The sequence below is a fragment of the Paenibacillus swuensis genome (assembly GCF_001644605.1).
Taxonomy (GTDB): Bacteria; Bacillota; Bacilli; order Paenibacillales; family DY6; genus Paenibacillus_N; species Paenibacillus_N swuensis.
Genome location: NZ_CP011388.1, coordinates 870,858 through 1,101,543 on the forward strand (window position 1 = coordinate 870,858; position 230,686 = coordinate 1,101,543).

At 50.2% G+C, this 230,686-nt stretch carries 195 protein-coding genes and 3 pseudogenes (1 of these 198 running past the window's edge); 70 read left to right on the forward strand and 128 right to left on the reverse strand.

Annotated features, from left to right (window positions below; all coding sequences use genetic code 11):
- Together SY83_RS03720 and SY83_RS03725 are read right to left on the reverse strand one after the other, a co-directional pair.
- Nucleotides 1–714: the 5' portion of an RCC1 domain-containing protein gene (locus tag SY83_RS03720; protein ID WP_068604359.1), read on the reverse strand. Its footprint begins 201 nt before the window's first position; the window shows 714 of its 915 coding nt (coding positions 1–714); the start codon lies at nt 712–714; its stop codon lies beyond the left edge, outside the window.
- 8 nt (nt 715–722) lie between these two features.
- Nucleotides 723–1,280 (reverse strand): bifunctional transcriptional activator/DNA repair enzyme AdaA, encoded by a 558-nt coding sequence (locus SY83_RS03725; protein WP_197480029.1) that lies wholly within the window; start codon nt 1,278–1,280, stop codon nt 723–725.
- A gap of 190 nt (nt 1,281–1,470) precedes the next feature.
- Here SY83_RS03725 and SY83_RS03730 point away from each other — a divergent pair, with 190 nt between their 5' ends.
- A complete protein-coding gene (locus SY83_RS03730) occupies nt 1,471–2,235 on the forward strand; it encodes an SDR family oxidoreductase (protein WP_068610861.1) in 765 nt (254 codons plus the stop codon).
- Nucleotides 2,236–2,297: 62 nt separating this feature from the next.
- Here the strand turns inward: SY83_RS03730 and SY83_RS03735 are convergent, their stop codons facing one another.
- Nucleotides 2,298–2,489, reverse strand: a complete 192-nt coding sequence (locus SY83_RS03735; RefSeq protein ID WP_068604363.1) for a hypothetical protein — start codon at nt 2,487–2,489, stop codon at nt 2,298–2,300.
- Nucleotides 2,479–3,114, reverse strand: coding sequence for a hypothetical protein (locus SY83_RS03740; protein WP_068604364.1), 636 nt, complete (start codon nt 3,112–3,114; stop codon nt 2,479–2,481). The genes SY83_RS03735 and SY83_RS03740 overlap by 11 nt, the downstream gene beginning before the upstream one ends.
- Nucleotides 3,115–3,279: 165 nt before the next feature.
- Between SY83_RS03740 and SY83_RS03745 the strand changes: the two genes are divergently transcribed.
- Nucleotides 3,280–3,792, forward strand: a complete 513-nt coding sequence (locus tag SY83_RS03745) for a DUF3231 family protein (RefSeq protein WP_068604367.1) — start codon at nt 3,280–3,282, stop codon at nt 3,790–3,792.
- 115 nt (nt 3,793–3,907) lie between these two features.
- Here the strand turns inward: SY83_RS03745 and SY83_RS22575 are convergent, their stop codons facing one another.
- The 4 genes from SY83_RS22575 to SY83_RS03765 form a co-directional block, all read right to left on the reverse strand.
- Nucleotides 3,908–4,261 (reverse strand): cysteine-rich CWC family protein, encoded by a 354-nt coding sequence (locus SY83_RS22575; RefSeq protein WP_231891368.1) that lies wholly within the window; start codon nt 4,259–4,261, stop codon nt 3,908–3,910.
- Complete coding sequence (locus tag SY83_RS03755) at nt 4,252–5,064, reverse strand: GNAT family N-acetyltransferase (protein ID WP_068604369.1); 813 nt, start codon at nt 5,062–5,064, stop codon at nt 4,252–4,254. The genes SY83_RS22575 and SY83_RS03755 overlap by 10 nt, the downstream gene beginning before the upstream one ends.
- Before the next feature lie 128 nt (nt 5,065–5,192).
- On the reverse strand, nt 5,193–5,492 hold the full coding sequence (locus tag SY83_RS03760; protein ID WP_068604371.1) for a hypothetical protein: 300 nt from the start codon (nt 5,490–5,492) through the stop codon (nt 5,193–5,195).
- A gap of 163 nt (nt 5,493–5,655) precedes the next feature.
- Complete coding sequence (locus SY83_RS03765; protein ID WP_068604373.1) at nt 5,656–6,498, reverse strand: copper amine oxidase N-terminal domain-containing protein; 843 nt, start codon at nt 6,496–6,498, stop codon at nt 5,656–5,658.
- Nucleotides 6,499–6,735: 237 nt separating this feature from the next.
- Here SY83_RS03765 and SY83_RS03770 point away from each other — a divergent pair, with 237 nt between their 5' ends.
- Together SY83_RS03770 and SY83_RS03775 are read left to right on the forward strand one after the other, a co-directional pair.
- Nucleotides 6,736–9,777, forward strand: coding sequence for a fibronectin type III domain-containing protein (locus tag SY83_RS03770; protein WP_068604375.1), 3,042 nt, complete (start codon nt 6,736–6,738; stop codon nt 9,775–9,777).
- Nucleotides 9,778–9,810: 33 nt separating this feature from the next.
- Nucleotides 9,811–12,000, forward strand: coding sequence for a hypothetical protein (locus SY83_RS03775; RefSeq protein ID WP_197479958.1), 2,190 nt, complete (start codon nt 9,811–9,813; stop codon nt 11,998–12,000).
- Nucleotides 12,001–12,085: 85 nt separating this feature from the next.
- On the opposite strand, the gene SY83_RS03780 is transcribed toward SY83_RS03775, so the two are convergent.
- Nucleotides 12,086–12,847 carry a C40 family peptidase gene (locus tag SY83_RS03780; RefSeq protein WP_068604381.1) on the reverse strand — a complete coding sequence of 254 codons (762 nt, stop codon included), beginning with the start codon at nt 12,845–12,847 and terminating at the stop codon, nt 12,086–12,088.
- Between the two features lie 655 nt (nt 12,848–13,502).
- Nucleotides 13,503–14,459 (reverse strand): DMT family transporter, encoded by a 957-nt coding sequence (locus SY83_RS03790; RefSeq protein WP_068604392.1) that lies wholly within the window; start codon nt 14,457–14,459, stop codon nt 13,503–13,505.
- Nucleotides 14,460–14,606: 147 nt separating this feature from the next.
- Between SY83_RS03790 and SY83_RS03795 the strand changes: the two genes are divergently transcribed.
- The 3 genes from SY83_RS03795 (at nt 14,607) to SY83_RS03805 (ending at nt 17,984) form a co-directional block, all read left to right on the forward strand.
- Entirely contained in the window at nt 14,607–15,947 is a 1,341-nt protein-coding gene (locus SY83_RS03795; RefSeq protein ID WP_068604394.1) for an aminotransferase-like domain-containing protein, read from the forward strand.
- Nucleotides 15,948–16,069: 122 nt separating this feature from the next.
- Nucleotides 16,070–16,531, forward strand: a complete 462-nt coding sequence (locus SY83_RS03800; protein WP_068604397.1) for a DUF2269 family protein — start codon at nt 16,070–16,072, stop codon at nt 16,529–16,531.
- Nucleotides 16,532–16,637: 106 nt separating this feature from the next.
- Nucleotides 16,638–17,984 carry a M48 family metallopeptidase gene (locus SY83_RS03805; RefSeq protein WP_068610865.1) on the forward strand — a complete coding sequence of 449 codons (1,347 nt, stop codon included), beginning with the start codon at nt 16,638–16,640 and terminating at the stop codon, nt 17,982–17,984.
- Nucleotides 17,985–18,187: 203 nt separating this feature from the next.
- On the opposite strand, the gene SY83_RS03810 is transcribed toward SY83_RS03805, so the two are convergent.
- The 5 genes from SY83_RS03810 to glgB all read right to left on the reverse strand — a co-directional run bounded on the left by SY83_RS03810 (nt 18,188) and on the right by glgB (nt 25,570).
- Nucleotides 18,188–18,916, reverse strand: a complete 729-nt coding sequence (locus SY83_RS03810; RefSeq protein ID WP_197479959.1) for an AKAP7-like phosphoesterase domain-containing protein — start codon at nt 18,914–18,916, stop codon at nt 18,188–18,190.
- A 263-nt stretch (nt 18,917–19,179) separates the two neighbouring features.
- Nucleotides 19,180–20,625: a glycogen synthase GlgA gene (gene glgA, locus SY83_RS03815; RefSeq protein WP_068604399.1), complete on the reverse strand. Its 1,446-nt coding sequence runs from the start codon at nt 20,623–20,625 to the stop codon at nt 19,180–19,182.
- 699 nt (nt 20,626–21,324) lie between these two features.
- Nucleotides 21,325–22,434, reverse strand: coding sequence for a glucose-1-phosphate adenylyltransferase subunit GlgD (gene glgD / locus SY83_RS03820; protein ID WP_068604401.1), 1,110 nt, complete (start codon nt 22,432–22,434; stop codon nt 21,325–21,327).
- Between the two features lie 16 nt (nt 22,435–22,450).
- Nucleotides 22,451–23,602 (reverse strand): glucose-1-phosphate adenylyltransferase, encoded by a 1,152-nt coding sequence (locus tag SY83_RS03825; RefSeq protein WP_068604404.1) that lies wholly within the window; start codon nt 23,600–23,602, stop codon nt 22,451–22,453.
- Nucleotides 23,603–23,635: 33 nt separating this feature from the next.
- Nucleotides 23,636–25,570, reverse strand: a complete 1,935-nt coding sequence (gene glgB / locus SY83_RS03830; RefSeq protein WP_068604406.1) for a 1,4-alpha-glucan branching protein GlgB — start codon at nt 25,568–25,570, stop codon at nt 23,636–23,638.
- Between the two features lie 326 nt (nt 25,571–25,896).
- On the opposite strand from glgB, the gene SY83_RS03835 reads away from it, so the two are divergent.
- A complete protein-coding gene (locus tag SY83_RS03835; RefSeq protein ID WP_068604408.1) occupies nt 25,897–26,634 on the forward strand; it encodes a hypothetical protein in 738 nt (245 codons plus the stop codon).
- A 542-nt stretch (nt 26,635–27,176) separates the two neighbouring features.
- Here SY83_RS03835 and SY83_RS03840 read toward each other — a convergent pair.
- From SY83_RS03840 to SY83_RS03870, 7 genes are all read right to left on the reverse strand, one after another.
- Nucleotides 27,177–27,671 carry an SRPBCC family protein gene (locus SY83_RS03840; RefSeq protein WP_068604412.1) on the reverse strand — a complete coding sequence of 165 codons (495 nt, stop codon included), beginning with the start codon at nt 27,669–27,671 and terminating at the stop codon, nt 27,177–27,179.
- A 424-nt stretch (nt 27,672–28,095) separates the two neighbouring features.
- On the reverse strand, nt 28,096–29,679 hold the full coding sequence (locus tag SY83_RS03845; protein WP_197479960.1) for a helix-turn-helix domain-containing protein: 1,584 nt from the start codon (nt 29,677–29,679) through the stop codon (nt 28,096–28,098).
- Entirely contained in the window at nt 29,669–31,465 is a 1,797-nt protein-coding gene (locus tag SY83_RS03850) for a sensor histidine kinase (RefSeq protein WP_068604416.1), read from the reverse strand. Before SY83_RS03850 ends, SY83_RS03845 begins: the two co-directional genes overlap by 11 nt.
- 169 nt (nt 31,466–31,634) lie before the next feature.
- On the reverse strand, nt 31,635–34,487 hold the full coding sequence (locus SY83_RS03855; RefSeq protein WP_068604417.1) for a polysaccharide lyase 8 family protein: 2,853 nt from the start codon (nt 34,485–34,487) through the stop codon (nt 31,635–31,637).
- Nucleotides 34,488–34,559: 72 nt separating this feature from the next.
- Nucleotides 34,560–35,912, reverse strand: a complete 1,353-nt coding sequence (locus SY83_RS03860; RefSeq protein WP_068604419.1) for an ABC transporter substrate-binding protein — start codon at nt 35,910–35,912, stop codon at nt 34,560–34,562.
- A gap of 123 nt (nt 35,913–36,035) precedes the next feature.
- Nucleotides 36,036–36,866, reverse strand: a complete 831-nt coding sequence (locus SY83_RS03865) for a carbohydrate ABC transporter permease (RefSeq protein WP_068604421.1) — start codon at nt 36,864–36,866, stop codon at nt 36,036–36,038.
- A gap of 28 nt (nt 36,867–36,894) precedes the next feature.
- Nucleotides 36,895–37,851, reverse strand: coding sequence for a carbohydrate ABC transporter permease (locus SY83_RS03870; protein WP_082882303.1), 957 nt, complete (start codon nt 37,849–37,851; stop codon nt 36,895–36,897).
- A 145-nt stretch (nt 37,852–37,996) separates the two neighbouring features.
- Between SY83_RS03870 and SY83_RS03875 the strand changes: the two genes are divergently transcribed.
- Nucleotides 37,997–38,746, forward strand: a complete 750-nt coding sequence (locus SY83_RS03875; protein ID WP_068604425.1) for an SAM-dependent methyltransferase — start codon at nt 37,997–37,999, stop codon at nt 38,744–38,746.
- A gap of 205 nt (nt 38,747–38,951) precedes the next feature.
- Here the strand turns inward: SY83_RS03875 and SY83_RS03880 are convergent, their stop codons facing one another.
- The 3 genes from SY83_RS03880 to SY83_RS03890 all read right to left on the reverse strand — a co-directional run bounded on the left by SY83_RS03880 (nt 38,952) and on the right by SY83_RS03890 (nt 40,949).
- The gene (locus SY83_RS03880; RefSeq protein WP_068604427.1) at nt 38,952–39,449 is read right to left on the reverse strand and encodes a pentapeptide repeat-containing protein; all 498 of its coding nucleotides are present in this window, start codon (nt 39,447–39,449) and stop codon (nt 38,952–38,954) included.
- Between the two features lie 102 nt (nt 39,450–39,551).
- The gene (locus SY83_RS03885; protein WP_068604429.1) at nt 39,552–40,469 is read right to left on the reverse strand and encodes a DUF3885 domain-containing protein; all 918 of its coding nucleotides are present in this window, start codon (nt 40,467–40,469) and stop codon (nt 39,552–39,554) included.
- 21 nt (nt 40,470–40,490) lie between these two features.
- Nucleotides 40,491–40,949, reverse strand: coding sequence for a hypothetical protein (locus SY83_RS03890; RefSeq protein WP_068604431.1), 459 nt, complete (start codon nt 40,947–40,949; stop codon nt 40,491–40,493).
- A gap of 221 nt (nt 40,950–41,170) precedes the next feature.
- Between SY83_RS03890 and SY83_RS03895 the strand changes: the two are divergent.
- Nucleotides 41,171–42,179, forward strand: a pseudogene (locus SY83_RS03895) (IS110 family transposase).
- Nucleotides 42,180–42,644: 465 nt separating this feature from the next.
- Here the strand turns inward: SY83_RS03895 and SY83_RS03900 are convergent.
- The gene (locus SY83_RS03900; protein ID WP_068604433.1) at nt 42,645–43,316 is read right to left on the reverse strand and encodes an O-methyltransferase; all 672 of its coding nucleotides are present in this window, start codon (nt 43,314–43,316) and stop codon (nt 42,645–42,647) included.
- Between the two features lie 128 nt (nt 43,317–43,444).
- On the opposite strand from SY83_RS03900, the gene SY83_RS03905 reads away from it, so the two are divergent.
- Nucleotides 43,445–44,341 carry a LysR family transcriptional regulator gene (locus tag SY83_RS03905; protein ID WP_068604435.1) on the forward strand — a complete coding sequence of 299 codons (897 nt, stop codon included), beginning with the start codon at nt 43,445–43,447 and terminating at the stop codon, nt 44,339–44,341.
- Nucleotides 44,342–44,489: 148 nt separating this feature from the next.
- Here SY83_RS03905 and SY83_RS23455 read toward each other — a convergent pair.
- The 10 genes and pseudogenes from SY83_RS23455 to SY83_RS03960 form a co-directional block, all read right to left on the reverse strand.
- A pseudogene (locus tag SY83_RS23455) lies at nt 44,490–44,963 on the reverse strand (DUF2691 family protein).
- Nucleotides 44,964–45,094: 131 nt separating this feature from the next.
- Nucleotides 45,095–45,604, reverse strand: coding sequence for a DUF1572 family protein (locus SY83_RS03915; protein WP_068604437.1), 510 nt, complete (start codon nt 45,602–45,604; stop codon nt 45,095–45,097).
- A 219-nt stretch (nt 45,605–45,823) separates the two neighbouring features.
- Nucleotides 45,824–46,177, reverse strand: coding sequence for a VOC family protein (locus SY83_RS03920; RefSeq protein ID WP_068604439.1), 354 nt, complete (start codon nt 46,175–46,177; stop codon nt 45,824–45,826).
- 183 nt (nt 46,178–46,360) lie between these two features.
- Entirely contained in the window at nt 46,361–47,527 is a 1,167-nt protein-coding gene (locus SY83_RS03925) for a phosphotransferase (RefSeq protein WP_068604441.1), read from the reverse strand.
- A 49-nt stretch (nt 47,528–47,576) separates the two neighbouring features.
- Nucleotides 47,577–48,176 carry a YfjL-like protein gene (locus SY83_RS03930; RefSeq protein WP_456238449.1) on the reverse strand — a complete coding sequence of 200 codons (600 nt, stop codon included), beginning with the start codon at nt 48,174–48,176 and terminating at the stop codon, nt 47,577–47,579.
- 494 nt (nt 48,177–48,670) lie between these two features.
- Complete coding sequence (locus SY83_RS03940) at nt 48,671–48,889, reverse strand: hypothetical protein (RefSeq protein ID WP_068604447.1); 219 nt, start codon at nt 48,887–48,889, stop codon at nt 48,671–48,673.
- A gap of 56 nt (nt 48,890–48,945) precedes the next feature.
- The gene (locus tag SY83_RS03945) at nt 48,946–49,257 is read right to left on the reverse strand and encodes a GNAT family N-acetyltransferase (RefSeq protein ID WP_197479962.1); all 312 of its coding nucleotides are present in this window, start codon (nt 49,255–49,257) and stop codon (nt 48,946–48,948) included.
- A 78-nt stretch (nt 49,258–49,335) separates the two neighbouring features.
- Nucleotides 49,336–50,001 (reverse strand): hypothetical protein, encoded by a 666-nt coding sequence (locus tag SY83_RS03950; RefSeq protein WP_157279780.1) that lies wholly within the window; start codon nt 49,999–50,001, stop codon nt 49,336–49,338.
- Nucleotides 50,002–50,103: 102 nt separating this feature from the next.
- Nucleotides 50,104–51,759 (reverse strand): class I adenylate-forming enzyme family protein, encoded by a 1,656-nt coding sequence (locus SY83_RS03955; RefSeq protein ID WP_082882307.1) that lies wholly within the window; start codon nt 51,757–51,759, stop codon nt 50,104–50,106.
- A gap of 60 nt (nt 51,760–51,819) precedes the next feature.
- Nucleotides 51,820–52,416 (reverse strand): DJ-1/PfpI family protein, encoded by a 597-nt coding sequence (locus SY83_RS03960; RefSeq protein WP_068604453.1) that lies wholly within the window; start codon nt 52,414–52,416, stop codon nt 51,820–51,822.
- A 105-nt stretch (nt 52,417–52,521) separates the two neighbouring features.
- Between SY83_RS03960 and pdxR the strand changes: the two genes are divergently transcribed.
- Nucleotides 52,522–53,946, forward strand: a complete 1,425-nt coding sequence (gene pdxR / locus SY83_RS03965; RefSeq protein WP_082882308.1) for a MocR-like pyridoxine biosynthesis transcription factor PdxR — start codon at nt 52,522–52,524, stop codon at nt 53,944–53,946.
- Nucleotides 53,947–54,034: 88 nt separating this feature from the next.
- Here pdxR and SY83_RS03970 read toward each other — a convergent pair whose 3' ends face one another.
- From SY83_RS03970 to SY83_RS03980, 3 genes are all read right to left on the reverse strand, one after another.
- Complete coding sequence (locus SY83_RS03970) at nt 54,035–54,286, reverse strand: DUF3986 family protein (RefSeq protein WP_068604455.1); 252 nt, start codon at nt 54,284–54,286, stop codon at nt 54,035–54,037.
- Nucleotides 54,287–54,458: 172 nt separating this feature from the next.
- Nucleotides 54,459–54,695 carry a hypothetical protein gene (locus tag SY83_RS03975; protein WP_068604458.1) on the reverse strand — a complete coding sequence of 79 codons (237 nt, stop codon included), beginning with the start codon at nt 54,693–54,695 and terminating at the stop codon, nt 54,459–54,461.
- 188 nt (nt 54,696–54,883) lie between these two features.
- The gene (locus tag SY83_RS03980; protein ID WP_068604461.1) at nt 54,884–55,783 is read right to left on the reverse strand and encodes a cation diffusion facilitator family transporter; all 900 of its coding nucleotides are present in this window, start codon (nt 55,781–55,783) and stop codon (nt 54,884–54,886) included.
- A 222-nt stretch (nt 55,784–56,005) separates the two neighbouring features.
- Between SY83_RS03980 and SY83_RS03985 the strand changes: the two genes are divergently transcribed.
- The gene (locus SY83_RS03985) at nt 56,006–56,215 is read left to right on the forward strand and encodes a hypothetical protein (protein WP_068604463.1); all 210 of its coding nucleotides are present in this window, start codon (nt 56,006–56,008) and stop codon (nt 56,213–56,215) included.
- A gap of 57 nt (nt 56,216–56,272) precedes the next feature.
- Here SY83_RS03985 and SY83_RS03990 read toward each other — a convergent pair whose 3' ends face one another.
- Nucleotides 56,273–57,163, reverse strand: a complete 891-nt coding sequence (locus tag SY83_RS03990; protein WP_068604465.1) for a DUF1835 domain-containing protein — start codon at nt 57,161–57,163, stop codon at nt 56,273–56,275.
- A 94-nt stretch (nt 57,164–57,257) separates the two neighbouring features.
- On the opposite strand from SY83_RS03990, the gene SY83_RS03995 reads away from it, so the two are divergent.
- Nucleotides 57,258–57,626, forward strand: coding sequence for a MerR family transcriptional regulator (locus tag SY83_RS03995; protein ID WP_068610871.1), 369 nt, complete (start codon nt 57,258–57,260; stop codon nt 57,624–57,626).
- Between the two features lie 2 nt (nt 57,627–57,628).
- Nucleotides 57,629–57,946 (forward strand): thioredoxin family protein, encoded by a 318-nt coding sequence (locus tag SY83_RS04000; RefSeq protein WP_068604467.1) that lies wholly within the window; start codon nt 57,629–57,631, stop codon nt 57,944–57,946.
- Here the strand turns inward: SY83_RS04000 and SY83_RS04005 are convergent.
- The 7 genes from SY83_RS04005 to SY83_RS04030 form a co-directional block, all read right to left on the reverse strand.
- The gene (locus SY83_RS04005; RefSeq protein ID WP_068604469.1) at nt 57,916–58,908 is read right to left on the reverse strand and encodes a Gfo/Idh/MocA family protein; all 993 of its coding nucleotides are present in this window, start codon (nt 58,906–58,908) and stop codon (nt 57,916–57,918) included. The genes SY83_RS04000 and SY83_RS04005 overlap by 31 nt on opposite strands.
- Nucleotides 58,905–59,741: a VanW family protein gene (locus SY83_RS04010; RefSeq protein ID WP_068604471.1), complete on the reverse strand. Its 837-nt coding sequence runs from the start codon at nt 59,739–59,741 to the stop codon at nt 58,905–58,907. The genes SY83_RS04005 and SY83_RS04010 overlap by 4 nt, the downstream gene beginning before the upstream one ends.
- Nucleotides 59,742–59,760: 19 nt before the next feature.
- Entirely contained in the window at nt 59,761–59,913 is a 153-nt protein-coding gene (locus tag SY83_RS23000) for a hypothetical protein (RefSeq protein ID WP_157279781.1), read from the reverse strand.
- Nucleotides 59,914–60,104: 191 nt separating this feature from the next.
- A complete protein-coding gene (locus tag SY83_RS04015) occupies nt 60,105–61,139 on the reverse strand; it encodes a FecCD family ABC transporter permease (RefSeq protein WP_068604473.1) in 1,035 nt (344 codons plus the stop codon).
- Nucleotides 61,136–62,179 (reverse strand): FecCD family ABC transporter permease, encoded by a 1,044-nt coding sequence (locus SY83_RS04020; protein WP_068604475.1) that lies wholly within the window; start codon nt 62,177–62,179, stop codon nt 61,136–61,138. The genes SY83_RS04015 and SY83_RS04020 overlap by 4 nt, the downstream gene beginning before the upstream one ends.
- 232 nt (nt 62,180–62,411) lie before the next feature.
- Entirely contained in the window at nt 62,412–63,932 is a 1,521-nt protein-coding gene (locus tag SY83_RS04025) for a solute symporter family protein (protein ID WP_068604477.1), read from the reverse strand.
- The gene (locus tag SY83_RS04030) at nt 63,929–64,240 is read right to left on the reverse strand and encodes a DUF485 domain-containing protein (RefSeq protein ID WP_068604479.1); all 312 of its coding nucleotides are present in this window, start codon (nt 64,238–64,240) and stop codon (nt 63,929–63,931) included. Before SY83_RS04030 ends, SY83_RS04025 begins: the two co-directional genes overlap by 4 nt.
- 195 nt (nt 64,241–64,435) lie before the next feature.
- Between SY83_RS04030 and SY83_RS04035 the strand changes: the two genes are divergently transcribed.
- Genes SY83_RS04035 through SY83_RS04045 form a run of 3 tightly spaced genes read left to right on the forward strand, consistent with a single transcriptional unit; the run spans nt 64,436 to nt 67,322 of the window.
- Nucleotides 64,436–64,891: a hypothetical protein gene (locus SY83_RS04035; protein ID WP_068604481.1), complete on the forward strand. Its 456-nt coding sequence runs from the start codon at nt 64,436–64,438 to the stop codon at nt 64,889–64,891.
- Entirely contained in the window at nt 64,881–65,570 is a 690-nt protein-coding gene (locus SY83_RS04040) for an AIM24 family protein (RefSeq protein WP_068604482.1), read from the forward strand. The genes SY83_RS04035 and SY83_RS04040 overlap by 11 nt, the downstream gene beginning before the upstream one ends.
- A 48-nt stretch (nt 65,571–65,618) precedes the next feature.
- Entirely contained in the window at nt 65,619–67,322 is a 1,704-nt protein-coding gene (locus SY83_RS04045) for a hypothetical protein (protein WP_068604484.1), read from the forward strand.
- Here SY83_RS04045 and SY83_RS04050 read toward each other — a convergent pair.
- Nucleotides 67,277–68,125 (reverse strand): helix-turn-helix domain-containing protein, encoded by an 849-nt coding sequence (locus SY83_RS04050; RefSeq protein ID WP_068604486.1) that lies wholly within the window; start codon nt 68,123–68,125, stop codon nt 67,277–67,279. The genes SY83_RS04045 and SY83_RS04050 overlap by 46 nt on opposite strands.
- 125 nt (nt 68,126–68,250) lie before the next feature.
- Between SY83_RS04050 and SY83_RS04055 the strand changes: the two genes are divergently transcribed.
- Entirely contained in the window at nt 68,251–69,105 is an 855-nt protein-coding gene (locus SY83_RS04055) for a phytanoyl-CoA dioxygenase family protein (RefSeq protein ID WP_068604488.1), read from the forward strand.
- A 535-nt stretch (nt 69,106–69,640) separates the two neighbouring features.
- Here the strand turns inward: SY83_RS04055 and SY83_RS04060 are convergent.
- The 5 genes from SY83_RS04060 to SY83_RS04080 form a co-directional block, all read right to left on the reverse strand.
- Nucleotides 69,641–71,755 carry an ATP-dependent DNA helicase gene (locus SY83_RS04060; protein ID WP_407944612.1) on the reverse strand — a complete coding sequence of 705 codons (2,115 nt, stop codon included), beginning with the start codon at nt 71,753–71,755 and terminating at the stop codon, nt 69,641–69,643.
- A 68-nt stretch (nt 71,756–71,823) separates the two neighbouring features.
- Complete coding sequence (locus SY83_RS04065; protein ID WP_068604491.1) at nt 71,824–72,330, reverse strand: hypothetical protein; 507 nt, start codon at nt 72,328–72,330, stop codon at nt 71,824–71,826.
- A gap of 198 nt (nt 72,331–72,528) precedes the next feature.
- Nucleotides 72,529–72,795, reverse strand: a complete 267-nt coding sequence (locus SY83_RS04070; protein ID WP_068604494.1) for a hypothetical protein — start codon at nt 72,793–72,795, stop codon at nt 72,529–72,531.
- Nucleotides 72,796–72,996: 201 nt separating this feature from the next.
- Complete coding sequence (locus tag SY83_RS04075; RefSeq protein WP_068604497.1) at nt 72,997–74,622, reverse strand: ABC-F family ATP-binding cassette domain-containing protein; 1,626 nt, start codon at nt 74,620–74,622, stop codon at nt 72,997–72,999.
- 128 nt (nt 74,623–74,750) lie between these two features.
- A complete protein-coding gene (locus SY83_RS04080; protein ID WP_068604499.1) occupies nt 74,751–75,293 on the reverse strand; it encodes a PadR family transcriptional regulator in 543 nt (180 codons plus the stop codon).
- A gap of 116 nt (nt 75,294–75,409) precedes the next feature.
- Between SY83_RS04080 and SY83_RS04085 the strand changes: the two genes are divergently transcribed.
- A complete protein-coding gene (locus SY83_RS04085; RefSeq protein ID WP_068604501.1) occupies nt 75,410–76,876 on the forward strand; it encodes an MDR family MFS transporter in 1,467 nt (488 codons plus the stop codon).
- A 165-nt stretch (nt 76,877–77,041) separates the two neighbouring features.
- Nucleotides 77,042–78,352 (forward strand): NCS2 family permease, encoded by a 1,311-nt coding sequence (locus SY83_RS04090; protein WP_269453471.1) that lies wholly within the window; start codon nt 77,042–77,044, stop codon nt 78,350–78,352.
- A gap of 301 nt (nt 78,353–78,653) precedes the next feature.
- Here the strand turns inward: SY83_RS04090 and SY83_RS04095 are convergent, their stop codons facing one another.
- Nucleotides 78,654–79,565 carry a transposase gene (locus tag SY83_RS04095; RefSeq protein WP_068604505.1) on the reverse strand — a complete coding sequence of 304 codons (912 nt, stop codon included), beginning with the start codon at nt 79,563–79,565 and terminating at the stop codon, nt 78,654–78,656.
- 481 nt (nt 79,566–80,046) lie between these two features.
- Here SY83_RS04095 and SY83_RS04105 point away from each other — a divergent pair, with 481 nt between their 5' ends.
- Nucleotides 80,047–83,385: a discoidin domain-containing protein gene (locus tag SY83_RS04105; RefSeq protein ID WP_068604509.1), complete on the forward strand. Its 3,339-nt coding sequence runs from the start codon at nt 80,047–80,049 to the stop codon at nt 83,383–83,385.
- A gap of 125 nt (nt 83,386–83,510) precedes the next feature.
- Here the strand turns inward: SY83_RS04105 and SY83_RS04110 are convergent, their stop codons facing one another.
- The 3 genes from SY83_RS04110 to SY83_RS23615 form a co-directional block, all read right to left on the reverse strand.
- Nucleotides 83,511–84,359, reverse strand: a complete 849-nt coding sequence (locus SY83_RS04110) for a YheC/YheD family protein (protein WP_231891369.1) — start codon at nt 84,357–84,359, stop codon at nt 83,511–83,513.
- Nucleotides 84,360–84,547: 188 nt separating this feature from the next.
- The gene (locus tag SY83_RS04115; RefSeq protein WP_197479964.1) at nt 84,548–86,191 is read right to left on the reverse strand and encodes a copper amine oxidase N-terminal domain-containing protein; all 1,644 of its coding nucleotides are present in this window, start codon (nt 86,189–86,191) and stop codon (nt 84,548–84,550) included.
- Nucleotides 86,192–86,297: 106 nt separating this feature from the next.
- A complete protein-coding gene (locus tag SY83_RS23615; protein ID WP_068604511.1) occupies nt 86,298–87,809 on the reverse strand; it encodes a methyl-accepting chemotaxis protein in 1,512 nt (503 codons plus the stop codon).
- A gap of 227 nt (nt 87,810–88,036) precedes the next feature.
- Here SY83_RS23615 and SY83_RS04125 point away from each other — a divergent pair, with 227 nt between their 5' ends.
- On the forward strand, nt 88,037–89,263 hold the full coding sequence (locus tag SY83_RS04125; protein ID WP_068604513.1) for a virulence factor: 1,227 nt from the start codon (nt 88,037–88,039) through the stop codon (nt 89,261–89,263).
- A 411-nt stretch (nt 89,264–89,674) separates the two neighbouring features.
- A complete protein-coding gene (locus tag SY83_RS04130; RefSeq protein WP_068610878.1) occupies nt 89,675–89,995 on the forward strand; it encodes an HNH endonuclease family protein in 321 nt (106 codons plus the stop codon).
- 107 nt (nt 89,996–90,102) lie between these two features.
- Here SY83_RS04130 and SY83_RS04135 read toward each other — a convergent pair whose 3' ends face one another.
- Both SY83_RS04135 and SY83_RS04140 read right to left on the reverse strand, forming a co-directional pair.
- Nucleotides 90,103–90,768, reverse strand: coding sequence for a phosphatase PAP2 family protein (locus tag SY83_RS04135; RefSeq protein ID WP_068604514.1), 666 nt, complete (start codon nt 90,766–90,768; stop codon nt 90,103–90,105).
- 168 nt (nt 90,769–90,936) lie between these two features.
- Nucleotides 90,937–92,307 (reverse strand): MFS transporter, encoded by a 1,371-nt coding sequence (locus tag SY83_RS04140; protein ID WP_068604516.1) that lies wholly within the window; start codon nt 92,305–92,307, stop codon nt 90,937–90,939.
- Between the two features lie 111 nt (nt 92,308–92,418).
- Here SY83_RS04140 and SY83_RS04145 point away from each other — a divergent pair, with 111 nt between their 5' ends.
- The gene (locus SY83_RS04145; RefSeq protein WP_068604518.1) at nt 92,419–93,159 is read left to right on the forward strand and encodes an MOSC domain-containing protein; all 741 of its coding nucleotides are present in this window, start codon (nt 92,419–92,421) and stop codon (nt 93,157–93,159) included.
- Between the two features lie 173 nt (nt 93,160–93,332).
- Here SY83_RS04145 and SY83_RS04150 read toward each other — a convergent pair whose 3' ends face one another.
- From SY83_RS04150 to SY83_RS04160, 3 genes are all read right to left on the reverse strand, one after another.
- Nucleotides 93,333–94,568 (reverse strand): MDR family MFS transporter, encoded by a 1,236-nt coding sequence (locus SY83_RS04150; RefSeq protein ID WP_068604520.1) that lies wholly within the window; start codon nt 94,566–94,568, stop codon nt 93,333–93,335.
- Nucleotides 94,569–94,678: 110 nt separating this feature from the next.
- Nucleotides 94,679–95,452, reverse strand: a complete 774-nt coding sequence (locus SY83_RS04155) for an SDR family NAD(P)-dependent oxidoreductase (protein ID WP_068604522.1) — start codon at nt 95,450–95,452, stop codon at nt 94,679–94,681.
- A gap of 73 nt (nt 95,453–95,525) precedes the next feature.
- On the reverse strand, nt 95,526–96,281 hold the full coding sequence (locus SY83_RS04160; RefSeq protein WP_068604523.1) for a sulfite exporter TauE/SafE family protein: 756 nt from the start codon (nt 96,279–96,281) through the stop codon (nt 95,526–95,528).
- A 48-nt stretch (nt 96,282–96,329) separates the two neighbouring features.
- On the opposite strand from SY83_RS04160, the gene SY83_RS23005 reads away from it, so the two are divergent.
- Nucleotides 96,330–96,512, forward strand: a complete 183-nt coding sequence (locus SY83_RS23005) for a hypothetical protein (RefSeq protein WP_157279782.1) — start codon at nt 96,330–96,332, stop codon at nt 96,510–96,512.
- A 195-nt stretch (nt 96,513–96,707) separates the two neighbouring features.
- Here SY83_RS23005 and SY83_RS04165 read toward each other — a convergent pair whose 3' ends face one another.
- Nucleotides 96,708–97,919: a MoeB/ThiF family adenylyltransferase gene (locus SY83_RS04165; protein ID WP_231891370.1), complete on the reverse strand. Its 1,212-nt coding sequence runs from the start codon at nt 97,917–97,919 to the stop codon at nt 96,708–96,710.
- 219 nt (nt 97,920–98,138) lie between these two features.
- Here SY83_RS04165 and SY83_RS04170 point away from each other — a divergent pair, with 219 nt between their 5' ends.
- A complete protein-coding gene (locus SY83_RS04170) occupies nt 98,139–99,833 on the forward strand; it encodes a M3 family oligoendopeptidase (protein WP_068604525.1) in 1,695 nt (564 codons plus the stop codon).
- A gap of 353 nt (nt 99,834–100,186) precedes the next feature.
- On the opposite strand, the gene SY83_RS04175 is transcribed toward SY83_RS04170, so the two are convergent.
- Nucleotides 100,187–101,095, reverse strand: coding sequence for a transposase (locus SY83_RS04175; protein ID WP_197479965.1), 909 nt, complete (start codon nt 101,093–101,095; stop codon nt 100,187–100,189).
- Nucleotides 101,096–101,499: 404 nt separating this feature from the next.
- Here SY83_RS04175 and SY83_RS04180 point away from each other — a divergent pair, with 404 nt between their 5' ends.
- The 3 genes from SY83_RS04180 to SY83_RS04190 all read left to right on the forward strand — a co-directional run bounded on the left by SY83_RS04180 (nt 101,500) and on the right by SY83_RS04190 (nt 105,572).
- Entirely contained in the window at nt 101,500–101,865 is a 366-nt protein-coding gene (locus SY83_RS04180; protein ID WP_197479966.1) for a hypothetical protein, read from the forward strand.
- A 138-nt stretch (nt 101,866–102,003) separates the two neighbouring features.
- On the forward strand, nt 102,004–104,790 hold the full coding sequence (locus SY83_RS04185) for a PAS domain-containing hybrid sensor histidine kinase/response regulator (RefSeq protein ID WP_231891371.1): 2,787 nt from the start codon (nt 102,004–102,006) through the stop codon (nt 104,788–104,790).
- 74 nt (nt 104,791–104,864) lie between these two features.
- Complete coding sequence (locus SY83_RS04190; RefSeq protein WP_068604531.1) at nt 104,865–105,572, forward strand: class I SAM-dependent methyltransferase; 708 nt, start codon at nt 104,865–104,867, stop codon at nt 105,570–105,572.
- 93 nt (nt 105,573–105,665) lie between these two features.
- On the opposite strand, the gene SY83_RS04195 is transcribed toward SY83_RS04190, so the two are convergent.
- The 3 genes from SY83_RS04195 to SY83_RS04205 form a co-directional block, all read right to left on the reverse strand.
- On the reverse strand, nt 105,666–106,013 hold the full coding sequence (locus tag SY83_RS04195; RefSeq protein WP_068604533.1) for a DUF4260 domain-containing protein: 348 nt from the start codon (nt 106,011–106,013) through the stop codon (nt 105,666–105,668).
- A 182-nt stretch (nt 106,014–106,195) separates the two neighbouring features.
- Nucleotides 106,196–106,786 carry a DUF3895 domain-containing protein gene (locus tag SY83_RS04200; RefSeq protein WP_068604535.1) on the reverse strand — a complete coding sequence of 197 codons (591 nt, stop codon included), beginning with the start codon at nt 106,784–106,786 and terminating at the stop codon, nt 106,196–106,198.
- Nucleotides 106,787–106,800: 14 nt separating this feature from the next.
- The gene (locus tag SY83_RS04205) at nt 106,801–107,073 is read right to left on the reverse strand and encodes a DUF1294 domain-containing protein (protein WP_068604538.1); all 273 of its coding nucleotides are present in this window, start codon (nt 107,071–107,073) and stop codon (nt 106,801–106,803) included.
- A gap of 148 nt (nt 107,074–107,221) precedes the next feature.
- On the opposite strand from SY83_RS04205, the gene SY83_RS04210 reads away from it, so the two are divergent.
- Complete coding sequence (locus tag SY83_RS04210) at nt 107,222–108,391, forward strand: M20 family metallopeptidase (RefSeq protein ID WP_068604540.1); 1,170 nt, start codon at nt 107,222–107,224, stop codon at nt 108,389–108,391.
- 78 nt (nt 108,392–108,469) lie between these two features.
- On the opposite strand, the gene SY83_RS23620 is transcribed toward SY83_RS04210, so the two are convergent.
- From SY83_RS23620 to aspA, 5 genes are all read right to left on the reverse strand, one after another.
- Nucleotides 108,470–108,604, reverse strand: a complete 135-nt coding sequence (locus SY83_RS23620; RefSeq protein WP_269453472.1) for a hypothetical protein — start codon at nt 108,602–108,604, stop codon at nt 108,470–108,472.
- Between the two features lie 27 nt (nt 108,605–108,631).
- Nucleotides 108,632–109,675, reverse strand: a complete 1,044-nt coding sequence (locus SY83_RS04215) for a DUF1835 domain-containing protein (RefSeq protein ID WP_231891427.1) — start codon at nt 109,673–109,675, stop codon at nt 108,632–108,634.
- 445 nt (nt 109,676–110,120) lie between these two features.
- On the reverse strand, nt 110,121–110,855 hold the full coding sequence (locus tag SY83_RS04220) for an alpha/beta fold hydrolase (RefSeq protein ID WP_068604543.1): 735 nt from the start codon (nt 110,853–110,855) through the stop codon (nt 110,121–110,123).
- Nucleotides 110,856–111,626: 771 nt separating this feature from the next.
- On the reverse strand, nt 111,627–112,928 hold the full coding sequence (locus tag SY83_RS04225) for a uracil/xanthine transporter (RefSeq protein ID WP_068604545.1): 1,302 nt from the start codon (nt 112,926–112,928) through the stop codon (nt 111,627–111,629).
- 33 nt (nt 112,929–112,961) lie between these two features.
- A complete protein-coding gene (gene aspA / locus SY83_RS04230; RefSeq protein ID WP_068604547.1) occupies nt 112,962–114,380 on the reverse strand; it encodes an aspartate ammonia-lyase in 1,419 nt (472 codons plus the stop codon).
- Between the two features lie 237 nt (nt 114,381–114,617).
- On the opposite strand from aspA, the gene SY83_RS04235 reads away from it, so the two are divergent.
- From SY83_RS04235 to SY83_RS04250, 3 genes are all read left to right on the forward strand, one after another.
- Nucleotides 114,618–115,775 (forward strand): M42 family metallopeptidase, encoded by a 1,158-nt coding sequence (locus SY83_RS04235; RefSeq protein WP_068604549.1) that lies wholly within the window; start codon nt 114,618–114,620, stop codon nt 115,773–115,775.
- A gap of 499 nt (nt 115,776–116,274) precedes the next feature.
- A complete protein-coding gene (queF, locus tag SY83_RS04245; RefSeq protein WP_068604553.1) occupies nt 116,275–116,805 on the forward strand; it encodes a preQ(1) synthase in 531 nt (176 codons plus the stop codon).
- A 157-nt stretch (nt 116,806–116,962) separates the two neighbouring features.
- Entirely contained in the window at nt 116,963–118,936 is a 1,974-nt protein-coding gene (locus SY83_RS04250; protein ID WP_068604555.1) for a peptidase associated/transthyretin-like domain-containing protein, read from the forward strand.
- Nucleotides 118,937–119,036: 100 nt separating this feature from the next.
- Here the strand turns inward: SY83_RS04250 and SY83_RS23240 are convergent, their stop codons facing one another.
- From SY83_RS23240 to SY83_RS04270, 6 genes are all read right to left on the reverse strand, one after another.
- A complete protein-coding gene (locus SY83_RS23240) occupies nt 119,037–119,204 on the reverse strand; it encodes a hypothetical protein (RefSeq protein ID WP_197479967.1) in 168 nt (55 codons plus the stop codon).
- Between the two features lie 35 nt (nt 119,205–119,239).
- Complete coding sequence (locus SY83_RS04255; RefSeq protein ID WP_231891372.1) at nt 119,240–119,698, reverse strand: Dps family protein; 459 nt, start codon at nt 119,696–119,698, stop codon at nt 119,240–119,242.
- A gap of 143 nt (nt 119,699–119,841) precedes the next feature.
- Nucleotides 119,842–120,012 (reverse strand): GapA-binding peptide SR1P, encoded by a 171-nt coding sequence (locus SY83_RS22590; RefSeq protein ID WP_082882312.1) that lies wholly within the window; start codon nt 120,010–120,012, stop codon nt 119,842–119,844.
- Nucleotides 120,013–120,131: 119 nt separating this feature from the next.
- The gene (locus SY83_RS04260; protein WP_068604559.1) at nt 120,132–121,076 is read right to left on the reverse strand and encodes an aldo/keto reductase; all 945 of its coding nucleotides are present in this window, start codon (nt 121,074–121,076) and stop codon (nt 120,132–120,134) included.
- A 17-nt stretch (nt 121,077–121,093) separates the two neighbouring features.
- Nucleotides 121,094–122,089, reverse strand: a complete 996-nt coding sequence (locus SY83_RS04265; RefSeq protein WP_197479968.1) for a Gfo/Idh/MocA family protein — start codon at nt 122,087–122,089, stop codon at nt 121,094–121,096.
- A gap of 231 nt (nt 122,090–122,320) precedes the next feature.
- The gene (locus SY83_RS04270) at nt 122,321–123,319 is read right to left on the reverse strand and encodes an aldose 1-epimerase (RefSeq protein WP_068604561.1); all 999 of its coding nucleotides are present in this window, start codon (nt 123,317–123,319) and stop codon (nt 122,321–122,323) included.
- A 241-nt stretch (nt 123,320–123,560) separates the two neighbouring features.
- Between SY83_RS04270 and SY83_RS04275 the strand changes: the two genes are divergently transcribed.
- A complete protein-coding gene (locus SY83_RS04275) occupies nt 123,561–124,832 on the forward strand; it encodes an N-acetylmuramoyl-L-alanine amidase (RefSeq protein ID WP_082882313.1) in 1,272 nt (423 codons plus the stop codon).
- A 129-nt stretch (nt 124,833–124,961) separates the two neighbouring features.
- Here the strand turns inward: SY83_RS04275 and SY83_RS04280 are convergent, their stop codons facing one another.
- The 6 genes from SY83_RS04280 to SY83_RS04305 all read right to left on the reverse strand — a co-directional run bounded on the left by SY83_RS04280 (nt 124,962) and on the right by SY83_RS04305 (nt 130,291).
- Nucleotides 124,962–125,261: a hypothetical protein gene (locus tag SY83_RS04280; RefSeq protein ID WP_157279783.1), complete on the reverse strand. Its 300-nt coding sequence runs from the start codon at nt 125,259–125,261 to the stop codon at nt 124,962–124,964.
- Nucleotides 125,262–125,373: 112 nt separating this feature from the next.
- Nucleotides 125,374–125,709, reverse strand: coding sequence for a hypothetical protein (locus SY83_RS04285; protein WP_068604567.1), 336 nt, complete (start codon nt 125,707–125,709; stop codon nt 125,374–125,376).
- Between the two features lie 716 nt (nt 125,710–126,425).
- Nucleotides 126,426–127,499: an ABC transporter substrate-binding protein gene (locus SY83_RS04290; RefSeq protein WP_068604568.1), complete on the reverse strand. Its 1,074-nt coding sequence runs from the start codon at nt 127,497–127,499 to the stop codon at nt 126,426–126,428.
- The gene (locus tag SY83_RS04295) at nt 127,496–128,296 is read right to left on the reverse strand and encodes an ABC transporter permease (RefSeq protein ID WP_068610887.1); all 801 of its coding nucleotides are present in this window, start codon (nt 128,294–128,296) and stop codon (nt 127,496–127,498) included. Before SY83_RS04295 ends, SY83_RS04290 begins: the two co-directional genes overlap by 4 nt.
- A gap of 5 nt (nt 128,297–128,301) precedes the next feature.
- Nucleotides 128,302–129,111: an ABC transporter permease gene (locus SY83_RS04300; protein ID WP_068604570.1), complete on the reverse strand. Its 810-nt coding sequence runs from the start codon at nt 129,109–129,111 to the stop codon at nt 128,302–128,304.
- Nucleotides 129,101–130,291, reverse strand: coding sequence for an ABC transporter ATP-binding protein (locus SY83_RS04305; RefSeq protein ID WP_068604572.1), 1,191 nt, complete (start codon nt 130,289–130,291; stop codon nt 129,101–129,103). The genes SY83_RS04300 and SY83_RS04305 overlap by 11 nt, the downstream gene beginning before the upstream one ends.
- Before the next feature lie 260 nt (nt 130,292–130,551).
- On the opposite strand from SY83_RS04305, the gene SY83_RS04310 reads away from it, so the two are divergent.
- A complete protein-coding gene (locus tag SY83_RS04310; protein WP_068604574.1) occupies nt 130,552–131,214 on the forward strand; it encodes an oxidoreductase in 663 nt (220 codons plus the stop codon).
- 843 nt (nt 131,215–132,057) lie between these two features.
- On the opposite strand, the gene SY83_RS04315 is transcribed toward SY83_RS04310, so the two are convergent.
- The 5 genes from SY83_RS04315 to SY83_RS04335 all read right to left on the reverse strand — a co-directional run bounded on the left by SY83_RS04315 (nt 132,058) and on the right by SY83_RS04335 (nt 137,762).
- Entirely contained in the window at nt 132,058–132,954 is an 897-nt protein-coding gene (locus SY83_RS04315) for an ABC transporter permease (protein WP_068604576.1), read from the reverse strand.
- Between the two features lie 11 nt (nt 132,955–132,965).
- Entirely contained in the window at nt 132,966–133,970 is a 1,005-nt protein-coding gene (locus SY83_RS04320) for an ABC transporter permease (protein WP_068604577.1), read from the reverse strand.
- 92 nt (nt 133,971–134,062) lie between these two features.
- Complete coding sequence (locus SY83_RS04325; RefSeq protein WP_068604579.1) at nt 134,063–135,751, reverse strand: ABC transporter substrate-binding protein; 1,689 nt, start codon at nt 135,749–135,751, stop codon at nt 134,063–134,065.
- Nucleotides 135,752–135,777: 26 nt separating this feature from the next.
- A complete protein-coding gene (locus SY83_RS04330; protein ID WP_068604581.1) occupies nt 135,778–136,746 on the reverse strand; it encodes an ABC transporter ATP-binding protein in 969 nt (322 codons plus the stop codon).
- Entirely contained in the window at nt 136,743–137,762 is a 1,020-nt protein-coding gene (locus tag SY83_RS04335; RefSeq protein ID WP_068604583.1) for an ABC transporter ATP-binding protein, read from the reverse strand. The genes SY83_RS04330 and SY83_RS04335 overlap by 4 nt, the downstream gene beginning before the upstream one ends.
- A gap of 743 nt (nt 137,763–138,505) precedes the next feature.
- Between SY83_RS04335 and SY83_RS04340 the strand changes: the two genes are divergently transcribed.
- Complete coding sequence (locus SY83_RS04340; RefSeq protein ID WP_197479969.1) at nt 138,506–139,417, forward strand: transposase; 912 nt, start codon at nt 138,506–138,508, stop codon at nt 139,415–139,417.
- Between the two features lie 416 nt (nt 139,418–139,833).
- Here SY83_RS04340 and SY83_RS04345 read toward each other — a convergent pair whose 3' ends face one another.
- Nucleotides 139,834–143,610, reverse strand: a complete 3,777-nt coding sequence (locus SY83_RS04345) for a fibronectin type III domain-containing protein (RefSeq protein ID WP_068604586.1) — start codon at nt 143,608–143,610, stop codon at nt 139,834–139,836.
- 218 nt (nt 143,611–143,828) lie between these two features.
- Here SY83_RS04345 and SY83_RS04350 point away from each other — a divergent pair, with 218 nt between their 5' ends.
- Entirely contained in the window at nt 143,829–145,919 is a 2,091-nt protein-coding gene (locus SY83_RS04350) for an alpha-galactosidase (RefSeq protein ID WP_068604589.1), read from the forward strand.
- Nucleotides 145,920–146,059: 140 nt separating this feature from the next.
- Nucleotides 146,060–147,790, forward strand: coding sequence for a type 2 periplasmic-binding domain-containing protein (locus SY83_RS04355; RefSeq protein ID WP_068604591.1), 1,731 nt, complete (start codon nt 146,060–146,062; stop codon nt 147,788–147,790).
- A gap of 47 nt (nt 147,791–147,837) precedes the next feature.
- Here the strand turns inward: SY83_RS04355 and SY83_RS04360 are convergent, their stop codons facing one another.
- Both SY83_RS04360 and SY83_RS04365 read right to left on the reverse strand, forming a co-directional pair.
- Nucleotides 147,838–149,454: a response regulator gene (locus SY83_RS04360; RefSeq protein ID WP_068604593.1), complete on the reverse strand. Its 1,617-nt coding sequence runs from the start codon at nt 149,452–149,454 to the stop codon at nt 147,838–147,840.
- 9 nt (nt 149,455–149,463) lie between these two features.
- Entirely contained in the window at nt 149,464–151,203 is a 1,740-nt protein-coding gene (locus tag SY83_RS04365) for a sensor histidine kinase (RefSeq protein WP_197479970.1), read from the reverse strand.
- Between the two features lie 152 nt (nt 151,204–151,355).
- On the opposite strand from SY83_RS04365, the gene SY83_RS04370 reads away from it, so the two are divergent.
- The 3 genes from SY83_RS04370 to SY83_RS04380 all read left to right on the forward strand — a co-directional run bounded on the left by SY83_RS04370 (nt 151,356) and on the right by SY83_RS04380 (nt 154,477).
- Complete coding sequence (locus SY83_RS04370) at nt 151,356–152,303, forward strand: ABC transporter permease (protein WP_068604597.1); 948 nt, start codon at nt 151,356–151,358, stop codon at nt 152,301–152,303.
- A gap of 17 nt (nt 152,304–152,320) precedes the next feature.
- Nucleotides 152,321–153,199, forward strand: a complete 879-nt coding sequence (locus SY83_RS04375; protein WP_407944613.1) for a carbohydrate ABC transporter permease — start codon at nt 152,321–152,323, stop codon at nt 153,197–153,199.
- A 162-nt stretch (nt 153,200–153,361) separates the two neighbouring features.
- Complete coding sequence (locus SY83_RS04380; RefSeq protein ID WP_068604601.1) at nt 153,362–154,477, forward strand: serine hydrolase domain-containing protein; 1,116 nt, start codon at nt 153,362–153,364, stop codon at nt 154,475–154,477.
- A gap of 92 nt (nt 154,478–154,569) precedes the next feature.
- Here SY83_RS04380 and SY83_RS04385 read toward each other — a convergent pair whose 3' ends face one another.
- The 3 genes from SY83_RS04385 to SY83_RS04395 form a co-directional block, all read right to left on the reverse strand.
- Nucleotides 154,570–155,025, reverse strand: coding sequence for a type II toxin-antitoxin system VapC family toxin (locus SY83_RS04385; RefSeq protein WP_068604602.1), 456 nt, complete (start codon nt 155,023–155,025; stop codon nt 154,570–154,572).
- Nucleotides 155,019–155,258 (reverse strand): AbrB/MazE/SpoVT family DNA-binding domain-containing protein, encoded by a 240-nt coding sequence (locus SY83_RS04390; protein WP_197479971.1) that lies wholly within the window; start codon nt 155,256–155,258, stop codon nt 155,019–155,021. Before SY83_RS04390 ends, SY83_RS04385 begins: the two co-directional genes overlap by 7 nt.
- 99 nt (nt 155,259–155,357) lie before the next feature.
- Nucleotides 155,358–156,095, reverse strand: a complete 738-nt coding sequence (locus SY83_RS04395; RefSeq protein ID WP_068604606.1) for a spermidine synthase — start codon at nt 156,093–156,095, stop codon at nt 155,358–155,360.
- A 153-nt stretch (nt 156,096–156,248) separates the two neighbouring features.
- On the opposite strand from SY83_RS04395, the gene SY83_RS04400 reads away from it, so the two are divergent.
- Complete coding sequence (locus tag SY83_RS04400) at nt 156,249–158,288, forward strand: alpha-galactosidase (protein ID WP_068604609.1); 2,040 nt, start codon at nt 156,249–156,251, stop codon at nt 158,286–158,288.
- Between the two features lie 55 nt (nt 158,289–158,343).
- Here SY83_RS04400 and SY83_RS04405 read toward each other — a convergent pair whose 3' ends face one another.
- The 4 genes from SY83_RS04405 to SY83_RS04420 form a co-directional block, all read right to left on the reverse strand.
- Entirely contained in the window at nt 158,344–160,821 is a 2,478-nt protein-coding gene (locus SY83_RS04405; RefSeq protein WP_068604611.1) for a carbohydrate-binding protein, read from the reverse strand.
- A gap of 72 nt (nt 160,822–160,893) precedes the next feature.
- Nucleotides 160,894–162,540: a type 2 periplasmic-binding domain-containing protein gene (locus tag SY83_RS04410; protein ID WP_231891374.1), complete on the reverse strand. Its 1,647-nt coding sequence runs from the start codon at nt 162,538–162,540 to the stop codon at nt 160,894–160,896.
- 114 nt (nt 162,541–162,654) lie between these two features.
- Nucleotides 162,655–163,545 carry a carbohydrate ABC transporter permease gene (locus tag SY83_RS04415; RefSeq protein WP_068604613.1) on the reverse strand — a complete coding sequence of 297 codons (891 nt, stop codon included), beginning with the start codon at nt 163,543–163,545 and terminating at the stop codon, nt 162,655–162,657.
- Nucleotides 163,546–163,573: 28 nt separating this feature from the next.
- Nucleotides 163,574–164,551, reverse strand: a complete 978-nt coding sequence (locus tag SY83_RS04420; RefSeq protein ID WP_068604615.1) for an ABC transporter permease — start codon at nt 164,549–164,551, stop codon at nt 163,574–163,576.
- 217 nt (nt 164,552–164,768) lie between these two features.
- Between SY83_RS04420 and SY83_RS04425 the strand changes: the two genes are divergently transcribed.
- From SY83_RS04425 to SY83_RS04435, 3 genes are all read left to right on the forward strand, one after another.
- The gene (locus SY83_RS04425; protein WP_068604616.1) at nt 164,769–166,313 is read left to right on the forward strand and encodes a response regulator; all 1,545 of its coding nucleotides are present in this window, start codon (nt 164,769–164,771) and stop codon (nt 166,311–166,313) included.
- 29 nt (nt 166,314–166,342) lie between these two features.
- Nucleotides 166,343–168,130, forward strand: a complete 1,788-nt coding sequence (locus SY83_RS04430) for a sensor histidine kinase (protein WP_068604618.1) — start codon at nt 166,343–166,345, stop codon at nt 168,128–168,130.
- 63 nt (nt 168,131–168,193) lie between these two features.
- A complete protein-coding gene (locus SY83_RS04435; protein ID WP_068604619.1) occupies nt 168,194–169,021 on the forward strand; it encodes an MBL fold metallo-hydrolase in 828 nt (275 codons plus the stop codon).
- A gap of 88 nt (nt 169,022–169,109) precedes the next feature.
- On the opposite strand, the gene SY83_RS04440 is transcribed toward SY83_RS04435, so the two are convergent.
- The 6 genes from SY83_RS04440 to SY83_RS23720 form a co-directional block, all read right to left on the reverse strand.
- Nucleotides 169,110–170,735 (reverse strand): sensor domain-containing diguanylate cyclase, encoded by a 1,626-nt coding sequence (locus tag SY83_RS04440; RefSeq protein ID WP_068604621.1) that lies wholly within the window; start codon nt 170,733–170,735, stop codon nt 169,110–169,112.
- Nucleotides 170,736–170,777: 42 nt separating this feature from the next.
- On the reverse strand, nt 170,778–172,043 hold the full coding sequence (ilvA, locus tag SY83_RS04445) for a threonine ammonia-lyase IlvA (protein WP_068604623.1): 1,266 nt from the start codon (nt 172,041–172,043) through the stop codon (nt 170,778–170,780).
- 125 nt (nt 172,044–172,168) lie between these two features.
- A complete protein-coding gene (locus SY83_RS04450; protein ID WP_068604625.1) occupies nt 172,169–174,604 on the reverse strand; it encodes an S-layer homology domain-containing protein in 2,436 nt (811 codons plus the stop codon).
- Nucleotides 174,605–174,722: 118 nt separating this feature from the next.
- Nucleotides 174,723–175,883: an O-antigen ligase family protein gene (locus SY83_RS04455; protein WP_197479972.1), complete on the reverse strand. Its 1,161-nt coding sequence runs from the start codon at nt 175,881–175,883 to the stop codon at nt 174,723–174,725.
- Between the two features lie 31 nt (nt 175,884–175,914).
- Nucleotides 175,915–176,304, reverse strand: a complete 390-nt coding sequence (locus tag SY83_RS04460) for a LysE family transporter (RefSeq protein WP_331709984.1) — start codon at nt 176,302–176,304, stop codon at nt 175,915–175,917.
- On the reverse strand, nt 176,286–176,450 hold the full coding sequence (locus SY83_RS23720) for a hypothetical protein (protein WP_331710011.1): 165 nt from the start codon (nt 176,448–176,450) through the stop codon (nt 176,286–176,288). Before SY83_RS23720 ends, SY83_RS04460 begins: the two co-directional genes overlap by 19 nt.
- A 60-nt stretch (nt 176,451–176,510) precedes the next feature.
- On the opposite strand from SY83_RS23720, the gene SY83_RS04465 reads away from it, so the two are divergent.
- From SY83_RS04465 to SY83_RS04475, 3 genes are all read left to right on the forward strand, one after another.
- Complete coding sequence (locus tag SY83_RS04465; RefSeq protein WP_082882318.1) at nt 176,511–177,107, forward strand: helix-turn-helix domain-containing protein; 597 nt, start codon at nt 176,511–176,513, stop codon at nt 177,105–177,107.
- 116 nt (nt 177,108–177,223) lie between these two features.
- Nucleotides 177,224–178,855, forward strand: coding sequence for a hypothetical protein (locus SY83_RS04470; RefSeq protein ID WP_068604631.1), 1,632 nt, complete (start codon nt 177,224–177,226; stop codon nt 178,853–178,855).
- A gap of 288 nt (nt 178,856–179,143) precedes the next feature.
- Nucleotides 179,144–180,082, forward strand: a complete 939-nt coding sequence (locus SY83_RS04475; RefSeq protein WP_068604633.1) for a hypothetical protein — start codon at nt 179,144–179,146, stop codon at nt 180,080–180,082.
- 387 nt (nt 180,083–180,469) lie between these two features.
- On the opposite strand, the pseudogene SY83_RS04480 reads toward SY83_RS04475, so the two are convergent.
- Nucleotides 180,470–181,054, reverse strand: a pseudogene (locus SY83_RS04480) (DODA-type extradiol aromatic ring-opening family dioxygenase); the annotation flags it as partial.
- Nucleotides 181,055–181,142: 88 nt separating this feature from the next.
- Between SY83_RS04480 and SY83_RS04485 the strand changes: the two are divergent.
- Nucleotides 181,143–181,952, forward strand: coding sequence for a helix-turn-helix transcriptional regulator (locus tag SY83_RS04485; protein WP_068604638.1), 810 nt, complete (start codon nt 181,143–181,145; stop codon nt 181,950–181,952).
- A 43-nt stretch (nt 181,953–181,995) separates the two neighbouring features.
- On the opposite strand, the gene SY83_RS04490 is transcribed toward SY83_RS04485, so the two are convergent.
- Genes SY83_RS04490 through SY83_RS04510 form a run of 5 tightly spaced genes read right to left on the reverse strand, consistent with a single transcriptional unit; the run spans nt 181,996 to nt 187,763 of the window.
- A complete protein-coding gene (locus SY83_RS04490; protein ID WP_231891375.1) occupies nt 181,996–183,882 on the reverse strand; it encodes a DUF2264 domain-containing protein in 1,887 nt (628 codons plus the stop codon).
- A 13-nt stretch (nt 183,883–183,895) separates the two neighbouring features.
- Nucleotides 183,896–185,092 carry a glycoside hydrolase family 88 protein gene (locus SY83_RS04495; protein WP_068604640.1) on the reverse strand — a complete coding sequence of 399 codons (1,197 nt, stop codon included), beginning with the start codon at nt 185,090–185,092 and terminating at the stop codon, nt 183,896–183,898.
- The gene (locus SY83_RS04500) at nt 185,089–186,312 is read right to left on the reverse strand and encodes a polysaccharide pyruvyl transferase family protein (RefSeq protein WP_068604641.1); all 1,224 of its coding nucleotides are present in this window, start codon (nt 186,310–186,312) and stop codon (nt 185,089–185,091) included. The genes SY83_RS04495 and SY83_RS04500 overlap by 4 nt, the downstream gene beginning before the upstream one ends.
- Nucleotides 186,309–186,680, reverse strand: coding sequence for a Rieske (2Fe-2S) protein (locus SY83_RS04505; protein WP_068604643.1), 372 nt, complete (start codon nt 186,678–186,680; stop codon nt 186,309–186,311). Before SY83_RS04505 ends, SY83_RS04500 begins: the two co-directional genes overlap by 4 nt.
- Before the next feature lie 21 nt (nt 186,681–186,701).
- Nucleotides 186,702–187,763, reverse strand: coding sequence for an amidohydrolase family protein (locus SY83_RS04510; protein ID WP_068604645.1), 1,062 nt, complete (start codon nt 187,761–187,763; stop codon nt 186,702–186,704).
- Nucleotides 187,764–187,963: 200 nt separating this feature from the next.
- Between SY83_RS04510 and SY83_RS04515 the strand changes: the two genes are divergently transcribed.
- Nucleotides 187,964–188,803: an AraC family transcriptional regulator gene (locus SY83_RS04515; RefSeq protein WP_068604647.1), complete on the forward strand. Its 840-nt coding sequence runs from the start codon at nt 187,964–187,966 to the stop codon at nt 188,801–188,803.
- Between the two features lie 320 nt (nt 188,804–189,123).
- Nucleotides 189,124–190,374, forward strand: coding sequence for an MFS transporter (locus SY83_RS04520; RefSeq protein ID WP_068604649.1), 1,251 nt, complete (start codon nt 189,124–189,126; stop codon nt 190,372–190,374).
- An 87-nt stretch (nt 190,375–190,461) separates the two neighbouring features.
- On the opposite strand, the gene SY83_RS04525 is transcribed toward SY83_RS04520, so the two are convergent.
- On the reverse strand, nt 190,462–191,562 hold the full coding sequence (locus tag SY83_RS04525; RefSeq protein ID WP_157279785.1) for a CdaR family transcriptional regulator: 1,101 nt from the start codon (nt 191,560–191,562) through the stop codon (nt 190,462–190,464).
- A gap of 160 nt (nt 191,563–191,722) precedes the next feature.
- Here SY83_RS04525 and SY83_RS04530 point away from each other — a divergent pair, with 160 nt between their 5' ends.
- Nucleotides 191,723–192,880: a glycerate kinase gene (locus tag SY83_RS04530; RefSeq protein ID WP_068604651.1), complete on the forward strand. Its 1,158-nt coding sequence runs from the start codon at nt 191,723–191,725 to the stop codon at nt 192,878–192,880.
- Between the two features lie 15 nt (nt 192,881–192,895).
- The gene (locus tag SY83_RS04535) at nt 192,896–193,855 is read left to right on the forward strand and encodes a D-2-hydroxyacid dehydrogenase (RefSeq protein ID WP_068604653.1); all 960 of its coding nucleotides are present in this window, start codon (nt 192,896–192,898) and stop codon (nt 193,853–193,855) included.
- An 82-nt stretch (nt 193,856–193,937) separates the two neighbouring features.
- Here SY83_RS04535 and SY83_RS04540 read toward each other — a convergent pair whose 3' ends face one another.
- The 4 genes from SY83_RS04540 to SY83_RS04555 form a co-directional block, all read right to left on the reverse strand.
- Nucleotides 193,938–194,771: a helix-turn-helix domain-containing protein gene (locus SY83_RS04540; RefSeq protein ID WP_068604655.1), complete on the reverse strand. Its 834-nt coding sequence runs from the start codon at nt 194,769–194,771 to the stop codon at nt 193,938–193,940.
- A 78-nt stretch (nt 194,772–194,849) separates the two neighbouring features.
- Nucleotides 194,850–196,736: an FAD-dependent oxidoreductase gene (locus tag SY83_RS04545; protein WP_231891376.1), complete on the reverse strand. Its 1,887-nt coding sequence runs from the start codon at nt 196,734–196,736 to the stop codon at nt 194,850–194,852.
- Between the two features lie 11 nt (nt 196,737–196,747).
- Nucleotides 196,748–197,554: a hypothetical protein gene (locus SY83_RS04550; RefSeq protein WP_068604659.1), complete on the reverse strand. Its 807-nt coding sequence runs from the start codon at nt 197,552–197,554 to the stop codon at nt 196,748–196,750.
- Nucleotides 197,555–197,778: 224 nt separating this feature from the next.
- Nucleotides 197,779–198,162 carry a winged helix-turn-helix transcriptional regulator gene (locus SY83_RS04555; RefSeq protein ID WP_068604661.1) on the reverse strand — a complete coding sequence of 128 codons (384 nt, stop codon included), beginning with the start codon at nt 198,160–198,162 and terminating at the stop codon, nt 197,779–197,781.
- A 148-nt stretch (nt 198,163–198,310) separates the two neighbouring features.
- Between SY83_RS04555 and SY83_RS04560 the strand changes: the two genes are divergently transcribed.
- Nucleotides 198,311–199,393, forward strand: a complete 1,083-nt coding sequence (locus SY83_RS04560) for a saccharopine dehydrogenase family protein (RefSeq protein WP_068604663.1) — start codon at nt 198,311–198,313, stop codon at nt 199,391–199,393.
- A 546-nt stretch (nt 199,394–199,939) separates the two neighbouring features.
- On the opposite strand, the gene SY83_RS04565 is transcribed toward SY83_RS04560, so the two are convergent.
- From SY83_RS04565 to SY83_RS23750, 3 genes are all read right to left on the reverse strand, one after another.
- Nucleotides 199,940–201,049 (reverse strand): DUF1648 domain-containing protein, encoded by a 1,110-nt coding sequence (locus SY83_RS04565; RefSeq protein WP_068604666.1) that lies wholly within the window; start codon nt 201,047–201,049, stop codon nt 199,940–199,942.
- Nucleotides 201,050–201,069: 20 nt separating this feature from the next.
- The gene (locus SY83_RS04570) at nt 201,070–201,450 is read right to left on the reverse strand and encodes a GntR family transcriptional regulator (protein WP_068604668.1); all 381 of its coding nucleotides are present in this window, start codon (nt 201,448–201,450) and stop codon (nt 201,070–201,072) included.
- Between the two features lie 174 nt (nt 201,451–201,624).
- Nucleotides 201,625–201,825 carry a type II toxin-antitoxin system RelE family toxin gene (locus tag SY83_RS23750; protein WP_082882724.1) on the reverse strand — a complete coding sequence of 67 codons (201 nt, stop codon included), beginning with the start codon at nt 201,823–201,825 and terminating at the stop codon, nt 201,625–201,627.
- A gap of 99 nt (nt 201,826–201,924) precedes the next feature.
- Between SY83_RS23750 and SY83_RS04575 the strand changes: the two genes are divergently transcribed.
- Together SY83_RS04575 and SY83_RS04580 are read left to right on the forward strand one after the other, a co-directional pair.
- Nucleotides 201,925–203,220 carry a phytoene desaturase family protein gene (locus SY83_RS04575; RefSeq protein WP_068604670.1) on the forward strand — a complete coding sequence of 432 codons (1,296 nt, stop codon included), beginning with the start codon at nt 201,925–201,927 and terminating at the stop codon, nt 203,218–203,220.
- Nucleotides 203,221–203,235: 15 nt separating this feature from the next.
- Nucleotides 203,236–204,105, forward strand: a complete 870-nt coding sequence (locus tag SY83_RS04580; RefSeq protein ID WP_068604672.1) for an RNA polymerase sigma-70 factor — start codon at nt 203,236–203,238, stop codon at nt 204,103–204,105.
- Between the two features lie 42 nt (nt 204,106–204,147).
- On the opposite strand, the gene SY83_RS04585 is transcribed toward SY83_RS04580, so the two are convergent.
- The gene (locus SY83_RS04585) at nt 204,148–206,862 is read right to left on the reverse strand and encodes an MGH1-like glycoside hydrolase domain-containing protein (RefSeq protein ID WP_068604673.1); all 2,715 of its coding nucleotides are present in this window, start codon (nt 206,860–206,862) and stop codon (nt 204,148–204,150) included.
- 132 nt (nt 206,863–206,994) lie between these two features.
- Here SY83_RS04585 and SY83_RS04590 point away from each other — a divergent pair, with 132 nt between their 5' ends.
- Nucleotides 206,995–207,891: a helix-turn-helix transcriptional regulator gene (locus tag SY83_RS04590; RefSeq protein ID WP_068604675.1), complete on the forward strand. Its 897-nt coding sequence runs from the start codon at nt 206,995–206,997 to the stop codon at nt 207,889–207,891.
- Nucleotides 207,888–208,811, forward strand: coding sequence for an AEC family transporter (locus tag SY83_RS04595; RefSeq protein ID WP_068604677.1), 924 nt, complete (start codon nt 207,888–207,890; stop codon nt 208,809–208,811). Before SY83_RS04590 ends, SY83_RS04595 begins: the two co-directional genes overlap by 4 nt.
- A 72-nt stretch (nt 208,812–208,883) precedes the next feature.
- On the opposite strand, the gene SY83_RS04600 is transcribed toward SY83_RS04595, so the two are convergent.
- Entirely contained in the window at nt 208,884–209,540 is a 657-nt protein-coding gene (locus SY83_RS04600) for an accessory gene regulator B family protein (RefSeq protein WP_068604679.1), read from the reverse strand.
- Complete coding sequence (locus SY83_RS04605; protein WP_068604681.1) at nt 209,537–210,205, reverse strand: hypothetical protein; 669 nt, start codon at nt 210,203–210,205, stop codon at nt 209,537–209,539. The genes SY83_RS04600 and SY83_RS04605 overlap by 4 nt, the downstream gene beginning before the upstream one ends.
- 286 nt (nt 210,206–210,491) lie before the next feature.
- On the opposite strand from SY83_RS04605, the gene SY83_RS04610 reads away from it, so the two are divergent.
- The 3 genes from SY83_RS04610 to comJ all read left to right on the forward strand — a co-directional run bounded on the left by SY83_RS04610 (nt 210,492) and on the right by comJ (nt 214,701).
- Nucleotides 210,492–213,503, forward strand: coding sequence for an efflux RND transporter permease subunit (locus SY83_RS04610; RefSeq protein WP_068604683.1), 3,012 nt, complete (start codon nt 210,492–210,494; stop codon nt 213,501–213,503).
- Nucleotides 213,504–213,696: 193 nt separating this feature from the next.
- A complete protein-coding gene (locus SY83_RS04615; protein WP_068610893.1) occupies nt 213,697–214,128 on the forward strand; it encodes a NucA/NucB deoxyribonuclease domain-containing protein in 432 nt (143 codons plus the stop codon).
- 72 nt (nt 214,129–214,200) lie between these two features.
- The gene (comJ, locus tag SY83_RS04620; RefSeq protein ID WP_068604685.1) at nt 214,201–214,701 is read left to right on the forward strand and encodes a competence protein ComJ; all 501 of its coding nucleotides are present in this window, start codon (nt 214,201–214,203) and stop codon (nt 214,699–214,701) included.
- A gap of 492 nt (nt 214,702–215,193) precedes the next feature.
- Here comJ and SY83_RS04625 read toward each other — a convergent pair whose 3' ends face one another.
- Nucleotides 215,194–217,440, reverse strand: a complete 2,247-nt coding sequence (locus SY83_RS04625) for an FAD-dependent oxidoreductase (protein WP_068604687.1) — start codon at nt 217,438–217,440, stop codon at nt 215,194–215,196.
- A 116-nt stretch (nt 217,441–217,556) separates the two neighbouring features.
- Between SY83_RS04625 and SY83_RS04630 the strand changes: the two genes are divergently transcribed.
- Nucleotides 217,557–218,381: a helix-turn-helix domain-containing protein gene (locus SY83_RS04630; protein ID WP_197479973.1), complete on the forward strand. Its 825-nt coding sequence runs from the start codon at nt 217,557–217,559 to the stop codon at nt 218,379–218,381.
- On the opposite strand, the gene SY83_RS04635 is transcribed toward SY83_RS04630, so the two are convergent.
- Nucleotides 218,372–219,259 (reverse strand): helix-turn-helix transcriptional regulator, encoded by an 888-nt coding sequence (locus tag SY83_RS04635; RefSeq protein ID WP_068604691.1) that lies wholly within the window; start codon nt 219,257–219,259, stop codon nt 218,372–218,374. The genes SY83_RS04630 and SY83_RS04635 overlap by 10 nt on opposite strands.
- Before the next feature lie 131 nt (nt 219,260–219,390).
- On the opposite strand from SY83_RS04635, the gene SY83_RS04640 reads away from it, so the two are divergent.
- The 4 genes from SY83_RS04640 to SY83_RS04655 all read left to right on the forward strand — a co-directional run bounded on the left by SY83_RS04640 (nt 219,391) and on the right by SY83_RS04655 (nt 224,306).
- The gene (locus SY83_RS04640) at nt 219,391–220,782 is read left to right on the forward strand and encodes an MATE family efflux transporter (protein WP_068604693.1); all 1,392 of its coding nucleotides are present in this window, start codon (nt 219,391–219,393) and stop codon (nt 220,780–220,782) included.
- 86 nt (nt 220,783–220,868) lie between these two features.
- A complete protein-coding gene (locus SY83_RS04645; protein ID WP_082882321.1) occupies nt 220,869–221,507 on the forward strand; it encodes a hypothetical protein in 639 nt (212 codons plus the stop codon).
- A gap of 437 nt (nt 221,508–221,944) precedes the next feature.
- Nucleotides 221,945–222,835: a hypothetical protein gene (locus tag SY83_RS04650; protein WP_068604695.1), complete on the forward strand. Its 891-nt coding sequence runs from the start codon at nt 221,945–221,947 to the stop codon at nt 222,833–222,835.
- A 148-nt stretch (nt 222,836–222,983) separates the two neighbouring features.
- On the forward strand, nt 222,984–224,306 hold the full coding sequence (locus tag SY83_RS04655; RefSeq protein ID WP_068604696.1) for a hypothetical protein: 1,323 nt from the start codon (nt 222,984–222,986) through the stop codon (nt 224,304–224,306).
- Between the two features lie 10 nt (nt 224,307–224,316).
- On the opposite strand, the gene SY83_RS04660 is transcribed toward SY83_RS04655, so the two are convergent.
- Complete coding sequence (locus tag SY83_RS04660; protein WP_068604697.1) at nt 224,317–224,949, reverse strand: sterol desaturase family protein; 633 nt, start codon at nt 224,947–224,949, stop codon at nt 224,317–224,319.
- A 225-nt stretch (nt 224,950–225,174) separates the two neighbouring features.
- Between SY83_RS04660 and SY83_RS04665 the strand changes: the two genes are divergently transcribed.
- The 3 genes from SY83_RS04665 to SY83_RS22600 all read left to right on the forward strand — a co-directional run bounded on the left by SY83_RS04665 (nt 225,175) and on the right by SY83_RS22600 (nt 227,234).
- Complete coding sequence (locus SY83_RS04665; RefSeq protein WP_068604700.1) at nt 225,175–226,116, forward strand: manganese-dependent inorganic pyrophosphatase; 942 nt, start codon at nt 225,175–225,177, stop codon at nt 226,114–226,116.
- Between the two features lie 209 nt (nt 226,117–226,325).
- Entirely contained in the window at nt 226,326–227,027 is a 702-nt protein-coding gene (locus SY83_RS23245) for a hypothetical protein (protein WP_197479974.1), read from the forward strand.
- A gap of 9 nt (nt 227,028–227,036) precedes the next feature.
- Nucleotides 227,037–227,234 (forward strand): hypothetical protein, encoded by a 198-nt coding sequence (locus SY83_RS22600; protein WP_082882322.1) that lies wholly within the window; start codon nt 227,037–227,039, stop codon nt 227,232–227,234.
- A 326-nt stretch (nt 227,235–227,560) separates the two neighbouring features.
- On the opposite strand, the gene SY83_RS04680 is transcribed toward SY83_RS22600, so the two are convergent.
- The 3 genes from SY83_RS04680 to SY83_RS04690 form a co-directional block, all read right to left on the reverse strand.
- Nucleotides 227,561–228,265: a hypothetical protein gene (locus SY83_RS04680; RefSeq protein ID WP_231891378.1), complete on the reverse strand. Its 705-nt coding sequence runs from the start codon at nt 228,263–228,265 to the stop codon at nt 227,561–227,563.
- Nucleotides 228,266–228,366: 101 nt separating this feature from the next.
- Nucleotides 228,367–229,869 (reverse strand): sensor histidine kinase, encoded by a 1,503-nt coding sequence (locus SY83_RS04685; protein ID WP_082882324.1) that lies wholly within the window; start codon nt 229,867–229,869, stop codon nt 228,367–228,369.
- Entirely contained in the window at nt 229,866–230,552 is a 687-nt protein-coding gene (locus tag SY83_RS04690) for a response regulator transcription factor (protein ID WP_068604705.1), read from the reverse strand. The genes SY83_RS04685 and SY83_RS04690 overlap by 4 nt, the downstream gene beginning before the upstream one ends.
- Nucleotides 230,553–230,686: the final 134 nt, after the last annotated feature.

Genomic DNA, 230,686 nt, shown 5'->3' on the forward strand with positions numbered 1-230,686 from the left:
AGCCTCCACCGTACCGTCCGCTTTTAGACCAATGGTATGATTACTTCCCACCGCTATCGCCACTATTTCATGCCAGCCGCTTACATCGCACTGGTTATGTTTGTTGAAACCCACAACCTTCACCGTGCCATCCGATTGAAGACCTATCGTATGTAGATAACCTGCCCCGACCGCCACAATATTGCTCCAACCGCTTACTTTGCACTGACCATATCGATTATTACCCACAGCCCTCACCGTTACGTCCCCTTGAAGACCGACTGTATGCCAGTCCCCAACCGCGATTGCCACCATATCCCGCCAGCCGCTTACGTCGCATTCAAGTTCATGATTTCGGCCCGCAGCAACCACCGTGCCATCCGATTTCAGCCCAACGATACGGCGCCAACCTGCCGCAACGGCTACAATATCGCACCAGTCGTTCACATTACATTGGCCATGCTTATTCCAACCCACTGCCACCACCGTACTGTCAGACTTAAGACCGACGGTATGCGCATTGCCCGTGTTCGTGGCCATATGAACATTACCAGCCGCTACCGCGACAATATTGAGCCAACCGCTTACATCGCATTGGCCAAATCCGTTATCACCCGCAGCAACCACCGTACCGTCCAATTTCAGCCCAACGGTATGACGAGGGCCTGCCGCTAGGGTCTCTTTAGGCCTCCGATTCACCTTTAACACCGCTTCGTGCGGGGAATTGTTCTGCATGGTTTGGTTTACCTCCTTTTGCGGAAATCTGCGGGGGTGAATCCTGTTTTCTTTTTGAACACGGTAATGAAATAAGACGAATTCGTCATCCCTACCGCAGATCCGACTTCAGCGACGGTATATTCCGTAGATAAGAGCAACTTTTTAGCCTGCTTTATTCTCAATTGTTGAATATATTCACCCGGTGTAAGTCCCTTTACGCGCTTGAATACCCGGATCATATGATAGGGACTAGCATGGAAGACATCCGCCAGTGATTCAAGATTCAGCGGCTCCATGTAATGCTTGTTGATGTAAGCTTCGATGTGAGCTGCCCATTCCTCAAGCGGGCCCAGCACACCCTGGGGTTTACATCGTTTACAGGGACGGAACTGGGCGGATTCCGCATGTACGGCATTTTGAAACAAAAGGACGTTTTCCCGGTTCGGCACTCTCGATTTACAGGAAGGTTTGCAAAAAATGCCCGTCGTCCTCACCGCATAAATAAAAGTATGATCGTACACCCGATTATTACGTACAATGGCTTGCCACTGTTCTTCTGTTAATTCCGCTTGACCATTTACCATCATCCGCCTCACCTCCTCCATAGCATACCCTCTCTCTCTACCTAAATGAACCCAAACCAGCTATAAAAGCAAGATATCTACAGATGACTTGTTCAGGGCAACAGCGGGAAAGAGAGAGCAACATTTCAAATGTGCATCCATGATAAAACGGAGTTGTAAGCAAATGACAATATGAGGAGCTGTGTTCATGATGAGGAACTTGGAAGGTAAAGTAGCGCTGGTTACGGGAGCAAGCGGCGGAATCGGGCGGGCTATTGCTCAACGCTTCGCACAAGAAGGCGCGTTAGTAGCCGTCCATTACGGTAAAAACCGCGAGGCCGCGCTAAAGACGGTACGTATTATTGAAGAAGGAGGCGGAGCGGCTTTTCCCGTCGGAGCGGACTTGGGTCGTGTACAGGGCGTGAAACAATTATATGATTCACTCGATGCTGAACTGCTGTCGCGAACCGGAAAGACTGAAGTGGACCTTCTTGTGAACAATGCGGGCATAGCTCTATTCGGCACGGTGGACAATACGGAGGAATCGGACTTTGATGCTATTTTCGCTGTTAATGTCAAAGGCCCGTTCTACAGCATTCAGCATGCTTTGCCCCGGATGCGCGAACAAGGCCGGATCATTAACATTTCGTCCGCGGTGACAAGAATCGCCATCCCTGACGTGACCGCTTACAGTATGACCAAAGGAGCTATAAACACCCTAACATTGGCCTTGGCTAAACAATTGGCTCCCCGCGGCATAACCGTGAACGCTATTCTGCCTGGTTTCGTTGCCACCGATATGAATGCCGCCATGCTTCAAGATCCGGATTCCCGAAAGATCGGCGCTGACTTCTCTGCCTTCGGCAGGTGGGGAGAGCCGCAAGATATAGCGGACATCGCCGGTTATCTTGCCTCCCCCGACAGTCGATGGATTACTGGGCAGCTCATCGATGCCAGCGGCGGCTCTCACCTGTAACCTTAAAAAGTCCGGTTCCCGCTTGGGGCCGGACTTCTTTTCATTGTGAAACAGACCGCCGGCTAATCGATATTCGCCAGATACCACTGTCCTGATGTGTCCTTCAGTGCTGTAAAGGTAAGCATCCCTTGAGTCTTGACCCCTTCCCTGCTCACTTCGTGTTCCACGTTAATGTTAATCCGTCCAGTTTCGGGATCGAAAGGTTCCATACCGCGAATCCCGCTAAAACGGTGCTGCTCATCTTCATTGATCATATAATCGAGAAAATCCCAGCTTCCATGCCGCTTCCAGAACTGGTTTCTGTGAAGTCTGCGCCTTGCCGCTGTCTGTAACGAACCTGATGGAATTCATCATCCCCAGAAAGACAGGAAGCATCGTTTCTTGGTCTTGCTCTGGGTAGCGTAATCGGATGAGCAAGCTTCTGCCCTCGTGCGTAAATTCAAAATAATCATAGGAGATACCATTGTTGCTTTCCGTACCTTTGTACTCTTTATATTTGGCCAGAGATTCCTTCTGCACATTAGGCTTATAGGGGACCTGCCCTTGCTCGAAGAGTGAGAACAGATTGCGCTGATTCTCCGATCCCCATTCTGTTCCGTCCTTCAATTTATACTCCTCTATTCCTTCGGGCATGTAGAAGCCGTATGGCAATAACAGAGCTTTTCGGAACGTGGCGGTTCCTTCCGGGCCTTTCAGGTACTCGGTTCCGTCATAGGTTTGGATGCCTTGTTGAAATACAGTTATGGATTTTGTCGTATCAGAATTTTGGACAACAGGGGTAACGGGCTTTTCAGGCTTCTTCTCTTGCGTGCAAGCTGATATGACCAGAGTCATAGTCATTGAAACTACAACGGAGTAGACTAATTTTTTAGTATTCATTCGCTCACCTCTAGCTTTAAGACGCAGGAAATGTGGATTATGTTTCCAAAAAAATAGCACCGCTGGGTTGCACTGAGGGTTAACGTTTACTCCAACTTGCATAGGCGGTTTAACGAATGGACAACCTACGATGGATTGCACATTAACAAAGGGGGTAACTTACTCGTGGGAATTCTAGGCGGTAATCCGAAAGATGAGCCAATGCACTTCGGTGAAGTATCCAGTGTATGGACGGCTTCCACAACAGCTAAAGGCGCGATTTCTTTTTATCAGGCGTATTTAAACCATGCCGGGGATAAGGATCTAAAGAAATTAATTGAGAACTACATTGATCAAGCTAAACAAGAAGTTAAAGAACTGGATGAGGTACTGAATGCGAATGGGATCGCACCTGCTCCAATCATGGGTGAACGACCACCAGCTAACCTTGAAGATATACCTGTAGGTGCCCGGTTAGCCGATCAGGAAATCGCCGCAGCGATATCCGCGGACACAGCCGCAAGTGTTGTTGCGAGCACGCAAGCCATGGTAATGTGTATTCGTGAAGATATAGCAGCAATGTTTGCAAAGCAGGCTGCCGCCAAAACCGCACTTGGTGCTAAAACGCTCAGATTACTTAAGGATAAAGGTTGGCTGGTACCGCCTCCGTTACTTATCAAGAGACCCGAAGAGGCTTAGTTTAATTGCAAAAAATGCAGCAAGTTGGCCCTAAATCAGGATTCACAAAGGAGTAAGAAGGGGCGATTAGCCCCCGACAACTCTTTTCACCAATCATTAGATAAGAGAATGTGATTTAAGTTTCCATAACGAATGATTTAAGGCACTTTTCGCAAATACATACTTTGCCATTCTGATCCGGCGGCACCTGTTCCATCAATTCCTCAGGAAACTTCTCGCGCATGCACCAGCAGCTTTCGGCCCCTGACTCAACCTCGCACTTATTATCTTGGGAGCACAGAGGACAAATTCTTGCTTCCGGCAACACGGACGCCACCTTCGCCACGACACGGTAGGATCCCCTCAGCGGTTCATACCCCAATTTGCGGTTAATAGCCAACATCGGCTTGTTCAGAGAATCATTGTCGGTACGGATGTAGGCAGCACTGTGCTCCTTTGCAGTCTCAATGGCCTTCACCTTCAATGCCATGGCAATGCCCCGGTTCCGGTAATCCGATCCACGCATGTATATTCGTTGTAGATGCCTTTCGTTTGCATGTTTAAAGCCAGATTGGCCATCCCGACATAACGATCTCCGTCCGCCGCGATCAACACCCGTTCCGGTGCGAATCCGTCACACTTCAAGTACCACTTACACCACTCTGCGAAATCCGGCGCGCTCCCCATAAATCCGGGAATATCCTTCATCGTCTCCGCACTTAACTGATATAACTTGCGCTCGCTCTCTTCGCCGAGTTCATCCGCCAGCGTCAACCACCGAATGCCAGGAATTTCATCTACAGCCGAAATAGGAGTAACGGGTTCGCTAACATCCAGATTCAACACCGATTGAAACATATGTCTCTCCACGGCAAAACCCCGCTTCTCCGCAAACCGCAGCGCGTCCGCATCGTCATCCCACACCTCGGCAAGCAGCGAATCGGCCCCAACCGAATTAGCCCACTTCACCACATGCGTAAGTAGAAGTTGCCCCACACCCTTCTGCCGGACAGCACGATCCACCACCACAGTATTGTTCAGATAACCCGGCTCCGTCCACGGGGCTCGCCAAGACCGCGCAAACCCTACCAACATTCCGTTCTCATCCACAGCCACCTGGCGCTCCCGGTCGTAGCCGACTAAGAGCCCTTCGTCATTAAGCCAAGTGTGGCCCACTTCATAAAGCTTCTGATCTTCCTCCAGCAATCTCTCTGCGGTGGTGGGCTCAGACCAGATCTGGTTCAGCAGCCCCGCGATTTCTTCATAATCCCCAGGCAGTTGCAATGCGCGCAATCGGAATTTGATAAACCTTCACCTCATTATCTTAGTTTTTAATATCTCAATAACTCAATTGTGTCGTATATACAGCGTTCAGCGTTAAGGATATTTTGGACTAAAAAAAACAGCCCCGAAGGACCGCTCTAAAACTCCCCGATATCATGCTGTCCCACAATTAAAGTAATCGGCTCCAAATACGCGCGCGTGATGACCGGATTCTCCATGATGTCAATTTCGATGTCCGAGATCTTGAAGCGTCTTTTCTCATTCCCCCGGCGGTCTTCCACCACTTCAAACTGCTTCAATCCCAGTGTCGGGACGATAACCGAGCAACCGATGGAGAAGTTCGGCGTATCCAGGCTGCCGTGTACGTAAAGTGTTTCTGTAATCGGTTCGTTGTTCATATCGACAATCTTGACTTGCTGACAGATGCTGTAATTCAATTGCGATCCACCCTTTGCGACATAGTATACTTAATGGTTATATCGGCTGATTCGGTTGAGTTGTAAAGGGAAGATTAAATAGTGAAACGCTACTTAGCAACCTTCGCAACATAAAAAGGCCGGGATTTCTCCCGACCTTCGCGCTTTACCGCCTAAATGATTTTTACTTTTTGTCCAAAATAATTACGCTTTGCGCTTCATGATCCCAAGTTACATTGGAGTTCAGCCCTTCGCTAACGAAACGAATCGGTACAACGATACGGGATTTCACCGCTTGCGCAGGCACATCCAGCATGACTTTCTTGCCGTTGATATACGCTACTTTGCCGTTTACGGTCAGTTTCAACTTAACCGTGCCTTTGAACACCAGAATCGTGTTGTCTTTGCTGTTCCAGATCACTTTCGCGTCCAATGCTTCCGCAATGGCACGGAAAGGAACAAGCACTTTACCGTTCTTAGCCATCGGCGTTGTGTCGAACTTAGGCTCCAGCCCGTTCACATAAGCGCGAATCGCGGCTTTGCCAAGCTTCTTGTTCAGCTGAGCCAGCTTCTTGTAAGCTTTCATATCGCCCGGGTTTGCTTGCAAAGCTTCTTTCTGCAAATCAATCGCGATTTCCAGTTTACCGCTTGTTTCGTATTTTGCTGCTGCTTCAGCCAACACTTTGTCTGCATCGATATCGTACTTCGTTTTTAGAAGTTCGGCGATGATGGCGCCGGCAGGTTTATTTTGCACATTGACGTAGGCTTTAAGCAGGCCCTTGTATCCCTTGCCGTACGTGTTGTATGTAACGGAGGTCACTGTATCATACACGTTTCCGTCTACAGTTACTTTCACTACTTTGTCGGGTTTCACTTTTACATGATCGTTATCATTCGTTTTTACAACGACCTTTAATTCTTCTTTCTTTACATCCTTCTTTTCCACCGGTGCTCCCAGTGCGGATGTAGCGAACACGCTCATCGCCAAAACAGCTGCACTTAAGGTAATCCATGTCTTTTTCATCATCATAATTCCTCCCAGTAATTGGTCAACAACTTGTCCTCATAGTGTTCGGAGGCTCCAGTTATTTCATGGGGGCATGGATTAAATTAAATTGCGCTGCCGCCAAAAATAGACCTTAAGTCACAATAAACGCAATCCATAATCTTCCTTTGTACTTATATCTAGTCAACTAGAATCATGTTATCTTTATTTTGATACAAAATGTATCAATTATATTATACAGGAGGTTGGGGTTTACTTATGTCCGTAATCTATGGATTAGCGCAAGAGACTAGAAATTGGAAGTACATAATTAGTAAAATTATTCTGTTCGTCTTGATGTTTTCACTCCTGCCGATCTCTCCTGCCTTGGCCGATGGGAAGCGTATCACAATTAAGCCTGATGCCAAGTTTGATTGGGATTTGGACCAGATTATCTTCAGTGTTGAGATTAACTCCAGTGAGCCCATTGTCTCTGTTAACGCCCATACAAGTCATAACAAACAAACGATAACATTAGCCTATAACAAAGGAACTGCACGTTGGGAAGGCGTTTCTTCAATTGCGAAGACCATTCCTGGCGATTATAAGTTAACCGTTAAAGCAAAGGACTGGACCGGAGCGAGCGAAACGCACACCAAAGCATATACGGTCAAACCCGCGAAAACCATGCTGATCCAATCCCCGGTTGCTCATCAACTTGTAACTTCCAATGTTTATGTTGATGCGGATGCCAGATCGTCTTCTGACCTAGCCTTAAACTTAAGAGATTACTACGGCTCAACCTTAACAATGGCTTACAGTCAACAGGGAAGAATACAACGCGATGTTCCGTTAAATATGGATCCGGGCAGATATAATTTGACTATCGGTCCCAAGGATGGCCCATACACAGATCAAAGGATATTTCCCGTTTATTATGAACCCAGCAAACGGCTCAATACGATACATAGCGTACCCGGACAGATACTAGACTATGACGGACAAAGAATTCTTTACTTGGCTAATCATAAAGAGCTCTGGATTAAGTATGTTAAGGGCGGGAAATTGGAGCGAATTGTAAAGCACCAGAAAATACATAGTGCATTCTTAACTCCCGCTGGCTGTATTTATCGCATTGGGCTGTATGAGGAGTTCATGTACTATGAATGGGCGAACGGAGAATCCGCCCCCCTCTCTTATTCTCCGGAAGTGAAAGGCAACTATTTAATGTACAACGATGAAGGTACCCTATACCTGCGTGACCTGGTAAAAGGTAGTGTTACAGAAGTAGATTCGAATGTTAGGCAAGCTTTTCTGGGGCCGCAAGGCGAACTTATTTATCATCTGGATCACAATAAAGGGTATCAATTAGTTGTCTACAAGGATGGTATTAAGACCTATCTGTTTAAAGGATACGACATCAAAAGTTTCATCATTGAAGGCAACCACGCTTTAATTAACAGCGACACTGAGCTCATCCATATGGATCTTTCCAAACAACCATGGGAGAAGAATGTATTAATGGACGATTATCATAAGGCTCAAGAACCCCACACAGACTACGAGCTCAAGAACGGATGGATTTCTTACATTCAGAAATTGCCTATAGATGCATCATATTGGAATACAACAGATAAGTTATATGTTCAGCATGCCTCCGGGGAAAGAAGAGAGGTATCGCTCAACGACCATAACAAATCCATCATAGGACTAAGCCCTTGGGGCGAAGTGATGTATGAGGAGGGTAAGTACACCTATACTTCCTCTTTCCAAAGCTCATCACCAGCCGTACAATCCACGCTTAAAGGAACCGTTAGATATATCAACTCTAAACCATATATGATGATCGGCAACGCAATAACCGAGGTACTGCCAGCTCCCGCAAGTCAGATGAAAGGAATCAATTTCTCTGACAATGTGCTCAAATTGGATTATACGGGTACCGTCAAGGAAGGTCCGGGGATACAAAGCATTCGGTTAATTTCTACGCTAGCGGACGAAACCATAGCCCTGAATCCGACTCTGGCGAACAATATGTTAACGATTGAGTTCTCGAAGCCGCCGATGTTTTGGGGGCAGTATAAAATTCACATCCCGCATGATGCTGTAGTCGACCCTCAGGACAGACCTGTAATGATTTATGATGTGACCCATTATTTCGATAATCAATCGATGCAGATCTCCTATAAGAACAAGATTTCAGTTCGTGATCTCACTTATAAACATCCTGCGCTTGATCATGCCTCCGTCACAGTTCGCCGTATCACAACATCCGGCGAAGTAACGGAAGCACAAGCTTATACTTCTGTGAATGGCACGGCATCTTTTTGGTTCTTGAATGGCGGTACATTCCAAATCACCGCTCAAGCTGACGGATACTTGACGCAGTCCAAGGAAATAGAAATGTCTGATCCAAAAATAGCTCAAGAAATTATATTCGATATGATACAAGGCCAGGATCCATTACCGGATCGCGAACAACCTCAATGGGATTCGGGCGCAGCGTTAACATCAAGCGACATCAAGCCGAATGCCGTCACGCTGGCATGGCCTGAAGCGAAGGATAACGATAAAATAAGTGTTTATCGCCTGACTTATGACGGCGGGGAGCCTTTTACGGTAACCGGTAATGTATATACATTTCATGGTTTAAAACCGGACACCAAATATCGGTTTAGTGTTGAAGCCGGCGATCCTGGCGGAAACTGGAGCCAACCTCTTGAAACTGAAGCTGTCACGGAAGTACTGCTTCAACCTTTAACCTTGTCAAGCAACAAATCCGCAATCATGATTGGCGAAAAAGCGACTCTCAGCATAGACTCCATGCCCGTACGCGACATGCAGGCTTATGACCTCCTGATAGGTTGGGATCCTAGAACGCTGCTTATGGATTGGGAGCATATTGCCCCAGGGCCCTCAACCCCGCCGTATCGAATTCAGAAACGAAAGCTCGGTGACGGTTTGATACGTTTAATCGGTGCAAAATCAGGAACCTCAACGATTACGGATGTGACGCAGATCCACAAACTGGCTATGGTAGGTTTCATGGGTAAGATGAGCGGCAGCACACAAGTAATCCTTAAAGCGGGAAGCAAGTTTGCGGATCGCCGAGGTCATATCACTACGCTAAAAACAGATCAAATCATAACCCTTCATATTATTCAATTGGATCTGAACGGGGATGGCTTGGTCGGCTTGGAGGATCTTGCCATTCTCTCAGCTGCTGTAGGCGTTCCTGAAGCGTACGAAGTTCGGATGGACTTGAATATGGACGGTGCCGTGACAGATGAGGATGTAGACATCCTGCTATCTAAGTTATAAGAAAGGGGTTATACCATGCAGGTAAAGAAGAACATGAACAGATGGTTCGTGCTAATGATCGCGCTTTTCGTGATACCTCTTTTGTTAGGTGCCGAAGCGCCTGCCAATACTGCTCAGATTAAATTGGAAGTAAAAAATGACTATGAAACGAATGAAATCGTAATTCGCGCCAAAGTTACTTCATCGCTTTCTATACTGACCGTTAAAGCCAGCTTTAACGATACAGAAAAGGACTTAGTATATCGGCCTTCAATTCAACAATGGGAGCTATGGAGCTCCCTGGCCGTTCTGAAACCCGGGATCCAGCCTATTGTTATTAAGGCAACAGACGCCTCCGGGAATACACATACCTATACAGGGAGTTATACAGTGCCTACGCATACGGTACAACTCAAATCCCCTGTAGCGCATCAGTTCTTCAATAAATCCGTTACTGCGGATGTTTATACCCAGCCTGAAGTCGGTCTCTTCCTTGAGGATCATTATGGTGTGAATCAACCAGGAGAACCTTATAGAATCTTGCCGATAGCCACCGGGGGAAGCTATATTCGGGAAGAGATTCCACTGCGATCTGAACGAGTGGATACTTCTTTATATGATAAAGAAGTGTTCAGACCCTGGAACCAAAGTCCGGTAAATTTAATTTTCCAGGCCATGCATCAATACAAATCCGGTCCGCTCGGCCGCAGGGATGTACCGGTTTATGTGGATACTTCCCATCGACTACAAATCCTGCATAGTGTACCGGGAAAGATATTGGATTATGATCAATCCAGAGTATTATACATTACAAATAAAAAACAGCTGTATCTTAAATATCTTACAACCGGTGAAACCAAACACGTTGCAGAGATGCGCTACATAACCACGGCAACGTTAACACCGAAAGGGTGCATCTATAAAGTTGCTGATTCTGGTGTCCGGGCACCGGCATATGAATGGACGGAGGCCGGCACTACCCAGAAATTAAGTTACATCCCTGAAATCAAAGGCGGTTACGCTTTGTACAAACAAGATGGTTTGTATAAGCTAAGGAATCTTACTACTTCCAAGGTCGAATGGACTATACGAGGGGATGCCGTTGTTCAATTTTTTTATTATGGAAAGGTCGTGTATTGGCTTGATAACTACTTCTATTCCTTTCAAAACGGCCAGACCACACGACTATTCGAGCAAGCGGGCGTCTTTAACTTCATCGCCACCTCCACCAACAAAATAGTGTATACCGTGAAGAATGCACAGACATTGGAGTATGAATTATATCATTCCGATTATTATTACCGGAAGAAAAAGCTTGGCGCCATGGGGAACTACGAAGTTCCTAAACCTCATACCGATTATGAGTATAATGAAAATTGGATCGCTTATAAACTACCTTCTCCAGGATTTTCTTATTCCTTGCCAAGAAACCTTCACGTCATAAACTCCGAAGGTCAATCGAAGCAAATTACTTTTCATAAGGAAGAAGTCGATACAGTCATTGAAGGAGTTAATTATTACGGAGATATTATATTTAGCGATAAAACCGGATCGAGCTATATTGCAAGCTATACCCGGCCCACACCTGTTCTGATCAGCAAGTCAGCGTCCATCATTAAATTCATGAATGATAAAATTTATTCGGCTATTGGAAACTCAATTATGGAAGTGAACCAAATACCTGACAGCACCTTGCTAAGTCATGAGTACAAAAATCATGTATTTACCTTAACTTACTCCGGCCCCGTCAAACAAGGGTCAGGAAGCCAAGGCATTCAGGTTCGGATGGAACGTACCGGAGAGCAACTCAAGTTCAAAGCAGTCTGGGGAGGAAATGCTTTGCGCATTGAACTTCTCGAACCTATGTTAGGTGACGCCGAGATTGTAGTTCCGCATCATGCTACAAGTGACATGAAAGGGATACCGGCATCCAGTTACGATACCTACTGGAACTATGATCCATACGGCTATTCAGGCACGGTTCTTGGCTTAAGTTTGTATGATCCTCTATATGCATTCAGCGCTCTGAGCAATGTCAGCGTCAGCCTTTATCAAATCACTCCATTCGGTGAGAAGTTCATAGACCGTAAATTAACAACATCCCTAGGCGGTGTCCATTTCTTCGTGCAAGAGAAAGGGTATTATAAGTACCGAATTGAGAAAGAGGGTTACGTTGATATGGAAGAAGAAGTGTATATCGGCGTTGGTGAGCTATATAAGGCATTCAACCTTACAAGGGAATAACAGGATGTCTAAAGGTGTATAAATAAACCCAAGTGGATCAATGATGAATTGAATCCACTTGGGTTTATTGCTTTATTCATATGATTTAAATTGCGCTTCCGCCAAAAATCATCCGATACTCCCAATGCTTCCCCTGAATGGAATCCACACGAACACCGCCGGCTTCTTTGGAATACGTATGCATGACTTGTCCGTTACCAAGATAAATACCCACATGCGTGATCCGCTGCGCGGATTTATTAATTCCTGCGTAGCTTGATGCTTTAGAACCTTTATAGGACATGAAGAAGACCAGATCTCCCCGCTTCAGTTGTCCCCACTGCCTCTTGTAACTTCCCCGTGCCTTGACATAGTCGCCCTGACCGCGAGAATCCGCCGGGAGCTTCAGGTTAAGACCGTCTTTGAACGCCTGACGAACGAAATCCGAGCAATCAAACGTTCTTGTAGTGTCGCGACTGGATCCGAATTCGTAAGGAGTGCCTAAGTATCGCTTTCCTGCGGAGATAACGGCCTCTACGCTGCGTGTCCCCCTCGCTCCCGTGCTTGTGTTCCCGACGGAGGCTTGTCCGCCTGTATAGTTCGTATATTGATCATTCGCTGAGATGTAGCCGACTTGTCCGGTTTGCACTTGAATCCGCAGCCAGTAATCATTCACTTTCTCCAGAATCACAATTTCTTCGCCGCTTTTCAGATAACGCATCACATGACTTGACGTGTCAGGCTCTGTACGGAAGCTGACGGAAGCTTCGACTTTCGCGGTTGTTGGTGCGGCTTGTACAGCCGTTAAAGGGATGGTTGAAAACGCTAAACTCGTTAGTAATGTCCAAACGGCCATCTTTTTTCTCATGAGTAGAACCTCCGGTGGTTTAGTTTGGTTTGCTCAAAGCAAGTACGAAAAGTTTCCTCTATACCCAAAACAAGGGCAAGTGAAACATCTATTTAATTATAAAAAGGTTTATTAAGGACGTGCATGAGACTATTTCCTCAATTACCATAACTTACATAGGTTCGTTGTACTAAAAAATTCGCGCCAAACCCGGGATTTACCATCATATGGCACTACTGAATAGGACTGAAAATGCCGATTGTTACCGAATATCAACCTTAAGACTCATTACAAGCAAATCCAATGAAACATGCACAAAAACAGGCCTTCTCATCTGCTGAGAAGACCTTAATGCTACTTTTAACAGGAGCGTAGACCGCTCCCTTTCGTCTTTTGTGTGAACGTAATGATTTTCACTGTAATCATTCCTATTTACCTTATTTTTGGCCATTTCATTCACCTCAAGATAAATAGAGAAACGAATTTCTCTCATGTGCACTCCAGACTGCAGATGAGAGAAATTCGTTACTTTATATGATTACATTGAATCAGAACGCTCTCATATAGAGTAACTCAACATCACATGAGCGTAATCCGTTACCATAACCTGCGAAATTCTTTTCCACGTCCACTCGCTCCCTCCCTCTTAAGCAATACGCCTTCTCGTCCCCTCTTCCTACCCCTTAACATGCTTCTGCTCTGCCTTCACCTTCGGCTGAACCAGGTTCACCTTCCCCAGGTATTGCGTGCCGATTACGCCGGTTACGATCATCATGGAGCCGAGCAGATGATACCAAGTCACTTCTTCGCCCAAGAATATGGCCCCTGCAGCAATTGAGACGATAGTGGAGAGATTGGCGAATACGCTCATTTGGGACGCCTCAATTTTGGACAAAACATAAGTAAAGGTCAACGCCGATCCCAACGACGCCAACAAGCCCAGAAACACGATCGCCCAGACGAACGATGGAATGGTTAACGGCGTGAAGAATGTCTCGAGCGTCCCCTGCCCTGCATGCTTCGCCACCGAGATCACCAGAAACACTGCAAAACCGACGCCAAGCATGAAATAACTCATTTCCAGGGGGCTGAATGTCTTGGACAAGGAACGCGCCATAACGGTATACCCCGCTGAAGCCACGCAAGTCATGAACAACAATATGATCCCCGTCCTATTCGATAAATCCAGCTGGCTCCCCTTCATCATGAAGATAAACACAACACCGAACACTGACAGGAATATCGAGGTTTTTTGCAAAAGGCTGGTGGCTTCCTTCAGAAATAATGATGCGACAATCATCGTCACGATGGGCGTGAACGCATAGATGATGCCTCCCTCCGCAGAGGATGTGTACTGTAAGCCATAGGCCTGTAATGTGAAAAAGCCAAGCGGGTACATGGAGGAAAGCATCAACGCTTTGCCCAGCGGTTTACCGCGGTAGTTCAACTTGACGAATCCCAGTGCAACGGGAACCGATAAGCCTGCGAAAGACGCCGCGAACCGGAAGGTTAAGGTGTCGAGCGGGTGTGCGTGTTCGAGAGCTATTTTGGAAAATAGGAAAGAAAATCCGAGAATAATCGAGTTAAGCACAACTAGCAAATACGCGAATTTAAGTCCATGTGGATCCTTCATTTGTTCACGCTCCTGACCGTTTTATGGTAACGTATTGGGTAATAACGCCGTCTGTCTGTTGGTTTAAGCATAAATGGGAAGCGGCTTAGCTACAATGATTTTCCAAATGAACTGTACCGGTACAATGAACGAAGGAGCGCTGTCCTTATGCATAAGTATCTAGTGATCGCTAATGAAATTGAGAGCCGGATTAGGAATGGTCACATCCGTTCGGGTCAAAAGCTGCCGTCCATCCGCGAGCTTTCCGCAAGCTATGCCTGCAACAAGAGTACGGTGATCCGAGCCTACGCCGAGTTGGAACAGCGGCATCTCATTTACAGCATGGCACAAAGCGGATTTTATGTCGTTCAAAAGGGATCCGATGCCCCTCTCTCCGCGGAACCTTCCCTATACGATTTCTCCTCAGCCGCTCCGGACCCTGCCCTATTTCCATATCTGGATTTTAAACATTGCATTAATAAAGCGATGGAAACTTATAAGCATGACCTGTTCGTGTACGGCACTCCGCAGGGGCTTCCTTCTCTGATTCGAGTATTAGTCAGGCATTTGGCCAACTATCAGGTGTTCACCCATGCGGAACAGATCCAGATCACATCCGGTGTACAGCAAGCCTTATCCGTGTTGGCGTTAATGCCCTTTCCTAACGGGAAGCGCGGCGTTTTAGTAGAACAGCCCAGTTACTTTAAATTGATTCAGATGTTGGAGCTTTACAAGATTCCTGTTATGGGTATTCAGAGGACCGCGTCAGGTATTGATCTCGATGAGCTGGAGCATTTATTTCGTAAGGAGGACATCAAATTCTTCTACACGATGCCTCGGTTCCACAATCCTCTAGGCGGCTCCTACACAGAACAAACCAAAAAAGCGTTAGCTGATTTAGCCCAACGCTATAATGTATACATCGTAGAGGATGACTATATGGCGGACTTGGAGCATGACCCGAAATCGGACCCGATCTTTGCTTATGCTTCATCCCATGTCATTTATCTAAAGAGTTATTCCAAAATCCTGTTCCCCGGCCTAAGGGTGGGCGCGGCCGTCATTCCTCCGGATCTCATTCCCGCGTTCAGAAACTATAAGCGATTGTCCGACATTGACACCTCCACGTTATCACAAGCGGCATTGGAAGTTTACATTCAGAGCGGCATGTTCGAAAGGCGAAAGCAAGCCATTAAAACTTCCTATTCACTAAGAATGTTGCTGCTGAACCAAACGTTGCTTGACTTGTCTGACGACACATACAGCTTCAATTCCTCTCTGACTTCAGGGGTGTACAATCATATTAAGCTCTCGGATGACCTCAACATTCAAACCTTGCTGCGCAGATTGCATAAAAAACATGTCCTGTTGCAGGACCTCTCTCCATACTATTTGCCTGGTGTAGCACAGCCGCCCATCATCAGTCTCAGCGTCACCCAAATGGCGGAGGAGCGTATTGAAGCTGGGGTAAGTCTGATTGTGGAGGAAATCAAAAAGATGATGAGATGAAAATTAGTAATCAGTTGAATGGATTCCTATTTTCAAATCTATTTTTATTCCGTCTATTTACAAACCGCTAGTCGGTTTATATAATAAAAATAAGAAATATTTGGATAAAGGATGTGTTCGTCATGACCTTGTGGTTAACGGTTCATCTCGTCGGTGTCTTGCTGTTTGTAGGGAATATCATTACGGCGGCTTTTTGGAAAATACGCGCGGACTTGTCCGGAAATGCTGCGATCATCCATCATACGGTGAAACATGTGATGCTGGCAGATTATGTCTTCACTTTACCCGGACTTGTGCTTATCGTGACTTCGGGTGTGATTATGGCCGTCAGGGCAAATTTTCCTATGTCAGGATTAAGTTGGTTGACCGTGTCCCTCGTATTGTTTGCTGTATCAGGCTTGATTTGGCTAGCTCTGCTCCTTCCGCTTCAACGCGCCCTCATTCATCACAGCGCTCAAAGTATAGAGGAAGGGCACATTACATCCGCATATCGCAAGGCGTCGCGCAACTGGGCAATCTTCGGCATAACCTCTACGGTGCTGCCCCTTGTTATTCTTTATCTCATGGTGACTAAAGGGTTCTAGCATCATTCCCACTTATTGCTAGATGTATTTTTAGATAACCGCGTGATATAGTGATGGTTGTTTTTAAATAGGAGTAGGAGTGAAGGCATTGGATTCAAGCAAGTCTATGAAAAGTTTAATACATAAGAAGGAAAGGCTGTATTTCACATTAGCCATCATTACAAGTATCTTTGCTTACATTTTACTTGGGTTGACCGTAGTCGGCATTTTGATTTTTGCCGCGTTGATGGCTGCGATGTTATTTTTCCATGCGCTGATGATGGCCCAAATCCGTACGAACGCGGTGAAGCTAAGTCCCGCACAGTTCCCGGAAATGAATGAGATTGTGAACGAACTCTGTGTCCGCATGGAGATGCCCAAGGTGCCGGATGTGTATGTGATGGAATCCAGCGGTGTCCTTAATGCGTTCGCAACCCGTTTCTTCGGGCGGAACATGGTGGTGCTGTATTCCGAAGTGTTCGAACTGAGTAAGAAAGACGGGCAAGAAGAGCTTACTTTCGTCATTGCTCACGAACTTGCTCATCTTAAACGCCGACATATTACGAAGCAGATGCTGATTTTCCCCGTGCTCTGTGTGCCGTTCGCGAGTGAAGCTTACTCCCGCGCTTGTGAATATACATGTGACCGGATGGCGGCGCATTACACAGACAACGCTGAGGCAGCGATAAACGGATTAACCGTTCTTGCGGTCGGCAAGTCGCTGTACAAAGACGTGAACCGTCAGGAATACTTGCAACACAGCAGTGAAGAGCGCGGATTCTTCGCTTGGCTCGCAGAGAAGTTGTCTACACATCCCACCCTGCCGAAGCGGATCTATGAAATTCAGAAGGTGCGCGGCGATGCCGTAACAGGTTTGTTCCGCGCTTCCAAGAAAGCGGCCTTCGTAGGTGTAATCGGCCTCGTGTTGATCACCGCTTTGACTTATGGCGCCTATCGGTATACGGATCAGGTTGCTGATGTAATGGCTAATGCCATCATCGGTATAGCGGGGGAGACGGATATCACGATCGCAGCAGCGAACGGGGATGCGGAGCAATTGCAGTCCTTGATTGACGCGGGTTCTGATGTGAATTATCAAGACGGCGACGGTTGGACTGCTCTGATGTATTCGGTGAACGGCAACAGACCTGATCTGATGAAGATGTTATTGGAAGCCGGCGCGGACCCCAATATAGCGGAGAATACATATGAGGATACCGCGTTAACGATGTCATTGAACCATGACACTACTGATGCTGTGGAATTATTGGTTCAGCACGACGCTGTGGTTAATCTGCAAGACAGTTACGGCATTACTCCGTTGATGATTGCGGCTTTGAGCGGTCGAGCGGATATGGTACAAGTATTAATGGGTTTGGGCGCGGACCCCGGCCTACAAGACAACGATGGCCGGACGGCTCACATGTTTGCAAGCGATGAAGGTCATGAAGAGGTTGCGAAGTTGTTGAAATAAATAAGCGGGCGATTCTCCATAAGGGGAATCGCCCGTTATTGTTAACAACGCTAAGTACCTATCCTCAAGTTGCCTCCGTTATATTATCTGCACGAACAGTGAAGTCATAGCCATCCTTTGTACCCGTATACCATTCTCATTATCCGTATACTCCACTTCCCAAGCACCAATCTGATAATTTTGCACCTTAATATGTTCTTAGTTCAATAAACCACTCCGTAATTTTTGAGGGAAAATCGATGCAATACTTCTACATTTTCTTCACTCATGTACCAATCATTTACCACTAACTCTAAGTCGTTTAGTTCACTTGTTCCAAAGTCAAAATCTCTATTCTTCTTTAGAAATCGAAGGAATTCATCAGAATTCCTCAAGATTGGATTTTGAAAACGGAGACATGTCATATGAGCCGTGTGTGTCATATATCGTTCGTCCAAGGTGCTCTTAACACCAGATTTCTTAAAATTATCTCTAATTTTATGTCGTAATTCTTCCAAAGTTGATCCTTGAGGAAATCCTTGAATCATTACACAATCAGGCGATGCGGTTATTCCGCGATAACTGATATTGAACGAAGGAATAGATAAAATAGACTGGGAAAGAACCTCCACATAAGAAGTAATGTCAATTTCACTTAGCTTAAACTCGGCATTATTTGTAATGATCGCTAGCACTGTCGTGTGCAGTTCGTTAGGTTTATAGTAGTACTGGTTAGACTCAATCTGGTTAGCTTCTTCCAAAAAATTCACTACCGCATCCTGCACGTTACGCGACGGACGGCAAATCAACGTTAAGCCTCTTCGTAGATCAACAGTCTTACTCAAAAGATTGGAATCGATCCTCACTGAGTTCGTCTCAAATGATTGAAGGGCTTGACTCCACAACTTTTCATAAGTGAGTTGAATTTCAGAAATACTAATTTGATTTCCCACCTTTGCTTATCACTATATTGTATCCAGCTTCTTTCAAGATGAAATACCAGTAAAGTTACTTGAACGCCTTATCGCATAAAAAGGAACGATGCAACATTGCCAGGACGAATTGAGTGATCGATCGTAGATCGTATATACCGCTGCCCGTTAAGTTAATGAAGCATCGTCAGTCTAATTAAATATATACTAACATTCTATGAGGATTCTTTAAAACTCACAAAAAGAAAAAACCGAAAGGATTGTACCCCTCGGTTCCTATGTTGTTACCTCACACCAGCCCGACCCGCGGCCGTCTGCCTGTACAACTGCATATACTGCTTCGCCGACGCCTTCCACGAGAAGTCCGTCTTGCCGATGTTGGCGATCAGCTTGTTCCACGTCTCCTTCTCGCCGTAAGCCCGCACCCCGCGCTGGATCGCATACAGCATCTCGTGCGCGTTGTAGTCGTGGAACGTGAACCCGGTTCCCGTTCCGTCGACAGGGTTATACGCCTGCACCGTATCCTTCAGGCCGCCCGTCTCGCGGACGATCGGCACCGTGCGGTAGCGCATGGCGATGAGCTGACCGATGCCGCACGGCTCGAAGAGCGACGGCATCAGGAACAAATCCGACGACGCGTATACTTTGCGCGCCATCTCCTCGCTGAAGTAAATGTGCGCCGACAGCTTCTCCGGATGCCGGTGCGCCGCTTCCCGGAACAGCGCTTCGTAGTAACTCTGCCCCGTCCCCAGCACCACGAGCTGCACATCCTCCGCCAGAATGTCTTCGAGCACGCGGTGGATGAGATCGAGCCCTTTTTGCTCCACCAATCGGGTCACGATGGAGATCATCGGGATATTCCCGTTGACCGGCAGACCCATCTGCGCCTGCAGCATCGTCTTGTTCAGCTTCTTCTTGTTCATCGCCCCGCGGTAATGAATCTCCAAATGCGGATCCGTCATCGGGTCATACACATCGTAGTCGATTCCGTTCAAGATGCCGTGCAGATCTCCGCTGCGCTTGCGCAACAACCCATCCAGTCCCTCGCCAAAATAATGCGTCTGAATCTCCTCCGCATACGTCGGCGAAACCGTGGTAATCGAGTTGGAATACGCGATGCCGCCCTTCATAAACGAGATCGCGTCGTTGAATTCCAGCGCTTCCGTCTGGTAATGCTCCGGTCCCAGATTCAGGATGTCGGACAACACCTCACGCCCAAACACCCCTTGATACTTCAGGTTATGTATGGTGAACATCGTGCGCATATTGTGATAAAATTCATACTGTTTATAATTAGCCTCCAGAAATACCGGAACCAGCCCCGTATGCCAGTCATGACAATGGATGACGTCCGGCTGGAAGTTCAGCTTCGGCAACGCCTCCAGCACCCCGCGGCAGAAGAACGCAAACCGCTCCGCATCATCCCCGTAGCCGTACAGCCCCTGCCGATTGAAGTAGAATTGGTTGTCGACAAAATAATACGTAACCCCGTCATACTCGAGCTCTTCGATCCCGCAATATTGCTGGCGCCAGTTCACATAGACCGAATCGGTGTGCACCGTGTACATCTGGTCCTTGAACGACTCGGGAATATCTCCATACTTGGGCAAAATCACCCGAACGTCCGCGCCCTGCGCCTTCAGCGCTTTCGGCAATGAGCCCGCCACGTCGGCCAAGCCGCCGGTCTTGATGAACGGGACCGCTTCGGATGTGACAAAAAGGATTTGCATAGGTTCCTCCTAAATGATTTCTCTGCGGAATGTCTAAGTTCAAAACAGGTTGAAATCAACTCACTCTCCATAAAGGGCAGTTTCCCCCTCCCCCGCTCTTATCCCCACTTTATTTCAGATTTTATTAAACCTAGCGGTAATAAAGTGGTGCTAAAGGCGGCCGTAAACTATCCGGTGGAAACTGCTCCTTCTCCTTCGTGAGTCGCTTTCAACCTTTAGAACTTCAACATCCCTCGCTAAACGTTTACTCGTCACGCAGTGGAAACTGCTAGCGACATCGCACTCGCGCGCTAACGGCCAAAAACACCGTTAGCGCTCAACTCTCCGCATGCTAACGGCCAAAAACACCGTTAGCACTCAACTCTCCGCATGCTAACGGCCAAAAACACCGTTAGCGCTCAACTCTCGCGCCCTAACGGTCAAAAACACCGTTAGCGCTCAACTCTCGCGCCCTAACGGCCAAAAACACCGTTAGCGCTCAACTCTCGCGCGCTAACGGCCAAAAACACCGTTAGCGCTCAACTCTCGCGCGCTAACGGCCAAAAACACCGTTAGCGCTCAACTCTCCGCATGCTAACGGCCAAAAACACCGTTAGCGCTCAACTCTCGCGCTCTAACGGCCAAAAACACCGTTAGCGCTCAACTCTCGCACGCTAACGGCCAAAAACACCGTTACCACGCCACTCCCCCGCTCGCCAGCTAGATGACCTTCTTCTTCGCGGCGATGAACGGTGCCCGGGCGTCGCCCTGAAGGACGTTGCCGTTCTGGATGAACACGTCCTTATCGAGAATCGCTTTCTCGATGTGGGCGCCGATGTCGATGACGCAGTTTTGCAGAACGATGCTATTTTTGACATAAGCGCCTTTACGGACCTTTACCCCGCGGAACAGGATGGAATTCTCCACATGTCCCTCGATGATACAGCCGTTGGCGATCATGGAATTGGTCACATTCGCGTTGTCCAGATACTTCGCGGGCGGCTCGTCTTTCACCTTGGTGTAGATCAGGCCGTTCTCGAAGAACAGGTTCTTCGAAATCCGCGGGTCGAGCAGCTTCATGCTGTTGGCGTAGTAGCTTTGGATCGTGTTGATGATGCCCAGATGGCCCTTGAATGGATGGCCGTGCACCTTCAGCTTTCCAAGATTCTTCATAATCCCGTCACGTACAAAATAATCATATCCCTGCGCCAAACAAGTATCAATCATATCCAACAGCAGCGATGTGCTCATGAGATACATTTCCATCGACACCTTGTTGCTGCGGGAGCGGCCGGTATGCTCCTCCATCACGGTCACCCGTCCGTTCTCATCGGTCTCGATCCGGCGGAACTTGGAGTTTTCCTCGTCGCTGATTTCCTTGTAGACCATCGTAATGTCCGCGCCGGAGCTCACATGTGACTCCAACACTTCGCAATAGTCGATGTTGCACACAATGTGACTGCGGGAAATCAGCACATAAGGCTTGTTGCTTCTATAGAAATAATCGCGGTGACTGTAGAAATTGTACAGGTCGCCCTTCATCAATTCGCGCATCTCGTCAATGGACGGAGGCAGAACGAACAACCCGCCGCGCTTGCGGTCGAGATCCCATTCCTGACCTGAACCGAGATGGTCCATCAGCGAACGGTACTTTTTGTGCACGAACACAGCCACGTCTTCCAGACCCGAATTCACCATATTACTCAATGCAAAATCAATCAAACGATACCGTCCCCCAAAAGGCACAGAGGCAATCGTGCGGTTATACGTCAGTTCTTCAAGATCATCCGGTTCATTAACGAGATTAATTACGCCCATAATTTGCTTCATCTGTACCCGCTCCCCCTTATACCTGGCTCAATGGCTGTTCGATTCTCTCATTGTTGCCGATCAACGTTATTTCCTTGCCGTCTTCCCCGATCACACAACCATCCTCAACGACGGTATGCTCCCCTATAATGGCTCTTGTAATCTTGACGTTTCGGCCAATCTTCGCGTTCGGCATGATAACGGAATCTTTAATTTCCGTATTCTCTCCAACTTGAACGCCGTAGAAAAGCACGGAATGATCAATAGAACCGTACACGGTGCAGCCTTCGTTCACCAAGGAACGCTTCACGGAAGCGCCTGCCGCGATGTATTGAGGAGGCTGATAAGGATTAACGGAATAAATTCGCAGATCCTTGTCGTTCAGATTAAGCTTTGGTTCATTATCTAACAAGTCCATATTGGCCGCCCAAAGGCTTTCAATCGTACCTACATCTTTCCAGTAGCCTTCGAACGCGTAGGCGGACAATTTCCGATTGTCTCCCAGCATCGCGGGGATGACGTCTTTCCCGAAATCCTTGGTGGATTCCGGATTCGCCTCATCTTGCTCCAGATATTGACGCAGCACATCCCAACGGAAAATGTACACGCCCATGGAAGCCAGATTACTCTTCGGTTCCTTCGGTTTCTCGGAGAAATCCGTTACCCGGCCGTCCTCGTCCGCGCTCATGATTCCGAAGCGGCTCGCTTCGTCCCAAGGCACTTCAATGACCGCAATCGTAGCGTCCGCTTGTTGCTCCTTATGGAAATCGAGCATGAGATTGTAATTCATTTTGTAAATATGATCACCTGAAATCACAAGGACGTACTCCGGATTATATTGTTCAATAAAGCCCATATTCTGATAGATGGCATTCGCCGTACCGCTGTACCAATCCGCTCCGGTTTGCTGCGCGTAAGGAGGCAGCACGAAGACGCCCCCGTTCTTCCGGTCGAGATCCCACGGGCTTCCGATGCCGATGTAGGAGTTAAGCACAAGCGGTTGATACTGGGTAAGCACGCCTACGGTATCAATTCTGGAATTGGTGCAGTTACTCAGGGTAAAATCGATAATGCGGTATTTGCCCCCGAAATGCACAGCCGGCTTCGCCAATTCTTTCGTCAGGACGCCCAATCTGCGCCCTTCACCGCCTGCAAGCAGCATAGCGACCATTTCTTTACCTCTTGGCATGGATATGTCCCCCTTTATGGAATGATGTTACGTTTATAGGCTGGGGTTCTTTCTCGGTGCAGCTTTCCGTGTTGAACTGTATTCAAACATGACCGCTGCGAGCGGAGGAACCTTCATCGTTATACTGTAAGGCTGGTTGTGCCACGGAACACGTTCCGCTTTAACAGGCTCGCTGTTCACTTGACCAGAGCCGCCGTATGGGACGGCATCACTGTTAAGCACTTCTGTGTACGTACCCGCGCGCGGAACGCCCACCCGGTATTCCATATAAGTAGCCGGCGTGAAGTTCGTAACGCAGATCAGGAAGTCTGTTTTTTTAACCCCTTGCCGGATAAATGAAACGATGCTCTGGGCTTCGTCGTCGGCATCAATCCACTGAAAACCTTCATGGGAATGATCGAGCTGCCAAAGCGGCGCCTGAGCTTGGTAGAAATGGTTCAAGTCCTTCACATACCGGTGCATAGCCGCGTGCATGTCATAGTCTAGCAGGAACCAGTCAATCTCCCATAAATCCTTCCATTCCGCAAAATGTCCCAGCTCCCCGCCCATGAACAGCAATTTCTTGCCCGGATGCGCCATCTGGTAGCCGTAAAGGGTGCGGAGTCCGGCGAACTTTTGCCAGTAGTCTCCCGGCATCTTGTCCAGTAAGGATTTCTTGCCATGAACCACCTCGTCATGCGAGAACGGCAATACGTAATTCTCCGAGTAGGTGTACATGAAGGAAAACGTAAGCAGATTATGGCGATGCTTGCGCGCGTGCGTTTCGGTCTCCATGTATTCCAGCACATCATTCATCCAGCCCATGTTCCACTTGTAGTTGAAGCCTAGTCCGCCTTGATCCGTAGGTCCGGTCACAAGCGGCCAATCCGTGGAATCCTCGGCCATCATCAATGCTTGCGGATACTCGGAGAATACCGTTTCGTTCAGCTTGCGCAGGAAGTCTACCGCTTCGAGATTTTCTTGCCCGCCATCCCGGTTGAGCGGAGGATCCTCTTCGTTGTTCCCAAATCCGAGATACAGCATGCTCGCCACCGCATCGACTCTTAAACCGTCCACATGGTACACGTCCATCCAAAATAAAGCGTTCGAAATCAGGAAGCTCATCACTTCAGGCTTTCCAAAGTCAAAGCTTAGTGTGCCCCACTGCTTCTTCTCCGCGATTCGCGGGTCTTGAGGCTCGAATTGGGGTGTGCCGTCAAACAGGCGAAGTCCGTGATCATCCTTGCAGAAATGCCCGGGTACCCAGTCAACGATGACGCCTACGCCTTGTTGATGGGCGCGGTCTACGAACATTTTGAACTGATCCGGGGTGCCGTATCGGCTTGTTACCGCGAAGTACCCTGTAATCTGATAGCCCCATGAACGGTCAAAAGGATGCTCCGACACCGGCAGCAACTCAATGTGTGTATACCCCAGCTCCACCGCGTAGTCGACCAATTCAGTCGCCAGTTCCTCGTACGTGTAAAACAACTCTTTCCCTTTAATCTTCCACGTGCCCAGGTGAACTTCATAGATGTTCAGCGGATTGTTGTAAACGACGGCGCCTTTCTTCTTCTTATTCTTGTTCCAGGCGATGTCTCCCCATTCATATCCGTCTAAAGGATATACGATGGAAGCGGTGTTTGGTCTCAGCTCCGCGTAAAAGGCGTATGGATCCGCTTTCAGCTTAATTTCGCCGTTGTGGGCATGCACCTCGTACTTGTACAGATCTCCCTGCGTGACGCCCGGAACGAACAGCGTCCATAAGCCGGATTCCTCGATGCGATGCATGGGGTGCTGCTCCGTCTGCCAACCGTTGAACGAACCGGCGAGCCTTACTTCACGGGCATTCGGTGCCCAGACGGTAAAACGCGTTCCTGCCAACCCGTCCTCGGTTAGGGGGTGCGCGCCGAGCATGCGATAACTGTGGAACAAGTTCCCTTGATGGAACAAGTAAATATCGTGCGAGCTTGGGAACGTGCCGCTCATGGATGACCATCCTTTCTTGAATCTAAAACACTGATGTTATTAACTACTACACGAAAACCGCAAAATCCTTTGAAAATGGAAAGAAACATGGAACTATTTTTGAAATTATCAGAAATATGAAAGAATTTGGGCGAAAACGACCATTTTCGACAAAAAGCTTGGGGTGGAGGAATTATTTTTCATAAAAGTGGAAAGGGTTTCTCATACTAAATCTAAATCACAATCAGGTGGCTTCAGCCGTCAAAAAAGGAGTTTGATGCTTTATCATTTCCTCTGGATTCAAATGGCTATCCGCCGGAGCGGTATGTTGCCTGTCCGTTCTCATCATGATTCCCTTCAGCGCAGCAGCTTCCGGAAATCAAACCATATTACATTACCCAGTTTCGGCTCCGGTGAAACAGGTGTTGCAAACGGTAAATCTGGATGTGACCGGGGACGGCAAGCCGGATACGGTGGAGTTGACCGGGGTGAAATCCAACGAGCTGGATTCCGCTTATAACGAGAAGTTGATGGTTTCTGTCAAGGACGGGGGAAGCGGTAAAGTTACCGTTTTGAACATTGGAGAAGGGTATACACCGGTGTTGCGTACATGCGATTTTACAGGGGATGGCGTGCCTGAAGTGTATGTTTCGGTACCGAACGGGGGGACAGCGGGGCTGTCGGACTTCTTCATCTACTCGCTGGCCAAAGGGAAGGCGAAGAAATTGCCTGTTCCCGCTCCGCTAAAGGCGACCGGCGATTATGAGAAGGATTATACGGTGAGGTTCGAGGTGCCGGAGCAGAAGAAGACGTTCCGTGTGGATGTGAAGGACCGTCAGGCGATTTATGACGAGCAAGGGCTGTACAAGGACGGCGCGTTGCTGCGGCCACTGGAGGCGACCGTGCTGGAGTTTGCGGAGCTGCGTCCGATGGACACCAATAAGGACGGCGTCTGCGAGTTGGTGGGCATCCAGCGCTCCACCGGCCTCGCCAACGCGGACACAATCGCGTATGCGCTGTCGCTGTGGAAGTTCGCGGAGGGCAAGTGGACGCTGGCGAACACGGTTGTGGTGAAGGCGAAGTAGGGGAGGGCACAGGTTATTCTTAAGTGACACTTATTGCACTAGTCGCACTTGTCGCACAGTCGGTGGCACCACTCTACTCTAACGAACCCTACAGAACCTTAAAGCCTCTAAATCGGCATCTAACACTTCCAACGAACTCACAGGACGCTTAGCCGTCAAATAGTTCTTTGATTCTAGTTTTTTGGCCTCTAAGCGTTGCCTGGGTTCGTTAGAGTGGGGAATGTGGCCAATTGTCACGCTAAGCGCTCGCTAGATTCGTTAGAGAGCCAGAATCTTGAACAAGTACAAGCATTCTCGGGGGCGCGGCCTGGCGGCATCTTTTAGTGTCCCCAGGGGCACTATTTCCGCTGCTGGCGGTCTCGCGGCGACTTTTAGTGTCCCTAGGGACACTATTTCCGCTGAGCACGGCCTCGCGGCGACTTTTAGTGTCCCATGGGGCACTATTCCCGCTGAGCACGGCCTCGCGGCGACTTTTAGTGTCCCATGGGGCACTATTCCCGCTGCTGGCGGTCTCGCGGCGTCTTTTAGTGTCCCCTGGGACACTATTCCCGCTGGGCGCGGCCGGGCGGATACCCGCACCTCGTCCCGCCCCGCTCCGCCAACCTCTTCAACTCGTGCGGGCGGGAGGCGATGAAGGTGGTCATGTACTTTTGCAGAAAAAGATAGTCCGCTGCCCGCCCCAACCAACCCAAAGGTGACCTGTACTCGAACACGTCGCGCATGATCGTCCCCTCGCCCGCCTCCACAAACTCATGCACATGTGTAAACGACGCAAAAGCCCCCTTCACCATCACATCGGTAAAGGTAAACGGTCGTTCCATCTCCGTAATTCGCGCAGTCAACCTCTGCTTCACTCCAAAATGAACCGCCTCCCACGTCACACTTTCCCCCTTTTGCAACAAACCCGTTGTGACCCCGCCGACCGCGCGCTCTCGGGTACCGGACGTCGTCAACGTATGCGCCCCCACATCCCGAGCCAAATCGAAACACAACTCTATCGGCGCATCAATCCAGATTTCATGCACAATTTTAGGCACAGTTCCTCACCTCCGACACATATCCCATATATAAACTCAGTGCGCCATATTTAATACCAAACCAGCGCGCAGAGATTACTCTGTAACAGCATACAAATATGTCATCTGAATAACGGGCCAGGCCCCTTAACAAGGTGCTGAGTCAATGGGATATCCGCCTTTTTCACTCTCTGCAGATACGCAGCTGCCTCCATGCTAGAATCATCACCCATCCCTCAGCCCGAAATCCTCCTCAACCTGCTGAGTCAATGGGATATCCGCCTTTTTCATTCTCGGCAGACAGGGAGCTACCTCCACGCTAGAATCATCACCTATGCCTCATCCCGGATCCTCCTCAACCTGCTGAGTCAACGGGATATCCGCCTTTTTCACTATCGGCAGATAGGCAACTACCTCCCCGCGACCGCCTCACCAATCCCAGCGCCTATATGTACTCGCTCGGCTTATGCCCCGTGAAATCCTTAAACACCTTATTAAAGTAGCTTGTCGTCTCAAAACCCAGCATCAGCGCGATCTCCTGAATCGGTTTACCTGATTCCCGTAGCAGCAGTTTGGCTTTCTCCATCTTTTGGCCGGTCACATATTCGATGAAGCTCATGTCGGTCTCCTTCTTGAACAGCCTGCTGAAATAACTCGGGTTCAGATGCAGCATGCCCGCAACTTCCTCAAGCGAGATCTTCGTATGCAAGTGGAGCTCGACATACCGCTTGGCTTCCGCAATTTCGGTGCGGCGGGACGACTTCGCGATTGTAGCCATCACCGTTAAAGCCTCCTCGTAGAAGGACTGCATCCAATCCTCCAGCTCATGAACCGTCTCTTTCGTCGCGACGCTCCGATGCAACAATTCGGTGGTGTAGCTGCTGAGAAAGTGCTGCAAGGAATGCAGCTTGGACTGTGTATCCATCATCATGCGCAGAGCGAAATTCCGAAGCTGTTCCGGATGGATCTGCGCATCCCGAGCGGCGCGGAACCAATCTGAAATCAGCTCCCGAATCCCCGCCCTATTCTCTTCCAGCAACCGTTTCCGAATGGACTCCATTGCCTCGGAGACATCAGCAAATAACGGACGGTTCGCAAACTGGCTATTCATCACCCGGTGAGGCAATACCGCTCGCTCCGGCAAGTAAAACCGGATTTCCGGACGTTCCGCCCACATCGATAGCTGCTTCTTCAGCTGACCCAAATCTCCCGCAGGTTCCCCGGTAACAAAGGTCATGGGCATACGCAGATATTGATTTAATTTCCCTTGAACGGACTGCAGACAATCCGCGATCCCCTCCGCCCGGTTTACTTTAAGGTCATCCGCTGTAGGAAACAGGATGATGAATTCCCTGGAATTCATCCGAAACACTACCCCTTGATGTTCCAGTGCTTCGTCCAACAAGTTTTCGATCGCGAAGGACATGACCTCCGGCGAATGAAACCGAGCTTCTTGCTCGGTATACCGGTGCACGAATCCCCACACCGGCGTCAACACCCGGTTCTGCACCGACATTCCCAACTGGGCGAGCTCCGAAATCCACGGGCGTTCGTCCAGTAACGGGGTGCTCAGAAATTGCCTCAGAAACGTCTCCTTCGACACGGACTTATTCCGTTCCGACCTCCTGCGCATGGCTTCACGCTCTCCCTGCGCATTCGTCTCTTCATCCAGCTTCTGAACCATGGATTCAAGTATGGGTTGGAGCGTTTTGGCGCTCATCGTTTCTTTTAACACATAATCATCCACATTGAGCTTAACGGCCTTTTGGGCATACTCGAATTCATCATGACAGGAAAGGATGACGGTACGAAGCCGCTTGCTCTTAAGCTTCAGGGCATTCACCAAAGTCAGTCCGTCCATCTCGGGCATACCGATATCCGTCAACAGGATGTCCGGCATCCGCTGTTCGGCATGTTCATAAGCTTGTGCGCCGTTCACACACATAGCCTGAACTTCCAGCCCTAACGCATTCCAAGGAATGGCTTCGGACAAATACTCCAACACCGGCAAATCATCATCAACCAACATGATTGTGTACACTGGATTCACCCCTGGCTGTATAAGGTATATGAAAGGTAATCGTCGTTCCCCGCTCGAGGGCGCTGTTCATGTCCATCCGAAACCCCGATCCGTACTGGATTCTGAGTCGTTCGTAAACATTCGTTAACCCGATGCCGGATACTTTGCCTTGTTCTCCCGACGATTCCAAAGCTGCATGATGTCCCTCTGCCAACTTGCGCTTCAGCAACTCTACCGTATACTCCGACATGCCTTGCCCGTCATCCTCCACCTGCAGAATCAATGCGTCTCCCTCCAGCCAAGCCCGGATGGTCAGCACACCTTCATACTGTTTCATCCCGTGCAGGAACGAATTCTCCACCAGAGGCTGCAAGGTGAATCGGGGAATCTCAGCAAGCAATGCATCCGATGAAACCAGCAGCTCGAGCTTCAATGATTCCCGGTGACGAAACCGCATGAGATCGACATAATGCTTCACTGTAGTTACTTCTTCATGCAATGTGACAAATTCATTGTTCCGGTTAATCGTCATCCGCAGCAAGGAAGAAAGCGAAGAGATAATGCCCGCAATTTCCTCATCGCCTTTCATCAGTATCCGCAACCGGATGGAGTTCAGAATATTAAACAAGAAGTGAGGGTTAATCTGGGCCTGCAGAAGTTCCAGCTCCGCCTTGCGCTTATGGGTCTGTTCCAGCTTCACTTGCTCGATCATTTCGTGAACACTATCCAGCATTTTGTCAAAAGATACCCCAAGCAAGCCCACTTCATCCCGGCCCGAAATGCCCGAGCGCAATCCCAGGTTCCCCCGCTGCACTTGAGAGGCAATCCGTCCTAATCGTTTCACAGGCTTAGTAAATTGGCCGATCAGAACAACGAGAATCACACCGAAGACGGCAAAAAAGATGCCCTGAAACATTAAATTCACGCCGAACAACTCACTGACGTTGCCCACCGCGTCCTGATAAGGCGTCAAGCTGACGAGAAACCACCCGTTCAGGGCTAGGCGCTTATCCACCCTGACATACTGCGCTTTGTCCACCTGTTGCGTGGAGGTTACCGCTTGATCCTCGGAAGCGGCCGCCTTGTCGCCAAGCTCCAGTACCGTGCCGATCTTATCTTTAGACGGATGCGAAATAATGACACCCTCTTCATTCACAAGCAGTACTTCCTGCGATGAAGAATAATCCGCCATGATGGAAGTCATCTGGCTCTGCAGTTTGCTGACAAACACATAACCGTTCGGTCCGTTCGGCGTAAGCTTCAAGGAACGAACAACGGTCACCATCGGCTCAGTGACACCCGCGTCCCCCACAATATAACTGGGATGCCGTTCAATCCATACCGTATTTTCATGCGAAAGCTGTGCGAGCCGCTCTTTCCAAACGGATTGCTCCGTTACCTCGCGATTGAACAGATATCCGGGGTAATTAGTGACCGGAAACCCGTCCGGGAGCAGGATGGTAATATATTTGGACTCGCCGGAGAATGAGAGATTCTCGAGGATATCGGTGATTTTGCGGTAACTGGTAATGTCGAATTTCCCGCCCCACTCTTCCGGCGATTGCCGTGAATTCCACAAGGCGACAAGGGAATGATTCATCTCTTGATCAAACTGAATATAATTGGAGGCATGCAGCATGTCCTTCATTATGTAATTTACGTAGCTTTCAATCACCTTTGTCGCTTCCAGTCCCCGTGCCACCGCTTTCTCCTTAAGCACATCGCTCGCCATGTAGTAGGAAACCGTCAAAGTTATCACCGCCGGCAACACAAGACATGCAAGAGTGGAAAACATGATTTTCTGCCTCCACGATAACCTGCCCTTCTTCCATCGCCAAAACTTAATGTTGAGCATCTTATCGCACACCTCCCGCCTAACACCAAAAAAGATAGAGAACAGGCGTCATCACTGCCCTCGCGCTGTTCTCTATCTTTCATTGTATCATTGTAAGCCTTATCATTGCCTATCTTGGCGTAAGTTTAATATAGTCGTAGGAAAGGTTGAAATCACTGCTCAACGCGTTCTTGTCGGTTACGCTGAACTTAAAATATTTCCACCCGTTGGATGTGAATGCGATATCTCCCAGGTCCTGCTCGGCGAATGCCGCCGTAGAATTATACTGGTCAATCACAGGGCCGTAGTTCGTACCCGCTATAGACAGCTGCGCTTTCCCCCGGTTATGGAACTTTTTAACGCCCACCTTGACGTTGTACACTTTGGCTTCAGGCACGTTGACTTTGTAGAGAACATAATCGCCTGCGCCATGTCCTTCAAAAATCATGCATTCCCCGGCGCTGCAACCCGCGTCGACCGACTCCCGGTGTATTTGGGTAATCGGGGATACAGCTTTAACCGCTTCCGCCTCATGCACAATCGTTGTATTCGTGTTCAGGCTGAACTTCGCCTTGAACGTCTTGCCGCTGGAGCCGTTCACATTCACTGTGATGCGCAGCGGACTTAATTGATTTACCGTGATGTTGCTGTCAAGATACAGTAATCCCGTCGCATTCTTGCCCACATCGATCGTAATCGTTCCTGTATTGGCTTGAGTCGGATCCGATACCGAAATTTCGAATTCGCCCGATGTTTCCTTCGTCAGCACGGATGCCTTCTTGTTACTCTTCAGGAAATCCACACGGCTGCCGACGGTTACACCCTTCACCTGGTCGTTCCAGAAGTTCGCGCCAATCACATTAAGCGTGTTGTCTTTCACCGCTTGTACTTCTGCTGAATTTTCCAGAACCTCGATGTCCGGATTGCCGGCATAGGCTGTTGTCTGCGACGTCGACATGCCCGGAAGAGTCACGTATTGATAGGATCCGGCTGTCGGATTCGCCCCATGATCAAACCACATGGTCATGTAATTCCGTGTGAAGGACGGATCGCCTTCGGGAACATTCGAACCGTTGACGTCGGACCACTTGTTCGTCCGCGCTTCCCGCAAGCCTTTCAGATTCGGCGTCATCGGGAAGTAATACCCTACGTCCGAGCCGGACACATTACCCGCGATATGGGCGCTGCTCACCGCATTGAATGATTTTACCCCTTGCGTCAGGGAAGTGGATTGCAGCGTTCCGTTCACGGTCCATGCATTGCTGCCGGAAGCATTCAATTTACGATTCTCAATAATTGATTCAATGGTACGGTTGTCCGTAGACGAAATGCCTGTGCCCAACGACACCACCTCGTCATCGAACATAAACCAGGATTTCTTCGCTTCCAGCGTGGTACCGTCCCCTTTCAGCAACATTCCCGCCGCGCCATATTGATCGTTCGAAACTCCGCCGACCCAGTTGCTTCCGCCGAACGTGTTCGTGTAACTGCCGTCCGTTCTGGTTTGAGTATCTACTGTAGTCCCCGGCAGTCTGTATGGATTTACTGTAGGCCAGTAGTCGTCGGTATATTGGCTGGTATCGTTATCGTAGAGATAAGTCATGCCGTCCCCCGTATACCAGCCTTTCTTGTTTTCTCTGTTCCCAGAATGATATTCGTAGTTGTAAATTCGGGTTGAATGCATGCTAAGTCCAAATCCGTAGCCCGGTCTCAAGTGCACCACGCGGTCCATATCCGCAAACATCTTGTTCTTCACAAGTTCGCCGCGCGGCGTCACAGCAGCATCGTTCATGATCGCTTTACCCAGCTGTATCATGTTCAGTGAGACAAGCGGACTCGAGTAGAAACTGTTATCGTTGCCGATCCAGTATTTAATCATGCGCTTATAATTGTAGGCGTCCCCGGGAGGCGCGATCTGCGACAAGCGAATGATTGCGACCATCGTCTGGTGACCGGCATTCAGATTGGATGTTGTAGGTCTTGAAATTTCCCGACCGCGCACCATATCCATGATCAAACCGTTCTTATACATTAAAGGCTCATAAGAATCATACACCCATTTCCACACATTGCTGCTGTTCGGATCCGTCACTTCCCAAGTGGTTCCATTCAGGATGTACATCACATGCGCGATATCCTTCAGCAGCGTCTTTCCGTAACCGCCGGTATAGGCAAAATTCCCATGTTGGATAAAGGACCCATCCTCATAAAATCCGTCAAGCCGCGTCACATAGGTGAATACGCTGTCTCCGCCCGTATGGCCGTCCGTCAGATCGCTTAATCCGTCACGCGCCATAACCATCTTCGTACTGGATTCGCTGATAATCCCGTTGATGACATGCACCATGGACCGCCACACCCGGTTCGCACCCCAATATTTATAATCCAATCCCGCCTGATTCGGGGAGAAATGATCGATGGCTCCGATCCAGTTTGCACGTTGAGCAGCTGTGAAGTCACTGTACATTAGAATCATGATATCGTTTACAGCCAGCGGAATTCCGATTTCCCAATCCCACCAGTTGCCGTAAGCCGTGCGAACATAGAACCGATTCGTGTGCATCCAGTCCATGCCGCTGATGATCGCATCCCGCAAGGTCGTATTTCCCTTCAGGGTTGAGCCTGTTGTGGAATACGCCAACGCCATACCTTTTAGTTTCGTGTAGCTCTTCGTAATATGTGCGGGATCCGTCGTGCTGTTCAGGCTTGTCCACAAACAATTGCATGTGGTTCTGTTCGTTCCGCTCTGCATCGTATTCAAATCGGCTTGTGCGGTTGCCGTAATATCCGCAATCTTCTGGGCATTAACACTGTCTGTCGGATCATACGAAGTGCCGCCTGTCAGAACTTCCTTCCATTTGGAGCGCAGACCGTCATAAGGCTGGGCCGCACGCGCTTGATCCGACGGGAAGAACGGGAAGAGTGAGAATACGAGCGCAAGCACAATGACAGCGATTACATTTCTTTGATTACGAATGTTCATAATTAACCCCCTAAGTGTAGTTTCTTATTAAAGATGAAGACGGGCCCAAACCCGTCTTCAATTGTAACCAACTTATTTCTTGTTCGCATCAATCACTTTCTGTACAGATTCTTTGGCATTCTTAACCGTTGTGTCCACGTCTTGTTTCCCCAACAGATATTTCTCTGCTTCCGCCTTGAACGCTTTCTCCGCGTCGCTCAGGAAGGGAATGGCCTGCCCCGGTTTACCTAACTGGGATACTTTAATAACGTGCATCAGGGATGCTTTATCTACATTCTCTGGTGTCTTGGTGGAAGCGACAATATCGTCGACAATCTTGCCTTGATCCGCTTTCTTCCAAGCTGATAACTGCTTCGTCAAGCCGCTGCCTTCGGTTGTGAAGAAACGGGCGAATGTATATGCGGCTTCTTTATGCTTGGATTTGCTATAAATAACAATTGGATCTGCGACACCGCCGGTATAGCTCGGATCCGTTTTATTCTGCTTCGGCATCGGGGCGAATACGGTCTGGAACGTTGCCGGAATCTTGTCATTGCCGCCGGATTCAGCGATCATCCATGAACCGATGGGCAACATGCTTGTTTTGCCGTTGAAATATTGGTTCCGGTAAGGAATTTTCTGCGAGATCACATCCACGTAAGGCGTGGCGGACTTGTCGATGTTCTCCATCTGATTGCGGAGCTCCAAAGACTTCTTCACCAGCGGATGATCCACATTGTTCGTTACTCCGTCGTCTTTAATGATCGTTTTGTCCGTTGAGGAGTTGGAACGTAACATCAGGTAGTGGAAGTAACCCCACTCGTGAAAGTGCGCGCCGTACCGCTTGGCCGCGCCTTCGCCCTTGGTCAGCTTCTTGGCGTAGTCTTTAAACTCTTCCCAGGTCCAGTCCGTCGGCACAGGAAGTCCCGCTTCATCCAGATGCGCTTTGTTGATCATCACGAAATCCGGGCCCATTTTGAAAGGAAGACCATACACTTTATTGTCCAGCTTAAATTCATAGTGGTACTCGTCCTCGTACTTCACGCCTTCCTTCTCTATATAAGCGTCCATCGGCTCCAATACACCGCTTTTGGCCCGCTGGGCTATGGCATCTCCTGTTAGCTGAAACACATCCATTTCGTCATTCGTCGCCGTCATCAAATCCAGTTTCTTGATCGTTTCATTGGAGTTATTCTCTACCAGTGTGACGACGTCTACTTGAATATCCGGATTCTTCTTCTGGAATGCGTCCACAAGAGGCGCGTATACTTCCTTCTTCTCCCAAGTGTGGAACTTGATCGTTACGGGTGCGTTGGTTTCTGCGGTGTTGGTCTTTCCGTTCGTTGCAGCCGCAGGTTCATTGGTGTTATTGCTGCCGCAACCGGCCAGCATGGAAGCCGCGAGCAAGGTTGATAACACCGTTGGAAGCCATTGTTTCTTAAACATAAGAACCCTCCCTGAACTTCTCTAATAGTTGCTTCTTTTTGGTGCTGTTGTTACTTTACCATGACTTTGAAAGCGCTTAAATACAATATCTTTACTAAGTGGCGAATATTTTGACTTCCTATGTCAACCTTTCACGCCGCCCAGGGAAATCCCTTCAATGACATGCTTTTGGCCCAAAATAAAGATGACCACCAGCACAATAATCGCCGATACCGAACCTGCCATGATCAGGGAATAGAAATCTCCGCTTTCGGAGGCGAATTTACGAATACCCAACTGGATGGTGAACAGATGATCCGACCTCAGAAACACCAGCGGATTCTGATAATCGTTCCAGGTCCATATAAACCGAAGGATTGCATAGGTCGCGATGGCCGGGCGAACCAGCGGCAGCGCAATGGAGAAGAAGGTGCGCGTGTGTCCCGCTCCATCTATCTTCGCGGACTCGATGAACTCGTTGTGGATCCCCATGAAGAATTGTCTGAGCATGAACGTTCCCAATACGCTGAAGGAGCCCAACAGGATCAGACCGACATGGGTGTCGAACAGCCCCAAGTACCGATACACCAGAAACTGTGGCACGATAATCGTAGGGTGAGGGATCATGTAAGTAACGAGCACGATCATAAAGATAACATCTCTTCCTTTAAATTTCACCTTGGCGAAGCCGTAAGCCGCCATACAGGAAACAAGAACCGATGTGACCGTCGTAAGCACCGACACTTTGATGGAGTTCAAGTAATAGGTCATGAACGGGTACTCCCCGGTCCACACCTCTTTATAATTGTTCCACGCGTTCCACTGGGTAGGAATCCATTCGATCGGATAATTGAACACATCGGCTTCCATCTTCATGGAAGCGGACAGCATCCACAGGAACGGTAGCAAGAACACGATGCCGACGGCTAACATGATGAGTGTTGTAATGCTTTTGACCCAATTAAAGTGTTGCATACCGGTATTCCCCCTTCTCTCGCTCCTGTTAGTAGTTGACCCATTTCTTCTGACCGTACCATTGAATCAGCGTAATCAGGAACACGCCCAGGAACAGGAACCACGCAATCGACGAGGCATAGCCTGTCTTGAGACTCTCGAACGCCGACGTATACAAATAATACACGACAACGGACGTTGAATGTGCCGGGCCGCCTTGGGTCAGAACCGCGATTAGATCAAACACCTTGAAAGAGCTAATGATTCCGGTAATCAGCAGGAAGAAGGAGGTCGGAGACACCAGCGGCAAGGTAATGCTGCGGAATTTAACCCAGCCGTTCGCGCCGTCGATATCAGCCGCTTCGTACAGATCGCCCGGGATGGATTGCAGCGCGGCCATGTAGATAATCAAATTAAAGCCGATGCCGATCCACACCATAATCATCATGACGGAAGGCAGTGCATAGTCCATGTCCGCCAGCCACATCGGGGGATTATCAATACCGATCGAAGTCAGCATCTGATTGACGGGTCCGAAAGAAGGGTGAAAGAGCACCTGGAACACAATCGCAACCGCAACTACACTCGATATGTAGGGCATGAAATAAATGACCTTAAAGAGGTCCTTGAAATACACATGTTTATGAATGACAATGGACAAAATCAAACTAATCATCATCGTAACCGGCACCACCAGCACGAGGACCAGGTTATTCTTCGCGGAGGTCAGGAAAACGTCATCTTGCGTCAGCGTCTTGTAATTCTGCAAACCGACAAAGTTAATCTCCTGAATCGGAGAGACGAAACTCCAATCGGTGAAGCTTAAAACCAGCGACAGCAGAATCGGAATGATGGTGAAGATGATCAGGAAAATTAGCATCGGACCGATAAACACGTATCCCGCCAGGGTTTCCCTCCATGCTTGAACGTTCATTTTACGTTTGGACAGTGCGATTGGCTTGGTGAATGCGGCCTGATTCTTGGTTAGCTCAGCCATGTGTGCCATCCCCTTTCATGTTTCCCACGCGTTCTTATAGGATCATTATGGGGAAATTAGAAGGGAAAGCGTAGCCAAGATTATGACCAGTTTGAAAAAATATTGACTTCTTCCTGTATAATCAATACTACTAACCGATGATAGGAGCAAACCCATGGATCGCAACAGATTTTCGCAAATCGCGCACCGCCTGCATGACTTTCACAACCCCGTTTCCGAGGACAAAATAGAGCGCATCATCCGCCTCCTCCCCCTGCAAGCCGGACAAACCGTCCTGGACATCGGCGCGGGCAAGGCGGAGCTGCTGTTCCGCATCGTTGAGCGCTTCGGCGCGCACGGCATCGCCATCGAAGAGCATGAAGGCTCGATGGATGACGCGAAACGCAGAGCTTTTGGCCGTATTCACGAGGAGGAAGTAACATTCTTGCGGGAGGATGCGAAGCTTGTGCTGCCACAGTTAGGCGAGCACATGATGGATCTCGGCATCTGCATCGGATCCTCCCATGCCTTGGGGGGACTGGATGCAACGCTGGAGGCATTGAACACGATGGTTCGGCCGGGCGGGTACGTTCTGCTGGGCGAAGGATACTGGAAGAAGACTCCTGATGCCGTTTATTTGGAGGCTTTGGGCGCAACCGAGGACAGCATGCTGACACATAACGGGAACATCGAAGCGGCGATGAAGGCCGGGATGATCCCGTTATACAGCCTTGTGGCGAGCGAGGATGACTGGGACGCTTATGAAAGCTTGTACGCTTACAGCGCGGAACAATATGCGTTCGAGCATCCGGAGAATCCCGACCGCGAGGCGATGCTGGCCCGCATTCGGGAGTGGCAGCGGATGTATCGTCAGTGGGGCCGGGATACGATGGGTTTTGGGTTGTATTTGATGCGGAGAGGTTAATTTATAGCGAAGACGGCTAAGCGCGATTAATGCTCCCCTTTTCGGTAAACAGGTGAAATAATTTAACCTGTTAACGTGATGGGGAGCATGTTTTTTTACATTATGAGCTAAGCCCCGTCAGCAGCATGAAGGCTGGAGTTGTGGATATCGGCGGACCGGAACGAATGCCGACCGTTCGTTTCCAAAGCGGTGTCAGCTGCGGCGGTTACTCCTGAAGCGACTTGCCTTCCGGTTGTCCCTCCAATTGGTAGCGCTTGAGCAATTTCGAAACGTCAATGCCGTCAATCGTGAGCCCTTCAATGTTACAACCTTCAATATTAACGCCGCTAAGATCAGAGGAGGTTATCGTGCTGCCCGCCATCTCGCACATTTCAAATCGCAGCGGGCGCTGGCGCCCTTGGTCTTCCCGGTAGGCTGGATGCCCTTTTGGCGGCAGTCCGATATTATGAATATAAGCTCCGCCTAACTGAGCCCCGTCAATTTCAAGGTCCGACAGGTTCGCATCGGTGATGAACATCCTCGACATATTGACGTCCTTAAAATTCGCTCCGCTCAGATCTGCGCATTCGACGCGGAACTTGGGCAACGATACCTTACGGAATGAAACTACCTCCACGAAGCAATTTTCGAACTCAGCTCCCGTTAAATTTGAATTCCGTACCACGACTTTTTGCGTGTCCTCCTGCTGATCGATAATCTCCATTTCTTCTCCTCCTTCAATCATCAGTAGATTCGTAGATTTATAACATTTATACTATGCGATTATATATTCGCATTTAAATTTCACTTCTCCTCCTGGACTCAGCTAGAACGCTCTAACTATATCCCAGCCGCCATATACTCCTCCATATTTTTTGGAATATACGTTCATAAGCTCACTTTGATAATCAATCAGCGCCAGCGCCTCCGTCTTTGTAACTTGGTAAACGGAAGTAAACTGATCTTTGCGTTGAAGACTCAACGTGAATCCCGTTTCCCCGATTTCCTCTTCGAACTGTTTGCTATGGTCATTGGATATCTCAAGCAGATACGAAATATGACAAGTGTTATCACTATGTAGATTAATGTTAGTTGATTTTACTTTTAACTCATTGGCGTACTGGCGAGCTGACCGCTCTGTCTCTGTTTCGGAAACATTTGCGAGCCCTTCTCCAAAAACATTGTCTATATGTATACGATCATAATCTAGGATCCATCTTCGGTACTGATGATACAATGGCAGCAGGCTTTCTTTACTCACCCCATATACATCACAACCACGGTCATCGTAAATATAGAACAAGATTTGTTTGGTTGCATTGAATAACATAACGTTGCCGTATACGCATGGTTTCCTGCCAAAATCCTGATTAGCAAGCGCAGTAAGAAGGTATGACATTCGTATGTCTTCGAACTTTACTCGAACTCGATACTCGCTGGTTACCATTTGTTCATCGTCTTCATATTCGTAGGGAATCACTTCGTGCTCTAGATGTTTTACTGTTTGCTTTGTTTTAAAAAAGCGTTGCATATCAAGTTTTTCGTGCTTACCTTTCTCTTTTAAATAGCTTATGCGATTGATCACATGAACTTCGTCATTTTTTGAAAAGAGAAAATTACAAATGCTTTTTGAGCGTTGCATTACCTCATCAAGGTATGCTTTTTCCTTTAGAGCAACTAGTCCAAGTTCAAATCTTATCCAGTATTTTTGCTTGAACATGTTGTTAACTACACTGGTTTTCATATCTTGCCTCTCATTAAAATATTAATCCCAATAATTAAATACTACATCCCCTACTGTTTTGGGTTCCCAATAGACAAGTTGTATTAATTCATTTTGGTGCAAAGTGTTTTCATTAATCACTATAATCTGTTCACCCTGTTGAGTATATCTTAAGGGTTCATTCAACTGGTTAGGCGTTAGTAATTTATAATACTGTTTAAATGGTTTAGCAATTTCAGGTTCATCAATGAAAGGAAAATAATGTACATTTATTTCACGAGTTGAAGTTAATGCAATAAAAGGGTACTGACCATTAAGCAAAATATGAATATTTCTAACTTTATCTTTAACTATACATTCGTAAAAATTCTTTCCAGGATCGCTTCCAATATAGTCTATCACCCTTGAATCGAATATAGAGTAACAAAGTTGTTTAAAAGTGTTCTCTTTAACCGATGGTGCTGGTAGAAAACCAGTAATTCCTGAACTCAGAATTAGCATTACACTGCCTCCCTTTTTATTGATTTCCTTTGATAAAATTATAAATTTGTTTGACTTCACCCTTAACCATCGTCCAATAGCGGATGGATTACTATAGTGTCCCGTTAGAATTCCTGTGGAACGATTATTTTGGAATTTGAATAAAGAAGAGCGCCTCTGTAAGATGGGAGTACGCAACGGGTCTACAGCCCTTAAATCCCACATCTGGAGGTCGCTCTATAATGAAGTTTAAGTCACAAGTTAAGCAAAATCAACTCATTGAAAACATTACAGTTAATCACCTAGTTGTCGGTGTAGATATTGCTCAGGAGATCCACGTTGCCCGAGCTGTGAACTTCCGTGGCATAGCTATGGGTAATCCTTTGGAATTTAGTAATGATGAAGCAGGCTTCCGCTCTTTCGATAGCTGGATACGAGACTTGCTAGATTCCTACAACTTAAACAAGATAATCGTTGGCATGGAGCCTACTGGCCACTATTGGCTCAGCCTTGCTCATTGGCTTAAAGGCAAAGAGATTGAAGCCGTGCTCGTGAACCCTCACCTGGTCAAGAAAAACAAAGAAAACCGCGACAATACACGATCTAAAAGTGACAAAAAAGATGCACTTGTCATTGCTGACATGGTGAAAAACGGCTACTACTCACCTGTCCGTTTTCATTCCACAGAATACGAAGAGCTGCGAGTCATGATGTCAAACCGAGAAACGGTTGTTAAGCGACTTGTTAGTGCTGTGAATCAAATTCACCGTTGGGTTGACATTGTGTTCCCTGAGCTAAGACAAGTCTTTAAGATCTTAACCTGCAAGAGCGCACTGCTAACTCTTCGCCTATTTCCTCTTCCGACTGATTTAGCTAAATTAGAGCCTGCTGATGTGATTGCTGGGTGGAAGACGTCCATGAAACGACATTCAGGCTTGCGTAGGGCTAAGTTGCTCATTGACCTGGCCAATCGAACCGTAGGTTCTACCCAGGCATCACACGCAAGGGCAGATGACGTTGAGTAAACGAGGGCGTCCACGCCTACGACACTTTCTCTATTTAATCACGATGTGCATGGTCATGAGCAACCAAGAATTTAAAGCTTTGCATCACCATAACGTCCAGGTGAAGAAGCTTAAAAAGATGAAATCAATTATGAAGCTATGCGGAAAGTTGGCGCGACTTCTAGTTGGAATGGCACGCAGTGAAGAAGCCTACAATCCCGATAAAATCTTTGCAATGGCAGCTTAAAACCAATCATATCTTACGCAAGTTGGCGTATTCGCAGGATGACAAAGAAAGCACGGAGTATCGGGAGATGTTACGCAAAAGGGCACTGACCCGTTCCGTTAGAAAGACCGACCTCCACCCCTTAGATAGATGTGACGAAGGAATGAAAGGGCTTATGACCCGTTGAGACATGGGAGTGAAAATCGCTAAGGGCACCGTGGAGAATACGTGCAGCAAGTGGAACGAATTAGGTGAGGCTTCCTCTACCTCTGTTCCCGCACACCTTCTAACGGCTCATCCTAGCAATCTGGACTCTCTTCATTCATCATCCGTTCTAAAGAAGGGTAAAATCCTGCGAATACACGAGCATACGTGAGGAAATCAAATCATACCGAGGGAGCGTAACGAATCATTGCTTCATCCTTTGGAAGTCTATAAATGCAGGTCTTAAACTTAATAATTTAATTTTGCGAGAGACTTTATAACTCAGCAAGTAACAAAACCAAAAACGAACCCGTCATATCCTTTACTTCCAACTGTTTGAATTGCAGTGGCTTCAATTCTATTCTCATCTGCCAAAAGATCATAAAACGCCCTTACACCTTGTACACGTGGATCTTGACTGTTTTCATTAATAACTTCACCTTCACGAATGACATTATCTCCAATAATAACAGTTCCTGGACGGGAAAAGTGAAGAGCCCATTTCAAATAATAGGGATTGTTCGGTTTGTCAGCATCAATAAATATAAAATCGAAAGGCTCAACTCCTTCGTTACTCATCTGCGCCAGTTGCTCTAAAGCATCTCCTACTCGAAGCTCTACCTTATCTTGCACTTCAGCCAGGCAGAGATTACCTGCTGCCACCTGTGCATGATGTGAATCAAGTTCCAACGTGACTATCTTCCCCTCAGTAGGCAGAGCTCGTGCCATCCAGATTGTACTGTATCCTCCCAATGTACCTATCTCCAAGATACGACTTGATCTTTGCATTTGTATAAGCAAGTTTAAAAATTTTCCTTGCGTGGGTGAGACATCATAAGCTGGTAATCCTGCTTTTTGATTGGTGGATAACACTTTTTCGAGAATAGCATCATTTTGAATTAAGCGCTCCGTTATATACTGATCAACCTTATCCCAGACATTTGTTTGACTCATATAGATCATTTCTCCTCTTCATTGTTAACTTCTATTAGCAGTGTAACCGAGTTATAATCATAAACATAATATATCTTTATGATAAATGTATATATATAATATATGAGTTAACGGATAGGAGAATCGAAATGAACCTACATGCCTTACGCTTGTTTCATGTAATCGCCAGTACCGGAAGCGTGACTCGTGCTTCAGAATTACTCAATATTAGCCAGCCAGCCATAACTTCACAGATTAAAAAATTTGAAAAAGAGCTATTCCTAACGCTACTCAAGCCCCAAGGAAGAGGTATTGCTTTAACAGATGCAGGTGCGGAAATTGCTTTACTTGCTAAGCGACTTTTTGCTGTAGAACAACGAATTGAACAATACGCTCAGGATTACCGAAAAGGCTCAAACGGTTGTATCCGTTTAGCCGCGACGTATTTACCTGCTCATTTTCTGATTCCTACCTGGATAGCAAAATTTAAACAACAATTTGAACATGTCGAAATGATTATTACAACTACGAATTCAAAAGAGGCTTTTAAAAAACTATTAAATGTAGAGGTGGACATAGCCATTTATGGCGGGATACCAGAGGAGTATTCTGATACCATTCAGACAGAGGAACTATTTCAGGACGAGTTATGGTTCGTCGTTTCACCTAATCATCGATATGCGAATCAACATGTTTCACTAATTGACATGATGAAGGGACCCTTCGTTATGCGTGAGGAAGGAAGTTCAACGCGAGAGAGATTGTTATCTTTATGTCGCACCTACAACACTTCGACACCCATAATTTCTTTGCAATTCAATGGGTTGCATGAAGCTATCACAGCTGTTATTGCAGGCTATGGTGCCAATTTCGTTTCTTCTTTAGTTGTGCGCGAATATGTAAGGCGTGGAGAATTATGCCGAGTTTATGTAGAAGGGATTCATCTAACCAATACAATTGCCATTTGTACCCGCAAAAATGAACCTTTATCTGCTTCCACATTGAACTTCATTAAGATGATTCGTCAAAATCCTTTTATAAAATAGAAAAAGCAAATCACCTTCATTTGAACTAAATTGCCCGTTACTTCAACAAAGGCTGCCGTACATATTCGCTACAGCCTCGATAATTTCCTTTATTTAACTATCGTGTCCCTTTTAGTTGAAACACGTCCAAAGATTAATTAAGACATTGTTACCGGACGCTTAACCTATTCCTAAAGTCATTTTCATTGGTTATAGCCAGTTTGTCGACTCTGAGTAACTCCACATTTATGAACAATTCACTCAATACTTCGGGGTTTTTACAGTAAATTGTTGTATAAATCGAATCAACAATTAGCAGTATTAGTTCACAGTCACTTGCAATAAAGTCTTCTTATGTATCGATCTTTAACACGTTGGATCCTACTGGGTACGCCTTTAAGTCAGCAAAAATTATGTATTGAGGCTCTGTTGTGTCGATAAACTTAAGTAGTTCCTCACCATTTAAAATGCTTACATCCTCAGGAAATAGTGGTATCAGATCACTATCATGTAGTTTATATTCTTCTCCTGACCCAATAAGCCAACTATACTTTTTAATATTATATGGCTTTAAAATATTAAACAGCCAATTACCGTACTCATTCGGAATTTTAAAACTTATGCCTCTTACATTTTGCCACATCGGATACTACCCCTTTCCCCCATTTAACTATACTGCCAGTTACTTCAACAGACAACGGCAGTCGATCGTATGTCGGCTGCCATGTCGGAATTGAACAAACGTACCCGATAGCTTAACGGAGGCGTCAGGTGTTAATCGTAGTTCCAAACTAACTGTCCTTTTCTTATTTTTGCAGCAAAGATGATTTGACCTGTATGGAAATGGACCTCTCTAAACATAGCCATAATAAGATTTAAAGCTGTTGTCTCGTTATTTACCTGACTGTATGTAAGAGGAGGCAGATTGAGGAATGGTTTTGACATTAATAACTCCGGAGTGGATTTGAGATGTTCAAGATATTTTATTAGAATATCAAAAGAATCTCTGGTCTTAGTAATTGCTTGTTCCTTAGACATTTTCAACCCTTTTTCAAACTCCTTATCTCTGTTTCTTGTGTCGGAAATATTTAGAAGAATCGTTTCAATTCGTGAGTGTACCGCCCCGCTAATATGAGCAACTAAGTTAGCGATGCTGTTACTTTCCGGTGACGGGGAAGAAATAATATCATCTTCAGACAATTGTTCAATGGCTTGGAGAGTCCATTTCTTTTCCGACCTAAACTTAACCAACATGCTTTCAATCAACTCTAATGCAACTTCCATTTAACACCCTCCTAGTTAAGGTTCCCATGTGCTTAATATTACCAAACGAATGTTCTCCGACACAATGGAACAACCACAACTTTACCACGCTATCCTGCCCGTTACTTCAACAGAAAACGGCAGCCGATCGTGTGCCGGCTACCGTCATGACGTGATTGAACTATAGTTCCAGTTAATTGAACAAATTAACGTCCCTTTACGATTGGGGCCGTTAGTGTATCAATGTTCATGAGCAAGAATGCTGATAAGCTTACCAAACGGGTCGCGAACATAGAATCGTCGAACGCCCCAAGGCTCATCAACAGGCCCATATTCTATCGAAAATTCAGCCCTCTTCATGCCTTCTAAGGCAGCATCGACATCGTCGACTTCAATCGATAGATCAGGCGTATTCGTTTCTGAGCCACCCTGTGAGGCGATACTTATTTGAATGCTCATTTCCTCGTTTAAACCATAAGTTCTAATCCAACCATGATCCATTATTAAATTAAGGCCCAGCACATCCTGGTAAAAGCATTTAGCTGCCGAGATATCCTTCGTGTTTATGTTGGCGACTATTCTTTTGACCTTCATTTCAAACCTCCATAACATAAGCAGTTTGTCCTACAATATAGAATAAAATCGATAAATAACTGTTCATTTTTCTTTAATATTAACAAATCCCCGTTACTCCGTTAAACTGTCCGTTAGCTCAACAAGGCTGCCAATTTACGTCGACAACCTCGTTCTGGTGTTTGTTAAGCTATAGTTCCCCCGTTAGCGCAATGCCATATCATGAAATTGAAGTTTTAGTGAATCAGCCTCCATAGCCATTTGTTTGTGTACAGTAATAATACAATCAAGCAGGTTAAGTCTTTCTTTGAGCTTAGTATTGTTTGGATTATCCTCTAACTGAGCTAATATGGAAAAGAACTGTGGGACCTCCCACACACTTCTCAAGGCTGTGCTTAAACAGAAGCCATATCTCACTAATCCTTCGTCACCCTGCCATCCGATATCTCGCAGCCCCATTAGGTGTGCATTATATAATGAGGTCTGGAACGTTATATATTGGTCAGGCGGAATAATTCCAAGACTCATGTTCACGCCAAATAACTTACCCAAGTCTTCGCCGATACCTGAAATACTCATGAACTGCCAGTCGATTAGGACAAGTTGAGTTTCGCTCGCTTCTTTTTTAACGAGTAACATATTCATCTGACTCAAATCTTGATGTGCCAGTACACGCGGTAGCCGTTGGAGCGAATCTAATGCAGAATTAATGTTTTCGAGGATCCCTTGATACCAAGCCCATGTACTTTGCTCATTGTCCGCTAATATTCGGCTTGCATACGCCTCCATATTAGGAGCATACATACGGCTTGCAGTCGTCCATGAATTAAGCCAAGCTCTGCATATCCACTCATGATCCGGTACCATTTTTATCCTACTAAGATAGGCCCCATTAAAACGGCCTAATTGTCGAGCAATATAAGAAAATTGCTCGACTGTATTTGCATATTCGCCCTTCACATACTCCATCCAGAGCCAAATGGTACCATCTTGTTGTTCTTCAACCAAATAGCTTTCTGTAGCGCAAATGGAACCAGGAAATTCTCTCAAAACCCCTGACTCCAATACAAGCGCTTCACGTCGCCAGTAGTTGTGATGTTCGAAGTTATCTTTCTCGACTGTGTCCGGTTTAATGATTTTTAAAATAACGCACCACGGCTTAAATTCATGATGTACCTTTACCAGACCATGCAAGCGGAAAATCCCAGAGGTTGTGAAGTTTGGAGTTTTATAACCAATGTCGTCACATGTTATTGATACAAGTTCAACAGCTGTATGCCCGTGGATAGATTCAATACAAGTATGGATCTGGTCAATCTTATTCTCTATAGGTATTTTGGTATTATTATTCAACATAACTTCTGAGTGCATTTAATCTCCCCCTTGATTGGCAGCACTCCAATGCTGTTTGAAGGTTTTGTTATTCTGTCTTTTTTATCATATTTACAATATCCTGCTCATCTAATTTGTTATCTTCAAGAGTAAGTCGAAAACTTTCATTAAAAGTTAAATTAGTGAAATCTATCGTTAACCTGTTCAATGATAATCCATTTTCTTTGCTCCAGTTCATTATGCTTTTCCCAAAGTTAGCTATTTTCTCGTTGGTTAAATCTTCACCTGAAAGTCCAATCCAAATATTATCGTTCCTTTTAAAATTATCAGAGGTAAAGAATACTGTTCCGTTGACCTCCATCTTCTCGAATGAAAGGTTTGAATTTGCTGTGATATATTGCTTTACTTTTTCATTTAATTCTTTTGTTTTATTTGTATCTTCAATAGTTTTAAGACCTTCTTGAATAACAAGTTCATTTACATTTGTATCAGAGGAACCTTTTATATCAAAGTAATAGTTACCAAATTTTATGTTATATGTACCATCACTAATTATTAATTTATTGTCAGGGTAAGCCTGATTTAAATATTCATTAGCTATTTTTTTAGCTTTTGGCATGGATAACGGATTACCATTCAGTGTTCTAATAGTCGAATATCCTAAATATAGAACAGCCAATATAAGCACAAATGATAAACATCTAATTAGAATTTTTTTCAAACATCCACCTCAACCTTAAATTCTTTCTAGTATCTTCCAAGTGTAAAAGGAAATTTTAAAAGTTTCAAATATTTATTTCATATTACCAACCCTGTCCTTTAGTAAAAAAAGGGCTTCCTCTCGGCAGCCCTCTCATTATTAAATTATATAGCATAACGCAAGTCCATAATGTAATCGTAAGCATCTTCAATTGTCCGCAACTTTATCCGACTTGTCATTTCAGTTGAGAACAGTGAAATTTCATCTTCCCTCTCTAAAATGCTCTTCCTAAAATTGAGTTCATAATCGTCTAAAAGTTCTTCCTTTGTTTTGTAAAAATCAAACCTCTCGAGAATATATAATTCTTTCAAGCATAAAAACAGTGAAAGAAAATCACACAAATTATTTGCCACCAATTTCACCTGATGTTCAAAAAGCATTGGTCGAATAAAGATTATTGGAGCTTCTTCAAGGGTTGATACTCAATCATTATTTGTAAAGAACGCAAAATGGTCCCCACCCATTCCTGTATGTCCAAACACTACAGCGTCATCAGGTGTACAATCATAGCCAAAGTCACTGCTGAAATTCAGATATATCCCTAAATAATCTTCTATTCCTCTGCCGTGATTATTTTGTAGGATTTGATCAATAGCATATAGGCTATTAAGAGTTTTAGGCATTTCATATCCTCTAACCATATGAAATACACCTCCTTAATACAAGAGCGATAACATCACTCTTCAGGTCTTTTACTTCACGGCTCATAGAAATGATAAGTCATTAATTGCTCATCAAAATATGTACCATTATGTTTCATTGAGTTTATTTCGAGCCCGTAAGACTTAAATCCATATGATTCATACAACTTCATTGCTGCTTCATTAAAGGTAATTACTCCGAGGTTGACTTGGCAAATTCCCTCTATCCGTTTGGATCGGGATATTATTTCATCTAACAACTTACGACCAATTCCATGTCCTCTATATTCAGGCAATACATATGTTCCCCAAATTTTTCCTTTATGCTCCATTTTCTTGCCCTGTGAGCTCACACTCAATAACTGCATTAGAATAAGTTCAGTAGCAAACAGGAGTCTATTATCTAGCCCGACTGCCATATACCGTGATTGAACTAAAGTTCCCCGTTAGTTCAAAGCCCAATTCGAGAAATATGGTTTCAATAATCTGCTGTTAGGGTATTTTTGATGAATCTGCTCCATTAACTGATTCCAGTGCTCTTTTACTTCGTCATAATCCCCATGTAAAACAACCGCATCATCCAAATTTTCATTAAGGAACTTCATGATCTCGTTGAGTTCGGTAGAAGCCTGTTTCCATTGCTCAAAATCGTTCTCAGTGCGGACAATATCCAAGAGCGAAGTTCTTATTGAGCCAAAGAAATCTGGCATCCCAGCATAAGTTCCGCTATTCTCCTTCTGAGTCATACTTAGGTGAATAGAAGCAATCTCTGCGAATTTTTGTGCGACACTGATATCGGTTGCTGCCTCTAATAGCCAGGTTTCGATACCTTCTTTAGCTTCTGACGAATTTTCATTGAAGAGTTCCAGCGCTTTTGAAGTTTGAAATTGCGGCATTTCAATGCCGTTGTTAAGGATACTGTTTACCGCAAGGATATAAGCATTTTGCTCGGCATTCTTGTATGCATTGTATTTATTCTGATAGTTAGCACTAAGCATGACCAACCCAACGATAGCGAATACCATTACTAAGATAAGGTATTTCACATTCCTGCCCACATTTACCTGCCCCCCCCAGACAATACCATGCAACACAGAACCATCTGCTGCCAAAGGCAAACGTAATTCCCTAACCTTTTACGTTTGCAAAGGTTGGGAAGTTGCGCTAATCTGCCCATTAGCTTAATGAGTTGCGTGGCAGGTTCCCAGTCCGCGTTACCCTCCAAATACAGATGAAGTCAGTTGCTCGCGCAACCGCTTTTTGTCTACTTTATCCACAGCCGTTCGGGGAAAAGCTTCCAGAATGAACAGATGGGTCGGCCATTTGTACCCGGCGAGATGTGGCTCGCAATGCGCCCGCAACCGTGTCAGGTCTAAACTGCCGCCGTCCCGTAACACGATGAAAGCGACTAACGTCTCGCCTTCTCCTGGTAGAGGAACGCCGAGTACGGCCGCGTCACTTACCGCCTCATGGGTCGCGATGACCTGCTCGACCTCGGAACAAAATACATTGGAGCCGCCTACGATAACCATATCCTTCAGGCGATCTAACACATACAGGTAGCCTTCGGCATCCAGATAGCCCACATCCCCGGTCCGGATCCAGTCATCGGGCATGGTCTCAACGGAAGCTTCCAACTGGCGCCAATACCCGAGCATAGTTTGCGCACCTCGAACAACGATTTCGCCGGCATCGCCCGTCACAGCCTCACGTCCATCCGTGCCTATTATCCGAATTTCGAAGGCTTGCTCGCCTTGGGCAGCTAGGTCGGCGGGACGGCCAACGGATCGAAGGCGGACAGGATCGTCCATATGCTGGACTGGAAAGAGGCGGCTAATGGACATTCCGCATTCCGCTTGCGAATAGTTGTTGACAATTAAAGCTCCCGGGAATTGCGATACCGCTTTCCGGAGTGTATCAGGGGAAATAAAGGACCCTCCGCAGCCAATCAGCGTCAGGCTTTCCAATTTCCTATCAGTGGCCGAAGCCTCGCGGGTAAGATCACGCAACAGTTGGCCAACCGTGCTGAGTTGCGTAATCCGATCACGTTCAACGGCCTCCATAATGCGGTGTACGTCCGCTGGGTATTGGTCTAGAAATACTAGACAGCCTCCGGCCGCCATGGTCGCCCACAGTTGGAACTGACCAACCAGATGCGATAAATTGAGTACTAACACACGTCGTCCGAGATCATGACCGAAGCCTGCGGAGGGCGTAAGCAGATTCCAAGCAGCCATACCGCGATGCGAATGCATTACCCCTTTTGGTCGACCGGTGGTCCCGCCCGTGTAAATCAGGACTGCTGTATCATCGGCATTTCGATTGTAATAGCCATTTGGAGGGGATGCGAATTCCTGCTGCAAAAGAGCGTCTAGCGAATTTGAAGTCGGACCTTCTTCGTCCGTTGTGAACAGTTTTGGACAATACCCAAGAACTTCAACCATGGCCATAATAGTTTCGGCATGGCGACCGTCATGAATAACCATCTGCGGTTCGGCATCTTGAAATATGGCTGTGAGTTCGGGCACAGTCAGCAAAGGGGACGGCACGAGGGGTATGGCTCCAATCCCAACGGCTGCATAGAACGCCAAGACGAGTTTGGGATCGGGATCCCCGAAAAAGGCAATTCGATCGCCTGGCCTGAGCCCCTCACCATACAGGGCATAACCGAGTCTCTCAGCCATGCGATGGAGCTCTCCATAACTCGTAGTCTGGCCATGACGAATAAGCGCTGGTGCCTCAGGGTAGAGACTTGCTGCAAATGGCAAGCGTTCAGATAGTAGCATATGATCTCCCTCTATTTTATTAATCAGGTAAGAAAACTTGGAGTAAGAAGAGAGTATCATATATCTGGAAGTATTGGGCATCATTTGTACCTATTAAAGCCATCAATTATCCTGATATTATGCTTCTGCCAGCATCCGTTTTTATCAATTGGAAGGATCCCCATGGTTCTCCCCCTGTGAAACATAATAGGGATAATCCATATAACGCTGAACTTCTTGTGCTGTTTCTTTGCTATAAATGGATTCAATGAAAAACAGCCCAAGATCGACTGAACACGTAATCCCCCCGCCGGTAAACAAGTCCCCGTCACGAAGCACTCGCGCTTTCACTACTTCTTTGCAGTAGGGTTTAACCAAATCTAAAGCTAAAGGATTAGATGTAATGGTTTTCTCTTTGGTAAAACCGGCTGCCCCCAGCAAAAGTGCTCCAGTGCAGACGGAAACTTTGTATTGAACTTCTTGCGCGGTTTGAAGCCAGTCCACAAAAGGTTTGTCGTGGATGAGCTGCCGAGTGGCCACGCCGCCTGGGGTAAAAATGAGATTGTACTCGGATAAATCGGGTGTTACCTTATCTACGGTGATGATCATTCCTCGATCGTCTTTGACCTCTTTATGGGTTGAGCATAAATCCCAAGACAAGTCTTCTACAATATCTAACTTCTTTAGCCAGGTTACTGCATTGTGAAATCCTGAAAAATCCAGTGTCGTCATATCATCAAAAAGAATAAATGCCATCTTCATAAGGACCCTCTCCTATGTGAGTTATTGCGGGAAATTTATACAAAGTATAATATAGAGTTGACCCTATAATAAGTGTCAGATTGGATAATTATTTAGAGTACAGTTATGGAGGGGAAAATAATAGATTTATCGATTTCATTTGACGCAAAAGATCCTCTCTATATACAGCTATATCAGCAAATTCGCGAGTTGGTGCATGTAGGTGCCTTGAAGGGCGGGATGAAATTGCCTTCTATACGGTCGCTCCAGCGCCAATTAAATATAAGTAAAACTACTGTTGAAACTGCCTATCATATGCTTTTGGAAGAAGGGTATGTGGTCAGCAAGGAGAGATCGGGTCTAGTTGTTGTGAGTCCTCCAGGTTCATTTTCCGTTGATGGTTCAGATCTAATAGGAAATCGTGTTTTGAATGAGTCCAGTACTTCCTTTAACCAATTCCCTAAACAGCATCTAATTGACTTTAGTCTTTTATCTGTAGACGGAGACTCTTTTCCCATACGAATATGGAAATCGGTTGTAGGTGAAGCACTTTCTCAGCAGAGTCAATTCATTCACTTATACGGCGATCCTCAAGGCGAAATGTCATTCCGGGAAAGCTTGTCACAGTATCTGCGTAAATCAAGAGGTGTTGTGTGCTCACCCGAACAAATCGTGATTGGAACCGGGATCTCCTATAGCATATTGTTGCTTTCCAAGCTTTTGAAAGAAATTAGACGTGTTGGAGTGGAGAAATCAGGCATTGCTCAAGTTAGAGATTATTTTATACAGCATGGCTTTGAGATTGTTCTGGTTGACTTAAATGACCTAGAACGAGTGGAGCAAGAGTCTAAGCACAGTCGAATTCATATGCTGTATGTTACGCCATCCCATCAACCTTCTGGCGATCCAATGCCGTATCTGACAAGACAGCGAATTTTGGAATGGGCAAGCCGACATGAGACTTACATTATTGAGGATGATTATGACGGGGAACTGCGACTTTCCGGAAAACCAGTTCCTTCCCTGCAAGGATTGGACAAGAGCGGCTCCGTAATCTATATCGGTACATTTTCCAAGACGTTCTCGCCGGCTTTGAGATTGAATTATATGGTTTTGCCGATAAACATGCTTGAGAAATTAAAATCCATTACCCCTGTTTTATCTGGACCGTCACGAATCGACCAATGGGCAATGCAATTATTTATGTCCCGGGGACATTGGTACCGACATTTACGACGTGTGAGAAAAATTTATCGATATAAAAATGAAACCCTAGTTCAATTGTTACGGCAGCATTTGCCGGGTTCATTTGAGCTGAAAGCTAGCAGTTCCGGTTTACATATCGAATTATTAATGACTGTAGACTGCGATGAGGAAACATTGATTGGGTTGGCCAAACAGGAAGGCGTACTCGTGTATGGTAGTCAGGGCGGGACAAATCAGGTTTATCCCAAAATCTATCTGGGGTTTGGCGGACTCAGTCTTCAAGAAATGGAGGAGGGTGTTCAATTATTGTGTAAGGCTTGGTCATCCGTCCTTAAGGGGAGATAGTAAAAGCAGCAGCCATGGACGAGAAAATAAAGTCCTAGACTGCTGCTAGATTATTAGACCAGCGTTTTCCGTAAACTTAACAAAAGAGCTAGCGTTTCTTTCTATAAGGAAGTAGATAGTTTTCAACCCAGTCATAAAATTTAATTTCTGCTTCTTCGTAATCACGAACATTAAAAATCACAACACCAAACAATTCATGTCTTGGCTGTGATTTTTTAAATAAACCACTATCGTTACTATCATCGTAGTAAACAACCCAACTGTCCTCTTCAAAAAAACCAACAGCTTCGATATCATTACCATCCTTATAATAACCCAAGTGCCAATGACTTATTTCCAATTATTTGTTATCCCCTTTACTTCTATAAATTATTGAGCTCTCGTTCTCTCATTAGCTATTTCTGTGCGTTCAATAGTCTAATTCTGGTGAATTCCTGCAAACCAAGAAATTGCAAGCTGTTCCGTTTCACTTATGATTGTTTTTTGATGGTGCAAGTAATTCAACGAATACTCTATTTTAATAATCTTTGAAGTTTGAGAAGTGAAAATATTGTTAAGACGAACCCAATAGTCAAAAACCATATCCAACTCTCGTAAGCAATCATTAAAGTAAGTTCCCATGTGTTTGATGGGCCTGAATTGAGTCCATCGTTGTATGGATAAGCAAAGATTGATGGTATGGCTCCCAAAAAAATCAAAGAAGCTCCCATTATCAAAGTAATTGTTGTGACCATATGCTTCTTATTCATTGATTCACCTCCAAAAGATGACAGAGTTAAGCAATTGAATTTTAATTTACAGCGATTATATACAATACAACGCTTGATATAGGCTAAAGTTGCGTTAACCTGCTCGTTTGCGGAATAGGCTATCTTGCTAGTCACTACGACAAAAGGAGTTAAGCCAACATCTGGCCTAACTCCTCTAATCTTTCCCGTTAAATGCCCCCGCCCGGCTGAACCTCTTCCGTAATGTAAGGCTCCACATGAACATGCACATGCATCACATTATGTTTCTTCAGCATCTGCTGCTCGATCTCGTCACTGATTTCATGCCCCCGAATAAGCGACAGCTGCGGGTCCACCTGAATAATCACATCCACCAACACATGGTTGCCATGCACCCGGCCGCGGATATCCTTGATGGCTTTAACGCCTTTGGTGTTCTTCACCGTGTTGCGTAGGTCATTCAGATGATCCGTATCGAATCCGTCCGTCAGCGCGTGCGTCGTTTCCTTGAAGATCCCCCATGCCGTGTTGAGAATAATCAAACCCACTAAACAAGCAGCAAGCGGATCCAGCCACCAGAGCCCGAAGGACGAGCCCGCAATCCCGATCGCTGCGCCGATACTGACCAGGGCATCCGAGCGGTTATCTTGCGCGGCAGCCATCAGCGCTTTGTTGTTAATCTTCGTCGCAAGGCGCCGATTAAACCAATATACGCCGAACATCAGCACGGCCGAGATGAGCGCAACCCATACCCCGAACAACGCAGGCGTCTGTCTTTCATCTTTAAAAAAAGATTGAATCGCGGTAATCAACACTTGGAATCCGACCGTAGCCATGATGAACGAGGCCACCAGCGCCGCGATCGTCTCCGCCCGGAAATGTCCGTAAGGATGATCCCGGTCCGGCGGTTTTTGGGAAATTCGTAGACCAATTAACACCGCCACCGATGCCACAATGTCCGTCATATTGTTAAATCCGTCCGCGACCAGCGCTTCCGAATTGCCGATATAGCCGCTAATGACCTTGAATAATGACAAAATAATGTAGGCACCAATGGAGATCCATGCGCCTTGCTCGCCTTTTTTGATATCGCTGTACATATCACCCAAAACTTGCCCACCCCCTGCACGTAAACTTTGCTTACCTATGGTAACAAACCGAACTCATGTGGGTCTAGAGAAACAGTGTTTGCTGAGGTTACAAAAGTGGCTCCCGGGAAACACTATGTTCCGTGTCCAACTTTCGTTAGAGTTAAGCTTGCCCTTGAAAGAGGGCGGAAAAACCTATACAATGAGGGCATTAGTCACGCTAAGGTAAGGAAGGTGTTAACCATGACCGAACAGAACAATACGGAAGAGCAACAAGCCGGCGAACCTAAGAAAATCTCCTTGCAAGAAGCCATCAAACGCAAGCTGGAGCAGAAGAAGCAACAGCAGAAAGACGGCAAAGGCGGATTCGAAGCCAACGCGGCCACCAAGAAGCTGACTTCCCAGAATAATAAGAAGCCGAACAATCAACGCCGCCGCACAGGCGGATCTTAGGTTCAAGCCAAATAAAGGAAGGGATAACTGTTATAGTTATCCCTTCCTTTTGTTTTTTTATTCTTCAGGGACTTGATTTACTCTCAATCTTACACTATAGTTGCGCATCGCTTTGAGATCACCCTGACTCTCCAGCTTGCCTGAGTAAATTAAACTCCTTAGCCTGTATTCATAGTATCCGTGATAAATATATTGTTGAGCGTAACCCATGGCTTCCCCTATGACTCTGACCGCCTTGATGAAATCCGTATACGGTCTGTTCTCATACAATCTTTCCATCATGTTTAACAGGTAGTCATCCACGTGACTTTCATCCACATGGCGAATCCTGTCGTCTTCCCAGATCCTCAACACGGAACGGCTTGTCGTAAGCTCCGCCCAACCTTGTTCCAGAACTCTTCTTTCGTCCTGTGTTATCTGAGGTAAACGAGAAACCTCTTTTAGCGCATCGGCCAATTTATCCGGGACAATTTCACCGGATGTACGATAATCAATTCGATGGTGTGGGGTATTATAAATCTCCTCTACAATATGAACAGCGTTAAGAACCTTCATTTCATTGTTTAAGTTCCTTAATAAATATGCCGCATGCCTTAGTGCCATCTGTTCAACGGCGTTGTTGGCAGACCAGAGAATAATCACCGCATGTTCCGGAATTTGAGAGATGCAGTTTAATAGATCCTGAACCTTTACTTCCGCTTCCGCATGACCTTCCCGATCCCCATGATTCTCAATGTGATTGAAGAACCATTCTCTTCGGAGAGTCCTTCCTTCATCGTCTTCCATTTTCCATAAGGGCCCCATCTCATATTGCTCAGGTAAGCAAATGATTCGATCTTCCGTATTCCTGTTTAACTTCGTGAGCACAACATTTAAACCGCCTGCCAGAGACTCCCCGGATACAATATGTACTCTTTGGCAAAGTTCCCAGCTCAACATATATTCCATCTTATTCAGCCTCCAAAAAAAGAAACCTTGACCCTCACATTAACGTCAAGGTTTATAATGAATTTATAACTTCACTGCAGGGGAGTTGGATCTTATCAAAATCGGCGAGTTGTCACAAGTAACGGGCGTAAGTATTCGCATGCTTCGTTACTATGAGGAGCAGGGCTTGATCCGCTCGGAGCGGCAATCCAACGGCTACCGTGTATTCAACCCTACGGTACCCGAGCAGGTGCGAACGATAAAATTCTATATCGAGCTTGGACTGACTACGGAGCAGATTTCCGGTTTTCTGCATTGTGTGATGCGGAATAAGGAATCTTTTTGCCGGGAGATTATGCCGGTGTATACTCAAAAGTTACTTGAAATTAACGAGCAGATTGCCATGCTGACGCGCATTAAATCCAATCTAGAGGAACGCATGACCGCGATTCTTGAAGACGATCCGAATCCGAAGGAGAAATGAATATGTCGATTGAGGCCTTGAATGACAGTAACTTTCCGACGGCGATAGCTGGCAAGGGCACTACTCTGGTGGATTTCACCGGAACTTGGTGTCCCCCGTGCAAAGTGCTCCTTCCGCTTCTGGAAGAATTACAACAAGAGATGAAGGATACCGTGAACATCTACAAAGCAGACGTCAAGGAAGCGGCGGAAACCGCCTCCGCGTACGGCATTATGTCCACGCCGACGGTGATTGTGTTCCGGGACGGCGTGCCTGTCGACAAGTTGGTGGGACTTCGGCCGAAGCAAGCTTATGTTAATGTGATTAACAAATCCTTGTAAATGGCGTCCATCACCCTGCTGGTGCGCATAGCGGTTTCTCCATTGCTTGGAGATTCCCCGTTCCCGTTCAGCGCCGCTGTAAGCAGCGTGATCAGAGGTTGCTGGATGTGCGCCGGCGGCGGGAAGATCTTTTCAAATGACTCTGTCTCCGTGAATACTTCCACAGGCCCGTCGTTTACGAAGGTGGAGAAGCGAATGCGTCCTTTGCTACCGACAATTTCATTCATCTCAACATACTGGGCGGCGTTAAAACACCAGATGCCTGTACCATGAACGCCCGATTCGAACAGGAACTGGGCGGAAACGATATCATCGGCGGCGTACAATCCGGCTTGGTTGGATGCGGCGCCTTTGGCCGTCTGGACAGGTCCGAGGATGAAATCCATAATGTCCAGCGTATGCGAAGCCAGATCGACGAACTTGCCGCCGCCTGCTATCGCGGGGTTGACGCGCCACGCTTGGCTTTGACCCGTGCGCTCATCTGCGGAAGGGGGCTGATAGTGGGTCATTTGCACAAAACGAACGTCTCCGATCAGCCCTTCCGCGATCCAGTCCCTGACCTGAATAAACTTCGGCAACGCTCTTCTGTAGAAGGCCACGAACAGCGGAACTCCGGCCTCCCTGCAAGCCTGTATCATCGCCTCGCACTCCGCTGTATTCAGCGCCATCGGCTTCTCCACATACACCGGCTTACCGGCTTGGGCGCACAGCAGCGTGTACTCCTTGTGGTAAGCCGGCGGTGTGGCGATGTACACCGCGTCTACCTGCGGATCGTGAATCAGCGCTTCCGCATCGCTGTACCACTGCGGAACCCCGTGCCGCTTCGCATAGTCCTCCGCCAAGCTCGCGTCCCGTCTCATGACGGCTTGGAGCGCGGCGTTGGGGGCTTTTTGAAATCCGGGGCCGCTCTTTACCTCTGTTACATCTCCGCATCCTATAATGCCCCATCGAATTGTTTTCATGGCTTGGTTGCCTCCTCTTTCAGTAAAGGTTGATACATCATCACCGCGTGATTTTCCGTTATGTACTGGTCGTCCACTTGCTCGCCTGCCAGGTTGAACATTTTGCGATAAAGCGTGTTATGCCGTGTGTACCCGCCCCAATGCTCGAGCTTGATGGAATGATCTTTTTCGTAAATTTCGTAGGTGTGCAGGGGCGGCTCCGCGGTGCTCCATTGGCCTCTAAGCTCATCGTTCACGATGCTCAGGTTCAGCCGATAAGGCATGCCGGTATCATTGCGAATTTGCAGATCCAGATAATTATAAGCGCACGTGGCTCCACTGCCAAAAGGTTGCGTTCGACCCGCATCCGGAAACACATCATAGCTGTGTCTGTGACGTTCGGTTACGGTTAGCGGGGTGTGCAAGGTCATCCAGTAGATCATATTCGACAGCTGGCATAAACCGCCTCCAACCCCGGGCTTGAACGAGCCGTAAAACAGCACCATACCGTCGACGTAACCTTTGGCACGCGAAGGTCTGCCGATCATTTTCCAGTAGGAGAACGTTTCGCCCGGTTGAATATTAACCCCGTTAAGCTGTTGCAGGGCAAGCTTCAGATTGATCACTTTGTTATGCTGCAGCCACATGTCCACGTCCTTCAGCTTTCGCAGCGTGGGGGTTCGGTGTTCGTAAACGGTGTGCGGCAAAGGTTGCCTGGCTGCAAGTTTTTCTGGAGCGCGCACATAGGACTTACCGCCGAAATACCAGTGTAGCCATCTGCGGAATGTGAAATATATTTTGCCCAGCCGAATTCTCCAGATTGACCGTCGCACCGGCTTCAAAGTCGCTTGCATGCGCGTTCCTCCGCAAGTATTATTGTTTGTCTCTCAGCAAAGCTTCAATGTTCTTAAGGGTTTGCGTTTGTGCTTTTGCGTTGCTTAGAAGAACAACAAAGAAATAAATTAGCGCAGCAACAATCACGATTGGCAACAATTGCAGCAGAGCCAGTGTCCAATGAAAAGACATAATCCCTCGATCTCTCCTCTCATAAATACCTCAATCCATTTTATACCAAAAATTATCATTTTAGAAAGTGGTTAAATAATAGCGAACATTATAAATAAATATTAAAACGATTACGATACTAATAGGCACGCTCCTAAAAAAATTAGACCGACCCATATTAATGGTCGGTCGTTACTGAATTTAAACCTTTTCTAAGCCCGCGCGCGAGTCATCAAGAACAAGAAATACGGCGCGCCGATGACCGCGATCACCAGCCCCGTCGGGATTTCAGCCGACGGCAGGATGGAGCGGCCGATCGTGTCCGCTACAATAACGAGCAGACTTCCGGTGAGCGCTGAAGCCGGCAAGAGGATGCCATGCCGGGAGCCGACTAACCGGCGCGACAAATGCGGGGCGATCAGCCCTACGAAGGCGATGCTTCCGCTGACCGCCACGCAAGCCCCCGCCAAGCCGACGGAGCACGCGAGCAGAATCAACCGCTCCCGGTCCACCGCCGCTCCGAGGCTTCGGGCCATGGCGTCGCCCAGGTTGAGCACATTCAACGTCTGCGCTTTATAGAATGTCAGCGGCAACAACACCAGAATCCAAGGCAGCAAAGCCAAAACAAACTTCCAGTTCGATCCCCAGATACTACCCGCCATCCAAACCTGGATGAACTGGTATTGCTCCGGGCTCACTCTGAGCGTCAGCACGATGGTCGCCGCCGATATCCCCGCGGCTACCGCAATTCCGCTGAGCACCAGCCGCATCGGGACAAGACCCTCCGTCCGACTATAAGCCAGCACATAGATGATTAAAGCCGTAATACCCGCGCCCAGCAACGCCATAAGCGGTAACATGAATATAGGTGCCGAAGCGCTCACAGGGAACATCGAGATAAACACAACAACCGCCAGCCCCGCACCGGCGTTGAAGCCGAGAATGCCGGGCTCCGCCAGCGGATTGCGGGAAATCCCTTGCAGAATACAACCGGATACGGCAAGGCCCGCGCCCACTAACAAAGCGATAACAATCCGCGGCAACCGGAAACTGAACAGGATCAGCTCCTGCTGCTGGGTACCGAAGCCGAAGAACGTGCGCATCACCTCCATTGGAGTAAGACGCGTAAATCCCGTATTCATACTCACGATCACCGCTGCCACAATCAAGACAGTTAAGATCGTCAGGATCAGGATGGAACGGGTGAGGTTTTTTTGATTTTTGGAGTCCAAAAGCGGATGTGTCATTGGAGTCCTCTCCCCCCTCTGCGTGTAAGGTATAAGAAGAAGGGTACACCAATGAGGGCGATGAGCGCGCCAATGGGCGTCTCATACGGCGGATTAATCATCCTGGCGCCGATGTCGCTGATGACGATCAACAATGCGCCCAGCACGCCTGAGCATGGGATAATCCAACGGTAATCCGAGCCCACCAGCAGCCTCGCCACATGGGGAATGACAAGCCCGACAAACCCGATATTCCCGGCGACCGCAACCGAAGCACCCGCCAGAATCAGCACGATGAGCATGCCTAAGCATTTCACCAACATCGTGCGTTGACCAAGCCCGCGGGCCACGTCCTCCCCAAGGCTTAGCAGCGTCACAGAGGGCGACAGCATTAGCGCTCCGGCGAGGCCGACCGCGATAAAGGGCGCTACCGCGCTCACATGCATCCACTGAACGCCGGCCACCCCGCCGGCATACCAGAACGCCAGATCTTGTCCGATCCGGTACAAGATCGCAATCCCTTCGCTCAGCGCGATTAACAAAGCGCCGACCGCTGCTCCGGCCATCGTCAGCCGGAACGGCGTCAGCCCGCCCTTGTTCAGCGAGCCGATGCCGAACACGAGGCCCGCGCCCAGAGCTGCGCCGAGAAAAGCGAACAGCATCAGCTGCAGGAACGACATGCCTGGCGCGAAAGCGAAGCAGATCGCCAGAAGCAAGCCGGCTCCGGCATTCAAGCCGAGAAGCCCCGAGTCGCCGAGCGGGTTCCGCGTCATGCCCTGGATGATGGCTCCGGCTACAGCCAGCCCCGCGCCGACCAGCGCGGCGATGACCGCGCGCGGCATGCGCAGCTCGCGGATAATCTGATGCTGCGTCAGGTCCGGATTCGCATGCACAATCGCATCCCACACCGTAGATAGTTGAATATCCGCCGCGCCTACGGCGATCGAAGTCATCATGCTGAGCACCAAAGCAACCAAACCGCCGACCAAGATCAACATAGCCGCTAAGGGACGCGCCTTCACGGTAAGCTCGCCCGTTGTTGTAGATTCCTTGCCTTGCATTGTAGTAAACCACCTTTATATGTTGAGCTAAACAAGTAGTGTGCTCATTCGGTTATTATTCCATGTTTGTGTCTGATCCGCTCATTGAGAATCATTTTCATTTCATTATAAAGGCATTGAGGCGACTCGTCCAGTTTAAGCGCATAAAAGTGGCCTCTGCCGCATAGCGGCGGAGGCCTATATAGGATAGGAGGAGAAACCAAAGTTAGGATCGGGCAAGCGCACGTTCCGCTTACAGCCCGGTGTTCGCTTTCACCGTCACCTCGGTGTAGCGCTTGAAATCCGGCCGCGACGTCAGCAGCGTGCCGATGATCGCGCCGAGAAAGCCCAGCGGAATCGAGATGATGCCCGGGTTCGTCAGCGGGAACAACGCCTCGCCGACGAAGATGGCCTTGCCTTCAGGCCCCCACACACTGGGGCTCAAGGCCACCAGCAGCAGCGCGCTCAGCAAGCCCGTGAACATGCCCGTGATGGCGCCGGCGGTATTAAACCGCCGCCAGAAGATGGTGAACAGCAACACGGGCAGGTTCGCGCTTGCGGCTACCGCGAAAGCTAACGAGACCAGGAACGCCACATTCATCTTCAGCGCGAACAGCGACAGCACGATGGACAAGGCCGATACGGCCACGGACGCCCAGCGCGCCGCGTTCAGCTGCTCCTTCTCGGTCGCCTGTCCCTTGCGGACAATGTGACCGTAGAAGTCATGCGCGAACGCCGAGGCGGCCGAGAGCACCAGCCCCGTGACCACCGCCAGGATGGTCGCGAACGCCACGGCGGAGATAAAGGCGAACAGGAAGTCGCCGCCCAGCGCTTGCGCCAGCAGAGGCGCGGCCAGGTTGCCGCCTTTATCCTGCGCGATAATCGCGTCAGCGCCTACGAAAGCGGCGGCGCCAAACCCGAGGAATATCGTCATAATATAGAAGATGCCGATGATCCAGGTCGCATAGACGACGGAGGAGCGTGCCGTCCGAGCGTCTTTAACCGTGAAGAAGCGAATCAGAATATGCGGCAACCCGGCCGTACCCAGCACCAGCGCGAGATTCAGCGACAGCGTATCCAACGGCACCTTGTACTTGTTGCCCGGGTTCAGGAACGCATCCCCCAGCGGCGTCGCCGTCTTCATGTGCATGAACATGTTATATAAGGAGAAATCAAACTTAGCGAATACAATCATGGAGATAATGAACGTTCCGACCATGAGCAGCACGGCTTTCGTAATCTGTACCCAAGAGGTTGCCGTCATCCCGCCGAACACCACATACACCGTCATCAGCACGCCCACAATCACGATCGAGGTATACGCATCCAGCCCGAGCAGCAGCTTGATCAGCGAGCCCGCGCCCACCAGCTGCGCGATCATGTAGAACGTGGAAATCGTTATCGTATTTAAAGCCGCAACCCCGCGAATCTTCTTCTCGTCAAAACGCGCCGCGATCATATCCGCCATCGTATATTTCCCGAGGTTTCGCAGAGGCTCCGCAATCAGATACAGCACCACGAGATACGCCACCAGAAATCCGATGCTATAGAAGAATCCGTCGAAGCCGGCCAGTGCAATCGAGCCCGCAATCCCCAGGAACGACGCCGCGGACATGTAGTCTCCGGCAATCGCCAGCCCGTTCTGCCAGCCTGTCAAACCCCCGCCGCCGGTGTAGAATTCACTGGTGCTGTTGGTTTTTTTGGAAGCGAAATAGGTAATCACCAGCGTCATAGCCACAATCGCCAGAAAGAGCGTAAAAGCGGTCATATTCATGCCTCTTCCCTCCCCGCTTGCTCCCTGATGCGTTTAATATCCCGGTCCCAATCCCTCGACTTTCGCGAATACATCACACACAGCGTCCACGTCATCACAAACTGCCCGAATGCAAACACCCAAGCCCATGAAATAGGCCCCAGCGCCGGCTTGTTCAGCACATCGGTGTAAGAAGTGAGAACCGGCAGCATGAAGTAGAATACCAGGAAAAACAAAGTCAGCGGCAACAGAAAGCGTTTCTTCTTGTGCATGAGGTGCCGAAAGCTTTTGGACTTATAGATCTGAGCGTAATTAGGCTTCGATTCCATGGATGTCCCCCTCTTTCTGAATGGCAATCCTGTAATGTAAGCGCTTTATAAATAATATACACGATTTTCCAACGTTAGAATAGTGGGTTTGATGAAATCTTTTTTCGGCTGGCAAAAGGGTTCTTTCAGGACATATTCAACTCCCGTCAAAAGAGGTATATTTGTATATAGAACGGGAAGTTAGGAGCAAACGCCATGAAACGGAAGCGCGCAAGCTGGATGGCCCTCCTGTCCCTGTGCTGCTGGTTGAGCTGGACAAGCTCCGCGCAGGCGAATTGGCTGGACCGGATCAAGGACATTTACAATACGCCTGAGAAAGTGGATCAGGTGCTGAAGGAATATGAAGCCACGAAGGAGCAATTGGAAGCACAGCGGCTGCGGATGGAAGAGGCGGAATCCAGACAACAGGAGCTTGTACGGCGGAATGAAGAGTTATTGCGGCAAAATGCCCTGTTACAGCAGCAGATGGAAGCGCTGAAACGAAGCCAGGATGAACGCGCCGCGCGGACGCGGCAAGGGGTGTGGACCGTGATGACGGCGGCGCTGCTGGCGTTGGGCTACATGCTGTCGGTGCGGATCTGGCGGTATGTCGTTTGGCGTAGGCAAGGCCGTCCGGTGAACCCGGATGAGGAGGCTGGTCATGAGAATTGAAGCGCCGGCGCCGGTCGGGCATATCCGGATCGCGTTGGAATCCGCGGAGGCGCTGCAGGTGTTGCATCCGAAGGCGATCGTAGCCTTTCAGGGCTCGCCTCAGCTGCGTGAGGACAAGTTCATGGATCTCGCCAAAGTGTACCACAAGCGCAAATGGATTCGCGCCCGCTTACGGGGACCTTGCGAGTTCATCCTTGCCCTCCCGCCGGGCTGCTCTTACAGTATGGTACCTGTCGAGGCGGACAGCAACTTGATGTTTGATTTCCGGCATGTGCTGTTCTTTACAGACGGCATGGGCTTGCGCAACAAGGTGCAGAAGATCCGTAACGCCTGGATCACCCGGGAATGGGTGCGCATGAAGTTCAGCGGTCCGGGTTCGCTCGGGCTGGTCACCGTCGGTGAACTGGCCACGGTGCAGCTGCGGGTAGATGAGCCCCTGTTCGTGGAAGCCGGATCGCTGGTTGCTTACCCGGAGGATGCGCGCATCGAGCTCTCTGTCTACGGTAATCCGCTGGCGAGTCAGCATATGAGCGTGCAATGGAAGATTACCGGCACAGGTCCGGTCCTGATCCAGACGGGGTCAACGGACACCGGTCTGATCGAGCATCTGCACAAAGACGGCTTGGTGAAGCGCGTGTTGCGGGAGTTGCTGCCTTTTGGAAGTGTGTATGTAAGATGATGTGCGGTAATGTGATAACGATAGTTGATTATAAGGAGATGGATTTCGATGACGAGCCCAGTAAGGACCCCTTCTTTCCGCCAGAGACAAGAGCAAGTAATCGCGCTTATAGCCGAGGAAGCTTACAGGTTGCCTTTACAGGACAGCGGCTTGTGGTTTCATGATGATCTTCGCAACAATTTCTACTACGCGTCTTATTTGTACGCCTGTGCGGCGGATGTTCCTTACGAGACAAGCTTGAACAGCGATTTGGCTAAAGAGTTGGCCTCTGGCGTGCTGTTACAGGTGCTGTCACTGCAAGACCGCAATCCCGAAAGCGCGACTTACGGACATTGGCCGCTTTCCCTGGCGCCAATCCCGCAGGAGGCCGATCCGAACCGGATGACCGTGGAGATATTGGGCTGTATGCTTGCTCTGTTTCACCATCAGTATTCATCCTCCCTCTCCGAGCCCTTACATACCGCTGTCGACCAGGCTTTATTTCATGCTTACCAATCCGGATATTTTGAGGAGCCATTACATCAATACAATCATCACGTGGCCAAAAACACCGCCGCCTGTCTCATCTACGGCACGATTCAGGACGATGTCGCTTTGCTGGAGAAGGGTCGGCTGCGGCTTGAGGCAACGCTTCACCGATTACGCGATGAAGGCATGAGCGAGTACAGCAGCTTGCCGTGGTTGTGGCATTGGATTCAGGCGTTCACGGCCGCTTGGGACATCGTTAGGGATGGTTCCGTAAAGGAAACGTTATCGGAGTTGCTGGAGCTGTTGTGGTATGAGCGAGCATTATTTTATCTGCAAGGCGCCTGGGTCGGACCGCATTCCCGCTCTCTGCCGCATGATGTGCCGGGGGATGGGAATGTGGCTTTTGACTACATACATTTCGGGAATTTCACGCTTCCGAATCAGCTTCCCCGTGTAGAGTATGCCGGATTTCTAAATTATGAAGTTTCGAAGGCGGTTTGTAAGCAAGCTTTGGAGCAGGCAGAGCCGTTAGAGATCAAGCGGGCGTATCCGGGAAATCGGGGCGGTGAAGGGGTTCTTTTGCACAATTATACGTATCGGACTGGGGCTTACGCGCTTGGCGGGATGTGGGAGCGGAGCGAGGAGTTCGCGAATGAGCAGCATCGGTGGGATTTGACCTTGCCGGTTCAGTCGGGCAGCATTAACCAAGCGTTCTTCTATCACCCCGCAGAAGGATGCGCTCCCAGCGATCATCGCCATCAGAGTTCCGTGGAGGAAATTCTGCTCTATCAGAACACCGTGATGACCCTCTATCCTATGTCCGGTGAAGATGGGGCGAACAAGGAACAGCAAGAGATCATCGGCGTGTTGCCGAAAGGCGAATGGCGCAGGGAAGCTCTGGCTTTATACGGTCGTGTTGGTCGCGAGGGCGAGGTTTGGGTGGCTGTTCAATTGCTTCAACCTTATGAGGTGGAAGAGAATTCGGATCATCTGGTTGTACGAAGCCGCGGGCCGTTGAACGGGGTCGTGATGGATGTGATGAGCAAGGACGAGGTCCTTCATGAAGGGATTACTTCAATGGACGATTTCTTCACAGACAGTCAGGCTCGAACGCCGATTTATGACGAGGCTGACCGTTCGCTGTCGTATACCGCGCGCTCAGGAAGGCTGCTGTGTCTGCGGCTCGATGATGAAGGCAGCACAGCCTATGTGGACGGGCAAAAGGTTTCATTCGACGATTACCGGCGGGGCTTATCCGTCCTGCGCAGCACTGCCGGCGCGTGACCTGTCCACCGCCGAAACTGACGGCTGAAGGAGGAGGCGCAGGAGAAACCCAGACGTTCCCCGATCGACTCCAGCGAGTCGTCTGAGCGAAGGATTAATTCCTTCGCTTTTTTCAATTTCATCAGGCTTAAATAGCGGTGAGGCGCAATGCCGTACACTTTAAGAAAGATAGCTGTGCAATGATTCCGGGAGATATAAAGCCGCTTGGCGATGCTTTCGATTGTCTCCGAAGTGAATACCGCCTCCGTGAGGAGCTTCTCAATGGTGTGCGCAAGCTCTGTGTCCTTGCGGGACGCGCCCGAAAGCTCGGGCCCGGGCTCCGCCTTCTCCAGCACCAGCAGCAATTCAGCAACCAGCGTTGTAATTACACTCTGGATGCGCAGCTTACGGACATTGAGGTTGGTGTCCGCCTCTTCCCCGTCCTCCAACACCCTTCTCAGCTCCGTCAGTTGCGCGGCCATGCCCGTATCCCCGTCCGGAAAACACCAATAGGAGCATCGGCTCAAAGCACTCTTCATTCCCTCATCTTCCATGTCAAAATGCACAGTGAAATACGTAAACACCGAATCCGGCTCTGTCATGGTGCTGTGCATCACCCCGCGATTCAGATAGAGCCAGTCTCCCTCGGACAAGCTTACGGAGTTGCCGTTAATCCATTCCGTTGCCCGCCCCTCCAAGCAGTAAAGGAGTTCATATGTCGGATGCTGATGCTTGTGATAAGACCATTCCGCGGGAGCATATGCGATGTGACCGCCTGAAAGGCGAAGGGATCCGCTCATCTGCGGAATCGGCAATTGTTTCATATCTGTACCCCCTCCTGTGCAAAAGGTTAAATTTTATGACCATTTCGCCATGTTCGGCCCTAATTCCTTCTGGTAGTCTCAAGGTATGGAACAGAATTATTTTGGGATAAGGGAGATGGATTAAGATGTTACATGTGTTAGAGCCGTCACAAACCGCATTCTATAAGGAGCAGCAATATATTCACGCCCAGGGCGTCATTCCCGGTGAGCTGCTGGAGCTGGGACGTTCCATCATCATCCGGTGGGTGGACGAAACCGTTAACGAATGGTTGGAGAAAGGCCTCATTACCGATCCGCGGACAGATCTCGGCTTCGAGAAGCGGTTGGTTCAGCTTTGGAATGATGCCGGAAAGCCGGCGTATCACCGCAGTCCGCGCCGGGATCTCGTAGGCGAAGAAATGTATAACTTCTTGCGTCACCCGAAGCTGCTCGATTTAGCGGCGGACCTTCTGGGAACGGATGAATTGTCGGTGCACGGCATCTTCAACGCCAGACCCAAGCTGCCGGATCAGAAGTGGACGGATACGCCGTGGCATCAAGATGCCCAGTACTACCGGGATGCGGAGAATGTTCATGTGGCGTCCATCTGGATTCCGTTGCAAAAAGTGACCGAATTCAACAGCTGTCTGCAGGTCGCGCCGGGCTTCTTTACCAACACCTTGCTGGAAGGTCATACCGATGAGGAAACGCATTTCATCGGACTCAGCAAGGAAGATGCCAGCCAGTTGGAAGGTCTCTCCGTGGAGATGGAGCCGGGAGACGCGCTTTGCTTCACGCAATTGCTGCCGCACCGGGCTGTGTCGAATCGTTCGGACGCTGTGCGCTGGTCTTTGGATCTACGCTACGAGGCGACGCCGACCGCTACGGAAGCAGGCAAGGCGCAAGGCTTTGTGGCGCGAAGTTTGGCGAATCCGGATTCCGTTGATTCTCTGGAGACGTGGCTTTCCAAGTGGGAAGGCATTCCGCGCGGAAGCTATTAATCAGGATGGGCGACCGTGTTTTTGCCTCTGTTAAAAACTAAAGAGTTCGCGCGTAAGACTGGATTTTTTTGCTTGCTCAACTGCCAAGTATGAATGCATTTCAGCGCCGATGCTGGGTTATCCCGAAGAATCAGGTAAAATAATATCCGTTATTTTCAAAAAAACATACAATTTCATATTTCCTTCTCTAAACTCATTAACCCTCATTTTTCAACTATCACTTCATTGCCTTCTTTTATCACAACACTGAGCGTTCGGGATAACCCAGCATTCCAGTTCTTCTATCACACCACTGAGCGTTCGGGATAACCCAGCATTCCAGTTCTTTGATCACACCTCTGAGCGTTCGGGATAACCCAGCATTCCAGTTCTTCTATCACACCACTGAGCCTTCGGGATAACCCAGCATTCCAGATTAATAAGTATCACGAACACCCCTAAAGAAGGGTAAGCCCTAGTTATCACCTATATTTTATATATTAAAGAAAGTCCCTGATGCTGAATCGCATCAGGGACTTTCTTGTAGATTAAACGGTTAAACCGTAATGCTTACATCCTTAGGCAGAATCTCCCGCACCGCCGCCATCAGCTCCGCATCCCGATTCAATTCGCTATCGAGGATGGTCACGATGCCGCTGTCCGTACGGGTACGGATCAGGCGGCCGATGCCTTGGCGAAGACGCAGCAGCATGTAAGGCAAGTCGACTTCCTTGCGCGCATCCGCGGCGGCTTCGCGCTTGGCGTTGTACACCGGGTCGTTCGGAGGGAACGGAAGCGACCACACAATGACATTGGACAACGACGGTCCGGGGATGTCGAGTCCTTCCCATAGCGTAACGGCGCACAGCACGCTATGCTCCTCCCGCTGGAACGCGGAAATCAGGTCGCTGATTTCACGGTCCCCTTCGTAGCGGAAGGTGAGATGCCCCAGCTCCGCTTGCGAAGGTACGGCCTGCTTGAACTCTTGCAGATCTTCCCTGGAGCGGAACAGCAACAGGGCTCTCCCTTCAGTCTGTAGGAGGAGTCGGGTGGCATGCTGCATCCGGATATCGAATAAGGCTTGTCCTTGTTCCTGAATTGCAGGCATGAACACTTCCATCTGCTGCTCGTAATCATAGGGCGAAGGCACAGAGAAGCTCAAGTAGTCCTGCACCCCGAGAGAATCTGCGATAAAGCTGAACGACTCGTTGACGGACAAAGTCGCGGAGGAGAACACGATCGGCATGTGCTGCGAAAACACCCGCTCCTCGAGAATTTCCTTCACCTTGCGCGGCATGATGATCAGGGAGAAGCCGTGGTTGTCGGAGACGGTCCATGAGATGACTTGCTCCGGACGCTCGTAGAGCGCCAGCGCGGTTTGGATCATTTCGAGATGTTCCTCAACGATCTTGAGCTGGTAGTTGTCCAAGGAGAACAAGCCGCTCTCGAACACCAGCTCCTCTTCGATCATATCGATGATGCCGCGGAAGCGGCGAATCGCTTGGATCAGCTTCGGATCGTACATGATCTCGTAGCGGTCGGAGCCCTCGACCGGCTTGCTTTGCAGCTCCAGCTGTTCAAACAGCATTTCGCTTTGCTCAATCGAAGCTTCCACCGCTTCCGCCAGCGTTTCACGGATCTCCCCTTGCAGCAGTCGGGTAATGATCTCTTCAAACACGTCATGCTTTAACTTGTAGGTTAACGCCTTCTGGGCCGCGGGCTCAAGCAGATGGCCTTCATCGAACACAACGGAGCTGTGTTCCGGCAACAAAGGCAGCTGGCCTTCCCGTTTGCGGCCTTCATAGGTCCACACATGCTCCATGTAGAAATCATGAGAGCAAATAATAAGGTCCGCCGACTTCCGGTAGTGGTCGCGGGACAAGGTCTGTCCGCAGCGGTTCCGCTGATCGCACACGAGACAATCCTGGAACGCGTCCCAGTTGATGCGCTGCCATTGATCGTCGTTCAGATCGGGATAATGCTTGCGGTCGCCGTAAGGCTGGAACGTCTGCAACGCTTCAAAGTTATGCACGAACGGCGGCAAGTCCAGGTGGATGCGCTGGAACGCTTCCCGGTCCAGACTTTCCCGGCTTTCCTTCTCGTCGTCCTTATCTTTGTCGGTCCCGCCGGCCCCGCCGAGCGCACCCAGGCTCCCGCCCAGACTGCCGAACAGTTCGCTGAACAAACCGCCGCCTCCACCGCTGCCGTTATTACCGCCGCTGCCGTTGTTCCCGCCGAAACCGCCGCCTTGACGAGCCTTGTCCAATTTCTTTAGGCACAGGTATTGATCCGGCGACTTGCCCAGTCTCGCATCTACCACCAGCTCCAGATGCTCCGCCAGCTTCGCCAGGTCCCCTTCGGGTTTGACCAACTGCTCGATCAGCGACTCATCCGCGCAGGCGATGATGGCAGGCTTGCCCGTATATCGCGCGTAGCAGATCGCGTAAAGCAAATACACCAGCGTCTTGCCTGTGCCGACACCGGCTTCCGCGAAGATCGTTTTACGCTCCGCGTACGCCCGCTCCAGCTGAAAAGCCATATAGATTTGCTCGTCGCGCACTTCGAATCCCGCGTCTGGCAATATTTCATAAAAAACGTCCGCCACCCAGTCACTTACCTGAGAGACGAACGGCTCAGAAGATTGAACTTCAAATGGATATCTCAAGGACAAATGCCTCCATAAATTGCAGTGTAATACGTTTGACAATACAAGAGTTTGGAGGGGAATGCAAGGGCGGTTTAGCGCTCCGCCTTCCGTCCCCCGCTGATCAATGCCAATGCCCCGATAAGAATCATCACGATCGCTATGACGGGTTGGCCGGTCAGACTGTTAAATATGGATTGCAAGGAGAAACTGGCGAAGAACACGATCGAAACCGATGTCAGTACAGTGACCGGTATCAGCAAGAATTTATTGCGGCCACCAAAAATATACAACTCCAACAATCCCAGCGCCGGCGCCAACAAGAAGCCCGGCCACATGACACTCCAGTTGTCGAACAGTGTTGCGATCTGGCATACAATGGCTACGACCGTTAACACGCCGGCAGGCACAACCAATCCCACCCCTTTAGGCCCGATCATGCCAAAATATAACCAGTGCAAAAATAAGCTGACCGGGAACACAAACAGGGTCGGCCAAAAAGTACTAAATACATCTCCCGTGCTGAAGCTGTCCCCGTTGTTTAGAAATAAAAATAAACCGAGAATCATAAGCGCGAGACCGAAAATGCCTTTATAATTCATTCGAATGGTACCTCCCGAAAACTGTATATTCTTGTAAACCAAGAATAACACATCGAGAGGGTGCTGTCCTCCATCTGGGGGACACAAACAATCTCGGTCTTCAGACCGAGGCGACGTAGTTTCGTTCTGCTCTAAACACTGTTAATTTGGTGCTTCACAGATCATGGAGCTTCCAAGCGACTCTCCCGTCGTTGCAGCTTATTCCCCGCGATTAAACCGGTAACCGACAAAGGAGATCGTGCCGATCATCATCCAGCCCAAACTGATCAGCATCAGCGCTTGTCCGTTCAGGCTCCAGAAGAGCATGTAAGATCCTGATTTACTAGCCGATAAGGCGGCCAGGATCATGTTGAACACAGCAAAAATAGTAATGTTGTACAGTAACCGACGGTTTTTATGCGTATCGAAACGGAAGTATGTGAACAGGATATACACTCCGCAAATGAGCACCAGTATTAATTCCATGGATATATGCCTCGCTTTATGATGTGATAGATTCGTATATATACTATTTACCCCACCTGACACAGGATTAATCGGAACCTAAACTGGAGACCACTTCCAACACCACTTTCCGCCCATTTTTATTCCACAAAAAACACCGGGTCCCGCAACAAAAGTCGCGATACCCGGTGTGTGAATTTAAGTCTATATTTATTCTCGATCCTATATTTGTTCCGCGCCCATTTGCTGACGCAGAGCTTTAATTTCATCGCTTTCGAGGTACTCGTCGTAAGACATTTGACGATCAATAATACCGTTCGGCGTAATTTCGATGATCCGGTTCGCAATCGTCTGAATGAACTGATGGTCATGCGAAGTGAACAGGATGGTGCAATCCGTGTCGATCAGACCGTTGTTCAGCGCCGTGATGGATTCCAGATCCAAGTGATTCGTCGGCTCATCCAGAATCAACACGTTCGAACCGTTCAGCATCATCTTCGAGAGCATGCAACGCACTTTCTCGCCCCCGGACAGAACGCTTGCTTTCTTCAGCGCTTCTTCACCGGAGAACAGCATGCGGCCCAGGAAACCGCGCAAGAACGTCTCGTCTTGCTCTTTGGAATACTGGCGAAGCCATTCCACCAGGTTCATCTCCACACCGTCGAAGTACTGGGAGTTGTCTTTCGGGAAGTACGCCTGGGATGTGGTAATTCCCCATTTGTATTCGCCCGCATCGGCTTCCAGCTCGCCCATCAACACTTGGAACAGCGTAGTCTTCGGCAGCGAGTTCGGTCCGACAAAAGCAATCTTGTCTCCTGTGTTAACCACCAGATGCAAGTTATCCAACGCTTTCACGCCGTCCACTGTCTTGGACACACCCTCGATCGTAAGCAGTTGTTTCCCTGCCTCGCGCTCCGGTTTGAAGTTGATGAACGGATACTTCCGATTGGAAGGCCGAATATCATCAAGTTGAATCTTGTCGAGCTGCTTCTTACGGGAAGTCGCTTGCTTCGACTTGGACGCATTGGCGCTGAACCGTTGAATAAACGCCTGCAATTCCTTGATTTTCTCCTCTTTCTTCTTGTTCGCATCGCGCGTCAACGCCAGAGCAAGCTGTGAGGATTCATACCAGAAGTCGTAGTTGCCGACGTACATCTGGATTTTGCCGAAATCGATGTCCGCGATATGCGTACATACTTTGTTCAGGAAGTGACGGTCATGGGATACCACGATAACGGTGCCTTCATAATCCATCAGGAAGTTCTCCAACCAGCCGATCGATTGTAAATCCAAATGGTTGGTAGGCTCATCGAGCAGAAGGATGCTCGGTCGGCCGAATAACGCTTGGGCCAAGAGCACGCGAATCTTCTCGTTGCCGTCCAGCTCCGACATGTTCTTGTCATGCAGATCGCGGGGTATGCCTAGACCAATCAGCAATTCACCGGCTTCCGGCTCCGCATCCCAGCCGTTCAGTTCCGCGAATTCGCCTTCCAGCTCCCCCGCGCGCATACCGTCTTCCTCGGTAAACTCGGCTTTCGCGTAAAGGGCATCCTTGTCTTCCATAATCTCATAGAGACGCTTGTTCCCCATAATAACCGTCTTCAGCACCGTGAATTCATCGTATTCATAGTGATTCTGCTTCAGAACGGACAATCTCTCGTTCGGGTTCATATGAACGTCCCCGGAGTTCGGTTCGATTTCGCCGGAAAGAATCTTAAGGAACGTGGATTTACCCGCGCCGTTGGCTCCGATCAGACCGTAGCAGTTGCCTGGTGTAAACTTGATATTCACATCTTCAAAAAGTGGACGCTTGCCATAACGCAGCGTGACTCCGCTTGTACTTATCATGAATTCGTTACCGCCTTTATAAATTTATAGAAAATAGATGAGTAATCGCCATAGAGGTCTCTTTCAAACTTGAATTATAGCATATTTATGCCCAGATCGGAATGTGTGTACACTTGGAAACTGCGGTTTTAGCCATTTTTTAGCATGGATAGGACCCATTCGCACCAATTCTGGCCATTTTTGGAATTATCCAACGCTTTTTGCAGCAAAATATACCGTCCGAACGCAGGCGAAGCCGGGGATAAATACGAAGTCTCCGATTCTCTTTCCTTGAGGCCTTGCATCAGATTCTCATAATATGCGAGCTTGTCCGCATACATTTGTGCTCGCGAGCTGAACAATCGCACCGCGCTCTCCGGATCGGTAAGCCACAGGCTGTATGCTTTCAGCATCATTTCGTCCCTGAGGACAGGCTCGGTGGTTGGCTCATTGATCCATATCTTCAGCTTATCGCTTCCTTTACTTGTGATGGAGTACACTTTCTTGTCCGGTTTATCGGATTGGAGCACAACCTCATGGGTTACATAGCCCTCTTGTTCCATCTTCGCGAGTAAAGGGTATATCTGACTATGTTTCGCTTGCCAAAAGGGTTGGATATATTGCATCAGTTCATAGCCCGAGCGGGATGCTCTCGCAAGCAAGCCCAACAGGCCGTAGGATAACGTGTTCATGATTAACTCCTTTCAGCCTTTTCAATATTATGTCACAATTGACATACAGTCGAGAGCGTAATAGTATATGTCCTTAAATGTTTATAGCATAAAGCAGTAAAGAAACGAGGATATTTATGAAAACCACTTCATTGCAACAAACACGGTTCTGGCCCTTGATGTTCGCGATCTTCATCGGTTCGTTCGTGTGTACTTTAAGCATTTCAACGATTAATATCGCCATTCCGGATCTCATGCGCGAACTGAATGCCGACATCTCCATATTACAATGGACGATTACCGGCTTTATGCTTGCGACAGGTACCGTAGCTCCCATCACGGGCTTTCTCGGTGATAAATTCAGCTATAAACGCGTGTATGTGTTCTCCCTGATCGGGTTTACGATATCTTCATTGTTCTGCGCGCTGGCTTGGGATGCATCTTCGCTAATTGCATTTCGCGTCATACAAGGCGCATGTGCAGGACTCGTCATGCCCGCCACAATGACGATTATCTTTCAGGTGGTCCCCGCGGAGCGCCGGGCGATGGCCCTCTCGTTCTGGTCGCTCTCCGCGATGCTCGCACCCGCGTTGGGTCCTACCCTTGCGGGTTGGCTTATTCAAACCTTCAGTTGGCATTGGCTGTTCGTCTTTAATATTCCAGTGGGGATCATCGCCTCTTTGCTTGCCATCCGGCTAATTCCTTACTATCGGTTAACTGTGCCCGCAACGTTCGACGGCATCGGTTTCGTTACGGTGATTGCCGCCAGCATTTCGATTCTGGTGTCTTTCTCCCAAGGTCATGCCTGGGGGTGGGACTCTCTCCGGACGCTTGGACTTCTCGGCTTCGGAATCATCTGCCTGGCTTTGTTCATCTGGCGGGAGCTGGTTGTGAAGGAACCCCTGCTCAATGTTCGGGTGTTTAAGAGCCCAAGATATACCCTTACCTTAATTATTAACAGTATTATAACAGTGAGTCTATATTCCGGGGCTTTTTTGACACCATTATTTTTGCAAAATATTCAGAATGTCACACCGCTCGACACCGGACTCATCCTGTTGCCGTCTTCCCTCGCTATGGCTTTGTCCATGCCGTTCGTCGGGAAGCTTTACGGCACCGTCGGACCGCGGCTGCTGATTATCTGCGGCATCGTGCTGATGGGCGTCGGGACGCTGGCTATGAGTTGGCTGAATGTGGGCATCGGCGCGATGTACATTATCATGTGGATGACGGTGCGAAACCTGGGGATTGCGCTGACCACCATGCCGGCCAACAACGCCGGCATGGAGGGTATTTCGCGCGAGCTGTCGGGCCACGCCACCGCGATGAGCAACTGGGTGCGTAACGCGTTTGGGTCGTTCTCGATCGCGCTGTTCACGTCGCTGCTCGCATCCCGGACCGCCTCGCATACGGCCGAGCTGGCCGCCGGAGGGCAGGGCGGCGTCACGCCTGCGGTGCAGGCGGTTGCGTTCACGATAAGCGTGAACGATGTTTACTTCTACGCGACGCTGATCGTGCTTGTCGGCTTACCGCTAGCGCTTCTTCTGCGCAAAGCTTCGCCGTTGACGAAAACGGAAGTTCACGCGGAGAAGGAATCCACATAGCGCCAATCATCTCCTATACAAGATAGACAGCAGAGAGCATCATTTTCTCATCGTTTCCGCCTCTAAGGACGGCGACATCAGTTTCACCTTTCGCGGAATTGTGGTAGTGTAGAGAGTCCCTGTGAGGGGTATCCTTCTAGTATCAGGTAAATTCATCATGAAAGAGTGAGAAGATTGAACGCATTCAACAAAACATTTCAACTTGGAGTCCGCGGTACGAATGTACAAACTGAAATTACCGCAGGATTGACAACCTTCCTGACGATGGTTTATATCGTGGTGGTCAATCCTGCGATCCTGTCTTCAGCGGGGATTCCCTTTCAACAAGTGTTTACAGCGACCGTCATTGCGGCTGTTGTAGGGACCTTGTATATGGCCTTCTTTGCGAATCATCCGATTGCGGTTGCGCCTGGCATGGGCATGAATTCTTATTTTGCATCGGTGGTGGCGACGCAAGGCTTGTCCTACCAAATTGTGCTGGGGACCGTGTTTATCGCCGGCTTGATTTTTCTTGTGCTCAGCTTTACGCGGTTTAGGGAAGTCTTAATTGAGGCTATACCTGCCACCCTAAAGCATGGCATAACTGCGGGCATCGGCTTATTCATCGCATTCAACGGTTTGCGTATGTCCGGTATTATCGCACCTAGCGAAGCAACCCTTGTGAAACTCGGTGATTTAAGCCAGCCTGTCGCAATGCTGACGATAGGCGGCTTGCTTCTGATATTAGCATTAATGGTGCGCCGGGTGCCGGGTGCCTTGTTTATCGGCATGGTTGTCATCGCGGTGGCGGGTCTGTTGATGGGGCAGCTTGATTTTAAAGGCGGTTTCGCGTCCGTCCCCTCCGCGCCGGTCTTCTTTGACATGGATCTCGGGGGCGTATTCACGAACGGCTTGTATGCCGTGGTGTTCTCGTTCTTGCTGGTGGCGATCTTTGACACCACCGGAACCATGATCGGCGTCGCCGAGCAAGCCGGCTTGATGAAAGACGGCAAGCTTCCGCAAGCGAAGCATGCGTTGATGGCGGACGCCTTGGCGACGACCGTTGGCGCGGCGGCGGGAACCAGCCCGTCTGCGGCTTACATCGAATCGTCCGCGGGGGTTGCCGCGGGCGGACGAACGGGGTTGACCGCGCTGACGGTGGGCGTGCTGATGGCGGCGACGCTGTTCTTCTCGCCGGCCGTCGAGGCCATCTCCTCGCTTGCGGCGATTACGGCGCCGGCGTTAATCATCGTCGGCTGCTTTATGCTGGCGGGACTTGCCCGCATTGAGTGGGGCCGCATGGATGAGGCGTTCCCGGCGTTCATCGTCCTGTTAATGATGCCGCTGACGTCTTCCATCGCTACAGGCATCGCCGTGGGCTTCATCACCTATCCGCTGCTGAAGCTTGTAGCCGGCCGCGCGCGTGAGGTGCATCCGCTGTTGTATGTATTCGGGGCGATTTTCCTGGTGCAAATGATCTTTTTCCCGGCAGGTTGATTTTAAACGGAGACTTATAAGTGTTTAAAATGCTCAAAACCGCGATATCCCTTTCACTCAGCTGGTGGTGGAGGTGGAATATCGCGGTTTTTTTATTTTAAGATACCATGCTATGCCATGCTTGTATATCCAAATGCTTAAAACCTACGATATCCCGTTGACTCAGCTTAATCAGGGTAGCTTATAAAGACCAAGATATTGCTCCTTACGGAAACATGTTATGGCCATAACGCTTTGCTAAATACATGCTTATAAATCGATTTGGAAGCACTTGGAAGTTGGTTACTTCGAAACTGCACACTTAAGCAGCATACTTCAAAAGTTCTGGCGTCCGAGCAGGGGAAATTAATTGTTTATAGGTGATTGTGGCCGTGGTTGCGAGCATCTTGAATAGCCTGACAACGCCTCTGTTTGGACGAACCGAATTAATCGTGCGGAAACAAAGTTCATCCAAATAAGCTTGAAGATGCTTCGGACTTACGCCGAAATACCTGTCGTTGATGCTGTCGGTGACCATTTGGCAGAAAAGGCGTAAAGTTTCGGACGCTCTAAAATCATTCTCGTATGTATAAACGTTCGGGTTTCTAACTTGAGAAGAAACATGCTCAATAATAAACCGGTCATAGTCGACATTATGAGGCTCCCTTGATGTAAGGCGGGAAGGGAGATGAACTTGCTTCAACTTAAAGTAAGTCACTTCGCCAAAAAAGTTCGTAGTCGCACCGGCTATAAACGGTACTTGGTTTAGCTGAGGTTGAGAGGATTCCTTCCAATAATTCGTGTGATTATAATTGGAGAACGTAATGTCAACTAACCCCGTCAGAAGCTGCTTCGCATCGGCGCAAGAGATGGCGTGGCGGATTTTGTGGAAGATGAGCCAGGCTGTTTTGTAAGTGACAGAGAGGATTTGGGTAAGTTGAACCGCGTTCGTGGAAGAGTCTGGATCCGCAAGCAAAAACAGCGCTTGAAACCACTTATGCAGTGAAGTGCGGCTGCCTTCCATAATGGTTCCTTTAATGAGGGAGGTTTGGCGCCGACAGGCTTGGCATTGATAAAGAGGAAGTCTCCGCGTCGTCATGACCGTAGCACCGTTGTGACCGCAATAAGAACAGTGAAACCCGTTACCCCACCGCAGTGCAGCCAGTACGTCCACACATGACTCTTCATCCCGATACTTCTTACAAAACTGCTCAAACGTAACCGGAGCTTCCATAGAGCACTCTCCTCCGTATTCACCCATTACGATAATCTTAACTCCATTTTACCAAACATGTGTTCTCTTTTCAATATAAAATGTATATTTTTACAAAATAAATTCAATGGCAGCAGAGGGGTGAGTCGTAAAGATCCCATCGAATTTTTTGCTGAGTCAATGGGATATCGCCCTTTTGGGTGGTTTGGAGGTATAAAGCCGCCACTGGCCGTGGGCCTCTTTTGAACGCACAAACTCTGAAATACAATATTTCCCTTACTCACATAAGATTACACACAATTAACGTAGGAATACATCTTCAGCAAGGTGAGGAACTAATTTATGCTAAATTCACCAGATCAGTAATGAAACTGTATGTAATCCCCAAGATCTGGGCTAAAGGAGGTTTTAACAACAGGCGCAGCTTTGAGCAAAAATGAAAGCGTATTAATGGATTCATATCAACATTATTGAAGAACAACAACTTAATCGGAGGTTATTTATGTTCTCAAAAAGCGCATCGCTAAAAAGTAATCCATTCTTCATCCTATCCTTGGTCCTAGTTGTGCTACTATCGCAGTTTACGCTATATCCTTCCACATCTTCCGCAGCAGGCGGACCTAACCTGACGTTGGGCAAAACAATAACAGCAAGCGGTCAAGCCGATGTATACACACCGAATAACGTGAAAGACGGCAATCCGACAACCTACTGGGAAAGCACGAACAACGCGTTTCCGCAATGGATTCAGGTCGATCTCGGCGCGAATACGAGTTTTGATCAGATCGTATTGAAACTCCCGGCCGGCTGGGAAACACGTACCCAAACTCTGTCTGTTCAAGGCAGCACGAACGGCTCCACGTTCACCAACATCGTAGGCTCCGCAGGATATGTATTCAATCCTGCCATCGCCGGCAACTCGGTCACGATTAATTTCGCATCAACCAACACTCGCTACGTTCGTCTAAATCTAACTGGTAATACAGCTTGGCCAGCCGCGCAGCTGTCCGAGTTTGAAATATACGGCGCGGCTACTGAACCCCCTCCCACTACGCCTCCGCCGACAGGCAACAATATTGCACCAAGCAAACCGATCACCGCATCCTCTGTTACTCAGTCATTCGTAGCTTCAAATGCAAACGATAACAATACCAGCACGTACTGGGAAGGCGGCAGCAATCCGAGTCAACTGACGTTGGACCTCCTTGCCAATCAAAACGTTACATCCATCGTGCTGAAATTGAACCCAGCCTCAGATTGGGCGACACGGACCCAAACGATCCAAGTGCTCGGCCACAACCAGGACACTACAACATTCAGTAATTTAGTCGCAGCACAAACTTATACTTTCAATCCCTCTACAGGTAACACCGTCACCATTCCGGTTACAGCCACGGTAAAGCGGCTGCAACTGAACATCACGACCAACTCCGGCGCCCCGGCGGGTCAGATCGCCGAGTTTCAAGTGTACGGCACGCCTGTGCCTAACCCGGACTTGACGATTAGCGGCATGTCTTCTTCGCCTGCTTCCCCGATCGAGTCGAACGCGATCACGCTTAACGCGAACGTTTCGAATATAGGCAACGCCGGCTCGCCCGCCTCATCCGTCAACTTCTACTTGAACAATCAACTGGCCGGCTCCGCACCGGTCAGCGCTCTTCCAGCCGGCCAATCGACAACAGTATCTCTAAATGTAGGGAATAAGAATGCGGGATCGTACATCATTAGCTCCAAAATTGACGAGAGCAACACGGTTATCGAGCTGAACGACGCAAACAACGCGTACTCGAATCCGTCGCCGCTTGTTGTCTCCGCCGTGCCGAGTTCCGATTTAATCGCAACAGCGACATGGAATCCGTCGAATCCAAGCGCAGGCAATACCGTCACCTTTACGGCAAACCTTAAGAACGAAGGCAATGTCGCTTCCGCAGGCGGCGCTCATGCCATCACGTTAACACTTAAGAACGCGTCAGGCACAACCATCCAAACGCTGAATGGCTCCTATAGCGGCGCAATCGCAGCAGGTCAATCCGTCAGTGTAAACATGGGAACTTGGACGGCTGTCAACGGCGGCTATACGGTTACCACGACGGTTGCGGCTGATGCGAACGAAGTAAGCATCAAGCAAACGAACAACACCAGCACGACAAGCTTGTATACCGGAAGAGGCGCTAATATGCCGTTTACCGTCATTGAAGCTGAGCTGCCGTCCAACGTTACGAACGGAACGAAACTAGCTCCGAACTTCACGCCAGGCGACTTTGCCGGCGAAGCTTCCGGACGTTCCGCGGTTCATCTGGACGCAACTGGGGAATATGTGGAGTTTACGCTGACCTCTCCGGCCAACGCGTTCGTCCTGCGTAACGCGGTGGCGGAGAATACGACGGGAACCGTTACTATATATGCCAACGGAACCAACAAAGGTAAATTCAACGTATCCTCCAAGTTCTCTTATTTGTACGCATCGCCTACTACACTGGGCAGACTGGGTTACGACAATGCCGGCACAAAAGCTTACTGGCTCTATGAAGATTCCCAGCTTATGCTCGACCAGGTTTATCCGGCAGGAACAAAAATTAAAATCCAAAAAGAAGCCGGAGACGTCTCATGGATTTACGTAGACATGATTGAAACGGAGAATGTCGCACCGGCGGCAACCAATCCGGACCCGAGCAAATACGTTCAGGTTTCGGCGTCGAAATCCATCGAGCAAGCGCTCAATGAATTCAGACAGGACGCGACGAAGAAAGGAATCTTTATCCCTGCAGGCACATGGACCATCAACAGTAAGATTTTCATTTACGGACGCGCAACCGAAATTATCGGCGCCGGACCTTGGCATACCAAGTTGACGGCTCCGCAAGACCAATCCAATACGGACGTCGGCTTTAACATTGCAGCAACCGCAAACGGTTCAACCATTAAAGACTTGTCCGCTTGGGGCAACTACATTTACAGACAAGACGGACCTGGTAAATTCATCGACGGCAACGGCATGCAGAACGTCACGATTCAGAACGTGTGGGCTGAGCATTTTGTCTGCTTGTATTGGGGTGTCAACTCTTCTAACAACACGTTCAAAAACAACCGTATCAAAAACACATTCGCAGACGGCATCAACATGACGAACGGTTCATCCAATAACATCATCGACAACAACTATTCCAGAGGAGCCGGAGACGATGCCTTCGCATTATTCAGCGCATCCGATGCCGGCGGTTCCTACAACACAGGCAACAAGTACACCAATCTTACGGCGGTTTGCGTAAGACGCGCTGCGGCTTTTGCGGTGTATGGCGGCTCGGATAACTTGTTCCAGAACCTTTATGGCGCAGACACGTTAACTTACCCCGGCATTACGATCAGCAGCTACAGCTTCGGGTATAACACGTTAGGTTTTGGTGACGTGGATACGGTATTCGACGGCATTACGCTGGACCGGACCGGCGGTGATTTCTGGACCAGTGTCGGCGCGGATGACAAGATTAATGATTATCAGAACTTCGGCGCGATCTGGTTTTATGTAGGTGATCGTACATTCAAGAATGTCGTAGTCAAAAATGTGGATATCAACAACTCGGTCTACTTCGGATTGATGTTCCAGACGATGTATCCTAATGCTCTAGCGATGCAAAACGTTCGCGTAGAGAACGTCAACATCAATAACCCGGTTCGTTATGGCATCAAGCTAGTTGCCAGAGCCGAGCAAGGTCAAGGACCGGTTGTAGGTTCGGCCAGTTTTAAGAATGTCAAAGTTAACAACCCGGGTGTTTCAGCGATTTACGGCGAATCCTTGAGCCCGAACTTTACGGTTAACCGAGTTTCAGGGAACAACTGGTAATAATGCATTCGAACAATCTCTAATGAGGCTTCTTCGCATGAATGAATGACAGCCCATATGCTAAAAGAGCTCACTCGGTACGCCGAGCGGGCTCTTTGGCTTTATAATCTGCGGGTAGCGATCGTTTATCTCGTTCTTCCATACGTTTTGCCGTATCGGACGATGGTCCGGTACAAACTCTTGTCGCCAAGCGATTTCAGGGCACTGAACCCTGGACGGGTGTTCACCTCTAGAATCCATAGCCGTCCATCGCGATCGAGAGCCACGTCAAGACCGAGCTCTTTAAACTTTACACTGTGACGGTTGAAACAATGTGCTGTTTTCATGCCAAGCGACTTCAGCTTCAGTTGATATTGCTTAATCTGAGCCGTGTTATAACCTGATCTTCGTAATGTCTGCTCGATTAGCTCCAGCTTGCCGCCTTGGTGATAGTTCGTGACGACATTGTTCGGCTTTCCAAGCTTGACAAACATGACGGTTGGCACCCATTTGCCCCCGCCGGTCTTCTGCATCGTCACCCTCAAGTCAAACGGCCTGCCGCGTGATGTTTGTAAGTAAACACCCCTCTGGAGCAGGTAGCTCCTGCCTCTGGCTATTTTTAGCAAATGGGCGTAAAGGGAACTTACGGAGGTTACTTCAACCATTCTGGCATCTTTCTTGACTCTGAATTTCCGGGAAGGTGTTCGCACAATACGCGCTATACCGCTGCCGCCGGTTCCGTTTGTCGGTTTGAAGTAAACCATCTTGTACCGGCCGGTCATCTCATTAAGCGACGCGCGTGTAAACCGCTTCGTTTCGGGAACGTACTGTGTTAGGTTCCGGTCCGAAAGCAGCCACTTCGTCTTCGTCCACTTGCTCTTGACCGATATGCTGTTGCTGCCTTTCTTCTTCAACTCATCATCCCCTCCGCATCCCTCGGTATAGATTACTTCCCCGATTCGGGTTACGACACGGCGGTTACCTACACCTGACAATCAAACTACCCTGCATAAGTGGTGGACGGCCATATGAGTGCTTGCTAAGTGCCGACAAAGTGCTGGCTGAGTCAACGGGATATGGCCCATTTCAATGTTCATAAGATACATCTGCCTCAAGATGCAAAAAAAAAGCCCACCACGATTGCGGCAGGCTTTCTCTCCCTTTTCTGTCAAACTACTCGAATCTAGTTCATTGCTTTCATCAACGTTACGGACCAATCTTTCGTGTTCCATTTCACATCCCAGCCCAACAGCTCGGTAATAAAGCGTAAAGGTACCACGGTGCGGCCGTCTTTGTTGACCATTAATTTGGAGCCGATCATCTTCTTCGTACCGTTCACTTCCATGTAATCTTTGCCGATCCAGAATGTCAGTGTATCATTGCCTGCTTTGACCCAAACGGTGTTTTTGCCATCCCACGAAACGTTCGCGCCAATCCCTTCACTCAGGAAACGCAGCGGAATGTACGTCGTGTTGTTCCACACCATCGGTGTCGTGTCCATCATCGTCGTCTTGCCGTTAATGATTAATTTGCTGCTGTTTACTTTCATCCAAACCGTCGTCATATCCGGAGCATCCGGTGCCATCGGCTCTGTCGGAGTAACCGGTGCCTGCTCCTGGAATTTGTCGTTGAACTGCGTCACAATGGCGTTACCCAAGTTCTGTCCCACACCATACATGAATTTGTAGCTTTCGCGGAACTTGTTGTAAGAAGCCGTATAATCCCCAGCCGCATATTTGTCAAACGTGTCCTGAACCATCATCTCATGAGCGCGCACCGCGTCTTGAGCCGCTTTCGTCGGCAGGTTCTCTGCTGTAGCGGCGCCTAGGAATGCGCCGAACTCCGTGGAGAACGCGTTTATGCGGTTAAGAGTCGCTGTACGGGACGCCGCATCCCCGCGCTTCGTTGCATCCGCCAGTTCGCCTTGCGCCGCAATATGATTCGCTGTCCAGATCTTCTCGAATTGATCTCCGCCCGCCTGACCATAAATGGAAGTAATCGCTGCTTTGAAGTCTGCTGTATGCATTTTCTCCGCATTCAGAACCGCTTCGTAATCTTTGGAACCGTCATATTTCTTCTGCATCTCCAACGCCGCTAAAGCTACGTGCTCCGAAGCCAAGCTGTTCAATGCGGACCGCAGGTCGGCTGCCTTGGTGTCCGGCTTGCTGTTCGCAAATTTCTCCGGCATCTGGCTTACAATCGCTGTGGAAAGTGCTTTGGAGATCGTGAACATGGTGCTGTAGCCTTCACGGTATTTTTTGTACGCATCTGCATAATCGCCTTCGGTGTACTCTTCGAATGTATCCTGCACTTGCTCTTCATGCAAGCGTACCGCGTCTTGTGCTGCTTTGGCCGGTAATTTACCGCCAGTCGCTGTCCCCAGGAAATTACCGAATTCGGTCACGAAGCCCGCGAGATTCGCTTCCGCTTTCTTCATACCGTCCATGTCGTTCGCTTTAAGGGCTTTCACCCAATCGTCTGTAAATTTATTATGCGCTCTGAAGATCCGGTTGAACTCTTTGGCGCCGGCTTCACCATAGATGGAAGCGATGGCCGGTTGCATATCCAGCGCATTCTGATCCAATGCCGCGTAGGCCGCCGCCGCATCTTTGGAACCGTCGTAAGCTTTAATCATCGCATTGACCGCCAGGACAAAATGTTCAGATAACAGATAATCCAATCCCGCTCTAAGGTCAGCCGCCGGTGTCATTACGGACGCTTTGGCCACTGGCATTGCCGTCGTTTGCGCCCCTGCTATGGTAGGTACCAGTAAGGAAAGACTAAGTACAGGTAATAGTAATTTCTTCATTGTAAATTTCGTGTTCATTCAATTCACTCTCCTGGTTATTGTAGTGGGTAGTGCAAGCGCGCGCTTTGTGCTTCTCGTATAGTAGAACGCAGGAAGCGCCCACTTGGATCACTCTGGAGTGAATTTAGTTTTTTTCCAGCAGCTCCACCAGTCCCGACAGCTCTTCTGTAAACCCGGTCAGGCCTGCGATGGAGCCGGCAATCGACTCAAGTGATGCCTGTTGTTCCTGAGAGGAGGAAGCCACGCCCATGATGCCTTGTGTCGTAGTCCCGGAGATGCGCACCATCTCGCCCAAGGAGACGATGACTTGCTGGGCTCCCGCCGACATCTGTTCCGCCGAGGCAGATACGTCCATGATTTGTGAAGACACATCCTCAAGCGATGTAATCATGGCGCTGAAGATTTCGCCGGCATCCGCCACGGCTTGATTCCCCAGCTCCACTTCGTTTGAGCTTGCGCGCATCGTCTCTACGGCTCGGGTGCCCGCAGATTGCAGATGCTCAATGATGCCTGTAATCATCTTGGCGGATTCCCCGGTCTGCTCCGCCAGCTTGCGCACCTCGCCGGCCACCACCGCAAAGCCGCGCCCGCCTTCGCCCGCTCTCGCCGCTTCAATCGCGGCGTTCAGCGCCAGCAGGTTCGTCTGCGAAGCGATGGAAGAGATTAAGGTCGCGATCTGACCGATCTCATGAGACCGCGCATTCAAACCGTTAACGGCTTCCGCGGCTTGTTCCATGGAGTTTCGCAGCGTACCGAATTGCTGAACAGCCTGGTTTACCCGAACGCCGCCCTCCTGGGCGCGTTTCACCATCCACCCTGAAGCGTCAGACACATACGAGGAGGAACCCGCGATGCGGCCAACCCCCGTCACCAGTTCCTCGGCCGCTTGGGCGCTATCCTTGGAATGCAGCAGCTGTCGCTCCGCGCCTCCCGCCACTTCCTCGGTCGCCGCCGCAATTTGCGAGCTGGCCTCCACGGTCATGGCGGTGTAATGCTTCAGGTTTGCAATGAAGCCAGCCAGTTGCTGAACGGAATGCGTCAGTTTGGTCAGGGTGCCGCGAATGACGTACTGCTTGGCTTGGTTCTCGCTTTCTAGGATTGCGGTTGCTTTTTGCTTATGTAAAATTTGAAGGATTGTCGCTCCCGAAGTCAGCAGCAGGAATACCGCATGAATAAATACCATACCGAACGTGTACGCGTGGTCTCCGAATACGAACTCCGGTAATAGGAAGAACGCGCCCAGATGTTGCACTGCGAACAATACGGTCATAACAACAATTAAGGAAACGCGCTCATAATATGCGACCAAAGCGATCACCATAAAGATGGAAAAGTGCAGCTCGACCATACCCTTGCCGCCGGAGACCATCGCCATACTGGTGAATGTCAGCGACAAGGTGACCCATAGACTGACCCGTTCCGGCTGATCTCGCATCATGCTGTGCATGGCGGCGCCAAAACAAACAACCGGGATCAAGAACAACACCGCCTGCAGCCAGGCATATTGTTCAAAGACCTCTACCGCGCCAGGGTCATGAATATGCGCATCTCCTTGAAAAATAATCACAACCGCGGCCAGAAGCAGCAGCATTCCGAAATTCAGTTGAAGCATGAGGCGATTTTTGGACTTAAACATAGAGGCAGACTCCTTAAGATTAGTAAATTTTTTTCCAGCAAAAGATTACACATTCCTTATACATCCCTTATACATACATTATACAAAATGATCCGGGAAAGTATATACACACTTTGTTCCGGTTGCATGAGGTTGTTTTCACAATCGTTCTACGTGTAATCTAAGATTATGGATTATAGAGAGTGGCAAATATTTTAGATCGTTAACTATATAGGAGGCTTATGATCATGAAAATCATTTCGATAGAACCAACGCCGAGTCCCAATTCCATGAAGCTGAATATGGATGAATCGTTACCGCAAGGGATTCGACATACATATACGCCTGCTGAAGCTGCGGGGGCGCCGGAGAATATTCGCCTTCTTCTGGCTGTGGAGGGAGTGAAGAGCATCTATCATACGGCGGATTTTATCGCGTTGGATCGTAAACCGAATGCGGATTGGCCTTCCATTTTGGCGGAGGCGGGCAAGATTCTGGGCGGAGATGGCGGTGCGGGTGCAGGCGGCGCGAGCTCGGGCGGGAATGAAGGTCCAGGGGAAGCAGGTGTCGGCTCCGGCAGTGGAGTTTCAGGTGCGGGTACAGGGGCAAGCGTGGCGGGCACAGGTGCGGACGCGTTCGGCGAGGTGCAGGTGAAGCTGCAGACGTTCCGCGGCTTGCCGCTGCAGCTTCGCGTGCGGAGCGGCGCGCAGGAACACCGCGCCGCCATGCCCGAGCGCTTCGCCGCGGCGGTCCAACGCGCGGCGGGCGCTTCCATGATCACCGAGCGCATGCTGGGTGATCTGGGGGTGCGCTACGGCGAGCTGACGGACGTCGCCGCCGAGGTGCTGGCCGAGCTGGACGCCGCGTACAGCTCGGAGCGGCTGGAAGAGCTCGTGCAGCGCGCGATCGAGCTCGGGCCGCAGGCCGCCGCGGAGCGGCCGGCTCGCCCGGCGGCGCTGACGCTTGCGGAGGCGACGGCGGCGATGGACGCGCCGGCGTCGACGTGGCAGCAGCGCTATGCGGCGCTGGAGCAGCTGAAGCCGAGCTCCGAGGCGTTGCCGCTGCTGGCGCGCGCGCTGCGCGACGAGAATACATCGGTCCGCCGGCTGGCGACCGTGTATCTCGGGGACATCGGCGCGCCGGATGCGCTGCCGCATCTGTTCGCGGCGCTGCGCGACCGCACGCCTTCGGTCCGGCGGACGGCCGGCGATACGCTGTCGGACATCGGATCGCCTGCGGCGATCGGGCCGATGACCGAAGCGCTCCGCGACGCGAACAAGCTGGTGCGGTGGCGCGCGGCGCGCTTCTTGTATGAACTCGGCGATGCCTCTTCGCTGCCCGCGTTGCGGGAAGCGGCCGAGGATGCCGAGTTTGAGGTGAGCCTGCAGGCGAAGATGGCAATCGAGCGTATCGAGTCCGGCGAGGAAGCAGCAGGCACGGTATGGCAGCAGATGACGAACCGAAGCAAGGACTGAAGCAGCAAGTTTTGCTTAAAAAGGGTATATATCTATCGACTCAGCTAGGGCTATATAACAATTTATGTTCAAAACAGCCTTATCCCTTCGGCTCAGCCAAGAGAGTAATTATCTAATAATTGCTCAAAACAGCGATATCCCATTGACTCAGCAGCTGGATGTTACTATTTATTCATTGCTGAGCCATGGGGATATCCCATTCATTCAGCTGTGATTTTTTTGAACAATAGTACTTTATAGTAAATATATGGAAAATACGAGCATCAGAATTGCTTGCTGAGTCAAAGGGATATCGCCCTTTTTGCTGTTAAATACATATATGAAGCCCACCGGAGGCGCAACTCACACATGAAACAATCCAAATCCAAACGAAAACAACAGCCTTTCCCGACTTCAGCCGACCCCTCAACAATAGCCGAATCAACAACCACCCCCACCTCACCCGCCTCCCGCTGCGAACTCTGCGGGCGCGAAGACGTAGATACCACGCGGCATCACCTCACCCCCAAAGAAGAAGGCGGCACTTTACTGGGCACAGCTGATCTGTGCATTCCCTGCCACAAACAGATTCACGCCCTGTACACAAACAAAGAGCTGGCCACCCGCCTAAGCACCATAGAGGAACTTAGACAGGATGAGCAGCTCTCCCGTTTTATTAAATATATTCGCAAACAGCCTTCCCGTACCCTGGTCCGCATCCGCAAATCCAATGATCGCAAAAAGAAGCGTTAATCGCACCCTTTTGCCCATCATAAAATTTAGATCAATATGCGGCTGACCCAACTACGTAAACTTACACCGGCAGTTGTGATCATATTGTGGATGCTTGAATGCTACAATTACTTCTTTCCTGCACTCGCTGCCCGGGCACCTTTACCTTGCGCCTTTTCATAATAATGGATCATGACCGCAAGCAAGCTCCCGCTCGCCAAGTAACCCCCCAGCACATCACTCGGATAATGAACGCCAAGATAAATGCGCGAAACGCCTATTCCCACAATCATCACCACGCTGAACAACACAATCGCAACACGCAGAGCAACTGTATTCGCATGTCTCCACAACAGATAACTCAACATCCCGTACAACGTAAAGGCCGCCATAGAGTGACCGCTAGGAAAACTGTATCCATGAATATCAATGAGCCGGTAGATGTCAGGTCTTGTCCGACGAAAAATCTGCTTTAACACCACATTCAGCAAACCCGACGCCGCGCCTGCACTGAGCAACAGAATAACTTCCCGACGATGATGCAAAACAAAATACAAGAACAACGCCGACAATACCGTTATCCCCGCCACCGGCCAACCCGCCCCGATTGCCGTCAGCCAAGTCAGGATTGTCGTTAACCCAGGTGACTCCCAACCTTGAACGACACCAATCACTGCCGCGTCAAAGCCGATGTTGAATTCCCCGTTGATCAGCAACGCTATAAACGCGAAGCCCAGGGCGCACAATAGGCCGATCAGGATCGCTTTTGTCATTTGCAGATTGAACCATTTCATGTTGTGAATCCTCCGTGTCTACTAAGAGCAGAAAAACATTATTAATATTTTGTAAACAATTACCCAGAATCATAACATCCCGCCCGGCTAGTTTCAAATCCACAAGCTATGGCGGGGATGTTAAGGCGCAATCTAACTCTTAAAGTTCCTCCCTGGCAGACGCGCAAATTAGGTAATGTTCAGGCTCTTTCGGTAGAACACGGCAAGCAAAGCGGTGATAAAGTAGAACAACGCCGTCAGCAGATATACATATTGAATCCCATACCGGTCCGACAAATACCCTAACAGCACCACGGATACGCCGAAGAGGGAATAGGAAAGGGTGTTTTGCGCGGATAGCACCTTAGGCAGTCGTTCCGGCGGGCAGGCCTTCTGGAACAGCGTACGGCGTGTAATATCCCTCATCTGTTGCGCGGGTCCCATCAGCACTGTCAGCACTACGGCAAGGAGAGGTACAGTCGTTAAGGCAAACCAGCCGGTCATCATGGCAAAAAGAAGCGAACCCACCGCCACCCCCAAAGCCGGCTTCGCGCTTAACTTGGCCGTCAAACCTACGATCAGCAACGCACCGCCGATGGCACCGATAAAGTAGGCCGCGTTTAGGAAACCCCACCATTCTTCACTTTTTTGAAGCCTGTCTGTAACATAAACCAGCATCATCGCACCGATCCAGGCGCCGCTTACCAAACCTTCAATGGTATCCATGATCACCATCGCCCGGAGCGGCCGGCTCCGCCAGATGTCTTGCCATCCGGCTTTCATGGAATTCCAGGCACCGGGCCGGGAAGAAGCTTTCAACGCTTCCGGAGACTCGGTGGCGTTCGCAAGCTCAGTGACGTCCGGAGGCTGGGTGGCGTTCGCGGGCCCAGTGGCGTTTGGACGCTCGGTAGCGTTCGCAAGTTCAGTGACGTCCGCGGGCCCAATGGCGTAAAGAGGCTCGGGGAGATTCGCGAGCTCGCTCAAAGTAACCTCGGAGGCAGGCTCCTTCAGCTGCAGCGTGAACACCAGCGCCAAGATATACATGACAAGCGTGCCTGCCATCGTATTGGCGCTGCCAATCTGAGCGACAATGATGCCCCCCAGCACCCATCCCATCATCATGACGATTTGGTCGGAGGTTGACAGCAGTCCGTTGGCGCGGAGCAGTTCCTCCCTCGGCACATACCGCGGGACCAAAGCGTTGCACGAGGGCGTAGTAGCACCGTCCGCAAAAGACATCAGCACAACCAGAAACAGCATCCATCCGATATAGGCTTCAGACAACACACTTGCCGTAAACACCATAGCCGCAAAAATCAGCGCTTGGGCCAGCTGCGAATACCCCATAATCCGGGTCAGCCTATACCGGTCCATGAGCACGGGAGCCCATACCCCGCAAGCCAGCTGGCCCGCCACTCTGCACAAGGGAACCAAAGCCGCGACCAAAGTGGAATCTGTCATCTGAAGCACCAGCAGCACAACAGCAATTAAATACAACGTATCCGCCAGGTTGGATAGGGTTTGGCTGCCCCAGAGTATGCGAAACATTCTCGTATTCATTCGTTAGCCCTCGTTTAAGTACTTATTTATTGGAGCGATCATTGTGATCTTTTGGCGGAGAAAAAAGGTGTGCTATACTTTGATTAAAAATGGCTACAGGAGACAGATTACATGAATAAGACTGCCTTAGGCGAAATTGCCAAAATCGAGCGTTATCCGGTCAAATCCTTGGAAGGTGAAAGCTTAGACGAGGTCGAGATCGCGCATTACGGATTGCTCGGTGACCGCGGCCGCGCGGTGATAGACCCTGCCAAAGAAGGCTTCGACCGCTACTTTACAGCCCGGGAAGCGCCGCAAATGCTTTCTTATAAGGCTGTTTTGGCCAAAACGAACGCACAGGCCGATCCGCATACCCTGCCTGATATCACGATTACGGGACCCGAGGGTGAGACGCTGTCCTGGAACGAAGAGTTCTTGAGCCGGATTCAGTCTTACACCGATCAAACGCTTGCGCTCCACACCTATGATCCGGCCACTGAAGCCTTAATGGGCGTGGATGATGAACACGTTCTAATCGTCAGCGACGCCTCGCTCAAAGCCCTGCAAAAACAATGGGGCAAAAAACTGAACGGCATCCGTTTCCGCCCGAACCTGACCATAGCTTTAGATGAAGACACTCCTTACGCGGAGCTGGAATGGATCGGCAAACAGATTCACATCGGCGACACGGTGCTGCAGGTGAACAAGCGGTGCAAACGATGCGTGCTGATTACGATTGATCCCGACTCATTGGAGAAGGACCCGTCGTTGTTGAAGGCTTTAACGGATCAGGACTTTTACTTCGGCGTCTATGCTTCCGTCGTGAAGACCGGCACGATCTTTACCGGTGATCCGGTTTATATTGCGGAATAAATAAATATCCCCAGTGGCTTTTTCGCCGCAAAAGGTAAGGTCAGCCCCGTGTGATGCATGTGGCTGACCTTTTTTGAATCGGATGGGAAAGTTGCGCCCCTCTTGGGGTAATCGGTCGAGGCAATTGGGTCACATTGAAAAGTACACGGTCCCGGTTAGGCTTGTATGTTCGGTTAGGCTTGCATCTTGGAAATCGATCCGTCAATCGCTCGGCCTGGCTTAACCCGCGCACCCAACCGGAAAAAGACCGGAGCCGTTACGGAAATGACAGCAATCACAACAAACAGGGTCGTGCCGCCGTATTCATGAAGCAGGTAACCCCCAATCCAAGGACCCAATGCGTGGCCGAATGAAGAAAGCGTCTGCGCTCCGTAGTAGGTCCCCCGCATATGTTCAGGTGAAATTTGGTCCAGAAGCAAGGTTTCGGCCGGAAAGGCGAGGATTTCACCGAACGTAAACACCGCCATAGCCAGCAGCATGCCCCACCATGCCGTGGAGTAAGCAAAACCGAGATGGCCCAGCGCAAACAGCAAGGACCCTGCCAGTATCGCGGTTTGCGGCGTTCGCTTCTCGCTCCAACGCGAGAACGGAAGTTGAAATACGATGACAATGATCGCGTTCAAGCTCATCATCCAGGCAAAAAGCTCCGCCGCGCTAAACTGTTCGCCCACGTATTGAGATAACGTGGACATCATTTGGGCATAACCGATCGCCACCATAATGTTACCGAAGATGAAATACCGGAAAGCCTTGTCCTGGCGTAATATGTTCATAGCTTTCACTAGTGTGGTGCTTTCCTTCTTCTCCCCTTCGATCCGGCGAATCCCGAAGCGATTCAACAAGAGGTGAAGCGACACACCATAGGTCAGGTAGAACATACCTGTCAGGATCCACGGAAGATCCGCATTCAGCAAACCGAAGGTTGCCCCTAGCAGCGGTCCTACCGATACGCCAATGTTAATGGCTAAATATCGCAGAGAGAACACACGCATTCGCTTCTCCTTGTCCGTGACATCCGCCATCAGCGCTTGGGATACCGGCTCGTACCATGACCTGCATAAACCGTTCAGCATGTTCAGCAAGGCGAGAAGCCAAGGCTCTTTGGTCAACGCAAAACCCAGAAACACAAGTCCCCACAGGTAAACGGCCGCCAGCATAACGCCTTTGCGCCCCACCTTATCCGAAAGATGGCCGCCAAAGAATCCGCCCAACGTTCCTGTCAGCGACCCCAAACCTATAATAAAGCCGATGGTCAGCGCGTCCATCCCGGCTGTTTTGTGCAAATAAATGGCCAGAAACGGCAAACTCATGGAGCTCGCCGCCCTAGCGAATACGGTGCCCGCAAGCAATACCAGTACTACCGGGTGGAACTCCTTCAGTAGGGATAACCGCGGTAACTTAAGCTTCATTCGTGTTTTGTCTCCTTCCTCCTATGCTTAAAAATCCGCTTAAATCTGGAATGTCCCTTCCACATTTCCGTCAATGGTTAGTGTGGGTGACCAGACATCCAGCAAATTTGTTAAAAACCGTAAATGGTCATGCCCCCGTCCACAAACAGCGTCTGTCCCGTCATGTAAGAGGACGCATCCGAGGCAAGAAACACAGCCGGACCCACCAACTCCTGCAGCTCCCCCACCCGGTTCATGGGTGTGCGCGCCAATATTTCGCCAAGGTATTGTGGATCCGCAAGGATCTTCTCGGTCAGCGGCGTGCGGAAATACCATGGACCGATCGCGTTCACCCGAATGCCGAAGGTTGCCCACTCCAGCGAGAGGACTTTGGTCATTTGGATCATAGCGGCTTTGGTGGATGCGTATACCACACCCGTTCTAAGCGCCGTATGACCGCCCACGGAGGAAATGTTGACGATCCGTCCGCCTCCGTGTTCTTTCATGTGTTTACCTACCTGTTGGGACAAAAAGAACGCGGACTTCAAATTGGTCTGCATAATTGTTTCCCATTCATTGTCTGTTACATCCAACGCTTTGGAGCGAATGTTCATGCCCGCATTGTTCACCAGGATGTCGACGCGTCCGACGGTTTGAAGCAGGTCGTCGACAGCTTTTTGCGTGGCGGCTTGATCTCTTAAGTCCGCTTCAATGATATACGCTTGGCGACCGAGATCGCGGATGGCCGCGGCTGTCTCCTCCATTTGATGAGGCGTGCGGGCCAACAGAGCCACATCCGCCCCCGCCTCGGCGTAACCGATGGCGATGGCTTGACCGATTCCTCGGCCGGCTCCTGTGATGAGGGCTGTCTGGCCCTGTAATGTGAATGAAGGTAACAGCGTCATGAATGTTCTCTCCTTTAATGAGATAGGACTGAATAAATAAGACGAAAGCGTGGGCTGAGATTTTGCATGAAAGTTACTTGAGCAAGTCGTAAACCTGTTTACCGATGAGCACGACTGTGATGGCGATGAACAGCGGTCTGACGTATGAGCTGCCTTTGCGGATGGCAAGCTGCGAACCGGCCAAAGCGCCGAAAATCATGGCGATGCCCATCGGAATGCCGTACGCGTAATTGACTTGTCCGAGAAAGGCGAATGTAATGAGGGAGGCAATGTTGCTCCCGAAATTCAGCACTTTGGCATTGCCTGCGGCTCGCACAAAATCGAAGCCGACCAGAACAAATCCAAAGATCAGGAACGCGCCCGTGCCCGGTCCGAAGAACCCGTCATAAAAGCCAAGAATAAGAGCGAATATGGCGGTTATTGTATAGATTTTGTTCGTAAGGAGAATGTCTTTGATTTCATCGACTTTCTTTTTTTTGAAGACCGTGTAGACGGTCATGACGATGAGAAGAATGACAACCAGCGGCCTCAGAAATTCCGACGGCAACAGGGTCACGACATACGAACCGGCAGCTGAACCGACCAGCGACAGAGGGAAGAGCCAGCGGACGAGCTTGATGTTGATTTTGCCTGAGAAAAAGAAGGAAAGTGAACTGGTCAAGGACGACATCGAGCTCGCCAGTTTGTTCGTTCCGAGCGCCACCGTAGGCGGCATGCCCGTCAACAGCAGGGCCGGCAGCGAAATCAATCCGCCTCCGCCCACCACCGAATCTATAAAAGCCGCGATGAAGCCTGCGGCCAGGAGAAATACCAAGATGTCCCATTCCACGCTGCTAACACTCCTAATGGTTATGATCTATTAATTGAACACCGTTTCATGAGGCGTGTAAAGGGAAAAAAGGATTATAGGAATTACATCTTTTGCGGGCCGGGGCCGCTTACGGCCAAAAAGGCCGTTACGCCGTGGGACGAGGTCGCTAACGGCCAAAAAGGCCGTTACACCGCGGGCGGGGCCGCTTACGGCCAAAAAGGCCGTTACGCCGCGGGCCGGGACCGCTAACGGCCGAAAAGGACGTTACACCGCGGGCCAGGGCCGCTTACGGCCAAAAAGGCGTTACACCGCGGGCCGGGGCCGCTAACGGCCGAAAAGGACGTTACACCGCGGGGCGAGGCCGCTTACGGCCAAAAAGGCCGTTACGCCGTGGGACGAGGCCGCTTACGGCCAAAAAGGCCGTTACACCGCGGGCCGGGGTCGCTACCCAAGGTAGCGGTGGTACAGCGTCTTCGCGGCCGCGATGTCTTTGGTGCCGTGGACCAGGACACGGCCATCCTCAAAGATGGCCAGGCGGTGTTCGCCCACGGTGAACGAGACGAGGTAAGGGTTTCGCTCGACGGCGCCGTCTCCAAGGCGGGAGAGCGCGGCGGCCACCTCATCCAGACTGCGTCGGGATGGGTGCGGCGGGCGGATCTGCACGGTGTCGCGGCCGCACAGGACGGCCGTGCGCGTGTGCTCCGACGCCGAGAGGTGCGGATACGTCGGGTGATCGCCGCACGAAGGGCAGGCGGACCGGCGCATCTTCCGCACATCAATGGCGGTGTACTGGTTCGTCCACAAGTCGAACGAGACGAGCTTGTGACGAACGGCGTCGCGGGCGCCGGAGAGCAGCTTCAGCGCTTCGGCGGCCTGATGGGCGACGACCATGGTGACGGCCGGGGAAATGATCCCCGCCGTATCGCAAGTCGCGCCGCCCAGGGGCACCGTCTCCAGCAGGCAATGCAAACAAGGAGTTTCCCCCGGGATCACCGTGAACGTCAGGCCGTAGCTGCCGACGCAAGCGCCGTAGATCCATGGGATGCCCCGCTGCTGCGAAATATCGTTCACGAGCAGCCGCGTGTCGAAGTTATCCGTGGCATCGACAATGACGTCGACGCCTACGACGAGCGCCGCGATCTCCGCCGTCGTCACATCCGCCACCACCGGGCGGATGTCGACGGCGCTGTTCACGGCGCGCAGCCGAGCGGCGGCTGCCATGGCCTTCGGCAGACGCTCCCGCGCGTCCGCCTCGGCGTAAAGCTGCTGACGCTGCAGGTTGCTCCACTCGACGTAGTCCCGGTCCACGATCGTGACCGTGCCGACGCCCGCGCGCACCAGCGCTTCCGCGTTGCCGGTGCCGAGCGCCCCGGCACCTACAATGAGGGCATGCGCCTCCCCAAGTCGGCGCTGCCCCTCCGCCCCGATCCCGGCAAACCGCTCTTGCCGGGAATACCTATCCCTTTCCACACCTTGCCCCACGTCCTGCTCTACGCCTTGCTCCAAGCCCTGATCTGCACCTCGCTTCACAACTACCTGCTCCGCGCCTTTCACAACTCCTTGCTCCCCAAACAGCTCCACGTCCTGCCTCACGCCATGCTCCTTACCTTGCTCCATGCCCTGCTCCTTACCTTGCTCCCTCTCCATCCGTTCCATCCCCATGCCTCCCTAGCTCTTTTTCACCCCGTAAACCTTTCCCTCTACTCTACCATCTGCCCGACTAGTTTTCTAACCCTTTCCGCAAGACTGCGGGCCCGGAGCATCTTCATTTAATCAAAATAGACTATATATCCGCCGCCTAAATCCTGTATATTAGAAATAGACCACTGGCCATTTCAGTCAGCCAATCCGGAAAAAGAAAAGGATGTGTTCGGTTTGAGATTTGAGGAATACGAGTACAAGCGTGTGGATTTCCCGGCTATGGAAGCCCGATTTAAAGCATTGTTGGAGGAGTTCCGCGCCGCGTCTTCTTTTGACATCCAAAATGACATCATGGCCCAAATCAATACGCTCCGCAACGAATTGGAAACGATGAACCAGATCGCAGTCGTGCGCCATTCGGTGGATACGCGGGATGAATTTTATAAGGCGGAGCAGGAGTTTGTGGACGAAACCGAGCCGCAGTACCAAGGACTGGTTACCGACTATTACCGAGCGCTTGTGGAATCCAAATATCGTACGGAGCTTGAGGCGAAATGGGGTAAGCAGCTGTTCCGCATTGCCGAAATGTCCCTGAATACATACAGCCCGGAGATCGTCGACGATCTTGTGAAAGAAAATAAGCTAGCCAGTGAATATTCTAAATTAATGGCGTCGCTGAAAGTGGAATTCCAAGGTGAAGAACGCAACTTGTCACAATTAATTCCCTTCACGGAATCGACGGATCGAGAGACGCGCCGCCATGCTTCCGAGCTGCGGTACAGCCTGATCGAAGGTGTCGAAGAGCAGTTGGACGATCTATACGATCAGTTGGTGAAGATACGTACACAGATTGCCCGCAAGCTGGGTTTTGAAACGTTCACGGAACTGGCCTATATGCGCTTAAACCGCTCGGATTACAAGGCTGACGACGTTGCCGCCTTCCGCAATCAAGTGTTGGAATACATCGTTCCCGTCGCCCAAAAACTGAAAGACCGCCAACAAGCAAGAATCGGCGTAGATCAACTGAAATACTACGATGAAAGCTATAAAGCGCCTACCGGTAACGCGAAGCCTAAGGGAGATCCGGAATGGATCGTCGATCGGGGCAGCCGGATGTATGCGGAAATGTCTCCGGAGACGGATGATTTCTTTACGTATATGCGTGAGAATGCTTTGCTGGATCTGGTAGCCAAGCAAGGCAAACAAGGCGGCGGTTACTGTACCTATTTCAGCAGTTATAAATCTCCTTATATCTTCTCCAACTTCAATGGAACTTCCGGCGATATTGACGTGTTAACCCATGAAGTGGGCCATGCTTTCCAGGTGTATAGCAGCAGAGATTATGAGGTGCCGGAGTATGCGTTCCCAACATATGAAGCCTGTGAAATTCACTCCATGAGCATGGAATTTCTCGCGTGGCCGTGGATGAAGCTGTTCTTCGAGGAGGATACGGATAAATATAAGTTCATTCATCTTAGCGGCGCGCTGGAATTCATTCCGTACGGCGTGGCTGTTGACGAGTTCCAGCACGAAGTGTATGCCCGTCCGGAAATGACACCCGCGGAACGCAAGCAAACCTGGCGCGATATTGAACGCAAATACCTGCCGCATCGCACATATGAAGACAATGCTTATCTGGAGCGCGGCGGATTCTGGCAAAAGCAACCTCACATCTACCGCAGTCCCTTCTACTACATCGATTACACGCTGGCGCAATTGTGCGCGTTCCAGTTCTGGAAACGCTCTGTCGAAACGCCGGAACAAGCCTGGGAAGACTACCTTCGTTTGTGCAAAGAAGGCGGCAGCAAGCCGTTCACGGAGCTGGTCCGAGTCGCCGGGTTGATCTCGCCGTTTGAGGACGGCTGCGTGGCATCGGTCATCGATACGATTGAGCAATGGCTGGACAGCGTGGACGACAGTAAGCTATAGAGTGATTGCAAGCCCTCTTCTCCCATGAAGAGGGTTATTTTAAATTGATAGAAAGTATATAAAATATGGGTGATAAATAGGGTTTGCACTTCTTTAGAGGGTGTTTAGTAATACTTATTTGAACTGGAATGCTGGGTTATCCCGAAGGCTCAGTGGTGTGATCGAAGAACTGGAATGCTGGGTTATCCCGAAGGCTCAGTGGTGTGACAGAAGAGCTGGAATGCTGGGTCATCTCGAAGGCTCAGTGGTGTGATCGAAGAAGGCAATGAAGTGAATTTTTGTTCTTGGGAAAAATGAGGGTTAATGTGTTTAGAGAAGGAAATATAAAATTGTAAAAAATGGTTGTCCTTGAGTTAAGCAATCTGTTCATGTAAGCACATCGGTTTGCGTGAAATGAGTTGTTTATAAGTAACAGCAGGTGTACCAATGAACAGCTTAAATAATTTTGAAACCGCACGGTTCGGTTTAAACGAATGGTTGATCCGATAGGAGATTTCATCCAGATACGATTGTAAATGCTTGTCGCTTACCCCGTAATATCGCTCGTTTATTCGAACAGGAACAGAATCACAGATGATATTTAATGTGTCGCAAGCGTTCTCCTTTCTTGAACCATAATGAATAAAAGGAACTCGGACAGAATGACTGACATGATTCTCAATGAAGTTGGAATAATCCCAATAACTAAGTTCTTTGTTAGGATGATGTTTCGGTATAAAAACATGCTTCAGCTTGACATAGGAAACATCACCATAGTTAAGAGAGACCCCTCCCACAAATGGCTGCTCATTGCGCATCGTCTTAAAGCCTTTAATATGGAAATTGCACGGATTGTACTCCGCTGAAATCACTTCGACAAGTCCGGTGAGCAGCTGATCTGCATCTCCTTGCTGAATGGCATGGCGAAGTTTATGAAGGATCAACCAAGCCGTCTTATACGTGACTTCAATAATGGTTGATAGTTGCACCGCGTTGATTGAAGCTGAAGGGTTAGCAATGAGAAATAAAGCTTGAAACCATTTATGCAACAAAGTGCGGCTTCCTTGCATAATCGTTCCCACGAGAAGGGAAGCTTGATACTTGCAGTTGCGGCATTCATACAGGGGGAGTCGACGTGTAGTAATGACATGGGCATCAACGCAGTTGCATCGTGGACAACGGTAACCGTTGGGCCATTTGGTTGAGATCAGGATTGGCAGACATGAAGCCTCATCATGATACTTACGTCTAAACTGATCGAAAGTTACTTCATGAATAGACACGATCCTCACTCCCCTTGCGCATTACCGGAACACACGTTCTGTATATGTCATATAATACCAAACAAATGTTCTTATTACAAGTGTTTTTTGAAAATTTTTACCTGATTCTTAGGGATAACCCAGCATTGGAACTAATATACTGTTCACCTGATTCTTCGGGATAACCCAGCATCGGCGCTGAAATGCATTTAATACGTGGCAGTTGACCAAACAACATAATCCAGCCTCGCGCGCGAACTCTTTAGTTTACAACAGAGCCAAGAACACGGTCGCCCACCCTGAGAGGCCTCGATAGAGGCTTATTTATTGCAACTTTTGTTGGCGATATTCGTCTACTTAATACAACTATTTGCTGAAAGGGTCTTTACTAAATGAGAAGAAAATGGCAACTCCCTGTTATTCTAATGTTGTTTATAGCCCTTGCCGCAATCTACGCGGCGTTCACGTACAGCAACTCCCAAGTCAATGAACCTGACTTATGCTCGTACAAACCTTCCGCACTGCATTCGGAGTTTCCCGTGCCGGCCGCTGCTAAACCAACGAACCATAAATCCAATAATCCGGATATTCGTTATATCCGTTACACCTTTGAAGGCGTCCGGGACGAATCCAGCATCCCTCCTGCCTATGTCACGGAGATTGAGCGCCGTGGCTGGGTGGAGGACAAGGACGCGCAGATGGGCGGACTTCGGGTCTTCGAGAAGACAGGAATGAAAATCAACTTCGTCCAAAGCACCGATTTCTTCACCCTATTCACGGACAAAAGCTGAACCGGCCCCTCGGCCGGTTATATCTTTTTTTCCACAACTTCCGCAAAAAAGCGCTTTATTTTTCATCCCTCGCCAAAAAGGTGTATACTCTACATATTATTCCGCACCAAAGCAACATCATCTGAGGGAGGCCCGCCCGTGTTGTCACAAGTTCATTTTGAGACCATATTTAATCAAGCTTCCTGCGGTATGGCTGTCATTTCGCCGTCGGAGGGCACATGGCTGAAGGTTAATCCCTCGTTCGCGGCCATGCTGGGATACACCCCCGCAGAAATGGAAGGGACGCTTTATGATACTTATAGATCCGCGCGTTCAACGGATACCCCTGATTCACCGGATTCCCTTGATTTTTTCTTTACCCAAGGCAGGGATGCAGATCCCCTGTTCACATATAAACATTCCTTTAATCATAAGGAAGGACATCCAGTTGTTCTGTCTTTGCAAGACTCCCGAATGATGGAAAGTGCTCCTGATGCGCTGACTTCTTCCATTCTTTTGCAAATCATCCATCACTCGGCTCCTGCCAATCCATTATACTCCACCAACCTTATTGCCACAGCGCATCGGATCGCTCTTTTGGGTCCCTGGGAGTGGGATTTACAGCAATCGGTGCTCTACTACTCTGAAGATATAAGAAGAATATTCAATTACGCGCTGCAACCCGTTGAATATTCGCCGGATGCATTCCAGGCCCTGGTCCATCCCGAAGACCGCGAAGGCGCCGCCGAAGCTATTAGCGCGGTGTTGAAACAGGGGCAGTCTGCAGACCATACACTTCGTATTCTACTGCCGGACAATACTGTGAAAACCGTTCACTTAACCTGGGAAGTAACCCATGATGAAACCGGACAACCGCTCAAACTAATTGGGATGGCGCAAGATATCACGGAACGAACACGCATGGAAGAGCAGCTGAAAGAAAGCGAGCAGCGTTATAAATCCCTTTTTGACCACAATCCGGCCGCGGTGTATTCCATGAATTTGAACGGAGATTATTTGACGGCTAACGCAAACTTAGAAAGAATAACAGGTTACTCGCTGGAAGAGCTCATCGGCATGTACTGGGGCCCCATTGTGCATCCGAAGGATCTGGCCAAAACGCAGTATCACTTTGGGAAAGCGACCGAGGGCATCCCGCAAAGCTATGATTTGACCATTATTCATAAAGACGGCCGCGATATCGAAATTAACTCCACGAACATTCCGATTATTATCGATAACGAAGTGGTGGGTGTATACGGAATTACAAGAGATATTACGGAGCGGATCCGTTATACGGAACAAATTGAGAAACTCAGCTACGAGCACTCGCTCATTCTGAACGCTGTAACGGAAGGTATCTTCGGATTGAATCTGGAAGGCACCGCGATGTTCATTAATCCTGCGGGAGCGGCTATGCTTGGCTTTCAACCGGACGAGCTGATCGGCACCGCTTATCTGGGCATGCTGCAACAGTCCGGTGCGGACGGGCTGCAATTCACGTTTGGAGAAACGCCGATTTCCCGCGCTGTGAAGGAACAGGTCTCACATCAGAACAGGGAGTCCGTATTCTGGCGCAAGGACGGTTCCAGCTTTCTGGTTGACTACCAAGTGACGCCGATTTTTGATAAAGGGGAGCCTAAAGGCGCCGTTGTGGTATTTCGTGACATTACGAGCGAGAAGGAGATTATTCAGGCCAAAGAGTCGGCTGAGCACGCGGACCGTGTAAAATCCGAGTTTCTTGCCATTATGAGTCATGAACTGCGAACCCCGATGAACGGTATTATGGGCATGGCGGACCTGATGGCAGATACGGAACTGACGGAAGAACAACGGAGCTACCTTGAGACCATTCAATTCAGCAGTGACGCGCTCTTGTATATATTGAACGAGATTCTGGATTTCAGCAAAATTGAGGCAGGCAAAATGAACCTCCTCCAAGACCCCATGGACATCGCCAATGTCTTGAGCCAGGTTACCGATTTATTTGCGCCGAAAGCGGCGGAAAAGGGGATTGAATTGCGTGCTGAACATGGAGAACGAATGCCTGTGGTGTTGGGCGACGCCGGAAGGCTGCGGCAGGTTCTGATTAATCTGGTCGGAAACGCGGTCAAGTTTACGGATCGAGGACATATCCATCTCAGTGCGACAGCCCATAGCCGAAGCGCAACCGGTAGAGTCTATGCGGAGTTCAAAGTACAGGACACGGGCATCGGGATTCCGGAGAACCTGCAGAACAAGTTATTCCAGTCGTTCTCGCAAATCCACCCGGCCATCAATCGGAAATACGGCGGAACAGGTTTAGGGCTGGCTATATGCAAAAAGCTGGTTGAACTCATGGGCGGCTCCATCGGCGTCGACAGCGAGGAAGGCGCGGGTTCCTTGTTTTACTTTGTGATCCCTTTTGAACCGGCAGAAGGTCACTCGTTGGATATTTCCATGGATAGAATTCAGAACAGCGGACCTTCCCAGGATCTGAACTCCGGGCATCCGGAAACCGTGACGGCGTTACCGGAGACCGTGATGAAGCTGCCTCACCCGCAGGATAAAGCGCTTGAGCCCTTCGGACCGCTTCGCATCCTGATTGTGGATGACAATACTGTAAATGTTCAGCTTTTGACGGCGGTTGTGGATAAACTGGGCTACACTTCGTCGGCAGCAAGCAACGGGCAAGATGCTTTGCAAGCCTTGGATGCGGCCGATTACGACCTCATCTTCATGGACATTCAGATGCCGGTCATGGACGGACTGGAAGCTACAACCATCATCCGGGAACGCTATGCGCATAAATCGCCTTATATTGTGGCTGTGACCGCTTTTGCCCAGTCTTCGGATCGGACAAACGCTTTGGCTGCGGGAATGCGGGACTTTATCAGCAAGCCGGTTTTTGCTCCGGAAGTGGAGCGTGTGTTGCGGGCCTGCGCTCATATGATAAAAACTTCATAAAACTTTTCGTGTGCATTCCTGAAAATCTGGGTAATTACTATTAAAATTACCTAGATAGAGGAGTGAGTGGAACGATGAACGCACGCATTGAGCACATACGGAAAGAGGAACGGGAGTACCACGAGAACTATTACGAACATTACAGTCTGTATGAAAAAGGAACCTGGCTTCACAAGCCGGTCGGCGTCGTATTGCGCATGGCGAATCGGCTGAACACAGGGAAGCCTTTAAATATGCTGGATCTGGGCTGCGGAATCGGCCGTAACAGTATCCCGCTCGCGGAAATCGCCATGCCCGCCGGAGGCAAGGTAGTTTGTGTAGATTTGCTTGGCAAAGCGCTCACCAAGCTGAGACAGTACGCGTCCAAATTCGGCGTGAAGAGCGCCATAGTCACAGAGAAATCCGACATCAGCGATTACGTGATCCCGCCGGATACGTACGATTATATGATCGCATGCTCCAGCTTGGAGCACGTCAAGTCGGAAGCGTCGCTGCACAAGGTGCTGAAGTCGATGGCGGACGGCACCAAGGTAGGCGGCATCAACACCATCGTGATGCACACCAACATTGAAGAGTATGATATCGCCACAGGGAAGAAGCGCGAGACGTTGTTTGAGATTATCAAGTCCAAGGATGATGTGCTCAATCTGCTTAGCCGGAATTATGACGGCTGGGAGAGGCTGCATCTGCAGGAGGAACCGCTGGAGCTGGAGATTAACCGGGGCGATGACCCGGTGATGCTGAAAGCCGATTCGGTGACAATTGCGGTGATCAAGCGGTAACGGTGCGAGTGTGCTTGAGGCCCTCATAAGGAACATAAGGCCAAGAATCCCTGTTTAGGGGTTCCTGGCCTTATTGCGGTTCAATGGAGTGCGTCAAATTCGGTTTAGATGCGTATCTTTGAAATGGGTTTCGTATTTCAATCCATATCCCATGACCCGGTCCATCCCGATATGGGCTGTCCAAATGAGACCGACTTGAATCAGCATATCGCTGTTTGCCAGTATTCCCAAAAACAGGATGAGTCCGCTTATTACATACGTATGAGCAAGATTATACGAGATCGCACCGATCCGATTACCTCCTAAATAGCCAAACATAGACAAATCGGGAAGTAATAAAAAAGCAAAGAACCACAACAGTTTGTAATCACTCATCACATAGGCGTAAATGCAAGCGGCAAAAACAAGTAATCCCTCGATTTTGATCAGATTCCTATTCATTATAACCCCTTTGCTCTGTGGACCCTAGTCCACCGTTTATTCTCATAATAATACACTTGGATAAAATTTACTTGTAATATTTTATCAGAATAACGTCAAATAGCCCCACCTATAAACCAAGGGAAGGCTAGTTTGCTTGCACGTAATAATAATGTATAGCTGCGACCCGCTCGACCGCTGGCTTATCCCAGCCAGCGGTAGTGGCGATCCGCCGGATCCTGCGACATCAGCTCACACTGCCCTTCGGCGCACAGCTGATCCAAATACCGGCACACATCCGCGAATATGTACGGCTTCTCCGTAACATAACGCTTGTCCGATGCGCCGTGCTTCTTGATCAGCGTCTCGCATACCGCGCGCGCGCTCGTTTCCTGCAGCTTCAGCTCCTGCAGGGCGGCCAGGCGCAGATGCTCCGACAGCCTCGGCTGCTTGGCCGCCGAAGCGCCGGCGAACAGCACCTGCTGGCTGCCGAAAGCCGCCGCATCGGCTAGCGCTGCTGCAGTGGCCGCCGGCCCGCTCGCCGACGCGGAGCTTGCCGCAGACGCGGCCCTGGCCACGCTCAGCTCGTAGTGGCTCAGCTCCCTCTCCGCCTTCGCGGAATGGGCAGCCGTTCCTGCCGACTGCCCATTCCCGTAGGCTTGCCCCGCTGTCCCTGCGGCTTGCTCCGCCGGAGCCGATGCTGCCTCTGCAGCCTGTCCCGCGTCCCCTTCTTGCTCTCCAAACAAGTCGAATAGATCGCCTTGGTATAAATCCTCTTTCTTTTTGCGTGCCATCACCGGGCCCTCCCCTACATCCCTAACTTCGAAACCATATAATAAACAACCGCGATATTGAACACAAGTAACGCCGGAATGCCGTACCGGAAGGAAAGATGCTGTGTTTTGTGCCGAAACACCTTCATCCCCGCCAACACCCCTAACGCTCCGCCGAGAAAGGCCGCTCCGAATAAGTTGGTTTCCGGAATCCGCCACTCTTGGTTGCGCGCCCGCTTCTTATCCGTGCCCATCATGATAAATCCGGCTATGTTCATGACCGCCAGAATGACTGTTAACCATTGCATAGGTAGTACCCCTTTTGGACTGAACAAAATAGACGATACACACCCAGTCCTGCTAATTATTTAAGGGTAACAGCCTCCGCATTGAAACTCAAGGGGTGATTTGATATTGTGGATAGTAGATACAGGAAGAAAGTAGGCGCAGGGCCAGATGACCAAAGAGAGCATTTCCACTTGGATTGAATCACGGCGGGATGAATGGATTACCGTCAGTAAACACATATGGAACCACCCGGAGCTCGGCAACCAGGAGTATGAAGCGATGAAGTCGCTGACCGAACTGTTAGAGCGGTACGGATTCACCGTGGAGCGCGGCGTGGCGGGCATCCCCACAGCTTTCCGCGCGACATGGGACAGCGGGGCCGCGGGACCAACCCTGGCCTACCTGGCGGAGTACGACGCCTTGGCGGGGTTGGGGCACGCATGCGGCCACAACATCATCGGCGTGATGAGCGTGACCGCCGCCATCGCGCTGAAAGAAACGGGCGCCGTGCGGAGCGGCAAGCTCGTGGTGTTGGGCACACCGGCCGAGGAAACGAACGGCGCCAAGGTGCCGATGACCGAGCAAGGCTTCTTCCACGGCGTGGATGCGGTCATGATGGCGCATCCTTACAAGGCATGGGAGCGAAGCGGCGCTTCGATGGCCATCGAGGCCCTGCAGTTCAGCTACGGAGGCAAGGCCGCGCACGCGGCGGCGAACCCTCAGGACGGCATCAACGCGCTCGACAGCGTCATTCAGCTGTTTAACAGCGTGAATGCGCTCCGCCAGCATGTGACGCCGGATGTGCGCATCCATGGCGTCATCTCCCACGGCGGGATCGCGCCGAACGTGGTGCCGGACTTTGCGCAGGCGCAGTTCTACGTGCGCGCAGCGGAGAAGTCCACCTTGCACGGCGTGGTGGACAAGGTTCGCCGGGCGGGCGAAGCCGCCGCGTTAGCCATGGGCTGTACGTTGGACATCTCCAACTACGAGCTCAGCTATGACAACATGATCACGAATCAGACGTTGTCGGATCTGTTTACAGCCAATCTGATCGAGCTTGGCGTGAACCCGGCCGAGATCCAATCCGGTCTGGATCACGGCTCGCTGGATCTTGGCAACGTGAGCCATGTCGTCCCCGCGGTACATCCGTATGTGCGTGTCCCGGATTGTCCTTATGACTTGCACACACAGGAGTTCCGTGAAGCGGTCGGCGATGACCGCGGCATGGAAGCCTTGGTGTTCGGCGCTGCCGCGTTGGCGCGCACGGGATGGGACTTGCTGAGCGACCCCGCGCATCTGGATGCCGTTCGCGAAGAATTTAACGCACGCAAACATTAATGGAGTTAACGATCCTCCACACTGTTATATAAAAAAACAAGCCCGTCATGTTCCACAAGTGGACATAAGGGCTTGTTCTTATTGTTGTGATTTCTTAATTTCATCCCTAATCTCCATCAAAGTCCTCTCCACGCCGCGCAAACGTTTAATCATCGAGTACTGATTCGAAATCATAAGTCCGATCCCTACCGCTAATCCAATAATAAATAACATGTTGTCTCTCCCATCTGACTGTGTCCACTACTTCTTCACCCTCACGCTGTAGCGGTACATCGCCCCCGGCAAACCTGAAAACTCCAAGACGCCGTCGCTAATCAACGTCCACAACCGATATTCGATGTAAGAGTAACCGATGAGCTGCCCCCACTTTTCCGTTTCCTGCACGACTCGGCCCGCCCGGACAAACGCCTTATTCTGTCCGTGCCCGGAGGACATTCCTATAAAAAACAACCCCCGTCTCACGCGATTTTCACCCTGCGCCATATCGTCTTCTTCCTGCATTTTGTCCAAAAGAGACTTCACATCCAATTCCTCTAGATCCTGTTCCTGTTGCTCCTGTTCCTGTTGCTCCTGTTCCTGTTGCTCCTGTTCCTTTTCAGCTTCCAGATGTTCGATGATCCGAATCAGCCGTTCATCCAAGGAATCCTCGGGAACCGTTACAATCCGTCCGTCCTCCCACAATCGCAGCGTCCCTCCGCCTTCAGCAAGCTCTTTCCACTCTGCTTCCAACCTTCTCCTTTCCCCTTCTTGCAAAAGAAACTCGTCTCCCGCACTCTCTAACAACCCCTGAACATCTTCACTTTTCAATTGACCAAAAGCATATACTTTCGGCAGAAATGGTTCGTAAGAAGCCTCATATTGAGACACATTTATGGTATGGACAGGCGTCTTCCGCTCACGTAATACATGGAGCGCAAACCGGAGACCGACTTGCTCATGCGCGTTATCGCTATGCCAGATGATAATGTGTTTGCTCTCAGGTACGCTCTGAAGCAAGTCTATCATAGATTCAATCTGACCCTCGTGATTAGAACGATAAGAGTGGCTACATACAGGTTCTACACTATGATCCAACATCCACTCCATCCTTTGACGTCTGCCGGCTTCCTCTTCCAGATTCCAGAGAGGACCTTGCGAGAAAAGATCGTTAAGCGCATAGACTCTGCTTTCCGCCCGCTTGCCGATTTTACTAAGTGAAACCTTCATCGTTCCCGCGTCCGACATACTGAAAAGGAGATGAACATACGTTTGCTGCTCCTCCCACTCCGTCTGGCGCGTTCTCATTTTGTCCAAATGGATCAAGCCTCCTTGTTTAAACTGTCTATGACTAAGACGAGAAGAGCTACAGAAGGTTTCAGATTAGAACCTGGTACTAATACAAATATAACATAGGTAAGAGCACATATGGATTATGCGCTCAGATCACTATATTCTCATGTAAAATAAAGCACCTACGCTCATTTGAATAACGATAACCCAACATGTCTTCCCCACATAAACATTTCACAGCAGAATGTCCTTCAAAGCGTGGACACGGGATTGTTTTTGCACATAAGCCGGCGATATCTATAGGTAGTATTAGGATCAACTATTAAGACTCCACATATGGATAAAATGAGAAGGACCCCCGACTGTATCGAAATAAAACCGGTGTCTTTTATACGAAGGACATTGGGAACCATTTTGTACGTGAGTGATGGACATTTGGTGCGTTTACGTTGGAATGTGGTTAAATTTTGTTATCCAGAAATGTCCGAAGGGCTTCACTCAGGGCTTGAGGTTGACTCAGCATCGGCAGATGACCGCAAGGCAGCGTAATCGTATCATCCGCTTTGAGATTCGCCGCCGCGCTTTCTTGAATCGGCAAGCTTAGGTCGCGATCTTCAGCCAGCTTCACATATAACTTAGGAACATCCGGAGCATGCGTTTCATAACGGTCCAGATAAATCCGAGCGGAATCCGCGACAAAGTTGCGAGCAATGGTCTCTGTTTGTTCAGACGTCAGATCATGACACAGACTTTGCTTGATGGCGGACTCCGGCGGTTTTGTGCCAAGCAAACGAAGCATGATTCCCATGATCAGCCGGTTCGGGAACGGCAGTATGGACAGAAAGGACCCTCCATCCTTAGGAATAGCAGCCCCAACAGCAATATAACCTTTGACCCGCTCCCCCATAACCTCAGCAACCTTCAAGCCAAGCGCTCCGCCTAACGAATGAGCCACAATCACGAATTTGCGTACGCCCCATCGCTCAATCTGAGCTGTCATATGCGCGACATAGTCGTTGATCGTCAACGATTTCAGGGATCGTTCATCACCTGAGCGACCGGGATAATGTACCGCGAGGCATGGAACCTCCATCTCTGATATGACCGCATCCCAGATACTGCTGTTCAATCCTGCCCCGTGGATGAATACGATACCTATCTCTTGATCATTGTGTGCTTCAGTTATTTGATTCATTTTAATTCTCTCCCTCATCGCTTTATAACATCATCTTACAGACGTAACTCTGACAACCGTGTGTCAGTGATGAACCATGTTTTGCAACGAATTTGGTATAAATTAACCGATCCTGTGCGAGTGTCGTGGTGTGGGTACTGCTGTCGGGCGAGTGTCGTGGTGCGGGTGCTGCTGTGGGTCGAATGATGTGGTGTGGGTGCTGCTGTTGAGCGAGTGTCGTGGTGTGGGTACTGCTGTCGGGCGAGTGTCGTGGTGCGGGTGCTGCTGTGGGTCGAATGATGTGGTGTGGGTGCTGCTGTTGAGCGAGTGTCGTGGTGTGGGTGCTGCTATCGGGCAAGTGTCGTGGTGCGGGTGCTAGATTTGGGTGGATGTTAGGCTTGCGGCTGTTGGGCTGAGTTGTGCGTGCGGGTGGAATTGTACTCAGTACAACTAAACCTCTCTATTTGAATTTTGGAAGAGGTAACAGTTGTACTGGATACAACTCATAACATTTATTTCTGGGCCTTGCAGCCATTATAGATTGATCGGATGTAGATTGTACAATGAATGCCTTCTAAAGTTAATAATAAACTAAATTTATTGTAATTAGCACATTTAGCGCGTAAGGGCGGATTGCACGGCAACGCGGGGCGCGGCGCGATTTGCGTGCCGTGGCCTAGCGCGGCTTGTTTGGCGCAACTTAGCACGATTTGCGCGCTAAGGCTTGCGCCACTCACGCGCTTGGCGAAACTCGCTGCGGCTTGCTGCGGCATACAGTGGCTTGTTTCCCCTTTAACGCGGCTTCACTTCATAAGCATCCCACTTCACGCCGCGCTCCAAAGCGATGGAGAACAGCACGCCGACCAGGAGGCCGTTGCTGATCAGCGGGCGTACCGCACCCGGTAAGGACGCGAACACCGTCGGCGACACCGTCAACAGCGAGACCCCGAGCAGAACGGGGATGGCGATGCGGTAGATGGTTTTGTAGTTGTAGGTGACGCCTTCCACGTTGCGCAGGGCCGAGCCCAGCAGCTGCAGATAGGCCGCGAACAGCACCGCGTCACCGACGGAAATCGGCAAACTCGAGAAAAAGTTGCCGAGCACCGGTATGATGCCGATGAGCGTAAACATCGAGGCGCCGATAATGAACGGCGCTCGCTCCAGTATGCGCGTCGACAACAGGAAGCCGAGCGACGAAGAATAAGGCGCATACGGCACGGTGCCGAACACGCCGGACACGGACGTGAAGAGCCCGGTCCAGATGAGCGAGCGGCGTACTTGCGGCTCTTCCGTCTTGCGGTTATAAATCGGCTCAGCGCCCTTGATGCTGGCGATATTGTTCGTCATGTTGACGAGTCCCGCCAGGAGCGCCGTCAGCAGAATACCGATGTCGACGCTGGGCGAACCCCAGGGGAACAACAGGATGCCGCTCCCTCCTTCCGTTGCCGCTGCTTGCTCCGCCGGAACAGGTAACAACAACGTGTACGCGATCCATCCCACAATGATGCCGATCAGGATCGCATAGTTGCTGATCGTGCCTTTGCCCTTGATACTCAGCACAAGCACGAGAATGACGAGCCCCACGGACAAGCCCGCCTCGGGCAGATGAATGGTGGAGCGGGTCGTCAGCCCCAGCATGCCTTTAAAAAAGATCGAGCTAAGCTGGAACGACAGCAGAAACAGGAACACGGCCATCACGTTAGGTGTAAACCAGCGGGACAGCACTTTTCCCACCCCGAGCGCACCCAGCAATGCCACCACCAATCCGGACAGGATCAAACCCATGGACAGGGAACCGCCAAGCACTTCCAGGGACCCGCCGGTGGATGCTGTCGCGGCGCCAAGGCTTAGAATTAAACTCCACCACAAACCGGACTGACCCTCCATTAACGGAAGCTTGTGCCCGAACAAAGCTTGAATCAGACAAGCGGCTCCGGTCAAAATAAACGAGATCCGCATCGTCGACTCCACCGCTTCAGGCGGCAGCTGGAACGCGGCGCCCACGGACAGCGGGATGACTACGGTATTGGTGAACATAAAGAACAGCCATTGAATGCTGCCCAACAGATAGATGGATGTTTTACTTTCAGTCATGTGAATCTCCTTCGGTTCTCGGTCGGGTTGGATCTATTCCTGAATCAAAAGTCTCTCCCCGGAAATGCCCGGTGTCGTCATCTGAACCGGATCCAGAATTTCTTCGACCTCCGCTTCGGTGAGAATGCCCCGTTCTATAATCATGTCCTTAATATTGCCCCCGGTTTGCAAAGCCTCTTTCACAAGACGCGCCGCTACTTCGTAGCCCAGATGCGGGTTCAGCGCGGTCACGATGCCGAAGCTTTGCGCAACATATGCACTGCATCGCGCGTTGTTGGCTTCAAGGCCCGCAATTAGGAAGCGGTTGAATACATCGAGTCCGTTGTTGAGGATCTTAATGGATTGCAACAGATTAAACGCGATGACAGGCCCCATCACGTTCAGCTCGAACTGCCCCGCTTCGCAAGCCAGGCAAATCGTGTGATCGTTACCCATGACCTGGAAGGCCACCTGGTTCACGACTTCCGCCATCACCGGATTTACTTTACCCGGCATGATGGAGGAGCCCGGCTGACGCTCCGGCAGAATCAGTTCGCCTAAACCGGCGCGCGGTCCGGATGCCATCATGCGGATGTCGTTACAAATCTTCGACATATTCACCGCGCATACTTTCAAGGCGGCCGACAGTTCAATGTAGGCGTCGGTGTTCTGCGTGGCATCCACGAGGTCATCCGCTTTCCGAACCGGCACCCCGAAGCCTTCCGCCAGATGCACAATTACTTGCTCGATGTACTCGGGCTTCGCGTTCAGCCCTGTCCCTACGGCGGTTGCGCCCATGTTGACCGTCAACAGGTTGTCCGCCGAACGGCGAATCCGCTCGATATCTCGGCCCAGCACCTTCGCATAAGCTCCGAACTCTTGTCCAAGCCGGATGGGCACGGCGTCTTGGAGGTGGGTGCGCCCCATTTTGATCACAGCATCGAACGCCACGGTCTTCTCGGTAAAGCCCTTATGTAACTCATCCATCGTCTCCAGAAGTTGCTGCGTCAGCCGGTAAGCCGCCAGCTTCAGCGCCGTCGGGATCGCATCATTCGTCGATTGGGACATGTTCACGTGATTGTTCGGACTGCAGTGGAAATAGTCGCCTTTCTCCTTGCCGAGGTGCTCCAGCGCCCGATTCGCCAATACTTCATTCATATTCATATTAATGGAGGTGCCCGCGCCGCCCTGAATGGAATCCGAGATAAACTGGTCCGCCAGCCCGCCGATCGCTACCTCTTCCGCTGCCTTGATAATAGCCTCGCCGATGGGGCCTGATAGTTGATGCGTATCCATATTGGCGATGGCCGCCGCTTTTTTCACAATCGCTAATGATCGAATTAATTCCGGGTGCACCGGTGTGCCTGTAATGGGAAAGTTTTCGACCGCGCGCAGCGTTTGAATGCCGTAGTACGCCTCTGTCGATACTTCTTTTTCACCTAAAAAATCCTTTTCTATTCGCGTTGTTGCCATATGATCCTCTCCGTTTCCCGGATTAAATTCGCGCCGTTGTTCCCCCTAAGCATAGCAAGGTTCCCTAAACGACCGCAAGAGAAACCTTACACGGTTTGTAAATATTTAAATCAGCTCTAAGTATTATATGGAAAAATAGGGATTATTACTCTCCCATGTGCGGACGGGCTTTTGGGCGGTTTTTGCGTTATAATCGAAGAATATTCTTGTCTATTGTTATTAAAAGGAGCTGAACACATGAATGAAGATACGCTTCAATTGTTTCGCACGCTGACGGAAACGCCCGCGGCGCCGGGCCATGAAAGAGAATTGCGCGCATTTGTGGAATCGCAATTGTCTCAATACACGGATGAGCTGGTGCATGACCGTCTCGGCGGCGTGTTCGGTGTCTTCCGCGGCAACGAAGAAGGTCCCCGCATTATGGTCGCGGGCCATCTGGATGAAGTCGGCTTTATGGTGTCCTCCATCACCGACAACGGCATGCTTCGCTTCACCCCGCTCGGCGGCTGGTGGAACCAGACGATGATGTCGCAGCGCGTCCACGTCATCACGAAGAACGGCCCGATTGTGGGCGTCATCGGCTCCGTGCCGCCGCATCTGCTGGACGAGGCTACGCGGAACAAGCCGATGGATATGAAGCACATGCACATCGATATCGGCGCGGACAGTAAGGACGAAGTTCTCGGACTCGGCATTCGCCCGGGCTTGCCGATTGTGCCGATCTGCCCGTTCACGCCGATGGCCAATCCCAAGAAGATTATGGCCAAGGCTTGGGACAACCGCTACGGCGTAGGGTTGGCCATTGAGCTCGCGAAGGAGCTCGGCGGCCAAGCGAAGAGCGCCGGGGGCGAGGCCGGTTCGGCAGAGACTGCGGGTTCCACTGCGGCCGGTTCGGCGGCAGGCGGGGCAAGCGCGGCGTTGCCGAACGTAGTCTACACCGGTGCGACGGTGCAGGAGGAAGTCGGCCTGCGCGGAGCGAAGACGGCTGCGGCGCTGATCCACCCGGACTTGTTCTTCGCGCTGGACGCGTCGCCGGCCAATGACGCGAGCGGAGACCGCAACGCGATGGGCCAGCTGGGCAAGGGCGCGTTGCTGCGCATTCTCGACCGGGGGATGATCACCCATAACGGGATGGTCGAATATATTCTGGATACGGCGAGCACGCACAAAATTCCGTATCAGTACTTTATCTCGCCCGGCGGCACGGATGCCGGCGAAGTGCATTTGAACGGCATCGGCGTACCGTCGGCTGTCGTGGGCATCTGCTCGCGCTACATTCACACCGCGGCGTCGATCATCCATGTGGACGACTATGCCGCGGCGAAAGAGCTGCTGCTCAAGCTCGTCCGTGGCGCCGACCGCACGACGTACGAGACGATCCTCAGCAACCGTTAAGGTCGCTGCGAGGAAAAGGACCGGGATGGATACTTGGGTACTTGGGGTACTTGGGGTACTTGGGGTACTTGGGGTACTTGGGGTACTTGGGGTACTTGGGGCACTTGGGGCACTTGGGGCACTTGGGGCACTTGGGCACTCCTGCTTCAGTGCTAAGGTAACCATTTTCGCTTAGGTGCAGCTAAATTACGCTTATTTCGGCTTGACTCAGGTATTAAAACAAATTAGCGTAACGAAATTCGCTCAGAGGTCTTTTCGGCGACCTATGAGCGAATTTCGTTTCCTTATTCTCGGGAATCTCCCATATACCACGAAATATAGCGTAACCAGGCATCACCGAAGCGTAATTTGTTACCTTCACTTGCACCTGCACCTGCACCTGTACCTGCACCTGCACCTACACCTGCACCTGCACTGCACCTGCACCTGCGTCACAATCGATAAGAGGTTTGCAAACTCCCTCTCTAAAAAAACTAAACCGAAAGAAGCGATAACCAACATGTCACAACCTACAATAAATGGATCAACACCCGCACCGGGCAGAGCCCAAGGCGAGCTGCAAGATTTAACCTTGCTGGGCGATCAGCAGGTCAAGTATCTTTTTGAATACAGTCCGCAGATTCTCGAATCCTTTGACAATAAGCATCCGTATCGGGATTATTTTGTTAAATTCAACTGTCCGGAGTTCACCAGCCTCTGCCCGATTACGGGTCAGCCGGATTTCGCGACCATCTATATCAGCTACATTCCCGACGAGAAAATGGTAGAGAGCAAATCTCTTAAACTCTACCTTTTCAGTTTCCGAAATCACGGCGATTTCCACGAGGACTGTATGAACATTATCATGAATGACCTCATCAAGCTGATGGATCCGCGCTACATTGAAGTATGGGGTAAATTCACCCCCCGCGGCGGCATTTCCATTGACCCGTACACCAATTACGGCAAGCCTGGGACCAAGTACGAAGAGATGGCCTTCCATCGGATGATGAACCATGATTTGTATCCGGAAAAAGTGGACAACCGCTAACTTTACTTCAACCATAATTCACAAGACGCCTTTCCTCCGCGGTAAGGCGTCTTTATCATTTTGGAATAGAAAAGGAACTGGGAATAGAGCAGTAGAATAGTATAAGGGATGTTACAGATTGTATCATTACGCATCTATTTAATAGAGGAGGAACATAATGATGCTCCATAAGATCACCCAGGCCTTTCCCCGAATACTTACGTTTATGCTTCTATTCGCAGCCTTGCCTTCGACCGCCTTCGCCGATGATGTATTTCCGAATGAATGGAACCCTGAATCCCGTACGAACCTCTCAGAAACACAAACCCAGGTCCACTTGAATATGGCCGCCCACCAATTTGTAACTTCATCGGTTTATGTTGATGCTTATGTCCGAGGCGGGGAGTCCTCTGCTCTGACCGTTGGCTTGGGAAGCAATTTACCGGGCAGTTCTTTCTATTATCCGGTTGCTTATGGTCAGGTCGGCAAAGTCCGTCGGCAGATTGAATTGGATCCGTACGATGATTTTTATAACAAAGGACTTAAGTTCACGGTGAATACGAACGGCAGCCAAAACTTCATCACCCTTCCCCTGTATGTGGACAAGAGTCACCGCCTCCAGATGAAATACGCCACACCCGGCCGCGCGCTGGATTATGACGGAAAGCGGGTGCTCTATGCCGCGAATCGCTCGCTCTATATTCATGATACGGTCACCGGCGTGAAGACCACTGTTTTTGCCCAAAATAAAATTGTATCTTCAGGTCAACTTACTTCGGAAGGCTGCCTGTTTCAGGATGAGCAAGGGAATCTCTATGAGTGGTATAACCAGCAAGTGGAGCCCCTGAACGTCCAAGCTCAAGCACTTAAAATCTCAGGTCATTATGCAACATATACGGCTTCCGACGGTATTCTCTATCTCCGAAATCTGCTTACCCATACTTCTGCCCCGTTGACGTTATCGGGTGAAGTCCTTGAACTGGGTGATAACGGGGTGATCATTTACCGCGTTAACAACACCTTTTACAAATACAAGAACGGGGTCTCCAACCTATGGTTTGAGGAAAGCCCAACGGAGCGGCTCTACGCGTTTCATACCGACGGTCAAGCGGCGCTCTATGTTCTCGGCGACGACACCATGGCCCGACAAGTTAAATTCCACGGCGCCACGGGTGAAGTCAGTACCCTCGCCGCATTCACAGATCCGATTGCGACAAACTGGGTCACCACCGGTTTTGGTTACAATAAAGGCTGGGTCATATACTCCCGTCAAGCGCCTGGAACGATTACGCAGCAGCTCTTCATGATCAATCCTGCCGGACAACAGAAACAAATCATCGGTCCGAATAACAACAGTTCGTATGGTGTGTCTGCACTTAACGACGACGGCAAGGCCATCCTGACATTCGGAGGCTACCTATGCACAGTTGAGTTTAATGATCCCCGGCCTGTTCCATTCTCAGGAACACTTGGCCGCGTTAAATATGTAAACGGAGAACCTTTTCGCTTGATCGGAAACGCCTTGCTCGCTGTGACACCTTCCTCCGAGAGTATCTTTAGCGGAACGAATCCGGGAATGGGAAACACCATCAATCCTAATCACATATTTAGCGCTGCCTATACCGGCCATATTACAGCGGGTCCCGGGCTCCATGGGATTGAAATCCGCTCCGAATATATGGATGAGAAAGTAACCTTTACGACAGAGATTGCGGGAAATCAACTATTCATCAAGCCCAGCGCACCTTTGAAAGGAAGCAGCCACTACACGCTGTACCTGCCCTACAATGCCGTAACCGATCTGAAAGGCGTACCTACAGACGCGTACGATCACATTATCCGAACGAGAACGTATGGAGCTTGGCCGCAGCGGACCGAATTTAGCCTTAATGTTTGGGATCGCGGCGGTATCGATCATGCCCGTATTTCCGTTACACGCTTGGATGAGGACGGGAATGAAACGCCGGTGAACCAAGCCTTCACCGATTTGAGCGGATATTACAAAACAAAAATTCTACAAAAAGGAAAGTACCGATTCACGGTATCCGCCGATGGTTACGTACCCCAATCCATGATCATAAATATACAGAATAGTCGTGAGTCCGCATCCTTCTGGTTAAAACCGATTGCAACCGCTGCGGATTCCCAGTAACCCTATCTTCAAAGTCCCAAAATGAGAAAGCACCCGCTCCGCCATCCCGCGATTTTGCGGATATAGCCGGAGCGAGTGCTTTTTTTTCTAAACCTGCCGCTTATTGATAACCCTTCTTCTCGTTCGGCTTGTCGCCGCGGTCGTTGTCGATCATCGCTTTGCGATCGTCATTATGAGCTTGCTGCTGCTGTTGCGCTTCCAAGGCGTTGACTGGCGTTTCTTCCAGATCCTTGACGGTGTTCTCCAGGTTTTTGTCGGGTGTACCCATATCGTTCAGCTCCTTTTTGACCACTTCATAAGTAACTATTTCCCCAAAAACGAACTCAACATCCAATTGTGCTTCTCCACGCCCGAGTAAATCGCAAGCAGCATGTCCGCCGTGACTTCGTCGCCTTGTTCTTGCGCTATGGCTTGTCCGTCCTTGGACTCCTGCACCACCGTCTCAAAATCTTTCACCAGCGACGCCACCATGTTCTCCGCCTTTTCATCGCCTTGCGCTTCCTTGATGGAGGACAATTCCAGGCATCCTTTCATCGTCGCAATCGGTTGCCCGCCCAAGGTCAGCAGACGCTCGGCAAGCTCATCAATGTGCAGGGAAGCCTCATTGTACAACTCCTCAAACTTTACATGCAGCGTGAAAAATTGCGGACCCTTCACATACCAGTGGTAATTGTGCAGCTTCATATAAAGGACGCTCCAGTTGGCGACCTGTTGATTCAATACTTCGGTTAGCACCTTCGTTTTGGCCATAATACGTTTCATCCCTTCTGAATCTGTTCATTCCTCTATCACCCTTTTACTGTATCCTTTTTGTGGAAAAATATGCGAGGCTTTACGAAAACCCACCCCATGCGCAAGGAAAAAACCCCCTCCGAAACGGAAGGGGTCCCATGTCCAATGTATCATTAGTCTAACGCGTAATCCGGCAAAGCCGCCGCTTCCTTGCTTCTGCACTCCGAATGATCGCAAACCCCCGAGTACACAATTACACGGTCCGTATCCAACGTATCCACCATCGTGCCGCAGCTCCTGCAAACGATAACGCCCAGATGTAAACTTTTAGCGGTTTCCCTCATGGCCTGCCGTTCACCCTCTCCATCAGAATGAAATTCGTGAAGTATTAAAGTCTATTGGGCGGGGACGCGGAATATGTGTGAAAGCGCTATTTTTAATTTAATTGTAATCAAAATGATGCTCATCTTAAGTTCAATTCACTTAAATCCAACCATGCCAACTCCTCGGGTGTAAGCTTAATCTGTGTCGCATCCAGACAGGACTTGAATTCCGCTTCGTTTCGCGAGCCGATAATCGCCCCTGCTTGGAACGGTTGATTAAGTACATAGGCGAGCGCGATCTGAATCGTCGTCACGCCTTTGTCCGCGGCCATGGACTCGGCGCGGCGGTAGCGTTCCCAGTTGTCGTCATTGTAGAATACGCGAACGAGATCCGCATTGGACCGATCCTCGGGCGTAAACCGTCCCGTGAAAAATCCGCGCGACAAGGAGGACCAGGAAAGCAGCGGCATTCCGCTGCGGGTATGCCATGCAATTCCTTCGCTGTCCAAGCTGACACAATCCGGCCAATATGGATCCTGCGCTTTAGCCAGACTCAGGTTCGGACTGTTAAAGTCGAATCCCCGAAGGCCATGTTCAGCGGCATAACGGTTCGCCTCTTCCAAACGCTGATGCGTCCAGTTGGAACCGCCGATGGTCAGAATCCGGCCTGCTTCCAGATGCTCGTTGAGGATCTCGAGAATCTCGCCTACAGGAACCGACGGGTCGTCCCGGTGTAATCCATAGAGATCGATGTAATCCGTTTGCAAAGCTTCCAAACTATTGTACAAATCCTCGCGAATCTTCGCTTTACTCATGCGGGAGCCGTTCTCATCCGGATGCGCGCCCTTGGTGAAGATGTTCACCTGTGCCCGGTTCCCTCGGGCTGCAATCCATTGGCCGATACCGACTTCACTGCGTCCGCCCACATACCCGCGCGCGCTGTCCATCGTGTTGCCGCCAATGGCGACGAACTGGTCCATGACCTCGTTATCGGCACCCTGATCTCCGGACATCCCGATGAAATCCGTTCCCATCACCAGTTCCGATACGCCTTGCCGCAAACCTTGAATCTCGATAAGTTTCATCCCGTTCAACCTCCTGTTTAAAGTTCTACGCGAACCTTCTCGTAAGCCGATTTCAAGCAAGCATCCAGCACCTTCATATTCAGCACCGCATCCGAGACGGGGAAGGCCGAATCCACTTCATTCCACACCGTACGGGCAAAAACATCCGCCTGCAGCGCATACTGATTCAACTTCTCCGGCTGCTCTTCCTGACGGCCGTCCGCCGTGATTACGTAGAAATTGGGGTCGCCTACGAAAGCGTTCGGCACTTCAATCCGTCCGGACGTCCCCAGAATCTCCAGTGTGTTCCGGAAGTCGGCCCACATTCCGCAAGTAAAGGTGACCGCCATCCCTTTGCTGAACTCCAGCACCCCCGACGCCATCATGTCCACATTGTCATGCTCCGGCGACAACAGCGCGTGCACTGTCGCTGCGACAGGCTCTTCGCCGAGGATCAACCTCGCCGCGCTGATAGGGTAGCAGCCTACATCGTAGAGCGAACCCCCGCCCATATCCCGCTTGTAGCGGATGTTGGCGTGATCGGCGGCGTTGTTAAAGGTAAACACGCCGTGCAGGGCGCGCAGCTCCCCAATCTTGCCGGATTGGATGATCTGGCGGATCTGCTCGTACCGCGGATGGTGGCGGTACATGAACGCTTCCGCGAGATGGACGCCCGCTTGCCCGCAAGCATCGGCCATCCGCTGCGCCTCGGCCGCGTTCAATGCCAGCGGCTTCTCGCACAGGATATGCTTGCCCGCTTCCGCCGCGCGGATCGTCCATTCCAGATGCAGGTGATTCGGCAACGGTATGTAGACAGCCTCAATCGTGTCATCCGCCAGCAGCTCTTCATAGCTGCCGTAGGCTTGAGGAATGCCCAGCTTGGCTGCGGCCTCTTGCGACTTCTCCAGGTTTCGGGATGCAATAGCCGCAACCTCGCCGGTCTGAGATTGCTGTATACCGGGAATGACGGAATTTATGGCGATGCCGGCACAACCGAGAATGCCCCAACGCAGTTTACGCGTAGTCAGAATCATATGAGTTTGCTCCTTTTTTAGGTAGAGTAGGTGCAGATGAATAAGTTAGCGCTTTCTTGTCTTCATTTTCACTATACCAGTCGACAGCACCAACAACTATGGAGGAAACGAAGATTTCATATGGAGAGATGTAGGATGAACCGATATTTGGAAAACCCTATTCATTGCAAAAGACCCCAATCTTCGCAATCCGCGCGGATAAACGTAGACGGGGCCTGATATTTCAATAGGCTACTTCAGGTACAGACGGCTGGTTTCTTCCCAAATCTCGCCCGGCTGCAAACCGAATAATCCGATGTCGTCGGCAGGCAGGTTCGAGAAGGGCGCATTGACCAGATTCACTTGCGGTTCCGGGCAGAAAAACCCTTCCGTAGCTCCATTGTTCCAGATCATCCATTGCTTGTAGGAAGTCCCGCAATCGTAGACCAGCGTGACATTGTGTTTGGTGTCTGTCAGCTCCATGCGATTCCGGCCCTGTTGCGGCAGCACCGTGTAATGGTTGTCCAGTGACTCGAAGAACGGGTACACGCCCCCGTCACGCAGATGCCGCTCGTTCTCGTTCAGCGGTTGGTAGCGGCCGGTCGGCAGCATGCGCTCGGACATTTCCCAGCGTTCACCTACGGTGAGCTTGAGCAGGTAATCCTTTGCGGAGCTTCCCGGTACGAACGGCGCGTTGATTGAAGTATGGAACGCGATCAGACAAGGCATCTCGTCCTGGCCTTCATTGCGCACCAACAGTTGCTGGGACAATCCGTCGCGGCTTAGCGCATAACGAAGCTGTAACGTAAAATGATGCGGAAGGTATTGATAAACACTGTGGTTTTCGTCTACAGTTAAGGTAACAGTAACATAGCTCTCCTGCGCGTTCACGCCGTAGTCGGTTACGCTCCAGGCTACACTGTGCACAAAGCCGTGCAGATGATTGCCCGTTGCTTCTTCATTAACCGGAAACTCGTACACTTTGCCTTTCCAAGGGAACTTGCCGTCTTCGAAACGGTTGGGCGGGAACAGTACAGGAATCCCGTGAATGAAAGGTCTGGCTTTAAAGGAAGGCATCTCTTCTTCCGTAGGTTCATGCAGAATGTTGTATCCGCTTTCGATATCCCGAAAAGCGATTAAATTCCCCCCGATTTCAGGCAAAATCGCAGCTTCATAACGACCATAATTGAACCATATGGCTTTCTCACCTTGGTAAGTACCCTCATACGCTTTATTCTGTTGCTGGCTCATCGTGCACGCTCCTTTAGTTAACAACCTTAATTTTTTGAACCGGTAAATGTACACTTGTACACGTCGTTACTAGATTATCACACTCTATTGCTCATGACGAGCGGTGAGACTTCCAAACTTTGTTGGTACATCGGGACGATGATTCCGGGTCTGGGTCCATTGTAGCAATTATGCCAAATGTAGGTGCACAGGGAGCTGTAACGGGTAAGTATATGGGGTTATTCATCCGGATTGCGAGGTTATGATGAGAAAAATAGCAGGCATTACTCTAATCGTTAGCTGTATGGTTTGGAATTCAGTGGGCGTGTCTCCCGCTGTGGCGCAGAGCGGGTTGACGTACACCGCGGAGGTTCATGCCTCCTCCCTGAATATTCGCAGCGAGCCGTCCCTTCGCTCTTCCGTGAAGGGCTCTGTGAAGAAAGGCGGCGTTGTGACCGTCACCGAGGAGCAGCATGGTTGGCTTAAAATTCGAGCGGGCGAGGTGAGCGGTTGGGTGGCGGGCTACTATTTATCCAAAAGTTCCGGGACCGAAGAAGCATCCGCGTATGCTTCTGGCTCAAGTTCGGGTAAAGGCGGAGTGACGAGCGTCGCCGCCGCTTCTGCGCAGGAGGACGATGCTCACAGCCAAGCCGGAGCCTCTGATTTGTCCTCTGGTGCTGGCAGATCCGGCTCGTCCGCCTCTGACTCACTTGGTTCGTCTGGCTCATCTGGTTCCTCTGCCGGAAATTTCGCCAAATCCTCGTCGCAAGCTACCGTGATCGCTGATGTGTTGCGTGTCCGCGGAGGCCCTGGGACCCACTTCAAGGTACAAGGCGCCTTGAAAGAAGGTGACGGTGTCGCAATTATCCAACGTCAGAACGACTGGTTGCAGATTCGCACCACCGGCGGTGAGACCGGTTGGGTGGCCGCGCAGTATGTGCGAAGCAACGGTACGGCGGGATCTGCCGGGAAAGCCGCTTCCAGCTCCAAAGGACTGCGGGGCAAAGTCATCGTAATCGATGCCGGACATGGAGGAAACGACCCGGGCATGGTCGGCTCCACCTACGAGACGAAGGAACGCGAGCTGAACCTGAACACGGCGGAGTATGTGCGGGACGAGCTTCGCGCGATGGGCGCTCGGGTGGTGATGACGCGTACATCCAATGAGGACAAGCCCGGGCTCTCCGAGCGAGTACGGATAAGCGATGAGGCGGATGCCGACGCGTTTGTCAGTATCCACTACAACTCGTCGCCCAAGAAAGTGTCCGGCACGCTGACATTCTACTATTCCGAGTCCGGTGACCTGCGCTTGGCGCATGCGATAGAGAGCCGATTAAGTGACGGAATCGGTCTGAAGAGCAATGGGGTGTCCTTCGGAAACTACCATATCCTTCGCGGCAATGAAACACCGTCCGTGTTGGTGGAGCTGGGTTTCTTGTCGAATCCGAAAGATGAGCGCATTGTGCGCGAAACCTCCTACCAGCGCAAAGCCGCGGAGGCTGTTGCCAAGGGCTTAAGGGATTATTTTTCTTGAGGACGATATGATACATAATAGTGGAATTCGAGGCAATCTTCCATGAAGAATCCGGTTCGGATGATGAGATGGAGTTGTTATAGACCAAAAGAAGGAAGCTGATGCACATACCGCGCCAGCTTCCTTCTTTTATGTACAATCCTCGACTACTGTGACTTCATTATTTTTGATCGTAACCTTAGAGTGTCCGGATAATGTTTCTGTGTAGGAACATATGGTCTTTTTCACGGTGTTCCCTTTGGAATCCGTGTACTTCAGATATATGCTTCCTTCGCCGGTCATACGAAGTTGCGGTGTGAATTTGACTTTGGTTTTCTTTTGGATGGTACGGTTATATGTTGCCGACGGAGTTCCTTTCGTTTGTCCACTCGAGTCCACACCGATTTCAATAGCCTTCACAGCATGATCGGACTGATTATGAATCACCACCGTAAAATTCCTAAATAAATTCAGTACACTACTAATTTCAGGAATTGCCTTAGCTATCACGAGCCCAACACTAATCGTCGCTATTAAAACCAGGAGTATCAATGTGTTCTTTTTACTCATGCTTGTTTTCCGCCACCCTAACAATAGGATATGCCGCTAAAAGCAACAACGTAATGTAAATATATTGCTCAAACGTTTTTTTGAACAGCTCATGGGTCCATCTTACCTCTCCAATAATCCAGTACGCCACCGGGTTGGAGATGCCGATTCCGTCGTTTACCTCTGGGATCAGGCTTTGGGTGTAATTTTGACCGAGACAGGCCACCGCTAGCAACGAAAAGCCTAGCGCGAGTGCGATTCCTTTGGAGAATGGTTGACGTATGCCTTTCTTTTTGAGCATGAAGGTAATGAGTACGATTGCTAGAATACAACCCGCTTGAAACAGCATACTTTCCCTCCTTAAAAAATGGGATCCTGGGTAGGTCATCTCATATAAACGATCTCGCTCAGAATAAAGTTTCATTCTCCAGGGCACGATCTATCTCCCAAACTACGAAAACGACGTTATCCCTTTAACTCAGCAGCCAAGCTCTTAATATTCACTTCAGGCTCCATGGGCACGATTTATCTCCCTAACTACAAAAACGACGATATCCCTTTGACTCAGCAACCATGCTCTTGAATTTCACCTCAGTCTCCATGGGCACGATCTATCTCCCAAACCATTAAAACGACGTTATCCCTTTAACTCAGCGTATTAGAAGCTGTCAATTAGGAGAATTAACAAGCTGAGTCATCGGGATATCGTACTTTCTCGCAAAAAAGAGATACCTGGGTGCTCAAGCTGAGTCATCGGGATATCGTACTTTTTAGCGAAAATGAGATGCCTGGGCGCTTAAGCTGAGTCATCGGGATATCGTACTTTTTTGCCAAAAAGAGATACCTGGGTGCTCAAGCGCTGAGTCATCGGGATATCGTACTTTTTTGCCAAAAAGAGATACCTGGGTGCTCAAGCGCTGAGTCATCGGGATATCGTACTTTTTTGCCAAAAAGAGATACCTGGGTGCTCAAGAGCTGAGTCATCGGGATAACCCACTTTTTCACGAAAAGAGGTTAGCGACTCGCACATGCACAAGCACAAAAAGAGGGCCATCATCGGCCCCCCTACTTGCTATGCATTTTAAACTCGAGGAACAACTCGTTGTAATGGGCCAGCATGCGCTTGCCCAAATTCTCGTAGACCTCAAGCTTCTCCGTCAGCTCAGGTCCCGGGTAGAAGCGCTCATCGCCGGATATCTCCTCCGGCAACAGCTTGAGCGCTGAAGCGTTCGGCGTCGAGTAGCCGACATACTCCGCGTTCTGCGCGGCATTCTCAGGGTCCAGCATGAAGTTGATAAACGCATGCGCGCCCTCGATGTTGCGGGCCGTCTTCGGAATCACCATGTTATCAAACCATAGGTTCGATCCCTCCGTCGGCACCACATAATCCAGCTTCTCGTTCTCCCCCATAATCTCCGAGGCGTCGCCGGACCAGACCAGGCCGACGGCCGCTTCTTCGCCGGCGAGCAGCATTTTGATCTCATCGCCGACAATCGCCTTGATGTTCGGGGTCAGCTCCCCCAGATGGCGCTTCGCCTCCTGCAGGTGCGCCTCCTCGGTATCGTTCAACGAATACCCCAGCGAGTTCAGTCCCATGCCCATCACTTCCCGCGCGCCGTCCGCAAGCAAGATCTGGTTCTTCAAGGACGGATCCCAGAGGTCGGCCCAGCTTGTCAGTTTTTTGCCCCCTAACAGCTCCGAATTGTACACAATCCCCACCGTTCCCCAGAAATACGGTATCGAATACTGATTCCCAGGGTCAAACGGCAAATCCATATAGCGCGGATCGATATGCTTCAGATTCGACAGCTTCGATGAGTCAATGGGCAGCAACAGCCCTTCCTGCTTCATCTTCGCGATCGCATACTCCGACGGCACGCTGATATCATAGGTGGTCCCGCCTTGCTCAATCTTCGTCATCATCGCTTCATTGCTATCGAACGTTTGATATATAACTTTTGTACCCGTTTCCTCTTCAAACTTCTCCAACAACTCGGGATCCACATAGTCGCCCCAATTGTAAATCGTCAGCGTATTGCCCCCGGAGTACCCCTGCTCGGAGTTCAAATAAGAAGTCAGATACATCAGCCCGAACGCCACGATGAAAATCAACGCAAAGGCCCGCACTAATCCCTTCATTGTTTAACCTCCATTCCTACCGCCAGCGCTTTGCGGCGGTTTAGGAAGTAGTACCCGAACACGAGCAGCGCCGTGAACAGGAATAACAGCGTAGACAAAGCGTTGATGGTTAATGAAACTCCTTGCCGCGCGCGCGAGTAAATTTCCACAGACAGCGTGGAGAAGCCGTTCCCCGTGACAAAGAACGTGACCGCGAAATCGTCCAACGAATAAGTTAACGCCATAAAGAATCCGGCAAAAATCCCCGATTTAATATAAGGCAGCACCACTTTCGTCAGCACATCCAGCCGGGAAGCGCCCAGATCCAACGCCGCATCCACAAGATTCGTGCTCATCTCCTCGAGTTTCGGCAACACCATAATGACGACAATCGGCACACTGAACGCGATATGCGACAACAGTACGGACACAAAGCCCAATTTAATGCCAATAATGGTAAACAGGATTAAGAAGGAAGCACCCACGATCACATCCGGTGAAACGATCAGCACGTTGTTGAGTGTGAGCAACACATTCTTCGGCTGGCGTCGCCGTACTTGTTGGATGGCCAATGCCCCCAGCACGCCCAATATGGTAGAAATCGCCGCCGACAACAGCGCCACAACCAGCGTGTTCAACACAATGATCAGCAGCCGCGTGTCCGCGAACACTTCCTTGTACCAGTCGAGTGTAAACCCTTCAAACTCATGCATGTTCCCGCCGCTGTTAAACGAATAGTAAACGAGGTAGAGGATCGGCGCGTACAAAATCAGGAACACCAGCATCAGATAGATGTTGGAGAAACGGTTGCGTCCCATTGCTGTCATCGTGCGAGCCCCCTCTTCCGGTTCCCCGTAATAATCATAATCAACGCCATCGCGATAATCAGGAATACGGCAATCGTCGCGCCCATACCCCAATCCTGCGTGACCAGAAAGTGCTGCTCAATCGCGGTACCCAGCGTAATAACACGGTTTCCCGCAATCAGGCGCGTGATCATAAACAGCGACAACGCCGGGATAAAGACCGCCTGGCATCCGGACTTCACGCCGTTCAATGTCAACGGAAACACGACCCGCCGGAACGCCGTCCAAGACGATGCCCCCAGGTCCTGCGCCGCGTAGACGAGGGAGGGGTTCATTTTCTCCAGCGCATTATAAATCGGCAAGATCATGAACGGCACAAAAATATACACCGACACAAACACAAAACTAAAGTCCGTAAACAAAATTTGCCTCGTCCCGATCCCCACCAGCTCCAGAAACGCGTTCACAAAGCCGTAGGTGCCGAACAATCCCAAGAAAGCGTAAGCCTTCAACAGCAGATTTATCCAACTTGGCAAAATAACCAGCAGCAACCACAACTGCTTATGCTTCGTCCGTGTCAGCAAATAAGCCGTAGGATACGCCACCAGCAAGGAGAATACGGTAATCAGAAACGCGTACCAGAACGAGCTTAGCGTCATCCACAGGTAGGTGGGCGTGAAGAATTTAACATAGTTACCGAACGTGAACTGCCCCTCAATGTCAAAAAAGGAATAGTACAATATCAGCACAATCGGCGCAATAACAAACAAGCCGATCCAGGCTACATAAGGGATAAGGTACAGGTTCCGAGCATTGTTATTGTTCATGGCCTGTACCGCCCAGCCCGCTTATCCCGTTCCCGGGTCCGTTCCCCGTTTCCTCATCGTCGTCATACGCTTCCAGCCGCGCGTCGAACTCCTCTTCCGTCTCGCCGAAGCGCATCACGTGAATGGCTTCCTCGTCGAAGAACAGACCGATCTGCTCGCCTACGACGGCTTTCTTCGTGGAATGCACCAGCCAGCGGTTATCCGCTTCATCATAGGAGATGATCTCGTAGTGGACGCCGCGGAACAGCTGCGAATCGACACGCACCTTCAGCTTCCCGTTCTCCGGTGTGGTAATCTCCAAGTCCTCCGGACGGATTACAATTTCCACCGCTTCATTCGGTTGGAGGCCTTGATCGACGCATTCGAATTTTTTGCCCACAAACTCGACTTCAAAGTCCTGCACCATCCGGCCCGGCACAATGTTAGACTCCCCGATAAAGTCCGCCACGAAACGGTTAATCGGTTCATCATAGATGTCGATCGGCGTCCCGCTCTGCTGAATAATGCCTTGATTGAGCACAAAAATCTCATCCGACATCGCCAGCGCTTCCTCCTGATCATGCGTAACAAAGATGAACGTGATGCCCAGACGGCGCTGCAGCTCGCGAAGCTCGTATTGCATCTCGGTGCGCAGCTTCAGGTCGAGCGCGGATAAAGGCTCGTCCAGCAGGATGACCTCCGGCTCATTCACGATCGCGCGGGCAATGGCGACCCGTTGACGCTGACCGCCGGACATCTCCGTAATTTCCCGATTCTCGTAACCCTCGAGGTTAACGAAGCGGAGCGCCTCGAGCACCTTGGTGCGAATCGCATCGTTTTTCAATTTTTTGATGCGGAGGCCGAAGGCGACATTTTCGAACACATTCAGATGAGGAAACAGCGCGTAATCCTGGAAAACCGTGTTCACTTGGCGCTCATTCGCCGGGACGCGGTTGATAATTTTGCCATTGAAATAAATGTTACCTTCAGATGGCTCCATAAAGCCCGCGATCAGGCGGAGAATGGTCGTTTTGCCACAACCGGATGGTCCCAGCAGCGTATAAAATTTACCCCGTTCATTCTCAAAACTAACGTTCTTCAACACGGGCTCGTCTTGATCATATCTCTTGGTCACATGCTCAAAGCGGATAATCGGCTGTTCCGTCTGGAGTGCCGCCGCTGGTATGCTCGTTATAGCCATAGTCGGGTGTGCCCCTTTCCTTGTAAACCGGTCAGACCGGGAGTTATGTATAATTTCATATGGTAAAATGTAACTGGGATAAGGTTGAGCATAGTATGTCCATTTTTGGCAAAACATCCGGATTACGTTAAACATAATACCATAAACCACCCGTTTTTGGGGCAAAAGCACCTGGTTTCCGTTATTTCTCGATTTGGCTAGCCGCGTATTCGAATGCTACACTGAATGTATAAAACCAAAATGTATCGGAGGTATCACCTATGGCGGGAAAAACAGCGCTGATCGCAGGCGCAAGCGGATTGATCGGAAATGAATTGCTTCATATATTGCTGCGTGATGATACCTATGCGCGGGTCGTCGCTGTCGGGCGGTCCAAGTTAGCTGTTGAGCACCCTAAGTTGGTTCAGCATCAGGTTGATTTTGATCGTTTGCAGGATGCGGAATCTTGGCTGGAAGCCGACGATGTGTACTGCTGCCTCGGCACCACGATCAAGAAAGCCGGCAGCCAGGAAGCGATGCGGCGGATCGACGTGGAGTATCCGCTGGCTTTGGCGAAGCTGGCTCGGATCCGAGGAGCCCAAACGTTGGCCGTCGTCAGCTCCATTGGAGCTGATCCCGCGGCATCCAGCTTTTATCTGCGCATGAAGGGGGAGCTGGAAGAAGGCTTGAAGGCGCTGGCGTATGACGCGTTGCACATCTTCCAGCCATCCTTGTTGCTGGGCAATCGGGCGGAGTTTCGTCTGGGTGAAAAAGCCGCGGAGATTTTGGCCAAGCCGCTTTCGGCGGTGCTGTTCGGGAGCATGCGCAAGTATCGGCCGATTCATGCGCGCGTTGTCGCCGCCGCCATGTTCCGGGCCTCGCAGCAGCCGGCGCAGGGGGCTGTGACGTACACGTCGGATCAAATCGCCCAGATGGGCGGTTGATCCGACGTGGGCGGCTGGGGCGGCGGGCAGCCGTGGCGGGCCGGAGGCGCGGGGATAGCGGGCTGGGGCGCGGCGTGGGTGGCGGGCTGCGGCGCGGCGTGGCCATGGGCGAGCCATTTGTAGCGATATCGCTACTACTGCGCCTCACCGCGGCTTCGCCAAGGGCATTTGTAGCGTTTCCGCTACAAATTGCCCCACTCGCGCGCTCGCCCGGGCCATGCAGCCGCCATTTGTAGCGATATCGCTACTATCGCGCCTCACCGCGGCTTCGCCAAGGGCATTTGTAGCGTTTCCGCTACAAATCGCCCTCTCACACGCTCGCCCGAGCCATGCAGCGCCATTTGTAGCGATATCGCTACTATCGCGCCTCACCGCAGCTTCGCCAAGGGCATTTGTAGCGTTTCCGCTACAAATATCCCCGCTCGCGCGCTCGCCCGGGCCACGGCCCGCCTTTTGTAGCGATATCGCTACTATCGCGCCTCACCGCAGCTTCGCCAAGGGCATTTGTAGCGTTTCCGCTACAAATTGCCCCGCTCGCGCCCGCTCCACCCGCGGCCCCGCCTTTTGTAGCGATATCGCTACTATCGCGCCCTCACCGCGGCTTCGCCAAGGGCATTTGTAGCGTTTCCGCTACAAATCGCCCCGCTCGCGCGCTCACCCGGGCCACGGCCCCTTTTGTAGCGATATCGCTACTATCGCGCCTCACCGCAGCTTCGCCAAGGGCATTTGTAGCGTTTCCGCTACAAATCGCCCCGCTCGCACGCTCGCCCGGGCCACGGCGCCGGCTCCGCCAAGCCGCCAAAAAAACCGCAACCTTCGGCTCACGCCAAGGCTGCGGTTTTTCTAGTTCTTCATGCGCGGATCCAACACATCGCGCAAGCCGTCTCCCATCAAGTTGAACCCGAGCACGGTCAACATGATGGATAAACCCGGGAACAACACCGTCCACGGGGCTTTCTGAATGAACTGTCGGGAATCCGACAGCATCTTGCCCCATTCCGGTTCCGGCGGCTGCGCGCCCATGCCCAAAAACCCAAGCGCCGCGGCCTCAATAATCGCCGTAGCTACACCCAGCGTCCCGGCCACTATAACCGGGCCCAGACAGTTCGGCAGAATGTGATGCAGCAGGATGCGCCCATTCTTCATACCGAGCGCCTTAGCGGCGGTGATATACTCTTCCTCGCGCAAACTGAGCACCCGCGCCCGCACCAACCGGCCGAACACCGGCACGTTGATGATGGCGATGGCGAGCAGGGAATTTTGCAAGGAAGGTCCGAGGGCCGCCACAATCGCAATCGCCAACAGGATGCTCGGGAACGCCAGCAAAATATCGAAAAACCGCGAAATCAGCATATCCAGCCATCGACCGTAAAATCCGGCGACAATGCCCAGGAACACTCCGACGATGATGGAAACCACCACGGAGCTCGTTCCTACCCACAAAGAAATACGCGTCCCGTACACAATCCGCGAGAACAGATCCCGGCCCAGATCATCGGTGCCGAACCAGTGCTGGGCGCTGGGCTTTTGCAATCGGTCCATTAACACCTGTTCCTTGTAGTCATACTGCGTGATGACAGGCGCCAACAGCGCAATCACCACAAAAAACACAATAATACACAACCCAATCATCGCCAGCTTGTTCCGCCGGAAGCTCCGCCATCCGTCACGCCAAGGGGAAGATATCTCGGCTTTGGCTGCAGGCGGCTTCAAGTGAACATCTAATGCCGTTTGAGACATGCTTATCCCTCCTATTTGTAGCTGATTCTTGGATCGACGGCGGCGTACAGAAGGTCCACCAGCAGATTAATGAGCACGAAGATGAATGCGATAATCAGGATGCCGGATTGAATGACAGGATAGTCCCGGGCACTGATCGCGTCAAAAATATAACGTCCCACACCCGGCCAAGCGAAGATCGTCTCCGTCAACACCGCCCCGCCGAGCAGCAACCCCGTCTGCAGACCAATCACCGTCAGCACGGGGATAAAAGCGTTACGCAACGCATGCTTGTAGATGACCCAGAACTGGGACATCCCCTTGGCGCGTGCGGTACGGATATAGTCCGCGCGCAACACATCCAGCATCGACGAACGCGTCATACGCGCAATTATCGCCATCGGGATCGTACCGAGCGCGATTCCCGGCAGGATGAGATGCTTGATGACCGTCCACAGCTGATCCCAACGTCCGGCCAGCATGGCGTCAATCATATAGATATTGGTGATGGACTCCACCGGGTCCCGCGGATTCATCCGCCCGATTGACGGCAGCCATTTCAGCTCCAACGCGAAGATCCACTGTTCCATCAGCCCCAGCCAGAATATGGGCATCGAGACCCCAATAAGCGCAATCAACATGCTGATATAATCAAACCATGAATTTTGCTTCCAAGCGCTGAGGATGCCGGCATTGACCCCGACAAACACCGCAATCGCCATACTTACGAGTGTCAGTTCCAGCGTAGCCGCAAGGTACGGTATAATTTCCTCGGTTATAGCGGTGCGTGTCCGAATCGAAGTCCCCAGATCGCCCGCGAATAAGTTACCTAAATAATCGCCGTATTGAATATAAAGCGGTTGATCTAATTTCAGTTGTTTACGCAAGGCTTCCTTGGATTCCACACTTGCTTTTTCTCCGAGAATGACCTCAGCCGGATCGCCCGGAATTGCGTGAATAATGGAGAATACGATAATCGTCATCCCTAACAGGACCGGAATCAACATGAATAACCGTCGAACCGTATAATTCAGCATAAGGTCGCTCCTTACTTCTTAAGATGTTCTGTCCTGTTTCATTGCCAAAAAAATAAAAAGCGGCAGGCAGACACCTGCCGCCGCTTTCCTGACTATTCGAAGTACACGTCGCTGTAAGTTTCCGATCCTGTCGGGGAAGGTACATACCCTTTCAGGTTGGCTTTACCCGCCAAGAGCGGTGTGGAGTGAACAAGCGGCACCCACGGCGCATCTTGCTTGATCAACACTTGCGCTTGCTTGTAAAGCTCTTCGCGTTTCGCCGAATCTGTCTCGGATTGGCCCGCCGTCAATAGCTTGTTCACTTCTTCGTTGTTGTAGAAAGCATAGTTGTTGCTGCCGATTGCATCCTTGTGAAGCAGCGTGAACAGGAAGTTATCCGGATCCCCGTTATCACCGGTCCAGCCTAACATGAAAATATCATCTTTCTCACCGGCTTTAGCGTCATCCAGATACGTTGCCCACTCCGGGGATTCGATCTTCGTTTTCACACCAATTTTGGCAAAATCAGCCTGAATCGCCTCAGCCACTTTCTTGCCGTCCGGCATATACGGACGCGCTACCGGCATCGCGTAGAACGTGATTTCTTCCGGCAGACCGTTCGCATAGCCTGCTTCCGCAAGCAACGACTTCGCCTTCTCCAGATCGTATGGGTAATCCTGAACATCCCCGTTATAGCCTAATGTGGAAGGCGGCATCGGGTTCACAGCCGGCTCGGCCAATCCGCCGTAGAACGCTTCAATAATGCCTTGTTTGTTAATCGCGTGGCTTAACGCTACGCGCACTTTCGGATTGTCAAAAGGCTTCTTCTTGTTGTTGAAACCAAGGTAGCCTACGTTGAATGAAGAACGAACAATTTTCTGAAGCTCTGTATTGCCTTCCAGTACCGACAGATCATCTGGATTTACGCCTTCCATCAGATCAATCTCACCGTTCTGCAGCGCCGTAAAGCGAGCGGAGTTCTCCGGGATAACGCGGAAGATCACCTTGTTCAGCTTCGGCTTGCCTTCTTGCCAGTACGTCGCGTTCTTCTCCAGCGTAATGGAATCATTGCGTTTCCATTCTTTGAACATGAACGGGCCGGTACCTACAGGCTCATCCTTGTACTTCGCTTTCTTGTCCTGAATCGCTTTCGGGGAGCCGATAGCGAAGGACGGCATGGCGATGTTTTGCAGGAATGGGGCTTGCGGCTTCACCAATGTAAATTTCACCGTGGACGGATCCACAGCTTCAACCGACTTGATCACACGGCTGCCGTCCGGGCCAAACATGGAATCGTAGTAATCGAAGGAGTCGCCTTCGAATTTAAACGCCGATTTCGGATCACTCCAGCGCGTGAAGTTAAATACTACCGCATCCGCGTTGAAATCCGTTCCGTCATGGAACTTCACGCCTTGACGAAGCTTGAACGTGTAGGTCAGGCCGTCCGCGGAACCTTCCCAGCTCTCCGCCAGCAGTCCTTCGATTTCCGTCGTACCCGCTTTATAGCCTAGCAAACCTTCCATCACTTGCTCCGTTACCTTAAGCGATTCCCCGTCGGTGACGATGGCTGCGTCCAAGGAAGCAGAGTCGCCCCCGCGCGCCGTGATGAGCGTATCTTGACCTTTAGCCGCAGTGTCCTCAGCCGGTGTTTCCGTCTTGGCCGGTTCGTTGCCCCCGTTAGCTGGTGCGTTGGCCCCATTGTTGTTGCTGCATCCTGTAAATACAATCGTTGCGGCAAGTACCAGGGTTGCTGTAGATGTTAACCATTTTGCCAAAATACTCTCCTCCTCTTCATCTCTCATATATCTGTAATCCCCCCACGCATGGTCTATGGGTAGAGATGACATGCGACGCCATGACCTTCCGAAAGCTGCTGTAGTACGGGCCTCTTCTCCTTGCACACGTCCATGGCGTGAGGGCAGCGCGTATGAAATACGCAGCCTTGCGGCGCATCCGCCGGATTCGGCACTTCGCCTTGCAGAATGATGCGTTCTTTCCTCATCGTCGGGTCGGGATCAGGCACAGCCGACAGCAGCGCTTGGGTGTAAGGATGCTTGGGCGCGCTGTACAACGATTTGGTGTCCGCCAGCTCGACAATATTCCCCAGATACATGACCGCCACCCGATTGCAAAAATGCTTCACCACGCTCAAATCATGCGCAATAAACACATAGGTGAGCTCGAATTCGTCACGCAGGTCCTGCATCAGGTTCAGGATCTGGGATTGAATGGATACGTCCAGCGCGGATACCGGTTCATCGGCAACGATCAGCTTCGGATTCAACATCAAGGCACGCGCGATGGCGATCCGCTGACGTTGTCCTCCCGAGAATTGATGCGGGTAGCGATCCAGCTGCGATGGGTTTAACCCTACCGTTTGCATCACTTGTTCCACGCGCTTGCGGCGTTCGCTGCTGTTGCCCATGTTGTGGACGATGAGCGGTTCTTCGAGAATCTTCCGGACTTTGTGCCGGGGATTAAGCGAAGCGAACGGATCCTGGAAGATCATCTGCATATCGCGGCGAACCCTGCGCATCTTCTCATCCGAGAAACCCGTCACATCTTCGCCTTCAAAAAGCACCCTCCCCGCCGTCGGCTCAATCAGCCGGAGCAGCGTGCGGCCGGTTGTGGACTTGCCGCATCCGCTCTCGCCGACAATGCCGAACACTTCCCCTTTACGAACCTGAAAGGATACATTGTCCACGGCCTTCACTTGTCCGGTTTCGCGTTGGAGAAGGCCTGTGCGTATGGGGAAATAAGTCTTTAGCGAATCGACTTCCAGCAAATTCACGCTCAATTCGCCACCTCCTGTTCCGTGTTCAACCAGCAACGGGAGCGGTGGCTGTGGGTTGGAGCTTGGCCTTGTCCCTGACTTTGACCTCCGGTAGCCAACAGCTCCGGGAGCTCCGTTCGGCAGCGGTCCATCACGTACTCGCAGCGTGGCGCGAAGCGGCAGCCTTCCCTAATCGTTCCGGGCATCGGTACGTTACCGGGAATGGAATAGAGCCGCTTCACATCTTCGCTCAGCTTAGGAATAGACCGAATCAATCCTTGCGTGTACGGATGCTGCGGCCGGGTGAAGATCTCACTGACCGTCCCCTCTTCCACCACTTTCCCCGCATACATGACCACGACCCGGTGACAAATTTCGGCGACGACGCCAAGATCATGCGTAATCATGAGGATTGCTGTTCCTGTTTCTTCGTTCAGCTTCTTCATGAGATCGAGGATCTGCGCCTGTATGGTTACATCCAACGCTGTTGTCGGCTCATCGGCGATCAATAACTCCGGCTCGCAGCATAAGGCGATAGCGATCATCACCCTTTGGCGCATTCCGCCTGACAACTGATGGGGATATTCCTTCACGATTTTGTCAGCCCGGGCAATGCCGACCTTCTTCAACATCACCACAGCCTGCTCCATCGCTTGCTTCTTGTTGATCTTACGATGGATGCGCAACGTCTCGGCAATCTGTTCACCAATGGTCAATAAAGGGTTAAGCGAAGTCATCGGTTCTTGAAAAATCATGGAAATCTGATTGCCGCGAATGGACTTCATCCGTTTTTCCTTGGCTTTCGTTAAATCTTCGTCCTTGAATAGAATCGTCCCGCCTGCAATCTTGCCCGGGGGCTTGGGGATTAACTGCATGATGGACAGCGAGGTTACGCTCTTGCCGCAGCCGGATTCACCAACCACGCCTACAATCTCGCCTTGTCTTATGTATAGGTCCACGCCGTCAACCGCGGGAATCTCGCCCCGGTCGGTTACGAAATGAGTATGTAAATCTTGAATGTGGAGAAGGTTCGTTCCCATGCGCTAATCTCCTTCTTGTGAAATGAAAACTCTTATGTAGGATGTGAGGAAATATGTCATGTTCTAACCATATTAAGGATAATAAGATGTTAATAGTATAGGGCTCGAAAGAATTTTCTGTCAATTGCAAATTTTATAGTCGAATGAAATCGCTGTCACTATCACAATATGTAAGTCTACTTGACGAAGAAAATATATTTATCCCGTGAATCATCTGAATCTTATAGGACTTGAAGGCTAAATGTTGTAGCGAATCACATCTTAAATCAGAAGCAGCTATAAAATGTCCACATTATAGATGTAATTCACTATTTAAATAGGCGGATTGAACTAAAACTATCGACATAACCGTTGTAGAAGTAGTGAAATGCTACTTAAAATGCCAATGTGTGGACTATGACCATAAACAAGTAGTGAAACGCTACTTAAAAAACCTTTATCGAGGTCTCTCAAGCTGGGCGAACGTGTTCTTGGCTCTGTTGGAAACTAAAGAGTTCACGCGCGAGGCTGGATCATGTTGCTTGGTCAACTGCCAAGTATTAAATGCATTCAGCGCCGATGCTGGGTTATCCCAATAAATCAGGTAAAGATTATTTTATTTCCGGTGCTGGGTTGTCCCAAAGAATCAGGTAAAAATAATATTCGTTCTTTTCAAAAAATCACTTGTAATAAGAACATTTGTTTGGTATTATATGACATGTATAGAACGTTTGTTCCTATGTTGCGTAAGGGGAGTGAGGATTGTGTCTACTCATGTAGTAACTTTCGATCAATTTAAGCGCAAATATCATGATGAAGCTTCATGTGTTCCCATCCTGATCTCAATCAAGTGGCCCAACGGTTACCGCTGTCCACGTTGTGATTGCGTTGATGCCTATGTTATCACTACACGTCGGCTACCTCTGTATGAATGCCGCAACTGCAAGTATCAAGCTTCTCTTCTCGTGGGGACCATTATGCAAGGAAGCCGCACCTTACTTCATAAATGGTTTCAAGCTTTATTTCTCATTGCTAACCCTTCTACTTCAATCAACGCGGTGGAATTAGCCACCGTCATTCAAGTCACTTATAAGACGGCTTGGTTGATCCTTCATAAACTTCGCCATGCCATTCAGCAAGGAGATGCAAAGCAGCTGCTCACAGGACTTGTCGAAGTGATTTCAGCTGAGTACAATCCGTGCAATTTCCATATTAAAGGCTTTAAGACGATTCGGAACGAGCAGCCATTTGTTGGAGGGGCTTCTCTTAACTTCTATGGTGAAGTTTCCTATGTTAAGTTAAAGCATGTTTTTATAGCCAAACATCATCCTAACAAAGAACTTAGTTATTGGGATTATTCCAATTTCATTGAGACTCATGTTAGTAGTTCTGTCCGAGTTCCTTTTATTCATTACGGTTCCAAAAAGTATAACGCATGCGACACATTAAATATCATTTGTGATTCTGTTCCTGTTAGAATCAACGAGCGTTATTACGGAGTAAGCGACAAACATTTGCAATCGTATCTCGATGAAGTATCCTACCGCATCAATCATTCGTTGAAGCCGAACCGTGCGGTGTCGAGGTTATTTCGGTTGTTCATTGATACACCTGCTGTTACTTATAAACAACTCATTTCACGCAAACCGATGTGCTTACATGTACAGGTTGCCTAACTAACGGACAAACATTTAACTATTCATCTTTGCTTCTCTAAACACATTAATCCTCATTTCCCAAATTTCACGGCAATTCCGTGCATAGCTGCGGCAACTTCATTGCCTTTTTCAATCACACCACTGAGCCTTCGGGATAACCTAGCATCCCAGTTCTTCGATCACACCACTGAGCCTTCGGGATAACCCAGCATTCCAGTTCTTCGATCACACCACTGAGCCTTCGGGATAACCCAGCATTCCAGTTCTTCGATCACACCACTGAGCCTTCGGGATAACCCAGCATTCAAGTTTATTAAGTAAGTATCATGAACCCCCCTAAAGAAGTGCAAACCCTAGTACCACCCGAATTTTATATACTTCCTATCATTTTTAAAAAAACCGCAGGACGGACAATGCCGCCTGCGGTTCAATCATTATTTACTCAGCTTCACAGTAAGCGGCGCGGACAAAGGGGAAACATTCCCGCTGTGATCCACCGCTTTAATGGCGAAGCTGTGCGTTTCCTTCTTCTTCAGGTAAATGATCGGCGCGTAAGGGTGCTTCACAATCAACACCTTGCGGCCGTCAACGTACACTTCATAGTGCTTCACACCGTCGTTGTCGGTGGAGGGCGTCCATTTCAGCACGCCGATATAGTCGGTGATTCGCGTCGCTTTCAGCGCTGTCGGCGCGCTCGGCGGCTGCAGGTCCGGCTCCAGATGTACGCTCATTTCGTGGATGGACCACCAGCTGCCCGAAGTGCCGGTCTGCACAATCCTGATGTAACGGGCATCGACATTCTTGAATGCGATATCCGTAACGGTGTTCCCGGTACCGACCGCTACAGCGGAGCCCCAAGTCGTCCCGTCCTGCGAGACGTATACCTCGTAACCCGGCGCATAATCGTTCGCCGATCCGGACGCGTCCAGCACGATGCGGTTGAACTTGGACTTGGCGCCCAAGTCCAGGGTGAACGTCTGTCCCCCCGCCATCGACTGGCCGGAGCTCCATCGCGTGGACGCAACACCATCGAACGCGTTCGCCGCCGGCGACTCCGCGAAGCTTGGCGACGACGTCGCGGTCCACGCCGTACGCGGCAGACGGGTCGAAGCTTTCGTCTTCACGGTCAGCGGCTCGCTCGCCGGGGAGACATTCCCCGCGCGGTCCTTCGCCGTTACCGTGAACGTATAGCTCGTGCTTCCCGCAAGCCCCGTTGCCGTCCAGCCGGTTGAGGCGGCTGATCCGACTTTCACGCCGTCCCGATATACATCGTAACCGGCAACGCCCACGTTATCCGTCGCGGCTGTCCACTCCAGGGAGACCGCGTCCTCCGTTGCGTAAAGTGATCTCAAAGCGGACGGAGAGCTCGGAGCTTCCACATCGCTGATAACCGATTCGATCGTCAGATTGTCGAAGAAAGCGAAGTTGTATTGCGCGCCCAGTGCGATTGTGCCAAACGTGATCGCGGCATCCAGACCGTCGAACAACACCGTGTCCGTCGCGTTCTGGCGGCCTGTAACGGTCAACTTCCCGTCCTTGATCTGGATGATCAGCTTCGCGCCGGCTTTAAGGCTGTAGTTGCTGAATGTGCCCAATTCCGCACGGTTGCCGCCCGTAATCGCATACAGCTTCAGCGTGTTATTGTCGTTCCCGCCGGTTTCCAGCAGGTAGCTGTTGCCCGCATCCTGGTACTGGAAAAACACCCTAATTAGATTCGCATCCCCCGTGCCCCAAGCATTCACATCCACCTCGTAGCGCACATCGCCCGAGAACGAATCCCCGGTGTACACAGCCAACGCGTCGCCGCCCCAATTGCCGGTCTGCAGCGTACCGCCTGACAATTCCGCCTGGGATAAACTCCAACCTTCCAACGCAGTCCCGTCAAAAGCTTGCGTATACGTCTTTTTGCTATCCACGGCAGGCGTAGTCACCGAAAGTTCCGCCGGTACGGATTTATTACCGGTACCGTCCACCGCTTCCACACGGAATGTATAATTGGTAGCTTTGGTCAGATTCTTAACGGCATAAGCAGTTAACTCCGTAAAGCCTTGCAACTCACCGTTTACATATACGTTATAGCTGCTTACGCCCACGTTATCTTCGGCCGCTTGCCATGTCAGTGTGGCCAATGTCGTAGTCAGTTCAGCCGCTTGCAAGCTGCCCGGGGAGGTAGGCGCCTCGGTATCCGGACCGGTCAACCCGCTATCCACCAACACACTAACGTTATCGGCAAAAGATTGCGTGCCCGCCGCACCGACGCCCACCTGACCTGATGTAAATGAAGTGTCCGTCACTTGGTCGAACAGCACCGTTTCCGCTCCCCCGCGGGTTCCGGTTACCTTAATGGATCCGCCCGCGCTATAGGTAACTCCGATGACCGGCCAATCCCATTTGTTGATCGAGAAGGAACTTGAATAGGTGGCCAATGAAGCGGCCGTACCGTTGATAACCTTCACCAGCTCAACCGTATTCGTCTCACCCCCGCCAAACTGAACATAATACGTGTTGTCCGCGTCCTGTCGGTTGAAATAGACACGGGTTTTGCCGTAGTTATCCGCGCCGTCAGTCTGCAGCGCCACATTGTAGATGTACTTCCCTTGAGCGCCCGCCGAGAAAGCGCGTCCCGTATAGAATGCATTCCCCTCGCTCCCCCAACCCGTCAGCTTCAACCGGCCGTATTCCAGAGAACCGTTGTTCAGCGCCCAGCCGGCCGCGGTGTTGCTGTCGAAGTTTTCCGCATATCCGTCAAAGGTCTGCGCCCTGACTTCATCGCTAAATGCGGAATTGTTGAGGTTCGTGTCTTTAGCGCGTATTTTGAACGTATAGGCCGATGCTTTCTTGAGCCCTTTCACCGTAAAGGTGGTCGCACCGTATGTGGAACCCGCTTTCTTCGAGCCGTTCCAGATTTCGTATTCCATTACACGCGTGTTGTCCGTTGAGCCGACCCACGAAAGCGTCACGGAATTCGTCGTTCGCGATTCCACCGTAAGAGCTGTCGGCGTGGACGGCGCTTCGGCATCCATTTCGCGGAATGCCGGATTCACCAGCGGCGCGCGGCGCTCTCCGCCTCCTCCGATGGTATCCGGAGCGCTGTTGTCCACGATATGGAGCTTGCTGATCAGCTTCACCATATCGTCGTAGTAGGCTTTGGATGCGCCTTGACCGCCGGATTGATTGAAGGAGAAACCGTAGTGCTCCTCAAACTCATGACGAGCCTCCGTAGACAAGGAGAACGCATAGGCATCCCAGCCCGTGTCGTCCGCGATATAGGCGCCGTAATCCTGGAGCGCATGGAAGAACTTCTTGCCGACTTCACTCGTTAAGCCCAGACTTTCCACCGTTTCTCCGGGCTGAATCGCCATTAACGCCCCCATCTGAAGCTTTGGGTTCGCTCCTTTATAGTTGCCTGAGGCGTAGCTGTCCGATCGGTCCGCAGGCCAGCGGAATCCTGGTGTGGTGTCTTCAGCCGCGTTGTAATACAGGTATTTCCCCCATACGTTCAGCTTCAGAACATGGGAGATCGGCGCATCGCCGGTGAGCTCTCCATGGCGCAAGGAACCGCCGAAGCCGGACAATCCGGAACCCCAATGCGTTCCGTAGATTCCTGTGCCTTGAATGTCTTCATTCGGCATCTTCTGGTAGCCGTAAACCGGTCCGCCTACCACGTTCCGGCACAGCGGCTCGATAGAGATCAGCGAGCGCCCGTCCGGCTTCAGAAACGTGGACACATTGTTCGGTGTCTCGTAGACCCCGCCGGTGGTAATCGTATCCGCTACGAGGATATCATCCGCGATATGCATCGTCGCTTCCCCTTCACCCGGCTTGGTGCCCTGGCAACGGTCCGTCCATCCGCCGGGCGAATAAATCGTCCTTACCGGATCGGTGGCGTAGGTCTTGAAATGCCATTCGTCATCCGAATGCACATAGCCCTGACCCGGTAAATTAGCCGGCTGGTAGTCCGCTCCGCTGCCGATTGGCGTGTTCCAAATGCTGTCCTGGGAGAACGGCTGCAGCCACGGATCACGCGGAGAATCGGTGACGTAGGTAGCCGCTGTCACCGTCTGGGAAGCCGCGGGAGCCTGCAAAGGCGGTGCCTCGGACGTCTCCGCCAGCACCTGGAACGGGGATGCGCTTAGTAACAGGATCCCTGCCATCAGGGTGCGAATCGGTTTCAACTTCATCGTCTGCTTCATCTTCAACTTCATTTTCATAAATTACCTCCTCATAAATGATATCGCTTACATTATAGAGTTGGAAATCTACTCGATACTATAATAGGATTTGGATATTTATAGCACTTTGCAGTTTAGATCTCATGGTCGAATTGACGAAGAGAACGTTATAAAAGCTTAAATCCTTCTATTTCGATCGCCCCGCCTCCTTCGCTACAATGCTGTTATAACCTATTCGTTTATTGGAGGCGCATCACATGAAACCCGTTATTTTTGAGAATACGCAAGTCGTTCTTACCCTGGCCCCAAATTCGCAATCCTTCATTGACTACACCGTTCGTTCCAGCGGACGTACCTTCACGCTGGGCGCTCCCACAGCAGAGATTGACGGGCACACTGTCAAGCTTCAGCCGAGCTCGTTCCGCGTAGCCGCGGAGCCGCGCAGGTTGCGGGGCGGCAGCACGGAATATGCGGCGGAAGCGGCCGTAACCGTGAACGGCGCCGAGCTGCTATTGACGCTCAAGGTGCGCTTAACCGACGACAATCCTGTCGTCCGGTTCCAGTACGCACTGAGCAGTAACGAGCCGCTTCGCCTCACGAAAACCCAGGGCCGCGACGAGCTCACGTACTTTACGCTGTCCCATGCGGAGCTCCCTCAAGCGAAGGAAATTCGCTTTTCGGAGTTCATCGACATGGTCCACAGCTACTGTCTGTCCGAGCTCCCGCTCCGCGAGCGCGATTATGCCCATGGACGCAGCGTCATGGGCCCGATGCTGACTGGCGCGGACGACACGCACGCCTTCTTAACGGCCTATGAACACGGCTCCCAGGTGCCGGACGCGTTCATTGAGTTCCGGCTGCAGCCGGGTCGCGGCGTAGCGCTCGCCGCCGCGAAAGGCAACTACCTGCACGGCCAGCCGCTGCATCGGCCCGGCCATGCCGGGTCGGCCGCCTTCGAAACGGTATGGTTTCAGCTTGCGGCCGTGGAAGGCAATGAAGATCAGCTTGCGGAACAGTACCGCAGCTTCGTCCTGCACGGCATGAGCGAGAATACGGAGAGCCGCAAGCCTTATATTTTCTACAACACCTGGAACCTGCAGGAGCGCACGAAGCATTGGTATAAAGGCAAGTTTCTGGACGCTATGAATCAGGAACGGGTTTTGGCTGAAATTGACAGCGCGCACCGCATGGGAGTGGAGGTGTTCGTCATCGACGCGGGCTGGTTCGAGAAGACGGGAGACTGGCGTGTCAACCGGGAGCGCTTCCCGGACGGACTGAAGTCCATCAAGGCGAAGCTTGACGGTTACGGCATGAAGATGGGACTGTGGTTCGAGCCTACCTCCGCGGCGCTCTCCAGCAGCATGGCCCATAAGCATCACAACGAAGTGATGGGTCGCGGCGGCACCAAGGTGGATCCCCGTCCCGTTTGGGAAACGGAAGAAAGCTACTACATGTGTCTGGTCAGCGACTATGCGGATTCCTTCGCGGATGAGCTCATACGCCTTGTGAAAGAAGTCGGGGTAACGTATTTCAAATGGGACTGGATCGCCCAGTACGGCTGCGATGATCCAACCCATGCCCACGGCGATGATACGCATACGCAAGAGGAGCGAGCGCACCATTACGCGTTCATGATGGGGCGGTATATGTCACGCATCGTGGATAAGCTGTGCGCGGCGTGCCCTGAAGCGATTGTGGATTTTGACGTAACCGAAGGAGAACGCTATGTGGGTCTTGGGTTCCTGTCCTCCGGGAAGTACTTCCTGATTAACAACGGTCCGTACTATCAGAACTATGACCTGCCGGGCGACCTGAATGACGGGAACGGGAACATTTTCTTCTATCCCGGCCCGGCTCGGGGCTGGATTACCCGCACCCCTTTGAATTTGGACAAATGGATTCCGTCGGTGCTTTACCTGACTCACTACTATCCAGACCAACCGTCCTCCCACCAGCTCATCTCGCTCGCGACGCTCATTCTGGGACACAACGGCGTCTGGGGCGACCTGTCCACGGTATCCGATGAAGGTTTGGATAACATGAATTTCATTCTGGACAAGTACAAAAAAGTGCGGGATGATATAACCTCAGCAACCTTGAAATTGACCGGAACCGTAGGCGGGAGTCCTGAAATTTATGAGAAGATTAACGCTGATACAGGCCGGGGCGTTGTGTCGCTTTTTGCCGGATCGCCCGGAACTTACAGTTATATTACAGAGAGACCCGTGAGCCCAATCCGCTATGCCAGCGAGGGTGTGACCGTTACCTATGATCAAGACGGCTACGCGCGAATTGACGCGGAGTTTAGGGAAATGGGCGCACATCTTGTGTTTTTTGGAGTGGAATGAGGAAGTAAAGAAGACCTATGAAAACGTTTTATAAAATAGCGATAACGGACTATGAATAACGAAATTGTTTTATATCGGACGCATTCCCCGTTGAATTAAGATAAAAGTGTAAAGCAGTAGATTAAAAGGGAGGAACACAAATGAAATCACTAAGAACCAAGGGGATTAGCAAGAAAGTCTTGAATACCGCGTTGATCGCTACATTGTTGTTCGTGTCCGCATGCAGCAACAACGGCGGAGGCAATACCGAGACAACCAACGGAAACAAGCCGGCAAACAATGCCGCCAATGCGAACCAACCGGCGGAGACTGTTGATCCGTTGGGTAAATACGCGGAACCGGTCACCATGACCACAGCCAAGGTGTTGGAAGGCGATGTAAAGTTTAAAGAGGGCGAAAGCATCGACAATAACATCCTGGACAAGACGATTGAGCAAGATCTGAATATCAAGATGAAGTATCTATGGACGGCCGCTTCCGACCCGGAAAACACAGAGAAAGTACGTCTGGCGCTCTCCGCGAATCAGGAGCTGCCTGATATGCTTTCCACAAGGGATCCGCTTCTGTTCGGTCAACTGGTGCAATCCGGTAAATATATGCCGATTGAGGAATTGTTCGAGAAATACGCCATCGATTCTTGGAAACAAGCGGCGGAGAAACATCCGGAAACATGGCGCGGTGTTACCGTAGACGGCAAGAAGTATGGTCTGCCCAGCTATAACGTCATCGGCGGCAGCAATGTCATGTGGATTCGCGAAGATTGGTTAAAGAAATTGAACTTGCAAGCACCTAAGACCGTTGACGAGATGGATGCCGTTCTGGATGCCTTCACGAATAAAGATCCGGACGGAGACGGTAAGAAGGATACGTTTGGTACGGTGATCGCCCCTAAGAATGCCGCAATCAACGCCAGTTGGTTAGGAAGCGCGAACTTCGCTTTTGCCGGGGACGGTGCGATTCCGAATGATAATATCTGGATTGAGAATGCGGAAGGCAAGATCTACCAGCCGTTGCTTACGCCCGAAGTGAAACCAGGCTTACAACGTTTGCAAGATTGGATGAAGAAAGGCTATATGCCGAAAGACAGCGGGATCTATGATGAGATGAAGGCCGGTGAAATGTTCACGAAAGGCGATGTCGGCATTGTCTTCGGATCGTATTGGTTATCTGTCTGGCCATTCCCTGACTTGCTGAAGAATGTTCCGGGTTCCGAATTCAAACCATACCCTTATCCTACGGGTAAAGACGGCACGTTAAAGGTAACGAAGGAAAGTCCGATTAACGGCAATATTGTCATGATCAAGAAAGATGCGAAGAATCCGGAAGCGGTTATGAAATACATGAACTGGTTCTACAAAAATTATCTCGATCCGGATAAAGGCTCCAAATACGAATTTGGCTTGGCGGAAGGTTATGATTGGGCAACCGTCGACGGGCAACCTACGAATGACAAAGCCAAGCTGGGTGATGCTTATATTGATGTCGTTCGTATATCCGTTCCGAAAGATTTCAGATTCCCGGATATGTGGGTGGATATGCTTACGAAATTCACCGCGGGCGGCAAGCCGGAAACACCGCTGGAGGTTAAACAATTCGGCGGTGAAGACACCCATTCTCTTGCGGCGGCCAAGATGAATCTGGATATGCTGGCAAGCGGCGCGCAGGTGGATTCCGTTGTCGGGGTTCCTGTAACGAAGACGATGCTTGCGAAGAACTCCATGCTGGATAAGATTCGTAAAGAAACGATTTCCAAAATCATTTACGGTGAAATGACGGTGGACCAATACGACAAGTTCCTTGAGGACTATCGCAAAGCCGGTTACGCCAAGATTGAAGAAGAAGTGAACGAGTGGTACGCCACAACCAAATAACAGTGATAAGACGCGCAAGGGGCAACCCTTGCGCGTCTTCTTTATATCTACAAACTGTTGCGATAATCCTGCGGGGTGACGCCGAAGTGTTTCTTGAACATTTTGATGAAATAGGACGTATTCTGGTACCCGAGCAGCTCGCAGATTTCTTGAATCTTGTGATTGGAATTTTTGAGATAAAAGGCCGACTTGTCCATACGCAGACGATACAGATAATCGCTGATGTTCTCGCCGGTTTCCAGCTTGTACAGCTTGGACAGATAGCCCGGATTCAGGTAAACGTGGTTGGCAATCGCCTGCAGCGACACATCATCCGAGAGACGCTCCTCCATAAATTGCTGCGCCTGCTTGATAATCGCGGTGTTCGCGTTGCGATTCTCACGGTCGAGCTCATCCCGGATAGCGTTCAGGCCGCTAAGCGCCCACTCCCGAAACCGGTCCATAAAGCGCCGCTGCGGTAATTCCAACTCCATTTGCTTTAAACCGATAATGTCGACCAACTGCTTGCCGCTCTTGTGCGCGATGTAATTATAGGCGGAAATGATCGTGTAATACACCTCGTTTATGTGCTCCACCGAGTCCCCCCACTTCACGGACAATTCGGCAAAAATCTGGTCGAGCTTCTCCCCCGCTTCCTCCCATCGTCCCGCTTCCAGCAGTTGACTGAACATCGGCGGCTCATAAAGACTTTGCAAGGATTGAATATACACTTTATTCGCCTGCACCTCTACGGTCTTTAGGAATCCGTTATGCCCCCGGGCAATTTTGCGCATCTCAAGTAACATCGTGTCATAAACCTCGGCGACACCGCTTGGAAACAGGCTTTGGTTGCTGAGCAACACGGTAACGGTTCCCTTGAGATATTGCTTCACGCTGCTCTGTAACTCCGCCGCTTTGCTCTCCAATAAGGCTCTGCCGCTGTCTAATGCTTGCGCTGAATTCGAATCTACCTTGATCAGGAGTACAAGATACGCATGCGTGTCCTTGCCGAACCAAACGTGAAAATCCGCACCGAAAATTTCCTCCGCCATATTAAAAACCGCGTATTCTATCAGATCAATGCCGTAATTCTCGTATTTGAGAAATTCATCTTCCATCCGAAGCAGCAGCATACAATAGCCGTCTCCCGGCCGAAATGGAATTTCCAACAGATGCAGTTTCTCTGACAGGCTGTCGGTATTCATTTTGAATCCGCCTAATAAATCCGTCAATAAGTTGGCTCGCAGCAACGGCAAGTTTTCCTTTAATGTATACGAGGCCCGTTGAAAGGAACTGACCTCTTCCCATTCCTCCGCCAATTCTTCCACCAGACGTCTCACAGTGGCGATCAAATCCTCATTGCTGACCGGCTTTAACAGATAATCGGATGCCTCCGACTGCAATGCCTGCTTCGCGTACTCGAATTCGGCGAAACCCGTCAGCAATACACATTTGGTGCGGCTCTTTAGCGCCTTAAGCTTCCCGATTAGTTCCAACCCGGTCATACCCGGCATCCGGATGTCGGTAATGACCAGATCGATATTCTCCGCCTGGAACCATTCTATTGCTTCGTACGCGGAATAAGCTTTAAACACCTGATCAATCCCCAGCTCCTGCCAGGGAATCCGAATCGCTAACGCGTCTACTACAGATGTCTCGTCGTCTACCAACAATACCTGATACATGGTTCTTGCTCACTCCTGCCTGTCTTTATCTATAGTTTCGTTATCCCGCCACTGAAGCACGAAGCGCATACCGCCGGTCTCGGACCGCTCAATCGCCAATCCCGCGTCCTCCCCGAATCGATAGATCAGTCGTTGATGTACGTTCCAGACGCCATACCCCATCTCCTCATGATGGGAGCCATGGATCTTGTCCAGGAGCGCTTCAAGCGCTTCCTCCGACATCCCGACACCGTTATCTTCAACGATAATGCGGTTGTCCTCCCCTTCTTTAACGCCTGTTATCGTTATGCGGCCGTCGCCGATTTGGGGCTCGATACCGTGAATGACCGAATTTTCCACAATCGGCTGCAGGCTGAGTCTAGGAATTTCCAAGCCCAGCATGCTCTCGGGCACCTTAATTTCATATTCAAGTCTCTGCATCCGAAGATGTTGAATCGCAAGGTAATTCTGTACCAGCTTCATCTCTTCTTCCACAGTAGCTCTTTGATTCTCATTGCGTGTCGTATAGCGGAAGTATTCACCCAGATTAAGCGACATCGCCACCACCGCTTCCTCATCCTTGAGCGTAGCCATATTCATAATATAAAACAAGCAATTATACAGAAAATGCGGATTAATCTGCGACTGAAGCTGTTTGAGCTTCGCTTCCTTTGATTGCAGCTGCTCCGTATACACCTTCTCAATCAAGTGTTGCGTTTCATCCGCCATATAGTTAAAACCGGAGAACAAGTCATCGAATTCGCCCCCGGTTGCTCTCTCCACTCTCACGGAATAATCGCCGTGGCGCATCCGTCTGAAGGCCATGAGCAGTTCCTTAATCGGCACCTGCACGTTTCGATACAACCACATGGAAGCCAAGGTTCCCAGCAGCAGCAAGACGGCTATGGAAGAGTAGAATAAATTCCGGTTCTGCGTAATGGGCGAAAGAATGCTGTTGATCGGCACGACGTCCATCAGGTACCAATCCAGATTATCGGATTTCAGCGCGTTAACCATATAGGCCTGTCCTTCAAACTCGACCGTCTGATTTCGCATGGATTCAAGCGGTTTCGTCCGCAGGAGTTGCATAAGCTGCGCTTTATGTCTTACCGGTTGGTCCGGGTTGGACAAGTCACCGTGAACGGGATGGTACAGGAACGTTTCTCCCGCTTTATTTTGATTAAATTCATGGAGCATGTCCGTTAAGATCTTGGTTGAGAAATAGGCCTTGGTCACTTGCAAAATCTCGCCGGGATCATCCGAGTAATTGTCCACAACATAATGTGTGAATTGGTAACCGGTGTTGGCTCCGCCTTCCGCCTTCTCGTACACCCACATCTTCGGCTTGTTGGTGATAATGTCCTTCAGACGAAATGATTCCTTAGACACCAGATTATTCGGTACGATCAGCCCCGCCTGAGGATAGTACAGCACAATCTGATTCTTCCATTGACTTGCCAGCTGCTGCAGCCTGAGCTTGTGCTCCACCGCGTTGAGGGAAGAAATTTCATTATAGGTTGAGAAATTATTTCGGGCTTGCAGCGATTGTACCGAGTAATCCCTGGCAAAAACAGACGTGAGCACCGCGATCTGATCCGTATTGCTCTCCACCTGATCCATGAAGAAAGACAGCCTGTTATAGTTCAGCTCCTGAATCTGGGTCTTGATGACATTCACGCTTGTCCAATTGGAATAACCGTAAAGCAGGACCACCGGAAACAGGATAAAAGATAACAGTATTAACAGCTTCGAGAATATATTCAGCTTCAAGCTTAGCACGACCCAGACCCCGTTCCCGATAATTGATGAACAAAACGTTATAGATGACCAAATTGTATTCTGGTTCCCGACAAGGCCACAAATTACAATAAAGATATAAATTAATTATACAGCGAATCATACAGAAAAGGAGCCATGCACCGATGAACGACACGAATATTGAAATCCGACCCGTTGCGCCGAAGATGAACCGCAAGAAAATTTCGCGGAGAAGTAATACGCTGCTTTACGCGATGATGCTGCCTGCGGTCATTCTAACTTTTATTTTCTCTTACCTGCCGATCGGCGGTTTAGTGATGGCTTTCCAGGAGTATCAGCCATGGCTCGGTTTTACGAAATCGCCCTGGGTGGGACTTGAGCAGTTCAGAACGATTCTCAGCTTTCCGGATGCGATTCAAGTTATTTGGAATACATTGATTATCGCGAGCGGCAAAATTATCGCCGGACTCATTGTGCCTTTCGTCTTCGCGCTAATGCTGAATGAAGTACGAAACAAGGCGTTTAAAGGAAGCGTCCAAACTCTGGTGTATTTACCTCACTTTCTGTCTTGGGTTATTCTCGGGGGTATTTTGCTGGACTTGTTGTCTCCTTCAGGAGGTCTGGTGAATCGCTTCATCGGGGTATTCGGTATCGAGCCGATTTTCTTCCTGGGTGACGGCGACTGGTTCCGGTTCACGGCGATTGTCAGTGACGTGTGGAAAGAATTCGGATTCTCGACCATTGTTTATCTGGCCGCATTGGCCGGCATTAATCCTTCCCTATACGAGGCGGCCGAGGTGGACGGAGCTTCCCGGTGGAAGCAGACGGTTCATGTCACCATTCCCTCTCTGATACCGATGGCCATCGTGCTGGGTACGCTTTCGCTTGGCAACGTGCTTAACGGCGGCTTCGACCAGATCTTCAACCTCTACAGCTCATTGGTGTATTCCAAAGGCGATATTATTGATACTTACGTGTACCGTATGGGCATTGAGAGCGGTCAACTGAGCTTTGGCGCGGCCTTCGGGTTGTTCAAATCCGTTGTTTCCACCGTATTGATCGTCATTTCTTACGGCTTGGCTTACCGGTACGGAAACTACAGAATCTTCTAGAAGAAAGGATGCCTCCCATGTATTACAAAACAGCGTCATATCGCACGTTCACCGTGTTTAATACCATTCTGATCGCTCTTCTCGGGCTGATGTGCATTCTCCCGCTGGTGCATATTCTTGCGGTGTCTTTCAGTGACAAGGCCTCGGTTAATGCGAATCTGGTCAACTTCTGGCCGGTCGGATTTAACCTCGATGCTTATCAGAAAACCATTAGTAATCCTGTGTTTATCTCGTCTCTGTGGAATTCGTTCGAGCGGGTCATTCTGGGGACGTTCATCTCTATGGCTGTTGTTATTCTCGCGGCTTATCCCCTGTCGAAGGATTCGACCGCTCTTCGGGGGCGCTCGGCGTTCGCATGGTACTTCATCATTACGATGCTGTTTAGCGGCGGATTGGTACCAACCTATATCGTCGTGTCCAAATTGGGGCTGAACAACTCCGTCTGGGCGCTGGTTCTCCCGGGCGCGGTGAGCGTGTGGAACATGATTCTGCTGATGAACTTCTATCGCAATGTGCCTAAGGAGCTGGAGGAAGCGGCTTTCATCGACGGCGCCAATCAGCTGCAAACGTTGTGGAACGTGTATCTGCCCATCTCCAAGCCGGCTCTGGCCACACTGACCCTGTTCACGCTGGTCGGGCACTGGAATTCGTGGTTCGACGGGTTAATTTACATGAACCGGCCGGAGCTGCATCCGTTGGCAACTTACTTGCAGACCATCGTCGTTGAGCAGAATCTGAAGGATCTGATCACGAACGTTCAGGATGCGGATAAGCTGACCCAGCGGTCGGTGAAGGCGGCGCAAATCTTCATCGCGGTGATCCCGGTGCTGCTGGTGTATCCGTTCTTGCAGAAGCATTTTGTGAAGGGCATGGTGCTGGGGGCAGTGAAGGAGTAGGTTTGGTTGTGTGGCGGTAGTTGGCAGGATGAGGGCTAGTGCGGACGGGTTGTACAAGTTGGCTGAGCGAGGAAAGTAATGCGGAAGGATTGTACGAGTTGACTGGTCGGGCGGCTAGTGCCGGCGGGTTGTACGAGTTGGCGAGGCGAGGAGCGTATGGTTATGCTTTTGGAACATATTGTAGGCAAGGAATTCGGAGCTTCCTGTTGCTCGATTTCATATCATGTGAAGGGGCAACCGGTGTATGAGCAGTTGAGCGGGCGGGCAAGTTTTGCGCTGGATGCTCCCGAGATTACAGAGGATACCCTGTTTAATGTAGGCTCGGTTACGAAACCCGTCACGAGCGCGCTTATAGTGAAGCTTGCGGAGTTAGGCTTGGTGTCTCTACACGATTCTGTGCAGCGTTATATACCGGAGTTTAAGTTTGCTGAAGTGACCTTACTGCAACTGTTGACGCACACGAGCGGACTGGACGGGGACATTCAGGTGGAGTGGCCGAAGAAGGGGAAGCGCGATGCGTACCTGAACACCCTTTACGGGATTGACTATTTACGCTACGCGCCGGATGAGGCGAATTCGTATTTCACGTTTGGCTATTCCGTTCTGATGGATGTGCTGGAACGTGTCACAGGGCAGAGCTTGGAGCAATTTGCGCAGGAGCAGTTGTTCGGACCGCTGGGGATGAGGCGGAGCACGTTTGAGCCGGAGCGTGTCTGGGCGAGTGCGGGTGAGGAACGCGAGGATGGGACGGGGCGAAAGCCGGCCACGGACGTTATGCAGACGGATGCGGCTGGAAGCGTTCCAGGAGGGGCAGCTATTAAAGTGCTGCCCCTGCATCAAGAGTCGCTGGAGCCGGAGACGCAGCTCGACGGGCTGGACGTGACGGGCGACAGCGGCTTGCACTCCACGGCGGCCGATCTGATGCGATTCGGCCGCATGCTGTTGGACGGCGGTCGCTATGAGGACCGCCAGATCTTCTCGGGCGCAGCAACGGCGTTGATGCTGCGCGAGGTGACTGGCGGCCGCTTCGGACGGACGCCGCTGTTTTGGAAGCGGACGTCGCGCGATCTGCATGGCGCGACGAACGTGGATGTGCACCGCTGCTTCAGCGACTTCGCCTCTCCGGAGGCGATGGGTCATAACGGCTTCAGCGGGTGCATGTTCTTCCTCGACCCGGCGTGGGACGCGGTCGGGGTGATCTTGACCAACAGCCGGCGCCTGCACAGCGACGGCCGTAACTATGCCAAACTCAGCAACGTGCTGATGAGTTTGGCATAGTTACCATATCGACACGGGCAGCGCATCGGTAAGTTCCGGTCATTCCGACCAGAACTGCATCCGCTGGTCAGCGTGCAAGAGGAGGAGCTGGCTTACGCCCGCTCCTCTTTGTGTTGCAGTTGGTCGAGTCGGAGACATGGGATTTCTTCAACTTGCTCTAATCGCAGGTCATTGGTTACAAATACCTCAGCATTCTCAACAATCGCAGTCGCAATTAACAGAGCATCCGGCATTTTTATTCCATATTTCCCCCTTAAAAAAGCGGCTCTCTCCGCAACTTTCGTGTCAACCGGCGCAACAAATAAATTCGGAAAATGAGCGAACAACAATTTATATTGTTTTTCCAGCGTTAAATTCCCGTCCCGAACCGGCTTTACCAGGATTTCAGCTAATGAAATGGCGGAAGTAACCGCAGTGTATAGTCCTTCTTCAACTTGTTCCAATAATTGCTTGGCTTGCTCCCCAAAGGCCGGATTCTCTTCAAAAACATATATAAAAATATTCGTATCTATCGCTATTTTCTTTACAGAAGAGAAGGGTATCACCATGGATCTCTCTCCTTCCGTATGTACTCGTCCCCGGGTTCACCGGCCCATATTTCTTTGCCAAGACCCCATAACTTTTCGGAAAATGACTTAGGCTTTGGCATCACAATAATGTCCTCATGCACTTCATCATATTGCCATAATAACGTGTCACCTACGGTTAATTTGGCTTTAACCCGAATCTCTTCCGGTATTGTAATTTGATATTTAGTGCGAATCTCGCTTTCTAACTTCAAGATGGAATCCATATCTCACCAACTTCCCGCGTGTCTTACTATTATCTATTTTATCACACAAACCACTTTTTAATCCTACGCATTTACGCTTTTATCATCTCAATCCCATATCACATGACCCGCAACCGAACCCGTCTCCATAAACCCGGCCATTTGACGCGTTTGGTGCTCAATCGGCTGATTCCGCCCAACAATCAGGGTGTTGATCACATCACGCTTTCCGTCCGCAGGCAATACAAACCTCTTGGTATACGCGAACACCGCTCCCACCGTCGTATGTATAGCATGAATCAGCCTGTCGCCCTCCCCTTTTCCAATCAGGTTCAGTAGCACCATGCCTTCCTCGTCCATCTTCTCTTTGGCCATGTTGAAAAATTCCTTTGACGTCAAATGCCGCGGGGTGCCTTGGTCCGTGAACGCATCCAGAATGATGACATCGTATACCGATGCCGCCTCCTGCGACAGAAGCTGCCGTCCATCCCCAATCACAACATCATCCTTGTTATATTCAAAATATTGCCGACTCAACGCCACCACTGTCTCGTTCAACTCGGCGATCTTAAAGTGCTTCTCCGAATAGTGGCGCGCAAGCGTCCCGATCCCGTGTCCGATCACAAACACCCGCTCAAACGACGGATGATTATGTTCCATCAGATGAATCATCGCCCGCGGGTACTCGAATACGATTCGCTCTGGATGATTCAGATCCAGTGCCCCTTGAACAGCATCGCCGGAAAACTGCAGCACCCGAAAGTTCCCTCGCTCGCCATACAACTCGTTTGTTTCGTAGACGAGAATTTCGTGGTGGTTGTCGAACTCTTTTGCCAGTAAACGCATGGTGTTAATCTCCTTTAATGTTCAGTACAAATTGCTCTAACATTCCTCAGTTTAGGGTATTGATCTTCACTTTCAGTTATGGAAGCGCTAACTACTAGTTTCTTATAATTAGAGTATGTCGTTCTATTCCATAATGATAAAGGAGATCAGCCTATGATTGAATTAGAAAAAATAAAATTTACGCGCTCAGACACATCCGTTGCCCTTGATAACGGCGTTATTCAACTGTCCTTTGACACTGCACACGGGACATGGTCTGCTTCATGGTCCGGGCATCCTCTGCTGAGTGAATTACACTATGCTTTCGAAGCTGATGGTGAGCTCATTCGTTCTACGGACGCCATCCACCATACCATACAAGAACCTGCTTTAACGCCAATTACTGACGGTCATGGAACAGGAGCTTGCTTCACTATTGCAGCTTTATACGCTAACGGATTAACCGCAGCCACAACCTTCTGCGTGTATGAAGAGCTGCCTTATTTCTTTCTTCAGTCTGTATTGAGCCATCCTGACGGCATTGCAACCCGCTACATCGCCCCTCTCGTTATGGACTCTTCCACAGGCGGGCGCTTCGGGATGAAACTGGAACGAACAGCGAAGTCACTGTATATCCCATACGACAACGATATGTATGAAACTTATGGCGCCTATACGATTGCGGCAGCCCGCGACAGCAGTGAAGTCGGCGGGATTATTGAGCCGCTGAGCGGGCGAGGACTCATTCTCGGTTCGGTCTCGCATGATCTTTGGAAGACAGGTGTGCGCACGGAGGGCGAAAACAACCATTTGCGCCAATTATCCCTGTTCTGCGGCTTCGCTTCAACAACAACCCGCGATACGCAACTTCATGGGATCGTCCGTGGTCCATCGGTCTCCTCGCCTCGTATGTTTGTCGGATTTTTCGACGATTACCGAAACGGCTTGGAGGCGTACGGCACGGCCAATGCGATTAACGAACCCGCGCTCCCTTGGGACCACGGCGTACCCTTCGGCTGGAACAGCTGGGCGGCTGTCGGCGTTAAGTTGGATGCTGAGGTGTATGTAACGGCGTCGGACTTCATTAAGGACCACCTCGAGCATAAAGGTTTCGGCGCCGAAGCAGGTGTATACATCAACTTCGATGCTTTCTGGAACAATCTGTCCGAAGAGGAGCTCTTGAACGCCGTACAGTATGTTAAGAAGAATGGTCATAAACCCGGCATTTACTGGACGCCTTTTGCCTATTGGTCGAGGGATCTCGATCGGGTGTTGGAAGATGGCGACGGAACCTGGACGGTTAAGGACATCTTGCTGAAGGATAAGGAAGGCAACGTGTTGCCTCCCATTGACGGAGGTTTGCCTGTGGATTCCACGCATCCTTATGTTCTGGAGCAGATCGACAAGAAGATGGATCAATTCGCAGCATGGGGCTTTGACTATATCAAGCTCGACTTCCTCACCCATGGAGCCCTGGAAGGCGCTCATTACAACCCGGACATCCCTACGGGGACCGCGGCTTACAGCGCTGCGATGAAGCGTCTTGCAGACCGCGTTGCGCCTGGTCGAATCGGCCGGCCTTTCTTCATTAACCTTTCGATTGCGCCGATATTCCCTTATGCCTTCGCCCACAGCCGCCGCATTTCCTGTGACGCCTTCGGACATATTGATGACACCGCGTACATGCTCAATTCCGTCAGCTTCGGCTGGTGGATGAACAACACATTATACAGATTTAATGATCCTGATCATACCGTACTTTATCAAAGCTATAACGCCGGCCCCACAACCGAGGAAGAGGCCTATTCCCGCTTCTTGGCTTCCGTCGTAAGCGGTACGGTGATGATGGCGGGGGATGATCTCCGGATGCCGGAAGCCCGTGAACGCGCAAAGCATATCCTTGGGCATCCGGAGCTTAACCGCATTGCCGCCAATGGCCGCTCTTTCCGGCCGATTCTCTCGGATATCGGCGAAGGCGCAAGCGACGTGTTCGTCTTAACGGAAAACGATAACAGCTGCTATGTTGCCGTATTTAATTACTCGGATCGATTGGAAGCTGTTAAAGTAATCTCTGTGGAAACCCTAGGGCTGTCACCTAAACGAGGGTATATCGTCACCAACGTTTCTACACAACAATCCCTGGCGCACACTACAACGTTTCATGTCCCTCTTAAACCGGCCGAAGCACAGATGTTCCGTATCGTTTTGTCCTGATCATGTTGACACGTAAAAACCGTCCCCCGCTTCTGCGGGAGACGGTTTTTATGTGTTAGTTCAACTTCAGAAGCTTGGACTGGGAAGGTCCGAGCGTCACATTCAACGTTCCGGATGCCGTGGAGCTGCTGTTATCCCATAGGTTTGTGACCGTATAGGAGGTGCTTCCGCTCAAACCGGCCCGACCTAAGTTAATCGACATGGACTTGCTGCTCCCGGTGTTATAATTGAATAAAGCTAAGTAATAGATGCCACCGTCGTTCAATACAAAGCTGTCTGCCGCTGACGTCCCTGTATTGCCCTCAATCAGCCGGAACGCTTTACCTTTACGCGCAACCGCATTCACATTGGCGTTGGTCAATAAGGATAAAGCCATGTTCTGCTGGTTTGAATCTTGTAAATCGTTACCGTTCAGAAAAACGGTACCGGCGATAACCGCGGAGTTCACTCGGGTTCTTGCTTCTTCAAGGTTGGAGCTAAGCTTCATATGATCGGGATCCGTGTACTTGTAGATCGTACCGTTCTGCCACCATCCGTAAGCTACGCTGTTCAGCACGTATTCCGAATCTGCGACGGACGCGAAAGCATCACAGGAGATACGCCGCGCGTGCGCATATTGACTTGGAAAAATAGGCGCGATGGATTCCGAAATAAACATCGTTCCCCCAATGCGGTCACGGACATATGCCATGCCTTGATTGTACGCCTGTATGCCCGTCTTCACGTTATTGTCATAGTGCAGCCCTTCAAAGGAGCCATGAGAGAGAAAGTCCAGCTTAATGAATTCGAAACCGTAGCTCTTGAATTTATCAATATAATAATTCATCCGTTGCTTGGCTCCGGGATGCGTAGGATCCACCGGGTGGGCTCCGTCGACACTATTTCCGAAATAACTGCCGTCATATTTTTTCAACATGATGTCCCCGTACACGTAATTGGAACCTTCTACAGACTGTGAAGTATTATCTCCCCAATAAACAAAGGGCGCCCAATAAATCCCTGCCTTCTGTCCGTTATTCTTCACGGTATTCACAAAGTCGGTCAGCTGCTGTTCGGTCAGATTATCCCAATAGGAATCCAGGTTAATATAAACCGTATTGTTACTGTTAAAGCTGTTGTTCTGCAGGTTATTCTTAATCCAATTCGAATGGAAAACGGCATTGTTGTAGTTTAATCCCGTTTGCACCGTGCCCCAGCTGTTCCACCCGAACGGAACACCGCCATTCCATGACATCGTTCCGTTCTGTAGCGCGTTAATGCGTCCGAACTCCTCCATCCCGTCTCTCCAATCACTGTAGTAGCCCACCGATATTTTTGGCGACCAGATGGAGGTTCCCGTTATACTGCCGTGCGGCTGTAAGTCACTGGTGTTTCCATCAGCGGCCCCACCGTATACCTGCAATTCGTTAACATTGTTATTTGCGCCGTTGTACCAAATCCCCGTTTTCCATGTTTCATGGGTTATGGAACCCAGAATGACGCCGTTACGGCTATCGTTGTCATACACAGCAGTTACTTCGTAGCTGTTTCCCGAACCGTTCACGCTAGTTGCGTTGAATCGCCGGAAACGGTCATTGTCAAAAGGCACGAGCAAAACACGCTTGTTCTGACTTCCGTTCAGAATGACGGCCTGGGCATCGCTCTTGATCGGGGCCATATAATTAGAAGTTAACTGAGCGCTGTTCGTAGCGTTCAGATCCGTAAAGAAATAAGGCTTACCGTCATAGAAGTAGAAGTTCTGTCGTAACGCGGGTTGCCCGCTTGATTGGTTCACGAACGTAATTCGGGTACCCGTTCCGAATGAATCCGTGAACGTTGCCACATCAGAGGTGGAAAACGTATGCGTGCTGTAATTCTTACTTTTGTAAGTTGCGGAGGAAGCAAACTCACTATAGACATTCGACATTCTCTTCACATTGTTGAAATAGTAATCGGCCAGTCCGCTGGTTTTGTTGTATATGACCTTGACCGTACCGTTCGTCACGGTGGTTTCCGAACTGCTGTCTACTACTGAAGTTTGATTATATTGGTAGGAAGTACTAGTCCCGGAGGCGGTATTGACCTCAATCTTATCGATATCCGGCGCATAGCCGCCGTTCCGGTAGAATTTAATCGTGTTGGAGCTGCCGGAATTCAGCGATATCGTCACCGAATGACTGCCGACCGTACTCCACCCACCCGAAGAAGGGAATTGAACCGTAGTTACATCGGATCCGTTTACGTTAAGAGTCGCGGCTCTTGTCGCGTCACCCGCCGTATAATAAATCGTCAGGCTCGCCGTTCCGCCGGTGCCTCCGGCGATGTTGTTAAATTGTAACGTGCCGCCATTACCCAAATATCCGACCTTGGAACCGCCGGAACACGACGCGCAAGTACCGGCAACGGCCCCGCCTGTCAGCAGGTTTCCGCTTGCCTCCGCCTCATACGCGGTCGGAGCAGCCTGCACAGACGGTGTCAAGTTCATCGGAGCGATTCCTAACACAAGAACTAATAATACGGTGAACATCCATTGTATGAACCTCTTCTTCCCCATTACATTTCCTCCTTTATATTGGTTTGTTATATGGAAAGGGAGGCTGCTTGAGCCTCCCGCTCCAACTTCAACTTATTTCCACAACTCCAATCTCTCCTGATACTTTTCATTGATGATCTTCTCAATCTTCTCGTCTCCGGCCGCCTTCATATCCGCTAACATCTTATCGTAATTGGCTTTAGCATCATTGGCACTGGCGGAAATAATAATTTTTGGAATCTGTTGCTTGAAGATGTCCTGGATTTTCTGATTAATCAGGGAATCAGGCGTTCCGCCTTCCGGTCCCAGGTTGTCATAAGGAGAGCTGTCCCATACGGAATCCAGCAAACTCTTCGTGGCCATCTTGGCGTCCGTGCCGCGGTCATATTTGCCCGGCATATCATATGGTGTCCCGTCAGAACCGTTGCCGTTCTTAATGAACCACGCCCATTTGCGGACTCCGGTTTTCTTCGCGGTTGCGTCCCAATCTTCTTTGAACTGCTGAATCAATTCCGGTTTCGGCACATGCTTGCCGTCCTTCATATCCCAGTGCACGCCCTCAATACCCCACAAGAGTAGGTACTGTCCTTCCTCACTAGCCAGAAAGTTAATTAACTTCATCGTTCTTTCCGGATCTTTATTCGTCTTGGAAATGGCAATCGCATCCCAGCCCATCGTGCCGCGCGGACCGAATGTAGTCTGTGCGGGATCTGTTCCCGGCGCAACCACTTTATAAGCGAACAGTTGCTTCTCTTCGCCGCCGCCCGCTTTCTTCAGGGACGTATTCGAAGCGCCTACATCCCAGTACGCCCCGGGAGAAGAGAATACGAAACCGTTCGACAGCTTCTGTTCCCAAGTCTGTTTCTTGCTGATCGCCCAATCTTTATCCATCAGCCCTTCCGTATACAGCTTGTTCATATACAACAACATTTCGAGATAACGGGGATCTTTCACATCAAATTTCAGTTGTCCGTTATCTTCGTAGTACGTCTTCATTCCCCACATCCCTTTGAACGTTGCCAGCATGGCTCCCATGTTCTCAGCGTTCATCGTTATAGGAACGGTATTCTTCCCGTCGATTTGAGGATACTTCGCTTTAAACGCTTTCAATAATGCCAGGTATTCATCCGTTGTGAACGGAACGCCGCCGTCGGCTTTATCCGGGGCTAATTCCCGCAATATATCCTGTCGGATATTCATCCCGAATACCGGATCTTTATCCAGCCCATACCAGTTGGACAAGTAATAGTTTTTACCGTCTTTATACCGGGTTTTCTTCAATGTGTCGCCGTACATCGTCTTAATATCCGGTCCCAGCTCATCAATCAGGTCATTTAACGGAAGAATTGCGCCCGCCGCAATGTATTTATTCACGATGTCACTGCCGCGATCCATAAGGATGATATCCGGCAAATCATTACTCGCGAGCATCAGGTTTAGTTTCTCCGCGGGATTTCCGGTTGGCTGCTGAATCTCCAGCGTTATCCCGGTCCGCTTGGTAATTTCCTTGGCCACGTCATTCGTAAATGTGTCTCCTGTGTTCTTATCGAAGAAAGTCAGCTTAAGCGGCTCTTCCGTTTCCGGAGCGTTCCCGCCTTCATTCGCTGTTGCGCCTTCCGAAGAATTCGGGGCATTGTTCGCTGCAGGTTCATTCTTGGTATTGCCCGAGCAGGCTGCCAACAAGGACAAGATCATCATACTAATCAACAACAGCGTTGTGGCTTTATACATTTTGCGCATTCCGTGTTCCCCCTATAATCATGTTTAAATTTCATTTAGCTTTTTAAATATGCCTGACATCCTACCGTTCGCCGCCCGCTCTGTCACCTCCTTCACCAGCGAATCGCCAATCCATTAACTTTTGACTGCGCCCAACGTCATTCCTTTGACAAAATATTTCTGCAAAAACGGATACACCAAGATGATCGGCAATGTGGATACCACCGTTGCGGCCATCCGGATCGAATCCGAGGAAACCGCCATTTTCTTGGCTGAATCGGCAATCTTCTGGGCATCGGATACCATGTTGCTGGTCTGATATTGATTCAGAATTTTGACGAGAACGGCCTGCAGTGTTTTCAAACTCGGCTTGTAGGTGAACACATAGGAATCAAACCACGCGTTCCAGTGCCCGATTGCGGTGAACATACCGATTGTAGCCAATACCGGTAAACACAGAGGCAAGATGACTTTGTAGAATATCTGCAAGTCGTTGGCGCCGTCAATCTTCGCGGATTCTTCAAGTTCGCCCGGCAGCTGCTGCATGAACGTTCGAACGAGTATCATATGAAACACATTCATTAACCCGGGGAGGATGTAAACCCAGAACGAGTCAATGAGGTTAACACTCTTAAGAATCATATAGTACGGAATCAGCCCTCCGCTGAAATACATCGTGAAGATGAACAGCAGCGTAATCGGCCTTCCGCCCACCAGGTCCTTTTTGCTAAGAGGATAGGACAACAGACAGATGACAATAAGGGTTAGCGGTGTGCCGATAATCGTCCGGGCAAGCGTAACTTTGATGGCATTCAGAATCTCGGAATCGGACAAAATTTGGCGGAAACTGCTGAAATCCCATTCACGCGGCCAGAAATAGATGCCCCCTCTCATCGTATCTGAAGCATTGTTGACCGATAAAACAAGAATGTTCCAGAACGGATACAATGTGATGAAGAATACGAAGCCAAGGATTGCGTATACCGCCAGGAGGAATACCGATTCTCCGATGCTTCTTGTTTTCATAGATTTCCCTCCTTACTGCTGTGTTGGTTTAAAATAGGGATTGCCCATTGGTTCTCCGCGCAATAGAGTTTACGGTTACAACCAAGATGAATGAAACTACGGACTTGAATAATCCAACGGCCGCCCCATAGGAGAACATGGAGTTCTGCAAGCCGTAGCGGTACGTATACGTATCAATGACATCCGAATATTGCAATACGGTATCGTTCTGAAGCAGGTATTGCTGATCGAAGCCGGCATTGAGAATACCGCCGATGGACAAGATGGCCATAACGACAATGGTGGGTATGAGCGCCGGTAACGTAATATGAAACATCAGCCGAACACGGTTGGCTCCATCGACGCGGGCAGCTTCGTAAAGTTCAGGATTGATAGAGGAAATGGCCGCAAGATACAGGATCGCGCCAAAACCCATCTCCTTCCAGGTGTTCGACAGAGCGATGATCCACCAGAAATAAGGACCTATTTGCAGGAATCGAACCGGTTCGTTCACGAATCCGAAGAACATCAGTATGTTGTTGATCAGACCATCGGAACTAAGCATGGTGATAATGATGTTAGCCGCAATGACCCAGGAAATAAAATGCGGAAGATACGATACAGTTTGGAACACTTTCTTCACCGTGTTGCGGCTAATCTCATTAATGAGCAAAGCCAGGATGATCGGTGCCGGAAAGCCGAAGAGAAGGGTCAGCAGGCTCTGCGCCAGCGTATTGCGCATGACCAGATAGAAATCGCCGTTATCCAGGAAGTACTTGAACCAATCCGCCCCGATGAACTCACTGTGGAAAAATTGGGAGAAGAACGAGCCCCCTCCCGGAGAGTAGTTAATAAAAGCCATATACAGCCCGAACATCGGTCCGTAGGCAAATATAATGACCCAGATCAGCGCCGGCAGGATCATCAGGTACAGATATTTCTGCTCCAGCACCTTCCGCCATAAGCTGCTGCCGCGGTTTAGAGATTTGCCCCGATGGAGCTTCGGTCTCGCTAAAGTAGTATTCATATGTCTTGGCACACCCCGCTTTGTAATGGTTTCATGTAACCGTTTTCGCTTCCATGCTCCACATTATAAGTCGACCCTAAGGGGCATATCTATACCAAAATATACAGAAACATATTCCGAATTAAAGATGTTGAATCGGCGTCGTTGTGTTCCGGCAGGGTATCCCCTACAATGAAATCAGCACCAATTACAGCTCAGGAAAGGTGGCATCCAGCTTATGTACCGCATTCTTATTGCCGATGACGAGAGGCTGATTCTGGATTCGCTTGTTGACTTTGTAGACTGGAAATCCTTAAGTATGGAAGTGGCCGCTACAGCCAAGAACGGCAAAGAGGCGTTGCGCCTGACAGCAATCCACCGACCGGATCTCATCCTGACCGATGTGAAGATGCCTATTATGGATGGTTTGGAGTTCGCGGCTGAGGCCAGACGCCTGTATCCTCATGTCAAGATTGTCTTCCTGAGCGGCTACGATGAGTTTACATACATTAAGCAAGCCCTTACGATTCAAGCGTCGGACTATTTATTGAAACCGATCGACTTTGCGGAATTAAATAAAGTGATGAGGGATGCAGTCCGCAGTCTTGAGAAGGATAAATTCACGGAACAGGACGTCGACCTGCGCAGAATGAAGCTTTGGAAACAGATGCTCTTGGAGAAAGAACCGGTTCTTCAACAGAAGTTCATGCTTGAGCTTGAGCAGGTGATGCCCTCCTACTCCTTCGAACGTACCCAATTGCGGCTGGCTTGCATGTTGCTGGAGCCCGTTTATAACCACGGTTCGGTTGTTGCCTGGCTGTTAGATTCGACCCTTTTGAAAGCGCAATCAATTACAGTGATTGAAATGAAAGAGGGCGAGCTTGCTCTCCTTTCATCCGGAGACAAAGCTGCTTTCGAAGACAGGACTTTCTTAACGGAGTTAAATATAAGGCTTCAAGAGAAGTTCAATACCGCAGCAGCCATCGGCACAGGTCTTAAAGCATACAGCATAACTGAACTTCCGCGGCAATACGATGTATGCCGGCAGTTTGCCGAGCATCGATTCTATGCGGGCAGCGATGCCTTGCTTACCCCGATGGAAATCCACCTGCCAGCGGACGCGGATGTAACGGTATCTTTAGAAGGAATAACGGCACGACTTGGGGATGCTATTCGTAACGGGGATGAGCAGCTTACAATTCAACACTTGGCCGAACACTTTCAGGTGCTCCATGAGTTACTCATGGATAAGCATTGGGTGTGTTCTCATGCATACCAACTATTGCTTGGAGTGTATGGGGAACTATTCTCTTCAGACGGGGAGCTTCCGTTCCTGCTCGGAAGCAGAACAAGCTTGTGGGGGCAGATTTCCAAGAGTACCACGGCTCTGGAGTTGCAATCCCTGTTAACTGACCGTTTCAAGGCGATGATCCGGCATCTCCTCCTGCGGGACCGCGACCGGTATACTCAGGTGGTAAACCAGGTTAAACAATTCGTTGAGGACAATCTCGGCAGACCGCTTACGCTAAACGATTTGGCCCAGCAGGTGTACTTGTCTCCAAATTACCTGCGATCCGTCTTTAAGGAAAAGACCGGGGTTACCTTGCATGATTTCATCACAGATACCAAGATGCGCAAAGCCACCGAACTGCTGAAAGACCATTCTTTGAAGATTCATGAAATATCGAACCGAATCGGATATGAGAATGTATCCTATTTCTGCTCCCTGTTTCAACGACATAAGGGTACTACGCCGAATGAATACCGCAAGAAATTGTTGTAAGTCCCACTTTTGGATAAAGAAGGTTGGCTATGGCTGTAATTCGTAATGTTCTTAACTCTTTTAACCGAGTAGCTCTGAATATGCGCTTGCGCTCCAAGTTGTTTGTTGTTTATTTATTATTGTCCATTATTCCCTTATATGTATTTGTCTTTTACTCTTACCACACGATTCGCAATGAGCTGACCGAGCAGACTTATTCCGCCATGTCGAACACGATTAACCAGATCTCAGAGAACATTCAGGACAAAATGGACAATTACACGAAAATTTCCGCCGCGCTGTATCTGGATGTGAAATTACAGGATTATTTGACGAGGGATTATTCCGAAAGTGCGGAATACCTGGAGGCCTATGAATATATTAACCGGACCTTTGGCAACATCCGAACAACGCATCCCGACGTGTACGGCATCTCCGTATATATTTCACATGACCGTTTTCCCAGTGACGGTTATTACATTAAACCTATAGACGATACCATCCGCCGTACGGCATGGTACAACCAGGTGATTCAAACCTTCGGCAACCCTATTTTTGGCACAATTATTACGGATCAAGAACAGACTAATATCTTTACGCTGGCCCGCCTGTTAAACATTAATAGCCTTAATTATCCTTACGGGGTGCTTGTCTTTCATATGAAGGAAGATGAGATTTATTCACTAATGGCCAAAGAGTCTGCCAATAAAGACATTTTCATTGCGGACCCCCAGGGCGTGATCGTTTCTGCCAAAAATAAAACTTTATTATCAACCAATCTGCATAGTTTATTGAAGCATACGGTTCCTCAATCGCCAACGGGTACTTTTGACACTGTTTATAACGGTGAACGATCGCTGGTTGTGTACCGTACCCTCAAAAACGGATGGCAGACTGTGTCCGTCGTACCCTATAGCAGCTTTCTTGCCAAAGCTCAAACGGCAACGACCAACCTTATGCTCATGGCGCTGTCCATTACGGTTTCCGCGATTATTCTGCTTTATTTAACTTCGGGACTGCTAACCAAACGATTCGAGCGTCTGCTGGGCGGAATTCGCAAAGTAAGCCGAGAGGATTTCAATATCAAGCTACATGATATGGGGAACGATGAAATCGGCCAAGTATCCTCGGCATTCACGAAGATGTCCGATAAGATTGATAATTTGATTAATGAAGTTTACAAAAAAGAGATTTCCAAAAAAGAGACAGAACTCCATATGCTACAATCGCAGATTAATCCTCATTTCCTATATAACACCTTAGGATCTATTTCGGCCTTGGCTTTAAGGCAAGGGGACTCCCAAGTCTATGCAATGGTGCAGCATTTGGCTAAATTCTATCGAATATCTCTGAATAAAGGGAAGAATATCATCACGATCGGTGAGGAGATAGAGTTGACCCGCAACTATATCTCCATTCAACAGACTCGATTTAAAGGCATGCTTCATGTGGATTATGATGTTGATGAAACCCTTCATCATTGCCAGACGATTAAGCTCATTGTTCAGCCGTTCGTAGAGAACAGTATTAACCACGGGATCTGGGATGATGAGCGGGGCGTTGGTATTGTTATACGTGTTAGCCGGGACGGATACGAGCGGATCGTTATTGATATAATCGATGACGGAATGGGGATGGACCAAGCCGCAATCGAGGCCGCCATCTTGAAGACAGAGGCCGTGTCGGGATTTGGAATCTTTAACGTTAGCGAACGGATCCGGTTGGCCTTCGGTGATTCTTACGGTGTGCAAGTATTTAGCAGAATCGGGATCGGCACTCAGGTTCGAATTACACTGCCTTTGCACCTGAACGAACAAAATTGTAGTCATAATGAATAAAAACACACCTCATAGGAAATCCCATAAAAGGTTCTGCTAAATCTTACCTATGAGGTGATAACTTTGGAAAATAAGTCTGATGATTTAATCCTGCCCGTTACATCTGTAACCAGTGGCGAAGGACAAGAAGTGTTGCCGGATTTATATTGTCTGCCTGTCCAGATTGTAAATGTGTGCTATATTGGTGACGCGGAACGAGGTGGGGTTCTTGTAGACGCAGCTATGCCAAGGTCGGCGGAAACTTTGATGCGCGGGGCTGAGGAGCGTTTTGGCGGGATGAAGCCGCGGGCTATCATATTGACGCATGGACACTTTGATCATGTTGGCGCGATTGTGGATCTTGTTAAGAAATGGGGCGTTCCCGTGTACGCGCACGAGCTGGAGTTGCCTTACCTGACGGGCAAAGCGGACTATCCGCCGGCGGACCCTACCGTGGACGGCGGAATGGTCACGGAGCTGTCGCCCCTGTTTCCGAATGAGGGCATTAACCTCGAAGGGCATGTCCATGCGCTTCCTGCCGATGGAACCGTACCGGAGTTGCCGGAGTGGCGGTGGATTCATACCCCTGGGCATACGCCTGGACACATCTCTTTGTTCCGCGAGCGTGATCGGGCTTTGATTGCGGGAGATGCTTTTGTCACCGTGAAGCAGGAATCCCTGTATAAGGTAATTACCCAGGAGCAGGAGATTAGCGGACCTCCGAAGTATTTCACTACAGATTGGGCGGCGGCCAAAGCTTCGGTTCGCGCGTTAGCTGACTTGCGGCCGTTGGTGGCGATCACGGGCCATGGTATCCCGATGACAGGCGATGAATTGTTGGTAAATTTGGAGCGGCTTGCTGCGGATTTCGACACCATCGCGGTTCCGGAGCATGGGCGTTACGTGGATTAAGCCACAGGCTAGGCCCCCGGCCGGGTTCCGGCCCTTCAGTGTCACTGGGGACACTGTTCTCGCGGTTGCGGCCGGGTTTCGGACTTACCTAAGAAGCAAACGTAGCCCGGTTCTTGCCGCTCCGCTTCGACTGATACAGAGCCCCGTCCGCCAAGCGGATCGCCTCCGCCGGATCAATGTGGCTGTCCGGCCAGACCGCCCCGCCCAAACTGCACGAGATATTGACGGTCTCCCCGTCCAAATAGAACGGCTGATTGATGCTGGCGATCATACGGCCCGCGACCATGCGCGCCTCATCCGTCGGTGTCCTGTGCGAAGTGCGCAACACGGCCACGAATTCATCGCCGCCCAAGCGGACGACCAACTCCCCCGCTCGCACACAGGCTTTAAGCCGAACCGCGACATGTTGCAACAATCGGTCCCCGAACGCATGGCCGAGGGAATCGTTCACGCTTTTGAACCCGTCCAAATCCATAAACAGAAAGGTGAGCGTCACTTCATCTTTCACCGCCTGCTTTGTTGCCCCCTCCAAAAACAACTCCAAGCCTGCGCGATTCGGCAAACCGGTCAAACGGTCATGATGGGCTAGATTCTCCATTTGACCCAGCGCGGATTCGGTCTCGGTCAAGTTGTGCACCAATTTCCGCAACGAAAGCGACAGAATCTCGATATCCTTGATGCCTGTGTGCACGGGAATTTCGACTCTTTTGCCCGAACGCAGATCGTCCGCCGCATCCGCAATCCGCTTCAACGGCCTCGCAATCCAGCTTGCCGCGATCCAGCCGATCAACCCGAACAGCAACGTCCCGAGCACACCGACAATGACAATAAACCGCTGCAACTGATTCACAGGGAAAAAAGCCGTCTCCATCGGTTGCCGAACCAGAATCGTCCAGCCGAGTCCCGGATAATTCAGGTAGCCTTTGCCGTAAGCATACCCTGTCAAATACTTCTTGTCATCGGCGAACGTCTCGGTCATCCAGCCGTTACGTCCCTGTTGCGCTTTCGTCGTACTTGCCAGTTTGATAGCCTTACCTACCGCATCCTTGGGTCCGAGCAGCACCGTGTTGTCTTTCTTACTGATAATAAACGCATCCAATTGCTCCGATCGTTCTTCCAACGGCTTTAAGATTGATTGCTCCACTTCACGGGACCAAGCCCAGCTTAAATGAGCGGCCAAAACACCCTTGAGCGCGCCTGAAGCATCATAAACCGGCACACTGATATCCACAAACTGCAGCGGTTCACCCGTAGGATTTGGCAACAATTTGGACAAAAGCACAGCCTCATGGACATCCCCGATGAACATCCCCTTGCTGCCGTTGAGATACACAGGTCGTTTGGACAGGTCGCCTCCGGTCAGGATCCCATTCGTGGAAGCCAGCACTTTGCCTTGAGCATCGGTATAACCGACCCATGTGAACGCCGGAAAGTTGTTCTGCAATTCATCCAGCAGATTACGAATGCGGTCCGGCCGCGCCGTGTCCTGAAATGTCTCCAATCGGCTCAGCACCTGGATCTCACCCGCCCGCGACCACATGAAATAGTCCAGCTTTTCGGCCATCTGATATGCCGTCTCGGACAAGGACCCGCCTATGGACCGTTCCACCTGTCTGGTTGACTCCTTACTGATGATATAGCCGAATATTCCTGTCAATCCCATAATCAGCAAGCCAAATACAACCGCAAACAGGGTTCGCAAACGCAAAGACATCTTCATTCCTCCACTATGGATCCGAAAAGCTCGTTTATGACTTTATACAAGAAAGCCGAACAACGTGTGATCCTTATTAATAGCGATAAAGTGCTGATCCCAATCTGCCAGGCGTTTAATCAGCGGCTCGTAATCATGCGGATACTTTAATTCAATGCCAACCAGTGCGGGACCATGTTCACGGAAGGTTTTTTTAATATATTCAAAACGGGTGATATCGTCATTCGGACCTAACACATCTTCCAGGAAAGAGCGCAGAGCTCCGGCCCGTTGTGGAAAGTTTATGATAAAATAATGCTTTAATCCCTCATAAATCAGCGATTTCTCTTTAAAATCCTGCAAACGATCGATATCGTTATTGCTGCCGCTAATGACGCAGACGACGCGTTTGCCTTCGATCTTATCCTTGTAGCTCTCCAACGCGGCCACCGGTAAAGCGCCCGCCGGTTCCATAACAATCGCGTTGGAGTTATATAACTCCAGAATCGTCGAGCAGACTTTGCCGTTAGGCACCGTCACGATATCATCCAGCAGATGTGAGCAGATGTCGTAGGTAAGCTGGCCGACCTTCTTCACCGCGGCGCCGTCTACGAAGCTGTCAATGGTCTCGAGCATCGTCACCTGTCCTTCGCTGATGGAAACCTGCATCCCGTTGGCAGATTCCGGCTCCACACCAATAATTCGCGTCGCCGGGCTCTCGGCGTTCACATACACAGACAACCCCGCGGCCAGCCCGCCCCCGCCAATTGTAGCGAACACATAATCCACCGGGGCATCCGATTGCTCCAGCATTTCATAGCCCACCGTCCCCTGACCTGCAATAATCTGCGGATCGTCAAAAGGGTGGATGAACGTCATCCCGTGCATAGCGCCGTGCTCCATCGCATGGGCAGCCGCTTCGTCAAAGGTGTCTCCAATGAGCTGAATGTTGATGTGTTCCCCGCCGAACAGCTTCACTTGCGTAATTTTCTGCTTTGGCGTCGTCTGGGGCATGAAGATCGTTCCCCGAATTCCAAGAGCCATGCAGGAATACGCGACACCTTGCGCATGATTTCCCGCGCTGGCACAGACGATTCCGTTCGCGCGCTCTTCTGGCGAGAGGTTAATAATTTTATTGTATGCTCCACGTATTTTGAAGGAACGAACGACTTGTAAATCTTCTCTTTTGAGATAAACCTCGCAGTTAAACCGCTTAGACAGCAGATCGTTTCTCTGCAAAGGGGTGGGCGAGATGACTTGCCTTAGCGCCTGATGCGCCTTTAATATATCTTCAGCTTGGATGATAGCTTCGTATGCGTGTGTGGACATGTAGAGTACCCCTTTAATTAAACGTACATGATATGATTTTGGATCATTCTATTATAGCCTATATTTTAGGTATAAAAGAAAGCCCCCTGAAAAAATTTCAGGAGGCTTAAAAATAAATGTAGTTCTTAGAATTTAGAGATCAGCAATGCGGCTTCGGCGCGTACTGCTGTGCCTTGCGGGCTGAACTTTCCATCTCCGCGGCCTTCAATGAAACCAAGCTTCTTAGCGGCATTAACATGTTTCTGTGCCCATGTACCGATGAGTGAAGCATCCGTGAAGGTATTTTCGGACAAACTTTCAAGAGGTTTGCCTGTTTGGATTTCATAAGCTTTCATGAGCATGACAATCATTTCAGCGCGTGTTACTTTTTCTGCCGGTGCGAATGTTGTCGCGGTACGTCCTGAAACAATTCCCGCTTCCATAACAGCCGCTATTTCATCAGAATACCATTGACTAGCGGGAACATCCGTAAAGCTTACTGCACCTTTAGCTTTCAAGTTTAACTTGCGCGCTAGTAACGCGGCGAATTCCGCACGGGTCAACTCAAGGTTAGGAGCAAATGCAGTGTCACTCACACCGGTAATCACATGATGTGCAGACAGCTTCGTAATAGCTTTAGCTGCCCAATGGTTGCTCGCCACATCAGTGTAGGATTTAGTGTATTCCAACACACCATATCTACCGACACGGGACACATCCGCTACTAACATGCCGTCTACCATTTGGCTGCTGATATATTCCAGTTCCCCGTTAGTTCCCATGTAATAGAGACCTGTTAGCTCCGCATCAACACCGGCACTTAGTTTAAATTTCAAGGTGATAGGCGTATCCAGTTGGGATAGTTTCGTTTCTTTATTAGTTCCGATCATCCGATAAGAAAGGTTTAAATCATAAACATCTCCTGCCGCTTGAAGCTTGACGCTATTCAACTTCGAAGTTGCGGCAGCGATTGCTGTTTGTACCGCTTCAGCTTTAACTTTATCAAAGGAAAACAATAGCTGTGCATCCTTTAATTCATTGGCAGGAATCAAGCCTTTTAACTTGTTAAGCGTTTCGCTGGAAATATCGGCTTTAAATGTTGAGCAATCATGTTTTAGCACGCTGTCTTGAGTCAATCCAGTAGGATTTACTTGTAACGCGGCTTTTTTGGCGTCTTTATCTAAAGTCACACAAGAATCAGGTTGAATCGTTACAGGCGGAGCCGGTACGTAAATTGCTGTGGCAGCTGCAGGTTTAGGATATCTAAACGCCTGAAGAGATTCGTTACCTACTTTATCCACTGCGGAAACATTGACATGATAAGTTGTACCGTTATTTAGACCGTTAATGGAATAGCTGGTAGCCGTAATCGGCTCCGGTGTTAGCAGCTTACCGTCTATGTATACCAGGTAACCGGCAAGATCCGCTTCTTTGTTGGCATCCCATGTTAAGGAGACGCTGCTGTCACCGCTAATCACGTTTAGATTTGTTGGTTTTTCAGGTGCGAAAGGATCGCCAATGACGATGTTTTTGCGGAATATGTCAATCGCATCATGGTTGTTACCTGAGATAGACATATATACGTAAGTTTTGTTCGAATTAATATTACGCGTTGTTATTTCGTCGCCTTCACTTAAGCTGGAAAGTCTAAGCGTATACTTTTTGCCTTTCTCGAGCTTTTCTGCAAATTTAAAGTTAATCTGGTTTTCAAAATATACGTCTATTTTAGTTGGATGCAGGACATTATTATCGTTTACCAACTCCAGATCATCCAGTTCGATGTTGCGCAAGTTGAAGCCACTCATTTGCAAATAAACATAGCTGTCCGGCTCCGTACGCTCATTCACTGGAATGAAGGAAATGATGTTTTCCTCGGGAAGCAACAAGACATTTGACTCTTTACCATCTACGTGGACTACAGTGTCCTTCATAATTCCAGGTGTAGTGTATTTTAATAATCTTCTTTCCGATTCTTGCCCTGCCTGATCTACAGCAGAAACTTCAATGCTCGTTGACGTGGAGGCAGGGACAAAATTGAATTCATAGTGACTGTTTAAGGATGTTTGTTTTAAAACTCCACCGACATATACGTTGTATCCAGTCAGATCGTAATTGTCCTTTGAGCTATCCCAATGGAAACTTATATTATAACTACCGTTCTTTGGTATGTACGATACGTAAGTCAGGTATGGAGCATACGGGATCGCATCTGCAACCGAGGTATATACATTACCGTTAACCGTTGTGGCAATTCCCTCCGGCCAGAAGCCTCCGTGGACCATCATTGAAGTTACATTATACCCCGGATAGGTTGTTCCATCCACCGTATACCAATACACATTGTGATAGACAGAGTACCCTTCATTCTTCAGCGTGCCGTTAATATTCTTTGGATTCATCGCAAATAGATTTACTTGAGGATAACGAACTTTTGAATATATCGTGCCGGACACCTTACCCGTGTTAGCATCATATTGCAACTGAATGTGCCCTGCCGCATAAGATAACAAAGGAAAACTGAGTTGAAGCAATAACATAAAAGCCAATCCCATACTTAATTTGCGAATACCTTGCGATTTCAAAATTCTGCACTCTCCCTCAAATGTCCTAAATAATTCCTCCTTATTGTAAGTCGTAACTACCATTTAGACAATACTATTTTCATAGATTTTAGCAAAATGTGTTACATTTTGTATCTAATTAGTTCTTTGTTCCTATTTTTAATCTCCAGATATATGATGGTGAATTTCCGTTAAAACATGCCAAACACAGGATGAAAACCCCGAAACAGAGCGAAAAAGAGAAATCGATATCAAATCCCGCATGAACCAGAAATATAATAATCAACGGAAGATAAAGATGAGTAACCGGACTTTTCCCCCTCAGAGCGCTCCATACTGTAACTCCTACAATACCCAAAAAAAGCAGCAACCCCGCAACTCCCACATCCAATACCAATTGCAGATAATACTGATGCACATATTTCACAAAATACCCCGGGGGATGCAACGCTTCCCACCCTCCGCCTCCAAGACCTCTGTACCAGAACCGGCTTGCCATCTCGAAACCGTCTTCCCAATATACACGTCGCAGCTTTAACTCAGGTGTATTCCAGTCCCAACGCATTAACCTGCCGCCGATGCCAGCCCATAACACGACAGCCACTGCCGCAACAGATGCTAAACCCAGGAAGATCGCAGTCCTCTTGCGGTTTTCTCCCCAAAACACTGAAACCATAATCGTATAAATGAGCCAGCCCCCGAAAAGTAGCAGCACCATTCGCGATTGCGTTTGAATGAGTCCTGCCGTCAACACGAGGATGGGCAGCCACATGATTCGGTCACCGCCAGACGATAAAGCCCGCCAAGCTACAGCAATCCCCACCAATAAAAGAATAGCCAAAGTATTGGCGTAACCGAACGTGGATTCCAGCCGTCCATTCCGGAACAGATGAAAAAACCAACCCCATACCACCAGGAAAGTCCCCACCCAAGCAACTTGACGCATAAGCCGCCATTGCAAAGTGCTTGTTAAGCGGGAAGCCAGAAAAGCTACAGGAAACACACTTGTGATTTTGGCAGCCTCCTTGACAGCGAGCGAAGGACTTGCGGCGTACAAGCAAGCACTCCAGTACAGCGTAACCAGCAGCGCAAGCCCCAGATGAAGCCAGGTCAGCTCGATTTTTTTGTCCCGCCAGATGGTAACACCCATGGCCATGACTAACCCCAGTCCGGATACAACATAAGATGTTGGGAAAAAGTAACCCCCGCACAATGCGCCAACCCATAAGTAAGCCGTCAGGACCCAGAACGGAAAGTTTGGAGTTTTTATAGAATGGTTGTTTATTGCTACATTAGACATGATGAGTTTCCTTTGCTTATGTTTTATAGTTTCAAAAATAGATAGAGACCGCGCCATAAATCAATAATATGCCCATCGTGTAATTAAACGGTCTTTCATATTTGGATAGAAATTTCCTGAATACGAACCCGAAGATAGCCCAGCAGGTGTTGGACAAGAATGTAACTACCGCCAACAAGACAGCAAACATCACCAGGCTGATGCTGGATTTATAAAACGGAATGATAAACGTCGATGCCACGGTTAACGCATATAAGATTCCTTTGGGATTCATAAATTGCAGCATGACACCCGAGAAGAAAGAATTTCGCCCCTCATCCTCCGGATCCTTTTCCTTAAGTGTACTTCTCATGATCTGGATTGCAAGATAGACCATATACAAACTTCCGCAAAGACTCATCGTTAACTTAATTTCAGGCATGTATTGGTACAAAATGATATGCCAAATATGAACCGAAGTGTTTTCTTAAAGCCGTACTGGTGCGCATTGGACATCGACAGCAGATTGTTAGGACCCGGCGTGAACGTAGTGACAAAAACATATAACAAAAACGGAACGATTAACATGTAAACCCCCTCCTTATATGCTATACTTGAACAAAATGTACGTTTTAACGTCTGTGCTTTATGAGTATACATATTGGTCGTTATATAGCACAAGGGGGTTTTGTTTTGGAGAATATTAATATCGTCCTTGCCAAAAATCTCAAAATACTACGAGAGCAGAAAAAGTTAAGTCTGGATAAAGTATCGGAACTAACAGGCGTCAGCAAAACGATGCTCGGTCAGATCGAACGCGAAGAATCCAATCCAACCATTAATACCGTGTGGAAAATAGCGAATGGGTTGAAGATCTCTTTTACTTCATTAATTCATGACCCTCAACCGGATACCGTCATTGTTAAGAAAAAGGAAATTCAGCCGCTGGTAGAAGATCAGGGGAGATTCAGGGTATACCCTTTCTTTCCTTATGAAGAGGGACGGCGGTTTGAAATGTATTCCGTGGAAATTGACAAGGGCGGATCCTGGAGTGCCGAGCCACACCGTGAGGGAACGGAGGAGTTTATCACCGTATACAAGGGTTCGGTTACCGTTCGCGTGGACAACGAGGAGTACACCGTGGAACAGGGAGATTCTATCCGTTTTCGGGCGGATCGTCCGCATGCCTATCATCATTCCGGCGATACGAAAACTCGATTGACGATGGTGATTCATTATAGCTGACAACTTAGTACAATCAACCTAATAAACCATGCCATAGGATACATGTTTTAAAGGTATTTATAATGATACAGTTTGTATCATATAAGTTATTTTATTACATATGGAGGTTGGATTTAATGAATGTACTTAGAAGAACGCTCTCGTCCCTGCTTCTGTTCGCTATAATTTCCCTTTTGGTCCCTTTACAAGGTATTGTCATTGGTGCCGCGGCTCCGGTTCAAGACAAACCACCCTATATTGGCATCCGGTCCCCTTATCCAAATAAATTCGTGACTTCCTCCGTCTACATTAATGCTTATACGGCAGATGACTATTCTCAGGCTTCACTTAAGTTATACTCTAGTGATTCATCAACAAGTTATTTTCTGGCAAGTAGCCCAAATGGTATTATTCAACAAGATATATCCATGAAAGGAAATTTTGGGAAACAGACCCTAACCTTTGAAGCTTACGACGGTAAACAATATACTCGAACCCTCTTTCCCATTTACGTAGACCCTAGCCTCCGGCTAAAGAAAGAACAGAGCGTAGTTGGACGCATTCTTGACTTCAATGAAAATCGAATTCTCTATGTAAACATCTACGGAGCTTTCACTAAGAACCGACACACCGGGGCTAACACACCCATCAAGATAGCCCGAACGATCCTGAACGGAAAATTAACCCCTCTAGGTTGTCTATTGCAAGATAGTACCGGTTATATGCACGAATATAAGAATGGTACCGTATTATCTTTAAGACATCACGGTTATGAAACGTTACAAGTGAAGGGCAAATACGCTTTATATAAGAAGTCCGTCAATCATACGGAATTCTATCTGCGAGACATGTTGACGGGAGTCGTAAGTACTGTTGTTGAAAAGTACAGCGGTAAAGCCGAACTTCTGGCTAACGGTGACGTGTTATATCTTGATAAGACCACCGGTTTTATGAAGTATAGTGAAGGAAAGGTAACACTATTACACAAACCTGATGAAACACCAACCGGATTCGTTTATGACGGCGTGAACCTGATGTATGAGACCGTGCATGATACACATAATTTCAAGTTGTATTATAAAAAGGGATCCAATGCTCCCATCCTGTTACACACGTATCGTTTCCACCGCAGAACGCCTCATATCCACTATGAAGTACATAACGGGTGGGCTGCTTATAGTACAGCGATGAACAATGAATTTCAAGCCACGATGATTAATACACAGGGGTTACAGAAAACGGTTATAAATTTATCTAACATACATCAATTTGGAACCGAAAGAATTCATATTCATGATGATGGCCAGATTATGGTTGACGCGGGGTTGAATCATTATACTTCAAGCTACAACCAACCTGTAGCTGCTAAGTTTGCCTCAAGCTTGGACAATGCTAAATATATAAACAACAAGCTATATGGGTCCTTTGCTGACACCGTATTGAGCGCCTTGGCGAGCAGTAACAGCCCCTATGTTTCATCATCACCACTTGGGGAATATACCCCCCCAATAGACAAAATTGTGTTAAAATACAGCGGGAATATTGTACCAGGGCCTGCTTTTGAACAAATCGAATTTTACAAAAGCAAGGAAATTAATGATGTAACTATTACAACCACCATTCGCAATAATGAACTTACTTTACAGTTCTCTAAGTATTTGTTGGTAGGATCTTATTTTGGTTTTACTATTCCTCAGCGAGCTCTCACAGACGAGAACGGTACACCAACGGATGCTTATGCCGTAAGCCAGGATTACTACATTCGTTAGACCTTAAATTAATCATATGATACTACTATTATTTTCTAAAAATTAAGAACAAGTTCCAATTTTAACACCTCCATATATTCAGTAGTTAAGCCTTATACTATTGGATATTTGGAGGTTTATCTGTGCTGTGATGCAAATGTATTTCTTCGACTGGCCAACATGCGCTCAACATGAATTGCACCAAAGTTGGGAAAGTTTACATTTTGGAAACATGGCGATATATCATTGAAATCATTGTTGGGTAAGGTATGAGTAGGAACTGAATACAACTTACGGAGGACATCCATTATGCATACTCAACCATCTTTCCCTGTTCAAAAAGTTGCATTATCCGCCTTGGCGGTGTTAACACTCGCTTTACAGGTCGGACCTGTCGCATCCACTTCCGCAGCGGCATCTGATGCTCAACCTGTTGCGGTTACCAGTGCGGCTGCATCCAATCAAGTTTATAACAAGTTTGAAGCATTACTGAAAAAAGGGCAGCTGCAGCAAGCCATTGACTACCTGGATGCGAACATCGGCAAAGCCTCTAAATATCAGGCGACGATCATGGTGTTACATTTAGAGAACGCGCTTGTGAAAGCACTACCGGGGAGGGTCGACAAACTGGCTAAACCCGAGTGGCAAACCGAAATTAGCAAAGTGTACAGACCGGGGGATTCGTTCCAGACGGTAGCTAACAAGGTAAAGAATTCAAGCCTGCGCACTGCATTAAAAGACGCATCCGAAATGAACTATCGTCTGGAAACGGCGGAGGGATTCTACTTCCCGGTCGTGCGTTATGCCGCATTTCAGAAGTATGGAAATTACATCACCGCTGACATCAAAACCTACCTTGACATCATGACCGCGGAGTCCGAAAAAGCCGTGGCCAAAGACGCCGCGCTGTTGCTGGGTTATCAAGAACTGGCGAACCGCGCCTTGGCTCAGGAACGATTCGTTACGATGTATCCGAGTTCCAACCGTACAGCCCAAGTGAAGAATCTCCTTCACAATTACAAAACAATGACATTTTACGGGCTGAACAACACCCCTCTCTTCGATTACGAGACCAAAACGATGCAGGCCAATGCCAAAAAAGGCTACACACTCATCCTGCAAGCGAATAAGGGCAAATCCTCGGGTTACCTGAAGCTGCTTCAGCAGTTCATGGACGTTGTAGCGGAACATGATTACAAGCTGACGCCTGAGGTCGAGAAATTTCGTAAGGTGAACGTGCCTATTTAATCTTCGTGGACAAAAAAGCCTGTTGGCACCCATGGTTAATAGCATATAGCCGCAAAAATAGTCCGCTACCCGGTTTTAACCTGGGGCGGGCTATTTGCGCGTTTGGAGCATCATGTGAAAGCCGCTTCGTCCGGGAGTTTATTTTCTTCTAAGCCCTCAAATGCCGGATTTCCCATTGAATCAGCTAAGTGTATTACTACTGTTCCCTGTCACTTTGGTTGTGTGATGTGTTCACTTCATGACAAAAAAACATGGAGTAAGCAGTGCCGGCTCGTTGCCAGCACTGCTTACTCCAATGATTCTCACCAATCAAGCCTAAGCTGAGTCAATGGGATATCGCCATCGATCACCCTTTGCTGAGTCAAGGGGATATCGCCTTTTTTCGCCTCAGAAAGACATACAAAGGTAGCTCAAGGACCCGAATTCATAGCTGCGGTGGATAACCTGCGGCTTCGTTTCCGGATTCCCGCTTCCATAAGCAATCAGGATCGGCACAAAATGCTCCGCACGCGGCACCGCGCGACGAGCTTCCGGAGCCAACTGCATATAGTCGAACAGCTCCTCATTCCGGCGGCTCTGCATCCGCTCGACGATCCAGTCGTCAAACGCAACCGCCCAAGGCTCCGCCGTCTGGCTGCCCCAGTCCAGAATACGCAGATTGTGCACCGTCGCCCCGCTACCGATGACCAGAATGTCTTCCTCGCCCAGTCCGCGTAACGCCTCGCCAATCGCAAAGTGCTCAGCCGGATCCGCATCCGGATTCACCGAGATTTGCACTACCGGAATATTCGCCTCCGGAAACAGACGGGACAAGATGACCCAGGAGCCGTGGTCGAGTCCGCGTGAGAAATTTTGTTCATGTGCCAATCCGTTACGTTTCAATCGCTCCGCTACTTTACCTGCCACTTCCGATGACCCGCGCGCCGGGTATTTCATAGCGAACAAGGCGTCCGGAAACCCTCCGAAATCATATTTTAAGCTTTTAAATTCATATAAAAATAGATATTCCCTTTAACAATTTGTACTTTTCGTTTATTAGTTGAACGGGATGGAGGCTCTTATGTCTACCGCGTACCATATTTCATTAATTGGAATGAATACTCCGCATCATCCGGACTTTGTCATTGACCGCCCCCAGGGTGAGGGATGTTATGTGTTACTGTGTTTCTCGACCCCTTTCTTCACAAGAACGGAATCCGGGATCGAATACGGTTTGCCCGGCGATTGTATTCTGTATGATCCGATCTTCCCGCAATATCACGGAACGGTGTTACCCGCAGATGAAGGGTTTCGTAACGATTGGATGCATTTCGGCGGCCCTATCATTCCGCATTGGATTACTGCCTATGAACTGCCTGTAAATCAGCTGATCCGAACGAATCAAAGCCTGTTTCTCCGCAGCCATTTTAAATCCATGGATTCGGAAATGTCTATGAGCCGGCCGTTCTGGGAGCGGAAAGTACAACTCATCCTGGAAGATGTGTTCTTCACCTTGGGAAGGTATTCCGCAACGTCATATCAATTGGAACAGTTCAGCGTTTCTGAACGTGAATACCAGCAGCCTTTTATAGAGGCAAGGACCGAAATTCATCGGGAATTCAGTCGGCCATGGACAGTAGAACAGATGGGGAGTCTTGTGAATTTAAGCGCGGAGCGATTCTCTGTGTTATATCAGAAGTTTTTTCGGACAAGTCCCAAAGAGGATCTGATCGCAAGAAGGATCGAGGAGGCGAAGATTCGATTGATCAACAGCCATGACAGCATGGAGGTTATCGCGGCGGAGTGCGGGTTTAACAGCTTGTACTACTTTTCTAAATTGTTCAAAAAGCGCATCGGTAACTCACCGACCCTTTACCGTAAAGCCAAATAAATGAAGAACCCCGCAGATCGAACGCTGCGGGGTTCATTGTCATTTAGAATCTTTTTAGCTCCAACACGTTTGCATCCAAACTTCTCACTATCATCGTATCGTTAACGACTTCAAGAACCGGACCTTGCTCATAAGCTTCCCGCGCATGTTCCGTCTCGGTACCGGTGCTGACGAAGATGGAGGAAGCGATCCAATGCGTACCCGGCTCCAGTTGCTTCGTTAACATTGGCAGGATGGTCATGGGGTGAATCAGATTGGTGTTTGGCTCGGGGTGAAGCAGCACGGCTTTCATTTCTCCCAGCAATGACTTGATCCCGGTACCGCCCCAAGGAGATAATGCCGCGATCTGTTCATCGGATTGGATAAGCTCTCCCGTATGGTACGGCGCGTGATTCCGCTCTCGGGGAATGGCAAATCCGCCTTCCGCGATGTCCAGCTCACGGGCTGTCTCGATGCGGTGAATCCGGACATGCCATGGCAGCCCCGGCACAAGCCAGGAGCGCACCTCAACATCCTTCCACGGCTTCCACCGTGAGTAGATCAGCCGATCCTCGATGCGATACTGTTCACATCTCCGGCGGGTGCGGTAGAGATTGTCGCGCTCCGCCAAGGCCAAGTCGTTGTCGTAGGCGCCTTGCTCCAACCCGAAGTTGCCCTTAGGCACACTGAAGCCCAACACATTGGAATAGGCGAACTTCGCGTATTTGGCCGACGTATGAGCCGGCTCGAAAGCGGCATGCTGCCCCGAAGTAAAGGCGACCGCGTGATCGCCCGCCTCGTTCCGGCATAAGGTCATCCGCGCTTCTTCCTGAACCGACACCGGCGGCAACTCCGGCAACGTAAGTTCTTCCGCCATCCAGAACGGATGGTCATCGGGAAGCGCCAACGGGATGAAGGATTTCAACGCCCAGTAAGGAGATCCCGGCGCATTGTAGCTTTCAGCCATGATCAGGTTCGGGTAGGCGTAACCGATCGTAAGGATGCCTTCCGTGGTAAAGATGGGTTGCTTAAACCACCAGCGAAGATTCCGCAACAGCAAGCCCTTCATCTCGCCCCAAGGCACAGCTTCCACGTCCGCGAAGGCAAGAGCGCCCCAGAAGCAGCTTTGCGCGAACCTGTAACTGAGACTCCGTCCGAAAGCTAATGCGGCTCCGTCCGCCCCAAACCAATGGACAAAGTCCTTGGCGAACAAAGCGGCGCGCTCCTTATACGTTGCGCTGCGAGCGGGATCCTCTTGCTCCATCACCTTCGCGTAGATCAAGCTGTAGAAGTGAAAGGCGAACGGAATATAATAATCCATCTGCTCGGTGTCGCCGTCTTTATACCATCCCTCGGACAGGTAAAATTCGTCCAGACGGTTCAAGTCCTGCTCCATCCGGTGCTCATCATATTCGGCGCCGACCTTCTTCAACGCCACATTGACCAGTACTCGGAAAAACAGCCAGTTCGTATCCACGGTAACCCGCTTGTTCGTCTGTCCCATCCAAGCGGTCAAATTCGCTTTTTCCTGCGCGTTCAGCGGTTCCCAGCAATGCTCCGGCGCGAGAATGAGCGTAAGAGACAGCGAGGCGAGCTCCACCATCTTCTGATCACAATCATGCAGATCATGCCAATATTCCGCATGGTTCGGATCCGTGCCGCTGCGAATGCCCCGGAGATACACATCCCAGTGCTCCCAAGACCCGCCGCCGCCCATGAGGGGAGCCAAGCCCCATAACGGTCTTGCGAATCCTTCCATCCGAGCTGTTCGGACGGACGCTCTGGAGGCGGTGGGCCCGATGTCCAACATCGAACCATCCGGGCTGTAATAAGGAACCAGAGGGTCGCACAGGTCCTTGACGGCCTGGGCGAGATCTTTTTTGCTTATTAAAGGGTTGGCGGCCAGTAGTTGATCATTTCGTTGCATGGAGTTTCCCCGATTCTTCGTCATCGTCATCCTCATTCTACCAGTACAACGCCCAGTCCTTCTTCAGTCGGACCAGCGCTTCAAAGTAATAATAATCGCCCCAGATGTTGCACTCGTCAATGCCCTTGTCATGCGGCTTAGCGTACACGGCGTGCAATAATACACCGTTCGATTCCGGCACATCTACGCTGGTGTAATGGTCGGCCAGGGATTTCACCATCGACATCGCCGCATTCTCGTACAATCGCTTGTCCGGATCCGTTAACGGCAGATGCTTGGCAAGCTCCAGCAAGCCGCATGCCGCGATCGCCGCGGATGAACTGTCGCGCTCTTCCGGTCCGGACGTGAATACCAGATCCCAGTAAGCCACATCATCCTCAGGCAGGCGGTTGATAAAGTAGTTGGCTACTTTTTTGGCCAGATCGATCAAGCCGTTGTCTCCTGTGTAAATATAGCTAAGCGGGAAGCCGTAGATGCCCCAAGCCTGCCCCCGCGCCCAGCAGGACTGGTCGGAGTAACCTTGAACGGTTCGGCCGTATTTCGGTTCGCCGGTATAGATATCCATGAAGAACGTGTGATAGCTGGATGCATCTTCACGAATGATGTACTTCTCCGCCATCTTCACATGAGTGTAAGCCGCGTCCGCGTATTTCTGATCCCCTGTAACTTCGCTGGCCCAATAGAGCAGCGGCAGATTCATGCAGCAGTCGATAATCATCCGTCCGCCGTTCTCGGGATCATCCGCACCGCCCCACGCCTGAATAATGCCCGCTTTCTCGAAATAGCGCTCCATCAATAAATCCGCAGCCTTGATACCGGTTTCCTTAGCCTCTTCACTGTTCGTTAGCTTGTACCCGGCAACACTCGATAACGTATACAGGAAGCCCAGATCGTGCGTACCGGTGTGAATTCGTCCATCGACCCGTTCCTTGTAGCTCTCCAGCTGGATCTCCGCGACTTTGCGGTATTTCTCATCGCCTGTCACTTCATACGCCAACCACAGCATTCCCGTCCAAAAGGAGGATGTCCATTCGACATTGTCAATCGCCGGATAGACGTTGTTGACACTCGCGGGGGCTGGATATTGGTGAGTAAAGGTTTCCAGATTCTCATCGATTTTCTTTAAAATATAAGAGATAGCATCATCACAAAATGCTGCGGTAACAGCAGGGGTTTGCTCGTACTTGGCCGCATGGCGAATGCCTTCATTACGTACTTGATATACTTGGTTCATAGGGATGATTCCTCCATTACTGTAATCTTTGAGAGTTCCTGCCGCAGGGCTTCCGTCATGTTTCGCTGCAACTTCTCGACCCGTTCTTTCGCTAGTACAGCTTTCTTCTTGGCTTCTTCAAGGTTCGTAGCAAGGCCAAGGACCGCCGGAACAACTTGGGCCCGCTCCTCGGGCAGATCCAGATCGAAGAGCCACTCGTCCAGGCCGATATCCCGCCACATGATGCCCTTCGTGGATTGCTCTTGCCACCGGCATACGATGGCGGGGATCCCGTTGCCGATACACATGATCGGCGAATGCATTTCGCTGCCGAACAGTCCGGCGGAACGAACATAGACGCTTAATGCCTCATCGGGTTGCCAGAAATGCTCGCGCCACACCACACGCGGCTTCACATCCTCAGGCAGCTTGTCGTACAGCATCTCCTTAGTAAGTTCCATCTGAGTCATGTCTTCAGGGCAGATCAGCACCTTCAGCGTTGTATTCCTGACAACTTCGATGATCGATTGACGCAACTCCGCATGATCCTGTTCCTTCATCGCTTCATTCCGGGCGTGTTTCTCTTCGTGGAAAGGGACGTCTTTCACCTCCCAGAACGGGGTGTACCGGTATCTGGAGATGCAGCAGAGAAACCGGCCGTGTTCAAGACCGTTCTCAGCCAAGAAAGCCTCGGCGCGGGCATCGTCCCGCAAATCAACGGCGAAAGCGCCATCCGGACCGAATGCCATCAGCGGACTGGTGATGCCGTCGCTCTTCGCTTTCTCGAGGGAGACGGAATCTCTGAAGTAGATGAACGCGGCCTGCGATAAGATGCGCTGCACATCCGGCCAATTCGATTCATTGTAACCGCCGTAGGTAATGCCGAACACGCCAGTGGGCTTGCCGTAGTGCCGGGTGTAAGCGTCCATATCCTCGTGCCCGACGAGTAATGGACCCGAGCCGTGAAGCAGGAAGCCGCTCCGATCCAGCGCTTCTTGAAGCTGCTGGTTATCGGCCCGGCCGTCGTTTCCGATGCGTCCTTTGACGGTCTGAAGATCAGGGAAGCGCTTGCGAATAGCCGCTTCCGCTTCCTCTGTAAAGCAATCGGACGCCCAGAGAATAACTTCCGTCCCGGGCAGATCGCGCTCCAACAAAGTGAGCACGCCGGGTGTATGCGCAATATCCCCGATATTTATAACCTGCCAGGATGAACGAAGAAGGATGGTAGTTTTTCTGCTCATGATTTCACCCCTGTCGAGGGCACCACATACACCTGATCGTTCTCTACAACGACGGGATATCCCCGTAACTTGGTCGATGGATCAGCCAGATGCTCTCCGGATTTCAGGTCGAATTCCCAGCCGTGCCAAGGACAACGAACCACTTCGGAGTCTTTCCCGTATTGATACTGGTACACATCCGAGAGCAGGTAAGTCCCGCAAACCGGACCTTCACAAACCGGAGCTGCCGCATGCGGACACAGATTACGGTAGGCGTAAAATTCCCCGTCCACATAGAAAATGCCCAGCTCCATGCCTTTTACATTCGCGATCACTCGCTTCTTTTCCTTAATGTCAGACGCGTTTCCTATAAGATGACGTGTTGTCATGTTCCGATTCCTCCTATCCCTTTAGCTCAGGCCGTATAGTTTAATGGCGTTGCCCGCCTTGATTTTGTCTCGCATTTCTTTCGGAAAACCCTTTAACACCATTAACGGATTATCGAAATCCCAGTGCGGATAATCCGTGGAGAACATCACCATGTCCTCAGCGCCGGTCATTTCGAAGATCTGCACCAGGTGCTCCGGCTTCGCCGGTTCTTCAATCGGCTGGGTGGTCAGTCGAATATGCTGTTTGATATACTCCGATGGCATCTTTTTCAGCCAAGGCGTCGTATCCCGCAACGCTTTGAAGTTCTTATCCATGCGCCACATCAGATGAGGTAACCAGGCGATGCCGCCTTCAATGGCAACGAATTTCAGACCAGGGAATTTCTCGAACACACCTTCGCAGACCAAGCTGTTGACATGCGTCATATAATTGATCGGCAGGATGTTGTGCCATTCCATATAGCGTGTAGGGATGCCTGACGGCGTCGGCGCACCCGCGGTTCCGCGGCCTTCCGTGCCGGGATGAATGGCAATCGGCAACCCGTGACGTTCGGCGGCTTCATAAATCGGATGATAGAATCGTTGGCCGTAAGGCATACGGGCGCCGGAAGCCATAATGACCTGAATCATGTCCTTGTTGGAAGCCATTCTGTCAATTTCCTTGGCGGCCGCTTGGGGATCGGAATTGTTGATCAAGATCGACCCCTTGTAGCGAGGGCTGACCTTAAGCCAAGTATTCGAAAGCCAGTCATTGTAAGCTGAGGCTATCGCATTCGCATAATCCGGGTCGACATGCAGGGAAATGCCCAGAATACCCGAACCGGTCAGAATCGCGTAATCAATGTCGTATTTGTCCAAATGGTGCTTTAACATGTACTCCGGATCGGATCCGGCTTCGCCGCCGGAAGGAGGGGTTGCGTCTTTACGCATCACACCGATCGGGGAGTGAAACGGGTTACCGACCCCGGACCCCGTCCACAGCCATTGTTGATGCCACTCTCTTGCCAGATAAGGAAGTAGATTCTCGTTCGCGCCTATAGCGTTATGGACATCTGTATCAATCAATTTAGGCAATTCTTTCATGCTGGTTCGCCTCCGGTTATGGTTTGTATATCCTCATACTAACCAGAATTGAGGCAACGTTGAATAGAGAATAATGTGAAATAACTGGAGTATTGTTTGATTGAAAAAGTCACTTTTCTGCCGATACTTCGTCTATAATGGAATTTGGAATGATATAGCTGTATTTTTGTACTTAAAAAATAAAGAGGTGTGGGTTAACGATGTGGAATACGGAGCTGCTGTCCCAGTTAAATCCCAAGATTATAGAGGTTGTATACCGGGACAAGCCCTTCTGGGAATCCAATGATTATGTGCTGGCCAGGGGCCAGACAGGGATCCATACGTTGGTGTGGGTTGAATCCGGCGAGGGTTCGCTTCGATTGAATCAGCAAGCTTATGAGCTTGTGCCCGGCACTGTTTTCATCATGATTCCCGGACAAGAAATGGTCATTCGGACCGAGCCGACAAATACGCTTCACTTCATTTCTTTTCATTACTATCCGGCATTTGTAACGTGGGAAGGGAAGACGCCGCGGATTTCCGAAAGGATGCCGGACCATTTCCAGTTCAGTCCCATTGTCCAGTTGGAAGTATCGTCCCGTGTAAACCGTTTGTTTCGGGAAGCCTATGAGACCTGGCATGAGAAGAGTTTGGGGTATGAATGGCGGGCGAAGCTCCTGTTTCTCCGGGTATGGAATGAGCTGTCCAAGTTAAACTCCGTGTCGGCCGAAGCCTATGGGGAAGATCTTCAACAGTCGATTGAGCATTGCATGGACTACATGAGAGAGTATTATCAGGAGAAAATCACACGCGGCGATCTGGCGAAAGAAGCGGGATTATCGGAAAGCTATCTCTCCACCGTGTTCAAAAAACATACAGGGATCTCCCCCGTACAGTACCTGAATAAGCTTCGTTTGGATGCGGCCAAAAGATTGCTGCGCACAACAGAGCTGCCCATCGTAGAGGTTGCCAGGCTGTCGGGGTATGCGGACTCGTTCTATTTTGCGCGTATGTTTGCCCGAGAGATTGGGATGTCGCCCAGTGAGTATCGTAAAGCTTAACTGAAAGGCTTATGCATAGGGTATATTTTAATATGATATAAAGTTATAAAATATGGGGTGTGACGGATACTTATTGGAACTGGAATGCTGGGTTATCCCGAAAGCTCAGTGGTTTATTTACAAGTGTTTTTTGAGCATAACGAAAATTATGTTTACTTGATTCTTCGGGATAACCCAGCATCCGCTGAAATGCATGTAATACGTGGCAGTTGCCCAAGCAACATATCCAACAGAGACAAGAATTTTTTTAAGAAAAGGTAAATATGGGTAAAGTATAGGCATTAGCATTCCAAAATGTACCTATCTTAAGGAGAATGACCATGTCATCACTTACTTTACTGCGTGATCCGAAGCAGCGTAAGCTCATGTTCAGCGCGGGACTCAGCTGGTTGTTCGACGCGATGGATGTGGGCATCATCTCGTTCATCGCGGCCGCGCTTGCGGTGGAGTGGAAGCTGGACGGGGAGCAGATCGGACTCCTCGCGGCGACCAACTCGATCGGCATGGCCGTGGGCGCCGCCGTTGCGGGCTCGATGGCCGACCGCTACGGCCGGCGCGCGGTGCTGCTGTGGACGCTGCTGATCTTCTCCGCGGCCAGCGGGCTGTCGGCGCTCGCGACGAGCTTCGCCTTCCTCTGCGTGCTGCGCTTCATCGCGGGCTTCGGCCTCGGCGGCGAGCTGCCCGTAGCGTCCACGCTCGTGTCCGAGTCGGTGCGGCCGGATGACCGCGGCCGTGCGGTGGTGCTGCTCGAAAGCTTCTGGGCGGGCGGCTGGATTCTGGCCGCGCTCATCGCTTACTTCGTCATCCCCGCTTACGGATGGCGCACCGCCTTTGTCATCGGCGCGTTTCCGGCGCTGTATGCCCTGTACCTGCGGCGGGCGATTCAGGATCCGCCGAATTTCCAGCGGCAGCGGGTGAAGCTGCCGTTCAAGCAGCGCTTCGCGTCCGTCTGGTCGGACAAGTACCGCAAGTCCACCATTACGCTGTGGATTCTGTGGTTTACCGTCGTGTTCTCTTATTACGGCATGTTCCTGTGGCTGCCGACGGTGATGGTGTTGAAGGGCTTCACGTTGGTGAAGAGTTTCCAGTACGTTCTCATCATGACGTTGGCTCAACTTCCGGGCTATTTCACCGCCGCTTACTTTATTGAACGTTTCGGCCGCAAGTTCGTGCTTGTCGTCTATCTGCTGCTGACCGCGGTGAGCACACTGTGGTTCAGCAACGCCGATACCGACGGGATGCTGATAGCGGCGGGGATTTCGCTATCCTTCTTCAACCTCGGTGCCTGGGGCGGCATGTACGCTTATACGCCGGAGCTCTACCCGACGGCGATTCGCTCCACGGGCGTCGGTTTTGCGGCTTCGTTCGGCCGGATCGGCGGCGTGATCGGGCCGTATCTGGTCGGGGTGCTGGTGGCGCGTGAGGTCGCCATTGCCTCGATCTTCACGATCTTCTTCGTGGCGATCGTTATCGGTGCGCTGACGGTGTTGTTCTTCGCCAGGGAAACGAAGGGGTTCGACCCCGACAAGGATGCCCCTGTGTTGGTGCCGGCGGAGGGCACGGTACGCTAAGAGATTCGATCCTGTTCGTCAGGGTCGGATTTTTTTTTGTAAACGGAGTTAACTATCTTATTTGCTCATCAATCAACCAATCTCCCCTTAAGCGCGCAAGGCCTTTTGAAGCCAAACGATCCACTGCAACATATGGGCTTCTTGAAATTTTTGGGGATTATAACCGCTTAGCTTATGTATTTGTTCCAGCCTATAAAGCATGGTATTCCGGTGGATACCGAGCATCTTGGCGGACTCTGCAATATTAAGATCGGATGCAAAAAACGCCTTAAGGGTTTCCTCGATTTTGTCATCCCAGTACGCTTTGGACGCTTTAATAAGTTTTTCCTTGGTCTGGCTAGGCAGTTCATGAATGATAAGGGGACCTTGAATCTGGCGGTATGTGAGGACTCGTTCATCCTTGCTTGGGTAGCGAAGCGCCGCTTCCGCTTCTTCAAAGCTGGAACGCACCTCATGAAGCGATTGGATTAAGGATCCGATCCCCATGCGATAGTCTGATGTATAAGAGGTTACAACCTGGCGTACCTGATCAATATTATATGATAACGAAGAAGACGCATTTCCATAGCACAATAATAAGGTTCGATGGGGACGATAGGCGCTTAGGAAGACGGACCTGTCTGCTATCCCCCGACTCATTACATCAAAAAATCTCTCTGCGGTATTAAACTGGAGAGAGGATTCGTGTTCAATCACAATGGCTTGATATGGGGGGGTGATGCTGCATCCAATGGCTTGAAGCCGCTGACGCATATTCCCCTCATCGATTTCTGTACTTTCCACAAGTTCCTTCAGAATCCAGTCGATATGCAGCTGCCTCCATTCCTGCTGCAGCTTCAGTTGGCTCTGTTTAATCATCAGCTCTGTAGTCATCTTCACTAACTGAGCAACCGGTTCAATCTGCTCCATCCTTCCTGAAATTCCAATGACACCAACAACCTGTCCATGAATGATAATCGGTAAATTCAATCCGGGCTGAGATCCCTTCCAGCGGGATTGATTTGTTTCATCGATCAGCAGTTCCTGGCGCTGTCGAATAACGTAAGCTGCCGCGGCGTGATAATGTCCAAGCCTTGATGAGTCGCCGGAAGCGATAATATACCCTCTCGCATCCATGACATTGATGTTGAAATGCGTACGGAACATCGTTTCCCTAACAATCTCCGTCGCTAGCTCATTTGTAATCAAAAAGTTCACCTCGAATGAGTGTTTATATGTGAGTAGTTGTGAGTATTATACAAAAATTATCATAATTTAATATGCATTTGTTGTGCATATGTGCTAATGACTTTATGAAAATTATACTCTAAGATCAATTTATCGGTAATCGGATAGGAGGTCAGCCCATATGAAATTTCTTATCGCATCGGATTCCTTCAAAGGCAGCCTGACTTCTCTACAGGTCGGAAACATCATGTCGCAAGCCATAGTGGAAGAAATTCCAGACGCCCAAGTTAGAATCATTCCGATGGCGGATGGAGGGGAGGGCACGATCGATGCCGTAATTGGCGCCGGTCGAGGAGACCTGATTCCTGTGTCTGTTACGGGCCCCCATGGAAGTAAGGTGATTTCACATTACGGAAAACTACATGCGCATGGGGCACAACCTGAGGCGGTAGTTGAGATCGCCAATATTTGCGGATTAACGATGGTAGATGAGGGGCATAGGGATCCGTTAATGGTGTCCAGCAGGGGACTTGGAGATATGCTGGTTGCTTTACTCGACCAAGGAATCCGGCATGTTGTCGCAGGCTTGGGAGGAAGCGCATGCAATGACGGCGGTATGGGAATGCTGGCTGCCCTTGGCGTACAATTTTACGATGAGCTGGGACATGAATTATCCGGCAGCGCCGCGGATTTGCTAAGAGTTGCTTCTGTCGACTGGAGCCGAATGGATCGCCGTATTATGGATACCGAGCTAATCATTGCCAGTGATGTAACCAACCCTTTAGTGGGTCCATCCGGAGCCACGCATGTCTTTGGTCCGCAGAAGGGACTCCTTCCCGAGATGATTGAGCCGTTAGATCAAGCTATGGTTCGATATGGAAGACTGCTGGAGGTTGGAAACGGCCGCGATTCTGATCAATCACTCCTGCTTTCCCCTGGCTCCGGCGCAGCGGGAGGACTTGGTTTCGCTCTACAAATCATAGGTGGACGTATCGTTCCGGGAGCTGAGAAAGTTGCTGAACTGACGGGGCTGAAGAATGCCGTCCGGGAAAGCGATTGGGTCCTGACAGGGGAAGGCAGGAGCGATTACCAAACGCTCTGCGGCAAGCTTCCCAGCTATGTGAGCACATTGGCAGCGGAGTCTGGAAAGCCTGCGGTGCTTATTTCCGGCAGTCACGGTGAAGGCGTCGAGTCGCTGTACGCTCATTTTGCCGGTTGTTTTGCCACAGTGAATAAACCGGCGACACTCGCACACTGTATGCAAGAGGCTGAGAATCTATTACGGCAATGTACACGAAATGTGGCACGGTTAATTGATGCCAGTCGAAAATTCAGATAAAAGGAGTTCTTCCCCATGAACATTGTTGTGCTAGATGGATATACCTTGCAGCAAAATGACCTTAGTTGGGCACATCTGCAAACCTTAGGTGATGTAACCGTTTATGATCGAACCGCATCCGAAGAGATCCTAACCAGAGCTCAAGACGCAGATATCATTTTGACCAATAAAACACCTCTAACAGCTGAAACACTGGAACACTTGCCCCGGCTTCGTTACATAGGCGTTCTAGCCACCGGCTACAATATCGTTGATGTGGAAACAGCCCGCAAACGCGGGATACCCGTGACCAATGTGCCTGCTTATGGGACGAATTCCGTGGCACAGTTCGTATTTGCGCTGATTCTTGAGCTCGCTCAGCAGGTAGGGAAGCATGCTTCTGCCGTTGCTTCGGGAACATGGGCTAACTGCCCCGATTTCAGCTTCACGTGCACACCATTAATGGAGTTGGCTGGCAAAACGATCGGGCTGATCGGGCTCGGTAAAATCGGAAACCAAACAGCGGTGATCGCCCGCGCTTTTGGGATGAAGGTCATTGCTGTAGGCAGTGGACGCAGATCACCTGCGCCTGTCGAAGGTATAGAATGGGTGGAGTTGCCGGAGCTGCTGACACGTTCCGATGTTATAAGTTTGCATTGCCCACTTACCCCGGATACATTCGAATTGATCAATAAAGATCGGCTTCAGCTTATGAAATCTACAGCATATATAATCAATACATCACGAGGACAGATTATTGTGGAGCAGGACCTTGCCGATGCGCTCCATAACGGAGAGCTTGCAGGCGCCGCTTTGGATGTACTGTCTGTAGAGCCTCCTCATCCGGATAATCCGCTGTTACACGCACCAAACTGCATCATAACACCGCACATTGCCTGGGCAAGTAAAGAGGCGCGCGAGAACCTGATGGACGCTGCTGTTGAGAACGTGCGTCAGTTCCAGGCGGGGACACTGATTAATGTGGTTAATTTATAAAATAAATCGTGAAAATTGGAACCCAAAAGACCTGGCGCATGCGTCCTGCGGCAGGTCTTTCTGTGGGATGTCATCCTTTGCGCTATCCCTTGCGATATGCACTGGGGGACAGTCCAACTTCGCGAGTGAACAGCTTGGAGAAATAAAGGGGGTCCTCGTAACCTACCTCGGACGCCACCTCGGATATCGGAGCAAGTCCGCTGAGCAGGAGAATTTTGGCCTTGTCCATTCGGACCTTATGCACATATTTCACATAGCTGTAACCCGATATTTTCTTGAATAATAAGGCAAAGTAACTGACGGACATGGAGCAAATACGCGCCATCTGGTCCCGGTTGACAGGCTGCTTGTAATGGTCATGTATGTGCTCTATGGCCTTTCGGATGGCTTCCTCGGCTCTCAGTACCGCCAACGACGGAGCCGCTTGTTTCTTCTCCATCCCACCCAGCAGCTCCATTAGGAGAATTCGGGACCGCCATTCATACCCGGGCTGCTTCCCGTTCCATAACTGATGCAGCCTGCGAAACTGCTCCTCCGCCCCGGACACGGGATCCAGCGCCAGCATATGAGGCATAGGGATCCCGGATCCGGATTCCTTGGAGGAAATGGACATTCCTTCCCACTGCGCCAGCCGATAGTCGAAATGCACGGCAACGTATAGCAGCGGATTGGCTTCATTCGTCGTAAATTTCATGCTGCTGCCCGGCGGTGAAATCTGGTAATAGCATCCGGGGCCCAAATCATAGGAATTCCCGTTAACCTCCAAAACGCCATATCCCCGGACGACAAAACCCAGATTGCACATCCTGGTGGAGTGGATGGTCACTTGATAGGCGTGACTGCGCCAATGCTCCTCATCCCGGAACAATATATCATGAATCCGGGGGGTGAAACGATTCATAAAATCCTGGTCCATCCTGATCCCTCCATGCGTAAGCATGAAACATTAGAGCGCTACTCTACCATTATAAAGTCTACGCCAATCGAATCAAGGTCAATTCCAACGGCTTGTATAAGCGCTGTATATACGATGAACACGTTCATTCATCTTGTTCTTGAGGAACCCATTGGCCTCTTTAATGTGAGTCTTCAGGGTGATGATCAATTCGAAATTCGGATCGGAGAACCTTCCGGTAACAACCTCGTCGATCTGCGGTCTCCACTCTTCATATTGGTCAGCAATCCGCAGGGCGGCCATCATGGAAAAGCTGAAAAATTGGAAATACAGTTCTGTCCGGTCAAAAATAAACTCATCATTGCTGCTGTCAGCCTCAAGCGTCTCCATGAACGTTTCATTTCTCATGAAGCGCATTAACTCAGGCATGATTTCAAGGTCTTTCAGACGCCCCAGTAAATAAATAGCCGCGAAGAGATGAGGTTGGTTGTATTTACGGCTGGTTCGCGGCAAATATAAATCCCGAGAATAAACAATTTCGCGCAGGACGGGCAGGGATGCGCTTTCCCCCATTAAGCCCAGTGCAAGCGCACTGTTCTTCCGGAGCAGAGGCTCGTCGTGTTGATCTGTCCACTCCTTTAAAGAAGCTATGATAGAGCCGCCCAATCGCTTCGCTGACCAGATGGCAATCCCCGGTTTATCACCTGAGAGGCCCTCTTTAATGGCTTGGGGATCTGTCAGCCACTTGGAAGCTGGAATCGGCTTCCGTTCATGGTCCTCTTGGGGAGTAATCTCTTGGAATTCCAAAGTTTGCCCGACCTTCAGACATTTCGTCTCGACCAGTAATTCCTTCAGCTTGGCATAGGGAACTTCCTTGACATGCACATGATCCCGAATGGCCAGGTAGGCGATATTGGCGGCAACCTCACCGGATTTTTCCATATCCCTCTTCTGACGGATCGCGGAGGCAATATCGTGATCCAGCGAAATACAGCGTCCCGCCGCGAGCAATCCGTCAAACCCCTGGGGAATTAACGCCCCCATAGGAACCGGAACATTCATGTTTGGTCCGAACAGACTCGCCGCGACCAGCCAATCCTGCTGATTTTCGCTTTCGAATGCCATATCTTTTCCGTGATTGTCCAGATTGGAGAAGCCAAAGAATACAGGCTCCGCAGTTAATCGGTCCTCCAGCACATCCGCAAACGTGACCCGTTCTTCACCGACGATTCTGCGGCTCTCCCGAATCCCCAGTAAAGCAGCCGTTTTGAGCAGGAGCGCTTCCCCGGTGAAAGTCTCTTGCAGATGCGTACCGAGCAGATTGGAGTCGATAATCGCCTGGGTCACGCTGTCGGGATCCGCAACATGAATGTAGCCGGAATCGGTATAGAAATTGCCCACCGCTCCGTTCGGGTAGAGCTTCATCTGAACATTCGAGAACGGCTGGCATTCTCCGTCAAGCTCTCGTCCCATATCCAATGCACAACCGGCAAGTTCACAAACCTCCGCATTGCCCGTACTGTCTATAACAACGCTTGCTGAGGTCCGGTGAATACCGGCCGGGGACACCCAGCATAAGCCTCTGACCTTGTGCTCATCCCGGTAAACCCCGATTACAAACGATTCGTAGCTTACCTCCGTACCGGCTTTTACTGCTTGGGTATCCATAATCCAGTTCTTGATCTCAGCATGGACTCCTTGGAACGGGGCGAAATCGTCCTGCCTCTGATAAGCAGCAACCTGACTGTCGATATCCTCAAATATGCCGCCGCGGTTCCCATAGTAGTACCCCACGACGCCGCCGACAGTTCCTGTCCCTCCCATGCAATTCAGGCGCTCAATACCCAACACGCTAAGGCCTTTTCTGGCCGCGGCAATGGCAGCCATGGAACCCGCTGTCCCAAGCCCTACCACTATGACATCATAATGCTTCTCGAATACACCGTCTGCGGGTAAAGCTATAATGCGGCCATCCCGTTTCTCCATGAGCTGCATGATTAGAAGCCCCCTTTCCCATAATGGAAGCCTTGATCGAAGGCTTCAAGAGGGGATGCGTAATAAGCCGAGGGAAGCCATTCCCATCCTGGAGCGATCTGTTGGCAACTGTCCTCGTACTCTATATCAAATTCCTCCGCATGTGTGACGAATGCATACGGCTGCAGCGAAAGCGGCCGATTCAACCAGAATTGGAATAGTCTGTTCCTTGCTGAAATCCAGTCTTCATGGGGATCCAGCGGAAATCGGAGGAAGATTTCGGAATCAAACCGGCCGCGTCGAGTTTCATATCCCTCGATCTCGGCAGCATCTAAGTCCTTCGTCTTTCCCTTGATCATGACATTCAGGCTCTTTGCCTTCACTCGAAGGCATTCTGGCTTGGTGGAGCAGGGGATAGAAGTATCCACTAAAGTGTCTGTTGTTATGCTCCTGAGTCCCGAGGCATCATAGTACAATACCTTAAATTTCCCTTCCTGCCTGCTGACGTCTACAATGGAAGACTGCATTCTCACTTGGAGACGGTGTTCCTTAATGTGCTTAATCATGACAGGCATTAACCCGGGAAGGTGGAGGCTGCCTTCTTCACTCATGATGTTCCGAAGCATTAGTTCTTCACGGATCTCCCGGCTGGTTGAAGATTTCTCCGCGGAAATCCACGGGCGGTTCATCTTGAAGCTTCGGATAAACTCGCTGCCGACGCTGTTGCCGGACTCCAGCACCACGGCTTCGGCCCCCTTGGCGGACGCCAGCCCCAGGCCCAGCATGGACGCTCCTATAATCAAATTCGGTACGTGGTCAACTTGTTGCATATGCCAAACCCTCCTGCTTTGTGTCCCCTGAAATGCTTAGATATCAAGTTATCAGGGGGGTTAGGATGTGATATATGCTCCATTATACGCCGGGTCCACCAGGAGTAAATGGACGATCCAAGTTGAAATATGGAGGATTCTCCACTCATATCAAAGGCTTGTTACGCAAAGAAGATCCGATCCTGTGATCAGGATCGGATCTTCTTTGCGTGCATAGCTATCGGCTATATTTCTTCCCCTGCGATAACTGTTGTTTGCAAACTTCGCACTCTGTCTTTATGTTGTTCGCCCCAGTCCTTCATCAGCAGTATGATAGGCTCCAAAGTTCTCCCAAACTCCGTGAGAGAATATTCTACTTTGGGAGGAATCTCTTTATATACCTCGCGATGAATGATGCCGTCCCGCTCCAATTCTCTTAGTTGTAGAGTAACCATACGCTGAGTCATATTAGGCTCCAATTTTCGAAACTCATTGAACCGTTTTGTGCCGTCAATGAGATGATATAGGAGGAGACCTTTCCACTTACCGCCGATGACATCCAATGTGATTTCCACAGGACATCCTTCAAAGTTAGAAGAATCATCAAATTCAATCTTTCGATTTCTCATGTCGATCACTCCTAATAGTATACTCCTTGATACTATATGCATTGAATGTGCGTACTTACTATATTTCAGTATACAACTTATACTGAAGTCATATAAGGCGGTAAGCAGGTTTTAACTGACTTGTCCGTACAAAAGGAGCGAAATAACCATGTTCAATTCCCATTCTGCAACCCGCAAAGGCGGGCACACCGTCGCCGTATTCGGAGCCACAGGCCATACGGGTCAGTTCGTCATTACAGAATTGCTGCGCCGCGGGTTAACGCCGATTGCAATCGCGCGCGATGAGAAGCGCTTGTCTGCGTCAGGGTTTCAAGATCGCAGCGTGGAGACGCGAGTCGCCACGATTAATAGTTCCTCGTCGCTCGATCAGGCCCTTGCAGGCAGCGCGGCCGTCATCAACTGCGCCGGTCCGTTCCTGGATACGGCGGTGCCTGTTCTGGAGGCGGCTTTGCGGGCGGGCATTCATTATCTGGATGTCACAGCAGAGCAGATGAGCGCACTGGAGCTCTTTGAACGATATGCAACTCCTGCGCGCGACGCCGGTATCATTGCCGTACCCGCCATGGGATTTTACGGAGGGTTGGGTGATATGTTGGCCACCGCCGCGATAGGGGACTGGACCGAGGTGGACGAGATTAATATCTCCATTGCCTTGGACAGCTGGGAGCCGACTCAGGGAACGCGTCTAACCGGAAAACGCAACACACATCGCAGGCTACATGTTACCGACGGAAAGCTGGCGCAACTGCCTGATCCGGCGCCGACGGCTTCATGGCAATTTCCCGAACCTTTCGGCATTCAGGAGATTGTTGAACTGCCGTTTACTGAAACCGTCTTGATCCCGCGGCATGTGCAGGTTTCCGCACTTCACTCTTATTTGAATTTAACGCCGCTGCGCGATTTGCGCGATTCATCTACCCCGCCGCCGACGCCATCCGACGACACCGGACGTTCAGCGCAAATTTTCATGGTGGATGTAGTTGTCCGCAAGGGGACGGAAACACGGCGTGTCATTGCGCAGGGTCGCGATATCTATGCGTTTACAGCGCCGCTTGTTGTCGAAGCGACATTGCGCATCCTGGGCGGCGAGGCTGAAGAACGCGGTGTTCTTGCGCCTGGTTCCATGTTCGATGCGCTGAACTTCTTGCAGTCCCTGGCCCCGAGTCATCTGACGTTCGACGTGATTTCCGCGGGCGATCCCCGGAGCGCGGTGCTCGGTCACCAGTTATAACGCGCTGACTTTAAGCTGGTACTCATCCAATCTAAGGAACCCAGTTAACGCTAAATTGACGAATCGGGCAACGGTGGAATTGTAACGAACTGAGGCAACGCTATTAGGTTGAGATAACCCTGATTCATGCTGATTATAGCAAAATAAGGTGACTGGAGTTCCTTAGAATAGAAATGGGACGAAAAACGGGCAATTAGCGTGTCTGAGATTCCTTAGCGGGCTAAGGTCGATCGTTTCCGGCCAGGAGCGGCGCCTCAGTGGAGGCCAAAGTTGCAACGGAAGCCCAGCAAACGCCACCGTCACCGCAAACGCAACCGTGACCACCGCGACCACTACCAAACTGCGGCCGAGACCGCCGCAGCAGCGACCACCGCCGAACCGCAACCTCAACGACCACCGTCACCACAGCGGAATACTCCACCACCACCAAACCGCGGCCGCCGCAGACATAGCAGCGACCACCGCCGAACCGCAACCTCAACCACCACCGTCACCACAGCGGAATACGCCGCCATCAAACCGCGACCGCCGCAGCCGCAACGCGTCTCACACTAACCACACCGCTAACAGAATCGGGATCGCCACGATTACCGCACTGACTACCCACACCGCTGGCCTGGCATTGTTGACGGTCCAGCCGACGCCGAATCTTTTTTCAACAAACAAGGAAGGGTCCTCGGGGTTGTAGTACAATACACCCAGCTTCCAGAAGCGGTCGTCATCCACCTGGATGTTACCGGTCTGCTCACCGTCCCGGGGCAGCTTGATGCGGCTGCCGCCTTGGCCGGTTGTAAACGACAGCCAGATGCTGTAAATCAGAATGATGCCAACGATCCCGAGTGAAACAGAAATGACAATGGTATGATCCCATGTGAACAGGAAGTTCAGCTGAACAAAGTAAAATAAACTCACGAGCAGGAATCCGATAATGAACATGTAGCGTTCCATGATGTTGCGAAACAGCACGCTGCGCATGTGGGAGGTTTCCGGATCGGCGGGGTCAATCTGCTGCTTGGCGCGGGTGATGGAGTAGTGGATCAGGATATGCATTATGAGGATGAAGCTTTGGACAGCCGCCGGGAACAAAATATTTCTGTACGATTTATCCTCAATCCGCAGGGGTTGGCCGTTCAGATCCAATTTCATAACCAGCTTCGCAGGGAAATCATCATAGAACAACAGCCCGGTAGCAACCGTTGCCGCCACTACGAGAATATGGGGGATATACCACAGGGCGGACAACCTCGAACGGGGCGTCTTCCTGTTCATGTTGACGACGATCCGTTGAAGCTTCGGATCCATCCAGTTTTGAGCTGTTTTCAGCACCCTCATTCTGCGATGAAACCAAGTGTAAAGTAAGAAGGAGAAGAGGGTCAGCGCGAAAATGTGCACAAGGAGAAGGATCATTTGGCCAGTCTCGCTTAAACTCAATAACGTATGGAACAGGATCAGAGAACCCGGAATCAGCATGCTGCCAAGGCCGTTCGTCCAGGCATATCGCTTCCGCATACGGCGCAGTTCGGGAGAATGATAGATCTCCTCGGTAACGGATACACCGAAGCTCTCGGTCTTACGGGTTAAATAGGGCGTAAAGGATAGCAGTACCACCGTTGGAATATAGATGATGCAGAGAATCAGGATAACAATCAGACTCATGCAGACCAACCTCCTTGTTCTTAGTTCAAAATGTCCCGATATACCGCCCTATAAAGCTTCTCGAAATCATCCTCGGACAACCCCTTGCAGATCGCTTCGGAGATCAGCGGCCGCAGTTCGGCTTGGATGCGCTCCAGGTCCTCTTCCGTGGCGGCCGGGATTGGATCCGGGTTGACGATAACCCCGCTTTTGCGGTGAACCTGAACATATCCGCCTTGCTTCAGCAAGTTGTAGGCTTTGTTCACCGTGTGCAAGTTCACGCCGATGTCGGACGCCAGGCTGCGTACGGAAGGCAGGGGCTCCCCGGGCTTAAGCTCTTTCCTGGCAATGCCTTCCATAATCTGGTGCAAAATTTGCGTGTATATGGGTACTTCCGATTGCAGATTCAGTTGAAGATACACGGCCACACCTCGATAAATTGTTATATTTGTTATACATATAGTATAACAGATCTGTACACCAGTCAATACAATATCTTTACTATGTTCAACAGAAATAGAGCAGTACAAAACTATTCATTAGTTTCGTACTGCTCTATTTCTATTGTTATTAGCTTAGATTGTGTAATTAGCATGTTAATCTTTATATGCATTCCCTCGACTCGAAATTTTCAATACGAGGATGATCAGTTGTTTATCAACAATCTCATAAATAATTCTATAATCACCGACCCGTTTCCTGAACGGTCCTTGCCTTCCTTTTAAGCGCTTTACTTCAGAGGCATGAAATGGATTTTCAGCAAGTTCTATGAGCGCATCACGTATTCTGCGGCGAATAGTCGCGTCTTGTTTATTTCACCATAATAAAAGTCATTCTTGTCACAGAATCACCCCCTCAGTCGTTACATGTTCAAACACGCGGAGAGGATGATTGAAATGACAAGAACGGATGTAGCGATCGTAGGCGGAGGGATCGCGGGATTAACGGCTGCGATCTATGCGGCGCAAGCGGGGAAGCGGGTCATGGTGCTGGAACAGCAGAAGCAGATGGGCGGAAGAGCGGCCACGAACCAGAAGGAAGGGATGTATTTCAATCTTGGGGGACATGCGCTATATAAGGGCGAAGCTTACGATGCGTTTAAGGAATTGGGGTTGCGGCTGGAGGGAAGCGCCCCTTCCGTAGATGCTCATGGGTTATGGAAGAATGAGTTACGGACGATGCCGATGAGTGTCGGTTCCTTATTTCAAACGCCGCTTCTGTCGTGGAAAGGCAAGCTGGAGTTGGCCAAATGGCTCGCGAAACTGGGTAAAGCGGACACAAGTGTGTGGAACCGAATCAGTGTACGGGATTGGATTGAAGGAGAGCTGCGCGATCCTATGCTACGAAACCTGTTCTACGCTTTGCTGCGAACAGCAAGCTATGTAGTCGCGCCGGAATTGCAGTCGGCGGGCCCCGTTCTTAAGCAACTGCAACATTCGCTGCAAGGCGTGCTGTACGTGGACCGCGGTTGGGGAACCCTCGTGGAACAACTTCGGGAGCTTGCCGTTCAATCCGGCGTAACCTGTGTCACCGGTTGTAAAGTCGTTTCCGTGGAACATCAGAACGGGAAAGTGCAGTCGATTCTAGACGAAGACGGACGCAGCATTGAGGCAACGCATGTGATTATGGCCATACCGCCGTCAGTGGCTCATAAGTTGGTGCCCCATGCGGATCGGACCGCCCTGGACACTTGGGTCAAGCAAGCGATTCCTGTGACTGCGGCCTGTCTGGATGTGGGACTAAGCCGTCTTCCGAAGCCGGAGCATTCCTTCATCTATGGCTTGGATCTCCCTGTCTTTCTCACGAATCAATCTCGCAGCGGTAAACCGCGCGCAGCTATCCTCAGCGATAACGGGGCTTACTCGGTATGCTTGCTGAAATATCAAGGTCCGCAAACGGATGCGAAGCAGGATGAACAAGATTTAGAGCGGGTGCTGGACCTTGCCCAACCCGGCTGGAGAGATGTGCTGGTAGCCAGACAGTACCTGCCGCGGATGACCGTTGTGCATGACTTTCCGCATATGAAGCGGGTCGTAAATCCAGGTCCTGCTGTACCGGAGATCCAGGGACTCTACGTAGCAGGGGATTGGGCTTCCCACGGAGAATTACTGGTCGACGCATCGGTGGCGAGTGCCAAACGAGCCGTTGAACATCTTGTAGCGGCAGAGCACGCAATCACTGTCACCGCATAGAGAGGAAGTGCATGAATGAGTACGGAAACGATCTATACCGCTTATCAGCCTATGCTGTTTTCCTTGGCCTACCGGATGTTAGGCAGTGTGATGGATGCGGAGGATATGGTGCAGGAGACGTTCATCACCTTTGAACGGCTGCCGAATAACGAGGAGATTGAGCATAAGAAAGCTTATCTGTGCCGGATGGTTACCAATCGCTGCATAGATCTCATCCGCTCTTCGGCTAAGCAGCGCGAAGTGTATGTCGGGCCATGGCTCCCGGAGCCGCTGCTGGACTTGAGAGACCGGGCGGATGACCCTTCCGTGCAGTATCTGCAGGAAGAATCCATCTCCACAGCCTATCTGCTTCTGCTGCAACAACTGAACGCTACGGAACGAGCGGTGTTTCTGCTGCGCAAAGTGTTCCACTACTCTTATGAAGAAATTGCGGATATGCTGGGCAAAAGCGTGCCGAACTGCCGCCAGATCGCCCGCCGCGCCAAGAACAGTATTCATTATGAGCCTGCCGAGCAGCCGTCGGTGTCCGTCCTGGAGTCCAAAGTGAAAGAGTTTGTAGATTCTATTATGAATGGAAACATCGACAAGATTCTGGAACTGGTTCGCGAGGATGTTGTGTTCTATTCGGATGGAGGCGGGAAAGTCAAAGCTGCCGGTGTCCCTATATACGGAGCTGCCAGCGTAATTCAATTGATGCAGAGTTTGCGGAAGATGTACACGGGGAAATTCACGTGTACGTTTACAACGGTTAACGGCTCGCCGGGACTGATTTTGACTATTGATGAACAACAGTCCTATGTTTACTCGTTCGCTTGGAGCGGGAATCAGATCCAGAACATCTACGCGGTGGCCAACCCCGATAAATTGCGGCATTTGAAGGGGTAATTATTAACCAAATAAACCAAGGATAGTGCCCTTGACGGGGCACTATTCGGCGTTCACGATGACGGTACCCTCCCAAGTTCCTGCAGGCAATTCCACCTCAATCGTGCCGGTATGCAAGATGCGATGAGAAAGTTGCATCCCCCGATGATCCCTAGCCGCATAATCGCCAACCGTTTCTTCTAATACAACCAGCATGATGGCGGGATCGTCATTGGTTTTGATAAGGTCCGCCTCCACATGGAGCTTACCCTTGTATCGGATATCCCTGAACCAAGTGTCAAATCCGCCTGTAACGGTTCCTGGTCGATACAAGGCTGTAAACCAATGGACTACCGGACTGGATAAGCCGCTGAAATGATGCCACCCTCCGCTTTTGCCGGTCTCAATAATGAAATGCTCCGCCGTGTTATAGTTGTCTTCTACGGAATTTTTCCACACGTCAAGCGCTGTTCGGGCGATCTGTTCCGCAAACTCCCCCTTGCCTAGATCGAGCAGCGTTTTCCATATGAACCATTGATGAGGCATCCAAACACAGCCGTTCCAATATCCGTCTGATACATAATAAGGCGCGCTCTGGTCCACGGTGGAAAGCCCAAGCTTGCTCCAGATGCGTTCAGGATCAGACAAGTTGGATACAATTCGTGCTGATTGTTCCGGTGTAACCGCTCCGGCAACGAGAGGCTGCACGCCGTCTAAACCCATATTATAGTTCTGTCCGCTCTCGTGTTTGTAGATAGTGGTTGGGTGACCGTCCTGATCGTGAAGAACATATCCGAAATAACCGGAGGTTTCGTCCCAAGCATACTTGTGCAAAGCTTCAGTCCACTCCAGGATGTCTTTATCGTATCGCTCGATATCATGTTCCATGCCGCATAGTTCCAAAGCCGCCATACGCATGATTTTCGCAATTCGAATGCCGTGAGAGGTAGTCACCGCGGGCGCGATCCGATCGGCCAGCTTCTTGGAATGCATGTCATGTTGCGCCGGATAATCGTCCCAGCCTCCGGAATTGTAGAAGTATGCAAAAGGATTTAATAAACCCGAGTGGAAGCGGCGCATCTGTGACCCTGCCTGATGTCCGGCATAGAACAGATAATAATCGCGCAAACCGGCGTAAAAGCGGGCGAGCGTTTCTTTGGAGCGTGTCTGATTCCATAATTCCATATACAAGTAATGCTGAACAGGCAGAACAGTACCATGATGAAGGAAGGAAGCATGAGGATCATCCGCGTCCATAACATAAGTGTTCAGGGCATCGATAGCACGTTCTATACTGAAATTAGCCATCCCGATCCCAATAAAGCCAGAATCCCAAGTATACAGAGAGTCCCAGAATCGCCCGGGCGTAAAGTGTCGGATATAAGAACGACGAACATAGATGGGATAGACAACATTCTGCATCATGGCAGCGATCATCCGCTGCTGACTGAAAGCATAAGTTTCGCCAGCGCTGAGAGTCTGCAGTTGAATGGCTCGTCCTCTGCGATCCTCATAATGGGATTGACAAATGTTTAAATCTGCCGGGAAGTGGGATAGCTGCCGCAAAACTTCATCCTTGGAGCCGCTGCATACAAAGGCGAATATAGCTCGGGATGAATTAGGCTGCACATTCACAGGCCTCAAGTATATCTCGGTATAGTGACCTTCCTTGTTCCCGACAAACTGTGTTGTTCCGTTCCTGCGGGAGTGGATCCTCAGAAATTCATCCAGAGGCTCATGATGGATTTCTCGGATGACAGCAGGCTCATACAGCCAAGCCAGTCCGTAATATACGTCCGTATGGTCATACTTAAGCAGAATACTATGCTCATGGGGACCCTGAATTCGCTCAGGTACCAGATTCCATCGGGTTTCCTCCCAATAAATCTGTTCCGCCAATACGTCTTCCGTCAGAACAAAGCCGTCGAGGTACATCTCATCGCCATATTCAGAACATAAGCGGAGTTCATAGCGTCCGGCGGGAAGGGTTCCCATAGCGAGTGAGTCTCGAGCCAGTTCACCGTTTCCCTCCAGCGCAATGGAGCGGGTTTGAACAGAGTTGTGCTCGGAGGCAAGTTGTATGTGCACACCTAGAGTGGAGAGAGGTTTACCCTTGTATCGAATCAGCAGGATTGCTTCTTTCAGGGGAAATGGAATATGAATGTCGTATTTCAAAGTATCCTGCGGATCTTTACCGAATCGCACACCGGACCCTTGAACAAACCCATGGTCCCGATGTTCGCCGCGAAGCTGTCCGCCCGAGATAAGCTTGGTATTCTCTAAAGCATCTGTATAATGAATATTTGAGTAGTCGAGGGCATCGATCCAATTTACTTCGGGTGGTAATACTGGATTACCTGGACGAAGAGGCATGTACCCATGCAATTTATGAAGCATATTGTGCGGATGCAGCGAAGCAAGAAAGTGAATGGATAAACTCTGCAACTGAGGGGTTTGATTCGTACATTCACAGCGGATCAGTCTTGAGCTTGAAGTCCACTCTGAGAACGAAACATCGCAGAAGACGCGGTCTTTCCATTCAATTTGATGACGGTGACTGTAATAGGTTAAATCGTCAGATGCTTCCGTTGGATGATATCCGCAGTCGATCGAGCCGTGCGGAAGCAATATTTTGTTGCGAAACACGCCGGGAGCTGCAGTGAGATCGAAGCGCAGCCCGGTTTTTTGATTCGTGACATGAGACACACCGGCATAATCCTTAGAGTAAGGTCCCCATTCAGGCAGTCGGGAATCATGATTTTTCTTAGGCGGAATCACTTGGCACAACCTCCCTCTTTCATGCTCCTCAGTTTACAGGGAAAAGAGCGGCCTAACCATTCCGGGGTCTGTTCAAAAATTATCGAATTCTGTTATCAGTAAATATGGGATGTTGGAGGGGCAGCTATAATTATGGACATTTACGAAGAGAATATCGAGTATTTAACGCCATTGTTGTCCGCCAAAGTGGTCCGTATTCACAAATCAGGCAGTCGTGATCTGACCCGTTGGAATATTCATGATGAGACCGAGATCATTTATGTTCTTGAAGGCGGTATGGATATGTTCATTGAGCAAAAGCCGCATACTCTGCTTACGGGGGATGTGCTTCTCATTGGATCCAGACAACTGCACCGATCCCAAAAACACGAAGATGATCTTCAATATTTGGTGCTCCAGTTTGATATCAAGCAATATTTTGACCGGAATACGATGATCTACCTGCCTTATTTCAACAATCCTTTGCGGCCCATTTCATTAAGGAATGGAATTCTGGCCTCCAGCCGCAAGTTACGAAGCGCGATCGGACAGGACATACTTGGCATTGAGCGGGAAGCGAAGCATAAACTTATGGGTTTCGAAATGGCCATCTCGAATGCGATTCGCAATATTCTGTTTCAAATCATCCGAGCGGATCCGGAAACCGCCATGGTGTCTCCTTTGTTGGAGAGGCTGCAACCTGCTTTGGAGTTCATTGAAAATCATCTGTCCGAGAAAATCACCACATCCGAAGTCTGCCGGCAATTGAATTTAAGTTATGATTATACGGCGCATCTGTTCAAAAAAGTGATCGGTCTTCCTATGGTCGATTATATAAACTATAGAAGAATCAAGTTGGCGGAGATTTTCCTGGTCACGAGGGATATTTCGGTAGCGCAAACCGCGCAGGAGGCAGGTATTCCGAATTTGCCTCACTTCATTCAACTGTTCAAACGCTGGAACCAAATGACGCCAAAAGCTTATCAACTGAAAATGAATACGACCGTCACTATGCAACAAACGATCCGCAGAGAGGAACCTGAACGATGATTCAAACTGTACTATTAACGTTGCTGGGCGTAACGGTACCTTTATCCATTCCCGTAATAGCCGGCATGCTCCTGAAGAAGTATCAAAATCTCGATACGAAACCATTGCTTACTCTCTATCTCTACTTCCTGACGCCCGCGCTCATTCTGGACAGTCTCAGCAAGGCGAAGCTTTCGTATGGGGATGTCTTTCAGACGTTGGCATTCAGTGTGCTGAATTTGCTCCTCTTGTGGGCGGCGGCATGGGGCATCGGTAAGGGAATGAAGTTGTCCGCGCCGGAAACCGCGGGACTTACGCTCATCTCTACATTCACGAACAGTGTGAACTACGGCTTGCCGTTGGTGCTGCTGGCTTTTGGGCAGATGGGGTTGGATAAGGCCAGCGTGTATGTCATTGCACAGATGCTGATCGTCAACACGGTGGGGGTTTACTTCGCGGCACGCTCCCATTTCTCAGTCCGACAAGCGATTCGCTCGGTGTTCGCTTTGCCGGCGATTTACGCGGCCGTCTTCGCCATGCTCTTGCGCGCGTTGGATCTACAGTTGCCTGTTGGGATTGCCAAAGGAATATCCATGGTCGCCGCGGCCTATGCTCCGGTTGTCTTAGCTCTGCTGGGAGCGCAGATGATGAGCGTCAGCAGGCATAAGCTGGAGGGGGAAGAGCGAAGGACATTCGGGCTGGGCATGGCGGTGCGGTCGTTGCTGTCACCGGTCATTGCGTTGGCAGGGCTGACCCTGCTCGGGATTGAAGGAATCCTCTTCAACGTATTGTTTATTCTGGCCTCCATGCCGGTGGCGGTCAACGCGGTGGTGTTAGCCGAGCGGTATGACGCTTCACCGAAGATCGTATCCGCCTGCATACTCTGGTCAACGTTGTTGTCGTTCGTGATCCTGCCTGTGTATATCGTATGGGTGCAATGAAATACGGCTGTAAACACAACAAAGATGCGGTTCCATCCGATGAGGAACCGCATCTTTGTTGTGCCTGTGAAACTAGTCTTTCTTCTTCATACTAGCTGGCGTGTCTATCTTACCAATCCCGACTTTAAACGTAAGACTGAACAAGGACGCCATGCCTGCCAAGATAGACATCGTGCGAATTACAATAGCTTTCTTCATGCGAATAAACCTCCCCCAATGCATAATGGTCAAAGCCTGAGATATAAATGCAAGAGTGAAAACCTCTTGTTGAAACCAGAGAAAGTTGGATGCCACAATCATGCAGGAAGTATATTTATAGATGTGCCGAAGCTTGGGGGTTATGAGATTCTGTTCGGTGCTCCGGGGGGCATATCGCAATATGAGCAGGAGAGAAACCAAGTCCAGATAACGTATGTAGGGGATATGAAGCAGCAGGACCAGCGGTAATGTAACAAATAACAGGCAAGAAATCAGCAGGCACGCTTCCAAGGAGGAAGCGTGAAAGCCGCCGCTGAATAAGCGCAGCAGGCAAAAACCGAACATGAACAGCAGGGCTTGTCCCGGATGGCCAAGGAAGAAACCAAGCATAACCGTGCCCGCCAACATTAAGATGAAGTGAATCAGAATGCTGATACTGTAAGCCAGCTGATCCTGCGGAACGCTTGGCGTCTCTTTCTCTTCCAAGCTTACCAGATAAGCGGCCGCGCGGTTACTCCAGCCCGTGATCATATATCGAATTCCTTTCTGTAGGTCAAGTGAACCAAAGCCGCTAGGGTTAGTGTTAATGACGGCAGAATGAAGTATAAATACATCGATGAATTCAACAGCCAATACACGACGGTACACAGACTAAGGACGCCCATAATCACAACGTAAGCAATATATAAGTCGGATCCCTTAATCTGTTCCTTCTGACTGAAATTATGAGGCGGGTGCTCTACGGAAGAGAAGCCTAGCCGAAACCGATACGCGAACCAAACGAGTCCGAAGGATACGACATCCGTGCTGAATTGAATTCCGTAAGTTCCTAAATTGTGCAGGCTTTGCGCATCCAAGAGCGATACGAAACCCGTACGAACCAGCAAGGGGAAGATTATAAATTGGATCAACAAGTAAGACATGAATCCGAATGCGCTGAGCAAAATACTCTTAAAGAGACGTATACGTATTACATAACGCATAAATAGAACATAAATTCCGAATTGTATAGCAAGGTCGTATTCAGGTATGCCTAATATGGCTCGATTCACGTAGGAAACAACCGAAAGCACCCCGCATATAAACACGATCTCTTTCACATATTCACGAAGCTGAAACCGGAAGAGGCTAAACATTATGGCGGTCACGGCGAACAAGTCTAGGAAGCCGAATATCAAATATAGTAATATGTCCATTTCATCACCTTAAGGTAGATTATATAGGAAATCGGCAAATTACGTAAGTTACTTTTGTTAACAAATTTACAAAACCTTAACCCTGCTGGAAACGCGCCGGCAGGGGTTTTATGCTTTGTGCAGAAATGTAAGAAAGTAGCAGAAAACATCCGTCTCGAGTCTAGGTTGAAGTACCATCTGGAGGCTGTGTTGAGTCGTAACGAAATTGAGTACTGTTTAGAGAGAGACATCATTAGAATGAATCATACAGAGAAAAAAGGATTTTATATCGGAGGGAAAAATTGAAATGACATGGTTAACGAAATGGGCGTTCGGTAACAAAGCGGCGGTTGGGTTGTTGGTAGTCATGGCACTGGCGGTAGGTTTAATGAGTTACACCTCATTGCCGATGGAGCTGATGCCGGAGGCGGATAATCCGCAAGTGACCATTACGGCTTTAGGGCCGGGGCAAGACGCCAAGTCGATGGAGAAGAATGTAACGGAACCGATCGAGAACGCGGTCGGTCTGATTAAAGGAAAGACGGCAATGTTCTCCACCTCAGGAGACGGTTACGCAAAGGTGGATCTGAATTTTGATGCGAAGACCGATATGAAGGAAGCGACGGCGGAGGTTCAGAAGGCTGTGGACGCGCTGCGGCTGCCGGAGGGCGTGATGAAGCCTTTCGTCATTCAGTTCAACACATCGATGATCCCGGTGTCGCAGATTACGATTGCGTTTGATGACGGCATAACGGACAACAACGTGAAAACGGCGGAGGAAACCATCATTCCGGCGTTACAAAAGATTAAAGGCGTTTCCAACGTTCAGTTTTACGGAAAATCGGCGCCTCAAGTGAGCGTGAAAGCCGATCCGGCGAAGCTGGCGGCTAAAGGTGTGCCGGCGCAGCAGCTGATGGGCGTCCTGCAAGGCCGGAATGTCTCCGCATCGGTCGGGGAGCAGACCCTGGGCGGACAGAGCGGTAATGTCAACGTCAGCGCGACAGTAGACAGCGTCGATACGCTGAAGAAGCTGCCGGTGGCGCCGGGCGTAGCGCTGCAAGACGTAGCGACCGTGGAGCTGAAGCAGGAAGCGGAGAGCGTAAGCCGCTCGAACGGCAAGGACGTCCTGTTCGCGATTGTTACGAAAGAAGCGAGCGCGAACGCGGTGGATGTAGGCAACAATGTGCAGAAGACGATCGATGATCTGAACGGAAGCATCAAGAATGCGGAACTGGCGGTATTTTACTCCACTTCCGATATGGTCGTGACATCCGTAAACAGTATGATGCGCGAAGTGCTGCTGGGCGCATTATTCGCGACCATCGTCATCCTGTTGTTCCTACGGAACATTAAAGCGACATTGATTACAATCGTATCCATTCCGTTATCCCTTGCGGTAACGTTGTACCTACTGAAGATGTCGGGCATCACGCTGAACATCATTACCCTGGGCGGTGTGGCCGTTGCGGTCGGTCGTCTCGTGGATGACAGTATCGTGGTGATCGAGAATATTTATCGTCGGATGCAAAAGGAAACCCTCTCCCGCGAAATGATCGTCAGCGCGGTGAAAGAAGTAGCGCGCGCCATCACTTCGTCCACAATCGTGACGGTAGCGGTGTTCTTGCCGATGGGGCTGCTGCGCGGAGGTTTGCAGGCGTTCTTGCTTCCTTTTGCCCTAACGGTAACGTACTCGCTTCTGACTTCCCTGGTGGTCGCCCTTACGGTTGTACCGCTGCTAAGTTCCTGGTTGCTGAAAAATTCCTCCATGAAGGAGCATGCGCCGTCGAAGCGGTTTTCGGGCTTCCTGCTGTGGAATTTGCGTCATAAATGGGTGACGTTGTCGCTGGCCTTGGTCGTGTTCATTGGGTCGATCGCGGCTTACACGATGATGCCGAAAGGCGCGCTGGACGCGTCGGACGCAAGTTTCATCTCGGTTCAGTTAAAGTATCCGAATGATGTGCCGGTAACCAAGGTGCTGGAGGAAGGCAAGAAGCTGGAAGAGGCTCTGATTAAGCGGGAAGAGGCGGGTACGGTACTTCTGCAATCGGGGAACAGCTCTGAGAATGCCCAATGGGGCCAGGTGACGCCGCCGACGCAGGTGGATTACACGGTCATTATGAAAGAGGGCGCGGATGCTCAGAACTTTATTGATTATGTGAATAGTCAAAAAGGCAGCTATGATGGCGCAACGCTTACCGCCAGCCAAGCGGGTATGTTCGGCAGTTCGTCACCGAATGAATTCATTGACATTGTCGGCGAAGATCCGGAAGCGTTGCGTACGGTAGCCGCACAAGTGGCCTCTTCCGTCGCCAAAGTGGACGGCATCGAGAAAGTTACGAACAACATGGAAGAGACGAAGCCGGTGTTCGCGTTTAACGTGGATCCGACCCAAGCCAATGCGCAAGAAATCGCGATGCAGCTTGGTTCCATGTTGAATCCGATGCCGATCGGACAGATCGACATCAACGGAAACACATCGGCGGTTATTCTGGAGCCGATGCTGCAAGCGAAGACGGAAGCGGATCTGAAAGGTGTAACTCTGATGACAGCGGCGGGTCCTACGCCGATTTCGAAGCTGGCTACGTTTGAAACGCGCAATGAACCGGCGCTGCTGTACCATAAAGAGGGCAAATCTTATGTTCGCGTATCGGCGGAAGTGGATCCGAAGAAAGTGTCCGAAGTGGGCGCGGGCATCAAGAAAGAGACGGATGCCATCAAACTGCCGGACGGTGTGACGTTGTTCGCGGGCGGTGCTTCCGCGGATCAGGCCGGGGACTTCGCGGATCTGGGGATGACGGCATTGATCTCCATCGGCCTGGTCTATCTGATCATGGTATTGACGTTCAAGACCCTTCGCGCACCACTGGCGATTATGTTCTCCTTGCCGCTGGCGGCTATCGGCGCCGTGCTGGGGCTGATCATATCCGGGGTGACGCCTGACTTCACCGCGATGTTTGGCGCGCTGATGTTAATTGGTATCGTTGTTACCAACGCGATTGTGTTGATTGACCGCATTAAGCAGAATGAAGAGACCATGTCCATTCGCGACTCCATCGTGGAAGCCGCGGCGACGCGGATGCGTCCGATCCTGATGACGGCCATTGCCACCATCTGCGCCATGTTGCCTCTAGTGTTCGGACACAGCGAAGAGGGTAGCATCGTGTCGCAAAGCTTGGCCATCGTGGTCATCGGCGGCTTGGTGGCCGCGACGGTATTGACGCTGATCGTCGTACCGGCGATCTACGAGTTGTTCTACATGCGCAAGTCGTCTAAACAGCGTAAAGAGTCCAAGAAGCTTGTGACGCAGACGGCGTTGTAACATTTTGAAACATTAAGAAATAGATAATTCAGCGTACCTTCAACATACCTTCATCATAACTTCATAAGAACTCAACCAAACCTCCATGCTGGCATAATATTCCTCTTACAATAGACCGCTAGAGTATACACGAGACTACTAGTCTACTATGGGTTAAGAGAGACGGAGGAATGGATTGATGTTGGGAGTTATGATGAAGAAGAAGTACGCGGCAATCACAGCTTTGTTGTTGGCGGCGCTTGCCGTATTCGGGATTTGGTTTCAACCTGCGGCACAGACGCAAGCGGCAACAACCTATGATGCGGTATTGTACTTCCCGTTTAACAGGTATCCGCTGACAGGGGACCACGTTCGGGACGCGATTGCTGCCGGACATCCGTCGATTTGTACGATCGACCGCGCGGGTGCGGATCAGAACCGCAGAGAATCCCTTGCGGGTATCCCGACGAAATCCGGGTATGACCGTGACGAGTGGCCGATGGCGATGTGCAGAGAGGGCGGCGCCGGAGCAAGTGTGCGTTACGTGCCTTTGTCCGACAACCGCGGCGCGGGCGCTTGGGTAGGCAACCAACTGTCTCAATACCCGAACGGCAAACGGATTAAATTCATCATGTCTTACAACTAAGCCATTACAAATTTACAAATAGGAGGAGCCCTGGATGCATCAGGGCTCTTTCCCCATTAGGAGGTTACACTTATGACGCTTTCTGGGAAACGTTGGCCGAAACAAGAGTTGGTGGTATCTTACTCGCAACTGGCTATATTTAACACTGGGATGGAGCATCCGTTTTCCGATTGGCGGGACGAGCATATTATGCAAGGGTTCACATGGCGGGAAGGCAGCGTATCCTTCGGAACACTGGCTGACCGGACCAGCGAAGTTGAAGTAGCTATGGGCGAAAGTGTGAGTGTGGGCGAGGATGCGGTGCGTGCGATTGTGGTGCCTTTTGCCGTGGGAGGAGAGGGCATTACGATTAGCAGCATTCTGTCGGCCGCTTATGATATGGAGGTTCCGCAAGGATCGTACGCGCTGCTGTTTGAGGCGGTGCTGATTGATGCGGATGCGGTGGCAGGTCCTGCGGCGCGGTATCGCTTCACGTTCGTGCCGAGTGAGCAGCCGGAGCCGGCCATTCTGAAGCGGGACGAGGAGCTGTCGCCGCCCGAGCCGTTGCTGATGGAAGCGGAAGCGGCTGTGTAAGGGGAGAAGCATCCTGACGAGTGATGTTGGGATGCTTCTTTATTTTGTAGGTGGGTTACATGCGCATAGACGCACCACGAGGGCTAAGGAACTCCATAGCTCCGCGAATGCTAAGTATCCCCATGGAGGCTGAGGAACCCCATAGCCGCGAATGCTAAGTGCCCCATGGACGCTAAGGAACTCCATAGCCGCGAATGCTAAGTATCCCCATGGACGCTAAGGAACTCCACGCACGCTATTTGCTGCAAATTAACACATTTCAGTTTCTAAGGAACTGAGTTAACGCTAATGTGTCTAAAACCCCGGTAGAGTGGACTCATTCGACCCAATAAGGTGGCTACGGTTCCTTAGAATTCCAAAGTGGCAAATGTGAGCGAAATAAGACTGCTGTGGTTCCTTAGAGATAGCTAGTGGGCTACGATGGCTCGGAAATACAACACTTGGTGGGTAATTCGCATTTCCAATCTCTTGATGTATCATCCGCCGGATTGTTTACGAATAGACCCTTACCTCATATAACTCCGCGCAAGGCGAACCGTTCGTTGACTCGACCACTACCCGCAGTCGATCGGCGCGAATGTCTCCCAGCGCGTGACGCAAGGTACGCTTGCGATTGTCAGATTCCCGATGCAGCAGCTGCCACGCGCCGTCCAACCAAGCTTCGATCCGATAATCCCTGGCAAGCTCCGGCATAATGGTGTACGGCGTGCGATGGTGATGAAGGTTGATGAGATCCATGTTCACATCATCGTTCCACGTCAGCTGAATCTGCCCCATTCGCGCAGGCTCTGCCCATTGCAACTCCACCCAGGCTTCCTCCCCGGGCAAGACAGGCTCAGACACCCATAGATTCGGCCCGCCGAATGGTCGCATATAGCCGTTCGTAATCTGAGCCGCCGCATACACATCCTCCACACCCTCCACCTTCATGCAAAAAGGCTGCCTCTGCGTATATTTCATCGTCCATTCCACCACGGGCTGGCGTTGCTGCGACTCTCCGAAATCCGCCGCATGGGCCTGCCCCTGAATAAAGGAGAGCACACCGGTAACCGGCGTATCAGAGACATGCAAGCTGATGTGAGGATTCGATCGGACGATCATAAACAGGTTGACGCCCCCTTGCTCCGGCTGATACGGCAGCTTCACGGTCACCCACTGCAAGTCCCCGCGCACAACCCGCACCTCGTCCGACACCAGCAGGGTGTGCGGAATGTAGTTCTCGCCGCGTCCCGTGTTCCACAGCTCCGCCTGAAGCACGCCGTCTTCCGCGGCGCTTACAAGCAGCCGCAGCTCCCGGATTCCGCGGAACCCGATCGGGAACAGCTGTCCCGCGTCCGCATCCAGAGGCACGGCACGAACCGGCTCCTCAATCGCGATGCGCTTCATCGAGGAGGAGGCCGTAACCGTCGCCGCCCTCGCCAGATCCTGCGGATCCTCGTTCCGCAGCCCGATCACGGCCGCGTCCTGCCGCAGCAGCAACTGCTGCAGGTCCTGCATCCGGCCGGCGTACGCCTCCCGCGGCGTCAGCCCCTCCCGCAGGCAAAAAGCCGCGCCGGTACCGGCCGCCTCCCCCATCACCGCGCAAGTCGCCATGACGCGGATCGTGCCGAACGCGACATGCGACGCGCTGACATTCCGCCCCGCGAACATCAGATTTCGCGTGTTGCGCGAGTACAGGCTTCGGAACGGGATATGGTAGATCCCGTCCGGCTGCCAGTGCTTGGAGCCGCGCTCATCCGAATACATTCCTTGCGGTGGGTGCAAATCAATGGACCAGCCGCCAAACGCGACGCGATCCTCGAACGGCATCTGCTCCAGAATATCCTGCTGCTTCAGCGTATAATCCCCCTCGAACCGTCGATACTCCCGCTTACCGGGAATCGATCCGATCCATTCCAGCGTCATAGTGTCGGTGTCGAATTGCCCCGAATTTTTGATATAATCCCAGATGCCGTAAATCACCGACCACAGTTCATCGCGAATGCGCTCGTTCTCATGCACCGTATCCAGCTCGCCGCCCCACTCAATCCACCAATAATGGCACCCGGAATCCCCCGAGCGAATGACGCGTTTCAGAGGGATGGGCGTTTGCGTAATATCTTTGGCAAAAGAGGGCGGAACATACTTCACAGGAACCCCCGTATCCTTCGTATAGAAAAGGATGGTGCTGCCCAGTGTTATCGAGTCCGCTTTCTCAGGCGCCCACTCCTCGCCGAACTCGGACCGCGCTTCCCGGCCCAGCCGGAACTTGGCGCCCGCCAGAAAGCCGATCAGCCCATCACCGGTGCAGTCCATGAACAAGGTGCCCGTCAAGGTGATGCGCCGCTCCGATCCGGTCATCCAGCCGGTTACGGATTGAATGCTGCGATCTTCTTCAGGCCCGGAGGCTTCCACTTCTGTCACGTCTGTGTTGAGGAAGAGCCGGATGTTGGATTCCTTTCTTACCGCTTCCATAAGCACCAAGTCCCACAAATACGGATTTCCCTCCGGGTTGCGGTACTGATTTTCGACGAACAATTCACCCATGATTCCCGTCTCCCGGGCATACCGATTAATGCCGTGCGCCGTTGCGCCGCATACCCACACCCGAATCTCCGAGCTGGAGTTGCCTCCAAGAACGGGGCGGTTATGCACCAAAGCGACCTGCTGGCCTAATCGGGCCGCAGCGATGGCAGCGCAAATGCCGGCTAATCCGGCACCGATGATGACCAGATCCGATGCGTAATTTTCAACTTTCACGGGACATCCTCCTCTATGGGAACGTTATTTATTTCATTGTATAGAAGGATTTTTTGTAATAAAATGCAGTTAATTTATATTTTGCATATACTTTATTTCATATGGAGGTGGGGGGGGTGCAAGGGTATGGAGGAAGGAATATCACGTTTCGAAGTCATGTGTATTGGCATGAAATCGCCGCCTTTCAGTTGTCTGAGGATACATACGAAAGCTGGGCTTTATTCGCGGTGACCGAGGGAGCCTTTCGGTATGAGATCGGGGGTCAGGAAGGGTTGGCGGGTGCGGGGGATTTGGTGCTGTGTCCGCCGGGGACTCTTTTTGCCAGGAAGGTGGTGAATCGGTTGTCGTTTCATTTCTTCTTTTTTGACGGTGAGGAGGGGGCGGGTCGGTGGTGGTCCGGGCGTCGGGGGCTGAAGGACAGGGAAAGGCTGCGTGCGAATGATTGTTATTTGGCGGCGGTCGGGCGTCTTTATCCGGATGCGGATCATCCGACCAGAGGCTTGTATTTGCTGGATTTGCTGCAAACGGCGGAGTTGGAACTTCAATTGGCGGCGGTGGAGAAGGGGGATGGGCAAGTTGATCGGGATGGGACGGTGTTGCAAGAGGGTGAGAGGGAGGATGCGGTAAGGATGCAATCGGTAGTGGCGTGGCTGACGGAACACTATGCAGACAAATTGTCCCTGAAAGAGGCCGCGGCGCAATGGCAGCTCTCCCCGGTGCAGCTGACCCGCAAGTTCAAAGCTTATACCGGGGAAACGCCGATGGATTATTTAACTTCGTTACGTTTGGAAAAGGCGCGAGAATTACTGTTGCATACGCGGTTGAACTTGAACGAGATCGCGGAGGCATGCGGGTATGACAACGGATACTACCTGAGCCGCGTATTTCACAGCAAAATCAAGATGCCGCCGTCGGTCTATCGCCAGCGGCATCAGGTGTGAGCGAACCGTTGCCGGTACCTGCGCGGCGAGAGGCCCTCGTACTTCGTGAAGCGGGCGGTGAAGTACGCGGCTTGGTTGAAGCCGACTTCCTCGGCGATGCGCGTAACGGGGTAGTCCGTCTGCAAGAGCAACAGCTTCGCCTGCTCCATGCGGTAGCGCAGCAGGTACTCGACCGGCGAGCAACCGTATTCCGCCTGCATGCACCGCGCGATATAAATGGGATGGAAGTTGAGACTTCCCCCCATCGCCTGCACGGTGACATCCTCGCGGTAATGCTCCCGCAGATAAGCCGCCGCTTGGCGCGCGCAAATTACGCCCGGCGAAGGACCGGTGCCGGGCGCCTCGGCCGCCAGCTGTTGCAGCAGCTCCTGAAACAGCGCTTCCTGCTTCCAGCGTGCGCCGTCCAGATGCGCGCTGACGTTCAGCGCGACAAGCCGGGCCAGCAGGCTGTGCGCGCTGTCCGGCTTCTGGAGCCTGCTGAACTGCGGCAGCTGCAAATGAAATGGGCGCGCCTCCAAACTCCATGCAGGCGAAGATTGCTCTTCCTCCGAGACCGGTCCGCCGGACGGCAGAAGCGCATCGGATACACTCCACTCCCCCGTGGTCTGGAAATGCAACCAATAATGCTGGGTCGTCTCCGTGCATGGCCGCGTCGGGTAATGCGCTTGATCCGGACGCAGGATGAGCGTACACCCTTCCCCAACCTCGTAGCTTCGATCTTCCTCCCTCAAATATAAACACCCCTTAGTCACGACCAACAGATCAAAGACGCCTACATTTTGACGACCAACATGCTTGCTGCCCGCTGGAAAGTCCGAAACAAATCCGCTGGTAATATAATGAGGCAACGGCGGAGCCTTAAATTGCAATACATTCATGGAATCCACTCCTAACCAAGAAGTTTGAATTGTGAAAGTTTACGTTTCATTCTTACAACACACTACCTAGAATACCAACTATAATGTGAACTGCATAGTATATTGGTGTTTTGTAGGAGGTTTGTTTTGTAATGAAATCGTTGGATCGTAAATTTACGTTATGGGCTCTAGCCTGGCCGATCTTTATGGAGTTGTTCCTCCAAACGCTGCTGGGTACCGTCGATACGCTGTCCGTGAGCCAGATTTCGGATGGGGCTGTGGCGGTTGTGGGGTTGTCCAATCATTTGTTCAGCGCGATGATGACGTTGTTCATGGTGGTGGCGAGCGGCGCGGGAATTTTGATTGCCCAACGCATCGGTTCGCAGCGGGAAGAGGATGCGCGCTCGCTTGCAATGCTCTCGCTGAAAGTGTGCGGCGTCATCGGCCTCGTCCTTAGCGTGTTCTTATATACGCAACCCGGGCTCATCGCCCAGTGGTTGAATGTGCCGGAGGCGTTGATACCTTTGGCTGAATCGTACATCGCCATCGCGGGAGCGGGCATGGTGTTCACCGCTCTGTCGGCGGTGCTCGGAACCGCGCTCCGGAGTACCGGCAATACGAAGGCGCCTATGGTGGTCGGCGTTGTAATCAATATTGTGCATGTGGCGCTGAATTATGCGTTCATCTTCGGCGCCTTCGGGTTCCCGGAGTGGGGGCTTGCGGGTGTGGCCGTGTCGACATTGGTCAGCAAGTTGTTGGGAACAGCCATCTTGTACTTTATCTTCATAGAGGCGTTCCATCGAAGAATCGGGTGGAAGGAGCTGGCGCGTTACTGGGATCGGAGCTTATTGAAAGAAGTGCTCCATATCGGTTGGCCGCTCGGCATCAACATGTCGGCATGGGTGCTGACACAGCTCGTCATCTACGTGTTCCTAGCTACACTGGGTGTGAAAGAACTGGCGGCGAAGACGTATATGAACACGCTGGAATCGTTTTGCTTCACATTGGGGTATGCGGTTGCTCTTGCCTTGCAGATTCAGGTGGCGCATCTGTTCGGGGCGGGCCGCACGCGCGATGCCTATAAAGCGACGTACAAAGCGCTGTGGATCGGCCTTGCCGTAGTCACGGTGAACGCGTTGCTGCTGTTCTCGCTGGGGCGGCAGCTGCTGGGGATCTTCACGGACGATGCGCAAGTCATTGCGATCGGCATCTCTCTATTGGGACTAAACCTGATTCTGCAACCGGGCAAAATGCTCAACATGGCGCTAACCAACGCCCTCAACGCCGTCGGGGATACACGGTATACAATGGTGATCTCTTTTGTCTGTATGTGGCTGGTGGCAACGGGGGGTTCGTACGTATTGGGCTTGCACTGGGGCTGGGGGATCGTCGGTGTCTATATCTGCATGATTGCGGATGAGTATATTCGCGGCATCCTCTGTTTGTACCGTTGGCGGGGGCAAAAGTATCTGCGTCAGGCAGAAGCTGAACCAGCGCTCGGCGTGGGCTTGAGTGCGCGGGAGCAGGAGTTGGTTCAGGCGTAGGGAGTGGCAGGGGCGTGTGTGGAATCACCATTTCTCTTGTGGACCATAGACTAGGGAATAGAGATTTTTCCCGGGAGGTTTAGGGTATGAAAGTGAGCAAGAGTAACGCGTCCCGCAAGGTTGGAGGCAAGCCGGTTCAGTCCAAAACGCATAAATCCCAAGCACCACAGCGTTCCGTTGAACCGATTACGGTGTTCGCACTGCGCAAAGCAGCTTATGTGACCTTTCCCTTCTATCGCAAAATCGTCCAAGACGAAGCCTATTCCGCTGAGTGGGCTAAAGCAGTGCGCACGGGAGATTTGAACCAACTGCTGAAATTGTTCCAGCTGGCTGTGGGAAAGGTAAACTTGTTGGCGTTCAGTACGAATGCCATCGGCTACTTTATTGATCTTCCTGTGCCGAAGCCGCTGGAATCAGTCACCAACGCCACGTCCATCCGCCCCGGCCAAGTGCAGTTTACGTTCAGCTCTGCTGTTCATCGGGCTGTAGCTAGAGCTATTTTGCCATTATATCGGGAGATCGCGGTCAATCGGGGGTATGCGGCCTTGATCGTGAAAGCGATCCGCAGCAACAACCAGCCGTTCCTGGAACAGCTCATTCGCAGCAAGGTGAAAACGTCGCGCTTAGTGAAGGTTGAGCTGAACAATGGGTTCTTCCTGGGCTTCAAGTTTCCGGGCAGCAGGTATGTGTATTATAATCAGATTTTTCATGAGCGGTTTGTTTGATGGGGTAATAATCTACTTGATATAATATTGAAGGTTTGGTTTAATTGTTAATATAAAGGCATACAATAGGAAAAGCCCACTAAGATGCTACAACATCCGTGGGCTTGGCAGTAGCCGCTTTAAGAGCGGCGGCTTGGAACATAGGTGTTGCTACCAATGAAGAAAAGTAGGTCCATCCTGTGCTGGGGCGGCCTACTTTTTCTTTAGGTATGTGAGAAGGTTCAGGAACACGGAAATGGTTGTTAACACTAGCATAAGCATAGAGATCACAACCACGAGTATGTCCTTAACTTCGACCACAGGCATCACCTCCTTTCGGAGACGATAGCTAATAATATAGATAGACAACAAGAAAGGAGAAGCCTAATTGGGGTTTCTCCTTTGTTGTAGCGGTCTGCCATCTACAATTTATACTTATTATTAGAGAGGAACTTGTAATGTTTGAAATGAAATTAGCTCTTGATTTTAAAACATCGTATGATATCTCCATGTCTGCGGACGAGAAATGGTTATGTCATACCTTAAACAATAGAGTAGATATTATTGATATTGAGAATAAAGAAAAAATACAACAGATTAATAGAGTAAAACATCCGTCAATGGCTAGGTTTTATGAAAATTTATTATTAGTTAATAACACTTCGGGGAATATCTATATTTTTGAGCGGGGGGATTATCAACTTATTAAAAGGCGGACTAGTACAAAGTTTGTTAAGCGGCAAGAAGGTGAATTTCTATTAATGAATGAAACTTTAGTTGATATTGTCATTAATAATAATGAATTCGAGATGTCCTTAATGAATTTAGATACTTTTTCAGAACAATCCATTAAAATTAAGCAACTTTGCTCTGAAGAATTTGATAGGGTTAGGATTAGCCACTGTGACATTACTGTAGACAAAATATTCTTAACAGCATTTAACTTTAATGCACATTACAAAATTATTGAGATTACTGGGCTTGCTGAAACTAGGATTCTAACTAACCCGCTAATCAGAAGATGGCATAATTTCGTGTATAATCCCTCTACCAAGCAGTATGTTTTTTTAGTGGATCATGAAATCATAGTACTTGATTCGAATTTCAAGCAAGTTATTCAAAGGCATTTATTGGATAACTTCAATTATTGCGTGGATTTATCACTTTCAAATGACTATAAATATCTAGTGTTATGTGATCCCAAAACCACCTATGTCTTCACCTCGGACAATCTCAATCTGGTCACAACATTATCAGTAGAGTATTGCTGTTACTCTAGATTCAGTAATAGCGATCAATATTTGATGGTGGGATCATGGAATAAAGGTTATTTGTACGCCTTGGCATAACATTTCGACAGAAACCCTCCCAGTGGTTCATTCGGCCTGTTAATTTAGATGAACAGTTGTTACTTAAGATGCAAGTTAAAAAAAGGGATAAATGGTATTGTTAAGTATGATACATTGTGTATCAATTATACTTAATGAGGTGGTCTTTATGCGAACGTTATATAAATTTACGGTGTATTTTCTTGCCGTCATTCTCATGGCCAGCGCAACTACACCAACCTTCACCTTCGCACAAACTGCTACTTCTCTCATCCCTAAGGTAAATTCCTTGGAAACATTGGGAAAGAAATTTCTTCAACATTATAAAGAAGTTCATGATGCTCTTTATGCATTTAAAGGCACGGATATATGGAACATGAGTCAAAATTCACGGGATGTGGAATATGTACATAAGTTCCGTCAACAACTAGCTTCCCTAAATCCCTCTGATCCTGCAGATCTTGAGTTGGTGAATCCTTTATGGGATCGGGTGAAGACTCAATTCAAGCCTTCCCAGCAAGAGTTAGTAAGAAAAGAAATATTTATTCTGCTGAGAAGTTTGGCTATCATCTATTATGGAGACGCGCGTGAGATTCTCAAGCTCTATCAAGACGGGCAGAAGTATCGTTCTGCGTTAGCGTTATTGGCTGCCAAGGCAGGAATTAAAGGTGGGATATCCGGCGAAGATATTGCTGAATTTATATTAGGAAGTTCAACCTTTGTGGGATTTACACACAATATGAAGAAGGTGTCTGTTACGTCATTAGACGATGCTGTTTTTGATATTCCTCTAATCAAAGTATTACATGACACGATTACTCAGCCTAACGCACAAGAGAACCAGGTTGCGAGAGTGCTTCGCTACTATCATTTAGATTCCCTTGAAACTGACAATCCCACTCTAAAAACTACGATACGGAATTTTGAACGGAGAATGCCGGATTTAAATAATGCATCCGAGGCCTTAATCATGGCTTACATTCGTACAACTAAACCGCAAATCTACGTAAAGCTCCTTAACGACAGCGGCACATTAGGTTATGGAGCATTCAAGATATGGGGGAAGGAGTATTATTATGGCGTCGTGAAACCCAAACCCGGCCAACAATCTGATCTAAACATCGATCGTGATGGACTAATTTCACTACCCCCAGGTAAAGCCGCTGGTACGATGACGTTGTGGGCATATGTCGATGAGAGGGTCATTGCTGAACAGACCGTAACCATGAAGCGTACAATCACTGCTAATTATTATAAGCCGATGAACGTGAATATTACTTATTACTCCCGGTTCTCGAGTACAATATATTGGGAACCGGGACCCGCGGGAGTGCCTGATAAATACATAATCCATATAAGTGGAGGGCAACCCGAAGATGTTGACGGGGAGTATCCTGGTTGGTCCATACCCAATGTACATTACAAGCAAACAATTACAATCCATGCCGTCTACGGTGATCTCATAAGTGAGCCGTACGTTATGGTATGGTGAGACAGATACATCACATCCCCGCATCCGGATACTCGCGCTGCTCCAGGTTCCGTGCCGTGGGGCTCTTCGCGACGTCGCGCTCCTCTTTGAACGTGCCCATTAACAGGTCGAATGCCGGATTCGTGACCCCGTACCAATAATTCTCATTCTTAAAATGGTGCCACTGATGCACCTTCTTCATCCAACGCCCCCATGGCGTGAGCGGCTGTACCGGGCGATGCGCGGCATAATGCGTCCACTCATAGTAAAGCAGCGCGCCCAGAATACCGGTCGTGAACGCAACGGTCAGCAGGAGACTGGACGTGATCAGATACGCGACACCCGCGGCCACGAGCATCTGAGGAAGGCTATACCACACCGGCAGAAACAGCAAATGCAAGTCATTCGGCTCCACATGGTGGTCGTAATGCAGTCGTTTGATCATGCGGAGCAACACCGGATTTTTCGGCGGCTTCATATGGAACAAGAAACGGTGGGTCGTGTACTCGCTGGCGATATACGCAACCATCCCGATCCCAAGCGCGAGCCACATCGAGCCGGAATCCGCATGGAACAAGCTATAGCCCAGTCCGCCCGCAAACAGCAAACTCATCAAAGTAACGTCCGGGAACGTCAGAAACTCCTTAATATACGTACCTTTCATTGCAAAATGCTCCTTTTTGAATACATACCGAATAACAAATCATCGCAAACGCTTTCAACTAATTAAATTCTATGTCACCGCGCTTTCGGCTGTCAATGAAAGGATAAACGAACATGGCCGTGGCGGACCCGCCTGTGAATTTTCGAGTGCACCCCTGTCTAATTCTGTGTTAAAATAGTGGACAAGTGTGAATTTCAAATTACAGCAATTGAAGGAGCGATTCTAATGGAAAAAGTACTGGTTTTCGGCCATAAGAACCCTGATACGGATACGATTTGTTCAGCTATTGCCTATGCGGCGTTAAAGAAAGAGCTTGGCGTGAACGCGGAAGCGATTCGTCTGGGCGAAGTTAGCGGCGAGACGCAATACGCGCTGGATTATTTCAAAGTGGAAGCTCCGCGTCTGGTGGAGAAAGTGGCTGGCGAAGCCAAAGAAGTCATCCTGGTCGACCATAACGAGCGCCAACAAAGCGCTGAAGATATCGCGGATGTACGTGTGATTGAAGTTATCGACCATCACCGTATTGCGAATTTTGAGACAAGCGATCCTTTATATTACCGTTGCGAGCCAGTGGGATGTACGGCGACGATTTTGAACAAAATGTACAAAGAAAACGGCGTAACCATCCGTCCTGAAATTGCAGGTCTGATGCTGTCGGCAATCATTTCCGACTCCTTGCTGTTCAAGTCCCCGACTTGCACGGAGCAAGACGTGGCTGCGGCTCGCGAACTGGCTGAAATCGCCGGCGTGAATGCGGACGAGTACGGTTTGGCGATGCTGAAAGCGGGCGCGGACCTGAGCGACAAGACGATCGCGCAATTGCTGACAATTGATGCCAAAGAATTCTCCATGGGCAACGCCAAAGTGGAGATCGCACAAGTCAACGCGGTGGACACGAACGACGTGCTGTCCCGCCAAGCGGAAGTGGAAGTGGCGATCAACGGGATTGTGGCCGAGAAGAACCTGGATCTGTTCCTGTTCGTGGTGACAGACATTTTGACCAACGACTCCGTCGGTCTGGCGCTGGGCTCAGCGGCCAACGTGGTGGAGCAAGCCTACGGCGTGGCATTGAACAATAACACGGCGTTGCTGAAAGGCGTCGTATCTCGTAAGAAGCAGATCGTGCCGATCTTGACGGACACGTTTAACGCTTTGGCAGCAAAGTAGATAGTGGGATAGGCAGGCATCAGCGGAGGGGACTTGGGTCTTCTCCGTTTTTTATTTTGTTGAGGAATGCACGAAGCTTCCCAGAAATCCAAGAACCATGGAAAGAGATTTCTTTTGTTACAATTATTAGTAATATTTAATATTCAAAAAATAACATTTAGAGGTAAACATTATACAGAAGTGAATATTTTATTAAAGGAGGTTTTTGAATGTCGAAAGTAAAAAAGATTTTTTTGCCAGTTTTAATGACTTTGGCCTTTATCAGTTTAAGTTTATTCCCAGATTTGAGGGTTACAGCACAAGCGGACACCCAGGATATTGTAGTAGTTACAGGTGATGAAGCCGAGGAGTTCATTAATGCAACGCAGCGTGGAGTAAAAAAAGGTAAAGTTGATAAGATCGCCCCGTTGTCCACTTTTGATTTTGAAAAATCGAGTGTGTACACGGTTGGCGGTGGAGTTACAGTGGTTACAGTTCCTTTGAGTGATAAATATAGCCTTCCTAGTAACGTAACAGTATTCTTCAATGAGGATAATACCGTATTGCAGACAAATGAAATGTTGGTGACCAAGAATGAGGCAGGTAATTTCTTAGTTGAGACGTATTTGAATGGATCACTTGTTAAATCCGTGGACACTGAGATACCTTATCTCACAGATAAAGAATTGCTTGCAGAAGAGCCAGTTAACTCTGGAATTCAACCGATGGGAATTGGAACAGTGGCAGCTTGTCTTGGAGCAGTACTCGGCATTGGGGGTACAGTTGCTTATCTTATTGCGGTTGCGTGCGGTTCTTCCTGTGTAGCACCGACACCAGTAACTGCTGTGATATGTGCCGCATGTATTGGTGCATATGCAGTTCTTGGTGCTGGTGGGATCGCTGGAGCAGTAGCTTGTTTCAATTACCTGTGAGGTGATTAGATGCACAAAATTCTAGCATACTCGATTTTGGCAACGGGTATATCGGGTGCCGTTTTAGTGATCTCCACTGCAATGATGTTTAAATCTCCTGTAGGAAATATGGTGAAGTTGGTTACTGCTGCTTCAACCGTATCTTTTATTGTATTCGCTGTCTCGTCATTAGTATTTCGTCGGCGTTTAGATGAAGAAAGAGAGTAATGTTTTCTCCCTTTTGCTGAAGGCGTAGTATCGCATAAGAAGCACATTGTGCCGATTTTGACGGACACGTATTCCATGTATTATGCTTTATCCTTTTATGAAGACGTGATGGACAAAGTGCATAAGCTCAACGATTTCCCGCACAAAGGACGTATTGTACCAGAGATGGATGACGCTAATGTGCGGGAAATTTTTGTTCACAGAATAGAATTGTCTATGAAATTTCAGATACATCCCTTATCATAACCACTATCATTCATGGTGCCAGAGACTACAAGAAAGAATAGACATAGACAGAATAATCAAATTCATTATTTATAATCCATTCATGAATTTCCAGCTTTAATCCGATCTTGCTCCGTCATAATAATCTCCTTCAACTTCTCCGTTCCAAACATTCCCGCGGTAAAAGCGTTCGCTTTCGGATAGAAGACCATTCGAAACGAAGTGCCGTCGTTCAGGTGCACGCGCAGGAAGATGCCCGATTCATGCTTCGTTTGTTTGTAAACTTTATTAAACCCCACTAATTCCAGCAGGAGCAATTCCTCCATGAACGCCGATGACATTTCCTTGCTGAAATCACCGAGATGACTGCCATCTTGCCCGCTATTCAAGCTCACTTTATCCACTTTGCCCGCAATATCCCATAGCTCGCTCACGGTTGCTGCATGCGGATTGCGATCGGCTTCGTAAATTTTGTTATCGGCAATGATTCGATACTCCTCTTTGTAACCTTTCATAGCATAAATCGGTGTGCCGATGGGCAGGAAAGCCGCATCCCCGTTAGCGTTCTTATGATTTGAACAAGCATGATCGTTCAGCATATAGGTTATTTCGCCAATCCGATTCCCCAGTTGTTCCGTAGTGGCGGCCGTCGTACCGTCATAATTGTGATGATAAGTAATATCATTCAGCTGGATAAAATCGACCCAATCCACGATTTCTTTACATTCCCGTTCCGCTTCATTCCCTTGTTTTACAGCGCCGCATCCGGCTAGAGTGAGCATCAGGGCAAGAGTTGTGAGTAACAATTTATATATTGAAGTCCTCATTAAGTTCACCTCGACCCCTAGACGCAAGCTGGAAACAGAATGTTTCAGGATTCGTCTTATGCCAATATTGCGCGCCGCCGCTACGTCAGCGGCAACCGCACGCGGAACACCGCGCCCTCCCCGGGCGCGCTGTCCGCGCTCACGGCTCCGCCATGGGCCTCCACGATCGACTTCGTGATCGACAGGCCCAGCCCGGCGCCGCCGCTGGCTCGCGTGCGCGAGGTGTCGATCCGGTAGAACCGATCGAACACATAGGGCACGCTCTCCGGCGGCAAGCCGCCGCCGTTGTCGCGCACGACCAGCTCCGCTTCAAGCGCGTCGCGAGCCCGAAGCGCCACCTCAATCCGCCCGCCGGCGGGATCGGTGTGCTGCACGGCATTGTGAAACAGGTTGAGAATCACCTGTTTCATCTGATCCGCGTCATACTCGCCGCGGATCCCCTCCGACAGGGCGAAGCGCACGTCGCGCTCGCCCGCAAGCACGCGCAGCTGCGGCTCCATCTCCCGCAGCAGCCGCGTCAGCTCTACCGGCGCCAAAGCCGGCGCCGGCGCGCGGTCCAGCTTCGCCAGAAGCAGCAGGTCCTCGACCAGCTTGATGATCCGCCTGGACTCGCCGTGCATGCTGTTCAGCGCGCTGTACAGCTGCTCCGGCCGATCCGCGGCGCCGCGGAGCAACACCTCCACGAACCCGTGGATGGACGTCAGCGGCGTCCGCAGTTCGTGGGAGGCGTCGGCGATGAAGCGGCGCATCTGCTCTTTGGCCTCGCGTTCCTGCTCGAACGAAGCCTCCAGCCGCTGCAGCATTCGGTTGAACGACTGCGCCAGCCGATCGATCTCCTCCTGCCCCTGATGGGCGGGGAAGCGCTCGGCCAGGTTGCCGGCATCGACGCCTTCGACCGCTTTCACCATGCGGAACAGGGGTCGCAGCGTCCTGCGCAGCACCCGGCTGTAAACCAGCAGTCCCGCGCACAAAGCCAATGCGGACAACACGCCGAACGTGGTCAGCTGGCGCATTAATACGGCTTGCAGCGGTCCCGTTTCCACGCCCATCTGCAGAACACCTCCCGGATTGCCGGGTAACCCGCGCAGGGAACGGAAGATGACGAGCTGTTCTACACCTTCGGCATTCTTCAACACTTGGTAGTTCCCGGTCCGGGGCTTGGCGCGTTGCCGTAACCATTGTTTATATTCCGCGTCAGTTAACCGAGGAGCGGCCAAACCGCTTTCCCCGAGCACATCCGTAAAGGCACCACCCGGAGAAAAGAACGCGAATGAGGTATCGCCCATAATCATGAGCGGGGAGCGAGGCAGTCTGATGCCCGGCGCCTGCGGGAACAGGTCCCCGTTCCACACCAGCTCCTTGGGCACGGACATTAACTGAGCTTCGAGCTTGTCGGCTTCATTGCGGTACATGAAATTTTGCATAACAAAATATTGAAGAAGTCCAATTAACCCTAGCAGCACAGCCAGAATCAGGAGCGTACGCGACACTAACTGCGCCTTCAACGAACGACGTCCGCCACTTAACCGAACTTGTCCAAACCCGCGCAACCGTTCCAACAAGTCCTTGGCCCCGCCGCTCATGAAAAGTCCATCCGGTAGCCGGAGCCTCGAATCGTGCGGATCAACTGATGTTCCTTATCTTTTAACTTCTCACGCAAGGAACGGATGTACACTTCGACAATATTTTCCTCCCCTTGGAAATCATAGCCCCATACTTTGTCCAGAATCGCCGGTTTACTCAGCACAATGCCGTGATTCATCACCATGAAGCGCAACAGCTCATACTCCGTAGGCGAAAGCTCCAGTACCGTTCCCGCGTAGGTAATCTCTTTGCGGCGGTCATCTGTGCGGAACGGCCCATACACCACTTCTCCCAGCAAAAAAGGAAACTGATTGCGAATACGCGCCCCGATCCGTGCCAGCAATTCGTCAAAGGAGAACGGCTTGATCATATAATCATCCGCTCCGAGCGTGAGTCCCTTGATCCGATCCCCGACCTCGTCCTTGGCGGTTAGCATGATAATTGCGATCTGAGCGTTGTTGTGCTTTAACATCCGACAGACTTCAAAGCCATCCATCCCAGGCATCATAATATCTAGTATTACTAAGTGAGGCTGAAAGTCTTCGGCTATCATAACCGCGCTCATTCCGTCTGTGGACGTGCGAACTTCATACCCCTCATTCACCAGGCCCAACTCCAAAAACTGCAATATATGAGGTTCATCATCCACCAGCAGCAGCTTGATTCCTTTAACTTTTCCCATTCCTTGAATCCTCCCCATACCCGTCCATACGCCTGTTCCTTAGCCCTTCTAGTATGACAGTGTTTCCTGAAAATAGCCTGAATGCATCATACCTTTTCCGTTTTCAGTAAACTTTCAGCAAACGCTCAAGCTTG

Coding starts and splice junctions, on each gene's coding strand:
- SY83_RS03725 (WP_197480029.1), bottom strand. CDS start 1,280: ATGGTAAATGGTCAAGCGGAATTAACAGAAGAACAGTGGCAAGCCATT.
- SY83_RS03730 (WP_068610861.1), top strand. CDS start 1,471: ATGAGGAACTTGGAAGGTAAAGTAGCGCTGGTTACGGGAGCAAGCGGC.
- SY83_RS03735 (WP_068604363.1), bottom strand. CDS start 2,489: ATGATCAATGAAGATGAGCAGCACCGTTTTAGCGGGATTCGCGGTATG.
- SY83_RS03740 (WP_068604364.1), bottom strand. CDS start 3,114: ATGAATACTAAAAAATTAGTCTACTCCGTTGTAGTTTCAATGACTATG.
- SY83_RS22575 (WP_231891368.1), bottom strand. CDS start 4,261: ATGGCATTGAAGGTGAAGGCCATTGAGACTGCAAAGGAGCACAGTGCT.
- SY83_RS03765 (WP_068604373.1), bottom strand. CDS start 6,498: ATGATGAAAAAGACATGGATTACCTTAAGTGCAGCTGTTTTGGCGATG.
- SY83_RS03770 (WP_068604375.1), top strand. CDS start 6,736: ATGTCCGTAATCTATGGATTAGCGCAAGAGACTAGAAATTGGAAGTAC.
- SY83_RS03775 (WP_197479958.1), top strand. CDS start 9,811: ATGAACAGATGGTTCGTGCTAATGATCGCGCTTTTCGTGATACCTCTT.
- SY83_RS03780 (WP_068604381.1), bottom strand. CDS start 12,847: ATGAGAAAAAAGATGGCCGTTTGGACATTACTAACGAGTTTAGCGTTT.
- SY83_RS03790 (WP_068604392.1), bottom strand. CDS start 14,459: ATGAAGGATCCACATGGACTTAAATTCGCGTATTTGCTAGTTGTGCTT.
- SY83_RS03795 (WP_068604394.1), top strand. CDS start 14,607: ATGCATAAGTATCTAGTGATCGCTAATGAAATTGAGAGCCGGATTAGG.
- SY83_RS03800 (WP_068604397.1), top strand. CDS start 16,070: ATGACCTTGTGGTTAACGGTTCATCTCGTCGGTGTCTTGCTGTTTGTA.
- SY83_RS03805 (WP_068610865.1), top strand. CDS start 16,638: ATGAAAAGTTTAATACATAAGAAGGAAAGGCTGTATTTCACATTAGCC.
- glgA (WP_068604399.1), bottom strand. CDS start 20,625: ATGCAAATCCTTTTTGTCACATCCGAAGCGGTCCCGTTCATCAAGACC.
- glgD (WP_068604401.1), bottom strand. CDS start 22,434: ATGAAGCAAATTATGGGCGTAATTAATCTCGTTAATGAACCGGATGAT.
- SY83_RS03825 (WP_068604404.1), bottom strand. CDS start 23,602: ATGCCAAGAGGTAAAGAAATGGTCGCTATGCTGCTTGCAGGCGGTGAA.
- glgB (WP_068604406.1), bottom strand. CDS start 25,570: ATGAGCGGCACGTTCCCAAGCTCGCACGATATTTACTTGTTCCATCAA.
- SY83_RS03835 (WP_068604408.1), top strand. CDS start 25,897: ATGATTCCCTTCAGCGCAGCAGCTTCCGGAAATCAAACCATATTACAT.
- SY83_RS03845 (WP_197479960.1), bottom strand. CDS start 29,679: ATGTTGGTTGATGATGATTTGCCGGTGTTGGAGTATTTGTCCGAAGCC.
- SY83_RS03850 (WP_068604416.1), bottom strand. CDS start 31,465: ATGTTTTCCACTCTTGCATGTCTTGTGTTGCCGGCGGTGATAACTTTG.
- SY83_RS03855 (WP_068604417.1), bottom strand. CDS start 34,487: ATGAACATTCGTAATCAAAGAAATGTAATCGCTGTCATTGTGCTTGCG.
- SY83_RS03860 (WP_068604419.1), bottom strand. CDS start 35,912: ATGTTTAAGAAACAATGGCTTCCAACGGTGTTATCAACCTTGCTCGCG.
- SY83_RS03865 (WP_068604421.1), bottom strand. CDS start 36,866: ATGCAACACTTTAATTGGGTCAAAAGCATTACAACACTCATCATGTTA.
- SY83_RS03870 (WP_082882303.1), bottom strand. CDS start 37,851: ATGGCACACATGGCTGAGCTAACCAAGAATCAGGCCGCATTCACCAAG.
- SY83_RS03875 (WP_068604425.1), top strand. CDS start 37,997: ATGGATCGCAACAGATTTTCGCAAATCGCGCACCGCCTGCATGACTTT.
- SY83_RS03880 (WP_068604427.1), bottom strand. CDS start 39,449: ATGGAGATTATCGATCAGCAGGAGGACACGCAAAAAGTCGTGGTACGG.
- SY83_RS03885 (WP_068604429.1), bottom strand. CDS start 40,469: ATGAAAACCAGTGTAGTTAACAACATGTTCAAGCAAAAATACTGGATA.
- SY83_RS03890 (WP_068604431.1), bottom strand. CDS start 40,949: ATGCTAATTCTGAGTTCAGGAATTACTGGTTTTCTACCAGCACCATCG.
- SY83_RS03900 (WP_068604433.1), bottom strand. CDS start 43,316: ATGAGTCAAACAAATGTCTGGGATAAGGTTGATCAGTATATAACGGAG.
- SY83_RS03905 (WP_068604435.1), top strand. CDS start 43,445: ATGAACCTACATGCCTTACGCTTGTTTCATGTAATCGCCAGTACCGGA.
- SY83_RS03915 (WP_068604437.1), bottom strand. CDS start 45,604: ATGGAAGTTGCATTAGAGTTGATTGAAAGCATGTTGGTTAAGTTTAGG.
- SY83_RS03920 (WP_068604439.1), bottom strand. CDS start 46,177: ATGAAGGTCAAAAGAATAGTCGCCAACATAAACACGAAGGATATCTCG.
- SY83_RS03925 (WP_068604441.1), bottom strand. CDS start 47,527: ATGCACTCAGAAGTTATGTTGAATAATAATACCAAAATACCTATAGAG.
- SY83_RS03940 (WP_068604447.1), bottom strand. CDS start 48,889: ATGGTTAGAGGATATGAAATGCCTAAAACTCTTAATAGCCTATATGCT.
- SY83_RS03945 (WP_197479962.1), bottom strand. CDS start 49,257: ATGCAGTTATTGAGTGTGAGCTCACAGGGCAAGAAAATGGAGCATAAA.
- SY83_RS03955 (WP_082882307.1), bottom strand. CDS start 51,759: ATGATGCCCAATACTTCCAGATATATGATACTCTCTTCTTACTCCAAG.
- SY83_RS03960 (WP_068604453.1), bottom strand. CDS start 52,416: ATGAAGATGGCATTTATTCTTTTTGATGATATGACGACACTGGATTTT.
- pdxR (WP_082882308.1), top strand. CDS start 52,522: ATGGAGGGGAAAATAATAGATTTATCGATTTCATTTGACGCAAAAGAT.
- SY83_RS03975 (WP_068604458.1), bottom strand. CDS start 54,695: ATGAATAAGAAGCATATGGTCACAACAATTACTTTGATAATGGGAGCT.
- SY83_RS03985 (WP_068604463.1), top strand. CDS start 56,006: ATGACCGAACAGAACAATACGGAAGAGCAACAAGCCGGCGAACCTAAG.
- SY83_RS03990 (WP_068604465.1), bottom strand. CDS start 57,163: ATGGAATATATGTTGAGCTGGGAACTTTGCCAAAGAGTACATATTGTA.
- SY83_RS04000 (WP_068604467.1), top strand. CDS start 57,629: ATGTCGATTGAGGCCTTGAATGACAGTAACTTTCCGACGGCGATAGCT.
- SY83_RS04005 (WP_068604469.1), bottom strand. CDS start 58,908: ATGAAAACAATTCGATGGGGCATTATAGGATGCGGAGATGTAACAGAG.
- SY83_RS04010 (WP_068604471.1), bottom strand. CDS start 59,741: ATGCAAGCGACTTTGAAGCCGGTGCGACGGTCAATCTGGAGAATTCGG.
- SY83_RS23000 (WP_157279781.1), bottom strand. CDS start 59,913: ATGTCTTTTCATTGGACACTGGCTCTGCTGCAATTGTTGCCAATCGTG.
- SY83_RS04015 (WP_068604473.1), bottom strand. CDS start 61,139: ATGACACATCCGCTTTTGGACTCCAAAAATCAAAAAAACCTCACCCGT.
- SY83_RS04020 (WP_068604475.1), bottom strand. CDS start 62,179: ATGCAAGGCAAGGAATCTACAACAACGGGCGAGCTTACCGTGAAGGCG.
- SY83_RS04025 (WP_068604477.1), bottom strand. CDS start 63,932: ATGAATATGACCGCTTTTACGCTCTTTCTGGCGATTGTGGCTATGACG.
- SY83_RS04030 (WP_068604479.1), bottom strand. CDS start 64,240: ATGGAATCGAAGCCTAATTACGCTCAGATCTATAAGTCCAAAAGCTTT.
- SY83_RS04035 (WP_068604481.1), top strand. CDS start 64,436: ATGAAACGGAAGCGCGCAAGCTGGATGGCCCTCCTGTCCCTGTGCTGC.
- SY83_RS04040 (WP_068604482.1), top strand. CDS start 64,881: ATGAGAATTGAAGCGCCGGCGCCGGTCGGGCATATCCGGATCGCGTTG.
- SY83_RS04045 (WP_068604484.1), top strand. CDS start 65,619: ATGACGAGCCCAGTAAGGACCCCTTCTTTCCGCCAGAGACAAGAGCAA.
- SY83_RS04050 (WP_068604486.1), bottom strand. CDS start 68,125: ATGAAACAATTGCCGATTCCGCAGATGAGCGGATCCCTTCGCCTTTCA.
- SY83_RS04055 (WP_068604488.1), top strand. CDS start 68,251: ATGTTACATGTGTTAGAGCCGTCACAAACCGCATTCTATAAGGAGCAG.
- SY83_RS04065 (WP_068604491.1), bottom strand. CDS start 72,330: ATGAATTATAAAGGCATTTTCGGTCTCGCGCTTATGATTCTCGGTTTA.
- SY83_RS04070 (WP_068604494.1), bottom strand. CDS start 72,795: ATGGAATTAATACTGGTGCTCATTTGCGGAGTGTATATCCTGTTCACA.
- SY83_RS04075 (WP_068604497.1), bottom strand. CDS start 74,622: ATGATAAGTACAAGCGGAGTCACGCTGCGTTATGGCAAGCGTCCACTT.
- SY83_RS04080 (WP_068604499.1), bottom strand. CDS start 75,293: ATGAACACGTTATCCTACGGCCTGTTGGGCTTGCTTGCGAGAGCATCC.
- SY83_RS04085 (WP_068604501.1), top strand. CDS start 75,410: ATGAAAACCACTTCATTGCAACAAACACGGTTCTGGCCCTTGATGTTC.
- SY83_RS04095 (WP_068604505.1), bottom strand. CDS start 79,565: ATGGAAGCTCCGGTTACGTTTGAGCAGTTTTGTAAGAAGTATCGGGAT.
- SY83_RS04105 (WP_068604509.1), top strand. CDS start 80,047: ATGTTCTCAAAAAGCGCATCGCTAAAAAGTAATCCATTCTTCATCCTA.
- SY83_RS04115 (WP_197479964.1), bottom strand. CDS start 86,191: ATGAACACGAAATTTACAATGAAGAAATTACTATTACCTGTACTTAGT.
- SY83_RS23615 (WP_068604511.1), bottom strand. CDS start 87,809: ATGTTTAAGTCCAAAAATCGCCTCATGCTTCAACTGAATTTCGGAATG.
- SY83_RS04125 (WP_068604513.1), top strand. CDS start 88,037: ATGAAAATCATTTCGATAGAACCAACGCCGAGTCCCAATTCCATGAAG.
- SY83_RS04135 (WP_068604514.1), bottom strand. CDS start 90,768: ATGAAATGGTTCAATCTGCAAATGACAAAAGCGATCCTGATCGGCCTA.
- SY83_RS04140 (WP_068604516.1), bottom strand. CDS start 92,307: ATGAATACGAGAATGTTTCGCATACTCTGGGGCAGCCAAACCCTATCC.
- SY83_RS04145 (WP_068604518.1), top strand. CDS start 92,419: ATGAATAAGACTGCCTTAGGCGAAATTGCCAAAATCGAGCGTTATCCG.
- SY83_RS04150 (WP_068604520.1), bottom strand. CDS start 94,568: ATGAAGCTTAAGTTACCGCGGTTATCCCTACTGAAGGAGTTCCACCCG.
- SY83_RS04155 (WP_068604522.1), bottom strand. CDS start 95,452: ATGACGCTGTTACCTTCATTCACATTACAGGGCCAGACAGCCCTCATC.
- SY83_RS23005 (WP_157279782.1), top strand. CDS start 96,330: ATGAGGCGTGTAAAGGGAAAAAAGGATTATAGGAATTACATCTTTTGC.
- SY83_RS04165 (WP_231891370.1), bottom strand. CDS start 97,919: ATGGAACGGATGGAGAGGGAGCAAGGTAAGGAGCAGGGCATGGAGCAA.
- SY83_RS04180 (WP_197479966.1), top strand. CDS start 101,500: ATGTTGTTTATAGCCCTTGCCGCAATCTACGCGGCGTTCACGTACAGC.
- SY83_RS04190 (WP_068604531.1), top strand. CDS start 104,865: ATGAACGCACGCATTGAGCACATACGGAAAGAGGAACGGGAGTACCAC.
- SY83_RS04195 (WP_068604533.1), bottom strand. CDS start 106,013: ATGAATAGGAATCTGATCAAAATCGAGGGATTACTTGTTTTTGCCGCT.
- SY83_RS04200 (WP_068604535.1), bottom strand. CDS start 106,786: ATGGCACGCAAAAAGAAAGAGGATTTATACCAAGGCGATCTATTCGAC.
- SY83_RS04205 (WP_068604538.1), bottom strand. CDS start 107,073: ATGCAATGGTTAACAGTCATTCTGGCGGTCATGAACATAGCCGGATTT.
- SY83_RS04210 (WP_068604540.1), top strand. CDS start 107,222: ATGACCAAAGAGAGCATTTCCACTTGGATTGAATCACGGCGGGATGAA.
- SY83_RS23620 (WP_269453472.1), bottom strand. CDS start 108,604: ATGTTATTTATTATTGGATTAGCGGTAGGGATCGGACTTATGATTTCG.
- SY83_RS04215 (WP_231891427.1), bottom strand. CDS start 109,675: ATGAGAACGCGCCAGACGGAGTGGGAGGAGCAGCAAACGTATGTTCAT.
- SY83_RS04220 (WP_068604543.1), bottom strand. CDS start 110,855: ATGAATCAAATAACTGAAGCACACAATGATCAAGAGATAGGTATCGTA.
- SY83_RS04225 (WP_068604545.1), bottom strand. CDS start 112,928: ATGACTGAAAGTAAAACATCCATCTATCTGTTGGGCAGCATTCAATGG.
- aspA (WP_068604547.1), bottom strand. CDS start 114,380: ATGGCAACAACGCGAATAGAAAAGGATTTTTTAGGTGAAAAAGAAGTA.
- SY83_RS04235 (WP_068604549.1), top strand. CDS start 114,618: ATGAATGAAGATACGCTTCAATTGTTTCGCACGCTGACGGAAACGCCC.
- queF (WP_068604553.1), top strand. CDS start 116,275: ATGTCACAACCTACAATAAATGGATCAACACCCGCACCGGGCAGAGCC.
- SY83_RS04250 (WP_068604555.1), top strand. CDS start 116,963: ATGATGCTCCATAAGATCACCCAGGCCTTTCCCCGAATACTTACGTTT.
- SY83_RS23240 (WP_197479967.1), bottom strand. CDS start 119,204: ATGGGTACACCCGACAAAAACCTGGAGAACACCGTCAAGGATCTGGAA.
- SY83_RS04255 (WP_231891372.1), bottom strand. CDS start 119,698: ATGAAACGTATTATGGCCAAAACGAAGGTGCTAACCGAAGTATTGAAT.
- SY83_RS22590 (WP_082882312.1), bottom strand. CDS start 120,012: ATGAGGGAAACCGCTAAAAGTTTACATCTGGGCGTTATCGTTTGCAGG.
- SY83_RS04260 (WP_068604559.1), bottom strand. CDS start 121,076: ATGAAACTTATCGAGATTCAAGGTTTGCGGCAAGGCGTATCGGAACTG.
- SY83_RS04265 (WP_197479968.1), bottom strand. CDS start 122,089: ATGATTCTGACTACGCGTAAACTGCGTTGGGGCATTCTCGGTTGTGCC.
- SY83_RS04270 (WP_068604561.1), bottom strand. CDS start 123,319: ATGAGCCAGCAACAGAATAAAGCGTATGAGGGTACTTACCAAGGTGAG.
- SY83_RS04275 (WP_082882313.1), top strand. CDS start 123,561: ATGATGAGAAAAATAGCAGGCATTACTCTAATCGTTAGCTGTATGGTT.
- SY83_RS04285 (WP_068604567.1), bottom strand. CDS start 125,709: ATGCTGTTTCAAGCGGGTTGTATTCTAGCAATCGTACTCATTACCTTC.
- SY83_RS04290 (WP_068604568.1), bottom strand. CDS start 127,499: ATGAAGGGATTAGTGCGGGCCTTTGCGTTGATTTTCATCGTGGCGTTC.
- SY83_RS04295 (WP_068610887.1), bottom strand. CDS start 128,296: ATGGGACGCAACCGTTTCTCCAACATCTATCTGATGCTGGTGTTCCTG.
- SY83_RS04300 (WP_068604570.1), bottom strand. CDS start 129,111: ATGAACAATAACAATGCTCGGAACCTGTACCTTATCCCTTATGTAGCC.
- SY83_RS04305 (WP_068604572.1), bottom strand. CDS start 130,291: ATGGCTATAACGAGCATACCAGCGGCGGCACTCCAGACGGAACAGCCG.
- SY83_RS04310 (WP_068604574.1), top strand. CDS start 130,552: ATGGCGGGAAAAACAGCGCTGATCGCAGGCGCAAGCGGATTGATCGGA.
- SY83_RS04315 (WP_068604576.1), bottom strand. CDS start 132,954: ATGTCTCAAACGGCATTAGATGTTCACTTGAAGCCGCCTGCAGCCAAA.
- SY83_RS04320 (WP_068604577.1), bottom strand. CDS start 133,970: ATGCTGAATTATACGGTTCGACGGTTATTCATGTTGATTCCGGTCCTG.
- SY83_RS04325 (WP_068604579.1), bottom strand. CDS start 135,751: ATGAGAGATGAAGAGGAGGAGAGTATTTTGGCAAAATGGTTAACATCT.
- SY83_RS04335 (WP_068604583.1), bottom strand. CDS start 137,762: ATGGGAACGAACCTTCTCCACATTCAAGATTTACATACTCATTTCGTA.
- SY83_RS04345 (WP_068604586.1), bottom strand. CDS start 143,610: ATGAAAATGAAGTTGAAGATGAAGCAGACGATGAAGTTGAAACCGATT.
- SY83_RS04350 (WP_068604589.1), top strand. CDS start 143,829: ATGAAACCCGTTATTTTTGAGAATACGCAAGTCGTTCTTACCCTGGCC.
- SY83_RS04355 (WP_068604591.1), top strand. CDS start 146,060: ATGAAATCACTAAGAACCAAGGGGATTAGCAAGAAAGTCTTGAATACC.
- SY83_RS04360 (WP_068604593.1), bottom strand. CDS start 149,454: ATGTATCAGGTATTGTTGGTAGACGACGAGACATCTGTAGTAGACGCG.
- SY83_RS04370 (WP_068604597.1), top strand. CDS start 151,356: ATGAACGACACGAATATTGAAATCCGACCCGTTGCGCCGAAGATGAAC.
- SY83_RS04375 (WP_407944613.1), top strand. CDS start 152,321: ATGTATTACAAAACAGCGTCATATCGCACGTTCACCGTGTTTAATACC.
- SY83_RS04380 (WP_068604601.1), top strand. CDS start 153,362: ATGCTTTTGGAACATATTGTAGGCAAGGAATTCGGAGCTTCCTGTTGC.
- SY83_RS04385 (WP_068604602.1), bottom strand. CDS start 155,025: ATGGTGATACCCTTCTCTTCTGTAAAGAAAATAGCGATAGATACGAAT.
- SY83_RS04395 (WP_068604606.1), bottom strand. CDS start 156,095: ATGCGTTTACTGGCAAAAGAGTTCGACAACCACCACGAAATTCTCGTC.
- SY83_RS04400 (WP_068604609.1), top strand. CDS start 156,249: ATGATTGAATTAGAAAAAATAAAATTTACGCGCTCAGACACATCCGTT.
- SY83_RS04405 (WP_068604611.1), bottom strand. CDS start 160,821: ATGGGGAAGAAGAGGTTCATACAATGGATGTTCACCGTATTATTAGTT.
- SY83_RS04410 (WP_231891374.1), bottom strand. CDS start 162,540: ATGCGCAAAATGTATAAAGCCACAACGCTGTTGTTGATTAGTATGATG.
- SY83_RS04415 (WP_068604613.1), bottom strand. CDS start 163,545: ATGAAAACAAGAAGCATCGGAGAATCGGTATTCCTCCTGGCGGTATAC.
- SY83_RS04420 (WP_068604615.1), bottom strand. CDS start 164,551: ATGAATACTACTTTAGCGAGACCGAAGCTCCATCGGGGCAAATCTCTA.
- SY83_RS04425 (WP_068604616.1), top strand. CDS start 164,769: ATGTACCGCATTCTTATTGCCGATGACGAGAGGCTGATTCTGGATTCG.
- SY83_RS04430 (WP_068604618.1), top strand. CDS start 166,343: ATGGCTGTAATTCGTAATGTTCTTAACTCTTTTAACCGAGTAGCTCTG.
- SY83_RS04440 (WP_068604621.1), bottom strand. CDS start 170,735: ATGTCTTTGCGTTTGCGAACCCTGTTTGCGGTTGTATTTGGCTTGCTG.
- ilvA (WP_068604623.1), bottom strand. CDS start 172,043: ATGTCCACACACGCATACGAAGCTATCATCCAAGCTGAAGATATATTA.
- SY83_RS04455 (WP_197479972.1), bottom strand. CDS start 175,883: ATGTCTAATGTAGCAATAAACAACCATTCTATAAAAACTCCAAACTTT.
- SY83_RS04460 (WP_331709984.1), bottom strand. CDS start 176,304: ATGCCTGAAATTAAGTTAACGATGAGTCTTTGCGGAAGTTTGTATATG.
- SY83_RS23720 (WP_331710011.1), bottom strand. CDS start 176,450: ATGTTAATCGTTCCGTTTTTGTTATATGTTTTTGTCACTACGTTCACG.
- SY83_RS04465 (WP_082882318.1), top strand. CDS start 176,511: ATGAGTATACATATTGGTCGTTATATAGCACAAGGGGGTTTTGTTTTG.
- SY83_RS04470 (WP_068604631.1), top strand. CDS start 177,224: ATGAATGTACTTAGAAGAACGCTCTCGTCCCTGCTTCTGTTCGCTATA.
- SY83_RS04475 (WP_068604633.1), top strand. CDS start 179,144: ATGCATACTCAACCATCTTTCCCTGTTCAAAAAGTTGCATTATCCGCC.
- SY83_RS04485 (WP_068604638.1), top strand. CDS start 181,143: ATGTCTACCGCGTACCATATTTCATTAATTGGAATGAATACTCCGCAT.
- SY83_RS04490 (WP_231891375.1), bottom strand. CDS start 183,882: ATGACGAAGAATCGGGGAAACTCCATGCAACGAAATGATCAACTACTG.
- SY83_RS04495 (WP_068604640.1), bottom strand. CDS start 185,092: ATGAACCAAGTATATCAAGTACGTAATGAAGGCATTCGCCATGCGGCC.
- SY83_RS04500 (WP_068604641.1), bottom strand. CDS start 186,312: ATGAGCAGAAAAACTACCATCCTTCTTCGTTCATCCTGGCAGGTTATA.
- SY83_RS04505 (WP_068604643.1), bottom strand. CDS start 186,680: ATGACAACACGTCATCTTATAGGAAACGCGTCTGACATTAAGGAAAAG.
- SY83_RS04510 (WP_068604645.1), bottom strand. CDS start 187,763: ATGAAAGAATTGCCTAAATTGATTGATACAGATGTCCATAACGCTATA.
- SY83_RS04515 (WP_068604647.1), top strand. CDS start 187,964: ATGTGGAATACGGAGCTGCTGTCCCAGTTAAATCCCAAGATTATAGAG.
- SY83_RS04520 (WP_068604649.1), top strand. CDS start 189,124: ATGTCATCACTTACTTTACTGCGTGATCCGAAGCAGCGTAAGCTCATG.
- SY83_RS04530 (WP_068604651.1), top strand. CDS start 191,723: ATGAAATTTCTTATCGCATCGGATTCCTTCAAAGGCAGCCTGACTTCT.
- SY83_RS04535 (WP_068604653.1), top strand. CDS start 192,896: ATGAACATTGTTGTGCTAGATGGATATACCTTGCAGCAAAATGACCTT.
- SY83_RS04540 (WP_068604655.1), bottom strand. CDS start 194,771: ATGGACCAGGATTTTATGAATCGTTTCACCCCCCGGATTCATGATATA.
- SY83_RS04545 (WP_231891376.1), bottom strand. CDS start 196,736: ATGGAGAAACGGGATGGCCGCATTATAGCTTTACCCGCAGACGGTGTA.
- SY83_RS04550 (WP_068604659.1), bottom strand. CDS start 197,554: ATGCAACAAGTTGACCACGTACCGAATTTGATTATAGGAGCGTCCATG.
- SY83_RS04555 (WP_068604661.1), bottom strand. CDS start 198,162: ATGAGAAATCGAAAGATTGAATTTGATGATTCTTCTAACTTTGAAGGA.
- SY83_RS04560 (WP_068604663.1), top strand. CDS start 198,311: ATGTTCAATTCCCATTCTGCAACCCGCAAAGGCGGGCACACCGTCGCC.
- SY83_RS04565 (WP_068604666.1), bottom strand. CDS start 201,049: ATGAGTCTGATTGTTATCCTGATTCTCTGCATCATCTATATTCCAACG.
- SY83_RS04575 (WP_068604670.1), top strand. CDS start 201,925: ATGACAAGAACGGATGTAGCGATCGTAGGCGGAGGGATCGCGGGATTA.
- SY83_RS04580 (WP_068604672.1), top strand. CDS start 203,236: ATGAGTACGGAAACGATCTATACCGCTTATCAGCCTATGCTGTTTTCC.
- SY83_RS04590 (WP_068604675.1), top strand. CDS start 206,995: ATGGACATTTACGAAGAGAATATCGAGTATTTAACGCCATTGTTGTCC.
- SY83_RS04595 (WP_068604677.1), top strand. CDS start 207,888: ATGATTCAAACTGTACTATTAACGTTGCTGGGCGTAACGGTACCTTTA.
- SY83_RS04600 (WP_068604679.1), bottom strand. CDS start 209,540: ATGATCACGGGCTGGAGTAACCGCGCGGCCGCTTATCTGGTAAGCTTG.
- SY83_RS04605 (WP_068604681.1), bottom strand. CDS start 210,205: ATGGACATATTACTATATTTGATATTCGGCTTCCTAGACTTGTTCGCC.
- SY83_RS04610 (WP_068604683.1), top strand. CDS start 210,492: ATGACATGGTTAACGAAATGGGCGTTCGGTAACAAAGCGGCGGTTGGG.
- SY83_RS04615 (WP_068610893.1), top strand. CDS start 213,697: ATGAAGAAGAAGTACGCGGCAATCACAGCTTTGTTGTTGGCGGCGCTT.
- comJ (WP_068604685.1), top strand. CDS start 214,201: ATGACGCTTTCTGGGAAACGTTGGCCGAAACAAGAGTTGGTGGTATCT.
- SY83_RS04635 (WP_068604691.1), bottom strand. CDS start 219,259: ATGAATGTATTGCAATTTAAGGCTCCGCCGTTGCCTCATTATATTACC.
- SY83_RS04640 (WP_068604693.1), top strand. CDS start 219,391: ATGAAATCGTTGGATCGTAAATTTACGTTATGGGCTCTAGCCTGGCCG.
- SY83_RS04645 (WP_082882321.1), top strand. CDS start 220,869: ATGAAAGTGAGCAAGAGTAACGCGTCCCGCAAGGTTGGAGGCAAGCCG.
- SY83_RS04650 (WP_068604695.1), top strand. CDS start 221,945: ATGTTTGAAATGAAATTAGCTCTTGATTTTAAAACATCGTATGATATC.
- SY83_RS04655 (WP_068604696.1), top strand. CDS start 222,984: ATGCGAACGTTATATAAATTTACGGTGTATTTTCTTGCCGTCATTCTC.
- SY83_RS04660 (WP_068604697.1), bottom strand. CDS start 224,949: ATGAAAGGTACGTATATTAAGGAGTTTCTGACGTTCCCGGACGTTACT.
- SY83_RS04665 (WP_068604700.1), top strand. CDS start 225,175: ATGGAAAAAGTACTGGTTTTCGGCCATAAGAACCCTGATACGGATACG.
- SY83_RS23245 (WP_197479974.1), top strand. CDS start 226,326: ATGTCGAAAGTAAAAAAGATTTTTTTGCCAGTTTTAATGACTTTGGCC.
- SY83_RS22600 (WP_082882322.1), top strand. CDS start 227,037: ATGCACAAAATTCTAGCATACTCGATTTTGGCAACGGGTATATCGGGT.
- SY83_RS04685 (WP_082882324.1), bottom strand. CDS start 229,869: ATGAGCGGCGGGGCCAAGGACTTGTTGGAACGGTTGCGCGGGTTTGGA.
- SY83_RS04690 (WP_068604705.1), bottom strand. CDS start 230,552: ATGGGAAAAGTTAAAGGAATCAAGCTGCTGCTGGTGGATGATGAACCT.